The organism is Arthrobacter sp. PsM3 (assembly GCF_030433895.1).
GTDB lineage: Bacteria > Actinomycetota > Actinomycetes > Actinomycetales > Micrococcaceae > Arthrobacter.
In genome coordinates this window covers 1-169,913 of the sequence record NZ_JARUXE010000004.1, presented here as the reverse complement: position 1 = coordinate 169,913, position 169,913 = coordinate 1, and the positions used below count along the sequence as shown (strand labels likewise).

General features: G+C 67.9%; 141 protein-coding genes, 5 tRNA genes, 3 pseudogenes and 1 riboswitch. Of the genes and pseudogenes, 63 read left to right on the top strand and 86 right to left on the bottom strand.

Annotated elements, in window-relative coordinates; genetic code table 11:
- The 5 genes and pseudogenes from QCD75_RS03295 to QCD75_RS03275 form a co-directional block, all read right to left on the bottom strand.
- Positions 1–605: sugar phosphate isomerase/epimerase family protein (locus tag QCD75_RS03295; RefSeq protein ID WP_301225696.1), on the bottom strand; the 605-nt coding region annotated here is incomplete at its 3' end.
- Position 606: 1 nt separating this feature from the next.
- Complete coding sequence (locus QCD75_RS03290) at positions 607–1,848, bottom strand: Gfo/Idh/MocA family protein (RefSeq protein WP_301225694.1); 1,242 nt, start codon at positions 1,846–1,848, stop codon at positions 607–609.
- A 9-nt stretch (positions 1,849–1,857) separates the two neighbouring features.
- Complete coding sequence (locus tag QCD75_RS03285) at positions 1,858–2,976, bottom strand: Gfo/Idh/MocA family protein (protein ID WP_301225692.1); 1,119 nt, start codon at positions 2,974–2,976, stop codon at positions 1,858–1,860.
- Positions 2,973–3,721 (bottom strand): annotated as a pseudogene (locus tag QCD75_RS03280) (sugar phosphate isomerase/epimerase family protein). Before QCD75_RS03280 ends, QCD75_RS03285 begins: the two are co-directional and overlap by 4 nt.
- A gap of 82 nt (positions 3,722–3,803) precedes the next feature.
- Positions 3,804–4,055 (bottom strand): annotated as a pseudogene (locus tag QCD75_RS03275) (carbohydrate ABC transporter permease); the annotation flags it as partial.
- Positions 4,056–4,352: 297 nt separating this feature from the next.
- On the opposite strand from QCD75_RS03275, the gene QCD75_RS03270 reads away from it, so the two are divergent.
- Both QCD75_RS03270 and QCD75_RS03265 read left to right on the top strand, forming a co-directional pair.
- On the top strand, positions 4,353–5,564 hold the full coding sequence (locus tag QCD75_RS03270) for an ROK family transcriptional regulator (RefSeq protein WP_301225688.1): 1,212 nt from the start codon (positions 4,353–4,355) through the stop codon (positions 5,562–5,564).
- A 108-nt stretch (positions 5,565–5,672) separates the two neighbouring features.
- Positions 5,673–6,866, top strand: coding sequence for an MFS transporter (locus QCD75_RS03265; protein WP_301225686.1), 1,194 nt, complete (start codon positions 5,673–5,675; stop codon positions 6,864–6,866).
- A gap of 235 nt (positions 6,867–7,101) precedes the next feature.
- On the opposite strand, the gene aceB is transcribed toward QCD75_RS03265, so the two are convergent.
- Positions 7,102–8,766: a malate synthase A gene (gene aceB / locus QCD75_RS03260; protein WP_301225684.1), complete on the bottom strand. Its 1,665-nt coding sequence runs from the start codon at positions 8,764–8,766 to the stop codon at positions 7,102–7,104.
- A gap of 105 nt (positions 8,767–8,871) precedes the next feature.
- A complete protein-coding gene (gene aceA / locus QCD75_RS03255; protein WP_301225682.1) occupies positions 8,872–10,185 on the bottom strand; it encodes an isocitrate lyase in 1,314 nt (437 codons plus the stop codon).
- Between the two features lie 169 nt (positions 10,186–10,354).
- On the opposite strand from aceA, the gene QCD75_RS03250 reads away from it, so the two are divergent.
- Together QCD75_RS03250 and QCD75_RS03245 are read left to right on the top strand one after the other, a co-directional pair.
- Positions 10,355–11,836, top strand: a complete 1,482-nt coding sequence (locus tag QCD75_RS03250; RefSeq protein ID WP_301225680.1) for a helix-turn-helix transcriptional regulator — start codon at positions 10,355–10,357, stop codon at positions 11,834–11,836.
- A 156-nt stretch (positions 11,837–11,992) separates the two neighbouring features.
- The gene (locus tag QCD75_RS03245; RefSeq protein ID WP_301225678.1) at positions 11,993–13,741 is read left to right on the top strand and encodes a pyruvate dehydrogenase; all 1,749 of its coding nucleotides are present in this window, start codon (positions 11,993–11,995) and stop codon (positions 13,739–13,741) included.
- A gap of 20 nt (positions 13,742–13,761) precedes the next feature.
- Here QCD75_RS03245 and QCD75_RS03240 read toward each other — a convergent pair whose 3' ends face one another.
- Entirely contained in the window at positions 13,762–14,124 is a 363-nt protein-coding gene (locus QCD75_RS03240) for an iron chaperone (RefSeq protein WP_301225676.1), read from the bottom strand.
- 29 nt (positions 14,125–14,153) lie between these two features.
- The gene (locus tag QCD75_RS03235; RefSeq protein WP_301225674.1) at positions 14,154–15,023 is read right to left on the bottom strand and encodes a hydroxymethylpyrimidine/phosphomethylpyrimidine kinase; all 870 of its coding nucleotides are present in this window, start codon (positions 15,021–15,023) and stop codon (positions 14,154–14,156) included.
- A 142-nt stretch (positions 15,024–15,165) separates the two neighbouring features.
- Here QCD75_RS03235 and QCD75_RS03230 point away from each other — a divergent pair, with 142 nt between their 5' ends.
- Positions 15,166–16,578 (top strand): MFS transporter, encoded by a 1,413-nt coding sequence (locus QCD75_RS03230; RefSeq protein ID WP_301225672.1) that lies wholly within the window; start codon positions 15,166–15,168, stop codon positions 16,576–16,578.
- A 165-nt stretch (positions 16,579–16,743) separates the two neighbouring features.
- On the opposite strand, the gene QCD75_RS03225 is transcribed toward QCD75_RS03230, so the two are convergent.
- A complete protein-coding gene (locus QCD75_RS03225) occupies positions 16,744–17,526 on the bottom strand; it encodes an ABC transporter permease (protein WP_301225670.1) in 783 nt (260 codons plus the stop codon).
- On the bottom strand, positions 17,526–18,353 hold the full coding sequence (locus tag QCD75_RS03220) for an ABC transporter ATP-binding protein (protein WP_301225668.1): 828 nt from the start codon (positions 18,351–18,353) through the stop codon (positions 17,526–17,528). Before QCD75_RS03220 ends, QCD75_RS03225 begins: the two co-directional genes overlap by 1 nt.
- Positions 18,354–18,596: 243 nt before the next feature.
- On the opposite strand from QCD75_RS03220, the gene QCD75_RS03215 reads away from it, so the two are divergent.
- The gene (locus tag QCD75_RS03215) at positions 18,597–19,292 is read left to right on the top strand and encodes a queuosine precursor transporter (RefSeq protein WP_301225666.1); all 696 of its coding nucleotides are present in this window, start codon (positions 18,597–18,599) and stop codon (positions 19,290–19,292) included.
- An 80-nt stretch (positions 19,293–19,372) separates the two neighbouring features.
- Here the strand turns inward: QCD75_RS03215 and QCD75_RS03210 are convergent, their stop codons facing one another.
- The 6 genes from QCD75_RS03210 to QCD75_RS03185 all read right to left on the bottom strand — a co-directional run bounded on the left by QCD75_RS03210 (position 19,373) and on the right by QCD75_RS03185 (position 24,826).
- Positions 19,373–20,122, bottom strand: a complete 750-nt coding sequence (locus tag QCD75_RS03210; RefSeq protein WP_301225712.1) for a dienelactone hydrolase family protein — start codon at positions 20,120–20,122, stop codon at positions 19,373–19,375.
- A gap of 68 nt (positions 20,123–20,190) precedes the next feature.
- Positions 20,191–21,489 (bottom strand): tRNA guanosine(34) transglycosylase Tgt, encoded by a 1,299-nt coding sequence (gene tgt, locus QCD75_RS03205; protein WP_301225664.1) that lies wholly within the window; start codon positions 21,487–21,489, stop codon positions 20,191–20,193.
- 33 nt (positions 21,490–21,522) lie between these two features.
- A complete protein-coding gene (locus QCD75_RS03200; protein ID WP_301225662.1) occupies positions 21,523–22,248 on the bottom strand; it encodes an SRPBCC domain-containing protein in 726 nt (241 codons plus the stop codon).
- A gap of 48 nt (positions 22,249–22,296) precedes the next feature.
- Positions 22,297–23,337, bottom strand: a complete 1,041-nt coding sequence (locus QCD75_RS03195) for a DUF6707 family protein (RefSeq protein WP_301225660.1) — start codon at positions 23,335–23,337, stop codon at positions 22,297–22,299.
- A 120-nt stretch (positions 23,338–23,457) separates the two neighbouring features.
- A complete protein-coding gene (locus tag QCD75_RS03190) occupies positions 23,458–23,997 on the bottom strand; it encodes an NUDIX hydrolase family protein (protein WP_301225658.1) in 540 nt (179 codons plus the stop codon).
- A 43-nt stretch (positions 23,998–24,040) separates the two neighbouring features.
- Positions 24,041–24,826 (bottom strand): VOC family protein, encoded by a 786-nt coding sequence (locus QCD75_RS03185; protein ID WP_301225656.1) that lies wholly within the window; start codon positions 24,824–24,826, stop codon positions 24,041–24,043.
- Positions 24,827–24,917: 91 nt separating this feature from the next.
- On the opposite strand from QCD75_RS03185, the gene QCD75_RS03180 reads away from it, so the two are divergent.
- Entirely contained in the window at positions 24,918–25,523 is a 606-nt protein-coding gene (locus QCD75_RS03180; protein ID WP_301225654.1) for a YdeI/OmpD-associated family protein, read from the top strand.
- 45 nt (positions 25,524–25,568) lie between these two features.
- On the opposite strand, the gene QCD75_RS03175 is transcribed toward QCD75_RS03180, so the two are convergent.
- The 5 genes from QCD75_RS03175 to QCD75_RS03155 all read right to left on the bottom strand — a co-directional run bounded on the left by QCD75_RS03175 (position 25,569) and on the right by QCD75_RS03155 (position 32,805).
- Positions 25,569–27,422: a glycogen debranching N-terminal domain-containing protein gene (locus QCD75_RS03175; protein WP_301225652.1), complete on the bottom strand. Its 1,854-nt coding sequence runs from the start codon at positions 27,420–27,422 to the stop codon at positions 25,569–25,571.
- Between the two features lie 156 nt (positions 27,423–27,578).
- A complete protein-coding gene (locus QCD75_RS03170) occupies positions 27,579–28,754 on the bottom strand; it encodes an ABC transporter ATP-binding protein (RefSeq protein WP_301225649.1) in 1,176 nt (391 codons plus the stop codon).
- The gene (locus tag QCD75_RS03165) at positions 28,751–30,343 is read right to left on the bottom strand and encodes an ABC transporter permease (RefSeq protein ID WP_301225647.1); all 1,593 of its coding nucleotides are present in this window, start codon (positions 30,341–30,343) and stop codon (positions 28,751–28,753) included. The genes QCD75_RS03170 and QCD75_RS03165 overlap by 4 nt, the downstream gene beginning before the upstream one ends.
- Before the next feature lie 4 nt (positions 30,344–30,347).
- Positions 30,348–31,403, bottom strand: coding sequence for an iron ABC transporter substrate-binding protein (locus QCD75_RS03160; protein ID WP_301225645.1), 1,056 nt, complete (start codon positions 31,401–31,403; stop codon positions 30,348–30,350).
- Between the two features lie 169 nt (positions 31,404–31,572).
- Positions 31,573–32,805 carry a glycoside hydrolase family 76 protein gene (locus QCD75_RS03155; protein WP_301225643.1) on the bottom strand — a complete coding sequence of 411 codons (1,233 nt, stop codon included), beginning with the start codon at positions 32,803–32,805 and terminating at the stop codon, positions 31,573–31,575.
- A 171-nt stretch (positions 32,806–32,976) separates the two neighbouring features.
- Here QCD75_RS03155 and QCD75_RS03150 point away from each other — a divergent pair, with 171 nt between their 5' ends.
- Both QCD75_RS03150 and QCD75_RS03145 read left to right on the top strand, forming a co-directional pair.
- Entirely contained in the window at positions 32,977–33,807 is an 831-nt protein-coding gene (locus tag QCD75_RS03150; protein ID WP_301225641.1) for an SDR family NAD(P)-dependent oxidoreductase, read from the top strand.
- Entirely contained in the window at positions 33,804–35,030 is a 1,227-nt protein-coding gene (locus QCD75_RS03145) for an acyl-CoA dehydrogenase family protein (protein ID WP_301225639.1), read from the top strand. The genes QCD75_RS03150 and QCD75_RS03145 overlap by 4 nt, the downstream gene beginning before the upstream one ends.
- An 11-nt stretch (positions 35,031–35,041) precedes the next feature.
- On the opposite strand, the gene QCD75_RS03140 is transcribed toward QCD75_RS03145, so the two are convergent.
- Together QCD75_RS03140 and QCD75_RS03135 are read right to left on the bottom strand one after the other, a co-directional pair.
- Positions 35,042–35,893 (bottom strand): DUF1684 domain-containing protein, encoded by an 852-nt coding sequence (locus tag QCD75_RS03140; RefSeq protein WP_301225637.1) that lies wholly within the window; start codon positions 35,891–35,893, stop codon positions 35,042–35,044.
- 2 nt (positions 35,894–35,895) lie between these two features.
- Positions 35,896–36,507: a TetR/AcrR family transcriptional regulator gene (locus tag QCD75_RS03135; RefSeq protein ID WP_301225635.1), complete on the bottom strand. Its 612-nt coding sequence runs from the start codon at positions 36,505–36,507 to the stop codon at positions 35,896–35,898.
- A 139-nt stretch (positions 36,508–36,646) separates the two neighbouring features.
- Here QCD75_RS03135 and QCD75_RS03130 point away from each other — a divergent pair, with 139 nt between their 5' ends.
- Together QCD75_RS03130 and ppc are read left to right on the top strand one after the other, a co-directional pair.
- Positions 36,647–37,327: an NADPH-dependent F420 reductase gene (locus tag QCD75_RS03130; RefSeq protein ID WP_301225633.1), complete on the top strand. Its 681-nt coding sequence runs from the start codon at positions 36,647–36,649 to the stop codon at positions 37,325–37,327.
- 206 nt (positions 37,328–37,533) lie between these two features.
- A complete protein-coding gene (gene ppc, locus QCD75_RS03125; RefSeq protein ID WP_301225632.1) occupies positions 37,534–40,353 on the top strand; it encodes a phosphoenolpyruvate carboxylase in 2,820 nt (939 codons plus the stop codon).
- 13 nt (positions 40,354–40,366) lie between these two features.
- On the opposite strand, the gene QCD75_RS03120 is transcribed toward ppc, so the two are convergent.
- The 3 genes from QCD75_RS03120 to QCD75_RS03110 are packed head-to-tail and all read right to left on the bottom strand — an operon-like array spanning position 40,367 to position 43,395.
- Positions 40,367–41,149, bottom strand: coding sequence for an ABC transporter ATP-binding protein (locus QCD75_RS03120; protein ID WP_301225630.1), 783 nt, complete (start codon positions 41,147–41,149; stop codon positions 40,367–40,369).
- The gene (locus QCD75_RS03115; protein WP_301225628.1) at positions 41,142–42,251 is read right to left on the bottom strand and encodes a FecCD family ABC transporter permease; all 1,110 of its coding nucleotides are present in this window, start codon (positions 42,249–42,251) and stop codon (positions 41,142–41,144) included. Before QCD75_RS03115 ends, QCD75_RS03120 begins: the two co-directional genes overlap by 8 nt.
- Positions 42,241–43,395 carry an ABC transporter substrate-binding protein gene (locus QCD75_RS03110; RefSeq protein WP_301225626.1) on the bottom strand — a complete coding sequence of 385 codons (1,155 nt, stop codon included), beginning with the start codon at positions 43,393–43,395 and terminating at the stop codon, positions 42,241–42,243. The genes QCD75_RS03115 and QCD75_RS03110 overlap by 11 nt, the downstream gene beginning before the upstream one ends.
- Positions 43,396–43,535: 140 nt before the next feature.
- Between QCD75_RS03110 and QCD75_RS03105 the strand changes: the two genes are divergently transcribed.
- Positions 43,536–44,309, top strand: a complete 774-nt coding sequence (locus QCD75_RS03105) for a DUF6390 family protein (protein ID WP_301225624.1) — start codon at positions 43,536–43,538, stop codon at positions 44,307–44,309.
- 37 nt (positions 44,310–44,346) lie between these two features.
- Here the strand turns inward: QCD75_RS03105 and QCD75_RS03100 are convergent, their stop codons facing one another.
- The 12 genes from QCD75_RS03100 to QCD75_RS03050 all read right to left on the bottom strand — a co-directional run bounded on the left by QCD75_RS03100 (position 44,347) and on the right by QCD75_RS03050 (position 54,382).
- Positions 44,347–44,604, bottom strand: a complete 258-nt coding sequence (locus QCD75_RS03100) for a HypC/HybG/HupF family hydrogenase formation chaperone (protein ID WP_301225622.1) — start codon at positions 44,602–44,604, stop codon at positions 44,347–44,349.
- A 51-nt stretch (positions 44,605–44,655) separates the two neighbouring features.
- Complete coding sequence (locus tag QCD75_RS03095; RefSeq protein WP_301225620.1) at positions 44,656–45,240, bottom strand: hydrogenase maturation protease; 585 nt, start codon at positions 45,238–45,240, stop codon at positions 44,656–44,658.
- Positions 45,237–45,356: a DUF6893 family small protein gene (locus QCD75_RS22355; protein WP_441005430.1), complete on the bottom strand. Its 120-nt coding sequence runs from the start codon at positions 45,354–45,356 to the stop codon at positions 45,237–45,239. The genes QCD75_RS03095 and QCD75_RS22355 overlap by 4 nt, the downstream gene beginning before the upstream one ends.
- Positions 45,353–46,741: a hypothetical protein gene (locus QCD75_RS03090; RefSeq protein WP_301225618.1), complete on the bottom strand. Its 1,389-nt coding sequence runs from the start codon at positions 46,739–46,741 to the stop codon at positions 45,353–45,355. Before QCD75_RS03090 ends, QCD75_RS22355 begins: the two co-directional genes overlap by 4 nt.
- Positions 46,738–47,394 (bottom strand): DUF6084 family protein, encoded by a 657-nt coding sequence (locus QCD75_RS03085; protein WP_301225616.1) that lies wholly within the window; start codon positions 47,392–47,394, stop codon positions 46,738–46,740. Before QCD75_RS03085 ends, QCD75_RS03090 begins: the two co-directional genes overlap by 4 nt.
- Positions 47,391–48,101, bottom strand: coding sequence for a DUF5947 family protein (locus QCD75_RS03080; RefSeq protein ID WP_301225614.1), 711 nt, complete (start codon positions 48,099–48,101; stop codon positions 47,391–47,393). Before QCD75_RS03080 ends, QCD75_RS03085 begins: the two co-directional genes overlap by 4 nt.
- A 1-nt stretch (position 48,102) precedes the next feature.
- Positions 48,103–49,068, bottom strand: coding sequence for a NifU family protein (locus tag QCD75_RS03075; RefSeq protein ID WP_301225612.1), 966 nt, complete (start codon positions 49,066–49,068; stop codon positions 48,103–48,105).
- A gap of 10 nt (positions 49,069–49,078) precedes the next feature.
- The gene (locus tag QCD75_RS03070; RefSeq protein ID WP_301225610.1) at positions 49,079–50,872 is read right to left on the bottom strand and encodes a nickel-dependent hydrogenase large subunit; all 1,794 of its coding nucleotides are present in this window, start codon (positions 50,870–50,872) and stop codon (positions 49,079–49,081) included.
- Between the two features lie 26 nt (positions 50,873–50,898).
- Positions 50,899–51,957 (bottom strand): hydrogenase expression protein HypE, encoded by a 1,059-nt coding sequence (locus tag QCD75_RS03065; protein WP_301225608.1) that lies wholly within the window; start codon positions 51,955–51,957, stop codon positions 50,899–50,901.
- A gap of 21 nt (positions 51,958–51,978) precedes the next feature.
- Positions 51,979–52,815: a hydrogenase nickel incorporation protein HypB gene (gene hypB / locus QCD75_RS03060; protein WP_301225606.1), complete on the bottom strand. Its 837-nt coding sequence runs from the start codon at positions 52,813–52,815 to the stop codon at positions 51,979–51,981.
- A 3-nt stretch (positions 52,816–52,818) separates the two neighbouring features.
- On the bottom strand, positions 52,819–53,148 hold the full coding sequence (locus QCD75_RS03055; RefSeq protein ID WP_301225604.1) for a hydrogenase maturation nickel metallochaperone HypA/HybF: 330 nt from the start codon (positions 53,146–53,148) through the stop codon (positions 52,819–52,821).
- Positions 53,149–53,272: 124 nt separating this feature from the next.
- Positions 53,273–54,382: a HoxN/HupN/NixA family nickel/cobalt transporter gene (locus QCD75_RS03050; RefSeq protein WP_301225602.1), complete on the bottom strand. Its 1,110-nt coding sequence runs from the start codon at positions 54,380–54,382 to the stop codon at positions 53,273–53,275.
- A gap of 85 nt (positions 54,383–54,467) precedes the next feature.
- Here QCD75_RS03050 and QCD75_RS03045 point away from each other — a divergent pair, with 85 nt between their 5' ends.
- Positions 54,468–54,773 (top strand): hypothetical protein, encoded by a 306-nt coding sequence (locus tag QCD75_RS03045; RefSeq protein ID WP_301225600.1) that lies wholly within the window; start codon positions 54,468–54,470, stop codon positions 54,771–54,773.
- Positions 54,774–54,790: 17 nt separating this feature from the next.
- On the opposite strand, the gene QCD75_RS03040 is transcribed toward QCD75_RS03045, so the two are convergent.
- Both QCD75_RS03040 and QCD75_RS03035 read right to left on the bottom strand, forming a co-directional pair.
- Complete coding sequence (locus tag QCD75_RS03040) at positions 54,791–55,414, bottom strand: DedA family protein (protein ID WP_301225598.1); 624 nt, start codon at positions 55,412–55,414, stop codon at positions 54,791–54,793.
- Between the two features lie 143 nt (positions 55,415–55,557).
- On the bottom strand, positions 55,558–56,493 hold the full coding sequence (locus QCD75_RS03035; protein WP_301225710.1) for an RluA family pseudouridine synthase: 936 nt from the start codon (positions 56,491–56,493) through the stop codon (positions 55,558–55,560).
- A gap of 178 nt (positions 56,494–56,671) precedes the next feature.
- Between QCD75_RS03035 and QCD75_RS03030 the strand changes: the two genes are divergently transcribed.
- On the top strand, positions 56,672–57,331 hold the full coding sequence (locus tag QCD75_RS03030) for a winged helix-turn-helix domain-containing protein (protein WP_301225596.1): 660 nt from the start codon (positions 56,672–56,674) through the stop codon (positions 57,329–57,331).
- Positions 57,324–58,016, top strand: a complete 693-nt coding sequence (locus QCD75_RS03025; protein ID WP_301225594.1) for an SRPBCC family protein — start codon at positions 57,324–57,326, stop codon at positions 58,014–58,016. Before QCD75_RS03030 ends, QCD75_RS03025 begins: the two co-directional genes overlap by 8 nt.
- Before the next feature lie 331 nt (positions 58,017–58,347).
- Here the strand turns inward: QCD75_RS03025 and yczR are convergent, their stop codons facing one another.
- On the bottom strand, positions 58,348–59,841 hold the full coding sequence (yczR, locus tag QCD75_RS03020; RefSeq protein WP_301225592.1) for a MocR-like transcription factor YczR: 1,494 nt from the start codon (positions 59,839–59,841) through the stop codon (positions 58,348–58,350).
- Between the two features lie 61 nt (positions 59,842–59,902).
- Between yczR and yczE the strand changes: the two genes are divergently transcribed.
- A complete protein-coding gene (gene yczE, locus QCD75_RS03015; RefSeq protein WP_301225590.1) occupies positions 59,903–60,532 on the top strand; it encodes a membrane protein YczE in 630 nt (209 codons plus the stop codon).
- 326 nt (positions 60,533–60,858) lie between these two features.
- Here the strand turns inward: yczE and QCD75_RS03010 are convergent.
- From QCD75_RS03010 to QCD75_RS02975, 8 genes and pseudogenes are all read right to left on the bottom strand, one after another.
- A pseudogene (locus QCD75_RS03010) lies at positions 60,859–61,710 on the bottom strand (DNA-formamidopyrimidine glycosylase family protein); the annotation flags it as partial.
- Positions 61,703–66,889 carry an Lhr family ATP-dependent helicase gene (locus QCD75_RS03005; RefSeq protein ID WP_301225588.1) on the bottom strand — a complete coding sequence of 1,729 codons (5,187 nt, stop codon included), beginning with the start codon at positions 66,887–66,889 and terminating at the stop codon, positions 61,703–61,705. The gene QCD75_RS03005 and the pseudogene QCD75_RS03010, both read right to left, overlap by 8 nt.
- Positions 66,890–67,023: 134 nt before the next feature.
- Positions 67,024–67,671, bottom strand: coding sequence for a DUF4232 domain-containing protein (locus QCD75_RS03000; RefSeq protein WP_301225586.1), 648 nt, complete (start codon positions 67,669–67,671; stop codon positions 67,024–67,026).
- Positions 67,672–67,772: 101 nt separating this feature from the next.
- Positions 67,773–68,489, bottom strand: coding sequence for a YcnI family copper-binding membrane protein (locus tag QCD75_RS02995; protein WP_441005433.1), 717 nt, complete (start codon positions 68,487–68,489; stop codon positions 67,773–67,775).
- Positions 68,490–68,687: 198 nt separating this feature from the next.
- On the bottom strand, positions 68,688–69,317 hold the full coding sequence (locus QCD75_RS02990; RefSeq protein WP_301225582.1) for a hypothetical protein: 630 nt from the start codon (positions 69,315–69,317) through the stop codon (positions 68,688–68,690).
- A 432-nt stretch (positions 69,318–69,749) separates the two neighbouring features.
- A complete protein-coding gene (locus QCD75_RS02985) occupies positions 69,750–70,166 on the bottom strand; it encodes a DUF1003 domain-containing protein (RefSeq protein WP_301225580.1) in 417 nt (138 codons plus the stop codon).
- 58 nt (positions 70,167–70,224) lie between these two features.
- A complete protein-coding gene (gene ppsA / locus QCD75_RS02980) occupies positions 70,225–72,642 on the bottom strand; it encodes a phosphoenolpyruvate synthase (RefSeq protein WP_301225578.1) in 2,418 nt (805 codons plus the stop codon).
- 152 nt (positions 72,643–72,794) lie between these two features.
- Positions 72,795–73,613, bottom strand: a complete 819-nt coding sequence (locus QCD75_RS02975) for a pyruvate, water dikinase regulatory protein (RefSeq protein WP_301225576.1) — start codon at positions 73,611–73,613, stop codon at positions 72,795–72,797.
- Positions 73,614–73,729: 116 nt separating this feature from the next.
- Between QCD75_RS02975 and QCD75_RS02970 the strand changes: the two genes are divergently transcribed.
- From QCD75_RS02970 to QCD75_RS02960, 3 genes are all read left to right on the top strand, one after another.
- Positions 73,730–73,933 carry a hypothetical protein gene (locus QCD75_RS02970; protein ID WP_226760925.1) on the top strand — a complete coding sequence of 68 codons (204 nt, stop codon included), beginning with the start codon at positions 73,730–73,732 and terminating at the stop codon, positions 73,931–73,933.
- A 575-nt stretch (positions 73,934–74,508) separates the two neighbouring features.
- Entirely contained in the window at positions 74,509–75,285 is a 777-nt protein-coding gene (locus tag QCD75_RS02965) for a type 1 glutamine amidotransferase domain-containing protein (RefSeq protein ID WP_301225573.1), read from the top strand.
- A 138-nt stretch (positions 75,286–75,423) separates the two neighbouring features.
- Positions 75,424–76,011, top strand: a complete 588-nt coding sequence (locus QCD75_RS02960) for a hypothetical protein (protein WP_301225571.1) — start codon at positions 75,424–75,426, stop codon at positions 76,009–76,011.
- Between the two features lie 307 nt (positions 76,012–76,318).
- Here the strand turns inward: QCD75_RS02960 and QCD75_RS02955 are convergent, their stop codons facing one another.
- The 3 genes from QCD75_RS02955 to QCD75_RS02945 form a co-directional block, all read right to left on the bottom strand.
- The gene (locus tag QCD75_RS02955; RefSeq protein WP_301225569.1) at positions 76,319–76,714 is read right to left on the bottom strand and encodes a hypothetical protein; all 396 of its coding nucleotides are present in this window, start codon (positions 76,712–76,714) and stop codon (positions 76,319–76,321) included.
- Positions 76,715–76,764: 50 nt separating this feature from the next.
- The gene (locus tag QCD75_RS02950; RefSeq protein WP_301225567.1) at positions 76,765–77,307 is read right to left on the bottom strand and encodes a GNAT family N-acetyltransferase; all 543 of its coding nucleotides are present in this window, start codon (positions 77,305–77,307) and stop codon (positions 76,765–76,767) included.
- A gap of 337 nt (positions 77,308–77,644) precedes the next feature.
- Positions 77,645–77,729 (bottom strand) — tRNA-Ser (locus QCD75_RS02945).
- A gap of 183 nt (positions 77,730–77,912) precedes the next feature.
- Here QCD75_RS02945 and QCD75_RS02940 point away from each other — a divergent pair.
- From QCD75_RS02940 to QCD75_RS02925, 4 genes are read left to right on the top strand one after another with little or no spacing between them, the layout of a single operon-like run.
- Positions 77,913–79,016 carry a dehydrogenase gene (locus QCD75_RS02940; protein WP_301225565.1) on the top strand — a complete coding sequence of 368 codons (1,104 nt, stop codon included), beginning with the start codon at positions 77,913–77,915 and terminating at the stop codon, positions 79,014–79,016.
- 4 nt (positions 79,017–79,020) lie between these two features.
- Positions 79,021–79,419 (top strand): 6-pyruvoyl trahydropterin synthase family protein, encoded by a 399-nt coding sequence (locus tag QCD75_RS02935; RefSeq protein WP_301225563.1) that lies wholly within the window; start codon positions 79,021–79,023, stop codon positions 79,417–79,419.
- A 7-nt stretch (positions 79,420–79,426) separates the two neighbouring features.
- Positions 79,427–80,719, top strand: a complete 1,293-nt coding sequence (locus QCD75_RS02930) for a glycosyltransferase (protein WP_301225561.1) — start codon at positions 79,427–79,429, stop codon at positions 80,717–80,719.
- 4 nt (positions 80,720–80,723) lie between these two features.
- Positions 80,724–81,980 (top strand): DNA glycosylase AlkZ-like family protein, encoded by a 1,257-nt coding sequence (locus QCD75_RS02925; RefSeq protein ID WP_301225559.1) that lies wholly within the window; start codon positions 80,724–80,726, stop codon positions 81,978–81,980.
- 56 nt (positions 81,981–82,036) lie between these two features.
- On the opposite strand, the gene QCD75_RS02920 is transcribed toward QCD75_RS02925, so the two are convergent.
- On the bottom strand, positions 82,037–82,537 hold the full coding sequence (locus QCD75_RS02920) for a nucleoside deaminase (RefSeq protein ID WP_301225557.1): 501 nt from the start codon (positions 82,535–82,537) through the stop codon (positions 82,037–82,039).
- A gap of 71 nt (positions 82,538–82,608) precedes the next feature.
- Here QCD75_RS02920 and QCD75_RS02915 point away from each other — a divergent pair, with 71 nt between their 5' ends.
- The 3 genes from QCD75_RS02915 (at position 82,609) to QCD75_RS02905 (ending at position 84,584) form a co-directional block, all read left to right on the top strand.
- Entirely contained in the window at positions 82,609–83,463 is an 855-nt protein-coding gene (locus QCD75_RS02915) for a phosphatase PAP2 family protein (protein ID WP_301225555.1), read from the top strand.
- A 12-nt stretch (positions 83,464–83,475) separates the two neighbouring features.
- Complete coding sequence (gene upp, locus QCD75_RS02910; protein ID WP_024366205.1) at positions 83,476–84,111, top strand: uracil phosphoribosyltransferase; 636 nt, start codon at positions 83,476–83,478, stop codon at positions 84,109–84,111.
- 95 nt (positions 84,112–84,206) lie between these two features.
- Entirely contained in the window at positions 84,207–84,584 is a 378-nt protein-coding gene (locus QCD75_RS02905) for a glyoxalase superfamily protein (RefSeq protein ID WP_301225552.1), read from the top strand.
- Between the two features lie 33 nt (positions 84,585–84,617).
- On the opposite strand, the gene QCD75_RS02900 is transcribed toward QCD75_RS02905, so the two are convergent.
- The 3 genes from QCD75_RS02900 to QCD75_RS02890 all read right to left on the bottom strand — a co-directional run bounded on the left by QCD75_RS02900 (position 84,618) and on the right by QCD75_RS02890 (position 88,089).
- The gene (locus QCD75_RS02900; RefSeq protein ID WP_301225550.1) at positions 84,618–85,400 is read right to left on the bottom strand and encodes a hypothetical protein; all 783 of its coding nucleotides are present in this window, start codon (positions 85,398–85,400) and stop codon (positions 84,618–84,620) included.
- A 1-nt stretch (position 85,401) separates the two neighbouring features.
- Positions 85,402–85,559, bottom strand: a riboswitch (cyclic di-AMP (ydaO/yuaA leader).
- A 103-nt stretch (positions 85,560–85,662) separates the two neighbouring features.
- Positions 85,663–87,345 (bottom strand): sensor histidine kinase, encoded by a 1,683-nt coding sequence (locus QCD75_RS02895; RefSeq protein ID WP_301225548.1) that lies wholly within the window; start codon positions 87,343–87,345, stop codon positions 85,663–85,665.
- A 3-nt stretch (positions 87,346–87,348) separates the two neighbouring features.
- The gene (locus QCD75_RS02890; protein WP_301225546.1) at positions 87,349–88,089 is read right to left on the bottom strand and encodes a response regulator transcription factor; all 741 of its coding nucleotides are present in this window, start codon (positions 88,087–88,089) and stop codon (positions 87,349–87,351) included.
- Between the two features lie 626 nt (positions 88,090–88,715).
- On the opposite strand from QCD75_RS02890, the gene QCD75_RS02885 reads away from it, so the two are divergent.
- The 5 genes from QCD75_RS02885 to QCD75_RS02865 all read left to right on the top strand — a co-directional run bounded on the left by QCD75_RS02885 (position 88,716) and on the right by QCD75_RS02865 (position 92,416).
- Positions 88,716–89,579 carry a winged helix-turn-helix domain-containing protein gene (locus QCD75_RS02885; protein ID WP_301225544.1) on the top strand — a complete coding sequence of 288 codons (864 nt, stop codon included), beginning with the start codon at positions 88,716–88,718 and terminating at the stop codon, positions 89,577–89,579.
- A gap of 181 nt (positions 89,580–89,760) precedes the next feature.
- Positions 89,761–89,964, top strand: coding sequence for a dodecin family protein (locus QCD75_RS02880; protein ID WP_301225542.1), 204 nt, complete (start codon positions 89,761–89,763; stop codon positions 89,962–89,964).
- Positions 89,965–90,018: 54 nt separating this feature from the next.
- Positions 90,019–90,546 (top strand): SixA phosphatase family protein, encoded by a 528-nt coding sequence (locus tag QCD75_RS02875; protein ID WP_301225540.1) that lies wholly within the window; start codon positions 90,019–90,021, stop codon positions 90,544–90,546.
- 117 nt (positions 90,547–90,663) lie between these two features.
- Positions 90,664–91,245 carry a hypothetical protein gene (locus QCD75_RS02870; protein WP_301225538.1) on the top strand — a complete coding sequence of 194 codons (582 nt, stop codon included), beginning with the start codon at positions 90,664–90,666 and terminating at the stop codon, positions 91,243–91,245.
- A 79-nt stretch (positions 91,246–91,324) separates the two neighbouring features.
- Entirely contained in the window at positions 91,325–92,416 is a 1,092-nt protein-coding gene (locus tag QCD75_RS02865; protein WP_301225536.1) for an EamA family transporter, read from the top strand.
- A gap of 594 nt (positions 92,417–93,010) precedes the next feature.
- Here QCD75_RS02865 and QCD75_RS02860 read toward each other — a convergent pair.
- The 4 genes from QCD75_RS02860 to QCD75_RS02845 all read right to left on the bottom strand — a co-directional run bounded on the left by QCD75_RS02860 (position 93,011) and on the right by QCD75_RS02845 (position 98,093).
- A complete protein-coding gene (locus tag QCD75_RS02860) occupies positions 93,011–93,646 on the bottom strand; it encodes a TetR/AcrR family transcriptional regulator (RefSeq protein WP_301225708.1) in 636 nt (211 codons plus the stop codon).
- A gap of 20 nt (positions 93,647–93,666) precedes the next feature.
- Entirely contained in the window at positions 93,667–95,715 is a 2,049-nt protein-coding gene (locus tag QCD75_RS02855; protein ID WP_301225534.1) for a YhgE/Pip domain-containing protein, read from the bottom strand.
- Positions 95,712–96,419, bottom strand: a complete 708-nt coding sequence (locus QCD75_RS02850; protein ID WP_301225532.1) for an ABC transporter ATP-binding protein — start codon at positions 96,417–96,419, stop codon at positions 95,712–95,714. The genes QCD75_RS02855 and QCD75_RS02850 overlap by 4 nt, the downstream gene beginning before the upstream one ends.
- Positions 96,420–96,635: 216 nt before the next feature.
- A complete protein-coding gene (locus QCD75_RS02845; RefSeq protein WP_301225530.1) occupies positions 96,636–98,093 on the bottom strand; it encodes a dihydrolipoyl dehydrogenase family protein in 1,458 nt (485 codons plus the stop codon).
- Positions 98,094–98,245: 152 nt separating this feature from the next.
- Here QCD75_RS02845 and QCD75_RS02840 point away from each other — a divergent pair, with 152 nt between their 5' ends.
- Positions 98,246–98,977, top strand: a complete 732-nt coding sequence (locus QCD75_RS02840; RefSeq protein WP_441005432.1) for a FadR/GntR family transcriptional regulator — start codon at positions 98,246–98,248, stop codon at positions 98,975–98,977.
- 202 nt (positions 98,978–99,179) lie between these two features.
- Here the strand turns inward: QCD75_RS02840 and QCD75_RS02835 are convergent.
- Positions 99,180–99,253 (bottom strand) — tRNA-Arg (locus QCD75_RS02835).
- Between the two features lie 275 nt (positions 99,254–99,528).
- On the opposite strand from QCD75_RS02835, the gene QCD75_RS02830 reads away from it, so the two are divergent.
- Both QCD75_RS02830 and QCD75_RS02825 read left to right on the top strand, forming a co-directional pair.
- Positions 99,529–101,361 carry a phosphoenolpyruvate carboxykinase (GTP) gene (locus QCD75_RS02830; protein WP_301225526.1) on the top strand — a complete coding sequence of 611 codons (1,833 nt, stop codon included), beginning with the start codon at positions 99,529–99,531 and terminating at the stop codon, positions 101,359–101,361.
- A gap of 412 nt (positions 101,362–101,773) precedes the next feature.
- A complete protein-coding gene (locus QCD75_RS02825; protein WP_301225524.1) occupies positions 101,774–103,159 on the top strand; it encodes an FAD-binding oxidoreductase in 1,386 nt (461 codons plus the stop codon).
- A 185-nt stretch (positions 103,160–103,344) separates the two neighbouring features.
- On the opposite strand, the gene QCD75_RS02820 is transcribed toward QCD75_RS02825, so the two are convergent.
- From QCD75_RS02820 to QCD75_RS02805, 4 genes are all read right to left on the bottom strand, one after another.
- Positions 103,345–104,505 carry a globin domain-containing protein gene (locus tag QCD75_RS02820; RefSeq protein WP_301225522.1) on the bottom strand — a complete coding sequence of 387 codons (1,161 nt, stop codon included), beginning with the start codon at positions 104,503–104,505 and terminating at the stop codon, positions 103,345–103,347.
- 170 nt (positions 104,506–104,675) lie between these two features.
- Complete coding sequence (locus QCD75_RS02815; RefSeq protein WP_301225520.1) at positions 104,676–105,125, bottom strand: RrF2 family transcriptional regulator; 450 nt, start codon at positions 105,123–105,125, stop codon at positions 104,676–104,678.
- Positions 105,126–105,145: 20 nt separating this feature from the next.
- On the bottom strand, positions 105,146–105,655 hold the full coding sequence (locus QCD75_RS02810) for a hypothetical protein (RefSeq protein WP_301225706.1): 510 nt from the start codon (positions 105,653–105,655) through the stop codon (positions 105,146–105,148).
- A 13-nt stretch (positions 105,656–105,668) separates the two neighbouring features.
- The gene (locus QCD75_RS02805) at positions 105,669–107,087 is read right to left on the bottom strand and encodes a phosphomannomutase/phosphoglucomutase (RefSeq protein ID WP_301225518.1); all 1,419 of its coding nucleotides are present in this window, start codon (positions 107,085–107,087) and stop codon (positions 105,669–105,671) included.
- Between the two features lie 185 nt (positions 107,088–107,272).
- On the opposite strand from QCD75_RS02805, the gene QCD75_RS02800 reads away from it, so the two are divergent.
- The gene (locus tag QCD75_RS02800; protein WP_301225516.1) at positions 107,273–109,486 is read left to right on the top strand and encodes a RecQ family ATP-dependent DNA helicase; all 2,214 of its coding nucleotides are present in this window, start codon (positions 107,273–107,275) and stop codon (positions 109,484–109,486) included.
- On the opposite strand, the gene QCD75_RS02795 is transcribed toward QCD75_RS02800, so the two are convergent.
- The 4 genes from QCD75_RS02795 to QCD75_RS02780 form a co-directional block, all read right to left on the bottom strand.
- Positions 109,431–110,918, bottom strand: a complete 1,488-nt coding sequence (locus tag QCD75_RS02795) for an MFS transporter (protein ID WP_301225514.1) — start codon at positions 110,916–110,918, stop codon at positions 109,431–109,433. The genes QCD75_RS02800 and QCD75_RS02795 overlap by 56 nt on opposite strands.
- Positions 110,908–112,539, bottom strand: a complete 1,632-nt coding sequence (locus QCD75_RS02790; protein ID WP_301225512.1) for a phytoene desaturase family protein — start codon at positions 112,537–112,539, stop codon at positions 110,908–110,910. Before QCD75_RS02790 ends, QCD75_RS02795 begins: the two co-directional genes overlap by 11 nt.
- 135 nt (positions 112,540–112,674) lie before the next feature.
- Positions 112,675–112,762: transfer RNA gene (locus tag QCD75_RS02785), tRNA-Ser, on the bottom strand.
- 160 nt (positions 112,763–112,922) lie between these two features.
- Positions 112,923–115,211, bottom strand: coding sequence for a prolyl oligopeptidase family serine peptidase (locus tag QCD75_RS02780; RefSeq protein ID WP_301225510.1), 2,289 nt, complete (start codon positions 115,209–115,211; stop codon positions 112,923–112,925).
- 119 nt (positions 115,212–115,330) lie between these two features.
- Here QCD75_RS02780 and QCD75_RS02775 point away from each other — a divergent pair, with 119 nt between their 5' ends.
- Positions 115,331–117,310: an FAD/NAD(P)-binding protein gene (locus tag QCD75_RS02775; RefSeq protein ID WP_301225508.1), complete on the top strand. Its 1,980-nt coding sequence runs from the start codon at positions 115,331–115,333 to the stop codon at positions 117,308–117,310.
- A gap of 193 nt (positions 117,311–117,503) precedes the next feature.
- Here the strand turns inward: QCD75_RS02775 and QCD75_RS02770 are convergent, their stop codons facing one another.
- Positions 117,504–122,075 carry an ExeM/NucH family extracellular endonuclease gene (locus QCD75_RS02770; RefSeq protein ID WP_301225506.1) on the bottom strand — a complete coding sequence of 1,524 codons (4,572 nt, stop codon included), beginning with the start codon at positions 122,073–122,075 and terminating at the stop codon, positions 117,504–117,506.
- A 398-nt stretch (positions 122,076–122,473) separates the two neighbouring features.
- Positions 122,474–123,283, bottom strand: a complete 810-nt coding sequence (locus QCD75_RS02765; protein WP_301225504.1) for a VOC family protein — start codon at positions 123,281–123,283, stop codon at positions 122,474–122,476.
- Positions 123,284–123,705: 422 nt separating this feature from the next.
- Between QCD75_RS02765 and QCD75_RS02760 the strand changes: the two genes are divergently transcribed.
- On the top strand, positions 123,706–124,653 hold the full coding sequence (locus QCD75_RS02760) for an endonuclease domain-containing protein (protein ID WP_301225502.1): 948 nt from the start codon (positions 123,706–123,708) through the stop codon (positions 124,651–124,653).
- Positions 124,654–124,936: 283 nt separating this feature from the next.
- On the opposite strand, the gene QCD75_RS02755 is transcribed toward QCD75_RS02760, so the two are convergent.
- Positions 124,937–125,024 (bottom strand) — tRNA-Ser (locus tag QCD75_RS02755).
- Between the two features lie 187 nt (positions 125,025–125,211).
- Between QCD75_RS02755 and QCD75_RS02750 the strand changes: the two genes are divergently transcribed.
- From QCD75_RS02750 to QCD75_RS02720, 7 genes are all read left to right on the top strand, one after another.
- Complete coding sequence (locus QCD75_RS02750; RefSeq protein WP_301225500.1) at positions 125,212–126,195, top strand: NAD(P)H-quinone oxidoreductase; 984 nt, start codon at positions 125,212–125,214, stop codon at positions 126,193–126,195.
- Positions 126,196–126,326: 131 nt separating this feature from the next.
- Positions 126,327–126,866 (top strand): PadR family transcriptional regulator, encoded by a 540-nt coding sequence (locus tag QCD75_RS02745; RefSeq protein ID WP_301225498.1) that lies wholly within the window; start codon positions 126,327–126,329, stop codon positions 126,864–126,866.
- Between the two features lie 237 nt (positions 126,867–127,103).
- A complete protein-coding gene (locus QCD75_RS02740; protein WP_441005429.1) occupies positions 127,104–129,404 on the top strand; it encodes a carbon starvation CstA family protein in 2,301 nt (766 codons plus the stop codon).
- Between the two features lie 13 nt (positions 129,405–129,417).
- A complete protein-coding gene (locus tag QCD75_RS02735) occupies positions 129,418–129,609 on the top strand; it encodes a YbdD/YjiX family protein (protein WP_301225496.1) in 192 nt (63 codons plus the stop codon).
- A gap of 176 nt (positions 129,610–129,785) precedes the next feature.
- Positions 129,786–130,436 carry a bacterial proteasome activator family protein gene (locus QCD75_RS02730; RefSeq protein ID WP_301225494.1) on the top strand — a complete coding sequence of 217 codons (651 nt, stop codon included), beginning with the start codon at positions 129,786–129,788 and terminating at the stop codon, positions 130,434–130,436.
- Positions 130,437–130,443: 7 nt separating this feature from the next.
- A complete protein-coding gene (locus tag QCD75_RS02725; RefSeq protein ID WP_226761062.1) occupies positions 130,444–130,899 on the top strand; it encodes a hypothetical protein in 456 nt (151 codons plus the stop codon).
- 106 nt (positions 130,900–131,005) lie between these two features.
- Positions 131,006–131,851: an aldo/keto reductase gene (locus QCD75_RS02720; protein ID WP_301225491.1), complete on the top strand. Its 846-nt coding sequence runs from the start codon at positions 131,006–131,008 to the stop codon at positions 131,849–131,851.
- A 101-nt stretch (positions 131,852–131,952) separates the two neighbouring features.
- On the opposite strand, the gene QCD75_RS02715 is transcribed toward QCD75_RS02720, so the two are convergent.
- A complete protein-coding gene (locus tag QCD75_RS02715; RefSeq protein ID WP_301225489.1) occupies positions 131,953–132,132 on the bottom strand; it encodes a hypothetical protein in 180 nt (59 codons plus the stop codon).
- 39 nt (positions 132,133–132,171) lie between these two features.
- On the bottom strand, positions 132,172–133,152 hold the full coding sequence (locus QCD75_RS02710; protein WP_301225487.1) for a hypothetical protein: 981 nt from the start codon (positions 133,150–133,152) through the stop codon (positions 132,172–132,174).
- Positions 133,153–133,223: 71 nt separating this feature from the next.
- Here QCD75_RS02710 and QCD75_RS02705 point away from each other — a divergent pair, with 71 nt between their 5' ends.
- Together QCD75_RS02705 and QCD75_RS02700 are read left to right on the top strand one after the other, a co-directional pair.
- Positions 133,224–133,697 carry a hypothetical protein gene (locus tag QCD75_RS02705; RefSeq protein WP_301225485.1) on the top strand — a complete coding sequence of 158 codons (474 nt, stop codon included), beginning with the start codon at positions 133,224–133,226 and terminating at the stop codon, positions 133,695–133,697.
- Entirely contained in the window at positions 133,694–136,591 is a 2,898-nt protein-coding gene (locus tag QCD75_RS02700; protein ID WP_367400622.1) for a cation-translocating P-type ATPase, read from the top strand. Before QCD75_RS02705 ends, QCD75_RS02700 begins: the two co-directional genes overlap by 4 nt.
- 19 nt (positions 136,592–136,610) lie before the next feature.
- Here the strand turns inward: QCD75_RS02700 and QCD75_RS02695 are convergent, their stop codons facing one another.
- The 6 genes from QCD75_RS02695 to tmk all read right to left on the bottom strand — a co-directional run bounded on the left by QCD75_RS02695 (position 136,611) and on the right by tmk (position 142,893).
- Positions 136,611–137,951 carry an MFS transporter gene (locus tag QCD75_RS02695; RefSeq protein WP_301225483.1) on the bottom strand — a complete coding sequence of 447 codons (1,341 nt, stop codon included), beginning with the start codon at positions 137,949–137,951 and terminating at the stop codon, positions 136,611–136,613.
- Positions 137,952–138,032: 81 nt separating this feature from the next.
- Positions 138,033–138,989, bottom strand: a complete 957-nt coding sequence (locus QCD75_RS02690; protein WP_301225481.1) for a glycoside hydrolase family 16 protein — start codon at positions 138,987–138,989, stop codon at positions 138,033–138,035.
- A gap of 267 nt (positions 138,990–139,256) precedes the next feature.
- Positions 139,257–139,329: transfer RNA gene (locus QCD75_RS02685), tRNA-Thr, on the bottom strand.
- Between the two features lie 93 nt (positions 139,330–139,422).
- On the bottom strand, positions 139,423–140,985 hold the full coding sequence (locus tag QCD75_RS02680) for an alpha/beta hydrolase (RefSeq protein WP_301225479.1): 1,563 nt from the start codon (positions 140,983–140,985) through the stop codon (positions 139,423–139,425).
- 112 nt (positions 140,986–141,097) lie between these two features.
- The gene (locus QCD75_RS02675) at positions 141,098–142,240 is read right to left on the bottom strand and encodes a DNA polymerase III subunit delta' (protein WP_301225477.1); all 1,143 of its coding nucleotides are present in this window, start codon (positions 142,238–142,240) and stop codon (positions 141,098–141,100) included.
- On the bottom strand, positions 142,237–142,893 hold the full coding sequence (gene tmk / locus QCD75_RS02670; RefSeq protein ID WP_301225475.1) for a dTMP kinase: 657 nt from the start codon (positions 142,891–142,893) through the stop codon (positions 142,237–142,239). Before tmk ends, QCD75_RS02675 begins: the two co-directional genes overlap by 4 nt.
- 88 nt (positions 142,894–142,981) lie before the next feature.
- Between tmk and QCD75_RS02665 the strand changes: the two genes are divergently transcribed.
- Positions 142,982–144,178 carry a trans-sulfuration enzyme family protein gene (locus QCD75_RS02665; protein WP_301225473.1) on the top strand — a complete coding sequence of 399 codons (1,197 nt, stop codon included), beginning with the start codon at positions 142,982–142,984 and terminating at the stop codon, positions 144,176–144,178.
- A 9-nt stretch (positions 144,179–144,187) separates the two neighbouring features.
- Positions 144,188–144,544, top strand: coding sequence for a DUF2516 family protein (locus QCD75_RS02660; RefSeq protein WP_301225471.1), 357 nt, complete (start codon positions 144,188–144,190; stop codon positions 144,542–144,544).
- Positions 144,545–144,568: 24 nt separating this feature from the next.
- Here QCD75_RS02660 and QCD75_RS02655 read toward each other — a convergent pair whose 3' ends face one another.
- Complete coding sequence (locus QCD75_RS02655) at positions 144,569–145,432, bottom strand: class I SAM-dependent methyltransferase (RefSeq protein ID WP_441005428.1); 864 nt, start codon at positions 145,430–145,432, stop codon at positions 144,569–144,571.
- 156 nt (positions 145,433–145,588) lie between these two features.
- On the opposite strand from QCD75_RS02655, the gene QCD75_RS02650 reads away from it, so the two are divergent.
- Entirely contained in the window at positions 145,589–146,335 is a 747-nt protein-coding gene (locus QCD75_RS02650; protein ID WP_301225469.1) for a phosphoglyceromutase, read from the top strand.
- A gap of 111 nt (positions 146,336–146,446) precedes the next feature.
- Here the strand turns inward: QCD75_RS02650 and phoU are convergent, their stop codons facing one another.
- Positions 146,447–147,109: a phosphate signaling complex protein PhoU gene (gene phoU, locus QCD75_RS02645; RefSeq protein ID WP_301225467.1), complete on the bottom strand. Its 663-nt coding sequence runs from the start codon at positions 147,107–147,109 to the stop codon at positions 146,447–146,449.
- Between the two features lie 205 nt (positions 147,110–147,314).
- Here phoU and QCD75_RS02640 point away from each other — a divergent pair, with 205 nt between their 5' ends.
- A complete protein-coding gene (locus QCD75_RS02640; protein WP_301225698.1) occupies positions 147,315–148,571 on the top strand; it encodes a sensor histidine kinase in 1,257 nt (418 codons plus the stop codon).
- On the top strand, positions 148,568–149,248 hold the full coding sequence (locus QCD75_RS02635) for a response regulator transcription factor (protein ID WP_226759077.1): 681 nt from the start codon (positions 148,568–148,570) through the stop codon (positions 149,246–149,248). The genes QCD75_RS02640 and QCD75_RS02635 overlap by 4 nt, the downstream gene beginning before the upstream one ends.
- 96 nt (positions 149,249–149,344) lie before the next feature.
- Here the strand turns inward: QCD75_RS02635 and QCD75_RS02630 are convergent, their stop codons facing one another.
- A complete protein-coding gene (locus tag QCD75_RS02630) occupies positions 149,345–149,905 on the bottom strand; it encodes a hypothetical protein (protein ID WP_441005431.1) in 561 nt (186 codons plus the stop codon).
- 364 nt (positions 149,906–150,269) lie between these two features.
- On the opposite strand from QCD75_RS02630, the gene QCD75_RS02625 reads away from it, so the two are divergent.
- From QCD75_RS02625 to rlmB, 6 genes are all read left to right on the top strand, one after another.
- Positions 150,270–150,752 (top strand): CarD family transcriptional regulator, encoded by a 483-nt coding sequence (locus tag QCD75_RS02625; RefSeq protein ID WP_024367191.1) that lies wholly within the window; start codon positions 150,270–150,272, stop codon positions 150,750–150,752.
- A gap of 105 nt (positions 150,753–150,857) precedes the next feature.
- Complete coding sequence (ispD, locus tag QCD75_RS02620; RefSeq protein ID WP_301225460.1) at positions 150,858–151,676, top strand: 2-C-methyl-D-erythritol 4-phosphate cytidylyltransferase; 819 nt, start codon at positions 150,858–150,860, stop codon at positions 151,674–151,676.
- Between the two features lie 2 nt (positions 151,677–151,678).
- A complete protein-coding gene (gene ispF, locus QCD75_RS02615; RefSeq protein WP_301225458.1) occupies positions 151,679–152,215 on the top strand; it encodes a 2-C-methyl-D-erythritol 2,4-cyclodiphosphate synthase in 537 nt (178 codons plus the stop codon).
- 41 nt (positions 152,216–152,256) lie between these two features.
- The gene (locus QCD75_RS02610; RefSeq protein ID WP_301225456.1) at positions 152,257–152,586 is read left to right on the top strand and encodes a hypothetical protein; all 330 of its coding nucleotides are present in this window, start codon (positions 152,257–152,259) and stop codon (positions 152,584–152,586) included.
- A gap of 57 nt (positions 152,587–152,643) precedes the next feature.
- On the top strand, positions 152,644–154,101 hold the full coding sequence (cysS, locus tag QCD75_RS02605; protein WP_301225454.1) for a cysteine--tRNA ligase: 1,458 nt from the start codon (positions 152,644–152,646) through the stop codon (positions 154,099–154,101).
- A 123-nt stretch (positions 154,102–154,224) separates the two neighbouring features.
- A complete protein-coding gene (gene rlmB / locus QCD75_RS02600; protein WP_301225452.1) occupies positions 154,225–155,211 on the top strand; it encodes a 23S rRNA (guanosine(2251)-2'-O)-methyltransferase RlmB in 987 nt (328 codons plus the stop codon).
- Positions 155,212–155,297: 86 nt separating this feature from the next.
- Here the strand turns inward: rlmB and QCD75_RS02595 are convergent, their stop codons facing one another.
- Positions 155,298–156,101: a carbon-nitrogen hydrolase family protein gene (locus QCD75_RS02595; RefSeq protein ID WP_301225450.1), complete on the bottom strand. Its 804-nt coding sequence runs from the start codon at positions 156,099–156,101 to the stop codon at positions 155,298–155,300.
- A 116-nt stretch (positions 156,102–156,217) separates the two neighbouring features.
- On the opposite strand from QCD75_RS02595, the gene glgX reads away from it, so the two are divergent.
- The 3 genes from glgX to QCD75_RS02580 are packed head-to-tail and all read left to right on the top strand — an operon-like array spanning position 156,218 to position 159,202.
- Positions 156,218–158,332 (top strand): glycogen debranching protein GlgX, encoded by a 2,115-nt coding sequence (gene glgX / locus QCD75_RS02590; RefSeq protein ID WP_301225448.1) that lies wholly within the window; start codon positions 156,218–156,220, stop codon positions 158,330–158,332.
- Between the two features lie 33 nt (positions 158,333–158,365).
- Positions 158,366–158,839: a ribonuclease domain-containing protein gene (locus QCD75_RS02585; protein ID WP_301225446.1), complete on the top strand. Its 474-nt coding sequence runs from the start codon at positions 158,366–158,368 to the stop codon at positions 158,837–158,839.
- 6 nt (positions 158,840–158,845) lie between these two features.
- On the top strand, positions 158,846–159,202 hold the full coding sequence (locus QCD75_RS02580) for a barstar family protein (protein WP_301225444.1): 357 nt from the start codon (positions 158,846–158,848) through the stop codon (positions 159,200–159,202).
- A gap of 28 nt (positions 159,203–159,230) precedes the next feature.
- Here QCD75_RS02580 and glgP read toward each other — a convergent pair whose 3' ends face one another.
- Positions 159,231–161,849, bottom strand: coding sequence for an alpha-glucan family phosphorylase (gene glgP, locus QCD75_RS02575; RefSeq protein ID WP_301225442.1), 2,619 nt, complete (start codon positions 161,847–161,849; stop codon positions 159,231–159,233).
- 142 nt (positions 161,850–161,991) lie between these two features.
- Here glgP and QCD75_RS02570 point away from each other — a divergent pair, with 142 nt between their 5' ends.
- Genes QCD75_RS02570 through QCD75_RS02560 form a run of 3 tightly spaced genes read left to right on the top strand, consistent with a single transcriptional unit; the run spans position 161,992 to position 169,557 of the window.
- A complete protein-coding gene (locus tag QCD75_RS02570) occupies positions 161,992–164,073 on the top strand; it encodes an alpha-1,4-glucan--maltose-1-phosphate maltosyltransferase (RefSeq protein ID WP_301225440.1) in 2,082 nt (693 codons plus the stop codon).
- Positions 164,070–165,866 carry a maltose alpha-D-glucosyltransferase gene (treS, locus tag QCD75_RS02565; protein ID WP_226759087.1) on the top strand — a complete coding sequence of 599 codons (1,797 nt, stop codon included), beginning with the start codon at positions 164,070–164,072 and terminating at the stop codon, positions 165,864–165,866. The genes QCD75_RS02570 and treS overlap by 4 nt, the downstream gene beginning before the upstream one ends.
- A 1-nt stretch (position 165,867) precedes the next feature.
- Entirely contained in the window at positions 165,868–169,557 is a 3,690-nt protein-coding gene (locus QCD75_RS02560) for a 1,4-alpha-glucan branching enzyme (RefSeq protein ID WP_301225437.1), read from the top strand.
- Positions 169,558–169,913: the final 356 nt, after the last annotated feature.

Sequence of the window (169,913 nt, the reverse complement as noted above, 5' to 3'; positions counted from 1 at the left end):
TCGCGGTGGCCGATCGCTTCGAGGGTGCGGACGGTGGTCCAGTAGTCGTAGGCGATCTCGGAGGGGTGGACCTCGTGGGCGAAGCGGACGCCGCATTCGTCGAAGACGTCCAGGATGGGGTTCCAGCGGTCGGCGAAGTCCTGGTAGCCGGCCTCGATCACCTTCTCCGGGACGGGCGGGAACATCGCGACGTACTGCCAGATCGAGGAACCGGTGAAGCCGACCACGGTGTCCACGCCGAGGGCTTTGGCGAGCCGGGCGGTGTGCTGCATTTCCTCGGCGGCGCGCTGCCGGACGCCTTCGGGGTCGCCGTCGCCCCAGACCCTGGCCCCGACGATGGCCTCGTGCCGGAAGTCGATCGGGTCATCGCAGACGGCCTGGCCCTTGAGGTGGTTGGAGATGGCCCAGACCTTGAGGTTGTATTTCTCCAGCACGGCGAGTTTGGACTCGACATAGCCGGGTTCGTCCCAGCGCCAGGCGTCCAGGTGGTCCCCGGATACGGCGATTTCCAGTCCGTCGTAGCCCCAGCCGGAGGCAAGCTTGGCGACTTCCTCGAAGGGCAGGTCGGCCCACTGGCCGGTGAACAGGGTGTACGGGCGGGCCATGTCAGGCTCCTTCGGGGAAGGCGGTCGGTACGCGGGAAGCAAGGGCGGCGGCGGGGACGCCGGCCAACTGGATGATCGAACTCTTTGCCGCCGCGCTTTCCTCGACCGCGTCGAGAATACGCTGGACCGTCAGGCCGTCCTCGAACGACGGCGAGGGCGGGCTCCCGTTGCCGATCGCGACGAGGAAGTCACGGATTTCATGTGTAAACGTGTGCTCCCAGCCGATCACGTGCCCCTGCGGCCACCAGGCGGCGGCGTAGGGGTGCTCCGGCTCATTGACCAGGATGCGCCGGAAGCCCTGTTCCCGGACCGGGACGGTGGCGTCCAGGAAGCCCAGCTCGTTCAGGTCCTCAAGGTCGAACAGGATGGACCCCTTTTCCCCGTAGATCTCCAGTTTGAGTGAGTTCTTCCGGCCGGTGGCCACCCGGGAGACCTCCACCGAGGCAACGGCCCCGGAGGCGAGCGAGAGCGTGGCCCAGGCGGCGTCGTCGACCGTCACCTCTTCCGGGCCGTCCCGGCCCGGGCGGTGCGAGGTGAGGGTGTGCAGCCGGCCCGAGACCTCGGTGACCTGGTCCCCGAGCAGGAACAGCACCTGGTCGATGGCGTGGGAGGCAATGTCCCCCAGCGCCCCGGACCCGGCGGTGTCCCTGGTCAGCCGCCACGTCATGGGCGACTCAGGGTCCACGAGCCAGTCCTGCAGATACGCCGCCCGGACGTGCCGGATCGCACCCAGCCGGCCCTCGCTGATCAGTTCCCGGGCCAGGGCAAGGGCGGGGATGCGCCGGTAATTGAACCCGACCATGGACTGGACACCCTGGCTGCGGGCCGATTTCGCCGCGGCGGTCATCGACTCGGCTTCCGCCAGGGTGTTCGCCAGCGGCTTCTCCACCAGCACGTGCTTGCCGGCGGCGAGGGCTGCGACGGCGATCTCCGCGTGCATAAAGCCCGGGGCGCAGATGTCCACTATCTGGATGTCGTCGCGGTTGATCACCGAGCGCCAATCCGTGGAGGACTCCGCCCAGCCGTACTTGGCGGCGGCCTCGGCGACGCCGGCCGCGTCCCGTCCGACCAGGACACGCTGTTCGAAGGCCGGCACATCGAAGAAGCTGGCCACATTGCGCCAGGCGTTCGAGTGGGCCTTGCCCATAAACGCGTAGCCGATCATGGCCACGCCCAGCGGCGCTCCGGTGTTGGCTGGGGGCCCGGGCGGGGCAGGGTTGTCCGTGGATTCTTGGGAAGTCATGACGGGTTCCTAGAGGGTGGAAGCGGTGGGGTCCCAGTCCTCGGGGAGGGCTGCGGAGGCGGGGGCGGAGCTTTCGACGTCGATGAAGGTTCCGGATTCCATCGACTCCGAGATAGAGACCATGGTGTCCAGGACGTGGTAGGCGAGGTTGCCGGTGGCGCGGTGCGGAACCCCGGCGCGGAGGGAGCGTGCCATGTCCAGCACGCCCATGCCGCGGCCCTGGCTCGGGCCGGTGGCCGGGATGACCGTCCACTCTTCGTCGCCGGCCCGCCAGAGGCGCACCTCGCCGTCGAAGTGGTTGGGATCGGGAAGGGAGATGGTGGCTTCGGTGCCGGTGATCTCGACAAATCCCATCCGCTGCCGGGGGGACTCGAAGCTGAACACGCTGTGCGAGGACTGGCCGTTCTCGAACTGGGCCATCGCGCTGACGTGGGTGGGAACCTCGACCGTGAATTCCTCGCCGGCTTTCGGCCCGGACCCGATAACGCGGACTTCCTTGGACTTGGAGCCGACGGCGGCCACCTTGCGGATGGAGCCGAAGGTCTGCACCAGGGCGGTGAGGTAGTACGGTCCCATGTCGAACAGGGGTCCGGCGCCGTACTGGAAGAGGAAGGCCGGGTTGGGGTGCCAGGATTCCGGACCCGGCGTCTGGAACGTGGTCATCGCCGTCAGCGGGGTGCCGATGTCGCCGCGTTCAATCAGCCGCCGCGCGGTCTGGAGCCCCGCGCCGAGGAACGTGTCGGGGGCGCAGCCCAGCCGGATTCCGGCGGCGTCTGCGGCCTTGAGCAGCCCGAGCCCGGAGTCGCGGTCCAGGGAGAACGGCTTTTCGGTCCAGACGTGTTTGCCCGCGTTGACGGCGGCCGTGGCCACCTCCACATGGGCCGCGGGGATGGTCAGGTTGACGATGATTTCCACGTCGGGATGGTTCAGTGCCGCGTCCACCCCGCCTGATTCCGCGATGCCATACTCCTTGGCGCGTGCGGCGGCTGCATCCTCGAAGAGGTCGGCGATGACGTGGACCTTGAGGTCGGGGAAGACCGTCAGGTTGTCCAGGTACTGCTTGCTGATGTTACCGGCACCGATGACGGCGACCCCCACGGGGCCGCGGCGGGAAGCTGCGCCGCTCATGCGCGCGAGCCTTCGCTGGCTTCAGCGTTCAGGTACGCCAGGCTCTCGGCGATACCCTCGAAGATGTCGCCGGAGTAGTCGTCGAACTCCACGACGCCGACTTCCAGGGACTTGGCGGCGCCGATGACCTCCCAGACGGCGATTTTTCCCTGGCCCGCGGGCTGCTGGGCCTTGGTGTCCCTGTTGAGCGGGCCGTCCTTGATGTGGATGAACTTGACCCGGTCGCCGAGCTTGGTCAGGATGTCGACGGGGTCCTGGCCGCCCACGGCAACCCAGTAGGTGTCCACTTCAAGGACCAGTTCAGGGTCCAGTAGGCCGGCGAAGTACTCGAGCGCGGTCTGGCCCTCGATGGTGGACTCGAGCTCCCAGGCGTGGTTGTGGTACCCGACCCGGATGCCGTACTCGGCGCCCTTCTTCGCGGCGGCATTGAGCTTGGCGGCGGTGGCCTGGATATCACCGGCGGACTGCCAGTGCTCGGCCGGGAGGTAGGGGTCGATCACCGTGGTGATGCCAAGTTCCTTGGCCGCGGCGAAGATTTCGTCCTGGTCCTGGCTGAGCAGGGGGCGTGGCCGGACGGTGCGGTGAGGCCGTTCTCCTTGAGTGCCGCGCCCAGTTCCTTGGCCGTGGCCACGAAGTTGTAGGGCTCAACCTGGGTGAAGCCGATGTCGGCCACCCTCTTGATGGTGCCTGGCAGGTCTGCCTGGATGGCGTTGCGGAGGGTGTACAGCTGGAGTGAGTAAGACATGGCGTTCCTTTGCGGGAGTCGGTTTGTTCTCAAGTGGGTGGGCCGCCCGGCTGCCAGCCGGCCGCCGTCGGGGGCTGAAGGCCTAGCGGCCAGCGAGGGATCCGCCGATACCGCCGACGCTGAAGTACTTGTTCAGGGTTGCGAAGACGATCACCGGCGGGAGCATCATGATCACGGCCAGGGCCATCACCGAGGTCCAGTCTGTTTGGTTCTGCTGGAAGAAGGACTGGACGCCCATGGGGAGGGTGAAGACCTCGTTGGAGCGGAGGAATACGATGGCCACGAGGTAGTCGTTCCAGGCCAGCAGGAAGGCGAAGATCGCTGTGGAGAGGACTTCAAGGATGTCCCGGAGCCGTGCCAGGGAGGGCAAGTGGATAGCCTGCGTCACGGGTCCGGATCCCAGGATCCCGACGCCCAGGGGCGACGGTGCTGCTAGTGGCTGGCTCGACAACTTCGATACCCCTTTGTATTCGCTGAACTGCTGCATCCTCCTGAGACCGGCCGTGTCCAGTGATCTGCCTCACACCCAAAGCTAGAACCACTTTTGTCGATCGTCAAGCAAAAGTTGCAAACTATATTGCAAACTTTCTGCAGCGTGACATGCATAAGAACTTCGTGCTATCACTTACTCATGAGTACGATCCCCGGCACCGAACCCCTCGCCCCCGAGGCCGCCGGCAGTCTGTCCCGTGCCGGGGACCTGTTCCAGCTGTTGCGCGACGGCAAGGCGCGGACCCGTGCCGAGCTGGCCCTCACCACCGGACTGGCCCGCTCCACCGTCGCCTCACGCATCGATGCCCTGATGCACTCCGGACTGGTCGGACCGGCGGGGGAGGCCAGCTCCAGCGGCGGCAGGCCGCCGTCGCGCTTTGCCTTCAACCCCGCCGCCCGCGTTGTGCTGGCAGTCGACGTGGGAGCCACCCACCTGATCATCGCCGTCACGGACCTGAACGGAACCGTGCTGGCGGAGCGGCGGCTGACCCAGGACGTCGCCGATGGCCCGGTGACGGTGCTGGACCGGGTGGTGGCGGAAGGGACCCAGCTGCTCAGCCAGGCCGGCCGCGGCAAGGACGTCCTCGCCGGCATCGGCATCGGCCTGCCCGGCCCGGTGGAGCACGCCACCGGCATGCCGGTGAAGCCGCCGATCATGCCCGGGTGGGACGGGTTCGACGTCGTCCGGCACGTCCAGCGCTCGCTGCCGGTTCCTGTGCTGGTGGACAACGACGTCAACATCATGGCCCTGGGCGAGCAGAGTGCCTACTGGCCGGAACACGACAACTTCCTCTTCATCAAGGTCGCCACCGGCATCGGCGCCGGGATTATCAGCAGCGGACAGCTCCAGCGGGGCGCCAACGGCACCGCGGGCGATCTCGGCCACGTCCGGGTGCCGCGCGGCGACAACGTGCTCTGCCGCTGCGGCAACTACGGCTGCCTTGAGGCGCTTGCCTTCGGCCCCGCCGTCGCGCACGCCCTCACCCTCGAGGGCTTGAAGGCGGACAACGGCGGCGACGTGCTGCGCCTTGTGGCCGAGGGAAACCTGCAGGCGATCCAGGCCCTGCGCCAGGCAGGCCGGGACCTGGGGGACGTGCTGGCCACCGTGGTGAACCTGCTCAATCCGTCCGTCATCGTGATCGGCGGAAGCCTCGGCCAGGCCGGAGAACACCTCATGGCGGGGGTCCGCGAGGTGGTCTACCGGCGCTCGCTGCCGCTGGCCACCACCCATCTGCGGATCGGCCTGTCCATGGCGGGGGACCAGTCCGCCATCCTGGGCGCCAGCCAGATGGTCACGCAGTATGTGCTCTCGCCCGCCGCCATCGAGGCAACCCTGCAGGCCACAGGCTGACGCCGGCAGTTTCCGCGGGTGTCATAATCGCCGGATCCGGAGCGGACGCGTGATAGCAATGGGACTGATGAAAGCATATTTCTGCCCGCCGGCTGAGCCGCGGCACCCATGAGCGGCAGCGTCCTGGCGAAGGTCCCGCGCAGCTGGATCCTGCTGGCCGCGATCGGGCTCATCGCCTTGAACATGCGCGGTCCGTTCGTGGCCGTGGCGCCTGTGGTCGGCCTGATGCAGGCGGAACTCGGCTTTTCCCCGGTGGAACTCGGCCTGCTGACCGGCATCCCGGTGCTGTGCTTCGCCCTGGCCGCGCCCCTCGCCTCGTTCGCCGGGCGCAAGCTCGGCGCGGAAGTCGCCATCACCCTCACCCTGCTGGGCGTCCTGCTGGGCGTGATGGTGCGTTCGGCGGGCAACGGCGCCCTGGTCATGCTCGGCACGGTGATCCTCGGCATCGCCATCACGATCGGCAACATCGCCGTCCCGCTGATCATCCGGCGCGACTTCGCCCCGGCCCGGCAGGCCACGGCCATGGGCATCTACACCGCGGCCCTGAACATCGGCTCCTTTATCACCGCCATGGTGACGGCGCCGCTGGCCGAGCTGCTGGGGTGGCGGGTGGCCCTGGCCGCCAGCGGGCTCTTCGCCGTCGCGGCGTTCCTGGCCTGGGTGCTCGCCTTTGGCCGGCAGGCGTTCCGGCCCGAACCGGTTCCCGCCCCGGCTCCCGCTCGCGCCGGGATCAAGCCGGCGTCGCGCTGGATCACCGTCGGGCTGACCGCAGGCTTCGCCGGGCAGGCGTTCTCCTACTACGGCGTGACTGCGTGGCTGCCCAGCATCCTGGCGGACGAACTCGGCATGACGGCCGCGGGGGCCGGCGCCGGATCCTCGCTGTTCCAGATTTTCGCCATCGTGGGCGGGCTGGGCGTTCCGTTCGCGGCCCGTTTCGCCAGCACAACGACGGTGGGACTCACCCTGGGGCTGTTGTGGTTGACGGTTCCGCTGGGCCTGCTGCTGGCGCCGGTGCTGTGGTGGCTGTGGTCCTCGTTGGGCGGCGTCGCCCAGGGCGGCGGCATCACGCTGATCTTCATCGCCATCATCCGGCTGGCCCGGGACCAGGCCTCGGCCGGCAGGATGTCCGCCGTCGTGCAGGGTGCGGGCTACGCCTTCGGTGCGGCGGCCCCTACCCTGCTGGGCTACGTGCACGGCGTCTCGGGATCGTGGACCGGGCCGCTGCTGATGGTGTTCGGCTCCGTGTCGATGTTCATCCTCGGGACCGCGCTTTCCCTCCGGCACGTCCCCAAGCCGCACTGAGCCCCGCCGCCCCGCACTGCCCCGTCGCCCCTGCCCACCATGCCGAGGTGACAGTTAAGGCCCATGTTCGCGAGGAACATGGGCCTTAACTGTCACCTCGACGCCGTTGTCGAGTTGCTGAGGGGGTCTTCCGTCGCTGGGCCACCGCCCCGGATCTCGGGGGTGCCTGTTGCGAAGGGCATGGCGGCCCAGCAGACGGAAATCTATACCTTCCCTTGGTGCTCCTGTACCGGCCTTAGGCGGGGACGAGGGAGGGGTCGTCGCTGGGGACGTCGCCGCCGTCGCGCGCTTCATGCAGGAACCGGTCGTACGCGGGAAGCGTCAGGAAGGCCGGGAACGACGGGGTGAGGGTGACTTCCTCGAAGATGTCCCGCGCATCGGCGAAGCGGTCGCCTTCGAAGCGTTCCAGCCTGGCGAACTCCTCGTCCAGCATGTCCTCGACCCATTCGCGGGTGATGACGTCGCCCTGGTCCGTGATGGCGCGGGAGAAGATCCACTGCCACAGCTGCGAGCGGGAGATCTCCGCGGTGGCGGCGTCCTCCATCAGGTTGTGGATGGCGACGGCGCCGTTGCCGCGGAGCCAGGACTCGATGTAGCGGATGCCGACCTCGATGTTGTTCCGGATGCCCTGCTCGGTGATGGTGCCTGTGGTGGAGGCGATGTCGAGCAGTGCGCGGTCGTCCGGGATGACATCCTCGCGGAGCCGGTCCAGCTGGTTCGGGCGGTCGCCGAGGACGCCGTCGAACACTTCGCGGCAGACCGGAACCAGGTCCGGGTGGGCCACCCAGGAACCGTCGAAGCCGTCGGCGGCTTCGCGGGTCTTGTCCGCGCGGACCTTCTCGATGGCGATCGCGTTGGCTGCCGCGTTCTTGCGGTTGGGGACGGCTGCGGCCATCCCGCCGATCGCCATGGCGCCGCGCTTGTGGCAGGCCCGGACCAGCTGTTCGGTGTAGGCGCGCATGAACGGCTGGGTCATGGTGACCTGGCTGCGGTCCGGCAGGACGAAGCGCGGGCCGCGGGTGCGGAAGTTCTTGATCAGCGAGAAGATGTAGTCCCAGCGGCCGGCGTTGAGGCCCGCGGCGTGGTCGCGCAGTTCGTAGAGGATCTCCTCCATTTCGAAGGCGGCCGTAATGGTTTCGATCAGCACGGTGGCCCGGATGGTGCCCTGCGGGATGCCGAGGAGGTCCTGGGCGAGGATAAAGATGTCGTTCCACAGGCGGGCTTCGAGGTGGTTTTCGATCTTCGGCAGGTAGAAGTACGGGCCCTTGCCCTGGGCGATCAGGCGGCGGGCGTTGTGGAAGAAGTACAGGCCGAAGTCCACGATGCCGCCGGCAATCGGGGTGCCGTCAATGAGCATGTGCTTTTCGGGCAGGTGCCAGCCGCGGGGCCGGACCACGATCGTGGGCAGCTCGCCGGCGGGGCGGAGCTTGTACTCCTTGCCCTCGGGGGAGGTGAAGTCGATCCGGCGCTCCAGCGCGTCGGTGAGGTTGAGCTGGCCCTGGATGACGTTGCGCCACGACGGGGTGGAGGAGTCCTCCATGTCCGCGAGCCACACCTTGGCGCCGGAGTTCAGCGCGTTGATGGTCATCTTCTTGTCCACCGGGCCGGTGATCTCGACCCGGCGGTCCCTCAGGCCCGGAGCCGGGGGAGCAACGCGCCAGGACGGATCGTTCCGGACCGACTCGGTCTCGCGGAGAAACCGCGGGTCCTGGCCTTTGCCGATCTGCTGGCGGCGGTCCCGGCGGGCCTGCAACAGCTCCATCCGCCGTCCCTTGGTCGCCTTGTGCAGCTTGGCGACAAATGCCAAGGCGTCAGGAGTCAGGACCTCGCTCTGCCGGCAAATCGGCTGTGCGGTCAACGTAACCCCGTTGATGGTGAAGTTGTCAGTGAAGCTGTTCATGGGAGTTGCTCCTTGAATGTCCGCCGTTGCCCTATCACTTTTGGTCTCCAAAGAAGGCCGATGGGGACCAGAAGTGATAGGGCAACAGGCGGGAAAAGCTGGGGATTAGTGGAACTGGCCTTCTTCGGTGGATCCCACCAGAGCCAGGGTGGATGCGTTCGGGTTGAGCGCGGTTGCGATGTCGTCGAAGTAGCCGGTGCCGACTTCGCGCTGGTGCTTGGTCGCGGTGTAGCCGCGGGATTCGGAGGCGAATTCCTTCTCCTGCAGCTCGACGTAGGCGCTCATGCCTTCACGGGCGTAGCCGTGGGCGAGATCGAACATCGAGTAGTTCAGGGCGTGGAAGCCGGCCAGGGTGATGAACTGGAAGGTGAAGCCCATGGCGCCGAGTTCACGCTGGAACTTGGCGATCGTGGCGTCGTCGAGGTGCTTCTTCCAGTTGAACGACGGGGAGCAGTTGTAGGAGAGCATCTGGTCCGGGAAGTCGGCCTTGACCGATTCCGCGAACTTGCGGGCCAGCTCCAGGTCCGGGGTGCCCGTTTCCATCCAGATGAGGTCGGAGTACGGGGCGTAGGCCTTGGCACGGGCAATGCAGGGTTCGATCCCGTTGCGGACCTTGTAGAAGCCCTCAGCGGTGCGCTCGCCGGTGACGAATTCCTTGTCGCGGTCGTCGACGTCGGAGGTGATCAGGGTGGCTGCCTCGGCATCGGTGCGGGCGATGATGACGGAGGGGGTGCCTGCGACGTCTGCGGCCAGGCGGGCGGCGTTCAGGGTGCGGACGTGCTGCTGGCTGGGGATCAGGACCTTGCCGCCGAGGTGGCCGCACTTCTTCTCCGAGGCGAGCTGGTCTTCCCAGTGCACGCCCGAGGCGCCGGCCTGGATCATGGACTTCATCAGCTCGTAGGCGTTCAGCGGGCCGCCGAAGCCGGCCTCGGCGTCGGCGACGATCGGGACCATCCAGTCCTCGACGGTCTGGATGCCTTCGGAGAACTCGATCTGGTCGGCGCGGAGCAGGGCGTTGTTGATGCGGCGGACCACGGTGGGCACCGAGTTGGCCGGGTAGAGGGACTGGTCCGGGTAGGTGTGGCCGGAGTTGTTGGCATCCGCGGCGACCTGCCAGCCGGAGAGGTAGATGGCGCGGAGGCCTGCCTTGACCTGCTGCACGGCCTGGTTGCCGGTCAGTGCGCCCAGGGCGTTGGTGTACTTGCCTTCCTTGTGCTCCCCGGTGAGCTGCTTCCACAGCTTCTCCGAGCCGCGGCGGGCCAGGGTGTGCTCCTCGGAGACGCGGCCGCGGAGGCGGACGACGTCGGAGGCCTTGTAATCCCGAGTGACACCTTCCCAGCGCGGGTTGGCAGCCCACTCGAGCTCCAGTGCGGTGGCCTGCTCTTCGGGCGTCTGGGTGGGCTCAAATGCTGCAGTCATCTTTGTCTCCTTAGTGGGGCCCCGGGCCGGCTGAACTGCTTCCTCGCAGTGCGACTGGCGGATCCGGTGCGGTGTAACTTTTCCGTAAGTCCTACTTTTCTGTACTTTCAAGGAGCTTTCTAGACCAATTGGGTGGAAAGAAATGCACTTCTTCGCGTATCCTTAAGAAATGCACCCCGCCAGTTGGAATCGCCCCGCCTCCGTCGCCTCGCCCGCCGTCCCGGAGGTCGACGTCATCAGCATGGGCCGCCGGGTCCGCCACCTCCGCAAGGCCGCCGGACTCACGCTCGATGACCTGAGCGCCACAGTGGGAACGGCCCCCAGCCAGCTGAGCCTGATCGAGAACGGCAAGCGCGAACCCAAACTCGGCCTGCTCCAGCAGCTTGCCGCGGCCCTCGGCGTCAGTATCGACGAGCTGCTCGGCGCGGAACCGCCCAACCGCCGCGCCGCCCTGGAGATCGAGCTGGAACGCTATCAGCGCAGCCCCATCTATGAGTCCCTGAAACTGCCCAAGATCCGCATCAGTTCGCGGCTCCCGATGGACGTGCTGGAGTCCATGGTGGGGCTGCAGCACGAGCTGGAACGCCGGCTCAACGAGCAGGTCGCGACGCCGGAAGAGGCCCGCCGTGCGAACGGGGAGCTGCGCGCCATGATGCGCGAACGGAACAACTACTTCCCGGAGTACGAGGCGGAGGCGCAGAAGGTCCTCGCCTCGGTGGGGCACACCAGCGGCCCGCTGTCCCATCACGTGATCGCTGACATCGCCGGGCACCTCGGGTTCAGCCTCCACCACGTGGGCGACCTGCCGCATTCCACCCGCTCGGTGACCGACCTTAAGAACCGCCGGATTTACCTCACCCAGAACGCGCGCAGTGACCACGACCCGCGTTCAGTGCTGCTGCAGGCACTGGGCCACTACGTGCTGGGCCACCAGACCCCCACCAACTACGGTGACTTCCTGATGCAGCGGGTGGCCACGAACTACTTTGCCGCCGCGCTCCTGCTGCCGGAACAGGCCACCGTGGAGTTCCTGCAGAAGGCCAAACAGGCCAGGGAAATCGCCGTGGAGGACATTCGGGACGCCTTCGCCGTGTCGTACGAGACCGCCGCGCACCGTTTCACCAACCTCGCCACCCAGCACCTGGACCTGCGGACACACTTTCAGAAGACCCACAAGAGCGGCATCATCTACAAGGCCTACGAGAACGACGGCGTGACGTTCCCTCAGGACCACACGGGCGCCATTGAGGGCCAGCCGTCCTGCAAGAACTGGACCTCCCGGGTGGTGTTCGACGTGCCGGACAAGTTCAGCGCGTACAACCAGTACACCGATACCCCGGCCGGGACCTTCTGGTGCACGGCGCGGACCGAGCGCTCTGCCAACGGCGAGTTCTCGCTTTCCGTGGGGGTTCCCTACGCGCAGGTGAAGTGGTTTCGCGGCCGCGACACGACGGAGCGTTCCAAGTCGACGTGCCCGGATGAAAGCTGCTGCCGGCGCCCGCCGGCGGCCCTGACCTCGGAGTGGGCCGGCAACGCCTGGCCGTCGGCGCGGGCGCACTCGCACCTGCTCGCCGCGATGCCGCCGGGCGCCTTCCCCGGCGTGGACGAGACCGAGGTCTACTCGTTCCTGCAGGCGCATTCGGGGAGCTGATACGGGCGCGCACAGCCGGTGAGGCCGGCCAGTCCGGCCGGACGGACTGCGCGGGCCGGCGAACTGGGCGGGCGGGCCCCAAAGGGAAGCGCTCCAAGGTATCCGGACTATATTGGCCCTGTCAGCCCATCAATCTGATCCCGGGAGTGCCCAGCCATGGCCAAAGAACTTGCCACCCAGCTCGTTGAACAACTTCAGGCTGCCGGCGTGCAGCGCATCTACGGGATTGTCGGCGACAGCCTCAACCCGATTGTCGACGCCGTCCGGAAGACGGGGGGCGCCGCAAAGGGCGGCATCGATTGGATCCACGTCCGGCATGAAGAGGCCGCCGCGTTCGCGGCGGCCGCAGAGGCCCAGCTGACCGGCCGTCTGGCGGTCTGCGCCGGCTCCTGCGGGCCCGGAAACCTGCACCTGATCAACGGGCTGTATGACGCCAACCGCTCCGGAGCCCCCGTGCTGGCCATCGCCTCGCACATCCCCAGCAAACAGATTGGCAGCAGCTTCTTCCAGGAAACCCACCCGGACCGGCTGTTCAACGAATGCTCGGTCTATTCCGAGCTGATCAGCACCGCCGAACAGGCACCCCGGGTCATGCACAGCGCCATCCAGCACGCCGTCGCCCTCCGGGGCGTCGCCGTCGTCACCCTTCCCGGTGACATTGCCGGGCTGGAAGCAACCGCGGAGGCTCCGTTGCCGGCAACGTTCGTACCCGCCACCCTGACGCCGGCACCGGAAAGTGTCCGGGCGCTGGCCGAGGCGATCAACGCGGCGGACAAAGTGGCGATTTTCGCCGGCGCCGGTGTCCATGGCGCCCACGACGAGGTGATTGCCCTGGCGGAGGCCGTCAAGGCGCCGATCGGGCATTCCCTCCGCGGCAAGGACTTCATGCAGTACGAGAACCCGTACGACATCGGCATGACCGGGCTGCTCGGCTACGGCGCCGCGGCCGAGGGGATCGAGGACGCAGATCTGCTGATCCTGCTCGGCACCGATTTCCCCTATGACCAGTTCCTGCCCGGAACCCGCACGGCGCAGGTGGACCGGGCCGCGCAGAAACTGGGCCGGCGGACCGACGTCGACGTCGCGGTCCACGGTGACGTGCTGCCGACCCTGGCGGCGCTGATGCCCTTGCTCCAGCCGAAGAAGAGCCGCCGTTTCCTCGACTCGATGCTCAAGAAGCACGACCGGCTGATGAACAAAGCCGTCGGCGCCTACACCCGAAAGGTGGAAACCAAAGAGCCGATCCACCCCGAGTACGCGGCGTCGTTGCTGGACGAGGTCGCGGCGAAGAACGCGATCTTCACCGCCGATACCGGCATGTGCAATGTCTGGACCGCCCGGTACATCAACCCGCTCGGTACCCGCCGCCTGATCGGCTCGTATCTGCACGGCTCGATGGCGAACGCGCTTCCGCATGCGATCGGCGCCCAGCTGGCCTTCCCCGGGCGCCAGGTGGTGTCCGTATCGGGCGACGGCGGCCTGTCGATGCTGCTGGGAGAGCTGATCACCGTGGCCGCGCACCGGCTCCCGGTCAACGTGGTGGTGTTCAACAACTCCACCCTGGGCATGGTCAAGCTGGAAATGCTGGTGGACGGGCTCCAGGACTTCGGCGTCGACGTGCCCGACGCCAACTATGCCGCGGTGGCCCGGGCACTGGGATTCCACGCCGTCCGCGTCACTGACCCGTCCCGCATCGAGGCCGCTTACCGGGAGGCCTTTGCCCATCCGGGACCCTCCCTGGTGGAACTGATCACCGACCCCAAGGCGCTCTCCCTCCCGCCGAAGATCAAGGGCGCCCAGGTCCTGGGGTTCGCCACGGCGATGTCGAAGGTGGTCCTCAACCGGGGAGCCGGCGAGGCCGTCAGCATGGCGCGCAGCAACCTCCGCAACATCCCGCGGCGCTGAGGCAACCGGGACTTGCTGGCCTAGGCCGTTCCGCTCCGGCGTTCGGCCGCCAGCAGCGCCGCCGCCTGTCCGATGAGTTCGTACGGAACGGGCTTCGCGAGCGGGAACTTCAGCGTCCCCTTGGCCGCACGGTAGGGAGCGATCGACGCGCGGAACGCCTCGTCGCCGTTGGGCATGGGGTACACCGACACATGGTGCGCCCAGCCGGCGAAGTACACGACGAACTTTCCGCCGAGAGTGATGGTCGGGATGCCGTAGCTGATCATCTCGGAGGAATCAGGTACCGCGGCATGGCAGCGTCGCCGGATTTCCTGAAGGATCCCCTGGACTTCGGCCGGGTAGGAGGCTATGTACTCGTCCACGGTGTCAAAGTGCTGTGCCATCCGTTGTCCTCCAGCTGCCGAAAGGCGGGTTAGCGTGGACCGCCCTGCCAGAGCGCATCGAAGGGCGCTCCCGAGGCCACGCGGTTCCGGATTCCCGCGGTCACAAACGCCTTGGCGGTGCGTGCGGCCTCCAGCGGAGTTGCGCCCTTGGCCAGTTCGGCCGTGATGGCGGCGGCCAGCGAGCAGCCGGCGCCGGAGACAGCCACTTCGCCCACCTTCGGGGCGGACAGGACTTCCAGCGTCTCGCCGTCGTAGTAGACGTCGACGGCGTCGGGCCCGGCCAGGCGCACTCCGCCCTTGGCGAGCACCGTGGCGCCGCTGAGTTCGTGGATGCGGACGGCCGCGGCCTTGAGCGATGCGAGGTCGGTGATTTCCAGGCCGGAGAGGGACTCGGCTTCGAAATGGTTCGGCGTGACAAACGTGGCCAGCGGCAGGATCTGAGCCTTGAGGGCCTGGTCCGTGTCCAGGGCGTGCCCCGGTTCCTGGCCCTTGCAGATCAGCACCGGATCCAGTACCACGTTGGTGAAGGCGGCCGCGGCCAGCGTCGTGGCGACCGTCGAGATCGTGGCCGGGCTGCCCAGCATCCCGATCTTCACGGTGTCCAGCACGGACGGTGCGCCGGACGCGGCGCCGTAGGCCGCCGTCGTCGCCTCAAGCTGGTCCGCGATGACCTGCTGGTCGATCGGGACGAAGCGGTGGTTCCAGTTGTTCTGCGGATCGAAGGACACAATGCACGTCAGGTTGGCGATGCCGAAAACGCCCAGTTCCTGGAAGGTCTTCAGGTCAGCCTGCGCACCGGCGCCGCCGGTCGCTTCGGATCCGGCGATGGTCAGGGCGACGGCGGGAGTGGCGGCGTCGGAAGCCGCCAGGGCGGCGGGGTCAAAGGCGGTGGAAGTCATGGTCCCATCCTGCCACCCGCCGGAAACCGCCCGCATTGTGCGTATGACCAATATGAACAAAACCCGCGTGTTCCGGATCCCCTGGACTACGGTGGCGGACGGTGTTGCTTTCTTGCGGCGCCGGATCCAGGAAGGTTCATTGATGAGCACCCAACTGTCCGAATCGGCACAGACGAGAAAAGCCGTGAGCAACATCCTCAAAGGATCTGCCGGCAACCTCGTGGAGTGGTACGACGTCTACGTCTACACCGCTTTTGCGGCATATTTCCAGTCTCACTTCTTCAACGCCACTGACGATCTTCAGGCTGGCCTCGAGGCGATGGCCGTCTTCTCGACGTCGTTCCTGATGCGGCCGGTAGGCGCCTGGTTCTTCGGCCGCTACGCCGACCGCAAGGGACGCAAGGCAGCGCTGACACTCAGCGTGACAATGATGTCCGCGGGTTCCTTCGCGATCGCCATCCTGCCGACGCAGCAGCAGATCGGCATCTGGGCCATGATCCTGCTGGTCCTCGTGCGGCTGATCCAGGGCTTCTCCGTCGGCGGGGAATACGGCACCAGCGCCACCTACATGTCCGAGGCCGCCACCTCCAAGCGCCGCGGCTTCTTCTCGAGCTTCCAGTACGTCACGCTGATCGGCGGACAGATGCTGGCCCTGCTGGTCCTGGTCATCCTGCAGAACGCCATGCCCAAGGGAGAGCTGACCGAGTGGGGCTGGCGCATCCCGTTCGCGATCGGCGGCGCCGCCGCGCTCGTGGTCCTGTGGCTGCGGCGCTCCATGGAAGAGACCGTCTCGGCCGAACAGGTCGAGGCCGCAAAGGCTCCCGCCGTGGCAGGCGTTGCCCGGCCGGGCACCATGAAGCTGCTGTTCACCCAGTACTGGAAGCCGCTGCTCATCTGCATCGGCGTCACCCTGGGCGGCACCGTTGCTTTCTACACGTACACCAACTTCCTCCTGAAGTTCATGAACGATACCTCCGGCATCCCCAAGACCGACACCTCGGTGATCAACTTCTGGGCGCTCTTCATCTTCATGCTGATGCAGCCGGTCTACGGGATCATCTCGGACAGGGTCGGCCGCAAGCCGCTGCTCCTCTGGTTCGGCATCACCGGCGTCCTGTTCACCTGGCCGCTGCTCTCCACCCTGGCCGGCACCAAGGATCCCTTCACCGCGTTCCTGCTGATGATGGGCGGCCTGCTGATCGTCGGCGGCTACACCTCCATCAACGCCCTGGTGAAGGCCGAACTGTTCCCGGCCTCGATCCGTGCCCTGGGCGTCGGCCTGGGCTACGCGATCGCCAACTCGCTCTTCGGCGGCACCGTTCCGCTGATCGGCGCGGCGCTGCAGAAGTCCGACCAGGTGGAACTGTTCTTCACGTACGTCACCGTGGCGATCGGCATCTCCCTGCTGGTCTACATCTTCGCGCTGAAGAACAAGAAGTCAACGCACCTGGACCACGAACAGGGCCACGCCTGGGAGCCCGGTGCCACCCCGGCTGTGCCCGGCGACGGCCCCAGGGACGACGACAAGGACCTCATCGACGCCTCGCGCCGCTAGGAATACCGCGCGCTAAGAACCACGGCGCGTACGACGGCGGGTGCCGGCTGCGGGACTTCGGTCGCGGCAGCTGGCGGCCCGCCGTCGTCGTTCACCCCGGGGCCGCCGGCCGCCGGCCGGACAGCGGCGCACCCTCATGCTGAGCGGAGCCCGATCGGGCCGGGGCTACTGGGCATTGTCCGCGAAACGCAACTGCAGGATCGTGCCGGCGACGCCCACTGCGAAGGTCCCCGCGAGCACCGCGCAGCTGCCCGCCGGGAGCGTATCGACCGGGTCGGCCACCATGCCGACCAGCAGCGGGACGATCGAGTAGGGGAACCACTCGGCCCAGCCGGTCTTGCCGAACAGGTTGCCGAGGGCCAGCATCACGAGCGAGAACGCGATGGGTGCCACCTCGCCCCGGCTCCACACGGCGATCCAGGCGACCACCGGTGCGAGCAGGAACGAGATCCCCGCGGCCAGCAGCACGTGTCCGATTCCGGTCGCGGCCAGCCCCGCTGAGAATCCCGGGAGCTCCATCGCCAGCCCGATGGCCACGGCCTCGACGATGACGATAATGACGAGCGTCATCCACCAGGCCGCGGCGACGAACAGCTTGGCGACGGCGAACCAGTGACGGCCCACCGGCAGCGCGAGCATGTTCTTGGCCGTGGCGTCGCTGTACTCCCTGCCAAACAGGTAGGCGACGATGAACGCCAGCAGCAACATTCCGCCGATGCCAAAGATCACCGTGAGCATGTAGAAGTATTCGGGCCACGCCGCCTCAAGCCCGGCGAGGTTCGCTTTAGTGCCCAGAAGCCCCAGCTGGGCCGCCCGCCCCGGTTCGCGCACGATCCACATGAAAAGCGCGATCCCGAGCGGCATCATGGCGAGCACCGCCAGGGTGGCCCACGGCGCCTTCGAACGGTGGAGCTTCATGAACTCGGTGGCGAGGACCTGACCGAACATCAGGAATCGCCACTCTTCGAGCCGTCGCCTGTGCGTGAGCCCTCGCCTGTGTGTGGGCCCTCGCCCGTGCGCGCGAGGAAGTAGCGTTCCAGATCCAGCGTGAGCAGCGCCTGCTCGCGCTCTTCCGGGGTGTAGGCGCCGGCCGCGAAGGCCCGGGCTTTCGCGGCGAGTTCGTCGCGCGACGACTCCTCAATGAGGCGGCCGTCATGGACGATGCCGATCCGGTCGGCCAGGTGAGCGACCTCGGCGAGGATGTGGCTCGACATGAAGACGGTGACACCGCGCTCGTCGGCAAGCGAGCGGAGCAGCTCCCGGATCTCGACGATCCCGGCCGGATCGAACCCATTGGCGGGCTCGTCAAGCAGGAGGAGCTCGGGGGAGTGCAGCAGTGCGCGGGCGAGGGCGAGGCGCTGCTTGTTGCCGAGCGAAAGCTGGCCGGCGCGCCGGTCCGCGTAGGGATCCAGGCGCAGCAGCCCGATCGAGTCGGCGACTGATCGCGGCGCTGAACCGGTGAGGCGGCGCTGGATCTCGAGGTTTTCGCGCACGGTGAGGTTGGGGTAGGAGGTGGCGGTCTCGACGAGGAATCCGATGCGCGAAAACACGGTCGCCTCCCCGGGCCGGATGCGCCGGCCGAGGACGGTGATCTCCCCGCCGCTCGGACGGATGAGACCGAGCAACATGCGGATGGTCGTCGTTTTGCCCGCACCGTTCCTGCCGAGGAACCCGTAGATCTCGCCCCGGCGGACGTCGAGGTCCAGCGCGTCGACGGCGGTGATGCCGCGGTACCGCTTGATGAGGGCACGGGTGGAAATGGCGGTGTCAGGCACTTTCCTGCTCCATGGCCCCATCCTGCCACCAGACCCGAACCGTCGACAGTGCGGGGATGAATAGTCCGGGCGCCAGCGGCACCCCGCTTCACTGCGGCTCTTCCCTGCGGCCGCAGGATGAGACAATGGGGGGCGGTTCCGCCGGCCAGCCTGCCAGGAGCCATCCAGTGCTAATACAGCCGGCTGCCCGCGACCTCACTTGAGAATCCGGGCACCCGGCGAACCACTACGAATGGAATACCCATGACTTCCGCCAAGACATTCCCGGCCGCCGCGCCGCCGAAGTTCGCCTCGATCGGTTCGCCGTACTTCGGCATGATGCTGGCGGTCATGGCCGTGGTGCTGATCCTCTCCAACATTGGGGCGTCCAAAGGCGTGGCGATCGGCCCGGTCATCACCGACGGCGGCTTCTTCCTCTTCCCGCTGGCGTATATCCTGGGCGACGTCATCAGCGAGGTGTACGGCTTCAAGGTGGCGCGCAAGGCCATTATCACCAGCTTTGCGCTCTCCGTCTTTGCGTCCCTTTGCTACTGGATCATCATTGCCCTGCCGGGCTTCGGCGATGACTTTGGGATTGCCAAGCAGGCCGCGCTGGAAGATGCACTGGGCCCGGTTCCGCAGATTGTCCTCGCCTCGCTGCTGGCCTTCTTCGCGGGCCAGACGATCAACTCCTGGATCCTCGTGAAGATGAAGGCCCGCACCGGTGAGAAGTCACTGTGGGCCCGGCTGATGGGATCCTCAGGCGTGGGCGAATTCGTGGACACCCTGATCTTCTGCAGCATCGCTGCCTCCGTGATCGGGATTACCGATGCCGGGGCGTTCGTCAACTACGTCCTTGTGGGCTTCGTCTACAAGACCCTCGTGGAGTTCGCCTTCGTACCGCTGACCTCGCTCGCCATCGGCTGGGTGAAGAAGCGCGAACCAAGCTACGGGGCGTAGCCGCCTGCTGCGCCGTTCGCACCTGCCGTGTCGCGGTATTGGACAAGGGCGCTTGCACGCGTCAGACTCACCTGCGTTCATCAGACCTTTAGCGTCCGGCCAAGGAGGTCGTGGAGCTCCCGGAAGTGCCGTTCCGTCGGTTCCGCGTGGAACGCCGAGGTGTCCGCCATCGAATAGCCATGCGATGCCCCGGCGTAGATCTCGTTAGCGGACTCCAGACCTGCCGTGTCCAAGGCCTCGTCCAGGCGAGCAACGGCGTCGGGGCCCATGCTTTGATCATGATCGGCGTGGCCGAACACAAACCTGGCCCGGGCGTTGCCCAGTCCGAGATGGGGGCTGTCGGGGGCGTCGGTCGCGAGGCCACCGCCGTGGAAGCCACCGCAGGCCGCGACAACGTCCGGGTGGGCGGTCGCCGTGCGCACAGCAAGCCGTCCGCCCATGCAATAGCCGAAGACGCCGATCGGGCCGGGCGCGACGCCGTCGAGCCTGCCCAAACCGTCCACCCATGCATCGATGTCCGGCAGCGCTTTGTCCGTGGTGAGGCGTCCGACCCGCGGGAATGCATCAGAGCCGGCTGCCTCGCGGCCCTCCGGCGTGGTCATGTCCATTTCCGGAGCCAGCTCGGCCGCCGTTCCTTCCCGGTAGAAGACGTTCGGGGCCAGGACAACGTAACCCCAGTCGGCGAGGCGTTGCGCCATGTCCTGGATGCGGGGGCGCAACCCGAAGGCATCCATGTAGAGGATGACACCCGGAAATGGGCCGGGGCCGGTGGAGGGGCGGGCCACCAGGGCCTCGGCGTTGCCGTCTGCGGTAGGAATCTCGATGAGTATCCGGTCAGGATATCCGAAGGGTTCCGTCACCAGCCATTGTCGGCGTCGGGCGGCCGGGGCGGCGGAACCTAGGAGTAGTAACGGCCCAGGGTCTCGGCCTTGAACTCGAAGAAGTTGCCGGCCTCGATGGCGAGCCGGGCGTCGTCGACCATCTTCACCACAAAGCGCTCGTTGTGGATCGAGATCAGCGTTGCCGAGACCATCTCCTTGGCTTTGAACAGGTGGTGGATGTACGCCCGCGAATAGTTCAGGCAGGCGTAGCAGTCGCAGCCCTCCTGCAGTGGGCCGAAGTCGCGTTTGTACATGGCGCCGGAGAGGTTGTAGCGGCCGGTGGGGTGGTAGAACGCCGAATTCCGCGCCACCCGGGTCGGTGACACACAGTCGAAGGTGTCCGCGCCGTTCTCGATCGCGGTGAAGATGTCGTCCGGCTCGGAGATGCCGAGCAGGTGCCGGGGCTTGTTCTCGGGCAGTTCCTCGTTGCACCAGCGGACAATCGTGCCCAGGTTCTCCTTCTCCAGGGCCCCGCCGATGCCGAAGCCGTCGAAGTTCATGGCACCGAGGTCCCGGCAGGCCTTGCGGCGCAGATCCTCGTACTGGGCGCCCTGGATGACCCCGAAGAGCGCCTGGTACGGCTTGCCCGGGCGCTCGGACGTCAGCCGGAAGTGCTCGGTGATGCAGCGCTCGGCCCAGCGCCGGGTGCGTTCCAGGGATTCCTCCTGGTAGCCGCGGGAGTTCTGCAGGGTGGTCAGCTCGTCGAAGGCGAACATGATGTCCGCGCCGATCTGGTGCTGGACGTTCATGGAGATTTCGGGGCTGAACCGGTGCCGGTCCCCGTTGAGGTGGCTCTTGAACCACACGCCTTCCTCGTCCACATGGGCCAGGCGTTCCTTGCCGGGGGCCACGGCGTCGTCGGGTCCGGACTGGTCCACGGATCTCATGTCGATGACTTTTTTGAACCCCGAGCCCAGGCTCATTACCTGGAACCCGCCGGAGTCAGTGAAGGTCGGGCCGCGCCAGTTCATGAACGCGCCCAGCCCGCCCGCTTCATCGAGGATGTCCGCGCCGGGCTGCAGGTACAGGTGGTAGGCGTTGGCCAGCACGGCCTGCGCGCCCAGCTCGGCGACAGCCTCCGGGAGCACCGACTTGACCGTGGCCTTGGTGCCGACGGCGATGAACGCCGGGGTCTGGATCTCGCCGTGCGGTGTGGTGATGGTGCCGGTGCGGCCGAGGAACTCCCCGCCGTTCCCGCTGACCTGGGCTTCGGTCGGTGAGCAGCTCTCACTTAGGCGTTTGCCCACACGGAAGGAAAACTCGGACTGCTGGGCCGGCAGGAGCGATGACACAGGTGATTCAGGATTGGCTGGCACCGTTCAAGTGTGCCAGCTAACAGCGCCCAACCCTTAGTGCAAGGGATCCGATGTGGGGTAGTTCTCAGCCCGCCACTTGTCCCAGTAGTTGCGGATGGACTCCAGCTGGTGCGCCCCAAGGTCATAGGTGGATACGATCACAAGGGACCCGCCCTGGGGCCTGATGTCCTTGATGACCGGCTGGTCCGCCACAATCACCAGGCCCTCGCCGTGCTCCGCATAGTGGTGAACCGTCAGGCCCACCTGGTGGTTGCTGCGGAACCACACCTTGCCGGAGAGTTCCTCGCCGGTGGCCAGGGTGAGCGAGTACGGTTCGCCGGGCTTGGGGACCTCGCTGAGGCCCAGCTGTTCGATGGCGGACCCCTCATTCCCCGGCACGGAAAAGAAGAAGGTCTTGCGCTTGCCGTGCGGATGCCGTTCGAGGGCGAAACGGAGCTGCTGGAGGAAAGTCAGCCAGCCCTGGGTGATGTCCTCGTCCCAGGCCGCCCACTCGGAATTGTGGTCCACGGCGGCCCGGGTGACACTGACTTCCGTGCCGGTCGGGACCGGTTTCAGGGTGAAGACGTCCCCGCCATCGACCACCAGGGAGGTGTGGTCGGCGCCTTCAACCACCTTGGGGCCGAAGTAGATCTCGTCGATCTCGGCCGCCTGGTCGTCGGCTTCCCAGCCGTGCCACTGGGCAACTTTGGCGGGCTCGCGCAGCATTGTCCAAACCTGCTGTGCGTCGGAGTTGATCACAACGCTCAGATTGTTCGTCATGGGGTGAATCTACAACGCCCGGCCGCGAGGGGGTAGGGGCCTAACGCCTCAGGACCGGACGGACTCGAGTTCGTTGCCGATCCGGCGGTCCAGCTCCGGGGCGCCGATGGTCTCCGATCCGCCGTGGGCGCGCAGGAACAGCAGCGCCTCCAGCCGGAGCATCCGCCACTCGCGTTCCGCATCCGGATTCGAGTTGTCCATCGCGCGGAAGATTTCCTTGTCGTACAGGTTTGGTTCGTTCAGCGAGCGCTGGCGGACCTTGGCGTTGATGCGGGCCTTGAACGGGTCCGTTTCCATGCCGTCCGGGGTGCGCAGGAACTTTTCGTAGACGGCGGCCCGTTCCTCCTGCCCGAGCTGGCGGCAGATGTAACTGGACAGGGCGAGGGAGGCCTCGACCGACGCCCAGCGGCCGCGGTTGCCGTCGAAGGGAAGCACGTTGAGAAGGTCGGCGACGGCGAGGGCGTTTTCTGCGTCCTTGAGGATGATGAACAGTTCCTGCGCGAGGTCGCTGAGGTCCTTGAGGCAGCTGCCGGACTTCGTGTTGATGCCCTTGGCCAGCCGTTCGCTGAGCAGGAGCACCCCCGTCGAGCCCGGGTGGGCCTGCGCTACCGACTGCACCACGGACTCGGGCGTCCCCACGAGGGCGGGGATGAGCGCCAGGTCCTCCTCGCTGGGGCCGCTCACCGCAGGCGGCGCGGCCGGCAGCGGAGGGACGACGGCGGCGGGCGCCGCGGCGCCGTTCCCGGTCTCCTTGGCGCTGTCCTGCCCGCCGGCCCCGCCCTGGCCGTTGCCATCATTCCGGGCAGGTTCGACGGGCTGCGGCGATGCGCCGGCGTCAACGAACGAGGCGTCTTCAGCCTCGGCCCCGGCAGCCAGAATCAGGACAGTGGAGGCGGCTGCGATCCGGAGCCCGCCGCCGCCGGTGAGGGTCGCCAGGACCATGGCGGGAGTGCCGAAATCGTCAGTTTCGACGTCGACGCGCTGGATTTCGGCGGAACGGTTGCCATCGGGCAGGAGCAGGCGATCGCCGCTCTGCAGAGTCCCAGCCTGCTGTTCTATGTAGTTCGGGGCGGCTGGCGGGTGGGTCATCTGGAGTCCTTAAATTCTTTTGCGGTCCGCCCTACAGTCTACAAAGGCGCGCGGCGGAAGTCGGGGACGCAGTGCAAACCCCGGGCGTCCCGGGGCATCTTCCAGCTGGCCCGGCGCGGGTCAGTTCCCGACCCCGGCGAAGGCCAGGGCCTGCCGGATCAGGGCGCCGCGGCCGCCGCTGAACTCCAGCTGGACATCTGAGCTCATCACTTCCTGCGGCGTCATCCAGGTCAGCTCCAGGGCGTCCTGGCGGGGTGAGCATTCGCCGGTGACCGGGATGATGTAGGCCAGGGCGACGGCGTGCTGGCGGTCGTCGGTGAAACCGGTGTGGGACGGGGCCGGGAAGTATTCGGCCACCGTGAACGGCACCGGACTAATGGGCAGCTGGGGAAACGCCAGCGGTCCGAGGTCCTTCTCCATATGGCGCAGCAGGGCCGCCCGGATGGTCTCCCGGTACAGCACCCGTCCGGAAACCAGCGAGCGGATCATGTTGCCGTCCTCGTCCGCCTGCAGGAGCGTGCCAACCTCGTTCACAAACCCGAGCGGATCCAGCCGCACCGGGACGGCCTCGACGTAGACCATGGGCAAGCGGCCGCGCGCCTCGAACAAATCATCTGCGGAGAGCCAGCCGGGGTTCGGGTCAGGAGTGCGAACGTTCATGGTTAAGTTCTACCCCATCCCTGCCGCCGGGGCGTGGTCCCCCTCACCCGAGGGCCGGCGCCGCGGAAATCCAGAGGGGCGGGTGGGCGGCTAAACCGTCTGCATCCGGGTTGGCTACATGCAGGGTTGGGACGGCTGATTCCTCGATGACCGCAGCCTCGTGTCCGGCCTCGCCAAGACGTTCACGCAACGCGCCCAGGTCGCCGGCGTATTCAAAGCCCAGCCCGGCGCGTCCGGCCCCGGTGGCCGTGCCGACCATCAGGATCCCGCCGTTCTTCGCGGTGAACGCTTCGGATTCGACGGTGTCGACGTCGGTGTTTGTGTCGGCGTTGCCGACGGCGCTACTGCCCGGAATCGGGCGGGGCCGGGCACCGATGTCCCGGAGGGTCCTCGCCGCGGCCACCGCGTCCTCGGAGAACCAGACGGCGACGACGGCGAGGTCCGGGTCCGCTTCCGCTGACCCGGCCCAGCTGCCGTCCGTGGCGCGTGCGGCCTGGTCGGCCAGGAAACTGAACCCGTCCGCGGCGGTGATGCGGCAGGACTGGCCATGGTCCGCGTCGACGAGCTCCGCGGTGGTGCCGCCCTCGGCCGCGCCGGCCTCCTTGGTCCGCCTGGCGAATTCCTTCAGGTCGCCCACCTCGACGCCGAAGGAGCTGGTGCCGTCCTCCGCTGAGCCCACCTCGGCGAAGTGGAGGGCAAGGCGGCCGGAGCCGGCGTCGAACTCCCGCCAGGTGGGCGCGTCAACGGTCTTGATCATGCCCAGGTCGGTGAGCAGCCGCTCCCATGCGTCAATGCGGGAGGTGAAGTGGATCGGGCGGACACGCAGCATCGTTGCTCCTCGGGGTGTGACGGATTCCAGCTCTCAGGGACATCGTGCCACCAAAGCACTGCAAGTGGTCAGTGCGCGGCACAATAGTGCCATGGCTGTTGAACTTCAGGAACTGCTGGTGAAGGACGCCGCCGAGTGGCGCACCTGGCTGGAAGAGCACCACGCGGAGAGCCCCGGTGTATGGCTGGTGCTGCACAAAAAGGGCGGCACGGTCACGGAACTGGACTACGAGACCGCCCTGCAGGAAGCGCTGTGTTTCGGCTGGATCGACGGCCAAGGTAAGCGCCGCGACGAGGGAAGTTCCTTCCAGCGGATGACCCGTCGGGGACCGAAAAGTGTGTGGTCGGCCCGGAACGTGGAGCGGATCGGGCGCCTCGAGGCCGCGGGTAGGATGGCTCCTGCCGGCCGGACCGCCGTCGAGAGCGCCAAAGCCGACGGCCGGTGGGAGGCGGCTTACTCGGGCGCGGCCACGGCGGAGCTGCCCGGGGACCTCGCGGCGGCCATCGCGGCCGAGCCCCGCGCGCAGGCGATGTTCGACGTCCTGACCTCGGTGAACCGGTATGCCCTGATCTACCGCACCAACGGGGTCAAGCAGGCCGCCACCCGGGAGAAAAAGATCGCGGGATTCGTTGAGATGCTGGCCCGGTTCGAGACGCCGTACCCGCAGGCCAAGCGTCCGCCGGCCCCTGACGCCTAGGGGTTTCCCGGGAGGCCACGTCCGCCGGCCTCCTGACCGGCACGCCTAAAACCCGACGCCCATGGCCTGGGCAATGACCACGGCAGACGCTGAGGACCAGGCCTGCGGATGGCACGACGCCGGATACGGCACCGCGTGGCCCGCCTCCCCGGCTGTGATGCCGGCGAACAGTTCGGGCAGGCGGTGCCCGAAGGACCCGGACGCGGCCAGCAGGCCCTCCGCGATGGTGCGGGCTTCGGCGAGGAAACCCTCGGCGAGCAGCCCCCGCACCGCAATCGCGGTGTCGTGGCTCCAGACCGAACCGCAGTGGTAGCTGTACGGCCAGAAACCCGCCGCGCGGCGGGAAATCGTGTGCACGCCGTAGCCGGAGAACAGCTCGGGGCTCAGCAGCCGGTCCGCCACAAGCCGGGCCTCCGACGCGTCCAGGATTCCGGTGCCGAGCAGATGTCCCATATTGGAGCCCGGGATGTCCAGCGGATCGCCGTGCCCGTCGAGGGCCATGGCAGGGAACGGCCCGCCGTCGTCCTCGACCCAGAAGCGTTCGCGGAAGTTCTGTTGCAGCGCCTCGGCGAAGTCCCGCAGCGCCCGGCCTCCGGGTTCGCCGTAGGCGTCGAAGAGGTCGGCGGTGTCCACGGCGGCCTGGTACGCGTAGCCCTGCACCTCGGAGAGCGCGATCGGGCCGTCCGCCTGGCGGCCGTCGCGGAACTGCATGGCGTCGCGGGAATCCTTCCAGCCCTGGTTGCTGAGGCCGTGGCCGGTGGCGTCCTGATAGCTGAGGAACCCGCTGTTGGCGCTGCCGGGGGCGCCCGCGGCGGCCAGCAGCCATTCCACCGCCCGGGCCGCGTTGGGCAGGAGCGAGCGGACGGCGGCGTCGTCCAGTCCGGCCTGGCCGAGCTCGGCCAGCAGGCACAGCCAGAGCGGGGTGGAATCCACGGCGCCGTAGTACACCGGGGGCAGGCGCAGGCCCTGGCTCTCCAGCACCAGTTCCTTGGACCGGAGCTCGTGCAGGATCTTGCCGGGATCCTCGGCGGCGGCCGGGTCATTCTTCGTGCCCTGGAACGCCGCCAGGGAGCGCAGCGTTCCGGCGGCGAGGCCGGCGTCGAGCGGCAGGAGCAGCCGTGCGGCCCAGAGCGAGTCGCGGCCGAACAGGGTGAAATACCAGGGCGCCCCGGCGGCGAGGAACGGCGCGTCGGGCAGCTTCCGGGTAGCCAGGCGGAGACCGGCAAGATCATCGAGTGCGTTGTCCAGCAGCAGGCCCAGGGCGCCGGACGGCTCGGCCCGGACCCGGCGCGCTGCGGGCGGCCGGGCCGCGACCACAGCATCCTCGCTGTCGGCCAGCACGGCCTGCCATTCCGCCTCGAAGGGGCGTCCCCGCCCTGCCGTGCCGCGCCAGAGGAGCCGCTGTCCGGCGGCGACGCTGCCGGGGGCGGCGACGGTCAGGGTCCGTCCGCCGTCCCGCCAGCGCAGGGTGGAATCGTCGGCGGAGAACGGCTCGGAGGGGTCCCGGAACCGGCTCAGTCGGATGGCGGCCATGTCGGTGAAGTCCGCGGTGAGCTGGATTTCGATTTCCACCTCGACCGACTCGAGGGAGGTGCCCAGCTGCAGGGAGTGCCGGACAACGCCGGGTGTGACCGTCCAGGTCTGGAGCAGTTCGACTGCGGGATCCTCCGTGGGTCCGGGGATGCCGCGGACCAGGCCGCGCACGCGCAGCACGCCGCCGGCCTCCGCCTCGACCGTGGCGGGCTCCGGTTCGAGGCCGTTCACTCGCACCTCGGCCCGGCACAGCATCCGGGTGTCCCCGTGCAGCAGGCCGGTGAACCAGCCGCCGCCCGCGGCGCCAAAGAGCCCGGGGCGTCCGTGCCGGGGCCGCTGGCGAGCCGCCCGTCGGCGTCGAGCCACAACTGGGTGGGCGCGGCAACGGAGCAGTGCTGGCGGTGGAGCGCTGGCTGGACAGTCATGCGCCCCACCCTATGCCGGGGAGCGGGGCCCCCTCAACGGGCCCCGCAGGGCACGGCCGAGATACCCGTGATGCAGGAGGGGCTGCCGTGGCGGCAGCTAAGCCGGCGGGAGGTCCTCCATCGGGAAGGCCACTGCCTCGCCGACGACGCGGAGGCAGAGTTCGGTGCCGGGGCGGGCGATTGAGGCATTCCAGTGCCGGATGGTGATGACTTCGCCGCCGCCGGGGTACCGGTGGTCGGCCACGGCGCCTTCCGCGAGGACGGGCGGGACGGCGAGTTTGAGCCGGACGGTGGTTTCGGGCCCGAAGTAATCGGTGTCCACCACGACGCCGCGGATCGGGCCGTCCTCGGCGATCCGGATCTGCTCCGGGCGCAGCATGAGCTGGACCCGGCCCTGCGCGGGGGGGCGGCGCACGGGGATGCCGCCCAGGGAACAGGTGGCGAGGGAGCCTTCCATCCAGGCGTCGAGGATGACGGCGTCGCCCAGGAATTCAGCGGTGGCACGGTCGGCGGGGCGGGTGTAGACGATGAACGGGTTGCCGATCTGCGCCAGCCGTCCGCCGCGCATCACCGCCACCTGGTCCGCGAAGGACAGCGCCTCACCCTGGTCGTGGGTGACCAGGATGGTCGTGACGCCGGCGTCGTGCAGCACCTTGCCCACGGCGCGGCGGGTGGCCACCCGCAGGCCGGCGTCCAGGGCAGAGAACGGCTCGTCCAGGAGCATCAGTTCCGGCTCGCGGGCGAGGGCCCGGGCCAGGGCGACCCGCTGCTGCTGCCCGCCGGAGAGTTCGTGCGGGCGGCGCTTCGCCATGGCAGGGTCCAGCGACACCATTTCCAGCAGCTCGGCCACCCGGGCCTTCACGCCGCGGTGGCCGCCGGTGAGCTTGGCGGCGTCGAGCCCGAAGGAGATGTTCTGCCCGACGCTCAGGTGCGGGAAGAGGGCGCCGTCCTGCGCCACGTAGCCGACGTGGCGCTTGTGCGCCGGGACCCAGACGCCGTCGCCGGCCACCTTCGCGCCGTCGAGCGAGATGGTGCCGGTATCCGGATGCTCAAAACCGGCGATCAGCCGCAGCAGCGTGGTCTTGCCGGAGCCGGAGGGGCCCACGATCGCCGTCGTGCCGCCCTTCGCGACCGAGAGGTTGACACCCTTGAGGACCGCCTGGGAACCGAAGTTCTTGGTGACGGCGTCAATCTCCAGGTGGCTGTTGGTGCTGGTGGCCACGGACGCGGCGACCCGCGGTTCCGGGAGCCGGGAAGGGCTGTGTTGGGTCACTGTCCCGCTGCTTTCTTGGACTGCTGGAAGAGGAGGTAGGTCATCGGTGCCGAAATCACGATCATCAGCAGGGCGTACGGAGCGGCGCCGGCGTAATCGATCTCGCTGCTCTTGCTCCAGAATTCGGTCGCGAGCGTGCGGGTGCCGTTGGGCGAGAGCAGCAGGGTTGCCGTCAGTTCGTTCACGATCGCCAGGAACACCAGCGCTGCGCCGCCCGCGGCGGCCGGGGCGGTGAGCCGCAGCGTGACCCGGAGGAAGGCCAGCAGCGGCGGCTTGCCGAGCGCCTGGGCGGCCTCGTCGAGTTCCTTCGGCGCCTGGGCCAGGCCGGAGCGGATGTTGACCAGCGCACGCGGCAGGAACAACAGCACGTAGGCCGCGATCAGCAGTGCGGAGGTCTGGTAGAGGTCGGGGGCCGCCTTGATGCTGACCGTTACGAAGGCCAGCCCCACCACGATCCCCGGCATGGAGCTCGTGATGTAGTTGGACAGTTCCAGGGCCTTGCTGAACCAGCTGGGATGCCGCACGGCCAGGTACGCCATCGGGAACGCGACGACCGTGGTGGCCAGGGCGCCGGCGAGGCCGTATGTCAGCGTCAGCAGCAGGGCCGGCAGGAACTCCTCAGCGGCCCAGATGTCCGGTCCGCCGGCATAGATCCAGCGCAGCACGAAGGTCAGCGGCAGCCCGAAGGCCAGCGCGGTGAGCGCAATCAGGAACAGCTGGGCCGGCAGCTGGAAGGCGTGCAGCGGCAGGCGCAGTGCACGGGCCTGGGCGCCGGAGCCGATCCTGGCGTACCGGGCACTTCCGCGGCTCCGCACTTCCGCCAGCAGCAGGATCAGGCACAGGAACACCAGAACGCTGGCCAGCATGTTCCCTGCAGTGCCGTTGAAGGTGGACTGGTACTGCACCATGATCGCGGTGGTGAAGGTGTCGAAACGGATCATCGCGAAGGCGCCGTATTCGGCCAGCAGGTGCAGGGACACGAGCAGCGCGCCGCCGGTCATCGCGATCCGCAGCTGCGGCAGCACCACGCGGAAGAAAGCGCGCCAGGCGCCGAGGCCCAGGGATGCGGCGGATTGTTCGATGGCCGGGTCCAGCCGGCTGAGCGTGGCGGCGGCCGGGATGTAGACGAGCGGGAAATAGGACAGCGTGGCGATCAGCACCCCGGACCACAGGCCCTCGAGCGAGGGCACCGCGGAGACCCAGGCGTAGCTGTTGACGAACGCCGGGATGGCCAGCGGAGCCGCGAGCAGCACGGCCCACCATTTGTGCCCCTTGAGCTGGGTGCGTTCCACCAGCCACGCGCCGCCCACCCCGAGGATGAGGCACAGCGGCACGGTGACCAGCATCAGCAGCACCGTGTTCAGCAGCAGCTCGCCGACGCGCGCCCGGAAGATCAGGTCCACGGCGGTGTCCCACCCGGTGGCCACCGTCATGACGATGACGTAGGCCAGCGGAATCAGCGCGAAGAGCGCGATCAGGACCGCCAGGACCGCAATTACAGATACGCCGAAAGGCGGGCGGGGGCGTTTGCCCCTGCCCGCCGTCGTCGTGTTCCCGGATGTTCCGGGAGCCGCCAGCTTGGTTGTCACGTGGTTAGAGCAGTCCTGCCTTGGTCATCAGCTCGGTGACTTTCGCGGAGTTGAGCTTAGCCGGGTCCACAGTGGGTGCCTGCAGCTCCGGGAGCGGAACGAGCTTTTCGTTGGACGGGACGCCGGACGCGATGGCGTACTCGAAGGAGGTGCCCTTCTGCAGGACTTCCTGGCCCTTCTTGCCGGTGATGAACTTGACGAAGGCCTGGGCCGCCGCCGCGTTCTTCGAGGACTTCAGCACGCCGCCGCCGGAGACGGACACGAAGGCGCCCGGATCCTGGTTCTTGAAGTAGTACGGGGTGACGTTATTGGAGTTCTCGCCGGTCTTGGCCTGGTCGCCGTAGTAGTAATAGTGGTAGATCAGGGCGGCGTCGACTTCGCCGGCGTTGACCGCCTTCATCGCGGTGCTGTTGCCCTTGTAGGCCTTGGAGTTTTCCTTCATGCCCTGGAGCCATTCCTCGGTGGCGGCTTCGCCCTTGAGTTCCAGCAGGGCCGAGACAATCGCCTGGAAGTCGGCACCGGACGGCGAGGCCGCCCACTTGCCCTTCCACTCCGGCTTGGCCAGGTCCAGCATGGACTTCGGCAGTTGGTCTGCGGTGAGCTTGGCCTTGCCGTAGACCAGCACGGTGGAGCGGGCTGCGATGCCGGTCCACTTGTTGGTGGAGGGCCGGAATTCGGCGGGCACCTGCTCGATGGTGGCTTTGTCGACGTCGGCGAAGAGTCCGGCGTTTTCCACCTGGGCCATGGCCGGGGAGTTTTCGGTGAGGAAGACGTCGGCCGGGGAGGCCTGGCCCTCCTGGATGATCTGGTTGGACATCTCGGTGTCCGAGCCCTGGCGGAGGGTGACCTTGACGCCGGTTTCCGCGGTGAACGCGTCCACCCATTCCTTGGTCAGTGATTCGTGCTGGGCGTTGTAGACCGTGATCTCTCCGGAGATCTTGCCGTCAGCGGCGGCGCTGCCGCCGGGGGAGGTCGAGTTGCCGGAGCCACAGGCGGTGAGGCCGAGCGCGGCGGTGGCGGCAAGTGCGATACCTGCCAGCGCGTTGTTGCGGATCTTCATGGGGCTGCTTTCTGCAAGGAAGGTCTTGGGCCCCTAGCCCCCCTGTGAGCGGGGAAGTTAGGGCATGCTCACTAGGAAAAACTGTAGGTTAGCCAAACCTAAGCAACCAAGCCGAGGACCCATTAAGTGATAAGGATCACATCAATTACGAAACTATTGCATGACTTAATTATCGGCCGGTTGATTCGGCGGATCGTGCGGCGGGCGTCCGGGGGCCGGCCCCGCCGGTGACCGCCGCCGCGGCTTCCAGCACCATCCAGGCCTGCAGCTGGGTGGAAAGTTCGACGGCGGCGCCCTCCGGGTAGCTCTGGTCCGCCGTCTGTTCGGGGCGGGCGGAGAGGATGATCCTGCTGCCCTTGCCGGGAAGCCGCTCCCCGGCGGACACGGCCCTGCGGCCCTCCCAGAACGCCCCGGCAGTGTTGAGCACCAGTGCGGCGGCCATAGCACGGGTCCCGGCCGGCAGCCGCGCATCGACGGCGGCCAGCGCGAGGTAGCGGGCCAGGATTCCGGTGAAGAGGCCGCCGTCGCCGCTTCCCTCGCAGCGCAGCACCCGGGCGCTGCTGCCCGTCGGTGGGGCAGGGAGGGTGAGGTTCCGTGCCACGGCCGCCACGAGCGTGGCTGCGCGGGCCAGGTTCGTCCCGCCGCCGAGCTCCAGCAGGGCGCCCAGGACGGGGCCCTGGTTGTAGGAGTAGATGGCGTCTTCCAGGACCACCTCGCCGCCCGGTCCGATCCGGAGGCCGTCCCGGTACATCCCCTGTTCCGGGTCGAACAGCCGGGCATCCAACCAGTCCAGCAAGGCCTGGGCCTTGGCCGCCTGGCCGGTGCGGGCGTAGTAGAGCGCCACGGGGGCAGTGGCCGGAGTGTTCTTGAAATCGCGTTTCTTGCTCCAGAACGTGCCGCCGCCGAGGTCGTCCGTGGAGGCGGAATCGAACTGCAGGGTGAGGCTCCTGAGGACCCGGGCGTTGCGGAGCCGCCCGGCCGTGTGCCGGCTTTGCTCGGCGAGGTTCTCCAGCCGCAGCGTCGATAGCGCCAGCCAGGCCATGTCGTCGTAGTAGTTGTTGACGATGGTGAGGAAGTTCCGCAGCCGGATCCCGGTGACCAGCCGGGAGGCGAGCCGGCCGGCGCTGGGACGGTTCGCGCCGTCGAACCGTTTCCCGGGCCGACCTTCGGTGCCGAGTTCGCGGCGGCCGGTGTCCACCAGGCAGTCCACATAGTGCGCCTGCCACCAGTAGTGCCAGGGCCGGGCCAGGTTCCTGAGTCGGCCCGAGGGGCGCACGATTGCGGCGATGTGGGTTCCCGGCAGGAAGAACAGCCGCTGCCCGAACATCCGGGTCACCGAGCGTGCCGCTTCGTCCGCGCGGAGGGACCAGTCGGCGGCGGCGGAAATCTCTGCTGGGCTCATGGATCCAGCCTAGCGGCGGCAGCCTTTGGGGCCGGATCGTGGCTGGGCCGTGGGGTGAAAGGTGCGGAATGCCCGTATTCCAGTTAACATTCACTAACTAATGTTCCCTGCAAGTCCGTGACGCTGCACACAGTGTCGTGGCGGGTTCCGGTTCCACATCAAGGAGGATGCATGGACATCAAAGGTACAGTTGCGCTGATCACGGGCGGGGCCTCGGGGTTGGGTGCTGCCACGGCGCGCCGCCTGGTCGACGCCGGAGCCTCCGTGGTCCTGGTGGACCTGCCGGGCTCCGCCGGCGAGGCCTTGGCCGCCGAGCTGAACGCTGGCCGGGTCCGGGCCGGGGCGCCCGGCGCCGGACACCCGGCGGAGCCGGCCAACACGGCGGTCTTCGCCGCCGCCGACGTCACCAGCGAGGCGGAGGTGCAGGCTGCCGTCGACGCCGCCGTTGCCCTCGGCCCGCTGCGGATCGTGGTCAATTGTGCCGGGATCGCCACCCCCGGCAAGGTCCTGGGCCGCGACGGCGTGCTGCCGCTGGAGAACTTCAGCCGTGTCATCCAGATCAACCTCGTGGGCACCTTCAACGTCATCCGCCTCGCCGCGGCCGCGATGGCGGCGACCGAGCCGGCCGTGACCGAGCTGGGCGGGCCGGAGCGCGGCGTGATCATCAACACCGCCTCCGTGGCCGCCTTTGACGGCCAGATCGGCCAGCCGGCCTATGCCGCCTCCAAGGGCGCGGTGCACGCGATGACCCTGCCGATTGCGCGCGAGCTCGCCCGGTCGCTGATCCGGGTGGTCACCATCGCGCCGGGCATCTTCGAGACACCCATGATGGCCGGGCTGCCGCAGGAAGCGCAGGATTCCCTCGGGCACCAGGTGCCGCATCCGTCCCGGCTGGGCCGCCCCGCCGAGTACGCCAACCTCGCCGCGCACATCGTGGAGAACGCCATGCTCAACGGCGAGACCATCCGCCTCGACGGCGCCATCCGGATGGGGCCGAAATGACGCCCACCGGGCTCGCCGCGTCCTTCGCCCCTGCCGACTCCGTCGCGGGGCTGCCGACCGCGGATTTCTTCGACTTCGAGTCGATGCTCAACGCCGCGGAACAGGCAAAACTTGCCGAACTCCGGGAGTTCCTGGCCCGCGAGGTGGCACCCTTCGCCGGCGAATGGTGGAACAAGGCCGAGTTCCCCGCACACATCCTGCCCAAACTGGCGGCCCTTGAACTCAGCGCGCCGGCCCAGCGCGGCTACAGCCACCTGTTCGCCGGGCTGGTCATCGCCGAGATGACCCGGGTGGACACCTCGCTGGCAACCTTCTTCCTGGTCCACCACGACCTCTTTGTCGAATCGCTCTACGGCTTCGGTTCCGAGGAACAGAAGGCGCGCCTGCTCGATGACGCCGCGAACCTCCGGACCACCGGCGCGTTCGCGCTGACGGAACCGGAGCATGGCTCCGACGTGGCCGGCGGGATGGAGACCGTCGCCCGGCGCGTTTCCGGCGGGGCGCCCGACGGCGGGGACACCTGGGTGCTCAACGGCGCCAAGCGCTGGATCGGCAACGGGACGTTCTGCGACTACTTGCTTGTCTGGGCCCGGGACGAGGCCGGCGGCGGCATCCGCGGCTTCATCGTCGACGCGGCCCTTCCGGGTGTGAGCCGGAGCCGGATCGAGAACAAGATCGCGCTGCGCACCGTGCAGAACGCGGACATTGTCTTCACGGACGTGCAGGTGGCCGAGTCGGACCGCTTCGCCGGGATCAACAGCTTCGAGGACACCAACGAGCTCCTGCGCGGCTCGCGGATCATGGTGGCCTGGCAGGGTGTTGGCCAGCAGCTGGCCGCCTTCGACGTCGCCCGGCAGTATGCGGTCGAACGCCAGCAGTTCGGCCGTCCGCTGGCGAAATTCCAGCTGGTCCAGCAGCAGCTGGTGACGATGCTCGGCAACGCCGTGGCCAGCATGGGGATGATGGTGCGGATCGCGCAGCTGCAGGAGCACGGTGCCGCGGACATGCCGCAGGTGGCGCTGGCGAAGTCCTACGTGAGCGCCCGGATGCGTGAAACCGTGGCGATGGGCCGGTCCCTGCTCGGCGGCAACGGGATCGTCACCGACTACCGGATGGCAAAGATCTTCGCCGACGCCGAGGCGATCTACACCTATGAGGGCTCGTTCGAGATCAACACGCTGATTGTGGGCCGGGCCGTGACCGGGGTGTCCGCGATCGTCTAGAACGCGATCGTCTAAAACAGAGCCGGCTCTTTCTCCCCGGCCTCGATCCGGTAGTCCAGGCTGTTGTTCTTCACCGGCATGGGGCAGGTGCCGTACGGGGTGAAGGCGCTGGGGTAATTGATGGCCCGGTTGAAATCCAGGATGACCGTCCGGTTTCCCTCCGCATCGACGCGGGGCCGGGCGGTGGAGACCTTGCGCCACTCGGCTGTTGCCAGTTCCGGCGGGGCTGCTCCGTTGGTCTCGTCATGGAATGTGACGGTCAGCGCGCCGAGCTGTTCCTCCTCGGCCTGCAGGTGGAAGTCGTGGTCCTTGCCGGGGAGCCGGAACACGAGCTCGCCGACGGACCGGTGGACCCCGTCGACCAGGGGGTTGGCGGTGCCGATCGGCACGCCGACGGGCTCCGGGTACGGGTGGAAGCTGGCCTCGACCACGAGGTCCGGCCGGTAGTCGAAGGTGGGGACGCCGTCGAACTCGGTGAACACCGGCGACTTCGAATCGCGGGTGCGGACGGCGTACTTGTTGGCGCGCATGGCGAGTTCCACGACGACCTGCCGGCCGTCCGTGCCGCCATACCGGACCCACAGCAGCGACTCCTCGTTGGCCAGCGCCGCGCTGACGGTGCCGTCCACGGACTCGCCGGTCTCCACGAGGGTCAGTCCGTCGGAAGCTGCGGCCGTGAGGAACGCCGTCGTGCCGTCCGTGGACCAGAGTCCGGGGGAGAGCTCGACCGCGGCCGGCCGGCCGTCCAGCCACTGGAAGGAAGTCAGGGTCAGCCAGCCGTACTCGCTGGCCAGGGCCGCGTTGCGGCTCGTCCGGAAGCGATGCCAGCGGGCGAGCTGGGCCTCAGGATCAGTTTGGGGCATGGTCACGGGTTCCTCCCGAGGCTTGCGGAGACCAGTTGTGCTGCCGTGGTCCGCGCGGCGGTGGCCGCCGCCGGGTCGGCGTCGAGCACGCCGCTGGCCAGGCCGCCGTCGAGCACGAGGGTCAGGCTGCGGGCGAGCTGGTCCGGGTCCGGGACACCGGCCTGGGCGGCCAGGCCGCGGATCCAGGCCCTGATGTGGTCCTTGTGCGCCACCGTCCGTTCGTGGATACGGGTTCCGGAAGCGGACTCGGCCGCGGCGTTGATGAAGGCGCAGCCGCGGTAGCCGTCGCGGCGGCAGGCACTGGCCAGGGCATCGAACAACCCCACGAGCTGGGCCGCGGGGTCAGGGCCGGCGGCTTCCGCCGCGGCGTGGAGCTGCCCGGACCAGACGCCGTCGACTTTCGCCAGGTATGCCAGGATCAGGTCGTCCTTGGCCGGAAAATACTTGTAGAACGTGGCCTTCGCGACGCCGGATTCGGCGATGATCGTATCGATGCCGGCGGCCCTGAGTCCCTGGGCGTAGAAAAGCCGGAAGGCCGTGGCGAGAATTTTCTCCCTGGCCTGCCCGGCGGGCGGGCGGGCGGCCGGGGTCACTGTGGCTGCTGGCGGCGTCATGGCTCTATGGTACACAGACAAGTCTGTCTATGTCCGCCGGTGACGCGTCCCCTCCTTGCCGTAGACAGGTCTGTCTGATAGCGTCGGGGCCACATGTAGACGAACCTGTCTACCCCGCCCGTTGAGAAGTGAGGACACCATGAGGATTGCAGTAATGGGAACCGGGACCGTTGGCCCCACGATCGCCGGGGCGCTGTCGGAGCTGGGGCATGAGGTGGTGATCGGAACGCGCGATCCCAGGGTGACGCTGGCCCGGACCGAGCCCGGGGCGATGGGCGGTCCACCCTTCGCCGCGTGGCACGCGGCGCACAGCCGGATCGGCGTCGCCACTTTCGCGGACGCCGCTGCCGGTGCGGACATCATCGTCAACGCCACCAACGGCGCTGGCTCACTCGAAGCGCTCACCGCAGCGGGAGCGGGCAACCTGGCCGGCAAGGTGCTGGTGGACATCGCCAACCCGCTGGACTTCTCCCACGGGTTCCCTCCGTCGTTGGACCCGGTGAACACCGACAGCCTCGGGGAGCAGATCCAGCGGACCTTCCCGGAATCCCGCGTGGTCAAGACCCTCAATACGATGACCGCCAGCGTGATGGCGGATCCGCTGAGTGTCGCCGGGGGAGACCATTCGGTGTTCGTTTCCGGAAACGACGCGGCCGCCAAGGAAACCGTGACCGGCCTGCTCACGGGCCTCGGTCACCGGGACATCATCGATCTGGGCGACATCACCACAGCGCGCGGCGCCGAAATGATCATGCCGATCTGGCTGCGGATCTGGGGTGCGCTGGGCACCGGGGCGTTCAACTTCAAAATCGCCCGGTAAGGCCTTCACCACCCAACTCCACCCAGCGGCGGGATCCGTTTGCCCGCGGCGTCACCCCCGGAGCCCCACGTCAAGGGCCCGGACACTATCTGAGACGGATTCCCCTGCTGCCCGGCCGCCGGGTAGCATCCTGTAGGAAGAAAGTAACCCGGCTCACAGTATCCAGCGCAGTGTACGAGCCAAGTCCCCCTCGAGAGATAGTTTCCATGGCTGACACTGCAACGAATCCCGGCACCGATCTCGCCTCCGAACTGCGCGCCGATGTCCGCCGGGTGTCCACCCTCCTCGGCGAATCCCTGGTCCGCCAGCACGGGCCCGAACTCCTGGACCTGGTGGAGCAAGTGCGCCTGCTGACCAAGGAATCCAAGGAGGCCGCCCGCGGCGGTGCGGATGCCACCGGACCGTGGAGCTCGCACGACGTCGTCGCCCAGGTCCGCGAACTGCTCGGCTCCCTGCCCCTGGAGCAGGCGACTGACCTGGTTCGCGCCTTCGCCTTCTACTTCCACCTGGCCAACGCCGCCGAGCAAGTGCACCGGGTCCGCGGGCTGCGCACCCGGCAGGAAAAAGACGGCTGGCTGGCCAAGGCCGTCACCGACATCGCCGCCCAGGCCGGGCCCTCGGTGCTGCAGGAGGTCGTCAATGAACTCGACGTCCGACCCATCTTCACCGCGCACCCCACGGAGGCCTCCCGCCGCTCCGTGCTGGACAAGGTCCGCCGGCTCTCCGACATCCTGGCCCAGAGCACGGCGGAGGGCACCTCCGCACGCCGCCGCCAGGACCGCCAGCTCGCCGAGGTGATCGACCAGATGTGGCAGACGGATGAACTCCGCCAGGTCCGGCCCACCCCGGTGGACGAGGCCCGGAACGCGATCTACTACCTCACCGGCATCCTGGGCGACGCCATGCCGGAGATGCTCTCGGACCTCTCGGAACTGCTCGCCGAGCACGGCGTCAGCCTCCCCGCGGAGAAGGCCCCCATCCGCTTCGGCTCCTGGATCGGCGGGGACCGGGACGGCAACCCCAATGTCACCGCGGCCGTCACCCGCGAAATCCTGCAGATCCAGAACCAGCACGCCGTCCGGATCAGCATCGGCCTGATCGACGGGCTGATCTCCATCCTGTCCAACTCGACGGCGCTCGCCGGGGCGGACCAGGAGCTGCTGGACTCGATCGACGTCGACCTCAGGAACCTGCCGGGCCTGGACCGCCGGGTCCTGGAACTGAACGCCCAGGAGCCCTACCGGCTCAAGCTCACCTGCATTAAGGCCAAGCTGCTGAACACCGCGCGGCGGGTCTCGGCCGGATCGGCGCACGAGCCGGGCCGCGACTACACGTCCACCGCGGAGCTGATCGAGGAGCTGGGCCTGCTGGAGCGGTCGCTGCGCAACCACCATGCCGCGCTCGCCGCCGACGGTTCCCTGGCCCGGGTCCGCCGCGCCATCGCCTCCTTTGGCCTGCACCTGGCCACCCTCGACATCCGGGAACACGCCGACCACCACCATGACGCCGTCGGGCAGCTGATGGACCGCCTAGGCGGCCCCGGCCTCCGGTATGCGGAACTCAACCGTTCCGAGCGGCTCGAGGTGCTGGGGTCGGAGCTCGCCTCGCGCCGCCCGCTGTCCGGCCACCCGATCAAGCTCGACGGCGTCGCCGACGGCACCTATGACGTTTTCCGCGAGATCCGGCGGGCCCTGCGAACGTACGGCCCGGACGTCATCGAGACGTACATTATTTCGATGACCCGCGGCGCGGACGATGTCCTGGCCGCGGCGGTGCTGGCCCGCGAGGCGGGGCTGGTCAACCTGTTCGGCGAGGCCCCCTGCGCCAGGATCGGTTTCGCGCCGCTGCTGGAAACCGTGGAGGAGCTGCGGGCCTCGGCCGAAATCGTGGACCAGCTGCTCTCCGACTCCTCCTACCGCGAGCTGGTCCGGCTGCGCGGGGACGTGCAGGAAATCATGCTCGGCTACTCGGACTCCAACAAGGAATCCGGCGTCATGACCAGCCAGTGGGAAATCCACAAGACCCAGCGCAAACTCCGGGACATCGCGGCCAAACACGGGGTGCGGGTACGCCTGTTCCACGGCCGCGGCGGCTCTGTGGGGCGCGGCGGCGGCCCGACCTATGACGCCATCATGGCCCAGCCCAACGGGGTGCTGGAGGGCGAGATCAAGTTCACCGAACAGGGCGAGGTCATTTCGGACAAGTACTCGCTGCCCGAGCTCGCCCGCGAGAACCTCGAACTCTCGCTCGCGGCGGTCATGCAGGGTTCCGCGCTGCACCGCACCCCGCGCACCTCGGAGGACCAGCGTGAACGCTACGGCCACGTCATGGAGACCATTTCCGACGCCGCCTTCGCCCGGTACCGGACCCTGATCGATGATCCGGACCTGCCGGCCTACTTCATGGCCTCCACCCCGGTGGAACAGCTGGGGTCCCTCAATATCGGCTCCCGGCCGTCGAAGAGGCCCGATTCCGGCGCGGGGCTCGAGGGCCTGCGGGCGATCCCGTGGGTGTTCGGCTGGACGCAGTCGCGGCAGATCGTCCCGGGCTGGTTCGGTGTCGGCTCCGGGCTCAAAGCTGCCCGCGAAGCCGGCCACTCGGCCCAGCTGGTGGAGATGATGGACGGCTGGCACTTCTTCCGCTCCGTGCTCTCCAATGTGGAAATGACGCTGGCGAAGACGGACATGGACATCGCCGGCTATTACGTCTCCACACTGGTCCCGGAGGAACTGCACCATCTGTTCCGTGCCATCAGGGCCGAATACGAGCTGACCGTCGCCGAGGTCCAGCACCTGACCGGCGAGGACCTGCTGCTCGACGCACAGCCCACCTTGAAGCGCTCCCTGGAGATCCGGGACCAGTACCTCGACCCGATCAGCTACCTCCAGGTGGAACTGCTGCGCCGGATCCGCTCCGAGGCCGCGGCCGGGGAGAGCATGCCCAACGCCGAGATCGACGAACGCCTCCAGCGTGCCATGCTCATCACGGTCAACGGCGTGGCGGCGGGCCTGCGCAACACCGGCTAAATCCGGCGCCCGTTCACCTTTCGCTGCGGTCCCGGTGCCGCGGCGCTGGGCCCGCCCCCTCCCCGTAAGGGACCACGATGGTCCGGCGCGCTGTGCCGCCGTCGTAATACGGCAGGGTCCTCACCGGAACGCCGTAGAGCGCTGTGAGTGACGTGTCCGTGAGCAGCTCTTCCGCCGGTCCGGTCAGGGTTCCGCTCCGGCCCAGGAGGACAGCCCTGTCGGCCAGGTACAAGGCGTGGTCCGGGTGGTGCGTGCTCAGGAGCAGGGCCATGCCGTCCGCCATTAACTCGCGCAGGAGCGACAGGACCCGCACCTGGTTCTTTAAATCGAGCCCGGTGGCAGGCTCGTCAAGCACGAGGACAGGACAGCCTGCGGCGATGGCCCGGGCTATCAGGACGAGTTGCTGTTCGCCGCCGCTGAGGGTAGGAAAACGCCGGTCGCGCAGCCCGGGAACCCCTACCTTGTCCATCGCGTCCAGGGCTGCGGCCCGGTCCTTGGCGCCTGGCGTGCGGAAGACCCCGACCTGCCGGGCCCGCCCCATCAGGACCATGTCCAGGGCCGTGTACCCAAACGCGCTGCCGCGGGCCTGCGGCACGTACCCGGCACCGTCGGCCCGGTGGACCGTGCCCGCCGCCGGCGCCAGAAGTCCGGCAGCGCAGCGGACCAGCGTGGTCTTGCCGCTGCCGTTCGGACCCAGCACCGCGGTGGCCGTGCCTGGCAGCACCCGGAAGCTGACGTCCCGGAAGACCCAGTCCTGCCGGGCGTAGCCGAATCCCACACCGTCCAGTTCAAGCACTTTCCCAGATCCTGTCACGGTTCCGGCGCAGCAGCAGGAAGAAAACGGGGGCACCGATAAGGGCCGTGAGGACGCCCAGCGGAATCTCCCCGGCGGTAAGGGTGCGGGCCACGGTGTCCACCAGGATGATGTAGGCGCCGCCAAGAAGGAAGGACACAGGCAGGAGCACGCGGTGGTCCGGGCCCACCCACATTCGCGCCAGATGCGGCACCACCAGGCCCACCCAGCTGACCGCTCCGCTGACTGCCACCGCGCCGGCCACAATCAATGCCACCGCCACCAGCACCACCCAGCGCAGGGGGCGTGGTTTGACGCCCAGGGCCGCGGCATCCTCGTCGCCCAGGGAGAGCACGTTAATGCGCCAGCGCAGCAACACGAGCACGACGGTGCCGCCCAGCACAGGGACCAGCGCGACCGCGACCTTCGCGTACGTCGCGGTGGACACGCTGCCAAGCAGCCAGAAAACGATGGCAGGCAGGGTGGTGTTCGGGTCCGCGAGGTAGGTCACCAGCGCCACCAAGGCTGAGAAGAACGCACCCGTAACGACACCGCCGAGCACGATCATCAGCATTGAGGAGCCACCGCGGCCGGACGTGATCAGGATCAGCAACACGAGGGCTGCCATGCCGAAGAAAAATGAACCCGCGACCAGCATGAAAGTCCCCAGACCGAGCAGCAGGGCCAGCGCTCCGCCGAAGGAGGCCCCGGCGGATACTCCGATGATCTCCGGGCTGACCAGAGGGTTCCGGAAGATGGCCTGCAGAGCGGCACCGCCGATCGCCAGCCCGCCGCCCACCAGCAGGCCAAGCAGGATCCGGGGGAGCCGCACGAGCAGGACAACGTTCTGCTCCGTCTCACTGGCTTCGAGCGGGAAGGGCACGATTTGTGCCGCGAGAATCTGGACGACGTGCCCCACCGGCACATCGAAGCGTCCGAGCGCCAGCGCGAGCAGTCCGGCCGCGGTCAGCACGACGGCGGCGATGGAAATGGGCCCGAGAACAGCAAATGTCCGGGCGCGGACTCCCGGCCCAGGCTGGTCGTCCGTCCGGCCGGCCCGTGGGCCACGGCGCTTCAGCCGCGCTGCACTGGCCTCATCCAGCATTGAACTGTTGGTAATTGGCTGAGCCGCTGTTCTCCGTGACCCACAGCATCCGGTCCAGCGCGTCCTCCGAGGGCTCTTGGCCATAAAGGAACTGGAAATATTCACGAACTTTGCCGCGCACCGCGGACCGGTCCTGGGGAAAAGCGATGGCCGTGAGCCAGTGCCACATGAGCGGCGATTCCTGACCTGGGGGATCCCAGCGGTAGCCCCCGAGCGGAACCTTGTAGACGCGCCGCGAGCGGACCGCGGAAATGTTCTGCCACACCGGGTTCGAATAGATGTCCTGCGGCATGGCCTGGTCGAAATTACCCAGCAGGATCACCTCCGGATCCCAGCTCAGGACCTGTTCCACGTCCAGACCCACCATGCCCGAGCCGGGCAACGGGTGCTGACCGGTGGCGGGGTTGGTGCCGCCGACAAGTTTGATATAGAAGTCGTTGTACGTATCGGCTGCCGCGGCCTTGAGCCCGCCGGTGAACCGGTTGAAGTAAAGAATGCTGGGTCCCCCGGAGTCGCGGCCGGCCGCCAGTGACTTGATCTTGTCGAGTTCTTCATCGCTGTGGGCCTTGATTTCGGTGGCACGCTCAGGTTTGCCAAGCATGGCGGCAAACATCGTCACCCAGGCGTCCACGTCCTCCTGTTTGCCGGTGTTGGTCAGGCCGATTACCGTCAGCCCGGCGTTCTCGAGCGGGTCGATCAGTTGGGCGTCCGACCACTGGATCACGACGTCGGGGTTCAGGGCGCGCACGCTCTCCACGTTGGGGGTGAAGTCCTGCGTCGCTATGTCGTGAGGCAGTTCGAGCGTCCGCGGAAACATTGTTCCCATGACTCCGTCACGCATGGCGACCCAGGAGGCGTTATGCATGGCGCCCAGATGTTTGGCACTGCCGTCGACGGCGACCAGCAGCGACGCTGCCGGCATGGGTATGGTCACCACCTTGGTGACCGGCCTGGCGAACGTGACTGTTTTGCCGCGCTGATCCATGATGCTGATGCGGTCTGCTGCCGCGGAACCAGTCCCGCCGGCGGCCGGAGAGGCAGCGGGGGAAAGGCCGGAGGCTCCGCACCCGGTCAGCAGGGCTGCGGATCCTCCCGCCATCAACGCCTGAAGCACCGTGCGGCGGTTTGGATCGTCGACTCGCATGGCCTGACCCCCTGTGCGTAGGTTCTTCACAGGATCGCCCCGCAGACCAAGGCTGTCAACGGCCCCGCGGTACCGGGCTCTTGTCGGGGTTCGGGGCCGGTGCTACTTTCAGAGGACCTTGCGCGGAAGGTGGCCAGATCATGATTCCTGACGGTGCCCAGTTATTTGTCCGCTATGCCTACCCTCCCAATTCCAGGGGCAGCTGCGGTCCGCCGGATAGTGATGCGCTGCTGCATTACGGCCAGTCCGGCGTGACGGACCAAGGCCTCCGTGAGCTGGCAAAAGGCTTTGCCGGCGCCTGGCCGTACCTGGAACTGATTGCGGCCTCCAACGGAATCCGCGATCCCCTCGATTTCCGTGTTGTGGAGGCGTACTGGGTGGGGAACAGTCTCCTGGACTCCGTCGGCATAACCAACATCGGCAACTCAATGGAGGACCGGTTCCGGGCCCGCACGGGACGGCAGTTCCCGCACTTGGCGGAAGGTGTCCTGGCTGGCGGGGTTCCCCACCACAGTTTCCATGTCTTCGAGATCTACCCCTGGTTGGGCTTGCTCCACGATGACCGCCGCCATGCCACCGCCTTGAGTGTGCTCGACCGGTGCCGCATCCGGTGGGGCGTGGTGCTGGCGATTACCGGCGACGAGGCGACGGTCCGGTCCCGGTCCCTGGTTTGGGACGGAATCTCGCTGGCCTTGGGTGAGGCCGTAGTCGAGTCGGCGAAATACGCGGTGAACGGCTCCGGGTTCGTGGCCGGGCTGGCAGCGGGGGACGTGGTGTCGCTCCACTGGGACTGGGTCTGTGACCGGCTGTCCCCGCGTCAGCTGCAGCGGCTGGTGCACTTTACTGCGCGGCACCTGCGGATCGCCAACAACGGCGTCGAACACCGCGGCGCCGCGATCGCGCTGGAACACTAAGGCCGCCGGCGGGCTCCCTGGCGGCGGGCTAGTACGGCTAGCTTGCGTCGCCGTCGGCGTCCCTGGGCTGGCCCATGAGCTCCAGTCCACCCATGGCCCGTTCCGCGCCGTCGGAATCCACCCGTTCCAGGGCGAAGCCCATGTGGATGAGCACCCACGTTCCCGGCTCCAGCGGCCCCTCATCCAGCAGGCCGATGTTGATTTTCCGGCGCACTCCGGCCACGTCCACGAGAGCCAGCTGGTTGCCGTAGCCCTCGAGCAGTTCGATGACCTGACCTGGAATTCCAAGGCACATGGCGTGCACTCCTTGCTCTGCGCCGGTCTCGGCTCTTATCCGGACTTGGTTCTAAACAGGCGGATGTTGCGCGATCAGTTGTTCGACGGCGGCCAGCGCCCGCGGTACGGCTTCCGCCACGGGGCCGGTGAGTCCTATTCCTTCGGTCAAGTCAGCCGGGACGCAGCCTACGACGTAGATCAGGGGAAGTTCACCGCCGAGCGAGCGGAGCCGTCCCAGCACGGCAGCCGGGTCCATGCCGTGCGGGTCCAGGGAGGCGGCGCCGTCGAGGTCTTCGGGGCGCACCCGCAGTATCCGGATGCGCCCCGGTGCCGCGCCCGAGTCGGGGCCTGCGCCTGCGCTTGGGTTGGGGCCTGCGCCCGGGTCTGGGTCCGGGCGCGGGGGCACGGTATCCACCAGCACCAGAACGTCCACTCCGGCCAGCAGATCATAGGCCAGGTGCATGCCGCGGATTCCGTAGTCCACGGCCAGCACGCCGGGGGCCGCCGGGTCTATGGTCGCGGCCAGCCGGCGGGCGACCTCCGGGCCGAACCCGTCGTCGCGCAGAAACATGTTCCCCACGCCGGCGACCAGGACCCGGGGTCCGCGATCCGCGGTCCCGGTGGAGGGTTTGCCGGGCTGGACTGATGACGTCACATCCGCCGCATTTTCAGGTAGCGCTGGATATCGGGGACCGACCGTATCCCGGTGTACGCGGCCGCCAGTGCCAGCGCCACGAGCAGGCCGACCGTGGCCATTCCTACTGTTTTCATAGCGGGTTTTCCTCTCCATCCTCAAGCGGTTCAAGTTCTTCGGGTGCGTAGTAGAAGGACCGGCCGTAGCCTTCATGGAGGTCCGCGGCAGGGTCTGTTTCGAGCACCAGGCCGACGTGGGTGCTGCCATCGACGTCGAAGTGCACGCTGGTGACCCGCCCGGTCTGCCCGGCGAAGAAGAGGTCCTGCGCATCGGCGCGCCGGCTCGGGTTCACCCTGACCCGGCTGCCGCGGGCCACCGGAACGCCATTGATCAGAACGGCATCAGTGGACGGCTCGACGAGGGCTTCGGATTCCGGCGTCCACCATGCGGGCGCTTCCTCTCCAGTGCCGGCGAGGATTCCGCGGGAGTCCGGGAATTCCGCGGCGTGGGGATTGCGCAGGATCCCGTGCAGCTGCTGCAGCTCCTCCGGCGACATCGCCTCGCAATGGTCGATGATCGCGGCCGCGCGGGGATCGGTGGCGCGGGCCTCGGATTTTTCCTCCTCGGTCAGGGTCAGCACCCGCAGGGTGAGAATCTCGTCAATTTCGGTGGAATCATAGAGCGCCACCGGGCTTTCCGGGGCCACTGCGGGGTGGTCGTAGAGAATGATCGGCGAGACCAGCAGCACGTCCGCCTGCCCCTCCGGACCGGCGAGGACTGGCCAACAGCGGTGCTGCGAGCAGCCCGCAACGGCGTCCTGCGCCCAACCCGGCGGATCCAGCAGGGAGAGGAAATCCGCGTCCCGCAGGCTGAGGAGCACGTGCGCGCCGATGAAGGACGCGGCGATCGCGTCCTGCCGGTTCCCCGGCTCCGTAACGGCCTCCTCCGCGGTGTTGGCGACGGAAACCCGCAACCGGAGGGGCCCGTCGCTGACGGCGGCGGCGCTGAGGCCGACCTCGCCCCGGAGCGCCTGGCGACGCCGCACCAGCCTGCCTGCCGTGCGCCCGGTGCCGTCGGCGAGTTCCTCAATTTCCTCGGCCGCCGGGACCTCCACCGGCAGCCGCAGCGCTGCCCGGGCCAGTTGCGCCACCGGAAACGGCCCCAGGGTGATCTCCTGTTCAACCGCCTCGTCCCAGCTCAGCCAGCGCGACTTGCCGATGGCCAGTTCCGCCGCCGGGCTGAATCTGCCGTCGCCGTCGGCCTTCTCTACGGTGCGGGTCTGCAGCTGCAGGAAGCGCAGGTGCAGTTCCACATCCGCGTGCGGTCCCGGGCTCAGCAGGCAGTCGGCGGACATTCCCGGTTCCTCGCCGGCGCCGGCCTCCGCGGCCCCGGGCGGCCCGAGGATTCCGAACTGCCAGCGGGCCTGGTTCTTCTGCGAGGAGGCGCGGTAGGGGTACAGCAGGTAGCCCTCGTAGAGGACCGCGTCGGCGACCGCCCTGGCCAGGCTCAGGCTCATGCTCATGGGAGCGGCTCTCCGCCCACACCAGTCGCGGCATCCGCCAGCAGCGACTCCACGGTGGCCTCCCAGGACGTCAGGCCGCGCGCCGACCTGTACCGGGACAGGTCGGCCAGTGCCTCCCGGTCCAGCCGGATCCAGCCCGCATTGGGGAAGTACTGGTCCATCAGCCGGTGCCAGGCTGCCACCGGGAGCCGGTAGGAGGCTTCGAGATGCCAAGGGACCTGCTCCACCCCGAATCCCGTCGGCCCCTTCGTGAAGACCGTGCCGGAGAACAGCAGCTCCAGCGGGATTTCGCCGTCCCTGAGGGCGTGCAGGTACTTGGCCGCGGCGACGTCGAAGTCGAACGTGCAGGGCAGGGGCAGATCCGCCTCGGTGCTGCCCGTGAATCCCTGCACCATGGCGCTGCACTGCAGCCAGAGGAACGACCTGAGCGTGGTGGGCCAGCGGCCGCGCTCGCCGAACAGGTCCAGGAGCCCCCGTTCCTCCTCGTCCGCGTAGCCGCGGCGCTGCGGCAGGATCCGCACCTGGCAGCGCAGCGCGATTGCGTGGATGGTGGCGCCGGTGGACTCGGTGAGCTTGAGCCGGGCGGTCAGCTGCGGTGCCGCCGCGTAGGGCTCGGGCTGGATGTCGACGACGGCGAACGCCAGCTCGGTCATGGGGAGCCTCCCGCCAGGGACTCGCTGGTGTCTTCCGGCACGGGCCGGCTGCGGCGGTCCAGCCGCGCGAAGAAGGCGGCGAGTTGCTCGCGGGCCTCCTGGCCGCCGTCGAACCCGCGCCAGCGGCGGCGAAGCTGCCCCACGAGTTCGTAGCATGCGTCCACGGGAACGAGATGGCAGTCGGCGCGGGCCCGGTCGGGGCCCGGTCCGCGGATCAGCAGCGCCTCCGTATCCGGTGCGGCCAGGGCGAGCGCCGGGTTCCGGGCCAGCACGGTGCCCCAGGCGCCCAGCGGGAGCTCGGATTCGGTGGCGCCGGCGGGGCCCGGGTAGAAGGCGACGGTCCGGTCCAGTTTGGAACTGTGGAAGAAGAATGCCAGTCCCACCGGAATTTCCAGCTCGTCCCACTGGCCCGGGCCCAGTTCAAAATCGGGAAAGTGCAGATACCGGTCCGGCACCGAGCGGTAGCGCAGGTGGGCCGTGGCGTCGGTGAACAGGAGGTAGCACGGCCGGCACGTGCACATCATGGCGTGGCTCTCCAGGTCGACGACGTGCTGGTGTTCCCCGGGGATGGGTTCCCCGCACATCTCGCAGCGCTCGCCGGCGGGCGGCGCGGGCGGGCTGGACGCGATCCTGCGCAGCAGGGCGACCGGCAGCCCGCCGGGGGCGGCGGCGCCCCGGCCGGGTTCGGTGCTGCGTCCCTGGCTCACGTCAGGCGCCCTGTCCGGAAACGACCGGCACGGCCACGGACATCACGCCGGACCGGACCAGGAGAGGCAGGGGATCCAGATGCAGGTTCCGGTCCTCGAGGCAGATCCCGGCCTGCCGCACGTCGAAATGGCCGCGGCATGAGGGGCAGCGCAGCAGACCGCCGCCGACGGGTGCGGCGAGGGCACGCTGGAGGGTGGCGCCGGCCATCGATGCCGTGCACCGCGGGCAATAATCGCGGTAGGCATAGACGTCCTGCCCGGTCCGGCAGGCGAGCACCGGGTACCCGCCCACCAGGAAGCCGGCAACTTCGCCGGGCTCGAGTCCGGCAATCTCCGGCACGGGCTCCCACGATCCGGCGGCGTGCTCCTGCCAGCCGCCGGTGTCGCCCGGCCCGTGCCCTGCCGCGGCCTCGGCAGGGTGGTTCAGCCGGACCAGCAGCGCCTCCACCGGAATCACCGCCGGAACTGCCGGGCGGGAGTCCTCCTCGACCACCTCGATGGCGGTGACCTCGGGCGCCGCCGTCTCGATGGCTTCTTCGACGGCGAACTTGAGCGTGACCGACGACGACGGGCACCCCTGGCAGGTGCCGAGCAGCCGCAGCCGCACCACGCCCTCGGGGCTGACGTCCAGAAGTTCCACGTTGCCGCCGTGCGAGCCGAGGTACGGCCGGACACTCTCCAGCGCGGCTCTCACCCGTGTTTCCACGTCCTGGGGGTGCAGCCCGTGGATCACCAGGAGGCTGGAGACGAGCTCGTCCGCGGTCAGCGCGTCCAGCGTTCCGCCGTCCAATTGTCCGCGGTCGCCGAGGATTTCGAGGATCCTCGCCAGCCCTGAGCCGTAGAGTTCCGTCACCTGGCGGAGCAGTTCCTCGGCGCGCCCGCGGGCCACCGCCCCGCCTGCGCCGAGGGCGTCGAGGAGACTTTCGATCCGGTCGCCGGCCTGCCGCGGCCGGTCCTCGCCAGGCATGGCGGGGCTGCTATTCGCCGGTCAGGGTCTGGGTGGGGGAGTGCAGCTTCTCCAGGGTCTGGCCGTTACCCAGATACATGTGCACCCCACAGGGCAGGCAGGGGTCGAAGCTGCGGACCGTGCGCATGATGTCGATGCCTTTGAAGTGCTCGCGGTCGTTCTCCTCGAAAATCGGCTGACCCTGGACGGCGTCCTCGTAGGGGCCGGCGGTCCCGGCTGAATCCGTGGGGCTGGCGTTCCAGGGCGTTGGCGGATACGGATGGTAGTTGGCGATCTTCCCGTCGCGGATCACCATGTGGTGGGACAGGACACCCCGGACGGCCTCCGTGAAGCCGCAGCTGATGGCCTCATCCGGAACCTCGAAGCTCTCCCAGGTCTTGGTGCGGCCGGCGCGGATCTCCTCGAGTGCCTTCTCGGCGAAGTGCAGTGCGGCGGCGGCGGCGTAGGCCTGGAAGTAGGTGCGGGCCCGGTTGCGCTCCAGGGTGTTGCTCCACTGCGGGACGTTCCACTCGAAGGACACCGGACCCTTCAGTGCTGTCTTGGGCAGGTTGATCTGGACGCTCCGGCCGGTGGCCTTGATGTAGCCGATGTCCACTAGCCCGGCGAGCGCCGTGGCCCAGAGGCGCGCCAGCGGACCGCCGCCGGTGTCCAGCGCCAGGTTGTCCTGGCCGTCAAACCAGCGCGGCGACATGACCCAGCTGTATTTCTCCGCGAGGTCCCGCTTTTGCGGCCGCGGATTGGTGTGCTGGTTCCAGGGATGCCGGCGGTCCACGGGATTGCCCAGCGGATCGTGGGTGACAAACATTTCCTGGTCTTCCCAGTCCTCGTAGTAGGAGGACCCGAGCATGATCCGGATGCCCAGGTTGATCCGCACGAGGTCGGTGGTGACGAGTTTGCCGTCCACCACGACGCCCGGCGTGACGAACATCTTCCGGCCCCACTCGGTCATGTCCTTGTACTCGAAGTTGCAATAGTCGGGGTCCTGGAGCGAGCCCCAGCAGCCCAGCAGCGTGCGCCGCAGTCCCACCTGTTCGTAGCCCGGCAGCGCCTCGTAGAAGAAGTCGAAGAGGTCGTCATGCATGGGGACGACTTTCTTCATGAATTCCACGTACCGCATGAGCCGGGTGATGTAGTCCGTCATCAGCTGGATGGTGGCGACCGTTCCCACTCCGCCGGGGTACAGCGTGGACGGGTGCACGTGCCGGCCCTCCATGAGGCAGAACATTTCGCGGGTGGCCCGGCTGACCTGCAGCGCCTCCCGGTAGAACTCCCCCGTGAACGGGTTGAGCGAGCGCATGATGTCAGCGATGGTCCGGTAGCCGTGGTCGCCCTCGTGCGCTGCACGGGTGTTCTCCGCCTTTGCCAGCACCCCGGGGTTCGTTTCGGAGACCATCTTTTCGCAGTAGTCCACGCCAACGAGGTTTTCCTGGAAGATGTTGTGGTCGAACATGTACTCGGCGGCTTCGCCGAGGTTCACGATCCATTCGCCAAGGTGTGGCGGCTTCACACCGTAGGCCATGTTCTGGGCGTAGCAGGAGCACGTGGCGTGGTTGTCGCCGCAGATCCCGCAGATGCGGCTGGTAATGAAGTGCGCGTCCCGCGGGTCCTTGCCCTTCATGAAGATGGAGTAGCCGCGGAAGATCGAGGAGGTGCTCTTGCACTCCACCACCTGGTTGTTGGCAAAATCGATCTTCGTGTAGATGCCGAGGCTGCCGACGATCCTCGTAATCGGGTCCCACGCCATCTCCACCAGATTGTTGTTACCTGTTCCGCTTCCGGAAGGCATTGGAATCGTTGAGGTCATGTTCTTCACCTGTCTGGACGTGGGTGCTACCAGGTGCGCCGGGCACCGGTAAGGAGCTCAGTACCGGGCCGGCGCCACTTGGGCTCCTGGTCCAGGGTGTGGGTGGTGATTCCACGCAGCGCCCTGATGGCCGAGCCATACGGGCGGATGGTGTTGGTGGACAGTTTCCCGCCGGGAGGCTCATCCATAAAGGGCATGAACTTGTCCGGGAACCCCGGCATGGTGCAGCCGATGCAGATGCCGCCGACATTCGGGCAGCCGCCGACGCCGTTCATCCAGCCGCGCTTGGGGACGTTGCACTTGACCACCGGCCCCCAGCAGCCGAGCTTCACGATGCACTTAGGGGAGCCGTATTCGGTGGCGAAGTCACCCTGTTCGTAGTATCCGGCCCGGTCACACCCCTCGTGGACGGTCTGGCCGAATAGCCAGGTGGGCCGCAGTGCGTCGTCCAGCGGAATCATCGGAGCCTGGCCGGTGGCCTGATACAGCAAATACGTCATTGTTTCGGAAAGATTATCCGGCTGGATGGGGCACCCCGGGACGCACACGATGGGGATGCCGGCCTTGGACTTCCAGTTGTAGCCGAGGTAATCCGGCACGCCCATGGCGCCGGTGGGGTTTCCGGCCATCGCATGGATGCCGCCGTACGTGGCACAGGTCCCGGCCGCGATGATGGCGGTGGCCTTGGGGGCCAGACGGTCGAGCCATTCACTGGTCGTGATCGGCTGTCCGGTCTCGAGGTCGTTCCCGAACCCGCACCAGTAGCCGCCGGGGGCGTGGAGCTTTTCATTGGGGATGGACCCCTCCACCACCAGGACAAACGGTTCCAGCTCACCGCGGTCCGCTTTCCGGAACCATTCCAGGAAGTCGTCGGCCCCTTCCTGCGGTCCGCATTCGAAGTCGATCAGAGGCCAATGCATGGCAATGCGCGGCAGGCCGGGCAATGCGCCGAGGGCTATCTCCTCGACACTGGGCTGCGTGGCTGCCGTCAGGGCCACCGAATCGCCGTCGCAGCTGAGCCCTGCGTTGATCCACAGCACATGGATAAGGGTTTCTTCGGCCTTCAGAGAAGTTTCAGTAGGCATTGTTGCCTCTTTCGCAGGCCCTTACGGGCTCAGTGTGTCCGTCAAAGAGCCAGTCAGAGTGGCTGACCGGGAACTGGTTCCGCCGAGCCAGTCATACCAGTCGGCGAGGCCATCGCCGGTGGTGGCCGAAAGGACCAGGAAATCGGTGCGCGGATTGAGCTGACGGGCCCTGCGCCGGAACCCGTCGACGTCGAAGTCAACGTAGGGAAGCAGATCCGACTTGTTGATGATCACCAGATCGGCTGCCTTGAACATGTGCGGGTATTTCTGCGGCTTGTCATCACCTTCCGTCACGGAAACGACTACTATTTTGGCAGCTTCGCCCAGGTCAAACAGGGCGGGGCAGACCAGATTGCCCACATTTTCGATGAACACCGTGGACCCCGTCTCCGGATCCAGGGCGTCCAGCCCGCGCCGGAGCATGTCGGCGTCCAAATGGCAGCCGGCTCCGGTGTTGATCTGGACGACGTGCCGCCCGACCGCACGGATGCGGTCCGCGTCCAGCGACGTCTCCTGGTCGCCCTCGACGACGCCTGCCCGCAGGCGCTCGCCGAGGTCCGCGAGGGTGCGGACCAGCAGGGTGGTCTTCCCCGCGCCGGGGGAACTCATCAGGTTCAGCGCGCGGATTCCCCGGCCTTCCAGCCATCCCCGGTTCCTTGCCGCGAGCAGCTCGTTCTTCGCGAGCAGGTTCTGCTCCAGCTGGATGGTTACGTGGTCGTGGTCGTGGTCGTGCGGATGCGGGTGCTCGTGGTCCGCACCGTGGTCGTGCGGATGCCCGGGCAGGGGTGCACTGGAGGGTTCCTGAAGGGTGGAAACCCTGACGTTCGTCTCGTCGCCGCATCCGCATGTTGTACACACTTGCTACGCCACCTCCACCGACATCAGCAGGAGTTCGCGGCCGCTGAGGACTTCGACGTCGGCGCTTCCGCAGGGACACAGCAGGACCAGATCGGTTAGTTCGAATTCGTCGTGGCAGTTTCTGCACCGGGCCCGGCCGCGCGGTTCGTCGATCAACAGCTGGGCGCCGTCCAGTGGGGTGCCCGCGGAAGCGACGTCGAAGCAGAAGCGCATGGCATCCGGCAAGACACCGGAGAGCGGACCCACCTGCACATTGACCGCAATGACCTTCCGCTCGCCGATTCGGTCGAGGACGGCTTCGATAAGGCTCTGGGTAATGGAGAGTTCGTGCATGGCGGCGCTCCTTCCTGCCAAGATAGGCGCGAGCCGAAAAAAACACAACCACTCTCCGGCAATGCAAGGACACCACCGTCGGGTGTCGTTCGCGCCATCTCCGGCTCCAATGCGCCGGTGATCCTCAGCTGCTGCCCGGTGGGCTCCAGCGTTGTTCGATCCGGCCGAATTTCCAGACAGCGAGCGCAGCCAGCCACGTGACCACGAAGATGCCCACGATGATGTAGCCGACGTTTTCCAACTCCAGTGCCCCGACTGCGGCTGCCGGCCCTGACTCGATTCCGAGCTTGTCCACCAACAACCCGGACAGCACGATGACGCCGACCACCAGCGCCACAACAACCGAGAGAACCGTGACGGTCAGGTTGTAGAACAATTTCCGGACCGGCCGGAGGAATGCCCACCCGTAAGCCCTGGACATGAACACGCCGTCGGCGGTGTCAAAGATGCTCATTCCGGCGGCAAATAGAACCGGCAGGACCAGGATGGCGTACCAGGGCAGGGAGAAGGCCGCCGAACCAGCCGCGAGCACCAGCATGGCTATCTGGGAAGCGGTGTCGAATCCCAGACCCATCAGCAGGCCGACCGGATAGACGTGCCAGGGTTTGGCAATCCGCCGGATCGATCCACCGAGCAGCCGGGCCAGGAAGCCCCGGTTATTGAGCTGCTGCTCAAGCTCGGCTTCGCTGAAGTCCCCGGTCCGCATCCGGCGGATCACCCGGACAATGCCTATGACCGAGACGAGGTTCATCAGCCCGATCAGAATCAGAAACATGCCAGCCACCACGCTGCCGAGCATACCGAGGGCCTGGATCAGGGCCGAGTCCTCGTTCTGTACGGTGCCGGCCAGTGCCCTCACGCCGAGTGCCAGGAGCAGCGCCGCGCCGAAAACAACGCTCGAGTGGCCCAGCGAGAACCAGAAGCCCACCCCCAGCGAGGCCTTTCCCTCGCCGACCAGCTTCCGGGTGGTGTTGTCGATGACGGCGATGTGGTCGGCGTCGAATGCGTGCCGCACGCCGAGCAGAAAGGCGGTGACGCCGAGGCCGGCCCCAAACACACCGGCGCGGCCCAGGGAGAAATTTTGGGGGACCACGGCCAGGATCAGCACGCCCCAGCCAACGGTATTGAGCAGGATGACAAAGCCGGTGATGCCGGCGAGATGGACCTTGTCCCGGCGGTCCCAGCGGCTGCGTTTGGTCCGCTCCGGCTGAGCTACAGGCCACAGGTTGCTCATAGTGCGTAAGGGTAGGCGCAGGGGCCCCCGCTGCCAAGACCCTGCGGGGACGGCCGGCGCACGCAATGCATTTAGGCTTGAGCCTATGCCGTCGTTCCAGACCAGACTGAAGATCACCGGGCTCAAGCCGGGCAACCCGCCGGAGGCCGTCATGGCCGCGGCTGTCGAGGCGCTGGAGACGCGGCACCACGTAGAGGCGAACCAGCTCGACCTCGCCGGCGGGGTTCCGCAGCTGAACCTGCGCTTCCTCGTCGAGCCCACCTCCTACAGCTGCGAGAACCGCCAGGCGCTGGAATCGGCGGCGATGATGCGCGACGCCGTCGAACGCGTTGCGGTGACCGGTCACCTGATGGTGCTCCGCCGCAACCGCGGCCGCTGGGCGCCAGTCTAGGTTCCGGCCCGGCCGGTTCAGAAGTCCAGTTCCTCTTCGGGACCGTCCACAACAGGGGAGCGGCCGCGCCGCCGCGTGACAACGAGGCCGACGACAGCGCCGATCACGATTCCGAGGGCGCCGCCGATCAGGGAGCTCGCCCAGAACGGCAGCCCGGTGGCGGCACCGGTGACATAGCCCAGACCGACGGACCAGACGGCCCAGAGGAAGCCGCCGAGTGCGGCGCAGAGGCTGAATCCGCGGGTCGAGACGTTGGCGATGCCGGCCGCTGCAGTCGTCGCCAGGCGGCCACCGGGGATGAAACGGACCCCGATGATCGCCCCGTAGGTGGTGGACCGGCCGGCCTTCCCGATTGCCGTGTGCACGACCTCGTGGAACGTGCGGCCCCATCGCCAGCGGTCCAGGGCATGGCTCAGGCGTCGTTTGAAGAGCTGGAACACCAGGAGGTCGCTGAGCCAGGACGCCGCCGTGGCGAGAAGCACCACAAAGAAGGCGTTGGCCCTCCCGACAGCGGACAGGGCGCCGCCTGAGATGACGACCATTTCGGACGGTATGGGCGGGAAAATGGCGTCGCCCATGACCACCGGGATGATCCAGAAATAGATCGCGTCCCCCCAGCTTTGAGCGTTGCCGAAGTCCATGGGCACAAGGTATCGCACTTCCGGCCGGGCGCCCTTCCGTGACGGGGGTCGAGGCGGCCCTGCTGCGAGACGGGCGCCTGGGCGCCTGGGCGCTAGGACCGCTTGGCCGCTTGCGGGCCCGGAGGCCCCGTCGGCGCGGGAGCCTAGCGTGCCTCGCTGAGCTCCAGCCCGCTGCGGTACTCCGCCGGAACCCCGGAAATGGGGTCCACGAAACGGATCCCGCGTGCCAAGAGTTGGAGCGGCTTCGAGTAATCGTCCGGCGCCTTGTCCAGCAGTTCCGGGTAGAAGGCGTCGTTGACGATCCCGAGCCCCAGCGAGGCCATATGCACCCGGAGTTGGTGGGTCTTGCCCGAGTGCGGCTCCAGCCGGTACAGCGCTCGGCGCCGGGCGGCGCCGTCGGGGCCGTCAAAGGTCCGCAGCCGCTCGATCCGGGTCTCGGCGTTGGGCTCGCCGTCGATCACCTCGGCGAGCAGGTAGCTGCGGGACTTGGTCATCCGGTTCCGGACCACCGCGGGGAAACCGACGGCAGGGTGCCCGGGAGCGGGCTCGGCCGCGGCCACACACTCGTATTCCTTCTGGACCTGGCGCTTCTCGAACAGCACCTGGTACTTGCCCCGGGTCTCGGGATTCGTCGAGAGCAGCAGGATTCCGGCGGTCATGCGGTCCAGCCGGTGCATGGGAATGAGGTCCGGCAGGTCCAGCTGGTTCCGGAGCCGGACCAGCGCGGACTCCTGGATGTAGGTGCCGCCGGGGGTGGTGGGCAGGAAGTGCGGTTTGTCCACGACGAGGAGGTGCTCGTCCTGGTGCAGGATGTTCAGTTCCACCGGGATCCGGATCTCCGGTGGCAGCGTGCGGTAGTACCAGATGAAGGTGTGGTTCCGCAGCGGGGTGGCCCGGTCCAGTGAGATCCCGGCCTCGCCCACGATCTCGCCGGCGTCGAAGCGGTCCTCGATGCCCTGCGGGTCGATATGGCCCCAGCGGTCCATCATGTAGTCCATCGCAGTGTTCCACGGGCCCTCGTCCGGGAGGCGGAGACGGGTCGCGTTGACGCCGTCGCGCACGGGCAGGGGGGATTGCATCACCGGTCCATTCTACTTTGCCGGTTCAGCGCGCCGTTCGCGGGCCGGCCGCCGGCCGCGCGGGTGGGGGCGCTCCCCCGGGTCGGGGCAGCCTGCGGGGTTCGGGTCGGCGGCGTGACCCTTGCCGACGATAAAAAAGTTCTTGACAACTAAAACTGTCGGTAGCCACACTGGAAGCATGTTGGACATCGAAGTGATCGAAGACCCGGCCGCCGCGGAGGCGTCCCTGGACCCCATCCGGACCCGCATCCTGATGGAACTCGCCGAGCCCGGGTCGGCCACGCAGCTCGCCGCGAAAGTGGGCCTGCCCCGGCAGAAAGTGAACTACCATCTCAAGGCCCTGGAACGGCACGGGCTGGTGGAACTCGTGGAGGAACGCCGCAAGGGCAATGTCACGGAGCGGATCCTGCGGGCGAGCGCGGCCTCCTACCTGATTTCCCCGGCAGCACTGGCCTCGGTGGCCCCGGATCCGCACAAGTTCTCGGACCGCTATTCGGCCTTCTGGCTGCTGGCGCTCGCCAGCCGCATGGTCCAGGAAATGGGGCAGCTGATCGCTGGCGCGGCGGCGGCCCAACAGAAACTAGCCACTTTCGCGATCGACGGCGAGATCACCTTCCGCACCGCCGCGGACCGGGCCGCCTTCGCCGAAGAACTCGGCGTCGCTGTCACCCGGCTCGTGGACAAGTACCACGACGGCGGGACGGGAGCCCCGGGGCCACGAACCCCAGCGGGCAGCGGGCGCAAGCACCGGCTCGTCGTCGCGCTTCACCCTTCGCTCAAGGCAGCACCCAAAGCACAACCCACAAACCACTCAGCTAAGGAGCAGGACAATGACTGACAAGCGGGATTTCGAAATTACTGTCGACACCGAACTGCCCGCCACCCCGGAGCGCGTCTGGGAGGCGGTCACCGCGGGCACCGCGGCGTGGATGTTCCCGACCAACGAGTGGCCGGCGGTGCGGACCGTGGAGGAGTATCCGGCCCACCTGGTGTCCCGGATGGAGGGTCCGGACGGATGGTTCAACCAGCTGGAGCACGTGCTGGAACCGCTCGACGGCGGCCGCGCCCGGCTGCACTACGTCCACAGCGGCATCTTCGCCGAAGACTGGGACCAGCAGTATGACGGCGCCAGCAAGCACACCGAGTTCTACCTGCACACGCTTGGCCAGTACCTGAAGTACTTTGACGGCCGGCCGGTGGTCTTCACCGACGTCCAGGCCCCTCCCGCCTCGGCGGCGCCCGACGGCTTTGTAAGGCTCAAGAAGGCGCTCGGCGTTGACGGGTCAGCGCCGGGCAGCGCTGTGGAGCTGGAGCTCGACGGCGTGGGGAGACTCTCGGGTGAAGTCGACTTTGCCAACGAGAACTTCCTCGGCCTGCGGACCGCGGAAACGCTGTACCGGTTCTTCGGACGCAATGCCTTCGGCGCCAAGGTCGGCATGACGGTCCACGACTTCAGCGGCAGCGGTGATTCCGAAACCACGGCGAAGGCCTGGGGCGGCTTCCTCGACAAGGTGTACGCGTAGCCCAGCTATTTGGGGGATCGCACTGGCCGAGAGGGAGAATGCACTGGCCGGTAAGGGAGCACGCAATAGCCGCCCCCATGCGCCGGAGGCGTTGTCGGTTCCGGTGATGGGCGCCGCGGACTCCCGGCCCGCCGTACTGCGAGGCGCAGCCTGCCGTCCGACACCCAATATGGCTGTCGACACCCGGGGACGCTGGCGACGCCGGAATTCGGCCGCGCCAGGAATTTTGCGCCCCGTGGGGAACTGTCCGCGTCGCCGGACCCCCTGTCGCCGGGCTGTGTCGCCGGGTTGTGCCGCCCGGCCGGCGCATCCGTATGGCAGCGTCGCCGGATCAGGCGATGGCAGCGGCGGGCGGGGCTCCGAGGTTGCGCCGCAGCTGCGGGGACGCCTCCAGCCTGTCCTGGGCAGAACGCAGCGCCGCAACCGCGGTTTCGAGCTGCTCCGGGGGCAGGGTGAACGGCACCCGGAGGTGGTGTTCGAAGGCGCCGCCTGTGCCGAAGCGAGGCCCGGCCGCGAGCCGGATGCCGAAGTCCGGTGCCACCACGGCAAGTGCCGTGCTGATCGGGGCCGGAAGCCGGCACCATACGGAGAGGCCGCCGACGGGCCGTTCGCTCTGCCAGCCCGGCAATCTCGTGGCGATGAGGTCCAGCAGTGCGTCGCGGTTGTCCCGCAGGGAGGCCAGTCGCGCCGGCAGCGGTTCGTCTAGTGCGCCGACCAGGTGCGCCGCCGCGAGCTGTTCCACCACCGGGCCGCCGAGGTCCATGGTGGTGCGGGCGGCGGCGAAGCGCTGGATCAGGGATTCGTCGGCGCGGATCCAGCCGGTCCGCAGTCCGGCCCAGTGGGACTTGCTGAGGGAGCCGATGGAGACGACGGCGGGGCTGAAGGCCGCCAGCGGCGAGGACGCGGCGCCGTCGAGGTTCAGCTCCCGGAGCGTCTCATCGACGACGAGAACCGTGCCGGCTGCGGCGGCGGCGCGGACCAGCCGGCGCCGCTGGGAATCCGGCATCAGCCGCCCGGTGGGATTGTGGAAGTCCGGGACCACGTAGGCCATTACGGGACGCTGCTGCATCAGCGCGGTCTCAATCGCCTCCAGATCCCAGCCCGGACGCGCACCGGACCGGGCGTCCGGGTGGGCGGCGGGCATGGCCACCGGCACCAGCCGGCAGCCCGCTGCGCGGATGGCGTCGATGGCATTGGGATAGCTTGGATGCTCCACCATGACCTTGTCGGACCGGCCGGCCAGTGTACGCAGCACGATGTTCAGCGCGTGCTGCGCGCCGGAGGTCACAAGAATCTGCTGGGCAGTGGTGGGCACCCCGGCCGCCGCATAGTGCTCTGCGATGGCCTCCCTCAGGGCGTTCACACCGAGCGCTTCATAGCCGAATCCGGGCAGCAGCGCCGGCAGCTCGGTCAGGGCGGAGGCGAACGCCCGGTGCACCACCTCGCCGCTGGCCGGCAACGAGGCATAAGCCAGGTCGAGGATCCCGTCCGGGACGGCCAGACCCGGGGCGCCGCTAAGGTCCGCCCCGCCGCTGCCGCCCCGCGGACTGGCCTTCGGGATGCCCGTCCGGCCGCGGCTGCCCTGGCCGCTGCTGAGGAAGCCCTGCTCGCGCAGGAGCGAGTAGGCGGCCGTGATGGTGGTCCGGCTGATGCCGAGCGTCGCGGCCAGAGCCCGTTCGCTGGGCAGCGCAACCTCAAGCGGGACGCGGCCGTCGAGAACCAGAAGGCGGACGACGTCGGCGAGCTCCCGGTACGCGGGGGCGGCACCAAGGTTCCACTCGCCGAGCAACCGGGCGAGCGAACCGGGGTTCAGGGATCCTGGCATGTGGCCAGTATTTCAAACTGGCTATGGAATGCAAGGCCAGTTTTCCGGCAGGATGGGGACCATGATGACCCGCAGGCTCCTTCAGCTCCTCATTGGCCTCGCCATGTACGGCATATCCCTGGCCATGTTCATCCGCGCCGGTCTCGGCCTGGACCCGTGGGACGTGTTCCACCAGGGGCTCGCGGTCAAGACCGGGCTGAGCATCGGCACCATCGTGGTAATCGTCAGCTTCCTCGTGCTGCTCTTGTGGATCCCGCTGCGGCAGTGGCCGGGCATCGGCACGCTGTGCAATGCCGTGCTGGTGGGCGTCTTCGCCGACGTCGGGCTGGCGCTGATCCCTGAGTTCTCCCATCTCGGCGGGCAGGCCGGCATGCTCGCGGGGGCCATCGTGCTCAACGGAATCGCCTCCGCCTGTTACATCGGGGCGCGGCTGGGACCCGGCGCCCGGGACGGGCTGATGACCGGACTTGCCCACCGGACGGGCTGGTCCGTCCGGACGTCGCGGACCGGCATTGAAATCGTGGTGCTGGGCGCGGGCTGGCTGCTTGGAGGTTCCGTCGGCATCGGGACCGTGCTCTACGCCCTCGCGATCGGCCCGCTGGTGCAGCTGCTGCTGCCGCGGTTCACCGTGCCGGAGCTGAACAAGCCCGTCCCGGTGCCGTCAGTTGATCCAGCCGTCGCCGCGCCCTGAACCGCTGCACCCTAGCGACGCGGGAACTTGCAGGCGACGCATCGGTTGCCTGTCGACGCCGGAATTCGGCAGCCTCCGGTAATCATCGTGACGCAGGGTTTTTGCCGTGTCGTGGATCTGATCTTGACACCGGGCGTGACTAGCCCAGCCCTGAGTCGAAGCCCGGCGCGGTGTCGTCAGTTGATCCAGCCGTCGCCGCGCCCTGAACCGCCCCGCACTGGCCCGAAGCCTGTGCCCGTGCCCGAGGCTTTGGCCGGGGCGGTGCCCGAGTCCGCGAAAGTTCCCAAGCTCGAGCCCGCACCAGTGCCAGCGTCGGTGGGCGTGCCCGGCTCCGGTTGGCACGCCGGGCAGTAGTAAATGTCGCGCTCTTCGGTGCCGGTGGCCCGGGCGAGGACTCCGTGCCGCACCGGTGTTCCGCACTTCAGGCACGGCTGGTGTTCGCGCCGGTAGACCCAGTAGCCGGGCAGCCCCGAGGTCCGGCCGACGGCGACGCCACGAGGGTTCAGGACGGTGGTCCGGCGGCCTGGCCCCAGGTTGGCCTCCAGCAGCACCTTGGCATCGTTAATCAGGGCCGCCACGTCAGGTACGGCCGAGACGGGTGCCGCCGGGTGCACCCCGGAGAGGAAGCACGCCTCGCAACGGTAGATGTTGCCGATCCCCGCCAGGTTCCGCTGGTCCAGCAGGGCGAGGCCGATCGGGACCTCCGGCGCGGCACGGATCCGCCGCTCCGCCTCGGCCAGGTCCCAGTCCTGGCCGAGCAGATCCGGACCAAGACGGCCGACCACGGAATCCTCCTCGGAGGTGCGGACCACTTCGAGGATGCCAAGCGAGAACCCGACGGCGTCTGCCGCGGCGGTGCGCAGCACGCAGCGGGCGGTGAAGCCGGGCTTCCGCCAGCGGCCACCGGGTGGGTAGACCTGCCAGGTGCCTTCCATCTTGAGGTGTGAATGAATCGTCAGCCGGTCCGGTTCCGCGGGGCCGCCGCCACCTGGCCGTGCCGGGCCCTCCAGCCGCATGAGCAGGTGTTTGCCCCGCGGGACCACCTCGGTCACCGTCCAGCCGGCCAGCTTGAGCGTGGCGAACCGCGGCACCCGGAAGTCGGAGGAGATGAGCTGCTGGCCCGCCAGCGCGGCATGAAGCTGGGCGGCGGCGCGGAAGACCGAATCGCCCTCAGGCACGGATCCTCAGTCCCTTCGGCGTGGAGTAGGCCCCGGCGTGGGCCAGGGCGGCAGCGATGGGGGTGTCAAGGATGCCGTGGCCGTTGACCTTTTCCATGATCAGTTTGTCCACCCCGCCGCGGGTGACCACGCCGACCAGGGCCGCACCGGCCGCAGCCAGGACCTCCGGGTCCTCGCTGAAAGCCAGCAGGGTCTTGCCGCCGCGTTCCACGTAAAGGACGAGGGACCCGTCGACCAGCACCACCAGGGCGCCGGCCTTCCGGCCCGGACGGTGGCCTGTTCCGGCTTCGACGTTCAGTGCGGGCCACGGTAGGGCGGCACCATAGGGGTTGGCGGGATCCGTCGCGGCAAGGGCCAGGGCCACCGGTTCAGGCTTGTGGAGCTGGGTGTCCTCGGCGTAGGAGCGCAGCCGGTCCACCGTCGCGGGAACGGCGAACTGTGCCGCGCCAAGGTGCTCGATGAAGTAGCCCCGCCGGCACCGGCCGGCTTCCTCCAGCCGGGCCAGGACCTTGTACATCAGGCCGAAGCCGCCCAGGATATTCTCGGCCATGACCGAACCGCGGGTGACCACGCCGTACCGGTCCAGCAGGAGCTCCGCGGTGGCCCGGGCATGGATGGTGGCATCCAGTTCGGGGGCGGGGAGGGCAGACCAGCGGCCTGCGGCCAGCGGGGGAGTGGGCGCAGTCCCGGTGACGGAGCCGTACCGTCCTCCGGTCAGACCGGGGGATCCGAACAAACCAGTCCCGTGGGCGCGGCCCAGCCGGCTCAGCCTGGGGGCCCGGGCCCGCGGCGCGCGGGCGACCTGCCGGTGCGCGGTGTGGCCGCCGGCAATCATGGCCCGGACCGGGGCGAAGGTGTCGCCCGTGATCCGGCCCGCCCAGGCGAGGTCCCAGAGCGCTGAGACGACGTCCTGGTCGCTGAGCACCGAGTCCATGCCGCCGGCGACGTCTGTCAGTTGCCGGAAGAAGTAGCCGCCGCCGTTGTTGCGCAGGTGGTCCAGCAGCCGCTGCTGCGCGTCACCGGGCTCGAAGTCGATCGCCGGATTCAGGGTCAGCTCGGCCGAGTCGGCCAGATGCAGGCTGACCCAGCCGTCGTTGCCGGGCAGCGCCCCTGCACCGGACCAGAGCACCTCGCCGGCAGCCATGAGCTCATCGAGCATGGCCGGCTGGTAATCGGCCACCCTGCTGGCGAGGACCAGCGGTTCCCAGGCGGAGGCCGGAACAGGCACTCCGGACAGCTGGTCGACGGCGGTAATGATCCCGTCCAGCCCGCGCAGCGCCGACTGCCCGCGCTTGCCCGGGACACGGACGTTCTGCCAGGCCGGCAGGAAGCGGCCGTAGGCGGCGGCATCCACGGGCTCGACTTCGGCCCGCAGCGCGGCGAGTGAGCGGCGGCGGAGCTTGCGCAGGACTTCCGCATCGCACCATTCACTGACGCCGGCCAGCGACGGGGCTGTGGGGGCGGCTTGCGCCGCTGCCGCGCCGCCCGCGACCGCTTCGCCGCCGCTTTGGCCGCCGCCCGCGCCTTGGACCGTTTCGCCACCACCGGCGCCGGCGCCGTCGTCAGCTCCCGGAACCGGTGCTGCCGGCGGGGGTGCGGCGTGCGGGCGGAACTCACCCTCCACCACCCGGCCGTCCGCGGCGAGCCGCTTCAGCGCCGTGCCGACGACGGCGACGCCGAGTCCCAGCCGTGCGGCCGCCTCGGCGGAAGTGAAGGGCCCATGGGTGCGGGCGTAGCGCGAGACGAGATCGCCCAGCGGATCGGCGACCGGCTCGATGAAGGCCAGCGGCACCCCCATCGGCAACGGGACACCGATGGCATCGCGCAGGCGGGCGGCATCTTCCACCGCGGCGTAGCGCTCGGCTCCGCCGACGTTGACCTTGATGGCGCGGTTGGCACGCTGGAGGGCCACCAGATGTGCGGACGCATCGGCAACGGGGGCCGCGCTCGGATCCGCCGGTTCGGCGGCCGGGACATCCGCAAGCCCAGCCGCAGCCTCGGCGGCCCCCGGCATTGGGCCGGTCTCGGACGGGACGAGCTCAGCCGTGGCAGTCCCTGCCGGCGGCGCAGCCTCGGCCGCAAATTCGAGCCGGGCGGCGACTTCCTCCGGGGTCAGCGGGCCGAGCAGGCGGAGCAGGTCCGCGACCCCCTCGAGCCCGCGCACCTTCCGGTCCGGCGCGAGCCGCTGCAGCTCCCGCTCGGTGGCGTCAATGACTTTCGCATCGAGCAGTTCGCGCAGCTCGACCCGGCCCAGGAGTTCGTTGAGCAGGGTCGAATCCAGCGCCAGCGCGGCGGCCCGGCGCTCGGCCAGGGGGGAATCGCCCTCGTAGAGGAACTGCGCGGCGTAGCCAAAGAGCAGCGACTTGGCGAAGGGCGAGGGCTGCTGGGTGGTGGTCTGCAGAATCCGCAGCTCGCGGCGTTCGATGGACGCGGCGATGTCCTTGAGGGCCGGAAGGTCGTAGACATCCTGCAGGCATTCGCGGACGGTCTCGAGGATGATCGGGAAAGTGGGGTACTTCCGGGCGACGTCCAGCAGCTGGGCGGAGCGCTGGCGCTGCTGCCAGAGCGGCTGCCGTTTGCCGGGGGTCTGCCGCGGCAGCAGCAGGGCCCGGGCGGCGCACTCACGGAAACGCGAGGCGAACAGCGCGCTGCCGCCGACCTCCGCCGTCACGATCTGTTCGAGTTCCTCCGGATCGAACAGGAACAGCTCGGCCCCGGGCGGCTCGTCCTCCATCATGGGCACGCGCAGCACGATGCCGTCGTCGGCGGCCATCGCGGAGCCGTCCAGCCCATAGCGCTGATGCAGCCGCTGCCCGACGGCGAGAGCCCACGGCGCGTGCACCGGCATGCCGAACGGGCTGTGCAGCACCACCCGCCAGTCGCCAAGTTCGTCGTGGAAGCGCTCCACCACCAGGGTGGTGTCGCTGGGGACCACCTCGGTGGCCAGCTTCTGCTCGGCGAGGTACTGGATGAGGTTGTTGGCGGCGAAATCGTCCAGGCCGCTGGCCTTGCAGCGTTCCATCGCCGGGCCGACGTCGGACGCGGAGAGTTCGCGTACGAACGCGCCCAGGGCGCGGCCCAGGTCCACCGGCCGGCCCAGGGAGTCGCCCTTCCAGAACGGGAGCTTGCCCGGCTGGCCGAAGGCGGGGGTGACCAGGACCCGGTCGTGGGTGATGTCCTCGATCTTCCAGCTGGTGGCGCCGAGGGCGAACACGTCGCCGACCCGGGATTCGTAGACCATTTCCTCGTCGAGCTCGCCCACCCGGCGGCCGCCCTTCGCCGCGGCCGCGGCCGGGCTGGCCGCCCTGCCGTCGCCGCTGGCCGAGCCAGCGGCTCCGGAGGAACCGGTCCCTTCCGTCTCTGTGCCGATGATGTAGACGCCAAACAGTCCGCGGTCCGGGATGGTGCCGCCGGAGGTGACGGCCAGCCGCTGCGCGCCGGGGCGCCCCTCGATGGTGCCGGCATTCCGGTCCCAGATGATCCGGGGCCGCAGTTCGGCGAACTCGTCCGAGGGATAGCGGCCGGCCAGCAGATCCAGGGTGGCCTCGAAAGCGGAACGGGGGAGCGAAGCGAACGGCGCAGACCGCCGCACGGTCGAGAACCATTCCTCCACATCGATGGCGCCCAGCGCCGTGGCCGCAACGGTCTGCTGCGCAAGGATGTCCAGTGGGTTCGCGGGCACGTAGAGGCGTTCGATTTTGCCGGCGAGCATCCGTTCCACCGTGATGGCGGTGTGCACCAGATCCGCGCGGTGCTTCGGGAACAGCACACCCTGGGAAATCTCGCCGACCTGGTGGCCGGCACGGCCCACCCGCTGCAGCCCGCTGGCCACCGAGGGCGGGGATTCCACCTGCACCACGAGGTCCACGGCGCCCATATCGATGCCGAGTTCCAGCGAGGACGTGGCCACGACGCAGCGCAGCCGTCCGGATTTCAGGTCATCCTCGATCAGGGCCCGCTGGTCCTTGGAGACCGAGCCGTGGTGGGCGCGGGCCAGGACCGGGTCGGCGCCGGCGGTGCTGCCGGCCTGGGCCATCATGTGCGCCGGTGTCGCGGTGGAGGTGGGCAGCGCGGGGGCGCCGCCCGCCGGTGCCCCCGCACTCGCCGGCTCGAAGTCCGGCGCCCCGGTGCCAGACTCGCCCCAGCCGCCGCCTGCGGCCATCAGCTGCCGCTCGGCATAGATCTCGTTGAGCCGGGCGGTCAGACGTTCGGCGAGCCGGCGGGAATTGGCGAACACAATCGTGGACTGGTTGGCCAGCACCAGGTCCACGATCTTCTCCTCCACGTGCGGCCAGATCGATGCCTGCGGCTGCAGCCCGGATGCGGGTCCGGAGTCGAACGCGCCGGCGGCGCCCTGCAGGTCGGACATGTCCTCCACCGGGACAGAGACCGTCAGGTCCCAGGTCTTCTTCGAGGGCGGGGCCACGATTTCCACCGGTGCGGAGCCGGCCAGGAACTGCGCCACCAGCTCCTTCGGCTCGACGGTGGCCGAGAGCCCGATCCGCTGGGCGGGTTTCGGGAGCAGGGCGTCGAGGCGTTCCAGGGACACGGCCAGGTGGGCGCCGCGTTTGGTGCCCGCGACGGCGTGGACCTCATCCACGATGATGGTGTCAACCTCGCTCAGCGTTTCCCGCGCCTTGGACGTGAGCATGAGGAAGAGGGATTCGGGTGTGGTGATCAGGATGTCCGGCGGGTTGCTCAGCAGCGAGCGGCGGTCCGACGCCGGGGTGTCACCGGAGCGGACGCCCACGGTGATCAGCGGTGCGGGCAGGTCGAGGCGTTTGGCGGTCTGGGTGATCCCGATCAGCGGGGCGCGGAGGTTGCGTTCGACGTCGACGCCCAGCGCCTTGAGCGGGGAAATGTAGAGCACCCGGGTCTTGCGTTTGGGTGCCTTCCGCCGGGCGCCTTTCATGGCGTCCAGGCCGGGGAGCCCCTCGGGTTCGGCGGGGGCGGAGACGAGCAGCCGGTCCAGGGCCCAGAGGAAGGCCGCGAGGGTTTTGCCGGAGCCGGTGGGGGCGACGACGAGCGCGTGCGCGCCGGAGGAAATCGCGTTCCAGGCGCCGTTCTGGGCGGGGGTGGGCGCAGCGAATGCACCCAGGAACCAGTCCCGGGTCGGCCGGCTGAACCGGTCCATGGCGTCGGCCGCGAGTGTCCCGCCGGCGAGCTCCTGCCCCTTCATTCCTCCATCATGCCTTAAGCCGGCGACAGCAAACGGCGGCCGCTGATCCGGGCGGTATCACCCCCGCGAGGTGAGACTTTGCGCCCATGTGCCGGAGGCAAAGGGCGCGAAGTGACACCTCGGCGCCTGCGGGGTTACTTGGCCTGGAAGGCGCCAATGGTGAGCAGTTGCGTGCCGGTGTCGCTGCAGGCATCCCTGGGCTGGGCGATGAACAGCGAGGCGGTGTCCTCGGGAGGGTAGACGCGGAAGCCGGCGGCCGGGGCCATCATGCAGTCCGGGTGATTGGCTGCCTGGCTGTAGCGCAGCGTCGCGGCACCGGCCTGCCCCGGGGCGAGCAGGACGTCGGCAATCGGGGTGGTTTCGTCGCGGACCGCCGCGGCGCCGATCGGGTCGCCGTTGGCATCAGCGGTGAGGGAGACGCCGGGGAAGCCCTTCAACAGGCACGGCTCGGCGCCGGAGTTCGTAAGGATCAGCGTCATGTAGATGCTGCCGGCCGCGCCGCCGCCGGTGGAATCGATCGTGCCCGTCAGTCCGGAGGCCTTGCACAATCCGGGGCCGGCCGGCGTGGACACCGCCGGAGCGGCGGCCGGGGAGCTGGCGGTCGTGGCCGTCGCCGTGCCGGAGGCGGCGGGCTGGCTCGCGGAGCTTGTGGGGGAGGACGCCGGGGCGCTGGACGTCTGGGACTGCGGCGTGCCGGCGCCGCAGCCGGCGAGGAGGAACGCTGCCGCGGCCGTCATCGTCGTCGTGAGTAGCAGTTTGTTCTTGGTTCGCTGAGCCGTCATGGCACCACCTTCATGCCCTGCGCGGCCTGAGTCAACGACGCCACGACGGCGGCGCCCGATTGATGCCCGGATTGTGATTTCCGGGCATCAATCGAGGTCAGCTACTCCTTGGGCGCGGAGCCGGGTGCTGGCACGCGGACCGGTCGCGGCTGGCTGCCCCGGCTGCGGGCCAGCGCGAGGCCGCCGAGCGCCAGGCCGCCGACCCCAGCCACCAGTCCCGCCCAGCTGCGGGCCTGGGCACCGCCGTCGTTCACTGCAGCGGCCTGGACCGTCTCAGCTGCCGGGTCCGAAGCGCTGGCGGCGTGGGCGCTGTGTCCGTCGGCGGCAGCGTCGGCCGCGGCGGCGGTGACCGTGACTGACGGGGCCGGAGCCTTGAGCGAGTGCGGATCCTGTCCTTCGGCGGGGAGCTGCGACCAGTCGGTCTGGCCGACCTCGCAGTTCTGCAGCGTCGGGAAGTACAGGGTCTTCCCCGCAATGTCGGGCAGTTTCACCGAGAGCACCAGGGCATCCCTCAGGGCGGGTTCCAGAGGTGCCTTGGCGGTGTAGACGATCTGGCTGGTCCGCTTGGTGATGGAGCTGCCGTCGGGGAGTTTCTTCGGCTCGGCCAGCTGTTCTGTGACCTTTGCGGCGGTCCAGTTCGGGTTGACCGTGGGCTGCGCATCGTTGAGTTCGGCAGGCAGGGTGATGGTTACCTTGGTGGTCCCGGATTCCTCGCAGCCGTGCGGGATTCCGAAAGTCAGCAGGGCATAGGAGTTGGCAGTGGTCTTATCCGGGGTGACGCCGACGTGCGCCGAGGCGCCGGAAATGCCGGCGAGCATCAGGGCGGCGGTTCCGCCGGCCACAGCTGTGGCAGTGAGGGTGCGGCGCAGGACGGGGAGGGGTGAAGTCTTCACAGGGGTTGCCTTTCAGGCGTGCTGCTGCTCAGCGGCAGGAACACAAAAATGGGGGGGGTGGCGGGGCGGGGATGCCGATTTTCCGGGAGGCAGGAGACAGACGCGGCCGCGGCCGGGAAAGAGTCAGGAGCAGACGACGGCGGCCGGAGGCCCGCGGCGGCAATCTCGCCGGAGGTTCCGCCACGGCAGCGGCGCGGACTCGGTGCGCCAGCCGGCGGCTGCCGGTGCCACGACGGCGCCGGGCGTCACGGGAGCGGGGAGCCGGAACAGGGGGCGGAGCCAGGCCGCGAGGGACCACAGGGCCGCCTCGCCCTTGGCGAGGAGCAGGGCGCAGAGGAGCGTTGCGAGTGTGTGGCCGGCCAGCATCAGCAGCGAAAGTTGGGTGTCCAGACCCGAGCCCGTGAGGTGGTTGTCAACGTTGGCGGGGAGGGGAACCGCCGTGAGGTGGTGCCGGAGTCCGCCCTGCGCTCCGGAGGTGGAGCCGGCGGGGGACGGTCCGCTGAAGGCGGTGAAGGCCTCGTGCAGCACCAGTTGTCCGGTGCCCAGCAGCCCGGCCATGGCGGGGAGGTTGAGCCTCAGCCGGGTCGCGGTGGTGGAGGCCAGCCCGGTCAGTGCCAGCAGTGCCAGCAGGATGCCGGGGGTGGGCAGCTGTCCGCCGGCCAGGGTGTGGGCGCCGGCTGCCAGGGACAGGGCGGTGATTGCCACCATGGCCGCGCGCAGGGCGTGGAAGGGTGACCTCGCGGCTGTGCGCACGGAACACTCCCTTCACCAGCGGCGGCCATGGCTGCCCGCGGCCGTTTCCGGCTGCGGGGAGTCCCCCTGAGTATACCGGCGATTTCTCCCGGGCCGTGAAAAGCGTTCCCGGCGCGGAAGCCGGCTCGGGAAGCCGGCGCCGGGCGGCCCGGCGTCAGTCCGTTTCAGGACCCGAGCAGAAGTGGCAGTCGTCCGGGCACGGCGCCTCGGCAAGTGTGTCCTGGGGGCGGCCGACGGTCCGTGCGCCGGGCCAAAGGCCGGGGGCTCCATTGGCCCGATCTTGCTGCAAAGTCACGATGTGTCCTGAACGTCATTGGTGCGGAACGCTGATGGAACTCAGCTAACCGCGTGCCGGTGACCCGGCTCAATGGACCATCCGACGGCAAGACCGGCCCGGTGTTGTGCAGCCGTCCAGTGCCGGCGACGGTGCTTCTAGCTCAGGGCCCTCGACGTCGCCAGCTCTTTGAGTTCCTGAAGGATTTCGAGCTGCTGGCTGTTGATGGCCATCAGGAGTTCGATCTCTTCCTTGGCCTTCACATTCGTGTCGTAGTCGTGCTGCGCCATCGCCGCGGCGATGGCGTCCTGCCGTTTGGCGGCGATGAGAAGGATGGCGCCCTGCAGCCCGGCCAGCATCGACAACAGCAGGTTCAGCAGGATGTACGGGTAGGGGTCCCAGGAATTGGTGGCCAGGGCCAGGGTGTTGATGGCGGCCCAGATCAACATGAAACCGATGAAGCCTCCCACGAAGGGCCAGCTTCCCATTCCGTTCCGCATGAGGTCGGCGGCGCGCTGGCCGGTGCTGAGGGAAGCGGTGTGTGCTTCATGCCAGGTCTTCTGTTGATCGGTCATGACTCAGGGTAGCCGCGGGACAGGCGCGAACCTGTCCCGCGGCTACGGCACAGGAGCGTTAGCCCGCCGCGACGCCGGCGGCGGCCGTGGCGGCCGTGGCGGCCGCCGCGCCGGCGAGCCGGAGCCAGGTGTCCACCACGGTGTCGGGGTTCAGCGAGACGGAATCGATGCCTTCGTCGACCAGCCACTCGGCGAAGTCCGGGTGGTCGCTGGGACCCTGGCCGCAGATGCCCACGTACTTGCCGCGCGCCTTGCACGCCTTGATTGCCATGCTCAGGAGCTTCTTGACGGCGAGGTTTCGCTCGTCGAAGCTGCCGGCGACGATGGCGGAGTCGCGGTCCAGGCCCAGGGTCAGCTGGGTCATGTCGTTGGAGCCGATAGAGAATCCGTCGAAGTAATCCAGGAACTCGTCGGCCAGCAGCGCGTTGGACGGCAGCTCGCACATCATGATGACCTCGAGGCCGTTTTCGCCGCGGCGCAGGCCGTTTTCCGCAAGCAGGTCGATGACGCCGCTGGCCTCGTCCACGGTCCGCACGAACGGGATCATGAGCTTGACGTTGGTCAGGCCCATCTCGTTGCGGACGAAGGACAGGGCCTCGCACTCCAGATCGAAGCAGTCACGGAAGGACGGCTCCAGGTACCGCGAGGCGCCGCGGAAGCCGATCATCGGGTTCTCTTCGTGCGGCTCGTAGGCGGGTCCGCCGATGAGGTTGGCGTACTCGTTGGACTTGAAGTCGGACATCCGCACGATCACCGGTTCCGGCGCGAACGCGGCGGCGATGGTCGCCACCCCTTCGGCCAGGCGCTTGATGTAGTAGTCGCGCGGGCCGTCATAGGCGGCGATCCGCTCGCGGATTTCCGCTTTGACCTCCGCGGGCTGGTCGTCCAGGTTCAGCAGCGCCTTGGGGTGGATGCCGATCTGGCGGTTGATGATGAATTCCAGCCGGGCCAGGCCCACGCCGTGGTTGGGCAGCTGGGCGAAGGTGAAGGCCTGCTCGGGCGTGCCGACGTTCATCATGACCTTGACCGGGGCCTCGGGCAGCTGGGTGATCTCGGTTTCCTCGACGCTGAAGTCGATGAGTCCTTCGTAGATGACGCCGGTCTCGCCGTCGGCGCAGGACACGGTCACCTCGAGTCCGTCGGAGAGGACATCCGTGGCGTCGCCGGTGCCGACGACGGCGGGAATCCCCAGTTCGCGGGCGATGATGGCCGCGTGGCAGGTGCGTCCGCCGCGGTTGGTCACGATGGCGGAGGCACGCTTCATGATCGGTTCCCAGTCCGGGTCTGTCATGTCCGCGACGAGGACGTCGCCGGTCTTGAAGGCGGCCATCTGGTCGATCGCGGTGAGGATGCGGACGCTGCCGGCGCCGATGCGCTGGCCGATCGCGCGGCCTTCGACGAGCACCCGGCTGGTGCCGTTCAGGCGGAAACGGCTGAGGCTGCCGGAGGTTCGGCGGGACTGCACGGTCTCGGGGCGGGCCTGCAGAATGTACAGGCCGCCGTCGATCCCGTCCTTGCCCCACTCAATGTCCATCGGGCGTCCGTAGTGGTTTTCGATGGCGACGGCGTGCCGGGCCAGCTGCTCGACGTCGTCGTCGGTGAGGCTGAAGCGGTTCCGCAGCGAAGCCTCAACGGGGACGAAGTCAATCGTGTGGCCGATTTCGCGGTTGCTCGTGTACGTCATCTGGAGGGCCTTCTCGCCCAGTCCGCGCTTGAGGATGGCCGGACGGCCGGCCTCGAGCGCCGGCTTGTAGACGTAGAACTCATCCGGGTTGACGGCGCCCTGGACGACGGCCTCGCCGAGGCCGTAGGAGGAAGTGACGAAGACGGCGTTCTGGAAGCCGGATTCCGTGTCCATCGTGAACATCACGCCTGAGGCGCCGACGTCGGAACGGACCATGCGCTGGACGCCCGCCGAGAGTGCGACCTCGGCGTGCTCGAACTTGTGGTGCACGCGGTAGGCGATGGCCCGGTCGTTGTAGAGGGACGCGAAGACATCCTTGATGGCCACGAGGATGTTCTCGATGCCGCGGACGTTCAGGAAGGTCTCCTGCTGTCCGGCGAAGGAAGCATCGGGAAGGTCTTCCGCGGTCGCGCTGGAGCGGACGGCCCAGGAGAGGTCCTCGGAGCCGCCGTGCTTTTCCACCAGCTTCTGGTACGAGGCGCGGATCTGCGCCTCGAAATCCGGCAGGAAGGGCGTCTCGCGCATCAGCTTGCGGATCTCCTGGCCCGCAGCGGCCAGGGCGGTCACGTCATCGGTGTCCAGGCCGACCAGCCGGTCGGCAATTCTCTGGTCCAGGCCGGAGTCGGCCAGGAAGCTGCGGTAGGCGTCTGCTGTCGTGGCGAAGCCGTCCGGAACCTGGACGCCGGCAGACGTCAAATTCTGCACCATCTCGCCAAGGGAGGCGTTCTTACCGCCCACCCGATCCAGATCCTTGAGGCCGAGTTCTGAGAACCACAGGATGTCTGTCGTCATGTTTGCTGCTCCTTTGCAGATGGTGGCATGCGGAATAACCGCCCCGCGCGGGGCGTTCGCCGGTTAATGGGCGCGAGTCCTGTCCACACTGACAGGTCTACGCCGGTGTTTCCACATGATGTGGTCCACGCAACACTTGTGAACGAGGCGCCTCAGTGCTTGAGGTTCATCCGTTGCAGGATCGTGGCGGCCATTTCTTCCACGGAGACGCTGGCCGAGTTGAGGTACGGGATCCCGTGGGACACGTACAGCCGCTCGGCGCTGCGCAGCTCGAAGCCGCACTGCCGCAGCGACGCGTAGGGCGAGCCCCGGCGGCGTTCGGTGCGGACCTGGCTCAGGCGCAGGGGATTGGTGGTGAGGCCGAAACACTTCGAAACGAACGGCCGCAGCGGTTTGGGGAGTCCCTCCCGTTCAAAATCCTCGTCGACGAGCGGGAAGTTGGCGGCGAAGATGCCGTGCTGCAGGGCCAGATACATGGTGGTGGGCGTCTTGCCGCATCGGGACGGAGCCACCAGGATCACCTGGGCCTTTTCGAGCGCACGGAGGCTCTGGCCGTCGTCGTGCTCCATGGCGTATTCGACGGCGGCCATCCGGGACTGGTAGCGGGCGGCGTTGCCCAGGCCATGTGCCCGCCCCGGTTCCCCGCTGGCCGGCGTGCCCAGGGCGCTCTCCAGCACGCCGACGTGGGTCCCGATGAGGTCCACGATGATGCCCTTGCAGGTGCCCAGCGTCTGGCGGATGTCGCTGCCCACAGCCGTGGAAAAGACGATCGGCTGCAGACCGGTGGCCGCAAGACTGTCGATCACCTTAACGACCGCCCGTGCCTGGTCGACGGTGGTGATGAAGGGGATCGTGATGCGGTCAAATTCGTTCGCGGGGAACTGCGTCAGCAGGGTGTTGCCGAGCGTTTCTGCGGTGATGCCCGTACTGTCCGAAAGGAAGTAGACCGGGCGGGGAGCGTCATTGGTCATGAACGCATTGTGCACCAGTGCAGGCCGCTCGTTCTTCCATGACGCACTTGCCGTGCGTCCGGTCCGGGCTGGACCGTGAGGAGTAGGCTGTGTCCCACGTCACTAAAGGAGCCCGAATGAGCTACAAATACCGGACCGTCAAGGTCCGCGGTACGGACCTGATCGGAACCATTGCCCGCAGGCACGGGGGTGCGCCGGAAATCTATGAAACCTCGAAGGACCCCAGCACGTCTGTGGTTCCGGTGTTTTTTCCGGAAACCGGAGAGATCCGCTTCTTTGACCGGTCGGTGCTGGAGGACGTGGTGAGTCCCGCCGGTTAGGAATCCCCTGAAATGCGCACAGTCGAGGGAATCTGGAAGCGGACTGGTCACAATTACGCCGAACTTTCAAGTCAAATTGAAGCCTATTGCTAGCCAACACCAAGCCGTTTAGCGTGACGTTGGGATCTGGCCCGGGCATCTTTTGGGGAGAGACCATATCGGTGTTCCGATCGAGTCGGATTCCGCAAAGGCTGGCTCCATGGTCTCAAGACGATGGAGCCAGCTTGCCGGACTATCCGGGCTCAGCCCCGGGCGACTGGCGGATGGCCGACGCTTAAGCCGGGCTGCACCATTCCAAGCCGTGCTGGTGAGGATCGCTGTTGGGACACTGGGAGTCGCTGCACCTGGCCGGGACTGTTACAAATTGCTTCGCCCGATCACCCAGGGAGGTGGATTCCACCTCTCGGTTGAATGTCCTGGCGCCGCAGTGGTCGCACGTCCATGCATCTGGCATTTTACCCCCGTTGTTGATTAGGGGCGGCTGCCCCGGATTGAAAGCTTAGGGTGGCCATGCCCGGGACGGAAGGGCCGAATAGGGCTGGCGTAGGGTGGAAGTTAGACGAAAGGAACACTTCATGAAGAAAATCCTCATGGTACTGACCAGCGTTTCCGAGATCGGCGACACTGGAGAGAAGACCGGCTACAACGTGGCCGAAGCTGCACATCCCTGGAAGGTCTTCAAGGACTCCGGGCATTTCGTCGACTTTGCGTCCATCCAGGGCGGCCAGCCCCCGCGCGACGAGGTGGACACGGAAGATCCCATCCAGGTCGCCTTCACGGAGGACGAGACCACGCGCGCCGGCCTCTACAACACTGCCCGCGTCGACGTCGTTGATCCCGAACAGTACGACGCCGTCTTCCTTGTGGGCGGCCACGGCACCATGTGGGACTTCCCGGACAGCACAGGCTTGCAGAACCTCGTGGCCAGCGTCTACAACGCCGGCGGCCTGGTAGGGGCGGTCTGCCATGGACCGGCCGGCCTGCTGAACGTGGAATTGGAGAACGGGTTCCGCCTCGTCGAGGGCCGGAAGGTGGCCGCCTTCACCAACGACGAGGAAGTTGCCGCAGGGAAGGACAAGGTCATCCCGTTCTTCCTGGCAGACCGGCTTGAGGAACAGGGCGCCACCCACGTCTTCGCTGACGTCTTTGAGGAGAAGGTCGTCGTTGACGAGCGGCTGGTGACCGGCCAGAACCCGGCCTCAGCCGCCGGCGTGGCCAAGGAGATGGAGAAGCTCTTCGCAGAGGTCATCCACCAGGAAAAAGCCGAGGAACAGCACGACACGGAGGCTCTGCGCGCCGAGAAGGACGCCGAGAAGAACGCCAAGAAGGCTGCCGCAGAAGCGGAGCACTAACACCCGCAGCGCACTGAAACTGGCGGCCACCCCGACGACGGGGTGGCCGCCAGTTGTTGTAGGTACGTCGGCAGCCACACTGTCCAACGCAGCGCCGCCGTGGCGAGATGCGCGAGGGCGGGGGTGCACAATGAGTCCATGGCCCTCATGAACAATTTGACGGTCGACTCTCTGACGAGAGCGATGCGATCCCACCTGTACCCCGCCGCCGCGGTCGCTGCCCAACGCGCCCGTGAACTCTGGGATGGCGAGTTCGACGGCGAAGCCCCGAGGACGGACGACGACGTCGAGGCGTTCATCGACGCCCTCGTCATCGGATTCGATGAGAGCGTAAACGACACGATCGACGCGGAGGCGGTGCTCGTCCGTGTGCGCAGGCTCCTCGGCGAGTTCATGACCGCCACGGATGCCGACGCCGCGATCGTGTCCTTCCGGGAACGCCTCGAGTCCCACACCGACGAGGTACAACGGGTGCGGCGTGAATGGAACGCGAAGAACGCCGGGCGGGCACGAATGATCCGGGTGGTCTGGCGTACGTACTGGTCCGCGGCCGTTGTGCTCACAGCCGTCGCCGTCGGACTGGCGATCGCCTCGGGGAACGGCGGAAACCTGATCGTGGCCGCAATTCTTCCGCCGGGCCTCCTCGCCATCGTCGCCGGCATCATGGCCGCCACCTTCAGTTCCATCCGCGGTGAGCCCTCCTCGCCGGACCCCGTGTCCGCGTAACCCCATCTAGGTCCGAGCACTGAAACCTCCGAGTTCGAGGATTCCCGCTCATCGTGATGCGCGGCTTCGACCCGCCGCGGGCATGACTCAACCGAGCACAAGGACGTCCTCGAGGTTCCTGCGTCCGGCAGCATCGGTGTGGCAGGCTGTGCCTCCTGATGCTCAGCCCTGGTGCCGGGATCCTGCCTTGCTGCGATGGCAAGGTGCTACCGGAAGTTGCATAATCCCCTGCGGCGCCGGCGGTGATCTTCGCCGGGGGATGCCCCGCCGGTATATCAGCACCCCCTCAGAATCGGGAGCAGAACGCCTACGCGCCGCGATGGCTCCTGATGTCTCTTCGCGGGGACAAACTCCCAGCGGCCTTGAGCCGCCGCGCAATCGACGAGCCCGCTACGGTCATCAGCGCGAAAGCAACGCCGGCGAGGGCACCTATCCACGATCCAGCTATCAAGCCGATTCCCCGAAGGTCCAGTCCCTGACCTTCTGACAGGCCGGGGACGTAGGGAGGCGGAAACAGACCCCTGATCACGAGACCGGCAAACGCCGCGTAGATGAAGCACCCAAGGATGCCGAGGATCAGGTACCGAGGCACCCACGCTGTGGACAACCTCTTGTGGGCGAGAATTCCCGCAGTCGTCAGGAGAACGCCCGGGGCAAGCGACAGCACCCAGAACGCGACCAGCTCGAAGTTGTTGTAATCCACAGTTCTTTGTTCCGCCCTTTCGGCGCTGCTTGATCCCTACGACTGACCATCTAGTCGTGAAGGACTACCTGGTAAAGGTTGTGGTCTTGCCATTTTCCGGCAATCTGCAGGTATGGCGGTGCCATACCGATCTGCTGGAACCCGGCCTTCTGTAGGACCCGCTGCGAGCCAACGTTGTGCAGGAGAGTGCTCGCCTCGATGCGGTGTAGTCCGAGTTCGGCGCGTGCCATTTCGATTATCACCTTGACCGCAGCGGACGCCAGCCCACGGCCTGCAAACTTGCTATCCACCCAGTAGCCCAGCCCCGCGTTCTGGAAGGGGCCGCGGACAATGCAGGCCAAGTTGAATCGACCGACGAGTGTATCGCCTGCAAACAGGCCGAAGGGGTGCCCCTCGCCGGCTTCATGCGCAACGAGGCGGTTGGCAATGTCGGCGGTCTGCCAGATTTCGGTGTAAAACTCCTCGGACCGTATTGGCTCCCAGAGTGAGAGGTGCGCACGGTTGCGGACATATGCGGCGGTAAGTGCTGCCGCATCGCCCAGATGTAGTACACGCATGCTGACGCTCTCACTAAGTTGGCGCGCTTCAATCATCGGTCAACGTTAGTCCCGATCGCCGTTTCCAGTCAGACTGCCGGTCGATCAGCGGCCCCGTTGGGTCCTGGCTGATGGGGATCTTGAAGCGTGCCTGCGTCGAACCGCTTCTGGAAGTTTGAGAATGCGAAGTCTTTGAGCTTGCTGTCGTTGGTCAGTGACGGGTGGTCATGTGGCCGTGACAGCACTCAGGCCCTGGGCTGAAGCGCAAAGTTGGCGGCTGTGCGAGCAAGCCGTAGAAGGGTTCTTCCAATTCTTTGCCAACGAGTACCTTTCAGACTAAGCAAAAGGCCCTACTTTCCTTTGTTTACAAGGGAAGTAGGGCCTTTCTCATTCGCGGTGACGGTGGGATTTGAACCCACGTTGGCTTTCACCAAACAACATTTCGAGTGTTGCACCTTCGGCCGCTCGGACACGTCACCAACCTGAATAGGTTACCGGAGCAAAGCGCTCATCCACAAAACGGGGCCACAACACGCCGCAGTTGCCGCCGCCTGAACCGGCAGACGGCTCCCCGCGAGACGGCGTACCACCGCCCACCCGCGGCGCGCCCGGACCGGCCGTACTTCCCCGCGAATCGGCAGGGGACTAGATTCGTAAGGAAGATGAGCAACCCGAAGAAGCAGACACCCCCAATAGCACACCACACCACGGCCACCGCCTACTGGACCGTCGGCCCCGAGAAAGGGGAGCTCCGGCGCGAGGACCTGCCCGCCCCGGGCCCCGGCGAAGCGCTGGTCCGCACCCTTTTTTCGGGCATCAGCAAAGGCACCGAACTGGTCGTGCACAACGCCCGCGTGCCCGAATGCGTGGCGGAGGAGATGGCCGCCCCGAACCAGGAGGGCTCCTTCCCGTCCCCGGTGAAATTCGGCTACCTCTCCGTCGGCGTGGTCGAGGACGGCCCGGCCGACTGGCTGGGGAAGACGGTCTTCTGCCTGTACCCGCACCAGGACCGCTACGTCGTCGCGGTGGAATCACTCACCGTGGTTCCGGATGATGTCCCCGCCCGCCGCGCCGTCCTGACTGGCACCGTCGAGACCGCGATCAACGGGATATGGGAGGCCGGGCCCCGCCTCGGCGACCGCGTCGCCGTAATCGGCGGCGGCCTCGTCGGCGGCATGGTGGCCAAGCTCCTGGCCACCTTCCCGCTCGGACGGCTGCAGCTGGTCGACGTCGACCCGGCCAAGCGGGTGTTCGCCGAAACGCTCGGCGTCGAGTTCAGCCACCCCGACGACGCCCTGGGGGACTGCGACATCGTGATCCACTGCTCCGCGTCGGAGGCAGGCCTTGAACGGGCACTGCAGCTCGCGGGCGACGACGGCGACGTCATCGAAATGTCCTGGTACGCCGACCGCAAAGTCACCGTGCCGCTCGGCGAGGATTTCCACGCGCGCCGGCTGTCCATCCGCGCCAGCCAGGTCGGCGTCGTGGCCCGCGCGCGCCGCCACCGCCGCACCAACGCCGACCGGCTCCGTCTCGCCGTCTCGCTGCTGAGCGATCCCGGGTTCGACGCGTTCCTCACCGGATCGTCCACACTCACCGAGCTGCCCGACGTCGTCCAGCGGCTCTCCGACGGCGCACTGGACGCGCTCTGCCACGTCATCGAATACCCCGCCGGCGACGACTCCGCCCGTGACGACTCGGCCGGCAAAGTACCGGACCGTAAAGACCCCGCCACCGCATCAACCCCCACAGAAGCCACGAGGTAAATCCGTGTTCAGCCTGACCGTCCGCCGCAACTTCATGATCGCCCACAGCCTCCCGCGCCCCGCCTTCGGCCCCGCCCAGGGCATGCACGGCGCCACCTTCGTCACGGAGGTGACCTTTCGCCGCCGGAGCCTGAACGAGGACTCGATCGTGCTGGACATCGGCGAGGCCGGCGAGGTGCTGGATGCAATCCTCGCAGGCCTGAACTATAAGAACCTGGACGAGCACCCGGACTTTGCCGGCAGGCTCAGCACCACGGAGGCCCTGGCCCAGTACGTCGCCGACGCCGTGGCAGCGCAGATCCGTCCCGGCGCGGACGGGCGTGAGCTGGCCGGACTGGAGGTCACCCTGCGCGAAACCCCCGACGCCTGGGCCAGCTACTCGCTCGACTTTGAGGCCAGCTAGGACCTCGGTGCCAACCGGAAACAGCGTGCAGCAGGACGGCCTCCGAGTCCGCCTTGTGGTGCCCGGAAACGTGCGCCACAACTCGGGCGGCAACGTCTACAACGCGGCCCTCGCCCGGGAGCTTGCCGCGCTGGGAGTTGAAGTGGAGATCTGCCCGCTCGACGGCGGCTGGCCGGTGGGCAGCGCAGCGGACCGGCAGCGTCTGGCCGCCCTCCTGTGTGACGGCGTAGAACGCGACGGCCCCGCCGGTCTCGATGCCGGCGGCGACCGCACCGACGCCGGCGGCAAGGTCGCCGGCGCGGGGCGCACGGTCACCCTCGTCGACGGGCTCCTCGCGTGCGGGGCACCCGATGAACTGGAAGCCGCCGCGGCCGCGGGCCGGGCTGCCTGGATCCTGTTGCACATGCCGCTGGACGACGCCGGGCATGACGAGGCCGGGCAGGAACGCCGGGCACTGCAGGCGGCGGCCGGGGTGATCTGCGCCAGCGGCTCGGCCGCAGCCGGCATCCGGGCCCGGCACGGGCTGGACGGCGTCCGGGTTGCCCTGCCCGGTACCGACAGCGCCGCACTGGCCACCGGGTCGGAGCCGCCGCATTTCCTGGCCGTGGCCGCCCTGCTGCCGAACAAGGACCAGGCCCTGCTGCTCGCCGCACTGTCGGCCCTGCCGGACATACCGTGGACCGCCTCCCTGGTGGGCTCCGACACCGCCGATCCCCACTACGCCGCGATCCTCCGGGACACGGTAAAGCGGCTGGGGCTGCAGAACCGCATCCGGATACCGGGGGAACTGCGGGGGCCCGCCCTGGAGAGGGAATGGGCCGCGGCCGACCTCAGCCTGCTCATCTCGCAGGCCGAGACATACGGGCTCGTGGTCACGGAGTCGATAGCGCGGGGCGTGCCCGTGGTCGTCCGGGCCGGCACCGGCGCCGTCGAAGCACTCACAGCCGGCACCCCCGCGCCGGCGCCCGGCTCGCCTCATGCGATAAGCCCTGCAGCGAACCCCGCCCCAACGTCGGCGACGGAACGCGCCCCAGCCTTGCCGGGCACCGCCGTCGCCCTTGGCACGGACCCGGCACCCCTCACGGAGGTGCTGCGGCGCTGGCTGAGCGAACCCGGGCTCCGCACCCGCTGGCGGGCCGCCGCGGTTGACGCCCGGGAGCGTCTGCCGGGCTGGGACGCCACGGCCCGGACCGTGCTGGCAGCCCTGGACCCGGACTCTTCCGCTGCGCAGCAGCCGGATGCCGCGCCGGAAAAGCCTGCCGGGGAAGATTCCCCTGCCGCGCCGGCTGGTGGACAATGACCCCATGACACCCGAGCCCCTGACCACGCAGCCCCTGACGGCGAACGCGCCGCCGGCCCGGACCCTGACCCGGGAGCGGCTCCGCGCCTGGGCCTGGCACAAACAGGGCCTGGACGGCTCGCTGGCCGGCTGCACCCCGGAACAGGTGTTCGCCCGGGCGGGCTGGGCGCGCTCCGTGGGCGGCGCCAACCCCTACCTCACGCTCTTCGCCCGCGCCGGCATCCGCCGCACCCAGGTGGACGCCGACGTCGATGCGCGCCGGATCCTCGAACTCCCGACCGCGCGGGGCTGCACCTACGTCCTGGGCCGGGACGACTTCGCCTGGGCACTGCGGCTCGGGCGGGACGCCGCCGAGGCGGCCGTCAAAGTGGTCGGCAGGCTCGGCGTGGACCGCGGCGAAATCACCCTGCTCGAGGAGCAGGTGCTGCACACACTCGCCGAAGCCGCCGTCCCGATGGACCCGCGGCAGCTCAAGGAGGAACTCGGCGAATCCGTGCGGAACCTCGGCGAGGAAGGCAAGAAAAAAGGCGCCACCACCACTCTGCCCACGGCCCTCGGCATCCTGCAGTCCCAAGGCCGGATCCGCCGGGTCCCGGCCAACGGCCGGCTGGACCAGCAGCGCTACGCCTACGAACTGTGGGACCTGCCGCCGAGCCCGCTCGACGACGACGAGGCCCGCACCGAGCTGGTCCGCCGCTACCTTGGCTGGACCGGAGGCGCCACCTTCAAACAGTCGCAGTGGTTCACCGCCTTCACCGTGGCCCAGAGCAAGGCATCGCTGGCCGCGGCCGGCGCCGTGGAGGTTCCCACCGCCGCCGGGGAGACGCTCTGGATGCTGCCCGACGACGTCGAACGGCTCGCCGCGTTCCGGGAGCCGGCCGGCGAGCAGATCCAGCTGCTCGCCGGAACCGACTCGCTCGCGCTGCTGCGTCGCAACGCCGCCGACATGCTGGCCGAGGAGGACCGGCACACGAAAGCTCTGGGCTCGCTGGCACTGCAGGCGGACCTCCCGGACCATCCCATCTTCGACCGGGGCCGGATCATCGGGCTGTGGCAGTACGATCCCGGCAGGGAGCGGATCGTTCCCTGGGTGTTCCACGCAGCCACGCCCGCCGTGACCCGGCGGATCGCCGAAGTCGAGGAATGGATCCGCGAGGACCTGGGCGACTTCCGCGCCTTCGGCCTCGACTCACCGGCCACCCGGCAACAACGGATTGACGGCCTGGCGGCAGCCGCAGCGGGCCCGGCAGCCGGCAGCTAGCGCTCCCGCCCGCCTCAGGCACGGGGAACGGTACAGGGAATCGCGTTGGCGAGGGCTCAGGCGCCGCGGTGCCCGGCAAAAAAGTCGCGCAGCAACGCCGCGCATTCCTGCTCCCTGACCCCGCCGTACACTTCCACCCAGTGGTTGAGCCGGCGTTCGCGGAGGACATCGAACACGGAGCCCGCGGCCCCGGCCTTCTCGTCCCAGGCGCCGAAGACCACGCGGGGGATCCGGGCCAGCACCACGGCCCCCGCGCACATGGCGCAGGGCTCCAGCGTCACCACGAGCGTGCAGTCCGCCAGGCGCCAGCCGTCGCCGGCACTCCCGCCCCCGCCCGGTTCCTGCAGCCGCGCGGCCGCCGCGCGGATGGCCACCATCTCCGCGTGCGCCGTCGGGTCCCCAAGGGCCTCCCGTTCGTTGCGCCCGGTGCCGAGCACGGTGCCGTCGGGACCGATGACGACGGCGCCGATCGGCACGTCGGCCGTGTCCAGCGCGGCACGCGCCTCGGTGAGGGCAAGGCCCATCCATTCGGCATGGCGCGGCTCAGGGGAAGTCATGGCTCAATGATAGTTTCGGTACTAAGCACGCTGTGCAGCACGGCTGCCGGCAACAACATTCGGGAGATACCGTGAACACCGGGATAGAGAGCTGGCTGACACAGCGCTGGGGCAAATGGGTGGTGCCGTACGCGGCCCTGTGGGTCACCATGCTCATCGGCGGCGCGATGGTCCTGGTCCTGGCGCTGGTCAGTGCAGAGGTCTACGACAACGTCGTGGACGACGCCGGCCTGGCCAACCTGGACAAGCCCACCCTCGGGATGATGGAACAGCTCCGCAGCCCCGGCCTTGACGCGTTCGTGACGGGGTTCACCAACATCGGGGGCGGGATCGGGATGCCCATCCTGGGCAGCATCCTCACGGCCTGGCTCATCTGGGCCGGCCGGACCTGGCGGCCGCTGATCCTCGTCGGGGGTGCTGCCGCCGTGTCCATCACCGCGACGGCCGTGGGCAAGAAACTGATCGGCCGGTCCCGCCCGGACCACGCCGACGCCGTGCCGCCCTACGAAAACTCGCCCTCCTTCCCCAGCGGCCACACGCTGAACACCACGGTGGTGATCGGACTCGTGGTGTACCTCGCCTGCCTGCAGATCAAACGCACCATGGCCCGGATCAGCCTGATCGCGGCAGGGGCGATCTTCATCTTCGCAATGGGCATGAGCCGCGTGTACCTGGGCCACCACTGGATGACCGATGTGATCATCGGATGGGTGCTGGGGCTGGCCTGGGTCGGAATCGTCATACTGGCCCACCGGCTCTTCCATGTCCTGCTGCACCGCGAACACGCCGGACCCGCACCGACTTTCGACCACCCCGCCCACCTGAGCGACGGCTCCACCGGCAGCGCCGCTGACGGCGACGCTGACGGTGACACGGACGACGTCGGGGCCCGCGGTCCCGCGGGCCGGCCCCCGGCCGCCGGGTGATAGTTTTGACCCATGCGCACTCTCGTTGTGGACCACCCGCTGGTCGCCCATAAGCTCACCGTTCTGCGGGACAAAAACACCCCGTCCCCGGTCTTCCGCCAGCTCACCGAAGAACTTGTCACGCTCCTGGCGTATGAGGCCACCCGCGAAGTACGCACCGAACCGGTGACCATTGAGACTCCGGTCAGCACCACCATTGGCACCGCCTTCACCAAACCCACCCCGCTGGTGGTCCCGATTCTGCGCGCCGGACTCGGCATGCTCGAGGGCATGACCAAGCTGGTCCCGACGGCCGAGGTCGGCTTCCTGGGCATGGCCCGCGATGAAGAGACCCTGGACATCATCACGTACGCCGAGCGGCTCCCCGAGGACCTCACCGACCGTCAGATCTTCGTCCTGGATCCCATGCTCGCCACCGGCGGCACGCTGCGCGAAGCCATTAAGTTCCTCTTCAAGCGGGGCGCCTCCGACGTCACCTGCATCTGCCTGCTCGCCGCCCCGGAAGGCCTGGCCAAGCTGGAGGAAGAGCTGGCCGACGCCAACGTGACGATCGTGCTCGCCTCGATTGACGAGAAGCTCAACGAAAAGTCCTACATCGTTCCGGGCCTGGGCGACGCCGGCGACCGGCTCTACGGCGTGGCCGGCTAAACCAGCCGCCCTGCCTGGCACCGCCGGTGCGGCGGGTGCCGCAACCTTGGGATTTCCGCTTCCGGTAACGGCAGTCCCGGACTACCCTGAGCCGCATGGACTGGAAACTTGAACTCGTGTTTGTCCCGGTATCCGACGTGGACCGCGCCAAGGACTTCTACGTCAACCAGGTGGGCTTCAATGCCGACTACGACGAGCGGCCCATGGACGGTATCCGTTTCGTCCAGCTGACCCCGCCGGGCTCCGGCTGCTCGATCGCCATTGGCGAGGGCCTCAATGATGCCCCGCCGGGCACCGCCCCCAGCCTGCAGCTTGTGGTCAGCGACATCCAGGCCGCCCGCAAGCAGCTCAAGGGCAACGGCGTGGATGTCAGCGACGTCGACGTCCAGGACTGGGGGCATTTCGTCTATTTCGCCGACCCGGACGGCAACAAGTGGGCGGTGCAGTACCTCCCCAACCGGTCCAGCGGCTAGGCGCGGGTCCGTCGGGAAGGCCGCGCCGGCTGTCTAGTACCAGTTGTGGGCCAGATGGAAGTTCAGGGCGCCGCACGGTGAGCCGTAGCGATCCTTGACGTACTTCAGGCCCCAGTTGATCTGGGTGCGGTAGTTGGTCCGGTAGTCCGCGCCCGCGCTGGCCATTTTCTCGGCCGGCAGGGACTGGACCACGCCGTAGGCGCCGCTGCTCGGATTGGTGGCAGTCGTCTCCCAGTCCGATTCCTTGGTCCAGAGCTTCATCAGGCACTGCATCTCGCCCGGCGCCCAGCCGTAGGAGCCCAGTTGGCCCGCGGCATAAGCCTGCGCGCCGGCAGGGTCATCGACGGCAACGGCAACGGGAGCGGGAGCAGGGGCCGGGGCGGGAGCAGGGGCCGGGGCGGGAGCCGGGGCCGGCTCGGGCGCCGGAACGGGGGCAGGGGCGGGTGCTTCGGCGGGCTTCACCTCGGCTGACTGGGCCGCGACGACACCGGCGGGGATCACGGCCTGGTTAGCGACCCGGACGCGTTCAAAATCGAGGTGCGTCAGCGGATCCGCCGTGGCGGCTGCCTCTGTGGAACTGCCCGCACTGGCATTGCGGGCGGCTGTCTCGGACGCGTGGCCGGCCGCGCCGACCCCCACGATCACCGCACACGCGGCGGCAACGACGGCCGCGCGGCGCCCGGTTGCGCCGAGGCCGTTGCCAAACCGGGCCAGGGCTGAAGCGGGCTTGGCGGGTTCAGCGCGGTGGCGCGACAGATTGGAGCGGGTCGTCTGTTCAGCGTCGTCAGGGCGTGATTGTGCCTGGAATTCAGTCATGAGTGCCTCTCAACGCCTGCGGAGTTAGCTGTCGGGTTCGGATGAGGTCATCCGGCCGCACGGAATTTCACGTGTCGGCTTCACCCCAAGGGCGCAAAGATGCAAAATGCCCGGGAACTCTGGGTCCCCCGCCTCTGCCTGGTCCAGCGGAATCCGGGAGGCGGCAGAGTTTGGCGTGCATCCGGATGTGCGGCCCAAGTGATGGCCGCACCTAAAGACCGTACAGGATTTGGGTGGCTAAGTCACATTTTGGTAACAGGAATCACGGCAACGGTGTGGCGTCTTGCGCCGCCTTCAGCGGCCGGCTGTCTTTCTTCGCAACCGCGGCTTTAGCCTCACCCGTGGCTTCAGCCGCAGGCGGAGCGTCCGGCAACCGCACGGTGAACTCCGTCCGTCCAGGGACCGATGTGACGCTGACAGTCCCGCCATGGGCCTCAACAATTGACTGCACGATGGACAGGCCCAGCCCGCTGGTTCCTTCGGCGGACGCGCTGGTGATGGAGGCAGCGGCGGCATCGGCGGCCCGGGAGCCCGGAAGCGTCCGGGGCGGGTGAACCGGAAGGCTGTGAAGGTGCGTCTGCCCGGGTGCCGGCGTCGTATTGGCCACCGGATTCTTCCGGGAGGAGTCGGCGCGCGTGAAGCGCGCAAAGACGCGGTCCACGAACCCGGGGGCGATCCCTGGGCCGTTGTCCGTTACGGTCATCACGGCGCTCCCGTCCGGCGCGCGTCTCACCCCGGTCACCACCATGGTGCCTGGTCCGGTGTGCTTTCGCGCGTTGGAGAGCAGGTTGGCCAGCACCTGGTGGAGCTGGGTCGCGTCGCCGCGGACCACCACTGGCTCTTCCGGGAGCTCCAGGTGCCAGATCCGGTCCGGGGCGATGACTTTTTCGTCGCTCACCGTCTCGATGGCCAGTTGGGTGAGGTCCACCTCGCTGAGCTTGAGGGGCTGGCCCTCGTCCAGCCGGGCGAGCAGGAGCAGGTCCTCCACCAGGGTGGTCATCCGTTCGGACTGGCTCTGCACGCGGGCGAGGGACCTCTGCCCGTCGGGCGTGAAGTGTTCGGTCATCCGCATCAGCTCGGTGTATCCGCGGATGGCAGTCAGGGGGGTGCGCAGCTCATGCGAGGCATCTGCCACGAACTGCCGGACCTTCATCTCACTCTTCTGCCGGGCTTCCAGCGCATTGGAGACGTTGTCCAGCATCAGGTTCAGGGCATGGCCCACGCTGCCGACCTCAGTTCCCGGATGGGCTGCGGCGTCCGGCACCCGCACGGCAAGTCCCACTTCCCCGGCGTCGAGCGGCAGGCGGGAGACCTGTGTAGCCACCTCCGAGAGCTGGTCGAGTGGCTTCATGGTCCGGCGGATCAGTGCCGTCCCGGCAAGACCGATCACAACGAGTCCGCCGGCGGAGACGAGCATCATGGTCCAGACCAGGGAGGCAAGGGTGTTCTGCTTCTCGGCGAGCGGCAGCCCGGTTACGATCATTCCGCCGTCGGGGGTCTCGGCGGCGACAAGCCGGTAGGCTCCGGCGGACAGGGTCCTGTCCACGGACCCGTTCCGGGGGGTGAGTTTAAGGAGAATCTCGTCGTCGGCGGTGGTAAGGGACTTGCGGGTGGCGTCCTCGGCGAGGAAACCGGCGCTGCGGACCGAATCGTCCACGATCCTCGCGTTCAGGGTGCCGATTCCCTGGCCCCGCGCGTCAAGGGGATCGGCGCGGCCGCCGGTGCGGCCAAATTCGCGGGCACGGGCCGCGGCCTGCACCAGTTGGTTGTCGAGCTGCTTGCTCAGGAATGAGTCCATCGAGGCATAGCTGACGACGCCGACAGCACCGCAGATCGCCACGAGCAGGGCCATGGTAACGAGGACCAGCCGGGTGCGCAGGTGCCAGGTGGACGGGTTGCGCCAATGGAGCCCGGAGGGGCGGGTCCTGGCGGGGCGTTCAGCCACGGATCAGTCCGCCGGTTTCAGGACATAGCCGGCACCGCGCACCGTGTGGATCATGGGCGGGTAGTTGGCGTCGACCTTCTTGCGCAGGTAGGAGATGTAGAGTTCCACGATGTTGGCCTGGCCGCCAAAGTCGTAGTCCCAGACCCGGTCCAGGATCTGGGCTTTGCTGACAACCCGTTTCGGGTTCTCCATGAGGTAGCGCAGCAGCTCGAACTGGGTCGCCGTGAGGTGGAGTTCCTCGCCCGCGCGCCGCACTTCCCGCGTGTCGACGTTCAGGACGAGATCGCCGACGACGAGTTCGGCGGTGTCCATGGCGGCCACGCCGGAGCGCTGGACCAGCCGGTGCAGCCGCAGCAGCACTTCCTCCATGCTGAACGGTTTGGTCACGTAGTCGTCGCCGCCCGCGGCCAGCCCGGTGATCCGGTCCTGGACGGCGTCCTTGGCTGTCAGGAAGAGGGCTGGCACCTCCGGAGCGAAGGCGCGGATCCTGCCCAGCAGCTCAACGCCGTCGAACCCGGGAAGCATCACGTCGAGCACCAGCACGTCGGGGCGGAATTCCTTGGCAAGCTTCACTGCTTCGGGGCCGTCGGCGGCGACGGTGACGGACCAGCCCGCCATTCGCAGGCCCATGCTCATCAGCTCGGAGAGGCTGGGTTCGTCGTCCACGACCAGGGCGCGGATGGGGGAGCCATCCGGGTGGGTGAGCTGGGGGAGATTGTTGGTCATGGAGTGCGAGGTGGCCATGGGACAACTCTCCGATCTGACGGTTAGGCGCGGCTTTGGGGATCCTGTGCGGCACCTGTGAATCCCAGCCTAGCGAGCTGGGCATCCTTTAAAGTCGGTGGTGAGGGCATGTTTTCCCGAAGATCGGGTGACCACTCTGTGGAACGCTGGACATCTAAAGGTAAGTAGGCGAACGGTTTTGTTGATTCCCGTTACAGTGAATAATTTCAGGAACATGATGGGCATGGGCGAACATTCTTCGATTAAGGGCCCCAAGACTGCCTCGGGCGGTCGGAACTGTGGTTGTTCTGATGCCGCGTCAGAATTGTGATCTGCGCTACAATTCCCCGGTTCGTCTCACATCGTGGACTTCAGAGTCCATTGTTACTTGCAAGTTTTCATTGTTACGTTGCACACTTCAATTGTGAACAAGAACTCAACAGCACCTGCAGCCGCAGTTTTTTGGATCAGCCCACCCGCTGATACCGAGAAGCGCTGTTGTCGAATGTACGCCTAACTTTTACACCCCAAAGGTTTCTAGGCATTCGCCCCCAGCCCAGCGTCGGGCGCCCCTCCCCAGTTTTCATTGCGGGGAAAAGTAGCATTCGAGCCGCGATGACGGCCATTCACATTGAGGTAAGCAATCCATGTCAGTTGCATCCGGATACGTCCACATCTCCGTCCGTAACGCCAGCAAGGCCGGCCAGGCCTCCGGTATCCGTCAGGGTTTCGGCAGCCGCGCCTCCTTCGCCCCCGCCGGATCCGGCAACAGCTTCCCCGCCCCGGGCTATGCGCCGCAGGGCTACAACCCGAACTCCTACGGACAGCTCCGCGCTGTTCCGCCCACGCCGGCCACGGCCCCGACTCCCGTGATTGCGCCGGGCAACGGCAGCCCTGTCCGTCCCGTCCCGAGCGACAACGTTGCCCGTGGCTTCGTGCTCTACATGGGTATCGACGAGGAAACCGCGGCGGCCGCCGGCACTTCCATTGCCAAGCTGGCCCAGGAAATCAGGGCCTACGCCCAGTCCCTGGTTTCCGGCGCCGAGAGCTACGCCGCAGTCGCCGTCGCCCCGGCCAGCGCGCCGGGCTCCGCGCTCGACGTCGTCCGTTCCACCTTTGGTGACCCCACGGTCGGCGCACGCCAGCGTTCCGAGACTGCCCGCCTGCAGCAGCCGCAGGACCCCCGTCCGGCCGGCGTGCTGATTGACCTTGCCCGCCGCGAGGTGGCGCTCGACGGCGAATCCCTGAACCTTACGTTCAAGGAGTTCGAGCTCCTCAACTACCTCGTCGAGAACGGCACCCGCACCGTCGGCCGTGACGAGCTGCTTGAGGGACTGTGGCGGAATGCCGAAGAGGTGCCCAACGAGCGCACCATCGACGTCCACATCCGCCGTCTGCGCTCCAAGCTGGGCCGCCTCGCCAACACCGTGCGTACGGTCCGCGGCCAGGGCTACCGCTTCTACGAGCACCCGGAAGTTGTTGTCTGGGCGGCTCCGGAATACTCCATCTAGGTTCCAGCCCACGCCAAGCGTCCGTCCCTGAACCGGGGCGGGCGCTTTTGCTTTTCCCCCTGTTCTCCGTCGCTCTTGCTCGTACCTGATGACGGGTTTGGCCTTCGCGCTGTTGGGCCCTGTTGCGCTTCGGGGGTGCGGCGTAGTCTCGGACCGTTGAGCCGACTATTGGGAGGAAGAAATGTCTGTTGCACGGATTACTACCCTGAGCGCGAACTCCAAGACCTCGTTCGATGCCGCCATCAAGGAGGGGGTCGACCGGGCCAACAAAACCCTGCGCAATGTCACCGGGGCGTGGGTGAAGGAACAGAAGGTTGAAATCAGCGACGGCGTCGTCGTGGCCTGGCACGTCGTTCTGGAAGTGACCTTCGTCCTTGACGACTGAGCAAACGCTGGTGGGATGCGCGCCCGGGATCAGCCGCCGCACTAGGATTGGTCCATGAGCGCGCATCACATCAAACGGCTGGTGCTTATGCGGCATGCCAAGTCGGACTGGCCGGGTGGGGTCGCGGATCACGACCGCCCGCTTGAAGAGCGCGGCCACCGCGATGCCCCGCAGGCCGGAAAATGGCTGTTGAAGCATGGCGTGGTCCCCGATTTCATCCTTTGCTCCAGCTCGCTGCGCACTCGGCAGACCTGCACGTGGGTCTGCAGCGAACTCGGCGACAAAGCTCCGACGCCGAAACTTGAGGACGGGCTCTACGCCGCCTCGGCGGCGCGGATGCTGACGGTCATCAACCACGTCCCGGATACCGTGACCACCCTCATGGTGATCTCGCACATGCCCGGCGTGCAGGACCTCGCCATGCACCTCGCCTCCCGCGATTCCAACCATGATGCCTACATGGACGCCGCCACGCGGTACCCCACCAGCGCGCTGACTGTCATGGAGACGGAGAAGTCCTGGGCCGAACTGGACGGCCAGGACGCCAGGCTCACGCATTTCAAGGTTCCCCGGGCCAAGTAGCGCCCGGCGCTGCGGGCTGCCTCAGTCCCGGATGCATAGTCATGCAGGCGATTCTGCGGTTTACTGATGCTGTCTACTCGTGGACTACTGGCGATCGGGAGAAAAGGCGGAATCATCGTGGATTCAGGACAGCTTTTAGGGATCATTATCGGCGTCGTTGTCGTGCTCGCAATTGTCGTCGTGGTAATCATGCTCAACCGCAGGCGCAAGGTCGAAGCGGACCGCAACAAGGCCGTTGAAATGCGAGAACAGGCCCGGACCGAGGAGATTGGTGCCAGGGAGCGCGAGGCGCAGGCTGCCCGGGCTGAGGCCGATGCGAAGCAGGCAGAAGTCGAGGCCGAGCGCCTGCGGGAGGAAGCCCGCGATCGCCAGCGGGAAGCGGAGCATGTTCGTGCCGGGGCGCAGGACCAGCTGCGGAAGGCGGACGAACTGGACCCCGACGTCGTCACCACCGAACGTAAGGCTACCGACGGGGAGCAGGCGCCCGGCGAAGCGGCAGGCCATGAAGAGCTGCGCCGGAACCGCAGCGCCCGGAACGCCGCCCCCGCGGACCAGGCACCAAGCCCGGAGAGCGGCCGGGGTCCCAACAGCCAGGGTCCCAACAGCCAGGTTCCCAACAAAGAGGTTCCCAACAACCGAGTTCCCCAGGAGCCGGTCCGCGGAGACGAGCCCCGCACTGACAATCCCCGCAACCTCTGATCATTAGCACTCCACCAATCTCCGGCACGCAGGACGTATCCGGCTGCCCGAGAACGTCCGGAACTGGCATAGTGGCAGGGTGACCCCCCGCCACTCCGCCCTGGCCTTGCTCGTCGCTGTGCTCTGGGGCGTCAACTTCGTCGCGATCGACCTTGGCCTGCACCCGGGCGGGGCGGAGATGCCGCCGCTGTTGTTCGTGGCGATGCGGTTTACCCTCGTGGTGGTTCCCTGCATCTTCTTCATCCGGAAGCCGGACGTGGGCTGGAAGGCGATCATCGGCGTCGGGCTGCTGATGAGCGCCGGGCAGTTCGGCCTCCTGTATCTGGCCATGGCCCTTGGCATGCCCGCAGGCCTGGCGTCGCTGGTGCTGCAGGCGCAGGTGCTGCTGACGGTGCTCCTGGCGGCGGGCTTGCTCGGCGAGCGGCCGAGCCGGCGGCAGCTCGCGGGAGTTGTGCTGGGCGTGGCCGGTCTCGCTGTGGTGGCGGTCGGCCGCAGCCTGGTCGCCCCGGTGCTACCGCTCATGATCGTGCTCGCCGCGGCGCTGTCCTGGGCCGCCGGCAACATCGTCGCCCGCAAGGCGAAGGCTGCGTCCGGGCTGGGACTGGTGGTGTGGTCCGGGGCGGTGGTTCCGCTGCCCCTGCTGGGACTGTCGCTGCTGGTCGACGGGCCTTCTGCGGTGGCGCAGGAACTGCTGGACATCCAGCCCGTTACCCTGCTGAGCGCCCTCTATACGGCCGTTTTCGGTTCCCTGGTGGGCTACGGGATCTGGAACCGGCTGCTCGGGATGTACCCGTCCTCGGCCGTGGTGCCAGTTACCCTGCTGGTACCTGTGGTGGGGATGTCTGCGGCGTGGCTCGTCCTCGGTGAGGTGCCCACCCCCGCCGAGGTGGCCGGCGGACTCCTGCTGCTCGCCGGGGTGGCGACGGCCGTGCTGCGCCCTTGGAATCGTCGGCGGCCGGACCCGCGGAGGGACCCGCAGCCGGTTGCCCGGCGGCCGGGTATTCAGCAGGCGCTACCGCGGCCGCAGGCTCAGCGGCGGGTGGAGGTACGAGCGTCGGGACGTGCCGGGGACTTCGCTGCGGATTTGGCAGCGGACGGAGCCCCGCCGGAGGACGCCGGCCGTTTGAGCCTGGGGGAACCCGCCCGCGGGGCGGAACCGCGCGCCGACTGAGACTGCGCCGGCTGGGATCTGGCCGGCTGGGCCGTTGCCGGCCTGCCGGTAGTGGTCCTCGGTACCGGGCGCGGAGCGGCGGTCCGTGACGGCGCGCGGCGGGTGGCCGCCGCCCGGGGTGCCGGGCGCCGTCCGGCCGCCGGCCGTCGCTGCAGTGCGCGGCCGGCGCGCGGACGCCTGCCCCGGCCCGGCAGGACTGTGCCGGCAACCAGCAACAGCAGCGTGGCGGCGCCGCATGCTGCGGCGAGGTAGAAATACAGGTCCGGATGTTCGGCGTCCACCGGGGCCGACAATGCGTCCGGATCAGCGTTGAAAGCCAGGCCCCACTGCCGCAGGAACGCGATGCTGAAGGCGATGAACAGGATACTCCCGATCCCGCTGGCGGCTAGGGTGCGGTGCCGCCGGCGGATGACCACCTCTGAGACGCACGCCACGTAGGCTGCCGCGGCGGCGGCCAGGAACCACAGGAACACTGTTTCGTGCAGGGTGATGACGGTCAGCGCCAACAGCGCCAGCGCGGCAAGGAACGCTCCGATGGCAATCCTGCCGCTGTTACCCATGTGGCCCATGTGAATAATCATCCCCGAGCGGGGGCTACTTCACGACGTAGCCGCGCATGGAGGCCATAATCGCCGTGACACTTTGCTCCCGGGTCCGCTCCGGATTGTAGGTCTGCCGGTCCAGGCCCACTACGAAGCACGCCCCGAAAATGGCTGTCTCGAGGCTGCCCCGCGACACGGCCGGATCAACCGGGTAGACAGCGGCCACCGCGTCGATCGCCGCGCCGACCACGGCGAGCAGGAGGCCGCGGAGCTCCGTGAAGGTGTCCTGCCACTCGCTGGGAGTCCGCCAGTTCTCGCTGACCCAGAGCCGGGCAAAGGAGGGGTACTCGTCCATGAAATCCATGGCCTGGCCGATCATTTCGTTCATTGCCGCGAGCGGGTCGGCCGAGTCGTCCCGGACGCTCAGCAGCCGTGCCAGCAGGATGTCCACCCCGTGGCGCAGCAGTTGGGCGATCAGGTCCGACTTGCTGCCGAAGTTGTAATAGACCGTGCCCTTGGACACCCCGGCGGCCGCCGCGATCTCATCGACCGTCACCCCGGCCACCCCGCGCTCGCCGATCAGTTCCATCGAGGCCTCGAACAGTTTCTGTTTGGTCGCGTTGGTGCGGGCCGGCCGGAGCCGCTTCGCTGCCCCGGCCGGCGTCTCCGCGTCGCCGGGAGACGCCATGCTGCTGTCCGTGCGGCTGGTCATACGGTGATCTCCGGTTTCAGGGTCTTCAGGGTCCAGTATTTGTGCTTCCGGACGGCCAGAGTGGACATGGCCGTTCCCAGCACAGTGTAGCCAAGCAGCCCCAGCATCGTGGGCAGGATGACGGCAAGGTCCGCGCCGTAGATCAGGTGCCGCATGCCGTTGACCACGTACCCCATCGGCAGGAGCTGGTGCACCACGTGGAGGGGCTGGGGCGTTGTCTGCCACGGGAAGGTGCCCCCCGAAGACACCAGCTGCAGGACCAGCAGGATCAGCACCACGAGCTTGCCGGGGGATCCCAGCAAGGCGACGACGCCCTGGATGATCGCACTGAACGCCATGGCGGCGGCCAGCATGAGGAACCACATCAGCCAGGGATGGGCGGGATTGAGCCCCAGCCCCACGTCGACCACCAGGGTGAGCAGGCTCGCCTGGACGGCCGAGACGGCCAGGAACGGAAGCCAGCCGCCGACGGCGATCTTCCACGCAGGGGCGTTCGACGCCAGCGCCCGTTGGGTAACGGGCCGCATCGCCTGGATCAGCATAAAGACGCCGATCCAAAGGGCCAGGGTGAGGAAGAACGGTGCCAGGCCTGCGCCGTAGGAGCCTGCCTTGGCCTGTGAGATGTTGCTGACGGCCACCGGGTCCGCCATCACCTTGGCGAGGCTGTCCTTCTGGGTGTCGTCGGGGTTGGGGACCTGGCCGGCGCCCTTGGCGAGATCAGTTGCTAGGGTTCCGGCGCCGTCGGAGGCCGATGCCGCACCGCTTTCCAGCCGGGCCGCACCGTCGTCGAGTTTCTGCGCGCCCTCGGAGAGTTTCGCGGCGCCGTCGAGGGCACTCTGCTGCCCGGCGGCGAGGGTGGCGGCCCCGCCGGCCAGCTGGTCCGCCCCGGTGGACGCCTGGCTGATGGCACCGGCGAGGGCAGGGGTGGCTCCGGCCAGCTTGGCCGCCCCCGAGCTGACGGCGGCGGAGCCGTCCGCCAGCTGCCGGATCTGCGCTGCCGCGCTCGTGAGGGAGGCGGCCGGGCCGGTGGATGCCGGCGCGGCAGGGTGGGCGTCGAAGTCGGCCAGGATTGCCTCCGCCTGGGCCGGGGTGAGGGTACCGGCAGCGACGAGCCGGCTGTTGGCGGCGACGACCCGGCTGCGCTGAGCCTGGGCGGCTGCCTGTTCGGAGGCGGCCAGCTGTCCGGCGAGGCCCTGCACCTTGGAATTGAGGGCGGCGTTCCCGGCTGCCACCTGCGCGGCGCCGTCCGCGAGTGCCCGGGTATCGGCAGGCAGTGTGGCGGTTTTGTCCTTGAGCTGGGTCAGTCCGCCGCTGAGCTGGGCTGCCCCGGTGTTCAGGGAGTTGGCGCCGTCCCGGAGCTTGAGCTGGCCGTTATAGAGCTCGGCGGAGCCGTTCCTGAGATCGCCCGTGCCCTGGTGGAGGGTGGCCGTCCCGTCGTGAAGGCTGGCGACGCCGTCGGCGAGTTTGCCGGCGCCGTCCGAAGCTTTGAGCATCTGGGAGTGGATGGTCCCGAACCCGGTGAGGAGCTGGTTGGCGGTTTCCTCGCCGACCTCCGTGGCCACCGTGGTGTGCACGGCGGTGGTGAGTTTGTCGACGATGGTGCTCAGCAGGTAATTGTTCGCGTCATTGGTGGTGACGTTGAGCATGGCCTGGTTGGCGGCGTCGAAGCTGCCGGGGGAGGCGAGGTTCGCCGAGAAATCCTTGGGGATCTTCAGGGCGAAGGCGTATTTGCCCGTGCTCACGCCCTGGTCCGCTTCCTCGGTCCCGGCGACCGTCTGCCAGTTGAAGACATGGCCATCCGTGAGGCTCTCAGCGACTTTCCGGCCGGCCTCGAGCCGGGTGCCGTCGGCGGAGGTGGCGCCGGTGTCCTCGACGACGAGTGCCGCGTCGATCTGGTTCAGCTTGCCGTAGGGGTCCCAGTTGGCGTAAAGGTACACGGCGCCATAGAGCAGCGGCACCATGGTCAGCGCCAGGATGGTGAGCTTGGGCAGCAGACCGCCAGTCATGCGCTTGAGTTCGGAGCGGGCCAGCCGCAGCACAGTCACTTCATTGCCTCAGTTTCGAGTGTGTTGGACGCGTGAAGTCGTTCGGGGGCAGGCTTGCCGGGGGCCGGGGACGCCGCGTTGCCGATCGTTGCGGTGGGTCCGGTCCAGCCGGCCGGGATGCTCATCACGGTGGCGACGACGGCGAGCGGACGCCCGGCGTCGTAAGCCAGTTCCTCAAGCCTCGGCAGCCAGTCGTCCGGATCGCCATGGCGGTCCGGGGAGTCCACCACGAGCAGGTCCGTGTGCGGGTTGGTCAGGGCAAGAGCCGTGAGCAGTTCGAGCCGCCGGGCGGCCGGAAGTTGCTCGGTCCACAGCCCGGCGATGTCCTCGAAGCGGTTGACCTTGAGCCAGGGCTTGCTGAGCAGGGAACCCCGGTAGCGGCGGGGGATCAGAGCCAGGTCCTCGGTGACGAGGTCGCGGACGCTGAGGTGCTGCTCGGGCTCGTTCACCCCGGGGGAGTCCACCACGGCGCTCGCCTGCCGCAGGCTCTTGATCCGGGCGCTTCCGTCCCATTCTTCGCCGTCCCATTCGAAGTGGCCGGCGGAGGGCTTGAGGCGCCCGCTGAGGGCCAGGGCCAGGGCGGTGCGCTGGGTCTGGCGTTTGTCGCAGGCCAGCAGGAGTTCGCCGCGCCGGACGTGCAGGGAGGTGGCCGGCAGCAACTCGTCCCGTCTGCCGTTCACGGAGAGCTGTTGCACGCGGAGCAAGGGGGGCCTTTCGCAGATGAATGTCTACGACAAGGCTAACTGAACTGACCGGTCAGTTCAAATAGAGCGGCTACGGAATGACGGGCCGCCAGTTCTGTCCGCGCCGCGGGCCCCTCCCGCCCGCGTGGCCCCTCACGCCGCGCGAACTCCCCGCCGAGGTGAGACTTGGCGCCGATGTTCGTGAAAAACATGGGCGCGAAATGTCACCTCGGCCGCTCAGAGGCCGTACTCCTCGAGCAGCCGGAGCCAGACCTCGCTGATCGTGGGATAGGACGGCACGGCGTGCCACAGCCGGTCCAGCGGCACTTCGCCGACGATCGCGATGGTGGCCGCGTGCAGCAGTTCGGCCACATCGGGGCCGGCGAAAGTGGCGCCCAGCAGCACCTGCCGGTCCTCGTCGACCACGAGCTGGGCCCAGCCCTCGTACCGTTCAGCGTGCAGTGAGGATCCGGCCACCTGGATGGGCAGTTCCACGGAGGACGCCCTGAGCCCGTCCTGTTCCGCCTGCCGCACAGTCCGGCCCACGTTGGCCAGTTCCGGGTCGGTGAACACGACGTTGGGAACGGCGTGGTCGTTGGCGGTCCGGGCGTAGCGGCTCCAGGGGGCGGCCGGGCCGCTGAGCGCGCCCTTGGCCCGGGCGGCAATGGCATCGCCCGTGGCGCGGGCCTCGTACTTGCCCTGGTGGGTCAGCATGACATTCCCGGCGGCGTCGCCGGCGGCGTACAGCCACGGGTCGACGTCGTTCCCGGTACCGCCCGCAACCAGGCCCGTGGAGTCGGTGCTGAGCCGCAGTTCCTTCCCCTCCTCCGGGGCGAGGCCGACGGACTCCAGCCCGATCCCTTCGAGCGCGGGATGCCGGCCGGTGGTGACCAGGAGTTTGTCCGCCGTCACCGTGGTGCCGCCCTCCAACTCGAGGCTGAGGGAGCCGTCGTCGTTCTCGCGGACGCTGGTGGTTCCGGTGTGGAGATGGAGACCGACGCCGTCCGCACGCAGCCCAGCGGTGACCAGCTTCGCCGCCTCCTCCGGGAAGGCGCCCAGCAGGCCGCGGCGCGCCACCAGGGTCACCGTGGCGCCCAGCCGGGCGAAGGCCTGGGCGAGTTCGGTGCCGGCCACCCCGCCGCCCAGGACCGCCAGCCGGTCCGGGATCTCCCGCGCGGAGGTCGCCTCCCTCGTGGTCCAGTACTCCACGTCGGCCAGTCCGTCGATGGGCGGTGCCGTTGGAGAGGATCCAGTGGCCACCACAACGGCGTGCCGCGCCGAGAGCGCGTAACTGTTGCCGTCCAGTCCCGCGACCTCGACTTTCCGGATGCCAGTGATCCAGCCGTGGCCGCGGATCAGATCTATCCCGGTGTCCGCGACCCACTTCGCCTGGCCGTCGTCCTGCCAGTTCGAGGTGAAGTAGTCGCGGCGTTTAAGCACCGCCGCAGCGTCCAGGGTCCGGGTGACGGCTTCTGCGGCGCCGGGCACGGCCTGTGCGCCGTGGAGGGCGGTGCCCGGGCGCAGCAGCGCCTTGGAGGGCATGCAGGCCCAGTAGGAGCACTCGCCGCCCACCAGTTCGGCCTCGATCAGTACTGCGGTCAGCCCGCCGCGCACCGCGCGGTCCGCCACATTTTCGCCCACGGCGCCCGCGCCGATCACGATGACATCGAATTCCCGTTCAAGCTGTGCCGTCATGGCAAGATCCTACGCCCGGAGCCGCGCCGGTCAGCCTCGCGGGGAACCCTTTGCAGGACGTGGGACCACAGCTACTCTGGGGAACATAGTTGGGGGAGGGCAGGGCGATGACGGCAGGCAGCGTTGGTGCGGGCGGGGTGGGTGCAGACAGCGTGGGTGCGGGCGGGGCCTTGCCACACGCGAGGTTCAGTGCGCAGGCAAGGCTGCGGGCGCTTCAGGCGGACATCATGGACCTGATCCTCGAGCGGGAGCTGGAGGCCGGGGATCCACTGCCGACCGAGCATGAGCTGTCGGCCGTGCTCGGCGTTGGCCGTAACACCCTGCGGGAATCCCTGAAGGTGCTCCAGGCCCTGGGTGTGATTGAAATCCGTCATGGCTTCGGCATGTTCGTGGCGCCCATCAATTTCGATGCCCTCACCGATGGACTCACGTTCCGTGGCCGGTTGTCCCTGCGGCACCACGGGCAGGAGGCCCTGCAGCTCGTGGATGTCCGCCAGTCGCTGGAGGCCGGGCTGATTGCGGGGGCCATGGACCTGATGACCCCGGAGCACCTGATGGCGGTCGAGGAAGCCGTCCTCCGGATGGAGGCCCTGGCCGGTGCGGGGGAAACCTTCGTCGAAGCGGACGCCCAGTTCCACCGCCGGCTGTTCGAACCGCTCAACAACGAGCTGCTTCTCAGTTTGCTGGACGTTTTCTGGCAGGTTTACCGGAGGCTCTACGTCGAGCTGGGCGGAGCGGGAGGGGTCGACCTCCTGGCGGCGGCGGCCATGCACCGGGGGATCTACGATGCCGTCTCGACCGGCGACAGGGTTCTCGCGGCCCGGCGGCTCAACGCCCACTTCGACGGCATCCGTCTCCGGATCAGCCAGGCCATCTCGCCGTAGCCGCATGCTTCCGGTCCCGGCGTCGGGCGTAGAACCGGGAAGCCGGTCCCGGTGTCAGGCGTCAAGCGCGGGTGCCGCCGTCGGGCGTCAAGCACGGGCGCCGCCGTCGGGCGTTGAACTAAGGACCGGCGCCGAGGCAAAACAAAGACCGGGAGTTAAACAAAAAGATCCGCACGGCGGACCGGTGCGGATCTTTTCTCTGTGCGCCCAAAGGGATTCGAACCCCTGACCTTCTGTTCCGTAGACAGACGCTCTATCCAGCTGAGCTATGGGCGCATCTTCGGTTCCTGGAACTTCTCGCTCCCCGAACCTCGAATTACTTTACGCGAGGTGGGGCCATAGTTACAAATCGAAACAGGTGTAATCTGGCCGACTAGACCGGTCTACGTGACCTTAGTCACAAAATGAGGCCTTGTCGTACCGTTGATTCCTTGAATTTCCGGGGTTTTTGATTTCTGCGCCCCCGGACATCCCACATCTTGCCTCAATTTTGAGGGGTGATCTAGCCCTACATTTAGGACACACGACTGAACCCGAGGAAGGGAACCGTAATGGGAGATCTGGCGCGACTGCCGTTGCTTGAAAAAGCACCCACCACACATGCCGGCCTGCTGGCATGGGTCGAAGAGGTAGCTGGTCTGACCCAGCCGGACCGGATCCACTGGGTTGACGGCTCCGAGGAAGAGAACACCCGGCTCACGGACGAGCTCGTTGCCGCGGGCACACTGACCCGCCTGAACGAGAAGCTGTTCCCCAAGTCCTTCGCGGCATTCTCTGACCCCGCCGATGTGGCCCGCGTCGAAGAGCAGACCTTCATCTGCTCCGAGAACGAACGCGATGCAGGCTTCACCAATAACTGGATGGCTCCGGCGGAGATGAAGGAGAAGCTGCGCGGCCTCTTCACCGGCTGCATGCGCGGCCGCACCATGTACGTCATCCCGTTCGTTATGGGCCACCTTGACGCCGAGGATCCCAAGTTCGGCGTGGAGATCACCGACAGCGCCTACGTTGTCGCCTCCATGCGCATCATGGCCACCATCGGCACCGAGGTCCTGGACAAGATCACCGCCACGAATGCATTCTTCGTTCCGGCGCTGCATTCCCTGGGCGCGCCGCTGGCCCCCGGCCAGGCCGACGTCGTCTGGCCCTGTAACCCGGACAAGTGGATCGTGCACTTCCCCGAGGAGCGCTCCATCTGGTCCTTCGGCTCCGGCTACGGCGGCAACGCCCTGCTGGGCAAGAAGTGCTACGCCCTGCGCATCGCCTCGGTGATGGCCCGGGACGAGGGCTGGCTCGCGGAGCACATGCTCATCCTCAAGCTGACCTCCCCGGAGAAGAAGAACTACTACATCTCCGCCGCCTTCCCGTCTGCCTGCGGCAAGACCAACCTCGCGCTGCTGGATCCGGCCATTGAGGGCTGGGAAGTCGAAACCCTCGGTGACGACATCACCTGGATGCGGATCGGCAAGGAAGGCGAACTGCGCGCCACCAACCCGGAGGCCGGCCTGTTCGGCGTCGCCCCCGGTACCGGCTGGGGCACCAACCCCAACGCCATGCGCGCCATTGCCAAGGGCCACAGCATCTTCACCAATGTGGCCCTCACGGACGACGGCGGCGTCTGGTGGGAGGGCATGACAGACGAGGTTCCGGCGCACCTGACCGACTGGCAGGGCAATTCCTGGACGCCCGCTTCGGACAAGCCCGCAGCCCACCCGAACTCCCGTTTCTGCACCCCGATCTCGCAGGTCGACATGCTGGCCGAGGAGTACTACAGCCCCGACGGCGTGGAGCTCTCCGCGATCCTCTTCGGCGGCCGCCGGAAGACCACCGTCCCCCTGGTCACCCAGGCCCGCAGCTGGACCAACGGCATCTTCATGGGTTCCACCCTCTCCTCCGAGACAACGGCGGCTGCTGCCGGCCAGGTCGGCGTGCTGCGGCGCGACCCGATGGCCATGCTGCCGTTCATTGGCTACGACGCGGGCGACTACCTGAACCACTGGATCAGCGTCTCCGGCAAGGCCAATCCGGAACGCCTGCCCCACATCTTCCTGGTCAACTGGTTCCGGCGCACGGCCGACGGCGACTTCGCCTGGCCCGGTTTCGGCGACAACGCTCGCGTCCTCAAGTGGGCGATCGAGCGCATCGAAGGCAAGGCGGACGCCGTCGAGACACCCATCGGCTTCGTGCCGGCCGGCCATTCGTTGGACCTCACCGGCCTGGACCTGACGCACGCCCACGTGGAAGACGCCGTCCGCGTGGACCGCGAGGAGTGGGATACCGAGCTCGCTTCGATCGAGGAGTGGTACGCCAAGTTCGGCGATTCGCTCCCGGCGGCCCTGCGCTCCGAGCTCGAAGGCCTGAAGGAACGCATGGCGGACCACTAGCGTCCTCAGCCTTAACAACGACGGCGGCCCCGCACCTTTCCCAAGGTGCGGGGCCGCCGTCGTTGGATCACGCCAACCCGTGCGGGGCGCCGCACGGCAAGAACAGGGCGCCCCGCGGGCAGGCACGGGGCGCCGCGCGGGCAGATCAGGGCGGTTGGTGGGCCCGCATCCGCCCTGATCTGCCCACCGGGCGGGCAGCCAAGTGCTTTCCCCGTCGTGGTTCTGTCCAGGATTTTTCCAGGGGAAACGGCCCCGGGACTTAGGTCCCTGGACTGCGGCCGGAGGGGACTCTAGGCTCAACGCATTCATCAGCCGGGCCGTCCGCCGACCGGAGAGGGTGCTGGGATCATTCCACGCGGGCGCCGCCGTGCCCCCGACCTGCTCGCAGCATGCGGGCACACAGGAGCCCACCATGCTTGTCACCGACGACATCCAGGCCTTGTACACGGCTGTCAGCGGCCCGGTCGCGTTGCCGGACAGCCCCGAGTTCGAGGCCGAGACGCGCGCCTTCAACGCCGCCACAGTCCACCGGCCCGACGTTGTCCTGGGGGCCGAGAACGCACAGGACGTCGCAGCCGGGGTGAAATGGGCGGCAGAACGCAGGCTCCCGGTGGCGGTCCAGTCCACCGGGCACGGCGCTGACTCGGTGGTGGAGGGCGGCCTGCTAATCAACACGCGCCGTCTGCAGGAACTGCAGATCGATCCGGTCGAACGCAGCGCACGAGTCGGCGCCGGGGTGAAGTGGCGCAGTGTCCTCGAAGCAAGTGTGCCGCTCGGGCTGGTCGGACTGCACGGTTCCAGCACCGACGTCGGCGTGGTTGGCTACACCCTCGGCGGCGGCCTGCCCGTGCTGGGTCGCGCCCATGGATTTGCGGCGGACCATGTCCGCAGCATGGAGGTCGTGACCGCCGACGGCGCGCTGCGCCGGATCGACGCCGAGGCCGAAGCCGAGCTGTTCGCGCTGATGCTGGGCGGCAAAGGCAACTTCGGGATCGTGACCGAACTCGAGTTCAGCCTCTTTCCGCTGGGTGAGTTTTACGGCGGCGGGATCATCTATCCCGGGGCGGATGCGGCCCACATCCTGGCCGCATTCCGGGAGTGGCTCCCCACGCTGCCGGACGACGCCTCGCCCTCAATCTCCCTGCTCCGGCTTCCGGAGATGGACTTCGTCCCCGCGCCGCTGCGGGGCCAGTTCGTGGTGCACCTGCGCTTCGCCTTCCTGGGTACCCGTGAGGACGGCGACGCACTGCTTGCCCCGATGCGGGCGGTCTCGAGTCCGTTGATGGACACGGCCGGGCCCATGAGCTACCTCGACGTTGACCAGATCCACATGGACCCGGCGGATCCGCTCCCGTTCACGGCCGGCGGGGCGCTCCTGAAAGACCTCGGCGAGGAGGCCGCCGCGGACCTGCTGAAGCTCACCGGTGAGGGCTCGGACTGTCCGCTGCTCCTGGTCGAGATCCGCCCGCTCGGCGGGGCCCTGGCCCGTGCAGGGGCACTGCCGGACGCGGTGTCCGGGCGTGACGCGGCGTTCCTGCTGTTCCTCCTCGGGTTCAAGATGCCACCGTTGGCCAAGGCTGTCGCCGCCTCGATCCGCGGGGTCCTGACTGAGATGGCTCCGCGCTCCACGGGATACACGCTGGTCAATTTCCACGGCGAGCCCGGCGATGAAACTGACCGGGCGAGGGCCTGGTCGCCCGCCGTCTACGAGCGGATGAGGGCCGCAAAGTCCAGCTACGACCCGGGCAACCTCCTGCGCTTCGGCCACGCGATCACCGGAGTGCCGTCCGCGGCCTGACCCTCCTTGCGGGGTCGTTCCCGCGACACACGTCACGACGACGGCGGCCCCGCACCTTTGCTGTGAAAGGTGCGGGGCCGCCGTCGGTGTCCTTCGCATTCCTCCAGGGGGCGCCTCGCGGGCAGTTCAGGGCGGATGGCGGGCCCGCATGCGCCCTGAACTGCCCACCGGGCGGGCCGGGAGAACTAGCTGGCGAGCCAGATGTCCGGGCCGAAGACCTCGTAGTGGATCTTGGTGGCCGGGATGCCGGCATTGATGGCCTCGTTGCGGATGCTCTTCATGAACGGCAGCGGACCGCAGAGGTAGAGCGAGGCGTTGGCCGGGAGGTCGACTTCGCGCAGTGACATGAAGCCCTCCTTGGTTCCGGCGACCGGCTGCTCGAGCCAGAGCTGGAGGTCGGCGCCGTCGAGGCGTTCGACGTCGTCCGTCATCTGGCTGCGCAGCGCCCAGCTGTCCAGGTCGCTTTCCGCGTGCAGGACCAGGACTTGGCGGTCCGAGCCGGAGTCCGCGAGGGAGCGCAGGATGGATGCGGTCGGTGTGCAGCCGATGCCGGCGGAGGCCAGGACGACGGGGCCGTCGCCCTCCTTGAGGGTGATCTCACCGTAGGGGTTGGAGATCTCGAGGATGTCGCCCACCTGGACGTTGTTGTGCAGGACGGGGGAGACCTCGCCGCCGTCGTCCTTCTTGGTGGTGAAGGTGCGGCTCGTGCCGGCGTCGCCGGACAGCGAGTACTGGCGGACCTGGCGCAGTCCGTCCGGAAGGGTGACCTTGACGCTCACGTATTGTCCCGCGAGGGCGGGGGTGATGGGGGTGTCGTCGGCCGGTTCCAGAGTGAAGGTCATGGAACCGGTGCCGGCGGCGGTCTTGGCGGCGACCCGCCACGGGCTCCACATCACACTGTTGGCCTGTGCGGCGTAGAGGCCCTTTTCGAGCTTGATCAGGGCGTCCGCCATGAGCCAGTAGACCTCGGTCCAGGCTTCGGCGATTTCCGGGGTGATGACCTCGGCCAAGTCCTCGGCGATGGCGGCGAAGAGGTGCTCGTAGACCACCTGGTACTGCGGTTCGGTGATGCCGAGGGAAGTGTGGCGGTGGGCGATGCGGGCGAGCACGGTCTCCGGCAGGGTGCCGGGGTTGGTCACCAGGTGGGTGGCGAAAGCGGCGATGCTTCCGGCCAGGGCCTGCTGCTGGTTGCCGTTGCGCTGGTTGGAGCGGCTGAAGAGCCCGTCGAGCAGTTCCGGGTGGGCTGCGAAGAGGCGGGCGTAGAACTTGGGGGTGATTTCACCGATCCGGGATCCGACCAGCGGGAGGGTGGCCTCGATGACGGGGAAGGACTTGTCCGAGAGCATGTTGTCTCCTGAGATAGTGGCCCGGGGTCTTCAGCCGGACCGATGGTAAATACTTGTATTTAAAATGCAAGTATTTGTACCTCAGTTCTACATGGCGTAGAAAACATTCACAAATCGGCCGGTTCCCGGGCGTGGCGGGCGGCCGGCGGCCGCGGCGCGTGGGGTCCGGCTCAGAGGCCGGGGCGCATGCCGATCGCCTGGAACACCGGCGCCATCTGCCGGGAGGTCGGCAGGGACGCGACGACGATGTCGTCCAGTTCGCGGTAGAACGCCTCGCGGGCGCGGGAGAGGGCCCCGCGGAGGAGGCACTCGTTGATCAGCGGACAGGGCCCGTCGGCGGCGATACAGTCGGCCGGGTCCATGCGGTTGTCCAGCTGGCGCAAGAGTTGGCCCACGGTGGCAGCCCGGCCGGCGCTGCTGAGCCGGGAGCCACCGTGCCGGCCGCGCTCGACGTCGATCATTCCCAGCTCACGCAGCTTTGCCATCGCCTTGCTGACATGGTTGTACGGTGTCGCGACGGCGTCTGCGATGCTCTGGGTTGTGAGGAGTCCGCCGGCTGGAGCGGCCGCGAGCACCATCATGGCGCGCAGGCTGACATCCGCGAAGGCGTTGATCTTCATAACACCAGTTTACTGGCGGTCTAGTCCACCCAGACGCCGGGCTCGTTGGTATCGGCGGAGAGCTCGCCAAATTCGAGTTCGCGCGTTGCGGGATTCGCGGCATAGGGCAGCACCGCGGCGAACAGCGATCCGTCCCGGTGTTCAGCGGCGACGTGGATGGCGTCCGAGGATTCCTCGAGCAAGGTGATGTCACACACGATGGCGGCGGCGCGGAACTCGTCCCGGTGCTGCCGCAGGAGCTCCGTGAGGTCGCCGATCATCGAGTCTGCGTCGAAGTCCGCGTCCGTCCCCTCGGCCGCGTCGGCGGGAGTGACGGCAACCAGCCGCACCTCGCCGTCGTTCTCGACCACGAGGGCGAACGGCAGGAACCCGCCGTTGCGCTCAAGCTGCTCCTGGGCCGCCCCGACGCCGGTTCCCAGCAGGTTTTCCAGATCGGTGGCGCTGGCCTCCGGAACGCTGTCCCGCCAGGCCCCCTCCGCGGGCCCGGCGGCGGGCTCGGCTGCGCTCCCCGTTGCGGTTTCGGCCGGCAGTTCCGTCACAGGCCTAGCCCCGGACCAGTGCCAGGACGCGGTCGCGGACACGCTCCATGGTGTCTTTGTCCGTGGCCTCGACGTTCAGGCGGAGGAACGGCTCGGTGTTGGAGGGGCGCAGGTTGAACCAGTAGCTGCCGTCCGTGGCGATGAACGTGCTGCCGTCAAGGTAATCCACCTCGACGTCCTCGTCGCGGAAATCGTGCCGGACGCGTTCCACGGCCCCGGCTTTGTCTTCGATTTCCGAGTTGATCTCGCCGGAGGACAAATACGGCTCGTATTCGCGGCCGAGGTCCGACAGCGGGCCGTCCTGCTCGCCGAGGGCCGCCAGCACGTGCATGGCGGCCAGCATGCCGGTATCAGCGTTCCAGAAGTCACGGAAATAGAAGTGGGCGGAGTGTTCGCCGCCGAAGATGGCGCCCTCAGCGGCCATCACGGCCTTGATGAAGGAGTGGCCCACACGGGTGCGCACTGCCCGGCCGCCGTCGCGTTCCACCAGTTCGGGGACGGCGCGGGAGGTCAGCAGGTTGTGGATGACGGTCGGGTTGGCCTCGCCGAGCCCCTGCGCACGGGCAATCTCGCGGCGGGCGACCATGCCCGTGATCGCGGACGGCGAGACGGGTTCGCCCTTTTCATCGATGACGAAGCAACGGTCGGCGTCGCCGTCGAACGCCAGCCCGATGTCCGCCCCGTGCTCGACGACGGCGGCCTGCAGGTCACGCAGGTTCTCCGGCTCCAGCGGGTTGGCGGGGTGGTTCGGGAAGGACCCGTCGAGCTCGAAGTACAGCGGAATGATCTCCAGGGGGAGCTTGGGCAGCAGTGCGTCGCCAAGCACCGCCGGCGTCGTGAGGCCGGCCATGCCGTTGCCGGCATCCACGACGACCTTGAGCGGGCGGGAGCCGCGGAGGTCCACGAGGCCGCGCAGGTACTCGGAGTAGCCCTTCAGGACATCGTGGACGCCGATCAGGCCGCGCACGGGGGCAGCGGGGATGGAACCGGAGTTGAGGTACTCCTCGGCGCGGGCCTGGATTTCCTTGAGCCCGGATTCGGAGGAGATCGGCTCGGCGCCGGCCTTGGCCATCTTGATGCCGTTGTACTCGGCGGGGTTGTGGCTGGCGGTGAAGGTGGCACCGGCCGCATTGAGCGCACCGCAGGCGTAGTACAGCTCATCGGTAGAGATCAGGTCAAGCAGCTGGACGTTGGCCCCGCGGCGGGCGGCGCCGCCGGCGAATGCCTTGCTGAACTCGGGGGAGGAGGGGCGCATGTCGCCGCCGACAAGCACCATCTTGCCCTCCAGCTGCAGGACGTCGACGAATGCCGCACCCACAGCCTCGACGATCTCCGCGGTGATCGATTCGCCGACAATGCCGCGCACGTCGTAGGCCTTGAAGGAGGCCGAGAGGTCAAAAGTCTTTGTCTGGTCCATAGTCACGCGTCTTATCTTACGTTGACGGCCGAACGGGGCTGTGGAGGGACACCGGCGGTGTCATCCGGACCCCCGGACCCCCGGACTCCCGGACTCCCGGACTCCCGGACCCCCGGCGGATCCGCTGTGATTGTCCACATAGCAAAGCCCCCGGCTTCGTGGCTCCCGGAGCGGGCTGGGATACTGAAGCAATGGCCAATACCCAGAACGCTGCAGTCCTCTCCGTGTCCCCTGATCCCGCTGGAGGCGCCGGTTCCGCCGGTTCGGCCGGGGTGCCCGGGACGCGGGAACAGGCCCAGGAAGTGCTGCGCGAGCTGGTCGGGCACCCGGCGGCGGAGTTCCATGACGGCCAGTTTGAAGCCATTGAGGCCCTTGTCGACGGCGGCCGGCGGGCCCTCGTTGTGCAGCGCACCGGCTGGGGAAAGTCGGCCGTGTACTTCGTCTCGTCCCTGCTGCTCCGGCGCCGCGGCGCCGGGCCCACCCTCATCGTGTCCCCGCTGCTGGCCCTCATGCGTGACCAGGTGGCCGCCGCGGCCCGGGCCGGGGTCCGGGCGGTGGCCATCAACTCCGCCAACCAGCTGGACTGGGACACCGTCCGCGAACAGCTCGCGGCGGATGAGGTCGATGTCCTGCTGGTCTCCCCGGAGCGCCTCACGAACCCCTCGTTCCGTGAAAACCAGCTCCCAGAGCTGATCCGCCGCACCGGGCTCCTGGTCATCGATGAGGCGCACTGCATCTCGGACTGGGGCCACGATTTCCGTCCCGACTACCGGCGCATCGCGGACCTGATCACCCAGCTACCGGATACCGTTCCGGTCCTGGCCACCACGGCCACCGCCAACTCCCGGGTGGTCCACGACATCGAGGAGCAACTGGGCGCCGGCGTGCTGACCATCCGCGGGGCCCTGGGCCGCGAATCGCTCCGGCTGGGGGTGCTGCGCCTGCCGGACTCCCGCGACCGGCTCGGCTGGCTGCTCACGCACCTGAAAGACCTCCCCGGCAGCGGCATCATTTACACCCTGACGGTCTCCGCGGCCGAAGACACCGCCCGGCTCCTGGCCGAGGCCGGGCACGAGGTGCTGGCCTACACCGGACGCACCGACCCCGCGGACCGGGAACGCGCCGAGCAGCTCCTTAAGGACAACCAGGTCAAGGCCCTTGTGGCCACGTCGGCGCTGGGCATGGGCTTCGACAAGCCGGACCTCGGCTTCGTGGTGCACCTGGGGGCGCCGTCCTCCCCGGTGGCCTATTACCAGCAGGTCGGCCGTGCCGGCCGTGGCGCCGCCAACGCCGACGTGCTGCTGCTGCCCGGCTCCGAGGACCGCGACATCTGGCAGTACTTCGCCACCGCGTCGATGCCCTCGGAGCAAAAGGCCGGCGCGGTGCTGGCCGCCCTCGCCGAGGCGGGGACCGCCGTATCCACGGTGGCACTGGAAGCGCGGGTGGACCTGCGCAGGACGCCGCTGGAGCTGCTGCTGAAGGTGCTGGCCGTCGACGGCGCCGTCGAGCGCGTCGGCGGAGGCTGGCGGTCCACCGGCCAGCCCTGGAACTACGACGCCGAGCGCTACAGCCGGATCGCGGAGGCCCGGGTGGACGAACAGGACTCCATGGTGATCTACCAGGACACTGCCGGCTGCCGGATGGAGTACATCACCTCGGTCCTCGATGACGAGACCGCCCACGCCTGCGGCCGCTGTGACAACTGCGCCGGGCAGTGGTTCCCGGCGGACATCGCAGCCTCGGCCACCGAAGCCGCAGGCCAGACGCTGAGCCGCGCCGGTGTCCCGCTGGAACCCCGGTTGCAGTGGCCCAGCGGCATGGACGGGCTGGGAGTACCTGTGAAGGGCAAGATCAAGCCCGAGGAAAACGTCGCTGCGGGCCGGGCGCTGGCCCGGCTCACGGACCTGGGCTGGGGCGGTGCCCTGCGCGAAGCCTTCGCCGCGGGAGCCCCTGACCGCACAGTGGACCCGGGCATGCTGCAGGCGTGTGTCCAGGTGCTGCGCGAGTGGGGCGCCGGTGACGCCCGCACCCCCGGCTGGAGCGGGGCCGGCCGGCCCGCCGCCATCATCAGCATCCCGTCCCGCGGCAAGCCGGCCCTGGTGGACTCCCTTGCCCGGGGTATCTCGGACATCGGCCGGATCCCGTACCTGGGACAGCTCCAGCTTGAGCACGGCGGACCGGCCGGCGGGCGCGGCGGCAACAGCGCGTACCGTCTTGCCGGGGTCTGGGAACGCCTGGTGGTGGGTCCGGAACTGGAAGCAGCCCTGGCCGGGATCCAGGGCCAGAGCGTGATGCTGATTGACGATCTGGTCGACAGCCGCTGGACCGTGACTGTCGCAGGCCGCGCCCTCAGGCTCGCGGGCGCCGGGGCGGTGCTGCCGCTGGTGCTTGGCCAGGCCGGCTGACCTCGGCGCCCGCGTGGCGCGGCAGCGTCAGGCTGTCCAGGGTGCTCAGCAGCATGACCACCGCAATCGCCAGGAACGCCGCGCGGTACGGCGCGGCCGGATCCCCGCCAGCCGCACCCGCACCGCCCGGCAGCGGGCCACCGGCCTCGTAGACCCGGATCAGCAGGGCACCGATGGCGATCCCGGCCGCCGTCGCGAGTTGCACCAGCGTCGCGGAAACGGCGTTGGCGGACGGCAGCTGGGCGGGAACGACGTCGGCGTACTGCACCGAGGCGTAGGCGGAGAAACCGATGGACCGGAACGCCCCGCTGGCGACGAGCAGTGCGAAGATCAGCGGCTCCGGGGTGCCGGCGTCGATCAGGGCGCACAGCGCAAAAGTGGCCGCCGAGGCCAGGGACGCGAAGACCAGCACCGGCTTGAAGCCGAAGCGCCGGATGAGCGGGGTCGTGGCCGGCTTAATCCAGATATTGCCAATGAACACCGCCGCGACGAGGACCCCGGCGTGCAGCGGATCCCAGCCAAAGCCGTTCTGGAACATCAGCGGCAGCAGGAAGGGCACGGCACTGATGGTCAGGCGGTAGATGAACCCGCCGGTCGCCGTGGCGCGGAACGTCCGGGCGGTGAAGACGCCCAGGTCGAACAGGGGGGAGCGGGCCCGCCGCATCCACCAGACCGCCGCGACGAGGAACAGCAGCCCGGCGGTGATGCTGAGGGCAGCCAGGGCGCCGGACCCGCGGCCGCCCGCCAGCTCCAGGCCCACCACGACGGACCCCACACCCAGCGTCGTGAGGCCAAGCCCCAGCCAGTCCAGGCGCCGGGCGCGGTCACCCGCGGTGCCCGGGACCAGCCGCAGCGCCGCGAGGAACGCCGCAAGTCCGAGCGGGAGATTGATCAGGAAGATCCAGTGCCAGGACAGGAACGTCGTGAGCGCGCCTCCGACCAGCGGCGCCAGGACAGGTGCCAGCAGGCCGGGCCACACCAGGTAGGCCGTGGCGCGGAGCAGGTCCTTCTTCGCTGTTCCGCGAAGCACCACGAGGGTCCCGACGGGTACCATCATGGCGCCGCCCGCACCCTGCAGCACCCGGCTCAGGGTCAGCATGGCCAGATCCTGGCTGAGCGCGCACAGCAGCGAGGCCACCGTGAACGTGGCAATGGCCAGGCAGAACACCCGCCGCGCCCCGAGGCGTTCGGCCAGCCAGCCGCTGAGCGGGATCCCCATCGCCACCGTCATGAGGTAGGCCGTCATGGTGACGTTGACGTCCGCTGACGGGACAGAGAAGTCCGCCGCGATGCTGGGGATCGCGGTGGTCAGGACGGTGCCGTCCAGGAACTCCATAAAGAACGTGGCAGCGACGAGCAGGGCCAGCCGCGGGCTCCAATCGTCCGCGGTTGTGCTGGCAGCCGGGGAAGGGAGCGCGGCGCTAGGAGGCATGGCCGGCTTCAAACCCGCCGGACTCCAGCACTGCCATGGCCGCGTTGTGCCCGGCGATGGCGCTGACGGCACCCCCGCGCCGGGCACCGGAGCCGCAGAGCAGGATCTGCGCGTCATCCGTTGCGACGCCCCAGCGCCGCGCCGGGGTGTCGAGCGGCGCATCGTCCTCGACGAAGGGCCAATCGAGTCCGCCGTGGAAGATGTTGCCCCGCGGCATGCCGACCGCCCGCTCGATGTCCAGGGTCGTCTTGGTTTCAATGCAGGGCCGTCCGTCCGGGCCCGTCAGCAGCAGCTCCTCGACGGGTTCGGCCAGGACCGAGTTCAGCGATTTCAGGACTGCCGCCTGCAGTTCCGTCCGGCGCTGCTCATTGTTCTCCGCCGTGATCAGCCGGTCCGGGACGTGCAGGCCGAACACGGTGAGGGTCTGCGCCCCCGCGGCCTGCAGTTCCAGGGACAGGATGCTGGGATCGGTGAGGGAATGGCAGTAGATCTCGCAAGGCAGCGGGTCGGGGATGGAACTGCCCGCGGCGGCGAGGTAGGCGGCGTCGAGCTGCGACCAGGTCTCGTTGATGTGGAACGTCCCGCCGAAGGCAGCTTCCGGGCTAACGCCCTGATCGAGCAGCCGGGGCAGGCGCGTCAGCAGCAGGTTCACCTTGACCTGGGCGCCTTCCCGGAGATGGTTCGGGTTCCGCGTGGCGGGCGTGGCTGTGCTGGCGGCGTCGGAGCTCCGCAGCCGGTCCAGCACCACCGGGGCCACGTTGGCGAGGACCCATGAAGCGGTGGCCGTGCGCTCGGCGCCGTCGTGGCGGTAGCTGACCACGCCTCCCGGGCGGATGGCAGTGACTTCCGCGGACGTCAGAATCGTCGTCCCGGCTTCGCGGGCGGCCCGTTCCAGTTCCCCGGAGACCGCGCCCATGCCGCCGACGGGCACGTCCCAGTCGCCGGTTCCGCCGCCGACCAGGTGGTACAGGAAGCAGATGTTCTGCTGCAGATCCTGGTCGCCGGCCCGGGCGAAGGTCCCGATCAGGGCGTCCGTGAGCACCACGCCGCGGACCAGGTCGTGCTGGAGTTCCCGGGCGATGGCGTCCCCGATGGGGCGTTCGATCATGGCCTCCCACGACTTTTCCGCCCCGGCCCGGGCCGCGAGATTCCGCGCCGCGGAGCGGGTCGGCAGCGGCGAGGTCATGGTGGGCCAGAGGGCTCCGGTGAGTTGGCGGCAGCCCGCGTAGAAAGCGGTGAAGGCCTCGAATTCGCCGTCGGGTGCTCCGACCGCGGCAAAGGATGCCGCGGTGGCCGCGGCATCCCCGTTGTCGATCAGCAGGGCCTTGCCGGCGTTGTGCGGGTCGGGCGTGTACGACGAATACCGGCGCCGCGCCAGCCGGATGTCCAGGTCCAGGTCGTCAATGACTTGCTGCGGGAGGAGGCTCACGAGGTAGGAATACCGCGATAGGCGAGCGTCGACGCCGTCGAACGCCTGGGCGGACACGGCGGCGCCGCCGGGATGCTCAAGCTTCTCCAGCAGCAGGACCTTCCGGCCGGCTTTGGACAGGTACGCGGCCGCGGCCAGGCCGTTGTGGCCGCCGCCAACGATGATCGCGTCAAACGCGTTGTTGCCCGACATGCGCCTATCCTGCCACCCGGGCTGCCGGGAAGGCGCCCGGTGTCCGGCACCCGGACGTGGCGCTAACCCCGGTGCCGCGAAGCCCGGCGGTGCCCGGGTACGCAAAAGGCCCCGGTCAAGGACCGGGGCCAAACGCGGAGACGGGGGGATTTGAACCCCCGGTGGAGTTGTGCCCCACACTTCATTAGCAGTGAAGCCCATTCGGCCGCTCTGGCACGTCTCCAATTGCTATGAACTAGCCAACCAAGGATACGCAGAAGGGGCCATGCAGTGCAAAACGAGCAACGCGGGGTCATTTTGCGCCCGTGTTGGGCCCGCGCATGGGCGCGAAGTGACCCCGCGTTGCCCTGCGCGGTGGGGAGCCCCCGGCCGGGAGCGGCGGGTCAGGCGCCCCGGCCGGCCAGGGCGCGCCACAGGAAGTGCTGGCTGCGGCTCTGCAGGGCCGCAGCCTGGCGGTTGTCGGAGGCCCCGGCGTGGCCGCCTTCCAGCGCCTCGTGGAACCAGACGTTGGGGATGCCCATTGCCTGCATGCGGGCGGCCATCTTGCGCGCCTGCACCGGCCCGACGCGGTCATCGGACGTCGCCGTCCAGATGAACGTCTCCGGGTAGTCCACGCCGTCCCGGAGCATGTGGTACGGGGAGAACGTCCTGATGAACTCCCACTGTTCGGGCACGTCGGGGTCGCCGTATTCGGCGATCCAGGAGTGGCCGGCGGAGAGCTTGGTGTAGCGGCGCATGTCCAGCAGCGGGACCCCGCAGGACACGGCGCCGAAGAGCTCCGGGTAGCGGGTGAGCATGTTCCCCACCAGCAGGCCGCCGTTGGAGCCGCCCACGCAGCCGAGCCGCTCGCGGGACGTCACGCCGCGGGAGATCAGGTCCGCCGCCACGGCCGCGAAATCCTCGTAGGCCCGGTGCCGCTTCTCCTGCAGGGCCGCGCGGTGCCACGCGGGGCCGTATTCGCCGCCGCCGCGGATGTTGGCCACGACGTAGACCCCGCCGCGGGTGTGCGGGGCGTCCCCGTGCTGCCCGGCCGATTCCCCGGTGCGGCGCTCCAGCCAGGCCCGCCCAATCGCGCCGCTGTAGGCCGGGGTCCGCGAGATCTCGAAGCCGCCGTAGCCGGAGAGCTGGGTGGGGTTCTGGCCGTCCAGCACGAGATCCTTGGACGCCACCTGGAAATACGGCACCCGGGTGCCGTCCTTGGACACGGCAAAGTGCTGCTGGACCTCGTAGGCCGCTTCATTGAAGAACGACGGCGAGGACCGGACCACCTCGTGGGTGCTGTCCACGCCGCTCCCGGCGGCACGCTTCAGGGTGCCGCGGGTGAGCGTGCTGGGCGTGGTGAAGCCGGTGGCCACGAGCCAGAAGTCGTTCCCTGCGCCGGGGGCCTCGCCCTCGGATACCGGTGCAGCGCCGTCGGTGCCGTCGTCGTCCGTGTCCTCGGCGGTGTCCTCGTCGTCGACGGCGTAGGCCGTGACGTCGTGCAGCGGCGGGCAGGCGTCCAGCACGGTGGAGGCCCAGGCAGTGTCCGTTCCGGGCTGTGACGGATCGAGGACCAGGATCTCCGAGGAGACGTCGCGCAGCAGGTTCAGCAGCAGGAAGTCCCGGGTCCAGCTCCAGGACTGCAGGGAGGTGTGCTCATCCGGGGCGAACAGCACGGACAGTTCCCGGCCACCGGCCAGGAAGTCCTCGAAGCCGGCGGCGAGCAGGGACCCGGCCGGGTAGTTCGTTCCGCCGACGGTCCAGTCCTTCTGCGGCCGGAACAGCAGCCAGCCGCGGTGCGCGCTGAGGTTCACATCCGGCGGGACGTCGATCTGCACCCACCGCCCGTCGCGCAGCACCGCAGTGGTCCGCTCAAAGAAGCTGAGCCAGTCCACGGCAAAGGTCCGCTCGAAGCCCGGGGTGGAGTCGTGCGCCACGAGCGCCATCATGTGGTCTTCCGGGATGTCGAACAGCCGCTCCGCCGTGGCCAGGGTTCCGCCGCGGCGCAGCTTGACGCCGGTCCGGGCATAGGAGGAGGTGGTGCTGGGCAGACCCGCTGCGGTGGAGGAGACCAGCAGCGTGTCGGCGTCGAGCCAGGAGGCGTTGCCCTTGGCTGTCGGCAGGTCGAAGCCGCCGGCGGCAGGGTACACGAAGCTTCGGGACTCGACGTCGAACTCCCGGTAACGGTTCGCGTCGCCGCCGTCGGGGGAGAGCGCGAGCAGCGCCAGCCGGTGCGGTTCGCCCGCGGCCGGGCGCAGGAAATTGGCGCCGTGGAAGACCCACTCCTCGCCCTCCGCAGCGGCCAGCGCGTCCACATCCAGCAGGACGTCCCACTCCGGAGTTCCGCCGCGGTAGCTGTCCCAGCTGGTCCGTCGCCACAGGCCCTTCGGGTTCTCCCGGTCCTTCCAGAAGTTGTAATACCAGTCGCCGTGCTTGCCCACCATGGCGATCCGGTCGGTGGAGTTCAGCACCTCGAGGATGCCGGACTCCAGCGCGGTGTATTCCGGGCCCTCCAGCAGTTCCTCGGTGCGGGCGTTCTGTTCGCGGACCCAGGCGAGCTGTTCCTCGCCGTAGATCTCCTCAAGCCAGATGTTCTCGTCGACGGGTTCGGGTGCCGTTCCCGCGGCGGCGGACGCGGTGTCCGCGGCGGGGCGGCCGGGCGCGGGAGGGGGAGCAGCTGGGGAGGTGGTCATTTTTCCATCCAAGCAATATCGGCGTGCCACAAGCAAGTCACACCGGGGCCGCACCGAACGGGCGGCGGGTGCGCCGGTCCGGTCCGGGCCGCGGGCCGGTAGCGGATACGCTGGATGCCGTGGGCATATCGCAGAGCATCCGGACGGCAGTGGTCGGCGCCGGTCCCCGGGGCACGAGCGTGCTGGAACGGCTGCTGGCCAACTGGGCGCCGACCGGCCCGCACACCACCCTGCACATTGATGTCATTGATCCCTATCCGGCCGGACCGGGGCACGTCTGGCAGCCCGGACAGTCCCGGCTCTACCTGATGAACACACAGTCGTTCTACCCCACGGTCATCCCCGAGGACCCGGACCTCGCGCCGCCCTTGGCCGGCCACACGTTCGACCGCTGGCGGGAACTGCAGCGGGCGGGGCCCCACCCCTCCCTCACCGCCGAGGAGCGCGCCGAACTCTCCGGGCTGGGCTCCGCCGACTTTCCCAGCCGGGCGCTGTACGGCCGCTACCTCCGCTCCACCCTGGAAGAGCTGCTCTCCCGCCTTCCCGCCGGCGCCACGGTGGCTTTCCACGACACGACAGCGACGTCGGTCCGCCACGCCGCGCCGGGAGCCGGGGGTGACGACGGCCGGGTGAGGTTCGACGTCGGACTGGCCGACGGCGCGGTCCTCACCGTCGATTCCGTGGTGCTGGCCCTCGGCCACCTCGAATCACGGCTCAACCCCGAACAGCGCGGCCTCCAGGCGGCGGCGGAGGAATTCGGGCTGCTGTACCTGCCTCCGGCTGCTCCGGCCGACGTCGACTGGTCGCTGGTGCCGGCCGTCAAGCCGGTGCTGGTGCGCGGCATGGGCCTGAACTTCTTTGATGCCATGGGCCAGCTGACCGAAGGCCGCGGCGGACGGTTCCGGTCCGGCCAGGACGGCCGGCTCAGCTACCTTCCCTCCGGCCGTGAACCCCTCATCATCGCCGCTTCCCGGCGCGGCACCCCGTACCGGGCCAAGGCGAGCCTCGCCGGCTATTACCCTGAAGCGGTGACGCTGAGGTACTGCACCGAAAGCGCCGTGGCGAAATTTGCGGAGGCAGGTATCCGGCCCGCCTTCGACCACGATCTCTGGCCTCTCCTGCACCGGGACGCACTCTGGGCCTACTACTCCACGCTTGCGCGCTCGCAGCCGGCCGCGATCCTGACGGAGCCCAAGGAGTTCCTGAGGGCGCTGGAGCAAGCCCTGCGCCCGCACGCGCACTCCACCGCGAAATGGGAAGAGCTGGTGGACTCCGTCCTCGACGTGCACGTCCGGGCCGCCCACCGGCTGAACCTGCTGGGGCTTGCGGCTCCGCTGGCCGGGCGGTCATTCGACTCCCGGGCGGAACTCGACGCCGCCGTCGTCGACTATCTGCTCGACGACGCCCGGCGCTCCGCGCTGGGGGAGAACGACCCGGTGAAGATGACCATCGGCGCCCTGCACCACGGCCGGGCGGTGCTGAAGACGGCGGTCGCGGACGGCGGCATCACCGATGAGTCGTGGGTCGCCGGGCTCCGCGGCTGGTTCGAATCGTTTGTGGAAGGCCTCGCCAGCGGGCCTCCCGCGCTGCGCGCCGAACAGCTCGCCGCCCTTGTCAGTGCAGGCGTCGTGCGGTTCGTCGGGCCGGACCCGAAATTCGGCGTGGACCGCAAAGCGGGGACGTTCACGGCGGTGTCGCCGTGGGTGGGGAACGGTCCCGACGACGGCGGCGGCGACGTCGTGACTGCCGTGGCCATGGTGGAGGCGCTGGCACCGGCCAACAAGGTCGCGGTCAACGATTCGCCACTGCTGGAGCAGCTGCTGGCCGAGGGCCTGCTCCGCCCCCGGATCATGATGACGGTCGAGGGAGCCCCGGTGCCCACGTCCGGGCTGGACGTGGCACCGCACCCCTACCGGCCGCTGGGCGCGAACGGCTCGGTGACCGAAGGCCTGTACGTTCTGGGGCTGCAGTTGTCCGCCGTGCAGTGGGGCACCGCCATCGCGGCCGAGGCCCGGCCAAAGAGCGGACCCGTGTACCGCAGCGGCCAGCGCACACTTCGGGACGCCGACGAGATCGCCCGGGCCATCCTCGGGCAGTAGCCGGGCAGGACCGGCGCGCCCCCAGCAATGAGCATGCCCTCCGTGCGTTCCCACGAAAAATGAGCATGCCCTCCCTGCGTTCCCACGAAAAATGAGCATGCCCTCCCTCCGGACTGGGCACTGGACATATGGGCTGTATGTCCATTGCTGCAGCCCGGGGGAGGGCATGCTCACTGGTGCAGGGCTGCGGAAACTAGCCCCGGAGGCACTTCTGGTACTGGAGCCACGCAATCGTGTACTTGATCCAGCCCTTGAAGTCGTACCACTTGGTCGGCGGCGCCGGAGCGGTGCACTTCGGCGGGACCGGAACGCTGGCCGCGACCAGGACGCCCGCCTTCACCACGGTGCCGGATTCGGCGGCGGTGAGCACCAGAGTGCCGGCGCCTGCCGCGGCGCCGGCCGGAACCAACACGCTCACCGTCGCGGCGCCGGCGGAAACCGGGACCGTTCCGAGCGCCGTGACCGTGCCGTTTGCGTCGGTGAACCCGGCGCGCAGCGAGGTGTTCACCGGGCTGCCCAGCGAGGTCAGATCCAGCTTGGATACCGCCAGGGTGATGGCCTCGCCGCCCTTGACCTCGGCGGCCGTGGTGTTGACCACGATGACAGAGCGGCGGGCGAAGTCCGGCGAGACCGGGTTGTGCGACTGCAGGTACTTGATCCACGCGTCGCGGTCCACGAGCCCGGAGTCCTTGGTGCCGGTGCCGGACGTGAAGATGCGGAAGTTGTCGCCGCCCGTTGCCAGGAAGCTGAACGTCCCGATCCGGTAGGACTGCGCCGGGTCGATCAGCGCGCCATTGACCCGGATCGAGGTGATCCGGTCACCGGTGGCGCGGCCGGCGTCGTAGGTGTAGTTGACGTTCTTGGACAGGCCCAGCTGCTGGTAGGCGCGGCTGGGAACCGTGCCGTCCGGGTTGGTCTGCCACTGCTGCTCCAGCAGCGTCTTGAACTGTTCGCCGGTCAGCGAGGTGGTCCACAGGTTGTTCACGAACGGCAGGACCGCGTTGGCCTCGGCGTAGGTGATGGTCCCGTCGGGTGCGTAGTACAGCTCGTTGCGCAGGCCGCCCGGGTTGACGACGCCGATCTCGGCACCGCCGAGGTCCGGGGCCTGGAGCGAGTCAAGCAGGGAATCCGCGACGAGGTTGCCCAGGGTGGACTCGCTGGCCCGGTCATCGCGTGCCGCCGGGGTGGTGGCGGTGGCAGGGGTGAACGCGGTGGTGATATCCGCCGTCACGGAGCCGACCGGCTGGTTGCCGACCACGGCTGCGTCGGCGAGGGCCTTGTCAACAATGGACTTGACCGCCGCGACCCGCGGGTACGCGGCCACGAGGTCGGCGGCCGGCTGGTCAGCGGAGGTGGTGCGCTTGACGTTGCCGGCCTTGTAGCTGGTCACCGACATGGTCTTCGTGTCGATGGTCAGCTGGATCTGGCCGATGAACTCGCCGTAGTTGCCGGTCTGGACGATCGGGCGGGTCTTGCCCTCAACGCCGGGGACCGGCGCATCCCAGGAGTACTGCTTGTGGGTGTGGCCGTTGAAGATGGCCGCAACGTCCGGGGTGACCCCGGTGACCATCTTGGCGAAGGGGCCGCCGGCGGCCACTTCCTGCGCCAGGGTGGAACCTTCGGGCGTGCCGGAACCGGCGCCGTCGTGGTTCTCCACGATGATCACGTCGGCGAGTTTCTCCGCCTTGATCTTCGCGGCGACCCGGTTGATGGCGTCGACGGCGTCACCGAACTCGAGATCGGCGATGCCGGCGGGGGTGACCAGCGAGGGAACTTCCTGCGTGACGGTTCCGATCACGGCGACCCTGACGCCGTTCATCTCGAGCACGGTGTACTCCGGCAGGGCCGGTTCGGTGGTGCCCTTCTTGTAGACGTTGGCGCCCAGATAGGGGAACTTGGCGTTGCTGCCGCCCGCGATGACACGGTCCCGCAGGTCGGCCCAGCCGCCGTCGAACTCGTGGTTGCCCACGGCCGAGGTGCGCAGGTCCAGGGCGTTCAGCACATCGATGGTCGGCTGGTCCTTGGCCACGGCCGAGGCGAACAGCGAGGCGCCGATGTTATCGCCCGCGGAGAGGAACGCCGTGGCGCCGGGGGCAGCCGCGGCCCGCAGCTTCTCGATGGTCCCGGCGAAGAACACGGTGTTGGAATCGATGCGGCCGTGGAAGTCGTTGATGCCGAGGAGGTTCAGCTCAACGCTGGCGGGGGTGGACGGCAGGTTCAGGCCCACCACCACCGGATCGTGGTCGCTCGCCCGGAACTGGTCCGGAGCGTAGTAGGCGGTCACGTTGTTGTTGTAGCGGCTGTACTCCAGGGCGACGGACTCCACGGAGTTGATGTTCCAGATGTCGGCGCCGGTGACGACGGCGTTGGCACCCGGCGAGGCGAGGATGTGGTCCAGCGAGCCCACGAGGCCGCCGAACAGGTAGGAATGCTTCGCGGACCCGTCGGCGTTCGTGGCCTTCTCGTCCTGGTTGACGTACCCGGCGCCCGTGAGGACGTTGATCGGGTCCTCCTTGGCGTAGGAGTTGAAGTCACCGATCAGAAAGACCTTGTCGGTGCCTTTGGATTTCTGCAGTTCGTCCGAGAACGCCAGCAGCGACTGGGCCTGGGCCGTGCGGGCGAGGTTCGAGGCGCCCTGGCCCTTGTCGGTGTCGTCCGGCGTGGCCGCTGAGCCCTTGGACTTGAAGTGGTTGGCGATCGCGATGAACTTCTTGTCATCGGAGGCGCCGACCGGCTTGAAGACCTGTGCCAGCGGCTTGCGGGCAGTGGCGAAGGCGACAGCGTCGTTGTGGATGATGGATTCGCCCACCGGCTCGGCCGCGGCCAACTTGTAGATGAACGCGGTGCGGATCATGTCCTCGTCAGCCAGCGGGGGTGCGTTGGCGGGCGTGCGGACGTAGTCCCAGATCCCCGGCGTGGCGATGTTGAGGTTGTCGACCAGCTTGGCCAGGGCATCGTCACGGTTCTTGCCGAACTGTGCCGAGTTTTCGACCTCCATGAGGGTCACGACGTCGGCGCCGGACTTGGAAATGGCGGCGACGATCTTGTCCTGCTGGCGCTGGAGGTTGGCGGCGTTGGCCGCGCCGCGGGCGTCGCAGCCGCCGCGGACGGTGATCGGGTTGCCGTCACGGTCCGTGTAGTAGGTGCATCCGGTGAGCTGGTCGCCCGTGGTGGGGAAGTAGTTGAGCACGTTGAACGAGGCGATCTTGAGGTTGCCCCCGACGGCCGCCGGAGCGTCCGTGCGGGTGGTGGCGCCGAAGCTTGCCGGCTGGACCGTGTCCGCGTTTGCGGGGGTCAGCTGGGTCAGCGGCTGGAACTTCCAGGAGTTGTTGGTGTAGCTGAGCACAACGTTGGTTTTGAAGTTCACCGGTGTGCCGACGCGGACGTGTTCCGCCTTGGTCAGGTACGGCAATGCCAGGGCCTTGCTGGCGGCGTCCTTGAGGAAGTTGGTGGTGGCGCCGTCGTCGAGCTTGATGCCGCGGGCGGCATTGGCGGCGACGGTGGCGGTGTATTCGGCCGAGCCGAACGGCGCGACGGCGGTGGGCTGCTCCAGCGGGGTGGTGCCTCCGGCCAGGCCGATTTCGCCGTACTGGTTCAGCGAGAAGTTGTCAGCGACGGTCAGGGGGCCCTGCGGGGTGAGCAGCATGCCTTCGAGTGATTCGCGGAAGGCTTCCCCGGCCGGCAGCGCAAAGCCGGTGGCCTTGACCTCGGGGGCGGCCTCGGTGAGCTTCTTGAGGTCCGCCGCGGCGGCAACGCTGACCTGGGTCATGCCGAAGTATTCGCTGACGGGGCCGGTCACCTCGACGTAGTCGCCGATCTGGACGGAACCGGCCGTGGCGGCCGAGAAGACGAAGATGGCGTCCGACGCCGGGTGGTTGGCCGGCGCCAGGTCGCCGCCGGTGCCGGGGGTCTGGATGTAGTAGCCGGCGAAGCCGCCGGTGGGGAATGTCGCGGTGACCTTGCCGCGGGTGGTGACCGAGGTCCCCACGAACGGGCTTGCGGTGCCGCTGCCCTGGATCTCGGCGATGGTTTTGGCTGCCGGGGGAGTGCCGGGGCCCGGATCGACCGGAGGATCGACGGGCGCGGCCGCACCGTTGGCTGCCTTGGGGGTGACTGTGGCGTTCAGGGTGAAGTCGGCGGAGTTGTTGTTGCTGTCAACGCCGTTGGTGCGGTTCAGGCTCTTGACGTCGGTGTTGCTCGCCGGCGCGGTGGCTGCCTGGGTTTCGTAGGTGTTGGAGGTCCCGTACCCGAGCAGATCGGCCACGTTGGCGGGCTCGATGGCCGAGCCGGAGGCCAGCGGGTTGACTGCCGTCGCCTGTCTGGCCAGCACGATGGTGCCGGTGGTGCCGCTGGGAGCGAATTGGCTGCCTGCATCCAGATCCGCGGCGGGGAGTTCCGGCGCCGTCGACGTCGTGGGATTGTTGCCGGTTGCCTTGATCAGGTAGAAGCTCTTGGCGGCAATGCTGCCGGTCAGCGGGACGACGTTTCCGGGAACGCCGGTACCTGTCGCGGACCGGTACTGGAGTGACCAGCCGTCCAGCGGGACCGGGGCGTCGGAGGTGTTGTACAGCTCGACGAATTTGCTCTTGTAGGCGGCTCCCGCGCTGCCGCCGCTGAGGTATGCCTCGTTGATGATGACCGGCGAGGTGCCGGCGGCTGCCGGGGAGACCTCCACGGCGAACGCCGGCACCGCGGCCAGCGGGGCTGCGATGAGCCCCGCCGACAGCGCTGTGCCCAGCGCGGTTTTCCAAGGTATGTGTTTCATCCGCTCTAACTCTCATTAGGTGCCCGGTGGGGCTGGTGGAATGTGTCCGGGTGGTGCCCGCGGACCGGCCGGACTTACTCCTGGTCAAGTAATGCCCGGCACATCAAAACAGGGGTGAATGAACACAGTGTGTCTGGCATGTGCATTCGGCGAGACGTCCCCCAGCGGAACGCGTCACAGCAGGCGCGGGGCCACCGACGGTGCTCCCCAGCGACGGAGTTGGTGTTGCTCCCGACCTGAGCCGGATGGACCTTGCCGGTCCACCCGGGGCCGGCATGCCAAAAAGAATACCGGCCAGTAGCCCACGTGGAGTGGCTGGCCGGTATTTCCCAGAGCAGTTTTGCGCAAGGATTCCTGAAGTTTTTTTCCTCAGCTTTCCCTGAGGTCGGCGGCGGGCCTCAGTTGCCCTGAACCGGGGCGTCAGCGCCCTGCTGCGTGGTCTCCGCAATGATCTTGAACATCGCACCGGTGGGGTCAGTGAGCGTGGCGAGCCGTCCGAACGGCGTATCGGCGGGCCCGTCGACCACCGTGGCGCCCAGGGACACGGCCTTCTCGGCGGAGGCGTCCGCGTCCTGAACGGCAAAGTAGACCTGCCAGTGGGAAGGGGCCTCGGCAGGGATATAGCCCGAGGCATCCATGATCCCTGCCTTGGCGGCGTCGCCCGCGCCCAGCGTGGTGTAGCGGAAGTCAGGGGTGTCACTCATGACCTCGGTGTCCCAGCCAAAAACGTCCTCGTAAAACTTGACCGCCGTGGCATAGTCCTTGGTGTGAAGCTCGTGCCACGCCGGCGTTCCGGCTTCGGCGGCGAGTTCGTAGCCCTTCATCTCGCCGGGCTGCCAGATGCCAACGGCCGCGCCGGTGGCGTCGCCAATCATGGCCATGCTTCCTTGCTCGGGCACGTCCATAGGTTCCATGTAGACCTGGCCGCCATGCTCCGCCGCGATCCTGACCGTCGTCCTGGCGTCGTCCGTGCGCAGGTAGGTGGACCACACGTCCGGGAAGTTCGCCTGGCTTTCCTGTTTCTGCATCATTCCGGCCACGGACCTGCCGTTCTTCCGGGCCGTGATGTAGCCGCCGTATTTTTCCTGGTCGCCGGTCTCGAAGGTCCAGCCAAAAAGTTCGCCGTAGAACGCCTTGGCCTTTTCGGGGTCGGAGGTCATCAGGTCGATCCAGCACGGCGCTCCGTTGGTGTGTTGGGGTGTTGGCATGGTGGGCTCCTGCTCTGTGCTGCGGCCATATGGTGCCGCCGGGCCGCCGGATTCTTATGGGAGGTGAAGACAAAGTGAGACTATTCCGGCGCACCGAAGGTTTCAATGGTTTCCGGTGGCCCGGCCCGGGCGCCGGCGCCGGCCCCGGCGCGGACGTCCGCGCTGTCCCCGCCGCGGTCCCCGATCGGGTCCTTTGGCGCCGCGGGTGCAGATCAGGGCGCATTCGCCCCCCGCATCCGCCCTGATCTGCACACGCGGCGGTCCGACGTGCCCGCATCCGCCCTGATCTGCGCACGCGGTGGTCCGTGCCGCCCCGCACCCACCGGCCACTCCGGCGCCGTCCCCGCAGGTTCCACCAGCTCCGGCGCTGAGGCTGTGGATAACCCGGCGCAGCCAGCACCGCCTTGTGGCCTAATAGGCCCATGGCAACAGCGAAAACCCTGCCGGCGGAACTGGCGGCAAGGTCCTTCACTATCAGCGAGGGCCGGCTGAGCGGCATTTCCCCATGGCGGTCCAAGGCCAAGGACATCCATGTGCCGAGCCGCGGCATCCGTGTGCCGGTCGGGCCGCAGCAGTCCCTTCTGGAACGGGTGCGGCCATACACGGAATTGGGGACGCCCGACACTGTGAGCCACTACTCCGCGGCCGCCCTTCACTCCTTGAAGCTCACGGGCAGCCCGGCGCTGGGGGGTCCGACGCCAGTGTCAGGTCTGCTGCACCTGACCAGGCCAGGTTCCGCTGCTCCCCGTCGTAGGGGCGTCATCGGCTACCGCGCCAGGCTGGAGCCCGCCGATGTTGTCATGCTGCAGGGTGTACCGGTCACCTCGATTCCCCGGACCCTGCTGGACCTCGCCGGGACGGGTGCCCTGACCCTTGAGGACCTCGTTGTCATGGCCGACGATCTCGTCTGCGAGCACGTGCGCTACCAGCACCCGCGGACCGCACGCGTGACGTTGGAGGAACTCGTGCGCTATGCCGGGAACCGGCGGCCGGTGGCGGGTCTTCGCCTGCTGAGGAAATCGCTCGGGCTGGTCCGTGTGGGCGTCGACTCGCCCCCGGAAACCAGGCTCCGCCTGCTCTTTGGTCGCTCCGCCCTGCCGGTCTTCGAACCGAACTACGTGCTGCTGGATCAACAGGGCGCTCCGTTATGGATCGATCTCGCGTGCCCGGAGTTCCGGCTGGCGGTGGAGTACGACGGCGGCCATCACCTCACGCCCGAACAGCAGTTGGCCGACGCGCTGCGCAACGAACGCACCATCGGCGCGGGCTGGCGGCAGCTGGTCATCAACAAACTCGACGTCCGGAATGGCGAGAGCTGGGTGCTGACGCGTGTGCGGCAGGCCCTGCGGGCACAGGGATGGCCAGGATGATCCCGCCCGGCTGATGATCGCGTCTGCCTCTGCCTGTCACCGCCAAGGCCCAGGCCCGGGTCTCGCCCAGGTCGCACACGCGCCGCGGGGGCAGATCCGGGCGAATTCGCGCCCCGCATCCGCCCTGATCTGCCCACCGGCTGCCATTTGTCACCGCCCAGCTTTTTTCACCGCCCAGGCTCAAGCCCGGGCATCGCCCGAGCCAAGGCCGCACGGCAGGCTGGGCCGCCACGCAAAAATGCCCCTGCTTACGCGGCAAGCGCTGAAACAGGGGCATTATTCGCGGAAGGTAAGAGATTCGAACTCTTGGTACGGGGTTACCGCACACTGGTTTTCAAGACCAGCTCCATCGGCCGCTCGGACAACCTTCCCTACGGAGTAGTGTTTCATAGGCGGTCGGCAGCAACAAAAACGCGGTGCGCCCGCGGCCGGGGGCAACTCCTCCTTCTACTCTGGAAGACTGGAAGAATGGGTTCCGGGCGTGGGGTGCGGCAGCGTATCCCCGCAAGAAGTCTGCAACAAGTCTGCACGAAGTCAGTTACGAACCGGGAGTTCTCCATGAAGGCTGTCTATATCTCAAAGCCGGGCGGACCCGAGGCCCTGGAGGTCCGCGAGGTCCCGTCCCCGGTGCCCGGAACCGGCGAGGTGCTGATCGACGTCGTCGCCGCGGGGCTCAACCGTGCCGACGTCCAGCAGCGCAAGGGCCACTACCCGCCCCCGGCCGGCGCCTCGGAGATCCCCGGGCTGGAAGTCTCCGGCCGGATCGCCGGCTTCGGACCCGGCGTAGCCAAGCCGTTCTCCGTGGGCGACAAGGTGGTCGCCCTGCTGGCCGGCGGCGGCTATGCCGAACAGGTGGCCGTCCCGGCGGGACAGGTCCTGAGGGTCCCGGACGGCGTCGACCTCGTCACTGCCGCGTCACTGCCGGAAGTTGCGGCCACGGTGTACTCCAACCTCATCATGACGGCGCAACTGCAGCCGGGAGAGACCGTGCTCATCCACGGGGCAACCGGCGGCATCGGCACGATGGCCATCCAGCTCGCGAAGGCCTTCGGAGCCGTGGTGGCCGCCACGGCGGGCAGCGCAGAAAAAGTCGGCACCGCCAAGGCGTTCCTTGGCGCGGACATCGCGATCAACTACGCCGAGGAAGACTTCCCGGAGAGCCTGCGCGCGCAGAACGGCGGCAAAGGCGCGGATGTCATTCTCGACGTCGTCGGGGCCAAGTACCTCACCAAGAACCTGGACGCGCTGGCTGACTACGGGCGGCTGGTAGTGATCGGCCTGCAGGGTGGCACCAAAGGTGAACTGGATCTCGGCAAGCTGCTGAGCAAGCGTGCCGCGATCATTGCCACGGCGCTGCGCCCGAGGCCCGTGGAGGAGAAGACCGTGATCATGGACGCGGTCCGCGAGGCGGTCTGGCCGCTGCTCAGCGATGGCCGGATCCGCCCGTTGGTGGCAAAGACCTTCCCGCTGGGGCAGGTCGGCGCCGCACACAGGTACTTCGACAGTGGCGACCACGTGGGGAAAATCCTGCTGGTTATGTAGCACACATATTCCAGTTTTGGTATATCAGAATTGCTTCGGCATGCGGAATGACTGTAGTGTAATTCCATACGCGGTATACACGCGTCTTGGGGCGCGTGTATGCTGTCGTCCCGCTACCCTCCGGGAGCATAATGTCCATCCGTCACAGCCTCCTCGCACTCCTGCAGGACCGGCCACGCTATGGCTACCAGCTCAGGATCGAATTCGAAGATCGCACCGGATCCTCCTGGCCCCTCAATATCGGGCAGGTCTACACCACCCTCGATCGCCTGGAACGCGACGGCCTTGTCACCAAGGACGGCGCCGACGGCGAGGGGCACGTGGTTTACAGCATCACGCCCGAGGGCAGCGCTGAAGTCCGGCACTGGTTTACCTCTCCGGTGCCGCGGACCCGCCCTCCGCGGAACGAACTGGCCATCAAACTCGCCCTGGGGCTCACGCTTCCCGGAGTAGACGTCGGCGCCGCCATCCACGCCCAGCGCGCCATTTCCATCCGGGCCCTGCAGGACTACACCAAGGCGCGCAGGGATACGGCGTCCCAGCACCGTTCCGCGGACACCGCCCGGCTGCTGGTCCTGGATTCCCTCATCTTCCAGACCGAAGCCGAGGTGCGATGGCTGGATCTCTGTGAAGCCCGGCTCATGCAGCTGGCCGGCCCGCCTGACCCCTAATGTCGGCCCCCCTGACCCCTAAAGACCGGCCCGCCCCCTGACCCTCTTACGGCTGCTACCCGCAAGTAACACCCGCCGGTAACCATTCCGCCGTTGGGCGCGTTTGGCCGACCGCTCATCGACTCCACCGGCCCGTCCGGCGTAAAGCCATACCCAAGATTCGCCGCCGTTGGTAGGGTGCCTTGGGGCACATCTGTCGATTGGATTTGCCCGGTTGGGGTTTCTCAAGGAGGAGACATGGGCACAATGCCAGATGGCACGCCAAAAAACTTAGTGGTCGATGACGGCATCACGCCGGATCCGGCTCTGCCGCCCACATCCGTGGACGTGTCCGCGCTCGAAGCCGAAGAGCGTAAATGGACGCCGGCCAAGATTGCGCTTTGGGTGGCGATCTCCCTGCTGGGCGCCGTGGCATGGTTCATGCTCGCGATTGTCCGCGGCGAAACGGTCAACGCCATCTGGTTCGTGTTCGCCGCGGTCTGCACCTACCTGATCGGCTACCGCTTTTACTCCAAGGTTATCGAGCGCTACCTGCTCAAGCCGAACGACCGCCGGGCCACGCCCGCGGAGTACAAAGCAGACGGCAAGGACTACGTCCGAACGGACCGCAACGTCCTGTTCGGCCACCACTTCGCCGCCATCGCCGGCGCCGGCCCCCTGGTGGGCCCGATCCTCGCAGCCCAGATGGGCTACCTCCCGGGCACCATCTGGATCATCTTCGGCGTCGTGTTCGCCGGAGCCGTCCAGGACTACGTCGTGTTGTTCTTCTCCATGCGCCGCGGCGGACGCTCCCTGGGCCAGATGGCCCGCGAGGAACTCGGCGTCATCGGCGGCACCGCCGCCCTGGTCGCCACTTTGCTGATCATGGTGATCATCGTCGCCATCCTGGCCCTCGTCGTCGTCAACGCCCTGGCCGAAAGCCCGTGGGGCGTCTTCTCCGTCGGCATGACCATCCCGATCGCCCTCTTTATGGGCATCTACCTGCGCTTCATCCGCCCCGGCAAGATCATGGAAGTTTCCCTCATCGGGTTCGTCCTGCTCATGGCCGCCATCATCGGTGGCGGCGCCGTTGCCGCCACTGACTGGGGCCATGCCTTCTTCACGCTGGACAAGGTCACCATCGCGTGGGCGCTCATCATCTACGGCTTCATCGCAGCGATTCTGCCGGTCTGGCTCCTGCTGGCCCCGCGTGACTACCTCTCCACCTTCATGAAGATCGGCGTCATCGCGATGCTGGCCGTGGCAGTCATCGTGGTCCGCCCGGAAATCTCCGTCCCGGCCTTCAGCGAATTCGCCAGCCGCGATAATGGGCCCGTCTTCCCGGGCGCGGTGTTCCCGTTCCTCTTTGTCACCATCGCGTGTGGTGCGCTTTCGGGATTCCATGCCCTGATCGCCTCCGGCACCACGCCGAAGCTGATCGAGAAGGAACGCCAGACCCGCTTCATCGGGTACGGCGGAATGCTGATGGAGTCCTTCGTGGCCATCATGGCCCTCGTCGCGGCGATCTCCATTGACCGCGGGCTCTACTTCGCGATGAACTCCCCGGCCGCACTCACCGGCGGCACCGTGGAAACGGCGGCCGCCTGGGTCAATAGCCTGGGATTGTCCGGCGTGAACATCAGCCCCAACATGCTTGCCGAGACGGCCGCCAACGTCGGCGAGACCAGCATCATCTCCCGCACCGGCGGAGCGCCGACCCTCGCCGTGGGCCTTGCCCACATCATGCAGCAGTTCATCGGCGGCACCGCCATGATGGCGTTCTGGTACCACTTCGCCATCATGTTCGAGGCTCTGTTCATCCTCACCGCGGTCGACGCCGGCACCCGGGTTGCGCGCTTCATGCTGCAGGACTCGATCGGCAACTTCATCCCGAAATTCAAGGAACACTCCTGGCGTCCCGGCGCGTGGCTTGCCACCGCCGTAATGGTCGCGGCCTGGGGCGCCGTGCTGATCATGGGCGTCACGGATCCGCTCGGCGGCATCAATACCCTGTTCCCGCTGTTCGGCATCGCCAACCAGCTGCTGGCCGCCATCGCCTTGTCCGTCTGCCTGGCCATCGCGGCCAAGAGGGGCTCCTTCAAGTACCTCTGGATCGTGGCGGTCCCGATGGCCTTCGCGGCCGTCGTGACCATCACGGCCAGCTACCAGAAGATCTTCTCCTCCACTCCGGCGGTCGGCTACTTCGCCAACAACGCGGCCTTCTCCAAGGCACTCGCGGACGGCAAGACCTCCTTCGGCACGGCGAAGACCGTCCCGGCCATGGAAGCCGTAATCCGCAACACCGCGATCCAGGGCTGGCTCTCGGTCATCTTCGTGGTGCTCAGCATCATCGTCATCGTGGCGGCGCTTATCGCCACCTACAAGGCGTTCCGCAACACCAAGGCAGGTGTGATCAACACAGACAACGAGGATCCGGCACTGCCGTCCCGTGTCTTCGCGCCGGCCGGACCAGCGCCCACTCCGGCAGAGCGTGAGCTCCTGGCGAAGTGGAACCAGCTGCCGGCGGACCACCGGACCGCCAAGGCAACCCACCAATAATCCGGAGGCACAGATGAACGCTGTAGTTGCAGGCTTCCGGGGATTCACCCGGTACCTGGGTGGTGTGATGGGTGCGGATGCGTACGCAAAGTACCTGGCACACCATGCTGAGGCCGGTCACGGTGCCGCACCGATGACCGAAAAGGAATTCTGGCGGGACCAGACTGACCGTCAGGAAGCCAACCCGCAGGGCCGTTGCTGCTGAGCGGTTTCGACGGATCAGCGCTGCCGCTGTTGGAGGGCGCCGCCGGGCACATCAGTGCCCGGCGGCGCCCTCCGCCGTCGTTGTTGGTCCTCCGTTCCGCGCAGACTGCTGAGCCGCGCGGCGTTACCCGCGCAATAGCCCGGTGCGCGGCTCCGGGCTCGTGAGAGTATGAAGCCATGAGCGATCCACATGACACTCAGCCCGCCGTCGACTTCCCTGTCGAAGGGACCACCCTGAACTCGCCGCCGGCCGGCGACGGCAGGCAGGCGGCGCCGGGCGGCCAACCCGCAGCCACCGCGAGTGCGCGGGCCAAATCCAGCCAGCTCCAGGACCTCGTTGACGAACCCGCGAAGGTGATGCGGATCGGCACCATGATGAAGCAGCTCCTGGACGAAGTGAAATCCGCACCCCTCGACGAGGCTGCGCGGGTCCGGCTGGCCGAAATACATGAACGCTCGATCAAGGAGCTGGAGGACGGCCTGGCGCCGGAACTGGTCGAGGAGCTGGAGCGGATCACCCTGCCTTTCCCCGAGGACGGAACCCCGTCGGACGCGGAGCTGCGGATCGCCCAGGCGCAACTGGTTGGCTGGCTGGAGGGCCTCTTCCACGGAATCCAGACCGCCCTTGCAGCCCAGCAGGCCGCCCGGCAGCACGCCGCCGCGCAGGCACAGCTCCGCCAGTTGCCGCCCGGAACCATGATCGCCCCCGGCGTGATCATCGGCGAGAACGGCGAGCCCCAGCGCGCCGCCGCGCCCCGGCCCGGTGCGGATCCCTCGCAGCCTCCCGGACCCGCCGACCCGGACCACGGTCCCGGCCAGTACCTGTAAGGCAACGTTGGGATTTTTCAGCTCCGCCCGGCAGGGGCGGAAAGACGACGCCGAACTCGGCAAAGGCCTCTGGCGGCGTGCCTACGACCGCTTCACCCGGGGGCTCGACCGCTACCACCAGATCCTCGAGGGGGTGGAGGATGAGGCCCTCTATGCCGAGCTCCTTGAGATCGCGAACGAGCTTTCCGCGCTCTCCGGGCGGGTCCGGCAGGTCTGCGTGGAAGCCCAGCGGCGCGCACCCAGCGAGGGACTCGACATTCCGGGGAGCCTGGCCGGAGTCCACCGCGCACTGTCAACGGCCGGCAATTCCCTGGCGACCACGGCCGAAGCAGCCGCGATGCTGCGGCTCGCCCTCGGGCCCGCCCCGGCCGGCGCCGAGTCGGTGCGGCGCCGTGCCGCCTCGGTACTGGAGCAGGTCAACGACGCCGAACGCCGGCTTGCCGAGGCGGCCGGCACGGACTGATAGTCCAGGACTGCCGCCGCCGTGGACCGGTATTCCCGGTTAAGCGGCTAGCTTAGCCGCCCCCGATTCGCTGGCGGTCCGGCGCGTGCGTTGGCAAGATGGCCAGATGACTCTTTCACCGGTACTGACTTTCAATGACGGCAACACCATTCCCCAGCTTGGCTACGGAGTGTGGCAGGTTGAAGACGACGTCGCCGAGAAGGTGGTTGTCCAGGCTTTCGAGGCCGGCTTCCGCCACATCGACACCGCCAAGATCTACGGCAACGAAGCCGGCGTCGGCCGCGCGATCCAGCGCTCAGGCCTCCGGCCCGAGGAAATCTTCATCACCACCAAGCTGTGGAACGCGGACCAGGGCTATGACTCCACGCTGAAGGCCTTTGATGAGTCCATGGAACGCTTGGGCCTGGAAACCCTGGACATGTACCTGATCCACTGGATGCAGCCCAAGCAGGACAAGTACGTGGACACCTGGAAGGCTCTGATCGAGCTGCAGAAACAGGGCCGCGTGAAGACCATCGGCGTCTCCAACTTCACCAAGGAAGGGCTGCAGCGCCTGATCGATGAGACCGGCGTCGTACCGGCCATCAACCAGATCGAACTGCACCCGTTCTTCAACCAGGCAGCGTTGCGGGAATTCAACGCCTCCAAGGGCATCCTCACCGAAGCCTGGTCTCCGCTTGGCCAGGGCGGCGAGCTACTCGAGAGCCCGGTCATCGGCCAGATTGCGGCCAAGCACAACGCCACACCGGCGCAGGTTGTCATCGCCTGGCACCTGGCCATCGGCAACGTGGTCATCCCCAAGTCCGTCACCGAGGCCCGCATCCGGGAGAACTACGCCGCGCTGGATGTCAGCCTGGATGAGACCGATGTGCAGGCCATCAACGGCCTGGACAACTCGGCGGAGGGCGCAGGCCGCATCGGCGCCGACCCGGCCGTCTCCGACTTCGCTTAGGCCGAGGCCGGAGCAACTGCCGGCGGCCTAATCAGCAGCAGGGCCTTCATCCGAACCGGGTGGGGGCCCTTTCTGCTGCCCGGCGACATTAGCGGTCCAGGCTAGGCGGCCTTCCGGCTTTCCTGCGCCGGTACTGCGTCGATGATGGCCCAGCCTTGCTCGTCAGCGACCCGGCGGCTGGCGAAGCGTTCGGCGTCGGAGACGTCGTCGAAGGTATCGGTGCGGATCCGGCCGCAGTCGGTGTCCAGGTAGGTGACTTCAAAGTACTGGTTGGTGTCCATGATTTAAGTGTGCGGCCGGCCTCCGACACTATGGGGCCATCACTCCGGCGTGTTGCCGAGCCGCAGCACCCGTTCCCGGGCCAGGTCCCCGGTGCGGCGGGCCTTCTCCGCAGCCCGTGCGGCCTGTTGCGCCTGGGCAGTGGCCAGTTCACGCCATTTTCTGGCGGCCTTCAGGTCCTGCTCGCGCCGGGCAAGCTGCTCCCGCAACTCCCGGACGGTCTCGGAAAGCTCCGTGGTCAGGGCGGCGGCCGAGGCCAGCTCCTCCTCACGCTGCCGGGCGTCTGCTGCGGCTGCCGTGGCGGCCTCTTCCACGTCCCTGAGCGCTGCCCGGGCCCGTTCCAACGCGGATGGTGTGGATCTCCGAGGCTCCTGCCGGACAGCGCGCAGACGGGGCCGCTCCGGTTCCTCCCGGGGCGCGGTCCCGGCCCGGACAGAGCCCCCGGCCCGGACAGATTGCACGGGCGGGCCGGGCGGGGAAACCGCTGGTGCCGGCGCCCTGGACTCCAGCCCGGGAAGCGCAACGGCACCGGCAAGATCCACTACGTCGACGCCGTCGGCGGACAGCCCCCGGAGCAGGCGCCCGGACTGCGCAGCAGACGCGGCCCCCGCATCCGCTGTTGCCGCCCGCAGCGTCGCTTCCACTTCCGCCGCGATCGCGGTGCTGATCTTCCGGCCCTGCTGTTCGGCCACCTCCCGTGCTTCCTTGACCGCGCTGCCCAGGAGCTGGCGCCGTTCCTGTCCCAGCCGGCGGAGCTCCGCGGCATCGAGGGAGGATTGCGCGGCGCGCATGGACTGCCCCAGCCCGGCGAGTTCCCGGAGGGTCTCCGGCCGCCGGCGGGCGAGCATGTTCACCGTCCACGCCGCCACGGACGGCTTGGCCAGGGAACGTACCTTGGCGGCGCGGGACGGCTGCCCTCCAGCGGCGGCGTCCTTGGCGGCAGCAGTCCGGGCGGCGACAAAGTCATCGAACGGGAGGGCATAGAGTCGTGCCGCAACATCCGCCAGCCACTGCTCTCCCATGCAAGAATCATAGAAGCCCGGCCCCGGCGGCGACGCCGCCAGCGGGCAGTTACTCCGGAGAAAAGGGCACCATGATCGAAATTGCTGGGCTGCCGGCCCACATCCTGCTAATCCACGCCGTCGTTGTACTGGCGCCGATCGCCGGCCTCGCCGCGATCGTGTATGCCGCGGCGCCACGCTGGCGCAGCTACCTGGCCTGGCCGCTGGGAGTGCTGTCCCTGGGGCTGGTTCCGGTGTCCCTGCTCACCGCGCAGGCGGGGGAGCAGCTCCAGAAGGCCCGCCCTGCCTCCGCCCTGATCCATGAACATGCGGAACAGGGGGACGTGCTCAAGGCCGTTTCTGTGGTGTTCTTCGTGGTCATCGCGGCGACGCTGATCGTGAGCTATGAGCCCATCGGCCGGCGGTTCGCCTTCCTGGGGCACCTGCGGACCAACCGCGCCGTCCGGATAGCCGTTCTCGCTGTTGCGGCGGCTGCCGGGGCATTCTTCGTCTACCAGAGCATCATCACCGGCCATTCCGGCGCTGTTTCCGTCTGGGCCCGTTGACCGGACCGCCACGCGGCGACGGACCCTGCGACACCCCGCAGAGGCCAGCCAACACAGGGCCCGGCGCAGCCGCGGGCGGGCCCGGTGCCCTGCCGTGGCACCTCCGCCGTGCCACCGAGGCACTGCACACCCTCGACGTCAACCCGGACACCGGTCTGGCTTCGGACGAGGCTGCCCGGCGGCTCGAATTCTACGGCGCCAATGAACTCCGCTCCGCACCGGCCGTGCCGCTGTGGCGGAAGGTCCTGCGGCAGTTCCAGGACCCGCTGGTCTACCTGCTGCTGGCCGCCATCGTCATCTCGGCCCTGGCCTGGGCGGTGGAAGGTGCTGCAGGCGTACCGATTGACGCCCTGGTGATTGCGGCGGTGGTCCTGTTCAACGGCGTCCTTGGCTTCGTCCAGGAGAACAAAGCCGAAAGCGCCGTCGCCGCGCTGCGGCTGATGACGGCAGCGAACTCCATGGTGCTGCGGGACGGCCAACTCAGAACTGTTCCGTCCGCGGAGCTGGTGCCGGGTGACATCCTGGTCCTCAACGAGGGCGATTCCGTCGGCGCCGACGCCCGCCTGATCACGGCAAGTTCCCTGGGGGTTGCCGAGTCCTCCCTCACCGGCGAAAGCGCGCCTGTCTTCAAGGACCCCAGCACGCTGAGTGGCGTCGTCCCGGTCGGCGACCGGCTGAACATGGTCTTCAAGGGGACGGCCGTCGCCCGGGGCGTGGGCCGCGCCGTCGTCACCGGAACCGCGATGGACACGGAGGTCGGGGCGATCGCCGGACTGCTGGCCGCTGCCGAGTCTTCCCCTACCCCGCTGCAGCGCGAAATCGCGGGCGTCAGCAAGCTGCTCGGCATCACGGTGATCGCGATCGCCGTCGTGGTGATGGCCACGATTATCGTCGTCAACGGCGTGTCCTCGCTGAGCGGGCTCGTCGCCGTCCTGCTGCTGGGGGTCTCTCTCGCGGTGGCGGCTGTTCCCGAGGGGCTGCCTGCCATCCTTTCCGTCGTGCTCGCCATCGGCGTCCAGAATATGGCCAAACGCAAGGCCGTCGTCAAAGAGCTGCACTCGGTGGAAACCCTCGGCTCCGCCTCGGTCATCGCTTCGGACAAGACCGGAACGCTCACGCGCAACGAGATGACCATCTGCAGGATCACCACCGCCTCCGGCCGGGTCGAGCTCACCGGTGTCGGCTACCGGCCGGAGGGCGGCGTGCTCCGCGACGGCCAGGCAGTGCGGGATCCGGCACTGCTCCAGGAAGCACGCATGGTGCTGGCTGGCGGTTCCTTCGCCAACAACGCGCAACTTCGGGAGCGCGACGGCGAATGGGAGATCCAGGGCGACCCGACGGAAGCGGCGTTCCTCGTCGCCGCCAGGAAGCTGGATGGCGTGACGGACCGTGTCGGGGAGTTCGAACGGCACGGCGAAATCCCGTTCACCTCGGAGCGGAAACTGATGTCCGCACTGGCCCACCACCGGGAGGGCGGCACCCTGTCCCTGGTCACGAAGGGCGCTCCGGACGTCCTGCTGGAACGCTGCACCGGCCTGCAGCTCGGCGCGGACGTCGTACCGATGGACGCCGGCCGCCGCGCCCGGGCGCTGGGCGACGTCGAGGAACTATCGGCCCAGGCCTTCCGCACCCTGGGGGTGGCCTACCGCCAGTACACCGAAGCGGACCGCCACGAAACGGACGTGCTCGATGAGGAAGACGAGAGCACGCTCGTGTACATCGGCGTCGTTGGAATCCTGGACCCGCCCCGGGCCGAAGCCGCGACCGCAGTGGCTGAGGCCCGGCGGGCCGGCATCCGCGTCGTGATGATCACGGGGGACCACCCGCTCAGCGCGGCGCGGATCGCCGGCGACCTGGGGATCTCCGGGCCGGGGGAACGGGCGGTCACAGGCGCCGAACTGGACGAACTGGACGAGGACGGCCTGCGTGCGCTCACCCTGAACACCTCGGTGTATGCGCGGGTGGCGCCGCAGAACAAACTGCAGATCATCACCGCCCTGCAGTCCCAGGGCAATGTGGTGGCAATGACCGGCGACGGCGTCAATGACGCGCCGGCGCTGAAGACGGCGGACATCGGCATCGCCATGGGGGTCACCGGCACCGAGGTCACGAAGGAAGCCTCGAACATGATCCTGGGCGACGACAACTTCGCCACGATCGTCTCGGCGGTGCACCAGGGCCGGGTCATCTTCGAGAACATCGAAAAATTCCTGCGCTACCTGCTGTCCTCGAACCTGGGCGAAGTGTTCACGGTGTTCCTCGGCGTCGTGTTCGCCGGCGTCATGGGCTTGGCCGGGGCGAGCGCCGGTGAGGTTGCGGTGCCGCTGCTGGCCACCCAGATCCTGTGGATCAATCTCGTGACCGATTCCGGCCCTGCTCTCGCGATGGGCGTTGACCCGGAAACCGACGACGTCATGGCACGCGGGCCCCGAAAACGCGGCGACCGCATCCTGAGCCCCCGGATGTGGCTGGGCATCCTGAGCATCGGCCTGGTCATGGGCGTCGCGTCGCTGCTGACCATCGACATCTTCCTGCCGGGCGGGCTGGTCCCGGGCGGCACCGAGACCCTCGACGTCGCACGGACCGCCGGTTTCACTACCCTCGTGTTTGCCCAGCTGTTCAATGCCTTCAACTCCCGTTCGGAGACGACCACGGCCTTCCGCCGGCTGTTCGTGAACAGATGGCTCTGGGGATCCGTCGTCCTGGCCGCGCTGCTACAAGTAGCTGTGGTCGAGCTGCCGTTCCTGCAGCGGGCCTTCGGGACCGCGCCCCTGGACCCCGGTCAGTGGGCCGTCTGCGTCGCCATGGCCTCGACCGTCCTGTGGTTCGACGAGCTCCGCAAGGCCGCCCTCCGGCTGGTCGGGCGGCGCCGGAACGCGCAGGCAGTCCGGTGACAGGCGCCTCGCGGCAGCCCTAGGGCCGCCGCGAGGCGCTGCGGGCACGGCGGAGCGCGACAACCAGCACCCCAAACGCGACCAACTGCAGGACCGCCACCGCAGCGATCAACAGGGGACGGGTGCCATAAAGCGCGCCGTACAGGGCCCCGCCTGCCAGCGCGCCCGCCCCTTCGAAAGCGGCGAAGACACCGTACGCCGTCCCCTGGCGCCGGGCCGGCACCAGATCCGCGACCAGGGCCTTGACGGTCGAATCCTGGATGCCCACCGCGGTACCCCAGACGAGGACACCGGAAAACGCCAGTCCGGCCGCCGGCGCCAGGGCCAGGACCGGGACGGCCGCGGTCAGCAGGGGAAGGGCGAGGAGCACCCGGGCGCCGGAACGGTCATAGAGGACGCCGGTGGCGAGCGCGCCCAGGGCCGCCGCCGCCATCGCGCCGGCGTACAGCAGCGGGACGACGGCCACCGGAACGGCCGCCGTCGTCGTGAGGTGGTAGGAGATGACACCGAAGGCGACCAGCCCGGCGCTCCAGAAGAACGCCGCGACAGCGAACAGGGCAAAGCTCCCCGTGAATAACGACGCCGGACGGCCGGCGGTGCCCGGACGGCCGGCGGTGCCCGGCCGCGCCGGGTCCACGGCGGCCGGCGGGCCGGCGACGGCGTCGGGCGAGGCCAGCGGGCCGGTGCCGGGATCCGGCGGGCCGGTGACGGGATCCGGCACCCGGCGGCGCAGCCGGAACAACAGGAACATGGCCGCCGCGGCCGGAACGGACAGCACCGCGAAGGCAACCGAGAGGTTTCCGGTGGCCGCGAGGACCGCGGCGACCAGTACCGGCCCCAGCAGGGCTCCGAGGAGATCGAGGGATTTATGGACGGCAAAGCCGCGGCCGCGGCCTACCGGCTTGGCGACTGCGGCCAGCAGCACGGTCTTGGCCGGGCTGCGCACGGCTTTCCCGACCCTGTCCCCGATGATGAGAACCGAGGCGAGAACCAGGCCGGCTGCTCCCGCCCAGGACGCCACGGCCAGCAGGGGCACGCAGACCGCCGTGAGCGCATAACCTGCGATCGTGAAGGTCCAGTACTTGCGGGTCCGGTCCGCCCAGGGCCCGAACACCAGCCGGAGCCCCTGCGCCGCAGCTTCGGCGGCGCCCGTGACGAGGCCGACGAGCAGCGCCGAGGCACCCAGTTGGGCGAGCAGGGGGCCCGCCAGCGGCCGGGCCCCGTCGGAGACGGCGTCGGCGGCCAGGCTGACGAGCCCAAAGCCGATCACCGGACCCCAGACGAACCGACGGTTGGCCCCGGGCAGGGCGGATCGACTCTCCCGCTCGCGGGCTGACGGGTTTCGGTGGGGCAGGCCCATTTCCCAAGACTCGCGGACGGCCCGTGGCAGGACAAGAGGCCGGGGGCGGTGGTGGCCCTTGTTAGGACCTAATTGTTCGTTTTACTGCCAGGCCCGGACGTAGTCGACTTTCATTTCGGAGGCCGGCCCGTACGTGGTGCTGGTGCCGGCTTTGCCGACATTCAGCACGAGGTACTGGGCAGCATTGCCGTCGTCGGTCGGGAAGGACTTGACCTTGACCCCGTCGACGTAGACCTCGGAGACGTTGGCCTTACGCCACAAGCCGTAGGTGTGGTACTCGTTCCCCCAGCTGCCGGCGATGGTGCCCTGGTTGTGGGAGCCGGAGCCGGAGTGGTAGTTGGACGTCATCTGTCCCTTGAGCACTTCGGCGATGTCGTTCTCACCGGTGGCCGGCCAGGACTGGCCGGTGGTCCACCACGCGGGCCAGTTGTGCAGCACGGTTCCGTTGCCGGGGAAGGAGATGCGGGCCTCGGTGTAACCGGTGCGGAACGCGTAGCCGGTTGTGGCGGCGTCGTTCGGGTTTGACGACACGAGGGCGCCGGTGCCGGCGTCCGAAAGTTTCAGCGAGAGGTTTCCGCCGCCGACGGAGACGTTGGCCGGGCTGGTCTTGACCTTGTTCATTGTGCCGCCGCCGAACCAGGAACTGGACCACTTGCTGGTGTCCAGCGCGGTTCCGTTGAAGTCATCGCTGAAAGTCTGGGACCACGCACCGGGGACCCCCAAAGGCGCCAGCCCGGAACCGGTCGAAGCCGGCAGGACCGTAATGGGTGCTGCCGCAGGCGCGGGTGCTGCCGCCGCCGGAACAGGCTCAACCACCGGTGCTGCCGCCACTGCCTCGGCCGGCGCAGGCGCTGCTGCGGGCGCCGCGTGCAGGGTGCAGGGAGGCACGCCGTCCTTGGTGTTCAGGGTGCACGTGTAGGTGCCAGTCCCGGCGGCTGCCGGGGCTGCCCCGGGGGCCGCGACGGCGCCGAGGGAAGCGGTAAGGGAAAGCACGGCTGCTACGGCCGCACCGGAAAACAAAATTGTGCGTTTCTTCATGTACTACTCCTGGAGCTCGCGCTCAGTTGGTGGCGCCCTCCCGCGCAGCGCTAAGGCGCTGGGGCAGGACGGAATGCGCCATTGTTCATGGCCGCACCGAGGAAGATTCACCGGCGCGCCAGACATTCGGCCGCGTAACTCATCCAGGCAACAATGTGCCTTCTCATGCGCCTTTGGCGCAGGCGTCACCCATCGCGGGGCCAAACCCGCAGCAGGGCAAAAAGAACGGCCCCGGCGACTGCGCCGGGGCCGATAGATAGAGACCAGAGCTTCCTGCCAGAATCGAACTGGCGACCTTCTCATTACGAGTGAGACGCTCTACCAACTGAGCTAAGGAAGCAACCGCCTGAAGTTTCCGGTCACCCGGTCGCTTCATGCCAGAGACAACTGTAGTAGAGTCCTCCGGCCCGGGTCAAAATGAGGGGCAAACGCCTCAGCAAACGGTGTTGTCAGCCGGGGTCTTACCGTCGACGAGATAGCCGTCCACGGCATTGCCGATGCAGTCGTTGGAGCGGCCGTAGGCCGTGTGGCCCTCGCCTTTCCACGTCAGCAGCGAGGCCTGGCCCAGTTGCTTGCGCAGGGAGGCCGCCCATTCCACCGGGGTTGCCGGGTCGCCCGTGGTGCCCACCACGAGGATGTCGGTCGAACCCTTGTACTCCACCGGAGCAGGGGTCCGGACGTTCTTGTACGGCCAGTCCTTGCAGTTGGTGCCGCCGAAGGCGAAGTACTTCCCGAAAGTGGGCGACTCCAGGCGCAACTGCTGCTCCTCCGCGCGCATCCCTGCGGTGTCCGTCACCATGGGGTAGTCCAGGCAGTTGATGGCAGTGAAGGCAAAGGTGCTGTTCGAGGAGTAGCTGCCATCGGGTTCCCGTTCGGCGTTGAAGTCGGCCAGCCGCAGGAACGGGGTCGGATCATTTTTCATGATCGCGCCGAAGGCCTGCGTGAGCAACGGCCAGTTGTCGTCGTTGTACAGCGGGACGATCATGCCGGTGACCAGGGTGGATGCCGAGACCAGCCGGCCGTCCTTGGCCCGCAGGGGGGTCGCCTCCACGGCGGCGATCACGTCCTGGATCTGCCGGATCCCGTCGTCGACGCTGCCGCTGAGCGGGCAGCCGCCGGTCTGGAGGCAACGTTCCACGTAGGAGCGGAGTGCCTTTTCGAAGGCTTTGGCCTGGCCGCTGGTGAGCTCCTCATTGCTGAGGGACGGGTCCATCGCGCCGTCCAGAACCATCCGGCCGACGTTGTCAGGGAACAGCGAGGCGTACGTTGAGCCGAGGAACGTCCCGTAGGAGAACCCCATGTAGTTCAGCTCCGTGTCGTTGACGGCTGCCCTCAGGATGTCGAGGTCCCTGGCGGAACTGATCGTGTCGATCTTGCCCAGGACCGCTCCGGTCTTTTCCGCACACTTGGCGGCGATCACCTTGTTGTCAGCCAGGGTCTCGGCCACGCCGGCGTCGGTGTCCATGTCATAGATCTTCGCCCGGGCGGCGTCGCGTTCCTGATCCGTCAGGCAGGTGACCGGGGCGGAACGCTGCACGCCGCGCGGGTCGAAGCCCACGATGTCATAGTTGGCGCGGAGTTTTTCCGAGAAGTGGGTGGCTCCGGCGTCCCTGACGAAGTCATAGCCCGAGCCGCCGGGTCCGCCCGGGTTGATGAGCAGGCTGCCTTTGCTGGCGCCCTTCGTGGGCAGCTTAATCGCCGCGATTTCGATGCTGCCGCCGTCCGGCTTGCTGTAGTCCAGCGGGACTTTGATCTTGGCGCATTTGAAGTCGGTTTCGCAGGGGGCCCAGTCGACCTGCTGTGTGTAGTAGCTCTTGAGCTCGGCGGGCGCAGAGGACGCGATCTCCGGCTTGGGGGTGCTGGGGTTGTTGGCCCCACTGCCGCCGCCCAACAAGGTGCACGAGGAAAGCACCAAGGCCAGGGCCATGGCGCCTGCTGCCCGCACGCCGATCGCCACGGATCGGGATCTGGCGGGCACTGCTCGTGCAGACTTCATGCGGTTCTCCTTGGAGGATAGGAACTGGGCGGAGCGGCTGCCGCTTGACACCGGGCGGCGGGTGCGGCTGGGGGAGGGGCGGTTCACCCGGGTCGGGTTAGTTAATGATCCCTCAGATGAGGCTGGCTGCCATCGACTCGATCGTCAGCAGCGGGGCCACATTGGAAGTCGTAATCCGTTTGCGGGCTTTGTTGATGGCGTCCATGCGGGCCAGCGTGGTTTCGGCGGAGGAGTGGCGCGCGAATTCAGTGAGTTCGCTCCTGAGTTCAACGTTGACCAGTTCCACGGCGTTCCCCATCTGGATGATCAGCACATCCCGGTAGAAGGACAGCAGGTCGGTCAGCGTGCGGTCCAGCGAGTCAGTCACGGAACGCTTGGCGCGGCGCTTCTGGTCGTCCTCGAGCTGCTTGACCTGGCCGCGCATGGCCGGCGGCAGCGTGCCGGTTTCCGGCGCCCCAAGGGTGGCAAGCAGCGCGGCCTTCTCCGCCGCATCGCGTTCATCATTGGAGCTGTTGGCTTCGTCCGTGGCGATCTTGACAAGCTTTTCTGCCATCAGTACCGCGGCGGTCACGCCCCGGAGTCCCAACGGGAACCGCACGGTTTCGAGCCGCCGCTCGCGGGCCTCCGGATCCCGGGCCAGGCGGCGGGCGATCCCGACGTGGCTTTGCGCTGCACGGGCCGCTCGTTCGGCGACGGCGGGGTCGACGCCGTCGCGCTTGACCAGCAGGGCGGCGACGTCGGCCGGGGGCGGCAGCCGCAGCGCCACCGCGCGGCACCGGGAGCGGATCGTGACCAGGACGTCGGCGGGGGAGGGCGCGCACAGCATCCATACGGTGCGGGGGGTGGGCTCCTCGATCGCTTTGAGCAGCACGTTGGTGGTGCGTTCCGCCATCCGGTCCGCGTCCTCGACGACGATGATGCGCCAGCGCGCCGAGGACGGCCGGTTCCCGGCGGTGGAGACCAGTTCGCGGGCCTCGTCGATGGTGATGGTGACCTTTTCAGTGCGCACAAAGGCCACATCGGAGTGTGTTTCGCCCAGGATGGTCAGGCAGGCTGCGCATTCGCCGCAGCCGCGCAGGCTGACGTCGTCCTGGTCGCAGTTCAAGGCGGCGGCGAAGGCCTTCGCCGCGTTGGACCGGCCGGAACCCGGCGGGCCGGTGAAAAGCCACGCATGGGTCAGGCCCTCGCCCTGGGCGGCCTGGCGCAGTTGCGCGACGACGGCGGGCTGGCCCTGGAGGTCGTCCCAGACACTCATGCGCGCACGCCCCGGGGGAGGGTCAGCAGCGACTCGACCCGGTCCAGGATCCGGGCTGCCAGCTGGTCGACCGGGAGGCGGGCGGGGAGGACAAGGTACTGTTCCGGCCGGGCCGCGGCGAGGTCCAGGAAGGCGGTCCGGATCCTGGCGTGGAACTCGTCCGCCTCGGATTCCAGCCTGTCTTCGGCAGCGTCGCCCGCGGTGCGCCGCCGGCGGCCGACCCCGGGGTCAACATCGAGCAGCACCGTGAGGTCCGGCTTCAACCCCGAAGTGGCCCAGTCGTTCAGGTCGCGCACCGCCTCGGTGCCCAGGTCCCGTCCGGCGCCCTGGTAGGCGACCGAGGAGTCGATATAGCGGTCGCTGAGGACGATCTCGCCCCGGTCCAGGGCCGGGCGGATGACCTGGCTGGCGTGGGCGGCGCGCGAGGCTGCGAAGATCAGGGCCTCCGTGTGCGCATCGATGTGGCCGTGGCCGTGATCGAGGACCAGGGAACGCAGCTTTTCGCCGATCGGGGTGCCTCCCGGCTCACGCGTGCGAAGCACGGTGAGGCCGCGCGATTCAAGGGCGGCAGCGAGTTCGGCTGCCTGCGTGGACTTGCCGGCGCCATCGCCGCCCTCGAAGGCGATAAACAGTCCGGGATGTTGGGTGGTCACTGCTCTAGACTACCGACAATCCCTGACAGCGATGCGACCGGACGTAACGCCTTGGCGGCCCTGCGGGGCGCCAAAGTACCCTGTGACCATGAGTCTTTCCGAAGAACAGGCAGCCGCGCTTTCCTCAGAAACAGTCGTGGTGGCGGCGGGCCGGCCGCCGCGTGAGCGCGACGAGCCGGTCAACCCTCCGCTGGTGCTCTCCTCGACCTATTTCGGCACAGGACCGCTGGGCGACGGCGACCGCGGCTACGGGCGGTATTCCAACCCCACCTGGGACCCTTTCGAGGAGGCCCTCGGCCAGCTTGAGGGCGCAGGGCTTCCGGGTCTGCTCTACGCCTCCGGCCTCGCCGCGGTCAGTTCAGCCCTCTCGCTGGTTCCTGCCGGGGGAGTGCTGGTCATGCCGTCCCATAGTTATGCGGGTTCCCTCGTGATGGCTACCGAACTGGCCGAGAAGGGTTTCCTGGAACTGCGCACCGTGGACATCGCGGACACCGACGCCGTGCTGGCCCAGCTCGCGCCGACGGACGGACGCCCCGCCAGCATGCTCTGGCTGGAGAGCCCCACCAACCCGATGCTTGGCGTTGCGGACATCCGCGCGCTGACGGCGGCGGCGCATGGCGCCGGGGCAGTCGTCGTCACGGACAACACGTTCTCCACCCCGCTGGTCCAGCAGCCCCTCGCGCTGGGCTCCGACGTCGTCCTTCACTCGGTGACCAAGTATCTCTCCGGCCATTCCGACGTCGTGCTGGGCGCCCTGGTGACCTCCGACGCCGTCCTCCGCGCCGCGCTGCTGCACCACCGCACCATCCACGGCGGCATCGCCGGGCCCTTCGAGGCCTGGCTGGCACTGCGCGGCCTGCGCACCCTTGCCCTGCGGGTCGAGCGCTCGCAGGCTTCGGCGGCGGTACTGGCCGAGCGGCTGAGCACGCACCCCAGGGTCGGCAGCATCCGTTTCCCGGGACTTCCCTCGGATCCCGGCCACGAACGGGCCAAGAGCCAGATGAAGGGCTTCGGGTCGGTGCTGTGCATTGAGATGGCCCCGGTGGCCGGGGGCAGCGGCAGCCTCAGCGGAGCAGACGCCGCGGACCGCATGATCCGGGCCCTGAAGCTATGGCTTCCGGCGACCTCACTGGGAGGCGTGGAGTCCCTGATTGAGCGGCGGCGCCGGCATACCGCCGAACCTGCCAGCGTGCCGGACAACCTGGTCCGGCTGAGTGTGGGGATCGAAAACGTCGAGGACCTCTGGGCCGATTTGGAGCAGGCCCTGGCCAGTCTGGCCCGCTAGGCTGGGGGGATGGACGGAAGAGCGCTTATTTACTATGTCGAAACCGGGGTCTACTTTCTCTTGGCCCTCGTAGCCCTTGCCCTTGAGGTGTGGGCGTTCTTCGATTGCCTGCGGCACAAGGCGAACGTCTTTCAAGCGGTGTCCAAGCGCACCAAGACTTTCTGGCTGGCCGTCACCGGCGGCGCACTGGCCGTGGGGCTGCTCTCCCTGGTCGGCGGCGGAGGCGGAGGCCTGCTGGGCCCGCTGGGACTGTTCGGCCTCGCTGCGGTGACGGCAGCATCCGTCTACCTCGCCGACGTCCGCCCGGCCGTGAAAGACGCCGGCCGCGGCGGCAACCGCAACATGGGCCCCTACGGCCCCTGGTGACCCTGCAGCAATAGGCCCGTCCCCCTAAGGCCCCGGGGCCACGGCCTCCCAGCCCACCGTCAGCTCGCCCAGCCGCCACCGGGACGGGCCGTCCTGGACCGGCCAGCCGCCGTCGCGCAGTGCCCGGCACATGGCCGTCCAGCGCTGCCGGTTCCCGAATGAGGCCAGCGGGGCAGCTTCCACCCAGGCCTGGTCCATTGCCTGCAGGAAGGCCTGGATTTTCTCGCCCGGCACGTTCCTGTGGATGAGGGCTTTCGGCAGCCGCTCCGCCACCTCCGAGGGCAGCGCAAAACTCCCAAACCGCATGGACAAGCTCAGGCTCAGCGGTCGCTCGGCGTCAAGGGCCACCCAGGTGACCCGACGGCCGATCTCGTCGCAGGTGCCGTCAATGAACAGTCCTTCCGGGCCCAGCCGCCCCTGCACCAGTTGCCAGATTGCCGCGACGTCGGCTTCCTCGTACTGCCGCAGCACGTTGAACGCCCGCACCAGGACGGGCCGGCCGGGCACGGGCAGTTCGAAGCCGCCCAGCTGGAAGCTCAGACCCGGCCGCTCCAGTTCCTGGGCCAGCCGGACCCGCGCGGGCTCGATCTCGATGCCCACCACCCGCACGTCGGGCCGGACCACGGACAGCCGTTCAAAGAGTTCGACGGCGGTGGCCGGGGACGCGCCGTAGCCCAGATCCACCACGAGCGGATCGGCCGCCCGGCGCAGCCGCCAGGCCTGCGGGCCGGTCAGCCAGCGGTCCAGCCGCCGCATCCGGTTGGGGTTGGTGGTGCCGCGGGTAACGTTGCCCACCGGCCGCCCGGCGCGCGGTCCGCTTTTCGCCACGCCGCGTTTACCCATGACCTGGGTCTGCGGGGGCGCCACCCGCTCAGCCTTCTGCACCACAAGCCAACCCTATCCTCCAACGCGATCCTCCAACGCGGGGTCACATCCGGCCCATGCGGCGCCCCGGGATGGGCGCGAAGTGACCCCGCGTTGCTGTGGTGGGGCGGGGATGTAACGCTCGGCACCGGCCGGGATCGCTCCGCTAGGATGAAAACCATGACTTACAAGCTGATTCTGCTGCGCCACGGCCACAGCGAATGGAACGCCAAGAACCTGTTCACCGGCTGGGTGGACGTTGACCTCAACGACCAGGGCCGTGCCGAGGCGATCCGCGGTGGTGAGCTTCTCGTGGAGCACAATATCCTCCCGGACATCCTGTACACGTCGTTGCTGAAGCGGGCCATCAACACCGCCAACATCACCCTCGACAAGGCCGACCGCGGCTGGATCCCGGTGAAGCGGGACTGGCGGCTCAACGAGCGCCATTACGGGGCCCTGCAGGGCAAGGACAAGGCCCAGACCCTCGCCGAATACGGTGAGGAGCAGTTCATGATGTGGCGCCGCTCCTACGACACCCCGCCGCCGCCCCTGGCCGACGATTCCGAGTTCTCCCAGGCGCATGATCCGCGCTATGCGGACCTCGGTGACGCGCTGCCCCGCACTGAGTGCCTCAAGGATGTGCTGGTCCGGCTGCTGCCCTACTGGGAATCGGACATCAAGGAAGACCTCAAGGCGGGCAAGACCGTCCTGGTCACCGCGCACGGCAACTCCCTGCGCGCCCTCGTCAAGCACCTGGACGGCATCAGCGACGAAGCCATCGCAGGACTGAACATCCCCACCGGCATCCCGCTGGTCTACGAACTGGACGAGAACTTCAAGCCGCTGAACCCGGGCGGCACCTACCTCGATCCCGAGGCCGCCGCCGAGGCCATCCAGGCAGTCGCGAACCAGGGCAAGAAATAGCGCGCCCCGGACAACGCACCCCGGAATGAACGACGCCGGCCGGCCACCTCGCAAGGTGACCGGCCGGCGTCGTACGTTCTGCTGCCCGGCGCTGTCGCCCGGACGGGAAGGCTAGCTGTGTTCGATGCCGCTCGGCTGCCAGGCGCCGGTCACCAGGTAGGTGACCTTCTGCGCGACGGAGACACCGTGGTCGGCGAAACGCTCGAAGTAACGGCTGGCGAGGGCGACGTCGACGGTCGTGGCGGGGGACTCGTGCCAGTCGCTGCGGGCGATGGCTTTGAAGACGCTCAGGTGCAGGTCGTTCACGGCGGCGTTCGCCTTCAGGATGTCCCGGGCCACTTCGAGGTCCCGGGTTTCCAGCAGCACCGTGAGCTTCCGGGCGATCAGCAGGTCATGCTGGGCGAAGCTCCTGAAGGTCTCGCGCAGCTGGGCGGGCACCACCGTGGAGGGGTACCTGAGCCGGGCAAGCTGGGCCAGGTGGCGGGCGAGGTCGCCCATCCGCTCCAGGGAGGCGCTCATCCGCAGGGAGCCCACGAGCATGCGCAGGTCGCTGGCCACGGGGCCCTGCAGGGCCAGGATGTCGATGGCGCGCTCGTCGAGGCTGTTCTGCAGGAAGTCGATCCGCGCATCGGCCGCGATGACATCCTCGGCGAGGTCGATGTCGGCGCCGTCGAAGGCAGTCGTGGCTTTCTCAATGGCCTCACTGACCAGCTTTGAGATTTCGACGAGCTGTTCCCCCACTTGGGCGAGCTCTTCCTGAAAAACCTTGCGCACGTGTGCGTCCTTTCCTCGGAAATTGCCAGCCACCGCAGTGGCCGGTCCGTTTCGGTTCACCTCTCGGCGCTTCAACGCTCAAGTGTTCCAGCCTCCGGTGAACTGTTACGCCCCAATAGGTGAACGTTAGCTGAACCGGAACCCGAATAGCGTTAGATTTCAGTTTCCGACGCGGGGCAGAGCATAAGCTGGAGCCGTGGATCCAATGTTCATCGGCGTGATCGCCGGCCTGATCGGCCTGTCGCTCGGCGTCTTTGGCGTGCTCGCATTCCGGGTCAGCGAGCAGCAGCGCAAACTCGTGGACGTCGAGTTCGAGGAACCGTCGATCCCGGAGGGAGCGGCCCAGGTGCTGGCCGTCATCGGCCGCGCCTTCGTGGTGGTGGACGCGATCGACGGCGTGATCCGCGCCAGCCCCGCCGCGTACGCCTACGGGCTGGTCCGCGGGCACACGCTGGTCCACGACCAGCTGCTGGAAATGACGGCCAAAGTACGTCGCGACGGTGTCATCCTCGAAAAGCAGCTCGAACTGCCGCGCGGCCCGCTGGGGCAGGGCACCATCATCGTCCAGGTCCGCGCCGCCGTGCTTGCGGAGGAATACATCCTCCTGCTGGCCGATGACCGGACCGAATTCACCCGGACCGAGGAGGTCCGGAACGACTTCGTGGCCAACGTCTCCCATGAACTGAAAACCCCGGTCGGGGCCATCTCGCTGCTGGCGGAGGCGCTCGAATCCTCGGCCGATGACCCGGAGGCCGTCCGCCGCTTCGCCAAGCGCATGCACAAGGAGTCCGCCCGGCTGGCCGCCCTCGTGCAGGACATTATCGAACTCTCCCGGCTGCAGGGCACCAATGTCACCCAGCAGGGCCGCCCCGTGGATATCAACACCGTGGTGTCCGAGGCCGTGGACCGCTCCCAGCTGCCGGCGGAAAGCAAGAACATCGAACTCGTCGTCGGCGGCCACGCGGACGCGATGGTCTACGGCGACCAGGATCTGCTGGTGACGGCGCTGCGGAACCTGATCGACAATGCCATCCGCTATTCCCCGGAGAACACCCGGGTCGGAATCGGCATCCGCTCCAAGGACGGCCTCGTGGCGGTGTCAGTGACAGACCAGGGGGAGGGGCTCTCGCCCGAGGACCAGGAGCGCGTCTTCGAGCGCTTCTACCGCGTGGACGCCGCCAGATCCCGTCACACCGGCGGCACGGGCCTGGGTCTGAGCATTGTCAAGCACGTGGTCGCCAACCATGGCGGCGAGGTGACCCTCTGGTCACGGCCCGGACAGGGATCCACCTTCACCATCCGGCTTCCGGAGCTGGAAGGCCAGGACGCCGACGGCGTTCCGCAGGCACGGAAAACGGCGGCACCGGCGGACGCCCCACCTCCGCCCCACACCCCGTCCCAGCACCCCCGATCCATACGAAGTGACGCCGCTGGCGCCCACGAGCAAGGAGCTACCGCTTGAGCAGGATTTTGATTGTCGAGGACGAAGAGTCGTTCAGCGACCCGCTGTCCTACCTTTTGGGCAAGGAAGGGTTCGAGGTGGAGGTGGTCGACAACGGGCTGGACGCCATCACCGAATTCGACCGCAACGGCGCCGACCTGGTGCTGCTGGACCTGCAGCTGCCGGGACAGTCGGGCACCGAGGTCTGCCGGCAGTTGCGTCAGCGCTCGTCCGTCCCGGTCATCATGCTGACAGCGAAGGACGCGGAGATCGACAAGGTGGTGGGGCTGGAACTCGGCGCCGACGACTACGTCACCAAACCGTACTCCTCCCGGGAGCTGGTGGCCCGCGTCCGGGCCGTGCTGCGGCGCCAGGGTGAGCCCGAGGAACTGGTGTCCAGCACCGTGCAGGCAGGGCCGGTACGGATGGACATTGAGCGGCACGTGGTCACCGTGGGCGGGGAACAGGTGTCCCTCCCGCTGAAGGAGTTCGAGCTGCTGGAAATGCTGCTGCGGAACTCCGGCCGGGTCCTGACCCGCGGGCAGCTGATTGACCGGGTCTGGGGATCGGACTACGTCGGGGACACCAAGACCCTGGATGTCCACGTCAAGCGGCTGCGCAGCAAGGTCGAGCCGGACCCCTCGGCGCCGCGGCACCTGATTACGGTCCGCGGTCTGGGCTACAAGTTCGAGCCCTGAGCCCGGAGGCTCTTTCGGCCCGAACGGCCGCACGACCAGAACGCACACACAAGGAGGGGCACCCGGCCGGGTGCCCCTCCTTGCTGTCTGTGAAGGCTAGTGGTTCGCGCTGCTCGTAGGCGACGGGGTAGTCGTCGAGGACGAAGTCGACGTCGGCGTGGCCGAGCCGGAGGGCCCGCTGCCTGTCGGGAGGTACTGCTTGTAGTCGGGGATCGTTGCGTCCAGCACCGGCATCTTGAACTTGGTGCTCTGGTTGGTGCCGTCCTCGCTGATGCTCACCTCGACGAGGGAGCCGGGGGCGCCGCCGGTGCTGCTCAGGATTGCCTCGTCCGTGGATTCGTTCAGCAGCGTGTAGGAGTTCTGCTTCACCGCGACCTGGGTCTGGGAACCGGCGGAACCAATGATGGTCAGCTTTACGTTCTCCGAGGACGAGTTGTAGACCGCGCCGATCACACGGCCGGGCTTGTCCTTACCGGCGGAGATGATCATCATGTTGCGCAGCTGCAGCGGGCCGACGTTGGCCTGGGTTCCGTCCGATGCCGCGTACTGCACGGAGGTCTGCTGCGGGTTGACGGCGCCACAGCCAGTGACGGACATCAGGCCGAGGCCCAGAACAGCCGTTGCCATTGCCAGCTTGCCGCGCTGGCCCCGGTTCATCGCAGTGAAACCCACGTCACGCACCCCTTGAGAGTCTTGGAACATTATTCAGCCATAGCCTATCGGCAATCCGCCCGAAACGAGGATTCGGGCAGTACACAATGCGGTACTCAATGCCGCCGGCCCCGGCGGCGGCGGGCCGCGCACGGGGACCGCTCAAGAGGGATGACTCGGGGGATGACCAAGGGACGACACAGCCCCTTGGCAAAGGCAGGGCTATGCACTAATATCTGCTTTCGTCAAGGGGTCCGGAGGGTCCGTTTGAGGCCATTTTCCCCGTATTCATGCGGTTCTTGGGCACGTTCCGTGGCAGTTGTATGCCTTAAACGTGATAAACTGGTCTGCGGGAAAGGGGAATGTCCACATGGTTTTTGAGGTCGGCGAGACAGTAGTTTACCCTCACCACGGTGCAGCCAAAATTGAAGAAATCAAGATGCGCACTGTCAAGGGCGAAGAGAAGATGTATCTCAAGCTCAAGGTGGCTCAGGGTGATCTGACCATTGAAGTTCCAGCAGAAAACGTTGACCTAGTTGGGGTCCGGGACGTAGTGGGCAAAGAAGGTCTGGAGCATGTGTTTGAAGTGCTGCGGGCCGAGTTCACGGAAGAACCCACCAACTGGTCGCGTCGATACAAGGCAAACCTGGAGAAGCTTGCTTCCGGTGACGTCATCAAGGTGGCAGAGGTCGTCCGCGACCTGTGGCGCCGCGATCACGATCGGGGTCTCTCCGCAGGAGAGAAGCGCATGCTGGCCAAGGCTCGCCAGATTCTGATTTCAGAACTGGCGCTGGCCGAGAAGACTGATGAAGAGAAGGCTGCAAGCGTTCTCGACGAGGTCCTGGCTTCCTAGCGAGAGTCGAACAGACAAGAATCGAACCCCGGCAGCGGAATCGCTGCCGGGGTTTCTCTTTGCCCTTTTCAGCCCGCCGGCCCGCCGGGACGTAGTCTTGTGCGCATGGACTCAGCATCGAGAAACCCCGTCACAGCGGTCATCGTCGTCGCCGCCGGCTCCGGCCAGCGCCTGGGCTACGGCATGCCAAAAGCCAAGGTTCCGCTGGGCGGGGACAGCATCCTCACCCACGCCCTGCGGGGCGTCGCCGCCGCCGGCATCGCCCGGCAAATCTGCGTCGCCGTCCCGCCCGGCGACCCGGAACTTCAGGCCCTCTGTGCGGCGTTCGAGCAGGAGCTCAAGGCGGAGCGCGGGCGCACCCCCGGCCTGGGCGACGGCGTGCAGGTCCCGGTCGTGACGATTGTCGACGGCGGCGCCAGCCGCGCCGATTCCGTGCGGGCCGCGCTGGCGGCGCTCCTGCCGGGCACGGAAGCCGTCATGGTCCATGACGCCGCCCGTGCCCTGACGCCGGAGGCCGTCTTCCACCGGGTATCCCATGCTCTTGCGGCCGGCGCCCTGGCCGTTATCCCGGTCCTCCCTGTGGTGGATACGGTCAAGACGGTGGAACCGACCACCGGCGACGGCGCTGCGATCGCACCGGAGCTCGTCACCGGAACCGCGCCGCGGGACAGCCTCCGGGCCGTGCAGACCCCGCAGGGCTTCGAGCTGGCCACTCTGAAACGGGCCCACGAGGCGGCCGTTGGGTTCGACGCGGGCCAGGCAGCAGCCGTCACCGACGACGCCATGCTGGTGGAACTGCTCGGCGTGCCCGTCCACGCGGTGCGCGGCGCCAGCCAATCGCTGAAGATCACAACGCCGCTGGACCTGATTCTCGCGGAGGGCCTCCTTGAAGGCCCGCTGGGCGCCCGCTGGGTGGAAGGTTGAGCATGTCCGGAACCCCGCACACCCAGCAGCCGCTCATTCCGCGGACCGGGATCGGCATCGACGTCCACGCCTACGCCCCTGAGGAGGCGCCCCAGCCGCTCTGGCTCGGGGGGCTTTTGTGGGACGGGGAGCGCGGACTGTCGGGCCACTCCGACGGCGACCCCGTCGCCCATGCCGCTGCAGACGCCCTCTTCTCGGCCTGCGGCGTCGGTGATCTTGGCACCCATTTCGGCACGGACCGGCCCGAGTACGCCGGGGCCTCCGGCGTGGCCCTGCTGGCCGAGGCTGCCCGGATTGTCCGCGCCGCGGGTTTCGAGATCGGGAACATCGCCGTGCAGTTCGTGGCCAACAGGCCCAAATTCGGCCCCCGCCGGGAAGAATCCCAGCGGGTCCTGAGCGAGGCCGCCGGCGCCCCGGTCAGCGTTTCGGCAACCACGAGCGACGGCCTAGGCTTCACCGGCCGCGGCGAGGGCATTGCGGCCACGGCCACGGCCCTGGTGTACCGCTCCGGCTCGGCGACCCCGGAGTCCGTCGCCTAGGCTTAACCGAACATCCCTTCCCGCAACACCAGGAGACCCCCGTGAAAAAGCTGCTGCCCGCCGTCGTACTGCTGGCCGGACTGCTGCTCACAGGCTGCGCCGTGACACCGAAGATGAGCATCCCGGACAGCTGCGCGTTCCTGAACAAGGACACCTTCGTCCCCACCGGCAACCAGCAGCAGCAGGCGGAACAGATCTCCAAGCACTACCAGGAAGTGGCGGACAAGGTTGCGCCCGAGGTGGCGGCCCCCATCCAGAAGATGGCCGACACCATGAAAGAGGTTGCCGGCACGTCCCTCGGGGCCAAGAGTGACGCGCAGACCAAACAGCTCACCGAACAGATGAACAAAATCGGCGAGTACTGCAAGTAGGCCCGAAGGCGCGGTCCGCACGCCAAAGGCCGGGGCCCCATCGGCTAATCTGGAGCGGTGACCCTGCGCTTCTATGACACTGCATCCGCCGAAGTCCGCGACTTCGTCCCCCTGGTTCCGGGCAAAGTGAGCCTCTACTACTGCGGCGCCACGGTGCAGGGCATGCCGCACGTCGGGCACATCCGCTCCGCCATCGCCTTTGACCAGCTCACCCGCTGGCTGCAGTACCGGGAGTTCCGCGTGACGGTGGTCCGCAACGTCACCGACATTGACGACAAGATCCTGGCCAAATCCGCGGCGTCCTTCGGACCGGACTTCGAGGACGAACCGGGCGCCGTGCGGAATGAGGAGTGGTGGGCGCTGGCCTACCGCTACGAGCAGGAATTCCTCAAGGCCTACGACACCCTGGGTGTCTCCCGCCCCACCTACGAACCGCGCGCCACCGGCCACATCCCGGAAATGCACGCCCTGATCCAGCAGCTGATCGGCCGCGGGCACGCCTACCCGGCCCTCGACGACTCCGGCGACGTGTACTTCGACGTGCGCTCCTGGGACAAGTACGGGACGCTGACGCGCCAAAAAATCGACGACATGCAGGGTGCCCAGGACGCGGACCCGCGCGGGAAGAAGGACCCCCGCGACTTCGCCCTCTGGAAGGGCCACAAGGCAGGGGAGCCGGCGACGGCGAGCTGGGCCTCGCCGTGGGGCGCGGGCCGTCCGGGTTGGCACCTCGAATGCTCCGCGATGGTTACCAAATACCTCGGCGCCGAGTTCGACATCCACGGCGGGGGGCTGGACCTCCGGTTCCCGCACCACGAAAACGAGATGGCACAGTCCCAGGCTGCCGGCCACGGTTTCGCCAACTTCTGGATGCACAACGGCATGGTCACCTACGCCGGCGAAAAGATGTCCAAGTCGATCGGCAACACCGTCAGCCCCGCCGAGATGCTGGAGCTTGCCCCGCCGCGGGTGGTCCGTTACTACCTGGGCCAGGCGCAGTACCGCTCGGTGCTGGACTATCAGCCAACCTCCCTGCAGGAGGCGGCCGCCGCGGTGGAACGGATCGAGGGCTTCACCACCCGCGCCGCCCGGGCCCTTGCCTCGGCTGAGGGCGGCCTCGACTTCGGCCGCCACGGCTCTGTCCCGGACGGCTTTGCGGCCGCGATGGACGATGACCTAAACGTTCCGCAGGCACTGGCGGTGCTCCACGAGACGGTCCGCGCCGGCAATACCGCCCTCACCGCCGGGGAGCTCGACGCCGCCCGGCAGGCACTGGTCAGCGTCAACGACATGCTGCGTGTCCTTGGTCTCAACGACACGGCGGGGACGGCAGTTGACGAACAAAGCAACACCGCCCTGGGCGTCCTCGTGGAAGCCCAGCTGGCGGCCCGCGCGCAGGCCCGGGCCAGCAAGGACTGGGCCGCCTCGGACGCCATCCGCGATACCTTGGCCGCCGCCGGCGTCGTCGTCGAGGACGGCCCCGACGGCGCCAGCTGGAGCCTCAGACGCGGCTGATCCGGCGCGGTTCCCGGTGCTGTGCCGGGGCCCCGCCATGCCCTGCGGTCGAGGATTTAACTCGAGTCAGTAGACTGGAGTTCAGACTTATCAACGAATCGCGTATTTAAAAGGGTGGAACTCATGGCCAACAACGGTCGCCGGTCGGTCAAACTGAAGAAGGGCCCCTCCGTCGGAACCGGCGGTCACGGCCGCAAGGCCCTTGAGGGCAAGGGGCCGACGCCCAAGGCGGAGGACCGCCCGTACCACAAGGCCCACAAGAACAAGCAGCTCGCGGAACGCTCCGCGGCCAAGCGCCCGGGCGCCCCGCGCAGCGCCGGCGCACGTTCCGGCCCCAAAGGCCGTGCCACCGAGGAAGTCGTCACCGGACGGAACTCCGTCGTGGAGGCCCTGCGTGCCGGCATCCCGGCCAAGGCCCTGCACGTGGCCATCCGCATCGAGATGGACGACCGCGTCAAGGAGTCCCTCAAGCTTGCTGCCGAGCGCGGCATCCCGCTGCTCGAAACCGGCAAGCCCGAGCTGGACCGGATGACCGATGACGCCATCCACCAGGGCCTCGTGCTGCAGATCCCGCCGTACGAATACCAGGACGCCTACGAGCTCGCCGAGGAAACCCTGGCGAGCTGGAAGAAGGGCCACGTCGCCAACGCGCCCCTCTTCGTCGCCCTCGACGGCATCACCGACCCCCGCAACCTTGGCGCGATCATCCGCTCGGTCTCGGCCTTCAGCGGCCACGGCGTCATCGTTCCCGAGCGCCGTTCTGTCGGCGTCACCGCCTCGGCCTGGAAGACCAGCGCCGGTGCAGCCGTCCGCGTCCCCGTGGCACGCGCGGCCAACCTGAACAACACCCTGAAGGCGTTCAAGAACATGGGCATCTACGTTCTGGGGCTCGACGGCGACGGCGACGTCTCGCTGCCCGACCTCGCCCTGGCCACCGAGCCGGTCTGCATTGTCGTGGGTTCCGAGGGCAAGGGCCTCAGCCGCCTGGTCCGGGAAAACTGCGACCAGATCGTCTCCATCCCGATCGACTCCGCCATGGAGTCGCTCAACGCTTCCATGGCTGTCGGCATCTCCCTCTACGAAATCTCCCGCCAGCGCGCCGTCAAGTAGTCCGCTAAAGCCAACGCGGGGTCAGATCGCGCCCATCCGCGGCCCCAACATGGGCGCGATATGACCCCGCGTTGCTGTGGCGGGGCTTAGAACCTGTGCCGGTTGGCGAGGACCGGGAGTCTGGTTCGGGCTTCCTTGACGGTGGCGGTGTCCAGGTCCGCGAACAGCAGGCCGGGGGCGCCGTCGAGCTCGTCGAGGACTTCCCCGAGGGGGGAGACCACGACGGAGTGCCCGACGCCGGTGGGGGCCGCACCCTTGGGCTCGATGCCCTGGCTGGCCGGGTCACCCTGGCCGCAGGCGAGGACCAGGGTGGTGGAATCCGCCGCGCGGGCGCGGGCCAGGAGCCTCCACTGCTCGGCCTTGCCGGGTCCGGATCCCCAGGAGGCGCACACGATGTTCACTTCGGCTCCGCGGTCCGCGTTTTCGGTGAACAGGTCCGGGAAGCGGATGTCGTAACAGGTGGCGAGGCCGAACGTCACGCCGTGGAACGTGAACGTGACGGGCTCGGTGCCGGCGTCCACGGTGTCCGACTCGGCGAAGCCGAAGGCGTCGAAAAGGTGGATCTTGTCGTAGCTCGCCTCCACGCCGCGGCCGGTGACCAGAAGGGTGTTGCGCACCTTGCCGGCGTCGCCCGCGGCCCCAGGGGTGAACATCCCCGCGACAATCACGATGTCCTGTTCGGCCGCAACCGCGCGTACCCGCGATGCCCACGGGCCGTCCAGCGGCTCCGCGATGTCCAGCAGCGAGTTGCCGAAGGCGCGCATCGTGGCCTCGGGGAAGACAACGAGGTCCGCGCCGCCGGCCCTCGCCCGCGCCGCATAGTCCTCGACGAGGACCAGATTCGCGGCAAGATCGCGTCCGGTAATGATTTGAGCGAGTGCAATCCGCACTATTACCTCCAATTTTGGCGCCTGTTCCAGTATGCAACGCCGCCATTCCGTAAACTGCACTTTGTCAGGAAAACGGAATCCGGGGCTATTTGTTCGGCCCCGCTAAACTTTAAGCAATGGTTATGCCCTACGTAGACACAGCTTCCACCGCAGACGCCTCGCGTGCGTTTCCGCTGGGAATCAGCGTTCCGTGCACCGGTTCGCCGGCAGTGGACGATCCTCGGAGTGCCTTCGCGAATGTGGCTGTCTACGCGCCGGGGGTGACAACCCTGGAGATCGCCTACCAGGCCCCCGGCGGCACCTGGCAATTGAAAACGTTGCCCAACGTGACCGACGGCGTGCACCACGGCATCGTCGAAGGCATCCCGGCCGGCTCGCGCTACGGGTTCCGGGCCACGCCGGATCACGCGGCGCTCCCGCTGTCCATGCCCGCCACGGATTTCGACGCCAACGGTGAGCAGCCGCTGCTGCTGGACCCCTATGGCCGTGCCGTGGACGAGCGCGAGGACTTCATCACGAGCGTCCGGATGGCGAGCGACTTCGACTGGGGCAACGACCGCGGTCCCAGGATTCCGTGGCGCAATACCATCATCTACGAGGCGCACGTCCGCGGGCAGACCAAGCTCCACCCGGACGTGCCGGAAAACCTCCAGGGCACCTACGCCGGACTGGCGCACCCGGCCATGATCGAGCACCTGATCGCGCTGGGGATAACCGCCGTCCAGCTCCTTCCCGTGCACTTCCACGTGGACGAACCGCACCTGCAGAACCTCGGCATGACGAACTACTGGGGCTACAACACGGCCGCTTTCTTCGCACTGCACCCCGGCTACGCCACCGAGGCGGCGCAGGCTGCCGGTCCGAAGGCCGTCCAGGACGAGTTCAAGGGCATGGTCAAGCTGCTGCACGCGGCCGGCCTTGAGGTCATCCTCGACGTCGTCTACAACCACACGGCAGAGGGCGGCCGGGACGGCCGGACGCTGAGCTTCCGTGGCCTCGGCGAGATGACGTACTACCGCAATGACGGCCACGGCAAGTATGTGGACACCACCGGATGCGGCAACAGCCTGAACTTCGGCGATTCCCGGGTGGTCCAGCTGGTGCTGGATTCCCTGCGTTATTGGGTGACGGAATTCCACATTGACGGCTTCCGCTTCGACCTCGCGGTGACGCTGGCCCGCAATGCCGCCAACGAGTTCGACCCCCGGCACCCGTTCCTGGTGGCGATCGGCGCCGATCCGGTGCTGTCCGCCACCAAACTCATCGCGGAACCCTGGGACATCGGCTACGGCGGCTGGCAGACCGGCCGTTTCCCGGCCGGCTGGGTGGACTGGAACGACCACTTCCGCGACGCCGTCCGTTCCTTCTGGCTCGCCGACCGCGCCGCGATCGACGCCGGCGGGCAGGGCGGCTCGGTGGCCCGGCTCGCAGACGCGCTCTCCGGCTCCGCGGGCCTTTTCGAACCGTCCGGCCGGTCACGGCTCGCCTCGGTCAACCTCGTCACCGCGCATGACGGCTTCACCCTGGCGGACCTCGTGGCCTACGACCGGAAGCACAACGAGGCCAATGGCGAACAGAACCGCGACGGCCATGGCGATAACCGCAGCTACAACCACGGCTTCGAGGGCCCTACGGAGGACGAGGACATCCTTGCACGTCGTGCGCAGTCCAGCCGCAACCTGATGGCATCGCTGATGATTTCCCAGGGCGTGCCCATGATCACCGCCGGCGACGAGATCGCCCGCACCCAGCAGGGCAACAACAACGCCTACTGCCAGGACAACCCCATCACCTGGATCGACTGGACCAGCACACCCGAATCACACTCGATGCTGCGCACCACCAAGCGCGTGATCCGGCTTCGCAAGGAGTTTCTGGCCGGGCAGCCGCATGATTACCCGACCCGCGAGAAGCAGTCGTACTTCCATTGGTTCGACGAGCGCGGCGAGCCCATGGCCGGGGAGCGCTGGCAGGATCCGGGGCACCGGGTGGTGCAGCTCCTGCTCGGGTCCGACGACGGCCACGTGGACGGACTCGTGGTGGTCAACGGGGGCGCCAAGGACGTCAAGGTCACGCTGCCTCTGCTCAGCAATGAGGACGGGACCGGCAACCGGCTCTTCGAACTGCGCCTGACCACCTCCGAACTCCACGACCGGCGCCAGGGCGTCCGGGTCGCGTCGGGGGAACGGGACGTAGTGCAGGCCAACTCCATCAACATCTACCGCACCTAATCCGCCCTGGATGCAGAGCCAAGGAAGCGAAGAATGAAGGCCCCGCGGCTGACGGCCCTGCTTGCCCTGCTGGCCGGACTGGCGGTGCTGGCGTTTGTCCTGGCAGGGGTCCCGCCGGCCGGGACGGGCCTGCCCGACGCCGGCCCGGCCAGCGTCGCGCCGCGCGCCACCCCTGCCGCACCCGCCGCCCCTGCCGCGCCGCGTCCCGCCGCGAACCCCTCCGGGCTGCCGGAAGTCAGGGCCTCCGAACTTCCCGCCGAAGCCCGCCAGACCCTGGCGCTGATTGCCCGGGGCGGTCCGTATCCCTACCCCAGGGACGGCGTCACCTTCGGGAACTTCGAGCGCATCCTGCCGCGTCAGTCCTCCGGCTACTACAAGGAATACACGGTCAGTACCCCGGGTGAAGCGGACCGCGGCGCCCGCCGGATCGTGGCCGGACAGGCCGGCGAGAAGTACTACACCCCGGACCATTACAGCTCGTTTAAATTCATCGCTGAAGGCAAGTAGGAACCCATGAAGATTTACTCCGCAGACACCTGGACCATCGAGGAACTGCAGGCGCTGGTGGACGACGCCGGCCGGCGCGCCGTGCTGATTCCGGCCGCGGATACCAAGCGGAGCGTCCTGGAGACCTTCGCGGAGACGCTGGACTTCCCGGCGGATTACGGCGTGAACCTGGACGCCCTCAACGACTCACTGCACGACTTCGCCGATGCGGTCGCCGAGGACGGCCAGGCACCGATCACCTTCATCTGGGAAGTCCCGGCCGTTTTCCGCTCTGACCGGTCGTTCGGGGTCATCTGTGAAATCCTGCAGGACGCCGAACGGTACGCCGGCAGGAACCTGGCCGTCATCGCCGTCTGCCTCTGACGGGCATGCGGTTTGCGGAACGACGGCTTCAGGCGTTGACGATCAGGCCCAGTTCCGCCTTCGATGCCAGCGCAATGTGTTTGGGCAGCACCCGGACGGTGTAACCGAAGGAGCCGGACCGGTCGATCACGACGGTTCCGCTGAAAAGGTGCCGTCCCTTGCCCAGGTCTTCGATCGACTTCAACTCGGCCACCGTGACGTCGGCCAGTTCGTCGCTGTCCTCCGCCCGGCCGTACGCCACCTCGACGGACACGTCATCCGGGGTGAGGTCGTGCAGGGCCACGTAGGCGTTGACCTGCAGCATGTCGCCGATCTGCGGGTCCTCCGAGACGCCCACCGAGTCCACATGCTCTACCTGGATCTGCGGCCAGGCGGCCCGGACCCGGGAAATCCAGGCTGCGAGGGCTTTGGCCTCGGCGAAATTGTCCTTCCCTGCCCGGCGGCCGGCCACGGCGGCCGGCCGGTACAGGACATTGACGTAGTCCTGGAGCATCCGGTCCGCTGAGACGGCCGGGCCCAGATGGGACATGGTGTGCTTGATCATCGAGACCCAGTGCGTCGGGACCGCCTGTCGCCCGGGCTGGGAAGGCCCCGCCGCGCCGGCGCCGTCCGACACCGTCAGCCCGTAGAAGCGGGGCGCAACCTGCGTCTCCAGCAACTCGTACAGCGCAGCCGCCTCGATGTCGTCGCGTTCCTCGGGGGAGGCGTCGTTGTTGGCGGTTGGAATCGCCCAGCCGTTCTCGCCGTCGAACATCTCATCCCACCAGCCGTCCAGGACCGAGAGGTTGAGTGAGCCGTTCAGGGCGGCCTTCATACCGGACGTGCCGCACGCCTCGAGCGGGCGCAGCGGATTGTTCAGCCACACATCGCAGCCCGGGAACAGGGTCCGGGCCATGGCGATGTCGTAATTGGGCAGGAATACGATCCGGTGCCGCACCGCCGGGTCGTCGGTGAACCGGACGAGGTCCTGGATCATCTTCTTGCCCGCGTCATCGGCCGGGTGCGACTTGCCCGCAATGACCAGCTGGATCGGGTGCGTCTTGTGCAGCAGCAGGGCCTTGAGCCGCTCGGGTTCGCGCAGCATCAGGGTGAGCCGCTTGTAGGTCGGCACACGCCGGGCAAAGCCTATGGTCAGGATGTCCGGGTCCAGGACGGAATCCGTCCACGCCAGCTCGGCGTCGGCAGCCCCGCGCTTCTTCCAGGCGGCCCGGAGCCGGCGCCGTACATCCTCCACGAGGGACACCCGCATCTCCCGGCGGAGGGCCCAGAGGTCCTCGTCGCTGACGTTGTACGCGAGGTCCCAGCGGCCCTGCTCTTCCGCGTCGGCGCCGAACTGCTCGCGGGCCAGTGCCGTGACGCGCGGGTCCACCCAGGTGGGCACGTGCACACCGTTGGTGACCGACGTGATGGGCACCTCCGAGTGGTCGAAGCCCGGCCACAGCGCAGAGAACATTCCGCGGGACACCACACCGTGCAGTTTGGCCACGCCATTGGCACGCTGGGCCAGCCGCAGGCCCATTACAGCCATGTTGAACACGAACGGATTGCCGTCGGTGTAGTCCTCGCGGCCGAGGTTCAGGATCTTGGCCACCGGCACGGCCGGGGCCAGCCCGGCGTCGAAGAAGTGCTGGATCTGCGAGACCTCGAAGCGGTCAATGCCGGCCGGGACGGGGGTGTGGGTCGTGAAGACAGTGGAGGCGCGGCCGGCGGCCAGCGCCTCTTCCCAGCTCAGCGGTTCCGCGGCGGCCATCATTTCCTGGATCCGCTCCACGCCCAGGAAGCCGGCGTGGCCTTCGTTGGTGTGGAAGACTTCCGGAGCGGGGCTGCCTGTGAGTTTCTGGAAGATACGCAGGGCCTTCACCCCGCCCATGCCGAGCAGGAGCTCCTGCTGGAGGCGGTGGTCGCCGCCGCCGCCGTACAGGCGGTCGGTGATCCCGCGTGCGGCCTCGTCGTTGCCCGGAACATTGGAGTCCAGCAGCAGCAGCGGAACACGCCCGACGTCGGCCCGCCAGACGTGCGCCAGCAGCCGCCGGCCGTTGGGCAGCGGAAGCGAAATCTGGATGGGCTTGCCGTTACCGTCGGCAGAGGACTCGCGCAGCAGGGTCAGCGGCAGCCCATCCGGATCCAGGACCGGATAGGTTTCCTGCTGCCAGGCGTCACGGGACAGCGACTGCTTGAAATAGCCAGCCTGGTACAGCAGGCCGACGCCGATCAGCGGCACGCCCAGGTCCGAGGCTGCCTTCAGGTGGTCGCCGGCGAGGATGCCAAGGCCGCCGGAGTACTGCGGCAGCACTTCGGTGATGCCGAACTCGGGGGAGAAGTAGGCGATGCACGCCGGTGCGCCATCGCCGAGGCTCTGGTACCAGCGGGGCTGCTCCAAGTACCGGTCAAGGTCGTCAGCGGCAGCGTGGACCCGGCGCACCACGTCCAGGTCTGCGGCGAGACGTTGCAGTTCCTCCCTGCTGACCAGGCCGAGGAAGCTCACCGGATCGTGGTCACTCTCGGCCCAGATCTTCGGGTTCAGGCCCTCGAAAAGCTCCCGGGTGGGCCGGTGCCAGGACCACCGAAGGTTGGTGGCCAGCCGGGCCAGTGGCCGGATCGACTCGGGAAGAACGGTTCGGACGGTAAATCTGCGGATTGCCTTCACCTGCGAAACACTAACGGACAAGTCGGAGGCTCGGAACCGCTTTAAGTTTCTTTTGCATAAATGACGGCCCGGCATCCGAAAAACCTGCGGAAAAGCGGAGCAGGCTTAGCAATCTGGCCGTTTTGTCGATAACGTCGAGGCTGTGACGACTAACTCGCGAACCAGTGCCGTGTCCAAGCAAAAGCCGAAGGCCCTGATCACGGAGGGCCTGCACTTTGGCCGTTTTCCGATCACCGCCGTACAGCCTTCTGTCGAAGGCGGGAAATTCCCTGCCAAAGCCGCTGTGGGTGAAACCCTGGTGGTGGGCGCCACCGCCTTCCGGGAAGGCCACGACCAGCTCGGCGTCAGCGCCGTCCTGCTCGATCCCCGCGGGAAGGAACGCCAGCGCGTCCGGCTCGCCCCGCCACGTGGCCCGCGCGGCATGGGAACCGACCGCTGGGAAGGTCTCCTGACCCCGTCCGCCACCGGCAACTGGTCCTTTGTGATCGAGGCCTGGCATGACCGCTACGGCACATGGCACCACAACGCCGAGGTCAAGGTGGAAGCCGGGATCGACGTCGAGCTGATGCTGGCCGAGGGCGCCGCGCTGCTTTCCGAAGCATCCGAGGACTCTTCCCGCCCGTCCGCTGACCGGCGGACGTTGCGGATGGCCGTCGTCGGGCTCAACGACGTGGGCAAGACCGCGGAGGAACGCCTCGCGGCCGGCTTCAGCGCGGACGTGGCCGCCGTCATCGCACGCCAGCCGATCCGCGAACAGGTCACCGTCTCCGAGAGCTACCCGCTGCTGGTGGAGCGCGAGCTCGCCGGCCGGGGTGCCTGGTATGAATTCTTCCCGCGCTCCGAAGGCGCCGTCCGCAACCATGAAACCGGCGAGTGGACCTCCGGCACCTTCCGCACCGCCGCCAAGCGCCTCGACGCCGTCGCGGACATGGGTTTCGACATCATCTACATGCCGCCGATCCACCCGATCGGCATCCAGCACCGCAAGGGACCGAACAACACCCTGCTGGCCGGACCGCACGATCCCGGCTCCCCCTGGGCCATCGGGGCCAAAGAGGGCGGCCACGACGCCATCCACCCGGACCTGGGCACGTTCGAGGACTTCGACGCCTTCGTGTCGCGGGCCGGGGAGCTGGGGCTGGAAGTGGCCCTGGACCTTGCGCTGCAGGCCGCCCCGGACCACCCCTGGGTCACCAGCAACCCCGAATGGTTCACCACCCGCGTTGACGGCAGCATCGCCTACGCCGAAAACCCGCCGAAGAAGTACCAGGACATCTTCCCGCTCAACTTCGACAACGATCCCGAGGGCCTCTCCAACGAGATCCTGCGGATCGTCTTCCTCTGGGTGAGCCACGGCGTCAAGATCTTCCGCGTGGACAACCCGCACACCAAGCCCGTGTGGTTCTGGGAATGGCTGATCGGCAAGGTCAACAAGAAGCACCCCGACGTCATCTTCCTCGCCGAGGCGTTCACCCGCCCGGCCATGATGCACGCCCTTGGGCGGGCAGGCTTCCAGCAGTCGTACACGTACTTCACCTGGCGGAACACCAAGGAGGAGCTGGAGGAATACTTCCAGGAAGTCAGCCACGAGTCCCCGGCCTACTTCCGGCCGAACTTCTTCGTGAACACCCCGGACATCCTGACCGAGTTCCTGCAGTACGGGGGGCCGCCCGCGTTCAAGATCCGCGCCGCGCTGGCCGCCACGGCGAGCCCAAGCTGGGGCGTCTACGCCGGCTTCGAACTCTATGAGCACGTGGCCCGGCCCGGCGCCGAGGAATACATCGACAACGAGAAGTTCGAATACAAGGCCCGGGACTGGGACGCGGCGGCCGAATCCGGCCGGACGCTTGCCCCGTACCTGAGCCGGCTCAACGCGATCCGTCACGCCCACCCCGCCCTGGGGGACCTGCAGAACCTGACGTTGCACGAGAGCACCGACAACGCCACTGTCGTCTATTCCAAACACAAGACCCTCCCTGACGGCACGAAGGACACCCTGATCGTCGTCGTCAACGTGGATCCGCACGGCATCCGTGAGAGCACGGTGACGCTGGATCTGGCGGCACTGGACCTCGATCCGGACGACCTGACGCACAATGGCCGGTTCATGGTGGATGATCTGTTGACCGGCGAGAGCTGGGAATGGGGGGAGTACAACTACGTTCGGCTGGACGCCCATGTCGAGCCAGCGCACATTCTTAGCATCCGGAGGCACCACCAGTGAGTTTCAGCCCGTCAAACCCCAACCAGCACTACAGCTCGAAGGGGTCCTATGAGTTGAACGCGCCGGGCCTCCAGCACGATCCGCACTGGTACCGCAAAGCGGTGTTCTACGAGGTCCTGGTCCGGGGGTTTGCGGACGGCAACGGTGACGGCTCCGGCGACTTCCACGGGCTGATCGAGAAGCTGGACTACCTGCAGTGGCTCGGCGTCGACTGCCTGTGGCTCCCGCCCTTCTTCCAGTCCCCGCTCCGGGACGGCGGCTACGACATCTCCGACTACAACTCCGTGCTCGACGAATTCGGTACCATCAGCGACTTCAAGCGCCTCGTCGCGGAGGCCCACGCCCGCGGCGTGCGCGTGATCATCGACCTTCCGTTGAACCACACCTCCGATCAGCACCCCTGGTTCCAGGAGTCCCGCAAGGACCCGGACGGACCCTTCGGCGACTTCTACGTCTGGAGCGACACGGACGAGAAGTACGAAGACGCCCGCATCATCTTCGTGGACACCGAGGAGTCCAACTGGACCTTCGACCCGATCCGGCGGCAGTTCTTCTGGCATCGCTTCTTCAGCCACCAGCCGGACCTCAACTTTGAGAACCCCAAGGTCATCGATGCCCTCTTCGATGTCGTGCGGTTCTGGCTGGACCAGGGCATTGACGGCTTCCGGGCGGACGCCATCCCGTACCTCTTCGAAGAGGAGGGGACCAACTGCGAAAACCTGCCGCAGACCCACGAGTTCCTGCGCAAGCTGCGCAAGATGGTCGACGAAAGCTACCCGGGCCGTGTGATCATCGCCGAGGCCAACCAGCCTCCGGCTGAAGTGGTCGAGTACTTCGGCACCGAAGAGGAACCGGAATGCCACATGGCCTTCCACTTCCCGATCATGCCGCGGCTCTACTATGCGCTGCGGGACCAGAAGGCCGCACCCATCATCGAGACGATGAAGGACACCCCGAACATTCCCGAGGGTGCCCAGTGGGGCACTTTCCTGCGCAACCACGACGAACTCACCCTGGAAATGGTCACCGCCGACGAGCGCGCCGCCATGCTCGGCTGGTACGCCCCGGACCCGCGGATGCGGGCCAACATCGGCATCCGGCGCCGGCTTGCACCGCTGCTGGACAATTCCCGCTCCGAGATCGAACTCATCAACGCGCTGCTGCTCTCGCTGCCCGGCAGCCCGTTCCTGTACTACGGGGACGAGATCGGCATGGGGGACAACATCTGGCTCGAGGACCGCGACGCGGTCCGCACCCCGATGCAGTGGAACCCGGACCGCAACGCCGGGTTCTCCAGCGCGGACCCCGGCAAGCTCTACCTTCCGGTGATCCAGTCGCTGGTCTACAACTACAGCATGGCCAACGTCGAGGCTGAAGCCGCCCACTCGGGGTCGCTGCTGCGCTGGACCCGCCAGATCCTCAGCGTTCGCAAGAACCACCCGGCCTTCGGGCTGGGCGGCTTCGAGCACGTGGAAGCCGACCACGACGTGGTCCTCGCCTACCTGCGCGAACTGCCGGAAGGCAACCCGGCCGGCGAGGACAGCGAAACCATCCTGTGCGCCTTCAATCTGTCCCAGCATCCGGTGGCCACCACCCTGCGGGTGCCAAGGTTCGCCGGCCGCGGACTGCGGGACGTGTTCGGCGGCCAGGCGTTCCCGGCGATCTCGGACGACGGCACCCTGACGCTGACCCTGGGCAGCCACGACTTCTTCTGGCTGCGGATCCGCTCCGCCGCTTCCAACCCCGCGTCGCCCTACACCCAGGCCATGCCTATCCTGTCCATCGAAGGCTGACATGACCCGACCGACCCTTACCCCCGCCCTGAGCGGCCTGCTCGGCGGCTGGCTCCCGCGCCAGCGCTGGTTCCCCGTCAAGAGCGCGGAGTTCAGCTTCGAGCCCGCCGGAGGCCTCAGCCTCGCCGGCGCACCCGGCACCGCATCGGGGACTGCCGAACTCGAAGTGCTGCTGCTGGCCGTTAGCTATCCGACGCCGGACGGCTCCCGGACCGACGTCGTCCAGGTCCCGCTCAGCATCCGCCGTGCACCCCTGGCCGGGGCGGAACCGGCGCTGATCGGGGAGATGTCCGGCACCGGAGCCGACGGAACACCCGAAGCCCGGTGGATTTACGACGGCGTCCACGACCCGGGGTTCATCGCGGCGTGGCTGGAGCTCATGCGCACCGGCGGCACCACCCCTTCCGGGAAGGCCGCCGGGCATCTCGTGGAGTCCGGCTACCGGCTGCCCCGGGCGACCGGCCTCGTAAAGGTTCTCACTGGGGAGCAATCGAACAGTTCCGTGATTGTGGACGACGCTGAATCGGCGGCGATCCTGAAATTCTTCCGGGTGCTTTCCGACGGCCACAACCCCGAGGTCGAGATCGGTGCAGCCCTGACCGCCGGGCGCACCGTGGAAGTGCCGGCGACCCTTGGGTGGGTCACCGGCGAGTGGCAGGCCCCGGACGGGGAGCAGGGCCCCCGCGCCGCGCACGGCGAACTTGCCGTGGCACACGAATTTCTTGCCGGCGGGCTGGACGCCTGGCGGCTGGCCGTCGACGCAGCCAGCAGCGGCCGAAGTTTCACCGCGGAGGCGCACGCACTCGGCGCCGCGACCGCCACGGTGCACCGCCGGCTCGCCCAGGCACTGGGGGTCGCCGCCGAGACCGTCCCGGGCAACGACATTGCGCCGGGCGTGGCCCAGCGGGTGCGGCAGTCCTGGGCGCAGGCCGGGCCCGCCGTCGGCCCGTATGGTGAAGCGCTGGACAGGCTCCTCGTGCGCCTCGAAGGCAGCGGCGCCGGGCCCCTGCAGCGGATCCACGGCGACCTCCACCTCGGCCAGATACTGCAGGTTCCGGGCGGCCCCGGGAAGGCGCCGCGTTGGGCCATCCTCGACTTCGAGGGGGAGCCGCTCCGGCCGGTCTCGGAGCGAAATTTCCCGGATGTCCCCCTGCGGGACGTCGTCGGAATGCTGCGGTCCTTTGACTACGCCGCGGGCGCGGCCGTCCGCGAACACCCGGAGGCCGACGTCCCGGCAACCTGGGTGGACGACTGCGCCGAGGCCTTCCTGGCCGGCTACGGGGAAGTCATCCCCGGCAGCATCGACCGCGATTCGCCCCTCTTCGTGGCGCTGTGGCTCGACAAGGCCCTCTACGAAGTCATCTACGAACTACGAAACAGGCCGGACTGGCTCTCCATTCCGGTGCACGCATCACGTCGTCTCCTCGGCAGTACAGGCTCCGGCGTCCCCGCCGAAGCCGCAGCGGAAGGTAACAAAATGACAGGTTCAGCACGTATCGATCGTCCCGGAAGTCCAATGCCGGTGGACGCGGATACCCTGGCGAGGGTCGCCGCCGGCGAACACCACGCGCCGCACTCGGTCCTGGGCGCGCACCTCGATGACCACGGCCACGTCACCATCCGCACGGTCAAGCACCTCGCCGAAGCCGTCTCCGTGGTGACCGCGGCCGGCAGTTTCCCGATGACCCACGAGTCCGGCGGCGTATGGGTGGCCGTGCTGGAGCCACTGGAGTCGGGCCACGTGCCGGACTACCGGCTGGAAGTGACCTACGAGGGGCAGGCGCCGGAACCGGCCGATGACCCCTACCGTTACCTGCCCACCATCGGCGAACTCGACCTGCACCTGATCGGTGAAGGCCGGCACGAGCGCCTCTGGGATGTGCTCGGCGCACACGTCCAGCACTACAAGTCCGCCCTGGGCGACGTCGACGGTGTGTCCTTCGCCGTCTGGGCGCCGAACGCCCAGTCAGTCCGCGTCAAGGGCGACTTCAACGGCTGGGACGGCCGGCAGCACTCGATGCGGTCCCTCGGCTCCTCCGGGGTCTGGGAACTCTTTATCCCCGGCGTTGTAGCAGGGGCGTGCTACAAGTTTGAGATCCGGACCAAACACGGTTACTGGGTGGAGAAGGCGGATCCCCTGGCTTTTGGCACCGAAGTCCCGCCGCTGACGGCATCCCGCGTCGTGGAGCCCTCCTACGCCTTCAAGGACACGGAGTGGATGGAAGCCCGCGCCGGCCGGGACCCGCACAACTCCCCGATGAGCGTCTACGAAGTGCACCTCGGCTCCTGGCGGGTCGGGCTCAGCTACCGGGAACTGGCCAAGGAACTGGTCGAATACGTCAAATGGCTTGGCTTCAGCCACGTGGAGTTCATGCCGGTGGCGGAGCACCCGTTCGGCGGCTCCTGGGGCTACCAGGTCACGTCCTACTTCGCCCCGACGTCGCGCTTCGGCCACCCCGACGAATTCCGCTACCTCGTGGATGAACTTCACCAGGCCGGCATCGGAGTGCTGCTGGACTGGGTGCCGGCGCATTTCCCCAAGGATGAGTTTGCGCTGGCGCGGTTCGACGGCGAAGCCCTGTACGAGCACTCTGACCCGAACCTGGGCGAACACCCGGACTGGGGAACGCTGATCTTCGACTTCGGCCGCAGCGAAGTGCGCAACTTCCTGGTCGCGAACGCGCTCTACTGGTTCGACGAATTCCACATCGACGGACTGCGGGTGGACGCCGTGGCCTCGATGCTTTATCTCGACTACTCCCGTGAGGAGGGGCAATGGCAGCCCAACCGCTTCGGCGGACGGGAGAACCTTGAGGCCATCTCCTTCCTGCAGGAGGTCAACGCCACGGTCTACAAGACACACCCCGGGGCGGTCATGATCGCCGAGGAATCCACCGCTTTCCCGGGTGTCACGGCGCCCACGAGCCAGGGCGGACTGGGCTTCGGCATCAAGTGGAACATGGGCTGGATGCACGACTCGCTCAAGTACATGGCCGAGGATCCGTTCAACCGCAGGTGGCATCACGGCACCATCACCTTCTCCATGGTTTACGCCTACACGGAGAACTTCCTGCTGCCGATCAGCCACGACGAGGTTGTGCACGGCAAGGGCTCAATGCTGAAGAAAATGCCGGGGGACCGCTGGCAGCAGCTGGCGAACCTGCGCGCTTTCCTGGGCTACCAGTGGGCGCACCCGGGCAAGCAGCTGATCTTCATGGGCACCGAATTCGGCCAGGAGGCCGAGTGGTCCGAGCAGCACGGGCTGGACTGGTGGCTGGCGGAGATCCCGGCGCACCGCGGGATCCAGCTGCTGACCAAGGACCTCAATGAGCTGTACAGCTCCACCCCGGCACTGTTTGAACAGGACAATGATCCGGCCGGCTTCCAGTGGATCAACGGCGGGGACTCAAACCGCAACGTCCTGACCTTCATCCGCCGGGACGCTGCGGGCAACCCCCTGGTGTGCGCCTTCAACTTCTCGGGGGCCCCGCACACCGACTTCCGTCTGGGCGTTCCCTCGGCGGGGGAGTGGCGGGAAGTGCTGAACACCGACGCCGACGCATACGGCGGCTCGGGTGTCCTGAACGCGGGCGTCCTGACGGCCACGGACCTCGACATCGACGGCCAGCCGGCCACTCTCACCGTCACGCTGCCTCCGCTGGGTGCCGCCTACTTCAAACCGGTGAGCTGACGCCCGGCACGCCGGCCCGGAAAAGGGCAGCCTAGGTTTCGTCGAAGAGCCCGGAATCCCCGTGATTCCGGGCTTTTTGCCGCGGTGCAACGGGGGCCGTCCGGGCGCCTTTGTCACCACGGCAAAGTGGTGGTAGAGTTTATTTCCGCGCTGCTCCCCGGAGTTGATCGGCCCCCGACACCACGATGCCTCACGGCGAGAATGGGCTGGGATGCTGATTTGACAAGGGTGAAGCAGCCCGGTAAGTTTGTGAAGTTGCTCCGGAGCGATCCGTGACCTTGATGGTTGTGGTGGTGCCGGGTGTGTCTGTTGTTTGAGAACTCAATAGTGTGCCAAGTTTGTTGATACCAATTTAT

Coding starts and splice junctions, on each gene's coding strand:
- QCD75_RS03290 (WP_301225694.1), bottom strand. CDS start 1,848: ATGACTTCCCAAGAATCCACGGACAACCCTGCCCCGCCCGGGCCCCCA.
- QCD75_RS03285 (WP_301225692.1), bottom strand. CDS start 2,976: ATGAGCGGCGCAGCTTCCCGCCGCGGCCCCGTGGGGGTCGCCGTCATC.
- QCD75_RS03270 (WP_301225688.1), top strand. CDS start 4,353: ATGAGTACGATCCCCGGCACCGAACCCCTCGCCCCCGAGGCCGCCGGC.
- QCD75_RS03265 (WP_301225686.1), top strand. CDS start 5,673: ATGAGCGGCAGCGTCCTGGCGAAGGTCCCGCGCAGCTGGATCCTGCTG.
- aceB (WP_301225684.1), bottom strand. CDS start 8,766: ATGAACAGCTTCACTGACAACTTCACCATCAACGGGGTTACGTTGACC.
- aceA (WP_301225682.1), bottom strand. CDS start 10,185: ATGACTGCAGCATTTGAGCCCACCCAGACGCCCGAAGAGCAGGCCACC.
- QCD75_RS03250 (WP_301225680.1), top strand. CDS start 10,355: ATGCACCCCGCCAGTTGGAATCGCCCCGCCTCCGTCGCCTCGCCCGCC.
- QCD75_RS03245 (WP_301225678.1), top strand. CDS start 11,993: ATGGCCAAAGAACTTGCCACCCAGCTCGTTGAACAACTTCAGGCTGCC.
- QCD75_RS03240 (WP_301225676.1), bottom strand. CDS start 14,124: ATGGCACAGCACTTTGACACCGTGGACGAGTACATAGCCTCCTACCCG.
- QCD75_RS03235 (WP_301225674.1), bottom strand. CDS start 15,023: ATGACTTCCACCGCCTTTGACCCCGCCGCCCTGGCGGCTTCCGACGCC.
- QCD75_RS03230 (WP_301225672.1), top strand. CDS start 15,166: ATGAGCACCCAACTGTCCGAATCGGCACAGACGAGAAAAGCCGTGAGC.
- QCD75_RS03225 (WP_301225670.1), bottom strand. CDS start 17,526: ATGTTCGGTCAGGTCCTCGCCACCGAGTTCATGAAGCTCCACCGTTCG.
- QCD75_RS03215 (WP_301225666.1), top strand. CDS start 18,597: ATGACTTCCGCCAAGACATTCCCGGCCGCCGCGCCGCCGAAGTTCGCC.
- QCD75_RS03200 (WP_301225662.1), bottom strand. CDS start 22,248: ATGACGAACAATCTGAGCGTTGTGATCAACTCCGACGCACAGCAGGTT.
- QCD75_RS03195 (WP_301225660.1), bottom strand. CDS start 23,337: ATGACCCACCCGCCAGCCGCCCCGAACTACATAGAACAGCAGGCTGGG.
- QCD75_RS03190 (WP_301225658.1), bottom strand. CDS start 23,997: ATGAACGTTCGCACTCCTGACCCGAACCCCGGCTGGCTCTCCGCAGAT.
- QCD75_RS03185 (WP_301225656.1), bottom strand. CDS start 24,826: ATGCTGCGTGTCCGCCCGATCCACTTCACCTCCCGCATTGACGCATGG.
- QCD75_RS03180 (WP_301225654.1), top strand. CDS start 24,918: ATGGCTGTTGAACTTCAGGAACTGCTGGTGAAGGACGCCGCCGAGTGG.
- QCD75_RS03160 (WP_301225645.1), bottom strand. CDS start 31,403: ATGAAGATCCGCAACAACGCGCTGGCAGGTATCGCACTTGCCGCCACC.
- QCD75_RS03155 (WP_301225643.1), bottom strand. CDS start 32,805: ATGAGCCCAGCAGAGATTTCCGCCGCCGCCGACTGGTCCCTCCGCGCG.
- QCD75_RS03150 (WP_301225641.1), top strand. CDS start 32,977: ATGGACATCAAAGGTACAGTTGCGCTGATCACGGGCGGGGCCTCGGGG.
- QCD75_RS03145 (WP_301225639.1), top strand. CDS start 33,804: ATGACGCCCACCGGGCTCGCCGCGTCCTTCGCCCCTGCCGACTCCGTC.
- QCD75_RS03140 (WP_301225637.1), bottom strand. CDS start 35,893: ATGCCCCAAACTGATCCTGAGGCCCAGCTCGCCCGCTGGCATCGCTTC.
- QCD75_RS03135 (WP_301225635.1), bottom strand. CDS start 36,507: ATGACGCCGCCAGCAGCCACAGTGACCCCGGCCGCCCGCCCGCCCGCC.
- QCD75_RS03130 (WP_301225633.1), top strand. CDS start 36,647: ATGAGGATTGCAGTAATGGGAACCGGGACCGTTGGCCCCACGATCGCC.
- ppc (WP_301225632.1), top strand. CDS start 37,534: ATGGCTGACACTGCAACGAATCCCGGCACCGATCTCGCCTCCGAACTG.
- QCD75_RS03115 (WP_301225628.1), bottom strand. CDS start 42,251: ATGCTGGATGAGGCCAGTGCAGCGCGGCTGAAGCGCCGTGGCCCACGG.
- QCD75_RS03110 (WP_301225626.1), bottom strand. CDS start 43,395: ATGCGAGTCGACGATCCAAACCGCCGCACGGTGCTTCAGGCGTTGATG.
- QCD75_RS03105 (WP_301225624.1), top strand. CDS start 43,536: ATGATTCCTGACGGTGCCCAGTTATTTGTCCGCTATGCCTACCCTCCC.
- QCD75_RS03100 (WP_301225622.1), bottom strand. CDS start 44,604: ATGTGCCTTGGAATTCCAGGTCAGGTCATCGAACTGCTCGAGGGCTAC.
- QCD75_RS22355 (WP_441005430.1), bottom strand. CDS start 45,356: ATGAAAACAGTAGGAATGGCCACGGTCGGCCTGCTCGTGGCGCTGGCA.
- QCD75_RS03090 (WP_301225618.1), bottom strand. CDS start 46,741: ATGAGCATGAGCCTGAGCCTGGCCAGGGCGGTCGCCGACGCGGTCCTC.
- QCD75_RS03085 (WP_301225616.1), bottom strand. CDS start 47,394: ATGACCGAGCTGGCGTTCGCCGTCGTCGACATCCAGCCCGAGCCCTAC.
- QCD75_RS03075 (WP_301225612.1), bottom strand. CDS start 49,068: ATGCCTGGCGAGGACCGGCCGCGGCAGGCCGGCGACCGGATCGAAAGT.
- QCD75_RS03070 (WP_301225610.1), bottom strand. CDS start 50,872: ATGACCTCAACGATTCCAATGCCTTCCGGAAGCGGAACAGGTAACAAC.
- QCD75_RS03065 (WP_301225608.1), bottom strand. CDS start 51,957: ATGCCTACTGAAACTTCTCTGAAGGCCGAAGAAACCCTTATCCATGTG.
- QCD75_RS03055 (WP_301225604.1), bottom strand. CDS start 53,148: ATGCACGAACTCTCCATTACCCAGAGCCTTATCGAAGCCGTCCTCGAC.
- QCD75_RS03050 (WP_301225602.1), bottom strand. CDS start 54,382: ATGAGCAACCTGTGGCCTGTAGCTCAGCCGGAGCGGACCAAACGCAGC.
- QCD75_RS03045 (WP_301225600.1), top strand. CDS start 54,468: ATGCCGTCGTTCCAGACCAGACTGAAGATCACCGGGCTCAAGCCGGGC.
- QCD75_RS03040 (WP_301225598.1), bottom strand. CDS start 55,414: ATGGACTTCGGCAACGCTCAAAGCTGGGGGGACGCGATCTATTTCTGG.
- QCD75_RS03035 (WP_301225710.1), bottom strand. CDS start 56,493: ATGCAATCCCCCCTGCCCGTGCGCGACGGCGTCAACGCGACCCGTCTC.
- QCD75_RS03030 (WP_301225596.1), top strand. CDS start 56,672: ATGTTGGACATCGAAGTGATCGAAGACCCGGCCGCCGCGGAGGCGTCC.
- QCD75_RS03025 (WP_301225594.1), top strand. CDS start 57,324: ATGACTGACAAGCGGGATTTCGAAATTACTGTCGACACCGAACTGCCC.
- yczR (WP_301225592.1), bottom strand. CDS start 59,841: ATGCCAGGATCCCTGAACCCCGGTTCGCTCGCCCGGTTGCTCGGCGAG.
- yczE (WP_301225590.1), top strand. CDS start 59,903: ATGATGACCCGCAGGCTCCTTCAGCTCCTCATTGGCCTCGCCATGTAC.
- QCD75_RS03005 (WP_301225588.1), bottom strand. CDS start 66,889: ATGAAGGGGCAGGAGCTCGCCGGCGGGACACTCGCGGCCGACGCCATG.
- QCD75_RS03000 (WP_301225586.1), bottom strand. CDS start 67,671: ATGACGGCTCAGCGAACCAAGAACAAACTGCTACTCACGACGACGATG.
- QCD75_RS02995 (WP_441005433.1), bottom strand. CDS start 68,489: ATGCTCGCCGGCATTTCCGGCGCCTCGGCGCACGTCGGCGTCACCCCG.
- QCD75_RS02985 (WP_301225580.1), bottom strand. CDS start 70,166: ATGACCGATCAACAGAAGACCTGGCATGAAGCACACACCGCTTCCCTC.
- ppsA (WP_301225578.1), bottom strand. CDS start 72,642: ATGACGACAGACATCCTGTGGTTCTCAGAACTCGGCCTCAAGGATCTG.
- QCD75_RS02975 (WP_301225576.1), bottom strand. CDS start 73,613: ATGACCAATGACGCTCCCCGCCCGGTCTACTTCCTTTCGGACAGTACG.
- QCD75_RS02970 (WP_226760925.1), top strand. CDS start 73,730: ATGAGCTACAAATACCGGACCGTCAAGGTCCGCGGTACGGACCTGATC.
- QCD75_RS02965 (WP_301225573.1), top strand. CDS start 74,509: ATGAAGAAAATCCTCATGGTACTGACCAGCGTTTCCGAGATCGGCGAC.
- QCD75_RS02960 (WP_301225571.1), top strand. CDS start 75,424: ATGGCCCTCATGAACAATTTGACGGTCGACTCTCTGACGAGAGCGATG.
- QCD75_RS02950 (WP_301225567.1), bottom strand. CDS start 77,307: ATGATTGAAGCGCGCCAACTTAGTGAGAGCGTCAGCATGCGTGTACTA.
- QCD75_RS02940 (WP_301225565.1), top strand. CDS start 77,913: ATGAGCAACCCGAAGAAGCAGACACCCCCAATAGCACACCACACCACG.
- QCD75_RS02925 (WP_301225559.1), top strand. CDS start 80,724: ATGACACCCGAGCCCCTGACCACGCAGCCCCTGACGGCGAACGCGCCG.
- QCD75_RS02920 (WP_301225557.1), bottom strand. CDS start 82,537: ATGACTTCCCCTGAGCCGCGCCATGCCGAATGGATGGGCCTTGCCCTC.
- upp (WP_024366205.1), top strand. CDS start 83,476: ATGCGCACTCTCGTTGTGGACCACCCGCTGGTCGCCCATAAGCTCACC.
- QCD75_RS02905 (WP_301225552.1), top strand. CDS start 84,207: ATGGACTGGAAACTTGAACTCGTGTTTGTCCCGGTATCCGACGTGGAC.
- QCD75_RS02900 (WP_301225550.1), bottom strand. CDS start 85,400: ATGACTGAATTCCAGGCACAATCACGCCCTGACGACGCTGAACAGACG.
- QCD75_RS02890 (WP_301225546.1), bottom strand. CDS start 88,089: ATGGCCACCTCGCACTCCATGACCAACAATCTCCCCCAGCTCACCCAC.
- QCD75_RS02885 (WP_301225544.1), top strand. CDS start 88,716: ATGTCAGTTGCATCCGGATACGTCCACATCTCCGTCCGTAACGCCAGC.
- QCD75_RS02880 (WP_301225542.1), top strand. CDS start 89,761: ATGTCTGTTGCACGGATTACTACCCTGAGCGCGAACTCCAAGACCTCG.
- QCD75_RS02875 (WP_301225540.1), top strand. CDS start 90,019: ATGAGCGCGCATCACATCAAACGGCTGGTGCTTATGCGGCATGCCAAG.
- QCD75_RS02860 (WP_301225708.1), bottom strand. CDS start 93,646: ATGGCGTCTCCCGGCGACGCGGAGACGCCGGCCGGGGCAGCGAAGCGG.
- QCD75_RS02845 (WP_301225530.1), bottom strand. CDS start 98,093: ATGACGGCACAGCTTGAACGGGAATTCGATGTCATCGTGATCGGCGCG.
- QCD75_RS02830 (WP_301225526.1), top strand. CDS start 99,529: ATGGGAGATCTGGCGCGACTGCCGTTGCTTGAAAAAGCACCCACCACA.
- QCD75_RS02825 (WP_301225524.1), top strand. CDS start 101,774: ATGCTTGTCACCGACGACATCCAGGCCTTGTACACGGCTGTCAGCGGC.
- QCD75_RS02820 (WP_301225522.1), bottom strand. CDS start 104,505: ATGCTCTCGGACAAGTCCTTCCCCGTCATCGAGGCCACCCTCCCGCTG.
- QCD75_RS02815 (WP_301225520.1), bottom strand. CDS start 105,125: ATGAAGATCAACGCCTTCGCGGATGTCAGCCTGCGCGCCATGATGGTG.
- QCD75_RS02800 (WP_301225516.1), top strand. CDS start 107,273: ATGGCCAATACCCAGAACGCTGCAGTCCTCTCCGTGTCCCCTGATCCC.
- QCD75_RS02795 (WP_301225514.1), bottom strand. CDS start 110,918: ATGCCTCCTAGCGCCGCGCTCCCTTCCCCGGCTGCCAGCACAACCGCG.
- QCD75_RS02790 (WP_301225512.1), bottom strand. CDS start 112,539: ATGTCGGGCAACAACGCGTTTGACGCGATCATCGTTGGCGGCGGCCAC.
- QCD75_RS02780 (WP_301225510.1), bottom strand. CDS start 115,211: ATGACCACCTCCCCAGCTGCTCCCCCTCCCGCGCCCGGCCGCCCCGCC.
- QCD75_RS02770 (WP_301225506.1), bottom strand. CDS start 122,075: ATGAAACACATACCTTGGAAAACCGCGCTGGGCACAGCGCTGTCGGCG.
- QCD75_RS02765 (WP_301225504.1), bottom strand. CDS start 123,283: ATGCCAACACCCCAACACACCAACGGAGCGCCGTGCTGGATCGACCTG.
- QCD75_RS02760 (WP_301225502.1), top strand. CDS start 123,706: ATGGCAACAGCGAAAACCCTGCCGGCGGAACTGGCGGCAAGGTCCTTC.
- QCD75_RS02750 (WP_301225500.1), top strand. CDS start 125,212: ATGAAGGCTGTCTATATCTCAAAGCCGGGCGGACCCGAGGCCCTGGAG.
- QCD75_RS02745 (WP_301225498.1), top strand. CDS start 126,327: ATGTCCATCCGTCACAGCCTCCTCGCACTCCTGCAGGACCGGCCACGC.
- QCD75_RS02740 (WP_441005429.1), top strand. CDS start 127,104: ATGGGCACAATGCCAGATGGCACGCCAAAAAACTTAGTGGTCGATGAC.
- QCD75_RS02735 (WP_301225496.1), top strand. CDS start 129,418: ATGAACGCTGTAGTTGCAGGCTTCCGGGGATTCACCCGGTACCTGGGT.
- QCD75_RS02730 (WP_301225494.1), top strand. CDS start 129,786: ATGAGCGATCCACATGACACTCAGCCCGCCGTCGACTTCCCTGTCGAA.
- QCD75_RS02720 (WP_301225491.1), top strand. CDS start 131,006: ATGACTCTTTCACCGGTACTGACTTTCAATGACGGCAACACCATTCCC.
- QCD75_RS02715 (WP_301225489.1), bottom strand. CDS start 132,132: ATGGACACCAACCAGTACTTTGAAGTCACCTACCTGGACACCGACTGC.
- QCD75_RS02710 (WP_301225487.1), bottom strand. CDS start 133,152: ATGGGAGAGCAGTGGCTGGCGGATGTTGCGGCACGACTCTATGCCCTC.
- QCD75_RS02705 (WP_301225485.1), top strand. CDS start 133,224: ATGATCGAAATTGCTGGGCTGCCGGCCCACATCCTGCTAATCCACGCC.
- QCD75_RS02695 (WP_301225483.1), bottom strand. CDS start 137,951: ATGGGCCTGCCCCACCGAAACCCGTCAGCCCGCGAGCGGGAGAGTCGA.
- QCD75_RS02690 (WP_301225481.1), bottom strand. CDS start 138,989: ATGAAGAAACGCACAATTTTGTTTTCCGGTGCGGCCGTAGCAGCCGTG.
- QCD75_RS02680 (WP_301225479.1), bottom strand. CDS start 140,985: ATGAAGTCTGCACGAGCAGTGCCCGCCAGATCCCGATCCGTGGCGATC.
- QCD75_RS02675 (WP_301225477.1), bottom strand. CDS start 142,240: ATGAGTGTCTGGGACGACCTCCAGGGCCAGCCCGCCGTCGTCGCGCAA.
- QCD75_RS02665 (WP_301225473.1), top strand. CDS start 142,982: ATGAGTCTTTCCGAAGAACAGGCAGCCGCGCTTTCCTCAGAAACAGTC.
- QCD75_RS02660 (WP_301225471.1), top strand. CDS start 144,188: ATGGACGGAAGAGCGCTTATTTACTATGTCGAAACCGGGGTCTACTTT.
- QCD75_RS02650 (WP_301225469.1), top strand. CDS start 145,589: ATGACTTACAAGCTGATTCTGCTGCGCCACGGCCACAGCGAATGGAAC.
- QCD75_RS02640 (WP_301225698.1), top strand. CDS start 147,315: ATGTTCATCGGCGTGATCGCCGGCCTGATCGGCCTGTCGCTCGGCGTC.
- QCD75_RS02630 (WP_441005431.1), bottom strand. CDS start 149,905: ATGAACCGGGGCCAGCGCGGCAAGCTGGCAATGGCAACGGCTGTTCTG.
- QCD75_RS02625 (WP_024367191.1), top strand. CDS start 150,270: ATGGTTTTTGAGGTCGGCGAGACAGTAGTTTACCCTCACCACGGTGCA.
- ispD (WP_301225460.1), top strand. CDS start 150,858: ATGGACTCAGCATCGAGAAACCCCGTCACAGCGGTCATCGTCGTCGCC.
- ispF (WP_301225458.1), top strand. CDS start 151,679: ATGTCCGGAACCCCGCACACCCAGCAGCCGCTCATTCCGCGGACCGGG.
- rlmB (WP_301225452.1), top strand. CDS start 154,225: ATGGCCAACAACGGTCGCCGGTCGGTCAAACTGAAGAAGGGCCCCTCC.
- glgX (WP_301225448.1), top strand. CDS start 156,218: ATGGTTATGCCCTACGTAGACACAGCTTCCACCGCAGACGCCTCGCGT.
- QCD75_RS02585 (WP_301225446.1), top strand. CDS start 158,366: ATGAAGGCCCCGCGGCTGACGGCCCTGCTTGCCCTGCTGGCCGGACTG.
- QCD75_RS02580 (WP_301225444.1), top strand. CDS start 158,846: ATGAAGATTTACTCCGCAGACACCTGGACCATCGAGGAACTGCAGGCG.
- QCD75_RS02560 (WP_301225437.1), top strand. CDS start 165,868: ATGACCCGACCGACCCTTACCCCCGCCCTGAGCGGCCTGCTCGGCGGC.